The 182562-nt window shown below is 63.9% G+C and carries 141 protein-coding genes, 3 tRNA genes and 1 pseudogene (1 of these 145 only partly in view); 48 read left to right on the top strand and 97 right to left on the bottom strand.

Going from position 1 to position 182562, the window contains the following annotated elements; genetic code table 11:
- The 5 genes from DES47_RS03855 to DES47_RS29135 all read right to left on the bottom strand — a co-directional run.
- Positions 1–27310, bottom strand: a 27310-nt coding sequence (locus tag DES47_RS03855) for a right-handed parallel beta-helix repeat-containing protein (RefSeq protein ID WP_166651840.1), incomplete at its 3' end; no start/stop codon positions are given.
- Positions 27311–27357: 47 nt separating this feature from the next.
- Positions 27358–28824 (bottom strand): TolC family protein, encoded by a 1467-nt coding sequence (locus DES47_RS03850; protein ID WP_166651839.1) that lies wholly within the window; start codon positions 28822–28824, stop codon positions 27358–27360.
- 558 nt (positions 28825–29382) lie between these two features.
- Positions 29383–29874 (bottom strand): hypothetical protein, encoded by a 492-nt coding sequence (locus DES47_RS03845; RefSeq protein ID WP_208114893.1) that lies wholly within the window; start codon positions 29872–29874, stop codon positions 29383–29385.
- A 17-nt stretch (positions 29875–29891) separates the two neighbouring features.
- Positions 29892–30206 (bottom strand): BON domain-containing protein, encoded by a 315-nt coding sequence (locus DES47_RS03840; protein ID WP_133699312.1) that lies wholly within the window; start codon positions 30204–30206, stop codon positions 29892–29894.
- A gap of 615 nt (positions 30207–30821) precedes the next feature.
- Positions 30822–31481, bottom strand: a complete 660-nt coding sequence (locus DES47_RS29135; protein ID WP_279537323.1) for an ice-binding family protein — start codon at positions 31479–31481, stop codon at positions 30822–30824.
- A gap of 875 nt (positions 31482–32356) precedes the next feature.
- On the opposite strand from DES47_RS29135, the pseudogene DES47_RS03830 reads away from it, so the two are divergent.
- Positions 32357–33071: pseudogene (locus tag DES47_RS03830) on the top strand (Crp/Fnr family transcriptional regulator); the annotation flags it as partial.
- Positions 33072–33109: 38 nt separating this feature from the next.
- Here the strand turns inward: DES47_RS03830 and DES47_RS03825 are convergent.
- Complete coding sequence (locus DES47_RS03825) at positions 33110–33811, bottom strand: VIT1/CCC1 transporter family protein (protein WP_133699310.1); 702 nt, start codon at positions 33809–33811, stop codon at positions 33110–33112.
- Between the two features lie 456 nt (positions 33812–34267).
- Between DES47_RS03825 and DES47_RS03820 the strand changes: the two genes are divergently transcribed.
- The 5 genes from DES47_RS03820 to DES47_RS03800 all read left to right on the top strand — a co-directional run bounded on the left by DES47_RS03820 (position 34268) and on the right by DES47_RS03800 (position 37876).
- The gene (locus tag DES47_RS03820) at positions 34268–35467 is read left to right on the top strand and encodes an esterase/lipase family protein (RefSeq protein WP_133699309.1); all 1200 of its coding nucleotides are present in this window, start codon (positions 34268–34270) and stop codon (positions 35465–35467) included.
- Between the two features lie 281 nt (positions 35468–35748).
- Positions 35749–35967, top strand: a complete 219-nt coding sequence (locus DES47_RS03815; protein ID WP_133699308.1) for a CsbD family protein — start codon at positions 35749–35751, stop codon at positions 35965–35967.
- A gap of 63 nt (positions 35968–36030) precedes the next feature.
- Positions 36031–36387 carry a c-type cytochrome gene (locus tag DES47_RS03810; protein ID WP_133699307.1) on the top strand — a complete coding sequence of 119 codons (357 nt, stop codon included), beginning with the start codon at positions 36031–36033 and terminating at the stop codon, positions 36385–36387.
- A 154-nt stretch (positions 36388–36541) separates the two neighbouring features.
- Positions 36542–36952 (top strand): DUF302 domain-containing protein, encoded by a 411-nt coding sequence (locus DES47_RS03805; RefSeq protein WP_133699306.1) that lies wholly within the window; start codon positions 36542–36544, stop codon positions 36950–36952.
- A 159-nt stretch (positions 36953–37111) separates the two neighbouring features.
- Positions 37112–37876, top strand: coding sequence for an SGNH/GDSL hydrolase family protein (locus DES47_RS03800; RefSeq protein ID WP_133699305.1), 765 nt, complete (start codon positions 37112–37114; stop codon positions 37874–37876).
- A gap of 159 nt (positions 37877–38035) precedes the next feature.
- On the opposite strand, the gene DES47_RS03795 is transcribed toward DES47_RS03800, so the two are convergent.
- Together DES47_RS03795 and DES47_RS03790 are read right to left on the bottom strand one after the other, a co-directional pair.
- Complete coding sequence (locus tag DES47_RS03795; protein WP_133699714.1) at positions 38036–38671, bottom strand: undecaprenyl diphosphate synthase family protein; 636 nt, start codon at positions 38669–38671, stop codon at positions 38036–38038.
- A 47-nt stretch (positions 38672–38718) separates the two neighbouring features.
- Entirely contained in the window at positions 38719–39111 is a 393-nt protein-coding gene (locus DES47_RS03790) for a cupin domain-containing protein (RefSeq protein WP_133699304.1), read from the bottom strand.
- A 567-nt stretch (positions 39112–39678) separates the two neighbouring features.
- Here DES47_RS03790 and DES47_RS03785 point away from each other — a divergent pair.
- Together DES47_RS03785 and DES47_RS03780 are read left to right on the top strand one after the other, a co-directional pair.
- The gene (locus tag DES47_RS03785) at positions 39679–40044 is read left to right on the top strand and encodes a hypothetical protein (RefSeq protein ID WP_208114892.1); all 366 of its coding nucleotides are present in this window, start codon (positions 39679–39681) and stop codon (positions 40042–40044) included.
- On the top strand, positions 40031–40267 hold the full coding sequence (locus DES47_RS03780; protein WP_133699302.1) for a hypothetical protein: 237 nt from the start codon (positions 40031–40033) through the stop codon (positions 40265–40267). The genes DES47_RS03785 and DES47_RS03780 overlap by 14 nt, the downstream gene beginning before the upstream one ends.
- Before the next feature lie 26 nt (positions 40268–40293).
- On the opposite strand, the gene DES47_RS03775 is transcribed toward DES47_RS03780, so the two are convergent.
- Positions 40294–41529, bottom strand: a complete 1236-nt coding sequence (locus DES47_RS03775; protein WP_133699301.1) for a PEP-CTERM sorting domain-containing protein — start codon at positions 41527–41529, stop codon at positions 40294–40296.
- Positions 41530–41623: 94 nt separating this feature from the next.
- Between DES47_RS03775 and DES47_RS03770 the strand changes: the two genes are divergently transcribed.
- A complete protein-coding gene (locus tag DES47_RS03770; RefSeq protein WP_133699300.1) occupies positions 41624–42532 on the top strand; it encodes a LysR family transcriptional regulator in 909 nt (302 codons plus the stop codon).
- Complete coding sequence (locus DES47_RS03765; protein WP_133699299.1) at positions 42529–43485, top strand: Bug family tripartite tricarboxylate transporter substrate binding protein; 957 nt, start codon at positions 42529–42531, stop codon at positions 43483–43485. Before DES47_RS03770 ends, DES47_RS03765 begins: the two co-directional genes overlap by 4 nt.
- A gap of 1 nt (position 43486) precedes the next feature.
- On the opposite strand, the gene ushA is transcribed toward DES47_RS03765, so the two are convergent.
- From ushA to mltG, 9 genes are all read right to left on the bottom strand, one after another.
- Complete coding sequence (gene ushA, locus DES47_RS03760; RefSeq protein WP_166651837.1) at positions 43487–45106, bottom strand: bifunctional UDP-sugar hydrolase/5'-nucleotidase UshA; 1620 nt, start codon at positions 45104–45106, stop codon at positions 43487–43489.
- 55 nt (positions 45107–45161) lie between these two features.
- Positions 45162–46133 (bottom strand): sugar-binding transcriptional regulator, encoded by a 972-nt coding sequence (locus tag DES47_RS03755; protein ID WP_133699298.1) that lies wholly within the window; start codon positions 46131–46133, stop codon positions 45162–45164.
- 83 nt (positions 46134–46216) lie between these two features.
- Positions 46217–46429: a hypothetical protein gene (locus DES47_RS03750; protein WP_133699297.1), complete on the bottom strand. Its 213-nt coding sequence runs from the start codon at positions 46427–46429 to the stop codon at positions 46217–46219.
- Positions 46430–46543: 114 nt separating this feature from the next.
- Positions 46544–47122, bottom strand: a complete 579-nt coding sequence (locus tag DES47_RS03745) for an ankyrin repeat domain-containing protein (RefSeq protein ID WP_166651836.1) — start codon at positions 47120–47122, stop codon at positions 46544–46546.
- 37 nt (positions 47123–47159) lie between these two features.
- Positions 47160–47963, bottom strand: a complete 804-nt coding sequence (locus DES47_RS03740; protein WP_133699295.1) for a TatD family hydrolase — start codon at positions 47961–47963, stop codon at positions 47160–47162.
- 37 nt (positions 47964–48000) lie between these two features.
- Positions 48001–48414: a PilZ domain-containing protein gene (locus DES47_RS03735; protein WP_208114891.1), complete on the bottom strand. Its 414-nt coding sequence runs from the start codon at positions 48412–48414 to the stop codon at positions 48001–48003.
- A 30-nt stretch (positions 48415–48444) separates the two neighbouring features.
- Positions 48445–49455 (bottom strand): DNA polymerase III subunit delta', encoded by a 1011-nt coding sequence (locus DES47_RS03730; RefSeq protein ID WP_133699294.1) that lies wholly within the window; start codon positions 49453–49455, stop codon positions 48445–48447.
- A 14-nt stretch (positions 49456–49469) separates the two neighbouring features.
- Positions 49470–50087, bottom strand: a complete 618-nt coding sequence (gene tmk, locus DES47_RS03725; protein ID WP_133699293.1) for a dTMP kinase — start codon at positions 50085–50087, stop codon at positions 49470–49472.
- Positions 50087–51082, bottom strand: a complete 996-nt coding sequence (mltG, locus tag DES47_RS03720) for an endolytic transglycosylase MltG (RefSeq protein ID WP_133699292.1) — start codon at positions 51080–51082, stop codon at positions 50087–50089. Before mltG ends, tmk begins: the two co-directional genes overlap by 1 nt.
- Before the next feature lie 55 nt (positions 51083–51137).
- Between mltG and ygfZ the strand changes: the two genes are divergently transcribed.
- Together ygfZ and DES47_RS03710 are read left to right on the top strand one after the other, a co-directional pair.
- Positions 51138–52037: a CAF17-like 4Fe-4S cluster assembly/insertion protein YgfZ gene (gene ygfZ, locus DES47_RS03715; protein ID WP_133699291.1), complete on the top strand. Its 900-nt coding sequence runs from the start codon at positions 51138–51140 to the stop codon at positions 52035–52037.
- A 2-nt stretch (positions 52038–52039) separates the two neighbouring features.
- Positions 52040–52324, top strand: a complete 285-nt coding sequence (locus DES47_RS03710; protein WP_133699290.1) for a DUF4936 family protein — start codon at positions 52040–52042, stop codon at positions 52322–52324.
- Between the two features lie 62 nt (positions 52325–52386).
- On the opposite strand, the gene ahr is transcribed toward DES47_RS03710, so the two are convergent.
- From ahr to DES47_RS03695, 3 genes are read right to left on the bottom strand one after another with little or no spacing between them, the layout of a single operon-like run.
- Positions 52387–53409, bottom strand: a complete 1023-nt coding sequence (gene ahr / locus DES47_RS03705; RefSeq protein WP_133699289.1) for an NADPH-dependent aldehyde reductase Ahr — start codon at positions 53407–53409, stop codon at positions 52387–52389.
- Positions 53410–53461: 52 nt separating this feature from the next.
- Entirely contained in the window at positions 53462–54319 is an 858-nt protein-coding gene (locus tag DES47_RS03700; RefSeq protein WP_133699288.1) for a YbgC/FadM family acyl-CoA thioesterase, read from the bottom strand.
- Positions 54316–55257: an alpha/beta hydrolase gene (locus DES47_RS03695; RefSeq protein WP_243748141.1), complete on the bottom strand. Its 942-nt coding sequence runs from the start codon at positions 55255–55257 to the stop codon at positions 54316–54318. The genes DES47_RS03700 and DES47_RS03695 overlap by 4 nt, the downstream gene beginning before the upstream one ends.
- A gap of 65 nt (positions 55258–55322) precedes the next feature.
- Here DES47_RS03695 and DES47_RS03690 point away from each other — a divergent pair, with 65 nt between their 5' ends.
- Positions 55323–56471, top strand: a complete 1149-nt coding sequence (locus DES47_RS03690) for an iron-containing alcohol dehydrogenase (protein ID WP_133699287.1) — start codon at positions 55323–55325, stop codon at positions 56469–56471.
- An 85-nt stretch (positions 56472–56556) separates the two neighbouring features.
- On the opposite strand, the gene aceA is transcribed toward DES47_RS03690, so the two are convergent.
- Both aceA and DES47_RS03680 read right to left on the bottom strand, forming a co-directional pair.
- Positions 56557–57855, bottom strand: a complete 1299-nt coding sequence (gene aceA / locus DES47_RS03685; RefSeq protein ID WP_166651835.1) for an isocitrate lyase — start codon at positions 57853–57855, stop codon at positions 56557–56559.
- A gap of 266 nt (positions 57856–58121) precedes the next feature.
- The gene (locus DES47_RS03680) at positions 58122–58592 is read right to left on the bottom strand and encodes an Lrp/AsnC family transcriptional regulator (RefSeq protein ID WP_133699286.1); all 471 of its coding nucleotides are present in this window, start codon (positions 58590–58592) and stop codon (positions 58122–58124) included.
- Positions 58593–58769: 177 nt separating this feature from the next.
- Between DES47_RS03680 and aptA the strand changes: the two genes are divergently transcribed.
- The 14 genes from aptA to DES47_RS03610 all read left to right on the top strand — a co-directional run bounded on the left by aptA (position 58770) and on the right by DES47_RS03610 (position 75573).
- Entirely contained in the window at positions 58770–60089 is a 1320-nt protein-coding gene (gene aptA / locus DES47_RS03675; protein WP_133699285.1) for an omega-aminotransferase AptA, read from the top strand.
- Positions 60090–60140: 51 nt separating this feature from the next.
- Positions 60141–61457: an NAD(P)/FAD-dependent oxidoreductase gene (locus DES47_RS03670; protein ID WP_133699284.1), complete on the top strand. Its 1317-nt coding sequence runs from the start codon at positions 60141–60143 to the stop codon at positions 61455–61457.
- Positions 61454–62233: a gamma-glutamyl-gamma-aminobutyrate hydrolase family protein gene (locus tag DES47_RS03665; RefSeq protein WP_133699283.1), complete on the top strand. Its 780-nt coding sequence runs from the start codon at positions 61454–61456 to the stop codon at positions 62231–62233. Before DES47_RS03670 ends, DES47_RS03665 begins: the two co-directional genes overlap by 4 nt.
- Positions 62234–62305: 72 nt before the next feature.
- Positions 62306–63670, top strand: coding sequence for a glutamine synthetase family protein (locus DES47_RS03660; protein WP_133699282.1), 1365 nt, complete (start codon positions 62306–62308; stop codon positions 63668–63670).
- Positions 63671–63700: 30 nt separating this feature from the next.
- Positions 63701–65104 (top strand): aspartate aminotransferase family protein, encoded by a 1404-nt coding sequence (locus DES47_RS03655; protein ID WP_133699281.1) that lies wholly within the window; start codon positions 63701–63703, stop codon positions 65102–65104.
- A 144-nt stretch (positions 65105–65248) separates the two neighbouring features.
- A complete protein-coding gene (locus tag DES47_RS03650) occupies positions 65249–66367 on the top strand; it encodes a polyamine ABC transporter substrate-binding protein (RefSeq protein WP_133699280.1) in 1119 nt (372 codons plus the stop codon).
- 24 nt (positions 66368–66391) lie between these two features.
- A complete protein-coding gene (locus DES47_RS03645; RefSeq protein WP_133699279.1) occupies positions 66392–67495 on the top strand; it encodes an ABC transporter ATP-binding protein in 1104 nt (367 codons plus the stop codon).
- A complete protein-coding gene (locus DES47_RS03640) occupies positions 67492–68430 on the top strand; it encodes an ABC transporter permease subunit (protein ID WP_133699278.1) in 939 nt (312 codons plus the stop codon). The genes DES47_RS03645 and DES47_RS03640 overlap by 4 nt, the downstream gene beginning before the upstream one ends.
- Positions 68427–69266, top strand: a complete 840-nt coding sequence (locus tag DES47_RS03635; protein WP_133699277.1) for an ABC transporter permease subunit — start codon at positions 68427–68429, stop codon at positions 69264–69266. Before DES47_RS03640 ends, DES47_RS03635 begins: the two co-directional genes overlap by 4 nt.
- 39 nt (positions 69267–69305) lie before the next feature.
- Positions 69306–70682, top strand: a complete 1377-nt coding sequence (locus tag DES47_RS03630) for a DUF3138 family protein (RefSeq protein WP_133699276.1) — start codon at positions 69306–69308, stop codon at positions 70680–70682.
- A 114-nt stretch (positions 70683–70796) separates the two neighbouring features.
- A complete protein-coding gene (locus DES47_RS03625; RefSeq protein ID WP_133699275.1) occupies positions 70797–72284 on the top strand; it encodes an aldehyde dehydrogenase in 1488 nt (495 codons plus the stop codon).
- Positions 72285–72316: 32 nt separating this feature from the next.
- On the top strand, positions 72317–73648 hold the full coding sequence (glnT, locus tag DES47_RS03620; protein ID WP_133699274.1) for a type III glutamate--ammonia ligase: 1332 nt from the start codon (positions 72317–72319) through the stop codon (positions 73646–73648).
- 5 nt (positions 73649–73653) lie between these two features.
- On the top strand, positions 73654–74574 hold the full coding sequence (locus DES47_RS03615; RefSeq protein WP_133699273.1) for a DMT family transporter: 921 nt from the start codon (positions 73654–73656) through the stop codon (positions 74572–74574).
- A gap of 15 nt (positions 74575–74589) precedes the next feature.
- Positions 74590–75573: a M14 family metallopeptidase gene (locus DES47_RS03610; RefSeq protein ID WP_133699272.1), complete on the top strand. Its 984-nt coding sequence runs from the start codon at positions 74590–74592 to the stop codon at positions 75571–75573.
- Positions 75574–75576: 3 nt separating this feature from the next.
- Here the strand turns inward: DES47_RS03610 and dusA are convergent, their stop codons facing one another.
- Positions 75577–76560, bottom strand: a complete 984-nt coding sequence (gene dusA / locus DES47_RS03605; protein WP_243748139.1) for a tRNA dihydrouridine(20/20a) synthase DusA — start codon at positions 76558–76560, stop codon at positions 75577–75579.
- A 333-nt stretch (positions 76561–76893) separates the two neighbouring features.
- On the bottom strand, positions 76894–77481 hold the full coding sequence (locus tag DES47_RS03600) for a hypothetical protein (protein ID WP_133699270.1): 588 nt from the start codon (positions 77479–77481) through the stop codon (positions 76894–76896).
- A gap of 814 nt (positions 77482–78295) precedes the next feature.
- Between DES47_RS03600 and DES47_RS03595 the strand changes: the two genes are divergently transcribed.
- Positions 78296–78568 (top strand): pyocin activator PrtN family protein, encoded by a 273-nt coding sequence (locus DES47_RS03595; protein WP_133699269.1) that lies wholly within the window; start codon positions 78296–78298, stop codon positions 78566–78568.
- Positions 78569–78812: 244 nt separating this feature from the next.
- On the opposite strand, the gene DES47_RS03590 is transcribed toward DES47_RS03595, so the two are convergent.
- The 15 genes from DES47_RS03590 to rimP all read right to left on the bottom strand — a co-directional run bounded on the left by DES47_RS03590 (position 78813) and on the right by rimP (position 95863).
- A complete protein-coding gene (locus DES47_RS03590) occupies positions 78813–79127 on the bottom strand; it encodes a hypothetical protein (RefSeq protein ID WP_133699268.1) in 315 nt (104 codons plus the stop codon).
- A gap of 180 nt (positions 79128–79307) precedes the next feature.
- Entirely contained in the window at positions 79308–79775 is a 468-nt protein-coding gene (locus tag DES47_RS03585; protein WP_133699267.1) for a RidA family protein, read from the bottom strand.
- A gap of 16 nt (positions 79776–79791) precedes the next feature.
- Entirely contained in the window at positions 79792–80238 is a 447-nt protein-coding gene (locus tag DES47_RS03580; RefSeq protein WP_133699266.1) for an SRPBCC family protein, read from the bottom strand.
- Between the two features lie 77 nt (positions 80239–80315).
- Positions 80316–80801 (bottom strand): RidA family protein, encoded by a 486-nt coding sequence (locus tag DES47_RS03575; RefSeq protein WP_133699265.1) that lies wholly within the window; start codon positions 80799–80801, stop codon positions 80316–80318.
- A gap of 226 nt (positions 80802–81027) precedes the next feature.
- Positions 81028–82599 carry a hypothetical protein gene (locus DES47_RS03570; RefSeq protein ID WP_133699264.1) on the bottom strand — a complete coding sequence of 524 codons (1572 nt, stop codon included), beginning with the start codon at positions 82597–82599 and terminating at the stop codon, positions 81028–81030.
- The gene (locus DES47_RS03565) at positions 82596–83480 is read right to left on the bottom strand and encodes an ABC transporter ATP-binding protein (protein WP_133699263.1); all 885 of its coding nucleotides are present in this window, start codon (positions 83478–83480) and stop codon (positions 82596–82598) included. Before DES47_RS03565 ends, DES47_RS03570 begins: the two co-directional genes overlap by 4 nt.
- Positions 83481–83600: 120 nt before the next feature.
- Positions 83601–85289: a formate--tetrahydrofolate ligase gene (locus DES47_RS03560; protein ID WP_133699262.1), complete on the bottom strand. Its 1689-nt coding sequence runs from the start codon at positions 85287–85289 to the stop codon at positions 83601–83603.
- A 152-nt stretch (positions 85290–85441) separates the two neighbouring features.
- A complete protein-coding gene (locus DES47_RS03555; protein ID WP_243748138.1) occupies positions 85442–86572 on the bottom strand; it encodes an enoyl-CoA hydratase/isomerase family protein in 1131 nt (376 codons plus the stop codon).
- Positions 86573–86604: 32 nt separating this feature from the next.
- Positions 86605–87507, bottom strand: coding sequence for a DMT family transporter (locus DES47_RS03550; RefSeq protein ID WP_133699260.1), 903 nt, complete (start codon positions 87505–87507; stop codon positions 86605–86607).
- Positions 87508–87551: 44 nt separating this feature from the next.
- Entirely contained in the window at positions 87552–89375 is a 1824-nt protein-coding gene (typA, locus tag DES47_RS03545) for a translational GTPase TypA (protein ID WP_133699259.1), read from the bottom strand.
- The gene (truB, locus tag DES47_RS03540) at positions 89372–90328 is read right to left on the bottom strand and encodes a tRNA pseudouridine(55) synthase TruB (RefSeq protein WP_133699258.1); all 957 of its coding nucleotides are present in this window, start codon (positions 90326–90328) and stop codon (positions 89372–89374) included. The genes typA and truB overlap by 4 nt, the downstream gene beginning before the upstream one ends.
- 13 nt (positions 90329–90341) lie before the next feature.
- A complete protein-coding gene (gene rbfA, locus DES47_RS03535) occupies positions 90342–90704 on the bottom strand; it encodes a 30S ribosome-binding factor RbfA (RefSeq protein WP_133699257.1) in 363 nt (120 codons plus the stop codon).
- Positions 90705–90792: 88 nt separating this feature from the next.
- Positions 90793–93756, bottom strand: a complete 2964-nt coding sequence (gene infB, locus DES47_RS03530) for a translation initiation factor IF-2 (RefSeq protein ID WP_133699256.1) — start codon at positions 93754–93756, stop codon at positions 90793–90795.
- Positions 93757–93824: 68 nt separating this feature from the next.
- A complete protein-coding gene (gene nusA, locus DES47_RS03525; RefSeq protein WP_133699255.1) occupies positions 93825–95303 on the bottom strand; it encodes a transcription termination factor NusA in 1479 nt (492 codons plus the stop codon).
- On the bottom strand, positions 95300–95863 hold the full coding sequence (rimP, locus tag DES47_RS03520; RefSeq protein ID WP_133699254.1) for a ribosome maturation factor RimP: 564 nt from the start codon (positions 95861–95863) through the stop codon (positions 95300–95302). The genes nusA and rimP overlap by 4 nt, the downstream gene beginning before the upstream one ends.
- A 219-nt stretch (positions 95864–96082) precedes the next feature.
- Here rimP and fabI point away from each other — a divergent pair, with 219 nt between their 5' ends.
- Positions 96083–96862, top strand: a complete 780-nt coding sequence (fabI, locus tag DES47_RS03515; RefSeq protein ID WP_133699253.1) for an enoyl-ACP reductase FabI — start codon at positions 96083–96085, stop codon at positions 96860–96862.
- Between the two features lie 83 nt (positions 96863–96945).
- On the opposite strand, the gene DES47_RS03510 is transcribed toward fabI, so the two are convergent.
- Positions 96946–99210 (bottom strand): arginine/lysine/ornithine decarboxylase, encoded by a 2265-nt coding sequence (locus DES47_RS03510; RefSeq protein ID WP_133699252.1) that lies wholly within the window; start codon positions 99208–99210, stop codon positions 96946–96948.
- Positions 99211–99384: 174 nt separating this feature from the next.
- Here DES47_RS03510 and DES47_RS03505 point away from each other — a divergent pair, with 174 nt between their 5' ends.
- The 4 genes from DES47_RS03505 (at position 99385) to DES47_RS03490 (ending at position 102037) form a co-directional block, all read left to right on the top strand.
- Positions 99385–99816, top strand: a complete 432-nt coding sequence (locus tag DES47_RS03505) for an NfeD family protein (protein ID WP_133699251.1) — start codon at positions 99385–99387, stop codon at positions 99814–99816.
- 36 nt (positions 99817–99852) lie between these two features.
- Positions 99853–100770: an SPFH domain-containing protein gene (locus tag DES47_RS03500; protein ID WP_133699250.1), complete on the top strand. Its 918-nt coding sequence runs from the start codon at positions 99853–99855 to the stop codon at positions 100768–100770.
- An 84-nt stretch (positions 100771–100854) separates the two neighbouring features.
- Positions 100855–100944, top strand: a tRNA-Ser gene (locus tag DES47_RS03495).
- An 85-nt stretch (positions 100945–101029) separates the two neighbouring features.
- On the top strand, positions 101030–102037 hold the full coding sequence (locus DES47_RS03490; RefSeq protein ID WP_133699249.1) for an NAD-dependent epimerase: 1008 nt from the start codon (positions 101030–101032) through the stop codon (positions 102035–102037).
- A 6-nt stretch (positions 102038–102043) separates the two neighbouring features.
- On the opposite strand, the gene DES47_RS03485 is transcribed toward DES47_RS03490, so the two are convergent.
- The 10 genes from DES47_RS03485 to DES47_RS03440 form a co-directional block, all read right to left on the bottom strand.
- Positions 102044–103603 carry an ArnT family glycosyltransferase gene (locus tag DES47_RS03485; protein WP_133699248.1) on the bottom strand — a complete coding sequence of 520 codons (1560 nt, stop codon included), beginning with the start codon at positions 103601–103603 and terminating at the stop codon, positions 102044–102046.
- Between the two features lie 9 nt (positions 103604–103612).
- The gene (gene rffA, locus DES47_RS03480) at positions 103613–104713 is read right to left on the bottom strand and encodes a dTDP-4-amino-4,6-dideoxygalactose transaminase (RefSeq protein ID WP_208114915.1); all 1101 of its coding nucleotides are present in this window, start codon (positions 104711–104713) and stop codon (positions 103613–103615) included.
- A gap of 10 nt (positions 104714–104723) precedes the next feature.
- Positions 104724–105284: an acyltransferase gene (locus DES47_RS29130; protein ID WP_133699246.1), complete on the bottom strand. Its 561-nt coding sequence runs from the start codon at positions 105282–105284 to the stop codon at positions 104724–104726.
- Positions 105281–105700, bottom strand: a complete 420-nt coding sequence (locus DES47_RS03470) for a GtrA family protein (RefSeq protein WP_133699245.1) — start codon at positions 105698–105700, stop codon at positions 105281–105283. The genes DES47_RS29130 and DES47_RS03470 overlap by 4 nt, the downstream gene beginning before the upstream one ends.
- Positions 105687–106463, bottom strand: coding sequence for a GNAT family N-acetyltransferase (locus DES47_RS03465; protein WP_133699244.1), 777 nt, complete (start codon positions 106461–106463; stop codon positions 105687–105689). The genes DES47_RS03470 and DES47_RS03465 overlap by 14 nt, the downstream gene beginning before the upstream one ends.
- Before the next feature lie 14 nt (positions 106464–106477).
- The gene (locus DES47_RS03460; protein WP_166651833.1) at positions 106478–107434 is read right to left on the bottom strand and encodes a glycosyltransferase family 2 protein; all 957 of its coding nucleotides are present in this window, start codon (positions 107432–107434) and stop codon (positions 106478–106480) included.
- Between the two features lie 78 nt (positions 107435–107512).
- A complete protein-coding gene (locus DES47_RS03455) occupies positions 107513–108718 on the bottom strand; it encodes a pyridoxal-dependent decarboxylase, exosortase A system-associated (protein WP_243748137.1) in 1206 nt (401 codons plus the stop codon).
- A gap of 72 nt (positions 108719–108790) precedes the next feature.
- Positions 108791–109549 (bottom strand): sialate O-acetylesterase family protein, encoded by a 759-nt coding sequence (locus DES47_RS03450; protein ID WP_133699241.1) that lies wholly within the window; start codon positions 109547–109549, stop codon positions 108791–108793.
- Positions 109550–109655: 106 nt separating this feature from the next.
- A complete protein-coding gene (locus DES47_RS03445; RefSeq protein WP_166651832.1) occupies positions 109656–110666 on the bottom strand; it encodes an acyltransferase family protein in 1011 nt (336 codons plus the stop codon).
- Between the two features lie 14 nt (positions 110667–110680).
- Positions 110681–112321 (bottom strand): acyl-CoA ligase (AMP-forming), exosortase A system-associated, encoded by a 1641-nt coding sequence (locus DES47_RS03440; protein WP_133699239.1) that lies wholly within the window; start codon positions 112319–112321, stop codon positions 110681–110683.
- A gap of 125 nt (positions 112322–112446) precedes the next feature.
- On the opposite strand from DES47_RS03440, the gene DES47_RS03435 reads away from it, so the two are divergent.
- From DES47_RS03435 to DES47_RS03420, 4 genes are read left to right on the top strand one after another with little or no spacing between them, the layout of a single operon-like run.
- Positions 112447–112698 carry an acyl carrier protein gene (locus DES47_RS03435; RefSeq protein ID WP_133699238.1) on the top strand — a complete coding sequence of 84 codons (252 nt, stop codon included), beginning with the start codon at positions 112447–112449 and terminating at the stop codon, positions 112696–112698.
- Positions 112699–112712: 14 nt separating this feature from the next.
- Positions 112713–113585, top strand: a complete 873-nt coding sequence (locus DES47_RS03430; RefSeq protein WP_243748136.1) for a hydrolase 2, exosortase A system-associated — start codon at positions 112713–112715, stop codon at positions 113583–113585.
- Positions 113582–114424, top strand: a complete 843-nt coding sequence (locus DES47_RS03425; protein WP_133699237.1) for a hydrolase 1, exosortase A system-associated — start codon at positions 113582–113584, stop codon at positions 114422–114424. Before DES47_RS03430 ends, DES47_RS03425 begins: the two co-directional genes overlap by 4 nt.
- Entirely contained in the window at positions 114421–115683 is a 1263-nt protein-coding gene (locus DES47_RS03420; RefSeq protein WP_208114889.1) for a glycosyltransferase, read from the top strand. Before DES47_RS03425 ends, DES47_RS03420 begins: the two co-directional genes overlap by 4 nt.
- Here the strand turns inward: DES47_RS03420 and DES47_RS03415 are convergent.
- From DES47_RS03415 to DES47_RS03300, 24 genes are all read right to left on the bottom strand, one after another.
- Positions 115673–116659, bottom strand: coding sequence for a GNAT family N-acetyltransferase (locus DES47_RS03415; protein ID WP_243748135.1), 987 nt, complete (start codon positions 116657–116659; stop codon positions 115673–115675). The genes DES47_RS03420 and DES47_RS03415 overlap by 11 nt on opposite strands.
- A gap of 24 nt (positions 116660–116683) precedes the next feature.
- Positions 116684–118006 carry a UDP-glucose dehydrogenase family protein gene (locus DES47_RS03410; RefSeq protein ID WP_133699236.1) on the bottom strand — a complete coding sequence of 441 codons (1323 nt, stop codon included), beginning with the start codon at positions 118004–118006 and terminating at the stop codon, positions 116684–116686.
- A gap of 174 nt (positions 118007–118180) precedes the next feature.
- Positions 118181–119338, bottom strand: a complete 1158-nt coding sequence (locus DES47_RS03405) for an acyltransferase family protein (protein WP_208114888.1) — start codon at positions 119336–119338, stop codon at positions 118181–118183.
- 346 nt (positions 119339–119684) lie between these two features.
- On the bottom strand, positions 119685–121316 hold the full coding sequence (locus tag DES47_RS03400; RefSeq protein ID WP_208114887.1) for a right-handed parallel beta-helix repeat-containing protein: 1632 nt from the start codon (positions 121314–121316) through the stop codon (positions 119685–119687).
- Entirely contained in the window at positions 121313–122776 is a 1464-nt protein-coding gene (locus DES47_RS03395; RefSeq protein WP_133699233.1) for a lipopolysaccharide biosynthesis protein, read from the bottom strand. Before DES47_RS03395 ends, DES47_RS03400 begins: the two co-directional genes overlap by 4 nt.
- 28 nt (positions 122777–122804) lie before the next feature.
- Complete coding sequence (locus tag DES47_RS03390; RefSeq protein WP_208114886.1) at positions 122805–123755, bottom strand: polysaccharide deacetylase family protein; 951 nt, start codon at positions 123753–123755, stop codon at positions 122805–122807.
- 120 nt (positions 123756–123875) lie between these two features.
- Entirely contained in the window at positions 123876–124946 is a 1071-nt protein-coding gene (locus DES47_RS03385) for an acyltransferase family protein (protein WP_133699231.1), read from the bottom strand.
- Positions 124943–126058, bottom strand: coding sequence for a glycosyltransferase family 4 protein (locus DES47_RS03380; RefSeq protein WP_166651829.1), 1116 nt, complete (start codon positions 126056–126058; stop codon positions 124943–124945). Before DES47_RS03380 ends, DES47_RS03385 begins: the two co-directional genes overlap by 4 nt.
- A complete protein-coding gene (locus DES47_RS03375) occupies positions 126058–128160 on the bottom strand; it encodes an NAD-dependent epimerase/dehydratase family protein (RefSeq protein ID WP_133699229.1) in 2103 nt (700 codons plus the stop codon). Before DES47_RS03375 ends, DES47_RS03380 begins: the two co-directional genes overlap by 1 nt.
- Positions 128161–128181: 21 nt before the next feature.
- Positions 128182–129516, bottom strand: a complete 1335-nt coding sequence (locus tag DES47_RS03370; RefSeq protein ID WP_166651828.1) for a putative O-glycosylation ligase, exosortase A system-associated — start codon at positions 129514–129516, stop codon at positions 128182–128184.
- Between the two features lie 159 nt (positions 129517–129675).
- Entirely contained in the window at positions 129676–130935 is a 1260-nt protein-coding gene (locus tag DES47_RS03365) for a glycosyltransferase family 4 protein (RefSeq protein ID WP_133699227.1), read from the bottom strand.
- A complete protein-coding gene (locus DES47_RS03360) occupies positions 130932–132125 on the bottom strand; it encodes a glycosyltransferase family 4 protein (RefSeq protein ID WP_133699226.1) in 1194 nt (397 codons plus the stop codon). The genes DES47_RS03365 and DES47_RS03360 overlap by 4 nt, the downstream gene beginning before the upstream one ends.
- Before the next feature lie 99 nt (positions 132126–132224).
- Positions 132225–132686 (bottom strand): hypothetical protein, encoded by a 462-nt coding sequence (locus DES47_RS03355; protein WP_133699225.1) that lies wholly within the window; start codon positions 132684–132686, stop codon positions 132225–132227.
- A 71-nt stretch (positions 132687–132757) separates the two neighbouring features.
- On the bottom strand, positions 132758–134713 hold the full coding sequence (locus DES47_RS03350; protein WP_133699224.1) for an XrtA/PEP-CTERM system amidotransferase: 1956 nt from the start codon (positions 134711–134713) through the stop codon (positions 132758–132760).
- Between the two features lie 19 nt (positions 134714–134732).
- The gene (locus DES47_RS03345) at positions 134733–136013 is read right to left on the bottom strand and encodes a nucleotide sugar dehydrogenase (protein ID WP_133699223.1); all 1281 of its coding nucleotides are present in this window, start codon (positions 136011–136013) and stop codon (positions 134733–134735) included.
- A gap of 28 nt (positions 136014–136041) precedes the next feature.
- Positions 136042–137598: an exosortase A gene (gene xrtA / locus DES47_RS03340; RefSeq protein ID WP_133699222.1), complete on the bottom strand. Its 1557-nt coding sequence runs from the start codon at positions 137596–137598 to the stop codon at positions 136042–136044.
- Positions 137595–138794: a TIGR03087 family PEP-CTERM/XrtA system glycosyltransferase gene (locus DES47_RS03335; RefSeq protein ID WP_133699221.1), complete on the bottom strand. Its 1200-nt coding sequence runs from the start codon at positions 138792–138794 to the stop codon at positions 137595–137597. The genes xrtA and DES47_RS03335 overlap by 4 nt, the downstream gene beginning before the upstream one ends.
- Positions 138795–138801: 7 nt before the next feature.
- Positions 138802–139830: a FemAB family XrtA/PEP-CTERM system-associated protein gene (locus tag DES47_RS03330; RefSeq protein WP_243748182.1), complete on the bottom strand. Its 1029-nt coding sequence runs from the start codon at positions 139828–139830 to the stop codon at positions 138802–138804.
- A 16-nt stretch (positions 139831–139846) separates the two neighbouring features.
- A complete protein-coding gene (locus DES47_RS03325) occupies positions 139847–140728 on the bottom strand; it encodes an XrtA system polysaccharide deacetylase (RefSeq protein ID WP_133699220.1) in 882 nt (293 codons plus the stop codon).
- Positions 140725–141831 (bottom strand): XrtA/PEP-CTERM system-associated ATPase, encoded by a 1107-nt coding sequence (locus tag DES47_RS03320; protein ID WP_133699219.1) that lies wholly within the window; start codon positions 141829–141831, stop codon positions 140725–140727. Before DES47_RS03320 ends, DES47_RS03325 begins: the two co-directional genes overlap by 4 nt.
- A gap of 5 nt (positions 141832–141836) precedes the next feature.
- Complete coding sequence (locus DES47_RS03315; RefSeq protein WP_166651826.1) at positions 141837–143384, bottom strand: TIGR03016 family PEP-CTERM system-associated outer membrane protein; 1548 nt, start codon at positions 143382–143384, stop codon at positions 141837–141839.
- Positions 143385–143415: 31 nt separating this feature from the next.
- Complete coding sequence (locus DES47_RS03310; protein WP_133699217.1) at positions 143416–144336, bottom strand: XrtA-associated tyrosine autokinase; 921 nt, start codon at positions 144334–144336, stop codon at positions 143416–143418.
- 4 nt (positions 144337–144340) lie between these two features.
- Entirely contained in the window at positions 144341–145909 is a 1569-nt protein-coding gene (locus DES47_RS03305; protein WP_133699216.1) for an XrtA system polysaccharide chain length determinant, read from the bottom strand.
- Between the two features lie 92 nt (positions 145910–146001).
- Entirely contained in the window at positions 146002–146613 is a 612-nt protein-coding gene (locus DES47_RS03300) for an XrtA/PEP-CTERM system exopolysaccharide export protein (RefSeq protein ID WP_133699215.1), read from the bottom strand.
- Between the two features lie 228 nt (positions 146614–146841).
- On the opposite strand from DES47_RS03300, the gene DES47_RS03295 reads away from it, so the two are divergent.
- A complete protein-coding gene (locus DES47_RS03295; RefSeq protein WP_133699214.1) occupies positions 146842–148443 on the top strand; it encodes an FAD-binding oxidoreductase in 1602 nt (533 codons plus the stop codon).
- A gap of 85 nt (positions 148444–148528) precedes the next feature.
- Here the strand turns inward: DES47_RS03295 and DES47_RS03290 are convergent, their stop codons facing one another.
- Complete coding sequence (locus tag DES47_RS03290; protein WP_133699213.1) at positions 148529–149293, bottom strand: PEP-CTERM sorting domain-containing protein; 765 nt, start codon at positions 149291–149293, stop codon at positions 148529–148531.
- Positions 149294–149438: 145 nt separating this feature from the next.
- On the opposite strand from DES47_RS03290, the gene DES47_RS03285 reads away from it, so the two are divergent.
- Positions 149439–150059 (top strand): low molecular weight protein-tyrosine-phosphatase, encoded by a 621-nt coding sequence (locus DES47_RS03285; protein WP_341800588.1) that lies wholly within the window; start codon positions 149439–149441, stop codon positions 150057–150059.
- A gap of 19 nt (positions 150060–150078) precedes the next feature.
- Here DES47_RS03285 and DES47_RS03280 read toward each other — a convergent pair whose 3' ends face one another.
- The 14 genes from DES47_RS03280 to DES47_RS03215 form a co-directional block, all read right to left on the bottom strand.
- Positions 150079–151173 carry a nucleotidyltransferase domain-containing protein gene (locus DES47_RS03280; protein WP_133699211.1) on the bottom strand — a complete coding sequence of 365 codons (1095 nt, stop codon included), beginning with the start codon at positions 151171–151173 and terminating at the stop codon, positions 150079–150081.
- Positions 151170–152090 (bottom strand): HprK-related kinase A, encoded by a 921-nt coding sequence (locus DES47_RS03275; protein WP_133699210.1) that lies wholly within the window; start codon positions 152088–152090, stop codon positions 151170–151172. The genes DES47_RS03280 and DES47_RS03275 overlap by 4 nt, the downstream gene beginning before the upstream one ends.
- The gene (locus DES47_RS03270) at positions 152087–152362 is read right to left on the bottom strand and encodes an HPr-rel-A system PqqD family peptide chaperone (RefSeq protein WP_133699209.1); all 276 of its coding nucleotides are present in this window, start codon (positions 152360–152362) and stop codon (positions 152087–152089) included. The genes DES47_RS03275 and DES47_RS03270 overlap by 4 nt, the downstream gene beginning before the upstream one ends.
- A 49-nt stretch (positions 152363–152411) precedes the next feature.
- Positions 152412–153140, bottom strand: coding sequence for a hypothetical protein (locus tag DES47_RS03265; RefSeq protein WP_133699208.1), 729 nt, complete (start codon positions 153138–153140; stop codon positions 152412–152414).
- Positions 153141–153374: 234 nt separating this feature from the next.
- Positions 153375–154184, bottom strand: a complete 810-nt coding sequence (locus DES47_RS03260; RefSeq protein WP_133699207.1) for a S1 family peptidase — start codon at positions 154182–154184, stop codon at positions 153375–153377.
- The gene (locus DES47_RS03255; protein ID WP_133699206.1) at positions 154181–155518 is read right to left on the bottom strand and encodes a GNAT family N-acetyltransferase; all 1338 of its coding nucleotides are present in this window, start codon (positions 155516–155518) and stop codon (positions 154181–154183) included. Before DES47_RS03255 ends, DES47_RS03260 begins: the two co-directional genes overlap by 4 nt.
- 40 nt (positions 155519–155558) lie before the next feature.
- Positions 155559–158345 (bottom strand): XrtA/PEP-CTERM system TPR-repeat protein PrsT, encoded by a 2787-nt coding sequence (gene prsT, locus DES47_RS03250; RefSeq protein ID WP_133699205.1) that lies wholly within the window; start codon positions 158343–158345, stop codon positions 155559–155561.
- Between the two features lie 30 nt (positions 158346–158375).
- Entirely contained in the window at positions 158376–159737 is a 1362-nt protein-coding gene (prsR, locus tag DES47_RS03245) for a PEP-CTERM-box response regulator transcription factor (protein WP_133699204.1), read from the bottom strand.
- Positions 159738–159745: 8 nt separating this feature from the next.
- A complete protein-coding gene (gene prsK, locus DES47_RS03240) occupies positions 159746–161857 on the bottom strand; it encodes an XrtA/PEP-CTERM system histidine kinase PrsK (protein WP_133699203.1) in 2112 nt (703 codons plus the stop codon).
- Between the two features lie 65 nt (positions 161858–161922).
- Positions 161923–163305 (bottom strand): TIGR03013 family XrtA/PEP-CTERM system glycosyltransferase, encoded by a 1383-nt coding sequence (locus DES47_RS03235; protein ID WP_133699202.1) that lies wholly within the window; start codon positions 163303–163305, stop codon positions 161923–161925.
- Positions 163306–163771: 466 nt separating this feature from the next.
- On the bottom strand, positions 163772–164914 hold the full coding sequence (locus DES47_RS03230) for a branched-chain amino acid ABC transporter substrate-binding protein (protein WP_133699201.1): 1143 nt from the start codon (positions 164912–164914) through the stop codon (positions 163772–163774).
- 197 nt (positions 164915–165111) lie between these two features.
- Positions 165112–165468 (bottom strand): hypothetical protein, encoded by a 357-nt coding sequence (locus DES47_RS03225; RefSeq protein ID WP_133699200.1) that lies wholly within the window; start codon positions 165466–165468, stop codon positions 165112–165114.
- Positions 165465–165902 carry a DNA polymerase III subunit chi gene (locus DES47_RS03220; RefSeq protein WP_133699199.1) on the bottom strand — a complete coding sequence of 146 codons (438 nt, stop codon included), beginning with the start codon at positions 165900–165902 and terminating at the stop codon, positions 165465–165467. The genes DES47_RS03225 and DES47_RS03220 overlap by 4 nt, the downstream gene beginning before the upstream one ends.
- A gap of 34 nt (positions 165903–165936) precedes the next feature.
- A complete protein-coding gene (locus tag DES47_RS03215; protein WP_133699198.1) occupies positions 165937–167397 on the bottom strand; it encodes a leucyl aminopeptidase in 1461 nt (486 codons plus the stop codon).
- 28 nt (positions 167398–167425) lie between these two features.
- On the opposite strand from DES47_RS03215, the gene lptF reads away from it, so the two are divergent.
- From lptF to DES47_RS03190, 5 genes are read left to right on the top strand one after another with little or no spacing between them, the layout of a single operon-like run.
- The gene (gene lptF, locus DES47_RS03210) at positions 167426–168526 is read left to right on the top strand and encodes an LPS export ABC transporter permease LptF (RefSeq protein ID WP_133699197.1); all 1101 of its coding nucleotides are present in this window, start codon (positions 167426–167428) and stop codon (positions 168524–168526) included.
- Positions 168523–169644 (top strand): LPS export ABC transporter permease LptG, encoded by a 1122-nt coding sequence (lptG, locus tag DES47_RS03205; protein WP_133699196.1) that lies wholly within the window; start codon positions 168523–168525, stop codon positions 169642–169644. Before lptF ends, lptG begins: the two co-directional genes overlap by 4 nt.
- Positions 169645–169648: 4 nt before the next feature.
- Positions 169649–170053 (top strand): sirohydrochlorin chelatase, encoded by a 405-nt coding sequence (locus tag DES47_RS03200; protein WP_133699195.1) that lies wholly within the window; start codon positions 169649–169651, stop codon positions 170051–170053.
- Positions 170050–170994: a CysB family HTH-type transcriptional regulator gene (locus DES47_RS03195; protein WP_133699194.1), complete on the top strand. Its 945-nt coding sequence runs from the start codon at positions 170050–170052 to the stop codon at positions 170992–170994. The genes DES47_RS03200 and DES47_RS03195 overlap by 4 nt, the downstream gene beginning before the upstream one ends.
- A gap of 6 nt (positions 170995–171000) precedes the next feature.
- Positions 171001–172155: a pyridoxal phosphate-dependent aminotransferase gene (locus DES47_RS03190; RefSeq protein WP_133699193.1), complete on the top strand. Its 1155-nt coding sequence runs from the start codon at positions 171001–171003 to the stop codon at positions 172153–172155.
- 2 nt (positions 172156–172157) lie between these two features.
- Here DES47_RS03190 and DES47_RS03185 read toward each other — a convergent pair whose 3' ends face one another.
- A complete protein-coding gene (locus DES47_RS03185; RefSeq protein ID WP_133699192.1) occupies positions 172158–174296 on the bottom strand; it encodes a type IV pilus assembly protein FimV in 2139 nt (712 codons plus the stop codon).
- 145 nt (positions 174297–174441) lie between these two features.
- Between DES47_RS03185 and DES47_RS03180 the strand changes: the two genes are divergently transcribed.
- Positions 174442–175221, top strand: a complete 780-nt coding sequence (locus tag DES47_RS03180) for an oxepin-CoA hydrolase, alternative type (RefSeq protein WP_133699191.1) — start codon at positions 174442–174444, stop codon at positions 175219–175221.
- A gap of 6 nt (positions 175222–175227) precedes the next feature.
- Here DES47_RS03180 and DES47_RS03175 read toward each other — a convergent pair whose 3' ends face one another.
- Positions 175228–176007, bottom strand: coding sequence for a class II aldolase/adducin family protein (locus DES47_RS03175; RefSeq protein ID WP_133699190.1), 780 nt, complete (start codon positions 176005–176007; stop codon positions 175228–175230).
- A gap of 124 nt (positions 176008–176131) precedes the next feature.
- On the opposite strand from DES47_RS03175, the gene DES47_RS03170 reads away from it, so the two are divergent.
- The gene (locus DES47_RS03170) at positions 176132–176836 is read left to right on the top strand and encodes a Crp/Fnr family transcriptional regulator (RefSeq protein ID WP_133699189.1); all 705 of its coding nucleotides are present in this window, start codon (positions 176132–176134) and stop codon (positions 176834–176836) included.
- A 56-nt stretch (positions 176837–176892) separates the two neighbouring features.
- Positions 176893–177978 carry a phosphotransferase gene (locus DES47_RS03165; RefSeq protein ID WP_133699188.1) on the top strand — a complete coding sequence of 362 codons (1086 nt, stop codon included), beginning with the start codon at positions 176893–176895 and terminating at the stop codon, positions 177976–177978.
- Positions 177979–177988: 10 nt separating this feature from the next.
- Here the strand turns inward: DES47_RS03165 and DES47_RS03160 are convergent, their stop codons facing one another.
- Complete coding sequence (locus DES47_RS03160; protein WP_133699187.1) at positions 177989–178729, bottom strand: hypothetical protein; 741 nt, start codon at positions 178727–178729, stop codon at positions 177989–177991.
- A 74-nt stretch (positions 178730–178803) separates the two neighbouring features.
- Between DES47_RS03160 and DES47_RS03155 the strand changes: the two genes are divergently transcribed.
- Positions 178804–179496 (top strand): glutathione S-transferase N-terminal domain-containing protein, encoded by a 693-nt coding sequence (locus tag DES47_RS03155; protein WP_133699186.1) that lies wholly within the window; start codon positions 178804–178806, stop codon positions 179494–179496.
- Positions 179497–179522: 26 nt separating this feature from the next.
- Here the strand turns inward: DES47_RS03155 and DES47_RS03150 are convergent, their stop codons facing one another.
- From DES47_RS03150 to DES47_RS03135, 4 genes are all read right to left on the bottom strand, one after another.
- Positions 179523–180416 carry a recombination-associated protein RdgC gene (locus DES47_RS03150; protein WP_133699185.1) on the bottom strand — a complete coding sequence of 298 codons (894 nt, stop codon included), beginning with the start codon at positions 180414–180416 and terminating at the stop codon, positions 179523–179525.
- 83 nt (positions 180417–180499) lie between these two features.
- Positions 180500–180576: transfer RNA gene (locus DES47_RS03145), tRNA-Arg, on the bottom strand.
- 39 nt (positions 180577–180615) lie between these two features.
- Positions 180616–180692 (bottom strand) — tRNA-Pro (locus DES47_RS03140).
- A 47-nt stretch (positions 180693–180739) separates the two neighbouring features.
- Positions 180740–182562: the 3' portion of a UvrD-helicase domain-containing protein gene (locus tag DES47_RS03135; protein WP_166651824.1), read on the bottom strand. It continues 1453 nt past the right edge of the window; only the last 1823 of its 3276 coding nucleotides appear in the window; its start codon lies beyond the right edge, outside the window; its stop codon occupies positions 180740–180742.

Raw genomic sequence — 182562 nt, 5'->3', positions numbered from 1 at the left:
GATCCGAGTCCACCCCGGCGGCCGCCAGCACGCCGGTCTGCGCGCCGGTGAGGCTCAGATTGCGCAGGGTGACGTTGTCGGCCCCGAGGAACTGGAACACCGCCGTGCCGCTGGTCGTGTTGCCACGGTTCAGCACCGTGGCATGGCCCGGTTGCACCGCACCCGCTATCTGCACGCCCGAGTCCTGCGCGTCGATGACGATATTGGTGGCCAGCTGGTAGTTGCCGCTGTCCACATGGATCACATCACCCGGGTTAAGGTCATAGGCGCGCAGCAGGGCCGCGAGGCTGGCCATCGGCTTGTCCGCGCTCTTGCCCGAGTTCGCGTTGTCGCCGATGGCTGATGTGTACTCGTCACCTGCCGTCGAGCCGTCGTTGATGTAATAGTCGGTGCCGCCGTTGGCGATCAGGAAGGCCTCGTCGCTGGTGTCGGTCACCGTCTGCTGTGGCAGCTCGGCGCTGATGCGCAGCAGGGCCTTGTTGCCCTGTGTCTCGGCGCTCGGCGTCCAGCTGGTCTGGCCCAGGCCCTGGGCGTTGACGCTCAGGCCTTCGGCAATCGTCGTCCAGGTCTGGCCCAGATCGAGTGACAGCTCCAGGCTCAGGCTCGCGCCTGCCGGAATGCCTGTCGAGCGCCAGCTCACCGTCACCGCCTGATCGGCCTCCAGCTTCTCCAGGCCATTGGGACCCAGCAGCTGTATCGTCTGCTCGGCGCTGGCGGTGGCTTCGTTGCTGTTGCCATAGGCGCCCAGATCGATGCGCCCGCCATTGGGCTGCGGCTCGTTGCCGTAGGCGCTGGCCGGGTTGCCGCGGTCCACCGCCACCGAGTCGGTGCGCAGGTGCACATCGTCGTCGGCCGTGCCGAGTTGATCGTCGGCGCCATCGGCATCGACGTAGCCCGGGTTGGCCGTCAGGCTGCTCTTGTCCTGGCCCAGCTCGTAGAACCAGTCGCTGCGCGTGGCCAGGGTCTTGCCTTCCCAGGAACCGAGCTTGGCGTTGGCGCCCAGGGCGAACAGGTTGTAGTCGGACTGGAAGTCCTCCTGCGAGGTGCTGTTGACCTTGATCGCCGTGCCGCTGCCGCGCACATCCAGGATGTTGTTGGTGATGCGCACATTCTTGCTGCTGCCCTGCACGACGATGGCGTCGGCCGTGCTGGTGATGATGGTGTTGTTCTCCACCACCGGCGTGCCACTGACGCCGTCCAGCACCACGCCGTTGCCGCCATTGCCGATGATGCGGTTGTTGCGCACATCGGCCTGATTGCCGCTGACCATCACGCCCACGCCTGTGTTGGCGTGGATATGGTTGCCCGCGATGACATTGCTGCTGTTCAGGCTGTACACGCCGGTGGTGTTGGCGAAGACGTGGTTGTCCACTGCATGGCCGCTGCCGATGACGCTGATGCCGGTGGCATTGCCCGAGACCTCGTTGCCGCTGGCCACCGCCCCGCCGTTGACGGCAATGCCCGCGCCCACATGGCCGCTGACCTGGTTGCCCGTGACCTGCACGTTCCAGCTGGCGGCGATGCCGCCACTGCCCAATCCGGCGGCCTTGTTGCCCGAAACCTTGTTGCCGCTGATCACCGTGGCATTGCTCTGACCGGTGGCCGGCGAGTTGCTGGCGCTGATGCCGGTCTGGGCGTTGTCGCGCACCTCGTTGCCCGTGACCTTGGCCCGCGCGCCGCTGACGGTGATGCCGTTCGAGCCGTTGTCGCGAATCAGATTCTTTGACAGCACGGCGTCGGTGGCCGCAATCGTCACGCCGGTGCCGGTGTTGTTGCGAATCTCGCTGTCTGTCAGTTTGAGGAACTCGTTGCCGGCACCGACCGAGACACCGGCGCCGCTGTTGCCGAACACCTTGCTGTTGAGCACCGTGACATGATCCGAGTCCACCCCGGCGGCCGCCAGCACGCCGGTCTGCGCGCCGGTGAGGCTCAGATTGCGCAGGGTGACGTTGTCGGCCCCGAGGAACTGGAACACCGCCGTGCCGCTGGTCGTGTTGCCACGGTTCAGCACCGTGGCATGGCCCGGTTGCACCGCACCCGCTATCTGCACGCCCGAGTCCTGCGCGTCGATGACGATATTGGTGGCCAGCTGGTAGTTGCCGCTGTCCACATGGATCACATCACCCGGGTTAAGGTCATAGGCGCGCAGCAGGGCCGCGAGGCTGGCCATCGGCTTGTCCGCGCTCTTGCCCGAGTTCGCGTTGTCGCCGATGGCTGATGTGTACTCGTCACCTGCCGTCGAGCCGTCGTTGATGTAATAGTCGGTGCCGCCGTTGGCGATCAGGAAGGCCTCGTCGCTGGTGTCGGTCACCGTCTGCTGTGGCAGCTCGGCGCTGATGCGCAGCAGGGCCTTGTTGCCCTGTGTCTCGGCGCTCGGCGTCCAGCTGGTCTGGCCCAGGCCCTGGGCGTTGACGCTCAGGCCTTCGGCAATCGTCGTCCAGGTCTGGCCCAGATCGAGTGACAGCTCCAGGCTCAGGCTCGCGCCTGCCGGAATGCCTGTCGAGCGCCAGCTCACCGTCACCGCCTGATCGGCCTCCAGCTTCTCCAGGCCATTGGGACCCAGCAGCTGTATCGTCTGCTCGGCGCTGGCGGTGGCTTCGTTGCTGTTGCCATAGGCGCCCAGATCGATGCGCCCGCCATTGGGCTGCGGCTCGTTGCCGTAGGCGCTGGCCGGGTTGCCGCGGTCCACCGCCACCGAGTCGGTGCGCAGGTGCACATCGTCGTCGGCCGTGCCGAGTTGATCGTCGGCGCCATCGGCATCGACGTAGCCCGGGTTGGCCGTCAGGCTGCTCTTGTCCTGGCCCAGCTCGTAGAACCAGTCGCTGCGCGTGGCCAGGGTCTTGCCTTCCCAGGAACCGAGCTTGGCGTTGGCGCCCAGGGCGAACAGGTTGTAGTCGGACTGGAAGTCCTCCTGCGAGGTGCTGTTGACCTTGATCGCCGTGCCGCTGCCGCGCACATCCAGGATGTTGTTGGTGATGCGCACATTCTTGCTGCTGCCCTGCACGACGATGGCGTCGGCCGTGCTGGTGATGATGGTGTTGTTCTCCACCACCGGCGTGCCACTGACGCCGTCCAGCACCACGCCGTTGCCGCCATTGCCGATGATGCGGTTGTTGCGCACATCGGCCTGATTGCCGCTGACCATCACGCCCACGCCTGTGTTGGCGTGGATATGGTTGCCCGCGATGACATTGCTGCTGTTCAGGCTGTACACGCCGGTGGTGTTGGCGAAGACGTGGTTGTCCACTGCATGGCCGCTGCCGATGACGCTGATGCCGGTGGCATTGCCCGAGACCTCGTTGCCGCTGGCCACCGCCCCGCCGTTGACGGCAATGCCCGCGCCCACATGGCCGCTGACCTGGTTGCCCGTGACCTGCACGTTCCAGCTGGCGGCGATGCCGCCACTGCCCAATCCGGCGGCCTTGTTGCCCGAAACCTTGTTGCCGCTGATCACCGTGGCATTGCTCTGACCGGTGGCCGGCGAGTTGCTGGCGCTGATGCCGGACTGGGCGTTGTCGCGCACCTCGTTGCCCGTGACCTTGGCCCGCGCGCCGCTGACGGTGATGCCATTCAGCCCGTTGTCGCGAACCAGGTTCTTTGACAGCTCGGAGTCGGTGGCCGCAATCGTCACGCCGGTGCCCGAGTTGTTGCGGATCTCGCTGCCGCTCAGCGTGAATGATTCATTGCCGGCGGCCACGTTGATGCCGGTGGCCGTGCCATAGACCTTGCTGTCGATGACGCTGACCTGGTCGGAGTTGGCCGTGGCCGCGAGCAGCACGCCGGTCTGTGCCCCGGTGATGCTGAGGTTGCGCAGTATCACCTTGTCGGCGCCCTGGAACTCGAACACCGCCGTGCCCGTGCCGGCATTGCCCCGGTTGATCACGGTGGCGTGCTCGGCCGCACCGAGGATCTCGACGCCGCTGTCCTGCTCGACGACGAAGATATTGGTGCCCAGCGTGTAGTTGCCGGTATCCACCTTGATGATGTCGCCGGAGTTCAGGTCATAGGCATCCAGGATGGCCCGTATCGAGGCCTTGGGCTTGTCCGGCGTCAGGCCGTCATTGGCGTCATTGCCGACGGCCGAGCTGTACTCGTCGCCGACCAGCGAGTTGTCATTGACGTAATAGACGTGGATGGGCGCCAGCACCTCGAACTTGGCGTCCGAGCTGTCGGTGATGCTGGGTGCGGCCACCGATGTGATGCGCAGCTCATAGTCGCTGGCCGGATCGAAAGCCTCGCCGTCCACCGTCCACAGATAGCTGCCGTCATTGACCTCGTTGCTGGCCAGCAAGGTGAACTCGGTCTGGCCCGCGCCGCGCACCTCGATATTGACGGTGCCGGTGAAGCCGAACGAGCGCCAGCGCAGCTCGACGGTGCTGTTCTGGCCAATGCGCTCACCGCCATTGGGAGCCAGCACGGTGATGAACTGCGCCGGACTGCGGCCTGCCTGGGCCGTGTTGCCATAGGCCCCCAGATTGATGTAGCCGCCGTTATTGGCCGGCTCGTTGGTGAAGGCATCCACCGCGCGGCCGCGGTCTATGGTGACCGACTGCTGGTCGCTGACCAGGGCCATGACGGCCTGCAACTGCGGCAGGCCGCTTTCGCCGCGCACCGGTGCCAGCCCACCACCGGCAAAGCCGCCGTGCAGGCTCTTTTCATGGAAGTCATCGTCGCGGCCATCCGACTGGGCGTTCACATAGCCCAGCTGGTCGTCCACGCCGTCCATGTCCACGAAGGCGGGGTCGGCCACCAGGCTGTTGGCGTCGCCAAAGGTGGCGCTGCGCCAGGCCGCGAGGTCGGCCCGATCTGCCCCCTGCCAGGCACCGAGCTTCGCGCCAGCGCCACTGGGCATGAACAGGTTGTAGTCGGACGCGAAGCCCTGCTGGCTGTCGGCCGCGACCCACAGCGCATAACCCTGCGAGGCGCCGAGGATGTTGTTGTAGAAGCGCACGTCCTTGCTGCTGCCGTCCACCCGCACCGCATCGCCAACAGTCTGGATGACCGTGTTGTTGATGAAGTCGAGCTGGTTGGCGCTGATCTGCACGCCGCGCAGGCTGTTGGCATAGATCAGGTTGTTGCGCACCCGGCCCGCGGTCGAGCCCTGGCTGTCGTCAATCTTCAGCCCGGTGGCGTTCGAATAGATGACGTTCTCGGCCACCTCGCCATGATCGGTCTGCACGCCGATGCCGGTGTTGGCGTAGACGCGGTTGTTGCTGATGCGGCTGTTGCTGCCCTTGATCTGTATGCCGTTGGCATTGCCATGGACCACATTGGACTGCGCCAGCGCACCGCTGTTGCTGTTGATGCCCCAGCCCGCCGTGCTGCCCCAGACCGTGTTGCCGGCAATCAGGGCATAGTCTGCCTCTATGCCGCCGCCGCGGTTGTTGTAGATCAGATTGCCGTTGCCCTTGCTCAGATCGGTGTCGCCGATCACCGTGCGTTGCGCCTCCGTGCCACCGGCGCTCTTGATGCCGACGCGGTTGTCATGCGCGGTATTGCGCTGGATCAACGCGCCCTTGCCGCCGTCGAAACTGAAGCCAATGTCATTGCCCCAGGCCTGGTTGTCGCTGGCGGCCGTGAACAGGCCGCTGATGCTGAAACCGCTCTGGCCATTGCCGTAGGCGCTGGAATGGGTCAGTGCAGCGAAGCCGCCGCTCAGGAACACGCCGTGCAGCTTGTTGTCGAAGGCCACCAGGCGGTCGAAGCTGGCGAACGGCGTGGCGCTTTCGATGCGAATGCCGTCCTGGGCATGACCCGAGGCGGTGAGGTCGCTGGCCTGGAAGCCGTCCGAACCGTCGTGCACATGGAGGCCTCGGTTGGCGTTCTCCAGGGTCAGGTGTCGCACCGTCACGAAATCGGCGTCAATGAGCTCGATCAGCGCACGCGTCTTGTCGCCGGCAATGGCCGGGAACAGGCGTGCGATCTGGCTCGCATCGACCGGACCGGTGATGGTGAAGCCCTCGTCCTTGCCCATGCCCGGGCCGACCGAGTCGGCCAGACGGGCGCTGACATCGGCATCGCCGCTGACGGCGATGTTGTCGATCAACGGATAGTCGCCGCTGTCGATGAACAAGGTGTCGCCGGCCTGCAGCTCATAGGCCCGCAGCAGATTGACCGGATTGGTCTTCGGCGCATCGGCCGTCTTGCCGGTGTTGCGGTTGCTGCCCACGGCGCCCGGGGTGTAGGCATCGCCGGCATCGCTGCCGTCGTCCACATAGAAGTTGTGGCCATCTTCGGGCACGCTGAAGGTTTCCTGCGCGCGGTCCATGACCTCGGGTGCATTGACCAGCGAGATCTGGATGCGCAGGCCCTTGGTGCCGAAGTCGATGCCACTGTGCTGGGGCGTCCAGATGAACTGGCCGTTGTCGGCCACCGAGGCGGCGATATTGGCCAGCAGCCTGGGGCCGTCCGGTGTGTCCTGCAGCAGGTCTATGCGCACCGGCGAGTTGGCCGTGTTGTTGCTGGTCTCCCAGCGTATCGTCTGCGGCTCGTTCTTCTCCCAGTCGGTGTACAGATCGGGCCAGCGCAGGGCGATCTTGCGTGCCGTGCTGGTGCTTGCCTCGTGCGTGCCGGCGCCATAGGCACCGACATCCGGCGTGAAGCCATCGGCCACCACGCCCAGGAAGGCCTGGTCCACGGCCACATCGTTGGGCGTGCCGCTGTTGCGCAGCGCATCGACGCGCAGCACCGCAAAGCGCGCACCGGCGGGTATGCCGGTCCGTCCACCGACCAGCTCCCAGCGGTCGGCCGCATTGGTGGCCTTGACCAGACTCTCGCCCAGCACCGTGCCATCGGCGGCCAGGAAGCTCAGTTTCAGCGTACCGGTGTCGCGTGAGCCGGCCTCGCCGGCGCCCAGCGCAGCCGTGCGCAGGCGGGCGCTGAACACCATGTCCAGCGTACCGCTGTCCAGCTGGGCGGCGGTGTAGCCTGCCGCACGCAGATCGATGTTCTGCCAGGCAAAGCCCTGCTCCACGCTGCCCGCGGTGAAATACTTGCCGCCCTCGTAGGCGTTGCCGGCCTTGGCGCCGGCATCGGTGTTGACCGTCCAGCCCGCGGTGCCGTTCTCGAAGCCGGCGTTGTTCAGCAGGTTCTGATAGCTGAGGGACTGGCCGATGTCCAGCATTGCATTGCCGGCATCGACACCGGGGCTGCTGGAGCGCAGACCGGCCGTGGCGTCGAACAGGCGGAAATCGCCGCGCGACAGATCACGGAACTGCGGCCGCGCCCAATCCGGATTGACGGCGGTGGCGCCAATCGAATGCTGGTCGTAGCGGGCCACATCGACCTGCCAGTCGAGCACATCGGTGAAGGTCTTGGTCCAGAAGACCAGAGCCCCGCCGCCGCTCTTGTAGAGGTTGTTGTAGTCGCTGTAGAAACCGGCCTGCGAGTCATTGGCCACATAGATGTCGTAGCCGCCCTCGGCCCAGAGGATATTGCCCTGGATCTCGACATTCGAGCTCTTGCCCTGCAGACGGATATTGTCCCCGGTGGCGGCATAGAAGGTGTTCTGCGCGATACGCAAATCGCTGGCACCGGTCAGCTGCAGGCCGGCCTTGACGTTGCGGTCGAACAGGCTGTGCGTGACGCGCAGGCCGCCCATGTCGGCCGTCACGTCGACGGCGATCTGGTTGGCCGTGAAGCGGCTGTACTGGATCGAGCCGGCGAAGTTGGCCACCGCACGGTCATTGTCGTGCAGCCACATCGCCTGCTCCAGCGAACTGCCGCCCAGCACACCGGTGCCGGTCACGGCAACCACGCTGCCACTGACCTCCTGCATCTGCACCTGGGCGCCGTTCATGACGATGCCGGTGACGTTGTCCTTGAGCTGATTGACGCCCGAACCGGCGACGAAGCCCAGCGCCTGCGCTCCCGACACGCTGGTACTGATGCCGATCTGGTTCTGGCTCAGCACATTGCCGCTCAGCGCAGCACCCGCGCTGTAGCGCACACCGGTCTGGGTCTTCTCGATGCGGTTGCCATCGATCAGGCCGGCGAAGGTCTTGCCGATGTCCAGGCCCACGCTGCCGCCGCTGATCAGGTTGTCGCGGATGCGGCCGCTGGCGGCCACCGCCAGCTCCAAGCCGGTCTGCGTGGCCTTGATGGTGTTGGCACTGATGGTCAGGCCGCTTGCACCGACCTCGGATTCATTACCCTCCTGCACCTTGAGGCCGCGCAGCGTGTTGTGGTCTATCAGCGCACCCTGTACGGCGCCGGTGACCGTCACCGTGCCGTTGATCTGGTTGTGCGTGATTTGCGCGCCGCTGCCGTTGATCAGCTCGACGTTCTTGACGACCGATTCGGTCAGCGTGAAGCCGTCCGCGTCCTCGACGATGACATTGCCGGCACGTACCCGGGACAGCAGCACATCGTGAGCGCCGGCGGCCACCTCGATGCTGCCCACCAGGCCGTCTTCACCAAACAGCTGCACGCCGGCGTCGTCGGCCTCAATGGTGATCGCGCCATGCTCGCCGATGATGATGATGCTGTCGCCGGCACCCAGATCCTGCTCGTCCAGAATGTCCTGCAGGCTCACGCCCTTGGACGAATCGGCCACAAAGGTGCGGCCCAGCGTGGCCGTCATGCCGCGCACATAGACCTCGGGCTGACTGCCGAAGGCATCGGCCCAGGCCACGCTGGTGCGGCCCTGGGCGTCTGTCGCCACGGCCAGGTCCTGGGCACGGCCGCCTGTGAGGCTGAGCCCTCGGCCCGTGGCCTCGCCCGGCACCTCCTCGGCAAATGCATTGCCGTTCCAGCGCATTGCATTGAGCTGGGTCGCCAGCTCGGTGGCACCCGGGCCGCGCAGCCACAGCAGGCGCAACGCGTCACCGCCGGCCGACAACGTCGGCTGCGAGATCGTGTCGTTACCGAAAGCTATGCCGAAGTCGGCTTGCAAATGCTGAGCACGGGTGGCGTCATAGCGCGCCACCAGCAGACTCGCACCTTGATCCGAGAAGGCCTGCCAGGCCATGAACAGCTGGCCCTGGTGATAGGCCAGGCTGGGTTGGGCGTTGTGGCTGAGCGAGCCCTCCAGCAGCCCATCCGCTGCGGCCGAGCCGGCAAGCACCGACCAGGCCGTGCCGTTGAACTCCTGCAGCACCACCTGACGGACGCCGCCGATCACCTCCGTCCAGGCGGCGGCCACCTTGCCGCCATCGCTGGCCAGGGTCAGGCCTTGCACGGCCGCACCGCTGACCGGCGCGATCAGGCTCTGCCAGGCACCACCTTCGAAGCGGCGGGCCTGCACGGTCTTGGCATCCGCCGCGCCGTCCAGCCACATCACGACCGGCCCTGCGGCCGTCATCACCAGCTGGGCGCTGTCGGCCTGGCCGCCCGAGGACAGGGTCCCGAGGCTGACCCAGGCGCCGCCACTGAAGCGGGCGGCTCGTATCTCCTGCTGACCGCCCTTGGTGGATGTCCAGACGACGATGGGCGCACCTGTGCCATCGATGGCGATGCGAGCGTCGAAAGCCGACTCGGCCGTCAGCGAGCTGCCGCTGGCGCTGCCCAGCGACACCCAGGCGCCGTTGACCAGCTGCGCCACCCGAACTTCAGGGCTGCCGTTGCGCGTTTCGGTCCAGACCACGAACTGCTGGCCATTGGCCACCGCCATCGCGGGCTCGGTGGACAGCCCCCCCGTTCCCGACAGGCCACCACCCGTGACCGTGCCACCCAGGTCGGCCCAACGGCCGCGCTGGATAACACCGTCGGGCAGCTTGGCCGCCGCGCGGTTGATCGTGTAGTTGATCGCCTGCAGTGCAGGCGCCGCGGTTGGCGTCGGTGCCACAAAGGCGGAATCGTCGCCATTGCCGCCGAACTGGATCACATTGCCGCTGCCACCGCCGGCCTCGGCCTGGGCAAAGCCCTGGGTCCCGTCGATGAGATCGTCACCGCCCTCGCCATACAGCAGGTCATTGCCGCCCTGCCCATAGAGCTTGTCGCGGCCCGAGCCGGCCTCGTTGCCGCCGGTGCCAAAATCGCCGTAGAGCTGATCGACCGCGTTGTCGTCGTTCGCACCGCTGACCGAGTGGCCATACAGTGCGTCGTGGTCGGCACCGCCCAGCATCAGGTCGGCGCCTGCGCCGCCCTCCAGCAGGTCGTCGCCGGCACCGCCTTCGATGATGTCGTCGCCACTGCCGCCGCCGATCTGGTCGTTGCCGGCAAAGCCGTACAGCCGGTCGTCGCCGGCACCGCCATCCATGCGGTCGGCGCCATCGTTGGAGCCGTAGACCTGGTCATTGCCGTCGCCGGCATCGACCTCGTTCAGGCCCGCACCGGTGTGGACGATGTCGTCGCCGGCGCCGGATGCTATGCGGTCATTGCCGAAGCCGCCGTCAATCAGGTCGCCGCCGCTGCCGCCGACGATGTGGTCATCACCCCATTCGCCGCTGAGTTCGTCGGCCACGCCATCGTCGGCATCCGGCGCCACGCCATAGATCGTGTCGTTGCCGAGGTGGCCGAAAATCTTGTCGGCGCCGAGGCCACCGTACACCAGGTCATTGCCCGCGCCCGCGTCGATGACGTCCTTGCCCGAGCCGCCGTCAATGAAGTCGGCGCCGCCCTGGCCATGGATCTGGTCGTCGCCCGCGCCGCCCTCGATCAGGTCGCCGGCGCGCACGCCGTCGCTGAAGTCGGGGTCGCTTTCGCCACCGTCGTTGGAGCCGTAAATGATGTCGTCGCCATCACCGCCACGCAGCACATCGCCGACGCCGCTGCCGGCCACCAGCAGGTCATTGCCCGCCGCGCCGCTCAGATCGTCGGCGCCATCGCCGCCATACACCTGGTCGTCGGCGCTGCCGCCGCGGATCTCGTCGGCACCGCCCATACCGAAGGCGATGAGCTTGACGTTGACCGAAGAGGCGTCCATCAGGTCGCCATCGTCATCGCCCTCCATCAGCAGCTCGGCCGCCGTCACCGGGCCGTTGACCCGTATCGTGCCGCCTTGGGCCCTGTCGGCATTGCGGTAGTCGGTGCGCAGGGTCAGCCGTCCTCCGATCTGCACCTTGCCATTGATCAGCACCGCGTCGCCGGACTGCAGGGCCACGGCGCCGAGCAGCGCCGAGATGCGGCCCTGCTCGCCGATCAGGATGTGTTCGTCGGCGGCCAACGTGTCGGTGGTGCTCAGGCGCACGTCACCCGTGCTTGCAACCACCTGCTCGATGTTCAGACCCGAGGCGGTCTCGCGGATGAAGACATCGCGTGCGGCCAGCGCATTCAGCGCACCGGGCGCCGACAGCTGGGAGTCGATCTCCAGATCGTTCAGCAGGCTGCCGATGGCGCCGGCCTGTGCCGTCAGGCTGATGCGATTGCCGGCCACGTCGGCCAGCGCGTCGCCCTCGGCATCGACAATGCCGCCGGCCGCAACCAGGCTCACGTCGTGGGCGCTGGATCGGATCTCGCCGGCACGCAAATCACCGTCCACCTCGGTCAAGGTGATGCTGCCATTGCTGCGCACATCGATGCGGCCCATGCCGGTCAGGTCGGTGCTGGCAGTGATGTTGATGCGCGTGGTGCCTGCATCGGCCTGCACGACGATATTGCCGCCGGCCTTGAGCATCGCGAACGTCGCATTCGTGTCGACCTGCACGCCACCGATGGCGAAGATGGCCAGCGGCGGCTCGAAGGCCGGGCCGGCGACATCGGGCTTGTAGTGGTTCTCATAGGTGGCCGTGCTGCCACCGATGCCGCCGGCCATCTTCTCGGTCACATCGACCAGATAGCTCGTCAGCACCTGACTGACGGCGGTCTGCAGCAGGCTGGGTCGCAGCAGCAGATCGATGTCGGCACCCGCCTCCAGCGTTCCGACCTTCATGTGGCCCGGCGTGGCACTGCCGCGGTCCAGCAGCCCCAGGCCCAGGGCCATGCTGCCGCCGGCCTTGGCGTTCAGTCCGGTCTCGCGGCCGGCGCTGGCCACCAGCTCGATGTTCAGGCGCTGGTTGCTGGCGGCGATGCGGCCAGCGGCCTGCAGGTCCACCGAGTTGCTGCGCAGCAGCTGCGCGGCAGTCGACAGGATATCGCCCGCGCGGGCCACCACCGTGGTGTTGCCCAGCGGGTTGTCAATCACCCCGTTGAGCACCACATTCGCGTGGCCGGTCTGGGCCAGGTTCTCGATGCGCAAGGCGGTCGGGCCGTAGTCATGGCTGATGTCGAACTGGAACTGGTTGATGTCCGCCTCAATGGACACCTGGGCCCGGCCGCTGCTGTCCACCGGTTTGATGTCACCCACCCACAGGTCCTTGGTCGAGTGGTTGATCAGCTCGACCGTCTCGAAGCTGTGGCGGCCCTTCAAAGTGCCCAGCGTGCCCTCTATCGTGCCCAGATTGCCGGGCAGCAGACCCATGGGCACGGCATTGACGGCAAAGCGGGCCTTGCCGATGCCGCCGTTGTTGTCGATCTTGCCCACGACGATGCGGCCAGCCTCGCTGGTCGCGGTGACGCCCTGCGCCTCGGCGATATTGCCGGCGGCATCGATCACCAGCTTGGGCGTCGGTGCCGACAGCAGGATCACATCACCGTTGTAGTCAATATGACGAACACGAGACTTGGTCTCGTGGGCGGTGAAGTCCGACCCCTCCAGCGAGAAGCCGGTGGCGTCGCCGGTGGCCCGCGCCAGGCTGTCGGCATTGACGGCCTCGACATTGAGGTCCTTGCTGGCCAGGCTGGCGCCATCGGCCACCGTGATGCGCGAGGCCTGGCGCTGGATGGCCCAGGCCTCGGCATCCGGCCCGCCGAAGGCGCTGCCGCCGTCGGCAAAGGCATGGGCGTGCAGGTTCGCGTCCTGATGGACGGCCTGCATATTGAGGTTGTTGACACCCGTCAGTTCGGCGCCGGCGGCCACATCCACACTGGCGTTCGACTTGAACAGCGTGCGTGCCTTGGCGTCCGGGTCCGAATAGACCACCGAGGCGGCCGAGGCCTCCGAGCGGGCGTCGATCTGCGAGTCATCAACGCGGGCCTGCACGTCCAGCTTCTTCTCGCTGCGCACCAGGGCACCGGCGGCGATTTTGACCTGGGTGTTGCGCGCGTCGCCGCTGAAATCGTTCAGCGCCTGACCCACGGCCCAGAAGGCATTCGTTGCACCGCCGGAGCCCAGCGCGGCGTAGGCCATCGCGTCAGCCGTCGCTTCACCGCGTGCGCCCATGCGTGCGGTCAGGGCGATATCGCCCTTGGCACCCAGCTGGGCGCTGGCGCCGATCTGTGTAGTGGTCGTGGGCAGCGATTCGACGATCGCGTCAGCCCCACCCGACGACACCCCCGCCGCGGCCGCGCCGGCCACCGCGTTGGCAATCGCCTGCTGGCGGCTGTCGCTGCCCATGGTGATCTGGTTGCCGGCGTTGACCTTGGCGCCGTCGCCCACGCTGGCCGTGGTCGTCTGCTCCAGATTGATGCGGGTCGTCGAGTTGCCGAAACCAGCGAACAGCGAGCCCGACACTGCACCGGTCGTGCCCTCGGCATTGACATGGCTCAGCGCATTGACGATCACATTGCCGCTGGCGTCTATCTGCGCGCCAGCGCCCAGGCCGGCGCTGACCACCGGCTTCATCGTCACCGTGGCCTTGGCGCCCACATCGCTGATGGCCAGGCCGAAGCCCGGGCCGACGCCATGGGCGCGAGAAACGCCGTCTATGCCCAGCGCGTCCGGATTGGCCACCAGGCCACCGGCGCCGACCAGGCGTGCGCCACCCGAGTAGGTGCCGCCAAAGTCCAGCTCCAGCCAATGCTGGCCCTTCACACCAGCGCTGTTCAGGTCCAATCCCTCGACGCCGATGAAGTGCGTGCCTCCGACATTGGTTGTGCCCAGATTGATGGCCGCACCACCGGCACTCTCTGCCAGCTGGAAGCTATTCGCGTCGATGCGCCTGACGTAGTAGCTGCGGCCGTCGACCAGGCCGTCGATGGCCTTCTCGCCGCTGCGCGCCAGGCTGTGCTGCGAGGTGTCGGCCGCGGTGCTGCGAGTCAGGTTGACGAACACATCGGTGCCATCGCCCTTGATGGCCTGGGTCGACAGCTTGATGTGCGTCGCATCGACGCGGTAGACGTAGTAGCTGCCGCCTCTGCTCAAGCCACCCAGGGCCGTGCCGCCCGGTTTGCCATCCAGGGTGGTGGTGTTGTAGACCACCTTGTCGCCGGTCTGGAACGGCTGGCCGTTCAGCGGTGCGGTGAGCAGCAGGGTGTCGGTATCGGCATCGGCCGCGCTGCCGGTGAAGCGCCCCGTGTAGGGCGCGCGGTAGGTCACCGCCTGACCGTCGGCGAAGCCGTGGTTGGCCAGTGTGATCGCTTCGCTGGTGGCGTTGACGGCCGATGTGGCGAAGCCGCTCAGGCTTCGCGTCACCGCCTCCAGGCTGCTGCCGAGCTTGACGGTGTTGGCGTCGATCACGCGCACGTAATAGCCCTGGCCGGCGACCAGGCCGGCGATGGCGCTGGCCGCGCCACCGGCGTCAGGAGCGAAGTTGTAGACCATGCGCTCGCCGGTCTTCAGCCCATGGGGGCTGGCGAAGCGTATGGTGTCGTAGCTGCCATCGACATCGCTGGCCTTGAATGGGTTGCCCAGCTTGACCGTCATGTCATTGACAACGATCACGCCGTAGGACTGATCGGCCGCAATGCCGCTCATCACCGTGCCATTGCGCAGCTGGTACTGCACGCGGTCGCCGGTGGCCAGGCCGTGGGGCGCTTCGGTGCTGATGGTGTTGGCAGATGAATCCATCGCCGCAATGCTGCCGTCGGCCAGCGTGACCGGGCTGCCATGCAGTGCCTCGACCAGCACGTCGCCGGCCGTGATCTGACTGCCGGCCGCGGCCAGCGCCGAGACCGTCGGCGTCACCGTCACCTCCGCCTTGACCATGCCAAAGCTGCCGGCCAGGCCGACATTGACGGCCTTGGCCCGAGCATCGGCATCGGTCAGGCTCTTGGCCCGCACCTGCACCTGGCCCGCCACGTCGACCTTGGCCCCGGCGCCCAGCTCCGCCTGCAGCTTGCCGCTGCTGGTGGCCGTCACGACCGATTTGCCGGCGTTGGTGAAGCCGGCCAGATTGGTGGCATCGACCATCGCGTCGGCGCGATCGGCCCCCTGTGCCTGCACCGACAGGCTGGCGCCGCTGATCTGGGCATTCGTGCCGATCAGCGCACGTTCATTGCCCGAGGCCGTGGCGCTGCCGCTCAGCAGACCCGCGCCGACGGCGCTGGCGCTGAAGCCGACGCCGCGCGTCTTGGCCAGGTTGAAACCATCGGCGTTGACCGTCACGCCGTTGCCGGCGGAGACCTTGGCACCCGCATTCAGCGAGGCCTGCACATCTGCCAGCGAACGGCTGTTGGCGATAGAGACGCTGGCCGCCGCAATCGCGACCGACGGTGCGTCGGCATAGGCATAGACGCCCGGCAGATCAACACCCGACACATTGTTGGCATTGCGCAGCGCCTGCCTTGTCGCCGGGTCCACATTGTGGGCCGCGGCAATGTTCAGCCGCCCGCCCACATTCAGTTCCCCGCCGGCGCTGGCGCTCAAGACCGGTGCCAGCTCGGCGGTGACGACGCTGGCCCCGGCGGCCAGGCCGCCAATGCTCAGCGAGAACACCTGGGCATCGACCGTCTGCGACGTCGAGGCCACCACATTCAGATCGCCGCTGCTGCTGATCTTGCCGCCGTCGCCGACGCTGGCCCGCACATCGGGCTTGGCATAGATCTCGGCCGAGTTGATCGTGAACGCACCGATGCCGCCGGCCATGGCCGCGACATCGAGTTCGGCGTCCAACCGTCCATGGGCCTTGACGTCGATCTGGCCCACCGTGCCGTCCTGGCCGATGCGGGTGTTGCTGCCAATGCTGGCCCGCACATCGGTGGCATTGGCATTGCCGATATTGACGCGGGCGATCGAGGCACCCACCGGCACCGCGCCTATGGCCGCACCGGCCGTGGCGCCCAGCACCGTCTGGTCGGCTTTGGCCTGCACGCTCAGCGCCCCGGCCTGGCGCACGACGGCGCCGTCCAGCAGCTGCGCGCCGCTGGTGCTGCTGTCGTTGATGATGGACACCGCCGCGCCGAGGCCGACGATGCCGCCGGCCGCAGCAATGCCCAGCTGATCGACATGCTCTTTCAATTGGCCGTTGATGCTGATCTGGCCGCCGGCGGACAGATCGCCGGCCACTGCCGCCTGCGCGTTGTGCGCGACGTTGAGCACGCCCACCGAGCCGCCAACGCCTACCATGCCGATGGCGCCGCTGCCCACCGTGAAGTCGCTGTCGCTGCGGTCCTCGGCCTGCACGCTGATCGCGTCGCCGGCCACGATCTCGGCGCCCGCCTCGACGAGGCTGGCCGTGCCCGGCGACGCTGCCGTGCTGGCCATCAGCGCCTTGATGTCACTGGCCTTGGGGCTCTTGCCGGTGACGCTGGCACCGGCCTGGCTGCCGATCTGGGCCAGGCGTTCGCCGGCCGAGTTGCGGCCGTCGCCCGTGTTGCCCTTGTCATAGCTGCCCAGCAGGCCGCCGATCTGGCCGCCCTGCGCGCCGAGCTGGTCGGCCGCGCGCTGGTCCATCCGTTCGTTCTTGTCGTTCTCGAACGCGTTCTCACGCACGCCGCGGCTGTCCTGGTAGTCGGCCGTCAGGCTGCTGCCCAAGGACCACACCGACACCGAGCCGGCGAAGCCGACCACGCCGGCACCGCCGCTGATCGCGAAACCCTGGTTGTCGGCCCGCTGCTGGGCACCCACGGCCACATCGTCTTGCGCCGCCACCCGGGCGCCGCCGCGCACGGTGGCGCTGGTGTCGTTCTTGACACTGCCCACGTCCACCGCACCGGCAAGGCCCACCGTGCCGCCGCCGATGGCGCCGGCAAACGACAGCGTCTCGACCTGATCGGCCGCGCGCACCACCACATCCTGCTCGGCCGAGGCCTCGCCCTGACGGCGCTGGTTGATCAGCGCACCCTGGCCGATCTCGGCCAGCGTATCGGCGTCGATCAGGCTCACCGTCACCCCGCCGGCAATGCCGACCGCGCCGATGCCGGCGGCAATCGCCAGATGGGTGATGTCTTCCTTGCTTTCGGCCTGCACCACCAGGCCATGGCTGCTGCCCTTGCCCAGCGCGTCGGCGGTGGAGGTGCCGTCCAGCACCCCGGTCAAGCCCTGGCCCTGACCCAAGGCATCGACCTGCGCGCCGCTGCCCACCACGGCCGCCGTGTTCTTGTCCAGATTCAGCACGCCCACCGACGCACCAATGCCCGCCGTGCCGGCGCCGATGGCACCCGACACGACCAGCAGCTTGCTGTCGTCGCTGGCCATCACGCCGACGTCGCCGCCGGCCATCACGCTGGCGCCCGCACCCACCGTGGCCTGCGTCGCCGTCGTGATCATGGGCACGGTCACCGCGCCGCCGATGCCGGCCGTGCCGCCGCCGATGCCCGCGCTGATCATGACCAGGCTCTCCTCGGCCTGGGCCGTGACGATCACGTCATCCAGCGCGTTGACTGTCGCGCCGGCGCCGATCTGGGCCTGCGTTGTCATATTCAGCGTCGTCACGCCGACGGCTGGTGCGATGCCGGCCGCGCCGGCCACGGCCAGGCTGCCGCCGACCTCCAGATGGTAGAAGTCGCTGGACGCGCCGACCTGCACGCTCTGGCCTGCGGCCGCCGTGCTGGTGTCAGCGTTGATGCTGGCATTGCTGCCGATGGCCGCACGCACCGTGGTGTCGAACACATTGACACCGGCCGCCGCCGAGATGGCTGCCGTGCCGGCGCCACCGCCGGCCAGCACCAGATTCTTGATGCTGTCGCGGTTGGTGGCGCTGATGGCCAGGCCGCGCACCGCCTGGGTATCCAGCTCGGTGTCGCGCAGCCCCTTGAGCAGCGGGTCGCCACCGATATTGCCTTGCGGGCCGTCGTTGCCAATGTCCAGGCTGCCGATGTCCCTGGGCGAGAAGCGCAGGTCGTCGGCCTTCGGACGGTTGCCGTTCTTGATGTCGGCCGCCGCGCCCACATTGCCGGCGCCGGCAGAGAAGCTCTCGACCAGCTTGCCGATGGCGGCGTCCATGGCCGCATGGCCGTCGGCCGTCAGCTTGGCGCCGTCGCCGACAAAGGCCTCGACGCGCTTGGTCACCACCGGCACGCCCACCGAGGCGCCGATGGCGGCCGTGCCGCCGATGGCGATCGAGCCGGCGATATTGGTCACATCGAGATCGTCGTCGGCCGTGATGGCCACGCTGCCATGGGCATGCACATGGCCCGCGCCCAGCGACGCAGCTGTGCCGGCCGGGTCGTCGCCGACAAAGGCCCTCACCGTCACATCGGCCACCAGCACGCCCGCCGAGCCGGCCACACCGGCTGTGCCACCGCCACCACCGGCGGCAGTGACGGCAAGCAAATCCTCGCTGGACAGCGCCTGCACGCGCAGGTTGCCCGCGATGTCGGCATTGACCCCGGAGCCCAGCTTGGCCTCGGTGTTCTTCGTCAGCTTGGTGACACTAGCACCCGCGCCTATGCCGGCCGTGCCGCCAAAGCTGACCGAACCGGCCACGTCCAGCATCCCGGTGTGGTCATCGGCCAGCACCTGCACGGCCGAGGCATGGATCGTCGCGCCATCGCCAATGCCGGCGCGCGTGGTTTCGTTCAGCACATTGACGGCCGCCGAGCCGGCCACGCCGGCAGTGGCGCTGCCCGCGCCCGCGGCGGCAAGGCCCAGCAGCTGCTCGCTGGAGGCGGCCTTGACGGTCAGCCCACCGGCGCCGCTGGCACGCACATCGGCTTGAAGGCCCAGCTGCGCCTCGACACGGTCGCTGTGCACCAGCGTGGTATTGGCCACGCCGATGCCGGCATCGCTGCCCAGGGCCAGCTGGCCGGCCACCTGGGAGCTCTTCAGATGTCCAGAGGCCTGCACGCTGACCTGGCCGCCATCGAGGCCGACCTGGTTGCCGGTCACCGCCTCGGTGGCGGTGTCCATCACATAGACGCTGACCGAAGCGCCGACGGCCACCGAAGTGCTGAGGCCGGCGGCCGCGGCCACCGAGGTGATGTCTTCGCTGCTTTCGGCCTCGATACGGATCGCGCCGCGGGCATTGATGTCGGCGCCGTCGCCGACCTTGGCCGAGGTGCGCTTGTTGAATACGCCGACATCGACGCCGGCGGCCACGGCCACGCCATCGCCAAAGGCGCCCGACAGTGCGCCGGCCGCCGAGACCAAGGTGGTCTTGTCGTTGGCCAGCACGCTGACCGACTGCTCGGCCGGCGCGTTGACCACCTGATGGTTGACCTTGACGCCCTGGCCCAGCGAGGCCTCGGTGACGCCGTCGATGACGTTGACGACCACCGAGCCGCCCACGCCCAGATCACCGGCGCTGGCGCCGGCACCGGCAGCGCCCGAGCTGATCGGTTTGGTCTTGGGTACCAGGAAGATGTCGTCCTTGGGGTCCAGGGCAGCCAGCAGCGGGTTCAGCGCCGCATCGGCACGCACCGTGGTGGCGCCGGCCGCATCGAGGCTGGCGTTGTCGCCCACGGTGGCCAGCGTGTCCTGGTCGAGCACGGTCACGGCACCGGCCACGCCGACGCCCTTGTCCTGGCCGATCGCACCGCCGGCCGCCAAGGTCTGTTGGCCGACCCGGCTGGTGGCAGCGATCGTCAGGTTCTCGCTGGCTTGCAATGAAGCGCCAGCAGCCACCCTGGACTCGGACTTCAGATGCACGACGGCCACCGCCGCCGAGCCGCCGACGCCCTTCTCCTTGCCGCCGGCCGAGGCCGCCGCGGTGGTGCGGAAGTCGGCGCTGCCGCCCTCCACATTGCCCGAGGTCACCGCCACATTGCGGCCCTCCAGCCGGGCGCCCTCGCCCACCTGGGCGCTACCCTGCACCTCGGCCACGGTCACGCTGACCGCCACGCCGACATTGGTGTCGGACAGCATATTGATCGCCGAGCCGCGCGCCTGGTTGGTCGCATCGGCATCGGTGGTGGCGGCGACCTTGACGTCGCCGCTGACCGACTTCAGCTCGGCACCGGCGCCGACCACCGCCTGGTTGCTTACCTTCAGCGAGGTCACGCTGACCACGCCGGCCACGCCGATATCGGCCGTCTCGAAGCTGGCCTCCTTGTCGGCCTTTGCATTGGCCTCGTCGACGCCTTCCTGGGCCTTGGGCACCTCGGCCTTGTCCTCGGCGTCGACATTGGGGTTGTTCTTGACCTGGTTCTCGGTCTCCTGGTCGGCCTTCTTGCTGTCGGCCGCTGAGCCCTGGGCGCTGGCCCGGGCCTGGATGCTGCTGCTGACCAGGGCCTCGCTGGCCACCGTGATGTCGCCGCCGGCCGTGACCGAGCGCGCGGCGCGGGCTAAGACGCGATCGTCCAGCACGTTGACTGCCACATTGGCGCCGACGCCGGCTTCACCGCCGGCGCCATCGGCATTCGACGTGGTCTCGGCCTTGTGGCCGTGCTGGGCCTTGATCTCGACTTTGCCGCTGGCCGCGAGCGCATCGCCCGTGCCCACCTCGGCCGTCTTGTCGTGATCGACGATGGCCAGGGCCACGGCCGCACCGACGCCGGTGCCCGAGCCGCTGCCGGTCTTGCCGGCGGCCGCGCCGTTCTTGGCCACGGTCGTGACCTGGTGGTTGCCGGTGGCGGCGATGCTGACGTCACCGGCCGTGCCGGTGAGCGCAGCGCCATCGGCCACACGGGCCGTCGTCTCGGTGTCGATGACGTTCAGCGCCACCGAGGCGCCGACGCCGGTGGTACCGGCTTCCACGCCCTTGTCCTTGGGCTCGGCCACCGCCTCGCTGCGGGTGTTCTGGTGGGCCGTCACGCCCAGGTCACCACCGTTCAGCGCGATCTTGGCGCTGCCGTCGACGGTGGCCCCGCTGTCGGCATTGACGATATTGATGGCCACCGAGCCGGCCACGCCGACCTTGTCGGAGCCGGCGCCGGACCTGGCGCGGGCCTCGAAGCCCATTTCGGGCGCGGCTTCGCCTTCGGCCGCGGTGCCGGTCGTGGCCTGCACCGTCAGGCCCTTGGCCGTGACCTCGTTGCCGGCCGCGATCTGCGCCCGGTTGCTGACCTCGGCCACATTGATGGCGACGGCCACACCCACGCCGCTGTCCGTGTTCTCGCCGCGGGCGACGGCCGAGCCATCGGCCACGGCCTTGGCATCGCTGTCGACCTGCGCCTTGACGCTCAAGGTCTTGCCGGCCGTGAGCTTGCGCCCGGCGCCGGTCGCGGCCAAGGTGTCGGTATCGGCCACATTGACGGCAATGGCACCGGCCACGGCCAGCGCCTCGGACTTGCCCGTGCCGCTGCTGCCGTCGATGCCGGCCACTTCGGCCTTGCCCTTCTTCGGCGCATCGGCGCTGTCGCGCTTGCTGCGTTCGGCGGCCAGATCATCGGCGGCCTTGCGCTGGCCGTCCTTCTGGTTGTCCACGCCCTTGGGATCGGCGGTCGCGTCCTTCTGTTTGCCGCCCTTGGCGCTGGCGGTCGCATTCGATTCGCTGGCCTGCTTGCTGCTGGCCGTGATGGCGATGGCGCCGCCGGCTTGCGCATCGCGGTCCAGCAGCGCACGGGTCGTGTCGCTGACGACGCTGACGGCCACGGCCGCGCCGAAGGCCGTCTCATCGGCCGTGGCATTGCCGGTGGCCGTGGTGGTGGCGCTGCCGCCGTGCTTGGCGTTTAGCGTGAGGTCACCGCCCGCCTTCAGCTCGCCGCTGCCGGTGATCTCGGCCACTGAATCCACGTGGGCCACGGTCACTGCCGCGACGGGAACGACCGCATCGCCTCCCTTGGCTCCGCCCTCGGCCGTGGTCTTGATGCTGCGCTTGCCATCAGCCGAAACGGCGATGCCGCCCTCGGCCGTCACCGCCGCCTGGTCCTGTATCGCCGCGCGGGTGATCTCGTCCACCACATTGATGGCGGCCGAGGCGCCGACGCCGGTCTTCTTGCCGTCGGCCTCTGCCTTGGGCTTGGCCTCGGTCCGGTGCTCGCTGCTGCTCTTGGCCGTCAGCTTGACGGCGCCGTCCGTGCCCGTCTGCGTGACCTTGGCGTCTGCCGACAGCAGCGCCTCGGTCCTGGCCGCGCCCACATTGATGGCCACCGAGCCGGCCACGCCGACATCGCCACCGCTGGCACCCGAGGTGCTCTTGGCCGAGAAGACATGCTTGCCCGGCTCCTCCTCGGTGCCGGCCATGCCGGCGCTGATCGCCAGGCCCTTGGCAGCGACCTCGCCGCTGACGACGGCGCGGTTCTCGACATCGCCCACATTGATGGCCACGGCCACACCGACGCCGGTGTTGCTCGGGTCCTGCTCATTCGCCTTGGGCGCGGCGATCACCGCCGAGCCATCGGCCACGGCCGCGCCGTCGATATCGGCCAGCGAAGTCACAGACGCCTGATCGGCCGCCGTCAGCTTGCCCGACAGCGTCGCCTCGGTGCGGCTGACCGACAGGTTCACCGCCACCGCCCCGGCCACGCTCAGGCTGCTCTTGCCCTGTGCCTTGCCGTCCTTGTCGGCCACGGCCGCCTTCGGACTCGCGCCGGCCTCGGCGCTGTCGCGCTTGCCGGTGTCCGCGGCCGTCTTGTCGGCGGCCTTGCGGGCGCCATCCTTGGCCTTGTCGACGGCCTTCTCGTCCGTGTCGGCCTTCTTGGCCTTGCCGCCCTTGCTGCTGGCCGAGGCCGTGGTCGTGCTGCTCTGCGTGCCGCTGGCGGCGATGTCGGCCTTGCCGCCCATCGTCGCCTCGCGGTCCAGGCCCGCGCCCGTGCGGTCATTGACCACGCCGACGGCCACCGAGATGCCCACGGCCGAGTCTTCGCCGGTGCTCTTGCCCTTGGCCGTGGTCGTGGCCTCGCCGCTGTGAATGGCAGCGATGTTCAGCGCGCCGCTGCCGGCCAGCGTGCCGGCGCCCTTGGCTTCGGCGATGGTGTCCAGATTGGCCACCGTCACCGCCACCACCGGGGTGACGCTGGTGCCGCCGGCGCCCTTGGCCTCGGCGCCGCCCTCGGCCGTGGTCATGATCGCGCTCTTGCTGGTGGCGGTGATCGCAACGTCACCGGCGCCCTGCACAAAGGCCAGGCCCTCGGCCGCGGCCTGGGTAGTCTCGTCGATCACGTTGACGGCCACCGAAGCGCCAAAGCCGGTCTTGCTACCGGCAGCGCCCTCATCCTTCGGTTTGGCCTCGGCCTTGTTGTCGGTGCTGCTGGCCGCTGCCAGCTTGACCGAGCCATCACCGACCATATTCAGCCGCGCGGTGTCGTTCAAGCGGGCCACCGTATCGGTACCGCCCACGTTGACGGCTAGCGAACCGGCCACGCCGATATTGCCGCCGCCGGCGCCGGACAGGCTGCTGGCGCTGAAGGTGTGCTTGCCGTCCTCGCCCAGCATGCCCGCCGTGGCGCTCAGGCCCTTGCTGGTGACGACGCCGGCGACGCTGGCCAAGGTGTCCACATCGCCCACATTGAGGGCCACGGCCACGCCGACGCCCCAGTTGCTGTCCTGCCCCTCTGGGGCAGGTGCGGCGATGGTGGCCGAGGCGTCGGCCACGGCGCTGCCATCGATGTCGGACAGCGCCTTGAGGCTGACCGCCTGGGCCGCTGTCAGCTCGCCGCCGAGGTAGGCCTCGGTGCGGCTGTCGGCCACGTTGACGGCAATCGCGCCGGCCACGCTGACGCTGGACGTGCCCTCGCCATCGGCGTCCTTGTCAGGCGTCTCGGCCTTGGGTGGCTTGGCCGCGTCGGGCGCCTCGCTCTCGCCGCGCTGGCCGGCCGCGATGGCGGCCTTGTCGGCGACGCTCAGCGCCGCGTCTTTCTGCTTGTCGGCGCCCTTGGCGTCGGTCGTCTCGCCGGCCGGCTTGCCGCCCTTGGCGCTGGCCGTGGCGGTGCTCACGCCGCTCTGCTGGCTGCTGGCGCTGATGTCGGCCTTGCCGCCCAGGCTGGCCCTGCGGTCGAGGCTGGCGCGCGTGGTGTCGCTGACCGAGCCGATGGCCAGCGACACCCCGACAGCGGTGTCGCCCTCGGCACCGGCGCCATCGGCCTTGCCGCTGGCGGTGGTCGTGGCCTCGCCAGCATGCTTGGCGCTCAGGCTCAGGTCTCCGCTGCTGGCCAGCGTGCCGGTGCCATTGACTTCGGCGGTGGTGTCCAGCGTTGCCAAAGTCACGGCAATGCTGGGCACGAAGGCGGTGGAGCCCGAGGCGCCACCCTCGGCCGTGGTGGTGATCTTGTTCTTCGAGTCGGCGGACAGGGTCACGCTGGCCGCGCCAGCGACCTCGGCGCCGCCGTTGATACGCGCCGTCGTGCTCTCATCGGCCAGATTGAAGGCCACGGCCGCACCGATGCCGGTCTTCTTGCCGGTCACCTCCTTGGGCTTGGCCTCGGCCAGGTGTTCGCTACTGCTCTGCGCCTTGAGGCTCAAGGCGCCGTCACCGGTCAAGGTCAGCCGCGCGGCGTGATCGACGGTGGCCAGGGTCTTGGCCGAGCCGGCGTTGATGGCCAGCGCACCGGCCGCGCCGAGCTTGCCGCCACCGGCGCCGGCCGCGGCCACCGCCTTGCTGGTGTGCTTGGCATCGTCGGGGGTGCCCGCTGTCAGGCTCAGGCCGGCGCTGTTCAGTTTGCCGGCCATATAGGCATGGGCCTCGGCCGCGCCGACGTTCAGCGCGATGGCCACGCCAACGCCCTGGTCGTTGCTGTTCTCGCCGACCAGGGTCACCGTGCCATCGGCCACCGCCGCGCTGTGCGCCTCGGCCTCGGCCTTGATCGTCACCGCACCCGCGGCCGTGACCTCGCGGCCGACGGTGATGCCGGCATCGACCTTGCTGCTGGCCACATTGACGGCCAGCGCGCCGGCCGTGCTCAGCGCGCTGCTGTCGCTGCCCGCGGTATCGCCATTGCCGGTGGGCGTTTCGGCCTTGGGCGTGGCGCCGGCATCGGCGCTGTCGCGCGCGCCCTTGTCGGCGGCGACGGCGTCGGCGGCCTTGCGCTGCGCGGCCTTTTCCTTGTCCACGTCGCCCTCGGCCGCCTTGTCAGCAGCCTTGCCGCCCTTGACGCTGGACTTGGCCGTGGTGTGGGTGGTCTGCTTGCCCGAGGCGACCAGGTCCAGCGCGCCACCGAGCACCAGCGCGCGGTCCATCACCGCACGGGTGTTGTCAACGACAAAGGCGCTCGCGAAGGCCATGCCCAGGGCGGACCTCGTGCCAGTCGGCGTGCCCTCGGCCGTGGTGTCGGCCTGACCCTCGTGCTTGGCGTTCAGCGCCACGTCTTTCAACGCCAGGGCCTCATCGCCGCGCAGCTCGGCTACGGTGTCGTGGTGGGCCAGCGTGATAGCCGCCACCGGCGTGATCGCGGTGCCGCCCTCGGCCCCGCCCTTCGCCTCGGTCACCACCGTGTTGCTCGATTGCGCATCGAGCTTCAGGCTCCCGGCGCCATTGACCTTGCCGCCGGCCTCGACGGCCGCGCGGGCCACCGTGTCGGCCACATTGATGGCCACCGAGGCGCCTGCGCCCTCATGCTCGCCGCCGGCCGTGGTTTTTGCGTTCGCCTTGGCGCTGTCCGAGCTCCTGGTCTCGGCCGTCAGGGTCAGGGTCGTGCCCTCGGCCACCGTGATGCTGGCGCCCGCGGCGATCAACGCCTCGGCCTTCAACACGCCGGCATTGATGGCCAGCGAGCCGGCCACGCCCAGGCCCGTGGCCGAGGCACCCGAGGTCGCCTGCGCGCCGAATTGCGCGCTGCTGGCCGTGGACGTGACGTTGACGCCACCGGTCGCGCTGAGCGTGCTGCTGCCGCTGAGCAGCACCTGGCTGCCTGCCTTGGCGGTGTTGATGGCCACCGCCACGCCTACGCCGGTGCCGCTGGCGTCCTTGTTGGAGCCGTCGGCCGTGGTGCTCAAGCCACCCGCCGGGCCGCTGAGGGCCATGCCGGCATTGACGGTGATCGCCTCGGTGGCCGTCAGCGCGCCGCTGCTACCCAGCAACACCTGGGACTGGCCATTGATGGCTCCCACCGCCACGGCGGCGGCGAACTGCAGCGAGCCGTCGCTGGTCTTGGCCTCTTCCTCGGCCAGCTTCTTCTCGCTCTCGTTGGCGCCGTCGGCCGATTTCTCGGCCCCGCCCTTGGTGGCCTTGGCCAGCACCTCGGCGCTGCGCGTCGCGTTGGCGCTGATGGCAATGGCGCTACCGCTCAGCGAGGCGCTGTCGGCCAGCTCGGCCTTTGTGTCGCCGTGGATGTAGCTGGCGGCCAGCACCGCGCCCTTGGCGTCTCCGGCTGCCGTGCCGGCCGAGCCGTCGGCCGTGGTCTTGGCCGTCACCGCGTTGTTGGCGGCCAGGCTCAGCGCGCCGCCGGCGCTTAAGCCCGAGCTGCCGCCGACCCGCACCTGCGCACTGCTGTCGATGTGCGTGATGGCCACCGCCGCGTCCTTGGCGGTGTTCTTGCTGCTGTCGTCCGGGGCGCTGGCCAGCTTGGTGTCAACCTTGGCGCTGGCATCCATCGCCAAGGTGCCGCTGGCCGTGATCTGGTTGGCACCGCTCAGCGCAATCGCCGCGGCGGCCTTGGCGTCGACGACGCCCAGCTTCAGCTGCTTGCCGAACAGCTCGGTGTCCTTGCTGTCCAGCGTGACCTTGGCCTCGGCATCGATGCTGATATTGCGCCCCGTCAGCGTGGCGCCCAGCAGATTGACCTGGGCGTCGGCCACGGCCCTGATTTCGGTGCCCAGCACGCCGGCCTTGGCCTCGTCCAGCGCGGCCAGGCGGATGTCTTGCGCGGCAATGCTGGCACCCAGCGCCACATCGATGCGTTCCTTGGACTGCACGTCCAGATCGCCATCGATCTGCAGTGCACCCTTGATCAGCACATCGTCGCTGCTGCTGACGAACAGGCCCTTGGCGTCGGTGCCGTCCAAGATCAGCTGGTCGTCGCTGGCGCCGGGCACATCGGTGCCGCCGTCGAAGTCGATCTTGATCGCATAGGGCGAGGTGTTGCCGTCGAGCTTGATCGTCAGGTGATCGTTGAAGGCCGAGCCGGTGAAGGCGACGCGCAGGTTTTCATCCAGCGTTTCCGAGGCCAGGACCTGGTCGCCTCTGCGCAGCTGCAGGGTCAGGTGTGGCGCACCGGTGTCCACCACTTCGAGCGTCGCGTCCAGCGCGCCGGTGGGCAGGGCCGAGTAGCTAAGGGTGGTGTTGAAGGTCGGCTGCGGCAGCGGCGTGGCCGACAGCAGCAGGCGCTGCTCCAGGGTCTCGACGACCGGGCGACGGCGGTGCGCCGGTGCCTTCTTGGCCGGGGCTTGCTGCGGCTCGCGGCCCAGGGCCTGCTCCATCAGGCGGCCCACGGCCGACATCAACGTGTTTGTCTTGGCCACAGCCTTGGTCTTCTTTGCCATTTGTTTCTTCCTCTACCCTGGTGATGTCTTGAATTTGGTGGAATGCGTCAGGCGCCCAGCGCCCAGAAACCGAGTCGACCCAGGCCGGCGATCAGCCGCAGCCGGGACGTGCGCCAGCTGGCCAGTGCGGCAATGCGCTCCTGGCGAGCGTTGGCCTCATCTTTTTGTGCCGTCAGCACATCGACGGTATGGGCCGCGCCCGCCTGATAGCGGGCCTTGGCGGCCAGCAGCGACTCATGGGCGCTGCGCATCAGATCGGCCGAGGCGGCCACGCTGCCGGTCTCGACGCGCAGCGCCTCGAAGGCCCGCCAGACCTCGAAGGCCACCTGCGAGCGCACGCCCTCCAGATCGGCCCGGCGCGACTCGACCACGGCGCGCTGCTCGTGCATCCGGTAGTTGCGGCTCAGGCCCTCGAAGATCGGAAAGCTCAGGGTCACCGCGGTGATGCGTTCATAGGTCAGCGATGTCGGCAGCGTGCTGCCCGGCCGGCCGTTGCGGAAATTGCTGTGCGTCAGCGTCAGCGACGGAAAGCCCTCGCTGCGCACCGCCTCCAGCCGCGCCTCGGCCGAGGCCAGCTGGGCGCGGGCGGCCAGCAGCGTTGGATGCGCGGCCAGCGCCTCGTTGATCAGGCTGTCAAGCTGTTGCAGATAGTCTTCGGCCACCGGTCGCTCGGTGCTGGCCAGCGGGTCAAGATCCGCGTCGGCAGCCAGCTGCAGCGGGCTGCGCACATCGATGCCCATCACATGGGCCAGCGCACCCAGCGAGGTGCGCGCCTGGCCCTCGACCCGCACCCGGGCCAGCGTGGCCTGCGACAGCGCGGTGCGCGCCTGCAGCATGTCCACCACCGTGGCCGCGCCAAGCTGCAGCTTGGTCTCTGTGGCCTGCGCGCTCTCGCGGGCGGTGTCCTCGGCCTGCTGGGCGGCACGCACCGAGGCCGAGGCCGCCGCGGCCTCGTAATAGGCCTGGGCCGTGCCAACGAACAGCGACTGCAGCAACCCGTCATGCCCGGCCATCGCCGCGGCCAGGTTCTGCTCGGCCTGGCGCACATTGGCCGCCCGGCCGCCGCTGTCAAGCAATAGCCAGCTGAGGGTCAGGTTTGCACCATGGACCTGGTTGCCGCTGCGCTGGCTGTTGAAACTGCCCGGCGTGCGCACCGCGTCATAGCTCTTGCTGAGCGAGGCATTGACGGTGGGCAGGTAAGCCGCCTTGCTCAGGCCCACGGTGGCCGCCTGGGCAGCGGCATCTAACCAGGCCTGGCGCGCCCGCGGATTGCTGCACAGCGCGATGCGGATCGCATCGGCCAGGGCCAGAGGCGCCGCGAGCGCGGCGGCCGTGTCGTTGTCAGCGCAGGTGGCGCCCACCGGGGTGGCGTCGCCCGGCATCACCGGAATGCCCCGCTCGCCGGGCAGCACGCGCCACAGATCCAGCGACTGGGCGCTCGCCGCCGCGGTCATCGTCAGGCCTATCAGCGCAGTGGCGACAAGGCGTTGCAGTAGCAGCGACAGTGATTTCATGGTCGGGCGAGCGCTTCGAAAGGGAGGAATGGCAGGGGCAAGGAAACCCCCATTTCCGGGTGTGAGCAGTGTGCTCAGACCCCTTTCGAATCGCATGGCCCAGAGGAGCCATTGGCCCGCGTTGCGGGGAGCCAATGGCCTAAAACCAGGGCGGTGGTTCTTTGTCGAAGTTCAGGTACTGGCGGCGCGGGCTGGCCGGCCTAAACAGGTTAGGGAGACCCGACGCTCGGCGACTTTGAGCAACTGCGATTTGGGTATTACCGTCGGTCGAGGCGGCTGGCTGGTGGGCGGCATCGCAGCGGCAGCAGCCGATGGCCACCGCCGGACGGGTTCACACTGCCTGGCAACAAACACTCATTAGGCCTAGCGACTGGCTTTGGCTTAACTGTCGGCTCTACGAGGTATCGCGGGCATGAGGCCATAACGAGGCGGTTCTGGGTCGAACTGCCAAACTACTCGGCAGGAGAGCAATGCAATCACCGAGGAGCAGGTGCCGTAAAGGCGATTGCAGGGGTAAATCCTGAACCCGTGCGTCCGATTGACATAGGCGCTCTGGCCTCACCTCTCAAACTCTTGCGCGGACGGGGGAAGACGGGACGAATCATCTTCCTCCATGGGGGCTGACGCGAACATCTGGTGGTGCTGAACCGCAGGGACTGACCTGCGTAGCTGATCCAACGCATCCAAGCACTCGTGCAGCACGGCGCCCGGCGCCTGAAGCTGTATGCCTGCCCGCCCGAGGTCAGACTTCTCCACTGCCACACGAGCCAGGAGGCCGAGCGCAGCTCGAAAGAGGAGATCCCAGTCCTCGGAAGAAATGCCTCCTGCAACCTGCATGTGGCCGGTGTCGGAGTCGGTGCAGCATTGCCAGTTCGGTGAACTGGCTTCGATCTTGCGGCGGGTGAGCGCATCGTCAGCGGGATACGGCAGCACCAAGGACCCACTCTGCATGATTGCGCGCGTCTTCAGCGGGGTCGGTGCGATCAATCTGAACGCTGCTCGAAAGCGACCTCGAAAGGTCATCACGGGAGACTGGGGTGATTCGGTCATTCTCATCATATCGAGCCTCAGGGGCGCACGACGACTTGGTTCTTCACCTGCTTCACGCCCTTGACGTTGCGTGCAATGCCCTCGGCCATGGTCTTCTCATTCATGTTCTTGGCGAAGCCAGAAAGCATGACGGTTCCATTCAGCGTTTCCACAGAGATGCTGGAAGCATCAACGTCCTTGTTGTCAGCAAAGCGGCTCTTGACGGCCATGGTGATGGCGGTGTCATCGACATACGCGCCCACGGTTTCCTGGTTGCGCGTCACGGCGCAGCCCGAGGTAGCAAGCATGATCAATGTCGCCTGCGCCGCGATTAAAGTGTTGCGAACGCTCATGATGCTTCTCCACTGTTTGACCGGAAGCCAACCCGACAGCCACATTCGCCGGAAACCTCTCTGCATTGAATCTAGGCGGCGCGGAGGCGTTTCTCTGTGCGGTGCCGAACATAGCAACTTGATGCTTTTTGACCTGCGTCAAGCAACGCTGGATTTGCGCAAGGCACGGCTACTCGGTAGCGCCAGCTATGCGAGGGGGCTGACTCCAATCACAATGTTTGCGACGACACATCGGCGGCCGTTGCCGCGGACCCAAAGCTCGCGCGCAGGATCTGGAATTCGTTGATGGCGGGCTATCTGGGCTGCCGCATGCAAGTTTGCCCAGCACCAACTGTGCGCCAACGCTCCAGCATCCGTGAGGCTCATGACTTTGAGCGCATCCAGCAAGAATTCGCCCACGCAGCATCTCCACCTTCTCGACGGACGAGGAGCACAGGACGTTGCGCAAGATCACAGGAGCTGAGTTCCGGTCCACCTACAAACGCGGGTGGCGAGTTCAAAAAAGTCACGGGAGCTGTGTGATGTGCATATCGTTGCCACCAAGCACGAACCACCTTGTAAATTGGCTGCCGGAGGCCACGCTAAATCGGTGATTGCCACGACTTGAACGTGCCGTCACCTCGCTCGACGTGACATCGCTCCAAGACCGGCAAGTCCCAGCCCCATCAGCGCCCATGTACCGGGCTCGGGAACGGGCGCGCCGCTGAAGCCGCCGCTGCCGTAGTCGGTGCGTCCGCTTCCAATGGCACCATCGCCGAAGCAATCATTGGAGATCGCGTTCGTATCCAGCGTCACCGCGCCGTTGAGCGCCAAGGCCCTGCCGCACAAAATCTTCGCGGTCGTATTGAGTGTGATGCTCTGATCCGCAATGATGTTGCCAGCGAACAGCGTGTCAGTGCCCAGGGTCGCGGAGGTGCCCACCCGCCAGTAGACACCGGTGTTCGTGCCGCCATCAATCACGTTCACTTGCGCGCTGCTGGCGGTGGTGAGCGCACTCCCGATCTTGAACACGAACAGCGCGTTGGCGTCGTGCATGGCGTTGAGTGTCAATGTCCCGGTCAACTGTGCCGCTGTGTCGAAGCTGTAGATACCCGGTGTGAGTGTCAGTCCACCCAGATCCGTGCCGGTCAGGTTGCCAGTGGACGGCATTCCGGCGAGCGCAATGTAGGCCGCAGTGGCATCCTTTTGAGCCTGCTCCGCGACTGCATCGGTCTGGTGCACCGTCCCCGTGAGGGTGATGCTGCCGAGACCGGTGATCGAGGTCCCGGGGTACAGCCCGAGGTCGCCTCAGATCGTGGTTGAGCCGGTGTTGGTCACTGTGGAAGAGCCCAATACCGCAAAGCTCTGCGCCGATCCCAGAAAGGACGCTGCCGATGTCGGAGTCGCGCTACATAGCGCAGCGCCCAACGTCAGAGAAAGGGTTGAAAGAAAGCTTGCGGATTTCATGACGATCTCCAGATTGAGAAAAGCGGCCCTTGACGGTCACGGTGATGGCCGTGTCATCGACATACGCCCCCCAGGGTTTCCTGGTTGCGTGTAACAGTGCAGCCCGACGTAGCGAGCGTGATCAGTGCCGCCAGTGCCGAGATCGAACTGTCGCAAAGTGTCAAGATGCCTCGCCACTGATTGTCCGGAAGCCGTCCCGACACCTACATGCGCCGTAGGATTTCCTGTCGTGAATCTAGGTGGTGCGGACGTGCCCCTCTGTACGCTGGCGAACACAGCGCCCGCTCGCTTTTGACCTGGGTCAATGGACGCGGCATTTGGGCGCGTGGTCGACCAATGCCGTTGGTGGGACTAGCCTTGCGCTGGGCCTCACTCCGATTGCAGCCATTGCACCGACTCCTTGCCACCCTGAGCCAAGGAAGAAGGGTGTGCGCGGGAGCTGGTGATCCTTGCCGTTGGGCTATCTGGGCCGTCGAATGAAAGTTCACTCACCTCTGAGTGCGTGCCAGAGCATCAGCCCGAAGTGAAGGCCTTGACTCTGAACTAGAGCGAATCTCGCAACAGGACCCAGTCCCCGCCGTTGATCCGGCTTGTTGGTCGACGGTGCACACATGGTGATGCGTCCGTTGCGAACGATCAATGGGGCTGAATTTCAGTCCACCAGAATGCGGTTGGCTAACCAAACAAGTCACGGGGGTCGCTTGATGAGCATATCGTTCCCACCAAGCACGAACCACCTGATCGATGGCCTGCCGGAGGCTACGCTGCAGCGGTGGTTGCCACGACTTGAACGTTTCGAGGTACCGAAGGGTTTGGCGCTGCACGAATCGGGCAGCCTGATGGGCTACGCGTACTTTCCAACGACGGCCATCGTTTCCCTAGTCTATGAGACGGGAGACGGCGCATCGACGGATGCTTGCGATGGTAGGCAATGAGGGCTTTGTCGGCGTCGAGCTGCTCCTGGGAGGTGGATCTACCCCCAGTCGCGCGATCGTGCGAACAGCTGGTGAGGTGCTTGGGCTCCCGGCAGAGACGCTGCGAGACGAAATCGCCCGAGGCCCCCTGGCGACACACCTGTTGCTGCGCTACACCATGACCTTGATTGACCAGGTGGCGCAGACAGCAGTCTGCAACCGCCACCATTCCCTCGATCAACGGCATTGCCGTTGGCTGCTCATGAGCCTGGACCGAACTCAGGGAAACGAGGTGGTCGCGACACAGGGATTGATCGCCAATATGCTCGGCGTACGCCGCGAAGGCGTGACTGAAGTCGCGTTTGCCATGCAGCGGCTCGGTCTGATCCACTACGTGCGGGGGCGGATCCTGGTGCTCGACCGCAGAGGACTGGAGCGGCGGACCTGCGAGTGCTATGCGGTGGTCGAAAGGGAATACCACCGGCTACTTCCAGGAAGGGTTGCCACTCCAGTCCCGCAATGGAGCACGGTGGGACCTTGGAATCAAACGACGGTGCCGAATAATCTTCCCACCCCCGCGGTAATCGCCATGGCCAGGGCGCCCCAAAAGAAGACCCGCCATGCGCCTGCCAAGACGCTAGCGCCCCCGGCCCTGGCCGCGACGCCACCCAACAAAGCCAGAAATGCCAGAGACATTCCGGCAGTCCATGGAATCACCTGCGTGGCAGGCGCTGCGGCTGCAACGGCCATTGGCAGTAGTGCACCGGCGGCAAAGCTCGCGCACGAGGCGAAAGCCGCCTGAACCGGACGGGCAACGTGCGCTTCAGAGATGCCGAGTTCGTCGCGCCCATGGGCTCCGATGGCGTCATGCGCCATCAGCTGTTCGGCCACCTGCCGAGCCAGGGCCGGCTCCAGCCCTCGATCAACATAGATGGCTGCCAACTCACGCTGCTCGGCCAGAGGGTTCGCCTCGAGTTCTGCGCGCTCGCGCGACAGGTCGGCGTCTTCGGTGTCCGCCTGGGAGTGAACCGATACGTATTCACCAGCGGCCATAGACATCGCCCCGGCCACCAATCCCGCGACACCAGTCAGGAGGATGCTGCCGTGACTTGCGCCGGCCGCCGCCACGCCGACCACGAGGCTGGCCGTCGATACGATGCCATCGTTGGCGCCAAGCACGGCAGCACGCAGCCATCCGATGCGCTCGGTGCGGTGGCGTTCAATGTGACGATTCGACGATCTCATGAAAGATGGGAGCGTAAGGCGTTGACAAAGGTGGCAAAGGCAAGTGCACGCCAAGGAAGCGGCACATGACAGCAAATGGTCCAAGAGCTACGCGTGCCGTGCCACCTTTGATCCTATGGGCGCTCATCTGCAGCATCGTCGATCGCGTGGCTGCAGGCAAGAACTATCACCTCAAAGTCATCTTGTTCAACCTTACCGTGTCAAGACACCATGAGGACAGGTGCCTCAGACGTGAAGATCAACTTTGTTGGCGATCATTGAGAACCGACTGCCTCGTGTGCTGCTTTCCTAGACGCCCCAGGTGATATCCCCAATGGCAAGCCGTCCGGTCTTGCGCTTGATCAAGTCGCGGCGACAAGACCGTCGGTAGCGTGAACGCGTGCGCTGCGGAATGCAGTATTCGACATTCGTAAAGGGGGCACCATCAATTCGCGCAAACCGACACCAGAGCCCACCATGGGTGGCGATCTGCGCGGGGCCGGTCGCCTGGCGGTCGGGGCCGTCGCCGGCTTGGCCGGCTTGGTTGAGTCTGTGCACGCCAGTATCGTCAGGCTACCCGGGACGCGACCGCCGCTGTCCGGCCGTACCAAGGGCGTGACGGCTCTTTTCTACGCCGCGGCGCGCGGTCTCACCCAAGTGGTTGGCCACGGGGTTGACATCGCGTTGGCGCTGCTTGAGCCTTTGCTCGCTCAACGAAGCACCAGGCCCGGTTACGAGGCGTTGTTGGCGGCATTGAACGGCATCATGGGGGACTGGCTTGAGGCGCGCTCGAACCCGCTTGCGATCAAGATGCGTTTGCGCAGCGACGGCGTCGCGCTCCGACTCGAGCCGGGGGCCCTGGCCGCGGCGCTGCCGAACGCTAGCGGCAGGATCGTGGTCATGGTGCACGGTCTGTGCATGGGCGACCTGCAATGGGCGCGTCACGGTGCCGATTTTGCTGCCGCGCTGGGCCGTGACCTAGGCGTTACTCCGATCCACCTGCACTACAACAGCGGCCGCCACATTTCCACAAATGGGCGTGAGTTCGCGGCGCTGATGGACGCATTGGTTCGGGCCTGGCCCGTGCCACTGGAGTCGATCGACGTCGTCGCCCACAGCATGGGCGGGCTGGTCGCACGCAGTGCCTTGCACCAGGCTGTGCAGGCCTCACTGGAATGGCCCCTCCTTGTGGGCAAGGTCGTGTTCCTTGGTACGCCGCACCATGGTGCACCGCTCGAGCGGAGCGGCCAGCGGCTCAACCTGCTGCTCTCACTGAGCCCATACACCGAACCGTTCATGCGCCTGGGCCAGGTGCGCAGCGCCGGCATCACCGACCTGCGATTCGGCAACTTGCTCGACAGTGACTGGAAGGACCAGGACCGGTTCGCCGTCCGCGCCGACGCACGCACGCCGGTGTCGTTGCCGGCGGGCACAGTGGCCTATGTCATCGGGGCGGTTGCTGGTTCGACAGATCAGTCGATGCAGGCGCAAGTGGTTGGTGATGGCCTGGTTCCATTGGACAGCGCACTCGGCCTCCACCCGGACCCTCGCTACGCACTACCCATTCCCGAAGAGCATCGGTGGGTGGCCCTCAAGACGAACCACCTCGAACTGCAGACCTCGCCGGAGGTATACAAACGCATAAAGACTTGGCTGTCCGAGCCGCGCTCGCCATGATTGAGAGGCTGCCATTCGCGACCGGCAGCCAGAGGGCTGCCCCATATCGTCTCATCGCCCCCTCTCGACTCAGCCGAAAGGTCTCTGGCGCCATCGTCACCCAGTGCCGGGGACATGGTCGCAAGTTGATCGACATCAATTCACGAGCTGCCCTATGTGCGGTCGCGCACAGATCGTGCGCGGCACACCGCCTAAATTTTGTCATGCGGTCTGAAGACCACCCGGTTGTCTCTGCCACTGCGCGCAGACCGCGATTGGACCTACCACCGAAGGAGCATGCTATGAATTGGGAACGTATACAGGGCAACTGGAAGCAAGTCACGGGGAAAGCCAAGGAGCAGTGGGGTAAGTTGACGGATGACGACTTCGATGTCGTTGCCGGTCGCCGAGATCAGCTGGCCGGCAAGATCCAGGAGCGCTATGGCGTGGCGAAAGACGAGGCCGAAAGACAACTGGTCGAGTGGGAGCGCAAGGCGACCGACTCTTGGTTCACGAAGTAGTGGATGGGTCCCACACACCTACGTCGAGTTCCGGGACCGCGGCTGCACACTGGGAGCGGATGAATGACTGCACTCCAACCGCTATTGCGCTGGGTCGCCGGCAGTTCGTTCGGTCTCGCGGTTGTCGTGACTTCGGCAAGCGCTCAGAGCCGCGGCGAAATGCTCTACTCGACGCATTGCATCGCTTGCCACACAGCGCAGGTGCATTGGCGGTCACGCAAAGCCGCCACTGACTGGACGAGCCTCAGGGCCGAGGTGCGCAGGTGGCAGCTAGCGACCTCGCTGGTTTGGAGCGAGGACGACGTACTCGACGTGGCACGCTATCTGAACGACAGTGTCTATCACTTCGAAGTGAAGGACTCGATTTCGTCGACGAGCCAAATCAACGGCGAGGTGTCCAGACTATCTGGCCGCCCTTAGCCCGGTTGTGAACGCTGATGAAGTGACAGGCTTTCGCCTCAGACTTCTCATTGCATTGATGCGGATCAAGCTGACCCGCCCACCGATTGGCTTTGTTGCGTTGTCCGCGCCCTTGAATTCGACACCGGTTTCCTGATATTTCTCGGAGGTTTCCATGTTTGGATTTGCCACCACACTGACTGGCATGTCGTTCGACGAGGTCATGACCAGGACGCTTGCCGCATTGAAGGCTGAGGGCTTCGGCGTACTGAGCGACATCGACGTGCAGCACGCGATGAAGGAGAAGCTTGGTGCGGATATGCCCGCATACCGAATCCTTGGTGCCTGCAATCCGCCGCTGGCGCATCAAGCCCTCCAGGCTGTGCCCGACATAGGTCTGCTACTGCCATGCAACGTGGTCGTACGCGAGGAAGCACCGGAGCGCGTTGTGGTCGGATTTCTCGACCCGCAGATCATGGTGAACCTGGTCGGGCGGCCCGAGGTCAAGTCCGTGGCCGACGCGGCCGAGCAGCGACTGCGTCGTGCTTGCCAGAGTCTCGGCGGCAGCCCGCCCACCTCGGTCTGAAAGCCTAGGTGCGCGTTGCTGACTGTTCGCGAACGCACTGTCCAGCCCCAAGACCTCCCCTAAAGTGCTTTCATCACGCCGGTTCACCCCAAGTCCACTGTGCGCAGGGGCGCCAGCGTTTGACTCGGCGAATCGACTTCCTGGTCACGAGGCTCATTGATGCAAGCAGCAGGCCGGACCCGCTGGGCTCCCGACGACGCGCTGATGGGTGCCCATTGGCAGCGCCTTGTCGTCCTGTGGCTGCTTTCGCCGCTGCTCCGGCTGCAGAGCGCGCACGTGCGGCGCATCACGCCGCGCCTGCCGGAGCCACCGGGCCGCCGCGCCGGTATCACAGGCCGTGGCCCGTTGATCCGCTTGCTGGTGGCGGGCGACTCAGGTGCCGCAGGAGCGGGGGCTCCGACACAGGACCAGGCGCTGTGCGGCCAGCTCGTACGACGTCTAAGCCGGCATCACACCGTCGAATGGTGCGTGCTGGCGGCCAATGGGCTGGACTCGCCGGGGATGCTGAAGATGTTGCAGACGGCACCATGCGGGCGATTCGATGTGGTCGTGCTGTCGATGGGTGCCAATGACGCGACTGTTCTGTGCGCTCCGCTGCAGTGGGCACATTGGCAGACCCGTCTGGCCGAGCTCATCGAATTGCGCTTCGCGCCGAGCCTGCTGGTGCACAGCGCCGTGCCGCCCATGCATGCCTGCCTGGCGCTGCCGCAACCGCTGCGCTGGTTCATGGGCCATTGGGCGAAGCAGATGAACCAGAGCCTGGCCGGACTGCTGATCGACCAAGCGGGACGCACCATGCATTGGCATCCGGAAACGACGACCACCGTGGGCATGGCGGCGGACGGAATCCATCCAAGTTCTGAGGGCTATGCCGTATGGGCCGATGGCCTGAGTCGGCGCATCCTGGCCGCCCAGGCGGTCTAAGCCACTGCCCGATGGGCTTGGAATGTGCGCACCACTGGCGAGGGGCTACCGAACGCGGCGGCTCGCCACCGCATGGCCAGCGCTCAACGCGAATGGGAGCACGGCATCGGCACTGCTTGCCTTACCCGAACTGGGGAGTTCGGCGCTGGCACACTGACGTCAGCCGCCGAGCGTGCGGTCCTGCTGACCGAACCAAGTGAGGGCGGCGTCCAGGTGCTGTGGCCGAAAGTCCGGCCACAGCGCGTCAAGCACGAAGATGTCGGCGTAGACCGACTGCACAGGCAAGAAGCCGCTCAAGCGCCGCCCACCGCCCCAACGGACAACCATATCCATACGTGAGACATCGGCCGACCGCAGCCCGCCATTCTTCAGGCCAGCCAAGTCCCACTCCCAGTCGTAGTTCACGAGGAAGTTCACCTTGATGCCCGCGCCTTGACGAACGCGGAATGTTGCCAGTTCGGCGGGAAACTGCTTGGATTGTTCGTCGCCGACGACGAGCAATGCGGCGCCACGGCTGCGGATCTCCAGCGCGAAGGCGACGCAGGCGGCACGAAAGCTCTTGGCCTGCTCGGTTGGGCGGCGCGTATTGTCTTGAGTGAATCCGTAGACCGAGACTTCCTCGACACCGAGTGCCTTGCAGGCTTCGAAGAGCGCCAGGCCGGGCTCGATGCCCCGCGCGTAGCCCTCTGCCTTGGGCAAGCCCTGCTGCACAGCCCAGCGCCGATTTCCGTCCGGGATGAAACCAATGTGTCGAGGTAAACGTCGCGCGCTGCGCGACGAACTCTCGATGCGCATGGAACAAGGTTCAGCACTCATCGAGTGGTGCAGCAGGTCGCAACCGTTCACTCTGTAGTCTTACCATCGAAGTGCTCGCTATCAGCCTCGGCGTCGGCACGCGTGTGGTGGACGACACGGTCACGATGGTTAGGAGGCGCATACAGCGTGTAGAGCTTCAAGGCTGCCGCACCGGTATTGATGATGTTGTGCTTCGTCCCCGCTGGCACAAGCACTGCAAACCCGGCACGGATCGTGGTCCGAACCCCGTCAAGGACGGCCTCGCCACTTCCCTCTTCGACCCTGAAGAACTGGTCAAGTTGGTGAACCTCGGCACCGATCTCTTCCTGCGGCTTCAATGCCATCAGCACGAGTTGGCAGCTTTTTGCCGTGTAGAGCACCTTGCGGAACTCGTCGTTTCGGGTCGCCAGCCCCTCGATGTCTTCCACGAAACCCTTCATCGCACTCCTCCGTTGATACGACTTCCAGCAAATTAGGTTTGCTCGACAGGTGCCCAGCCAGTACTTGGGCACCAGCGGGCATATCAAGCTCAACAATATGCGTTCAAGCATGCGCCGTCCGTCTGATACCGAACATAGGAGGGCGACCGAATTGACCGCGGTGTATCGGGTGGCCGAGCGCTGCATCACGGAGCCACTCCTCTTTACCGCGCGCCTCTCACGCTCGCCGCTACTGGATGGGCTCAACGCACTTCCTGACGCGACGGCTCGTCAACGTGGGAACCGAAATGAGCTTGCATGTTCTGGCCTACAACCTGAAGCGAGTGATGCGCATCTTGGACATCGCGCCGCTGATCCAGGCAATGAGAATGATGCGCGTAAGCGCCGCCTGGGTGCGGCACTAGAGGGCGGCGGCGGCCTTCCAGACGTCCAGATGCCACTCGCAGTCGATTTATGGGCCCGCGTCGGACAACTGACGTGCACTCCACTCCGCGGCATCCGAATCTCCAACGCCACCGATCTCCAGCGAAGCCTTGAAATTGCCCCTCAAGGCCTCAGTTGCCGACCATGAACACCACCCGATCCACCTCCGCTGGTCAGCCCACCCAGGGCAAGTTGACGGTCGCGCACACGCTGGCGCAGTTGCTGGAGCGCCTGGAGCGCAGCCGCGTGCCAGTGGGCGCGGCGCAGTACCGCGCCGTGGTGCAGCACCTGCTGCTGGAGTTGGAGAGCCTGCGCGAGGCGCCCGAACTCGGGGCTTTTCTCGACCTTTACCCGGCTACCTCCGAGTTGTACGAAAATACGGCCTACGCGCACGCGGGCCTGTGCCGTTCGCCGCTGGAGTTTTCACTCCAGGCAGAATTGAGGGCCCGCGAGGCGATTGAGCGCGTCATGCGCCGCCCCCAACCAGGATTGACCAATGGCCAGAGCTGATTCGAAAACGACCGTGTTGGAAGACGGGCTGCGTTACAAGTCCAAGGTATCGGGCTCGCCGTTCAAGGCTGCCGCCTCGTTCGGCACCGCCACGATGTCCTGCTATCTCTGCGGCAAGCACCGCACCCGCTCGCTGATGAAGACCCGCAAACTGCTGGGCCGCGCCCAGGCAGTCTGCTCCCCCTCCTGCAAGGAAATGGACGCGGCCATCGCGGCCGGTTGATGCACCGCGCCTGGTAGGCCGGCATCTCAGGCGCGACGACGGCGCCTGTACACCAAGGCACCCAGGCCAACCAAGGCCATCGCCCAGGTGGCGGGTTCCGGCACCGGAGCCGGGAAGCCCAGCTGCGCGCTGGCAATCTGCTGCAGGGTCAACGCATCGGCCTTGGAGATGCCCAGATCGAAGGCGGCAATCTCGTTGGCACCCAGCGAATTCGGGTCCAGCCCGGTGATGCTGCCGAACTGCACCAGGGCGCTCAGATAGGAGCCGTACTTGCTGGCATGCAGATAGTCGTTCCACCACAGATTCATCAGGTCACCGGCCTGCGCCTGGGTATAGACGCCATTGGCGTCGTAGAAGCCGCCTGACTTGGCCAGACCCATATCGATCGCCCTCTGGAAGGCTTCGCCGGCCGGTATCACGCCGGCAAAGCCCGGGTTGCTGGCCGCCGTGGCGAGGAAGGATGTCTTCAGGTCGGCCGTCATCGCCGCCAGGCTGCCGTAGTACAGCGTGGCCGCGCCGCCGGCGGCCGAGGTGTCGACGATGGGGCTGCCGTCGGGCGTGGTCGGGTCGGCCTTGGTGATCTTGTGGGCGAACACCATGTCGGGCCGTGCCCAGGTTTCCAGCAGATAGACCTTGGTGGCCGCGCTGGCGTTGGCGTTGGCCGGAATCACCCGCGAGGTGTTGCAACTGCCGGCCGAAAGGCCGGTGGCCATGCACTTGGCCTGGCTGCCGAACAACGCGCTTTCGGTATAGGTCTGGGCCGCGCCGTTGTGGATGAAGCGCTCGAACTGGTCGGCATAGGCATTGAAGGTAGCCTGATTGGCGTTCTTGCCCATGCCGTTGGGTAGCGCCGCGTCGCTCTGCTCCTGCAGCACCACGGCGTCCCACTTCTTTGACGCCACATTGCCGCGCAGGTCCCACAGCGGGCTGGCGGTGTTCAGGAACTGGCCGCGCAACGAGGCGGCGTTGCGCGCCGAGATCGACACGTCATAGTCCAGCCCGGCCTGCACGGTGAACTGCTTGAAGATGCCGGGCACGCCGCCCCAGGGATGGGGCTCCCAGGCGTTGGAGCCGCCGGAGTACAGCGCCTGGAACGGGGCCGTCAGGTCATGCACATTGGCCCAGTTGTAGCTCATCACCGGATCCAGCCGGCCGAAGGTGTAGCTGTTGCCGACGAACAGTATGGACGTGGGTGCCGCCAGCGCGGCGCTGCTGGCCAAGAGGCCGCTGAGGCACAGGCTGGCGAGGGTGAGATGCTTCATGCTCTTGTCTCCGTTGTAGGTATGGCAGCGAAGTTAAGGGCACGACCACCTCATGTCAAATATACTGATTCGGTCACGTCAAGACTAATTTCATATGGATTTGCGACATCTGCGCTACTTCCAGGCCGTGGCCGAGGCCGGCCACATGACCCGTGCGGCCGCGGCCTTGGGCATACAGCAGCCGCCGCTGAGCCAGCAGATCAAGGCGCTGGAGGCCGAGCTGGGCCTGGTGCTGTTCCACCGCCATCCGAAAGGTGTGGCCTTGACCGAAGGCGGCCGCGCGTTCCTGATCGAGACCCGCCGCCTCCTGCAGGATGTGGAAGCAATGCGCGAGCGCATGGCCCGCGTCGCCAGCGGCCGGCTGGGCACGGTCAATGTGGGCTTCACCAGTTCGGCGGCAGCCCACCGCTTCACACCCGCCGCCCTGCGCGCCTGCCGCAGCCGCTACCCCGACATCGAACTGGTGCTCAGCGAGAACAATGCCGCCGAGATCACCGAGGCGCTGGTGGCCGAGCGCCTGCACTGCGGCTTTCTGCGTGTGCCGGTGGCCCTGCCCGAGGGCCTGGTGTTCGAGACCCTGCTCCGCGAGCCGGTGGTGGTGGCGATGGCGCTGGACCATCCGCTGGCCGCCGCCACCGCACCCATCGCCCTGGCCCAGTTGCGCGACCAGAACCTGATACTGGCCCGCCGCCCGGGCGCCCCGGGTCTGTACGCCAATCTGCTGGCCCTGTGCGAGGCTCAGGGCTTTCACCCGCGGGTGGTGGCCGAGGTGGACCGGATGATGACCAACCTGAATCTGGTGGCTGCGGGCGCCGGCATCACCGTCGTGCCGGCCTCGATGCGCGGCGCCCACCCGGATGCCATCGTCTACCGACCGCTGCTGGAAGGTGCACAGCTGGAAGCGCCGCTGACGCTGGTCTATCGCCAGCACGATTGCACGGGCGCCACGGCCACGTTGATTGCCCTGGTGCGGCAGATCGCTGCGCAGCAGGCTGCGCCATGAGGACCCTGCTTGCCCTGGTCCTGTGCTTGATGGCCACCGCCGCCCTCGCCCAGCCCTGGCCGAGCCGCCCCATCCACCTGGTGGTGGCCTATCCGCCCGGCGGCGTCAGCGACGAGATCAGCCGCGCGCTGGCGGAGAAGCTCGCTGCCCAGCTGGGCACGCCGGTGCTGGTCGAGCACCGCGCCGGTGCCGGTGGCGCCCTGGCCATGGAGATGCTGGCCAAGGCCTCGCCCGATGGCCATACCCTGGTGTTCTCGGCCATCAGCCCGCTGGTGCTGACGCCGCATCTGGGCCGGGTCGGCTACGAGCCGCTGAAGGACATTGCCCCGGTCGTCGGCGTGATGTTCACGCCGGTGCTGCTGGTGGGCACGCCGGCGCTGAAGGCCAGTAGCTTTGCCGAGATGCTGGAGGCGGCCCGCGCCCGGCCCGGGGGCATGCGCTGGGCCACGTCCGGCCTGGCCACCACGGGGCATAGGGTGCTGGAGCAGGTCAAGCTGATCAGCGGCGCCGACATCACCCACATCCCCTACAAGGGTGGCGGCCAGCAGCTCAACGACGCGCTGGGGGGCCAGTTCGAGCTGCTGTCGTCCAATGTCGGCGCGCAGCAGCTGCAGCACATCAGGAGCGGCAAGTTCAAGGCCCTGGCCGTCGGCGCGCCGAACCGGCTGGACGTGCTGCCCGATGTGCCCACCCTGGCCGAGCTGGGTTTCGCCCCGGCCAATCTGGTCTCGCTGTTCGGCATCTTCGCGCCGGGCAGGACACCCGAGCCGGTGCTGGCGCGGCTCAACACCGAGTTGAACAGGGCCTTGCAGCTGCCCGACATCCGCCAGCGCCTGCTGGCGGTGAACAACCTGCCGGCCGGTGGCACGGCCGCCGAGTTTGCCCGCCACATCGCACGCGAATGGGAGCTGAACCGGCGCCTGGTCGAGGCGGCCGGGGGGCACCTCAAATAGCTCAGCGCCGGGTCACGGCATCGCCCGGTTCGTAGTCCGCCGCCTTCAGCGGGCTGCGCGCCGCGATATAGGCGCGCAGCACGTCGGCGTCGACGAAGCCGGTGTTGACGAAGCCCGGATGCTTGTCCAGCTTCGGGTAGCCGTCGCCACCGGAGGCGGTGAACACGCTGATCGCCAGCCGGTAGGTGCGCTTCGGGTCTATCGCCTGCCCCCCGATCAGGGCCGACTCCAGCTGGCCGCCGACGATGCGCATCTGCACGCCGGCCGTCTGCGGGAAGGCGCCGGCACCCGGCGTCATCTTCGCGGCGGCCTGCAGATAGGCCAGCAGCTCGTCGCCCTTGAGCTGGACCAGGCCCAGCAGATTGCCGAAGGGTTGCACCTTGAGCACGTCGCGGTAGCTGATGGCGCCGGCCTGAATCGACTCGCGCACACCACCGGAATTGATCAGGGCCAGATCGGCGCCGACCCTGTCCATCATGGCCCTGGCCACCAGCACGCCCAGATTGGTCGGCTGACGGCGCACACGCACGCGGTCGCCATCGAGCAGTCCGTCCGTCGACCCCACCGGCACGCCCAGGCGAACGTCACCGGCGCGCTGGAACGGTTGCAGGAAGGCGCGCAGGGCCGGGTCTTGCGGGATCGCCTCGGTGTAGCTCGTCTTCGTTCCGTCGGGCAGCTTCTTCATCAGATTGACCGGCAGCAGCTGGTAGCGCTGCAGCTCGACCTTACCGGCGTCGATGACGAAATCGGCCCGGCCCACATACTTGCCCCACTCATGGGCCTGCACGATCCAGGCACCGTTCTGGCGGTCGGGGGCACAGGGCTGGCCCGGCACATAGGCATCGTTGCGCTGGTTCTCGGCCAGCATGCACACCGGCTCCTGGCTGTGGCCGCCGACCACCAGGTCCAGCCCCTTGACGGCACGGGCCATCTCCACGTCGCCGGGCGCATTGACGCCGCGATTGCCGTCCGGGTAATGGCCCATATGCGTCGTGGCGATCACCATATCGGCCTTGGCGCGCAGTTCGGGCACCAGCTGCGCCGCCTCCTCGGCGGGTTTGCGGAACGTCACGCCGCGGATATTGTCCGGCGACACCATCTTCTGCGTGTCGTCGGTGGTCAGCCCCATCACCGCTATTCTGTAACCGCCACGCTCGAACACCCGGTAGGGCTCGAACATGCGCTGGCCATCCTTGTAGATATTGGCCGCCAGCAGCGGGAACTTGACCCACTGCCGCTGCTTGGCCAGCACCGAGAGCGGCTTGTCGAACTCGTGGTTGCCCACGGCAATGGCGTCGTAGCCGATCAGGTCCATGCCCTTGAAGTCGGGCTCGGCGTCGAGCAGATCGCTCTCGGGCACGCCGGTGTTGACGTCACCGCCATCGAGCAGCAAGGTGTGGCCGCCGCTGGCGAGCACCTCGGCGCGGATGCGGTCGATCAGCGTCTTGCGCGCAGCCAGGCCGTACTCGCCATCGGCATTGGTCCAGAAGCGGCCGTGATGGTCATTGGTGTGTATCACGGTCAGCTTCAGTGGCGCGCGCGGCGCCTGGACGGCGCAGCCACCGACGGTGAACAGGGCGGCAAGCGCCGCGGCTTTCAACAGGGCCGGACTTGGATTCACGAACGCTCCTTCAACTGGGATACGGGATGCTAGCGCGATCCCGGACCTTCCAGGCTCAGCTTGGCTCGGGGTCTTCCAGCAGGAGCATCGCGGTCGGTTCGTCCAGCACCAGCTCGTTGATGAAGCCGCCACGCAGCGCTGCCCGCAGGCCGGCCAGCTTGCCCCGGCCGGAGACCACGCACAGTGCGTGCTCGGCACGTTGGAAGCGGTCCAGCTCCAGGCCGCTGCTGCGGGCGTTCAGCGCGATATCGCGCCAGCTGCCATCGGCGCGGAAGAACACGGTGGCGATGTCGCCGACCACGCCGTCCGCCTGCAGGCTCTGGAATTCGGCCTCGTCCAGATAGTCGCCGCTGTGCACATGGCTGCCTGTGCGCGCCGCGCCGATGCTGAACACCAGCACCTTGGCCCGCTCCTGCAGCGCCCGCAGCGCCTGGATGCTGCGCTCGCGCCACAGCGCCTCGCGCGTGGCCGCATAGTCGAAGAAGGCCGGCACCGGAAAGCTGTGACTGCGCGCGCCAAAGTTCAGCGCCAGCCGCGAGACGATGGATTCGCCGAAGGCATTGGCGAAATTGGCGCCTGTTGCCGAGCCATTGAGCTGCACCACATCCAGCTCGCGAACCGGCTTCTGTATCAGCGCATCGGCCACGGCGGCCAGCGTCGTGCCCCAGGCAACGCCCAGCACGCTCTGCGGCTCGACGATGGTGTTCAGATAGGCGGCGGCCTGCTGGGCCACGCGCCGCAGGCACTGCTGCTCGCTGGCACCCGGCGGCACCGGCACGACCTGGATGGCCTTCAGGCCAAACTCCTGCTGAATGCGCGACTCCAGCCGCTGCGGTTGGGCCGCGGGGTCATGGATGCGCACCTCGACCAGGCCGGTCTCGCTGGCATAGCTCAAGAGCCGCGAGACGGTGGCGCGAGAGGTGCCCAGCTCCTGGGCAATGGCGGCAGTGGTCAGCTGCTGCTGGTAGTACAGACGTGCCACCTTCAGGGCGGCATAGGACATGTCCTGGCGGTCGTTTGCGGCCATGGGAACCCTTGGATGAAACGCATTGCCGCCCGAGGCGGTTCAGCGTCGCAGTATGCAAGAGTCCCGTGACAGCTTGCCGGGAGTCAGGCCCGTTCGTCGTCGGGCAGCCCATCCAGCAGGCGGTCGAATTCCGCGCCGGCCTCGCTTGCGACGGGCGCGCTGACAGCCTTGTCCAGCGGCCTGCAGATGCGGCTGTGCAGATGGTTCAGGCGCTCGGAGGCCTCGACGGCGCGCAGGATGCGCTCCGGGTCCAGCATCATCGCAAACGGGTTGGCGCAGGCTTGGGCTTGTTGCATGGAGAAGCTCCTGGGGTTGACGGCGGTTACCGGTTTGTAACCATGCCCCGACTCTAGGCGGCGGCAAGGGTTCGCCCAGTCGGCGTCCCCCCATTCCCTGTGTCAGTGAACTTCCTAGTGCGCTGTCAGCCTCGGATACAGATATTCGCGGCCGGAGGCACGGGCAAAGTCCAGCGCGCTGAGGCCCTGTTCATTGCGCAGGCCCTTGTCCGCGCCCGCCTTGAGCAGGGCATCAATCGCGCTCTCGCGGCCGTAGCGGGCGGCCATCATCAGCGGCGTGCTGCCATTGGGCGAGCGCGCATTGAGCTCGGCGCCCTCCTTGATCAGCAGCTCGATCGAGCTTTCGCCATCGGCCGCCGTCGCGGCGTAGTGCAGCGGCGTCCAGCCCTCGCGATTGATCTGGGCGCCGCGCACCAGCAGCTTCTTCACCCAGTCCAGCTGGCCGCGCAGCGCCGCCATCATCAGCGCCGTCTCACCCGCCGCATTGGCCAGATTCACGTCCAGTGCCGGATACTGCATCAGGCTGTCAGCGGCTTTCAAGGACTCGTCGCGAAGGGCCACCACCAGGCCGACATTGCCCTCGGCGTCGCGGGCATTGGGATTCACACCGCGAATCATCAGGGTCATCACAAGGCGGCCGTCGTCACGACCTATGGCGGTGAAGAAGTCTTCCACATCGCCAGCCCACGCCATGGAAAATCCATACGTGACAATGAGATAGATCAAATATCTAAGGTATCGCATGAGATTCCGCCATGACCGGGATGCCGAACAGGCGCTCGCAATTGGCGCTGGTCACCGCCGCCAAATGCTCGATCGTGCAGCCCCGGAGCTCGGCCAGCTGTTTGGCGACCAGGGGCACATAGGACGGGTTGTTCAGCTTGCCGCGGTGCGGCATGGGCGCCAGATAGGGGCTGTCGGTCTCGATCAGCAGGCGATCCAGCGGCAGCCGTGAGGCCACTTCGCGCAGATCACCAGCGTTCTTGAAGGTCAGGATGCCGGAGAAGGACACGTAGAAACCCATGTCCACGGCCGCCTGGGCCACGTCCATGGTCTCGGTGAAGCAATGGAACACGCCTCCTGCTGCCTCGCCGCCCTCCTCGCGCAGCACGCGCAGCGTGTCCTCGGCCGCGCTGCGGGTGTGTATCACCAGCGGCTTGCCGCTGGCCCGGGACGCGCGGATGTGCGTGCGAAAGCGCTCGCGCTGCCACTCCATGTCGGCAATGCTGCGGCCGTTGAGGCGGTAGTAGTCGAGGCCCGTTTCGCCGATGGCGACGATCTTGGGGTCGGCTGCCGCCAGCACCAGCTCATCGAGCGTCGGCTCGTGCACATCCTCGTTGTCGGGGTGCACGCCGACCGTGGCCCACAGATGAGGATGGGGGTCCACCACAGCGCGCACGGCCGGGTACTCCTCCATCGTCGTGCAGATGCAGATGGCGCGGTCCACCTGCGCCTCGGCCATCTTGGCGAGGATGTCGTCGAGCTGGCCTCGCAGTTCGGGGAAACTGAGGTGGCAATGGGAGTCTATGAACATGGGCTGCCTGCAGTGACGCGCCACGGGCGCGGCACGGCTAGATGGTCTGTGTAGGTTTGGCCGACGAAATCGACGTGCCCAAAAGCTCTTCGATCTTGATCTTGATCAGCCGTGTCTTCTCGTCCGAGGGGAAACGCACGCCGACACCCTGGGTGCGGCCGCCAGAGGCATTGGCCGGGGTGATCCAGCCGATCTTGCCGGCCACCGGGTAGCGCTGCGGGTCTTCGGGCAGGGACAGGAGCAGGTAGATGTCGTCACCGAGCTTGTACTCGCGGGTGGTCGGCACGAACAGGCCGCCTTCGGAGAACAGCGGGATATAGGCCGCGTAGAGCGCCGTCTTCTCCTTGAACACCAGCTGTATCACGCTGGGCCGCGCGCCCGCGACGGTGCTCACCGGCGCGGCAATGCCGGGGGCAGCGGCCGGGGGGCGGGAGTTGGGCGCTTCGCTCATGGTCTGCAGTGTAACCAGCCCACCCGGCATTCAGGCCTTTGAACTGGCCTGTGTGATGGCCGCTTTTCCCTGCAGGAACAGCGACTCCATCAGCAGGCCGGCGTTCAGCGGATGGTCGGCCTGGCGGGCGGCCTGCTTCAGCACCTGGCCCCAGGCATGCAGCGGGGCGGCATATTTGAGCTTGGGCACAGCGCTGTCGGGGAAATAGCTTGCCTCCGCGCCGCACTGCCTGCGCAGCAGGTCGTGGCACAGGCGCTGCAGCGCGTCGATCGCACGGGGCACCGGCCAGTCGGTCAGCGCCGTGGCGTCGCCCCGGGCCAGGCGCTCGGGCAGTGCGGCCCAGGTCTTGGCCTGCACGCCGTCGCGCGCCCAGTTCAGCGCCTCCTGCGGCCGGCCACCGGCACCGCGCAGCAGGATCTCGGGCTGCTCGACGCCTTGAGCCTGCAGCCAGTCCAGGCACTCGGCCTCCAGCGGCAAAGGCAGGGGCACTGGCTGGCAGCGGCTGCGAATCGTCGGCAGCAGGGCATCGGGGGCGGCGCTGGCAAGCACGAAGCGCAGCTGGCCGGCAGGCTCCTCCAGCGTCTTCAGCAGGGCATTCGAGGCGATCAGGTTCACCGCCTCGGCCGGGTAGACCAGCACCACCTTGGCGCGTCCGCGCGACGAGGTCTGCTGGGCGAAGCTGATCGCCGCGCGCACCGCATCGACCTTGATCTCGCGGCTGGGCTTGGCCTTGCTGGCCTTGGTTTCGCTGGCGGCGCCCTCGGCTTCGTCCGGTGCCCAGCCCAGCGGCTCGCGCAGCGCGTCGGGAATCAGCAGGCGGAAGTCCGGATGGCCATGCGAGTTGAACAGGCGGCAGCTGACACAGCGTCCGCAGGCCCAGGCGTCTGGCGCGCGGGTCGCGTCTTCGCACAACCAGGTCTGGGCCAGCACGACGGCCAGCTCGAACTGCCCGACCCCGCCGGGCCCTTGAACCAGCAAGGCATGCGAGCGGGCCGAGGCCAGGGCCGCGCGCAGCGGCGTGGCCAGCCAGGGCAAGGGCAATTGGCCGTCTTCTCTTACCACCCGCGCTGCTCCAGCACCGCCTCGACGCGCGACCAGACCTGGGCGATGTCGCCCTGGGCTTCAATGCGCGCAAAGCGCTCGGGGAATTGAGCGCAGCGTGCCGCATAACCGGCGCGCACCCGTTCGAAGAAGTCCAGATCCAGCTGCTCCAGCCGGTCCGGCGTGCGGGCCGAGGCGCGGCGCTGGGCGGCGGTCTCGGCGGGGAGGTCGAACCACAGCGTCAGATCGGGCTGGCGACCGGCCAGCACCCACTGCTCCAACTGGGTCAGCACGGCCAGGTCCATGCCACGGCCATGGCCTTGATAGGCAAATGTGGCGTCGGCGAAGCGGTCGCACAGCACGGTACGGCCGGCGGCCAGTGCGGGTTCGATCACGGTCATCCGGTGGTCACGGCGGCCGGCGAACACCAGTAGCGCCTCGGTCAGCCCGTCCATGGGCTTATGCAGGAACAGCTCGCGCAGTTGCTCGGCCAGCGGCGTGCCGCCGGGCTCGCGGGTGTTCAGCACATCGGCTCCGCGGGCGCGCAGGCGCTCGGTCAGCGCCGCGATATGCGTGGATTTGCCCGCCCCGTCTATCCCCTCGAAGGTGATGAATTTCCCGTTCAAGCTCACTACTGGATGCCACGCTGATGTTTGTTGACCGCGCGATTATGCTCGGTGAGGGTTTCGCTGAAGGCCGAGCTGCCGTCGCCCTTGGCGACGAAGTACAGCGCCTTGCTGGCCTCAGGGTGCAGCGTGGCCTGCAGCGAGGCCTGGCCGGGCATGGCAATCGGCGTTGGCGGCAGGCCGCCGCGGGTGTAGGTGTTGTAGGCGGTGTCGGTCTGCAGATCGCGGCGGCGCAGATTGCCGTCGAAGGCCTCGCCCAGGCCGTAGATCACCGTCGGGTCGGTCTGCAGGGGCATGCCTATGCGCAGCCGGTTGACGAAGACGGCGGCGACCAGGCCGCGGTCGGCCGCCCTGCCCGTCTCCTTCTCGACGATGGAGGCCAGTATCAGCGCCTCGTCGGCGCTTTTCAGCGGCAGATTCGGGGCACGCTGCGCCCAGGCGGCATCGAGCCTGCGCTGCATCGCCTGCAGGGCGCGGCGCATCACCGTCAGGTCGCTGACGCCGCGGCTGTAGGCATAGGTGTCGGGGAAGAAGCGGCCCTCGGCCGGCAGCTGCGGCGCACCGAGCGCGGCCATGATCTCGGCCTCGCTCATCGCCGCGCTGGCCGGTTTGAGGGCCGGCGCCTTGGCAAGGGCGGCGCGGAACTGGCGGAAGGTCCAGCCCTCGATCAGCTTGACTGTCTCCAGTGCCTCGTCGCCGCGCACCATCTTGTCCAGCAGCTGGCGGGGACTGGTGCCGGTGTGGATCTCATAGCTGCCGGCCCGTATCAGCTTGGCCTGGCCCGACCAGCGAAACCACTCGTAGAGCCAGCGAGGCGAGGTCTGCACGCCGGCCGTGACCCAGGCCTGGGCGACGTCACGCGGCAGGGTGTTGGGCTCGATCGACAGCTCGACCGAGGGCTGGCTCAGGGCCAGCGGCTGCTGCACCCAGTACCAGGCGGCACCGACCGCGCCGGCGGCGAGGACCAGCAGCAATAAAAACAGTTTCAGCACAAACCTCATGCGGGTTCTTTCGGGTCGGAAGGCGGCCTTGGGCGGCGCTGATGATAATCGGCCCATGACTACGCAAATGATTCAACAGGGTGTCGCTCGTTTGACCGAATGGGGCGTGCTGCGCGCCAGCGGCGAAGAGGCGGCCAAGTTCCTGCACGGCCAACTGACCCAGGACATCGTGCTGATGAGCGCCGGCCAGGCCCGTCTGGCCGGTTTCTGCTCGGCCAAGGGCCGGCTGCTGGCCAGCTTCATCGCCTGGAAGCCGGCACCCGACGAGGTGCTGATGGCCATGCCGGCCGAGGTGCTGCCTGCCGTGCTCAAGCGTCTCTCAATGTTCGTGCTGCGCGCCAAATGCAAGCTCAGCGATGCCAGCGCGCAGTTCGCGTTGTGGGGGGTTGTCGGTGACGGCGCGCCCGCCGAGGTCTGGCAGCGCAACGGCGACGCGATCCGCCTGCCCGATGCCGCCGGCCAGCAACGCTATCTGCTGGCTCAAGGCCCAGAGGCCGTTGCGCCTGCCCTGCCCGCGATCAGCGAAGCCCAGTGGCAGTGGCTGGACGTGCAAAGCGGCCTGGCCTGGGTGCGTGGCGCCACCGTCGAGCAGTTCGTGCCGCAGATGATCAATCTGGAACTGCTGGGCGGCGTCAATTTCCAGAAGGGTTGCTATCCCGGCCAGGAAATCGTCGCCCGCAGCCAGTACCGCGGCACGATCAAGCGCCGCACCTTCCTGTTCGACAGCGAGGCCCCGGCGGCAATCGGCCAGGAGATCTTCCACAGCGGCGACGCCGAGCAGCCGGCGGGTCTGGTGGCCGGCGTGGCGCCCAACCCTGCCGGCGGCTACAGCCTGCTGGCCGAGGTCAAGATGGCGGCGCTGACCGCTGGCAGCCTGCATCTGGGCAATGTGTCGGGCGCCGAGCTGAAGGCACGGCCCCTGCCCTACGACATCGATGTGGACGTGACGGAGTAGCGTTGCAGGAGCTCTACGTCTATTACAAGCTTGAGCCGGGGCAGGCCGAGGCGGCGCTGGCGGCATTTCGGCAATTGCAGGCCGCCTTGAAGCTGCAATTGCCCGGAATGCAAAGCCGCCTGCTCCAGCGGCCCGTGACGGCCGGCGCCCAGCAGACCTGGATGGAGGTTCACAGCTGGCCCCAGGGCGCCACACCGCCGGATGGCTGGCAGGCGCTGATCGAAGCACAGGCCGAGCCGCTGCCCGGTAGCCAGCGCCAGGTGGAAGTCTTCGAGCCTCTCGCGTAGCCCGGATGCAATCCGGGGGCCAGTGTGCCTACGTTGATGGTCCCGGATTGCATCCGGGCGCTCTAAAAGTCCGCGTCCAGCACCACCCGGTAGCGAGCCTTGCCGGATCTGAGGTGCTCCACCGCCTCGTTGACCCGGCTCATTGGGAAGCGCTCCACCTGCGGCGCGATGCCGTGGCGTGCCGAGAATTCCAGCATCTTGGCCAGCACCGTCGGTGAAGGCGTCGGCGAGGCCGACAGCCCGCGCTGCCAGGACAGCAGCGAGCCGCTGCGCAGGCTCATCTTGTCGGTGACAACGCCGACCAGGTGCATGCGGCCCTTGGGCGCCAGCGTGTTGATCAGGGCGTCCCATTCGAGGCTGGCGCCGACGGTGATCAGCAGGAAGTCCAGGCTGCCTGCCGCCGCCTTCAGCTCCTTCAGATCGACGCTGGACAGGGTCTTGTGCGCGCCCAGCGCCAGCGCCTCCTCGCGCTTGGACGGCGAGGACGTGAAGGCGGTGACCTCGCAGCCCCAGGCCCGGGCGAACTTCACCGCAAGGTGGCCCAGGCCGCCGATGCCGACCACGCCGACGCGATCGGTCGGCTTGACCGAGTGGATGACGAAGGGCAGGAACACCGTGCCGCCGCCACACATCAGCGGGCCGGCCGCGGCGGGGTCCATGCCTTCGGGAATCGGCACCGCCCAGCTCCAGTGGGCACGCAGGCTCTCGGCAAAGCCGCCGTGCCGGCCCATGATGGTGGGTTGGCGCTTGGCGCAGAGATTCTGCTCGCCGCCAAGGCAGAACTGGCAATGCGTGCAGCTGGCCGTGTGCCAGCCGATGCCGACGCGCTGGCCGATCTGCCGGCCCTTGGCGTGCGTGCCCAGTGCCGTGATCACGCCGACGACCTCATGGCCGGGCACGATCGGATAGCTGGCAGGGAACCACTCGCTGTCTATCATCGCCAGGTCCGAATGGCAGATGCCGCAATGCTCGACGCGGATCTCGACCTCTTCCTCGCCCAGTGGGCCGGGGTCGTAGCTGAAGGTCTGCAAGGGGCCGCCGGCTTCGAGGGCGGCGAATGCACGAACAGCGCGAATCTGGGTCATGGTTTCTCCTGGATCAGTCATCCTATGCCGGCTCGCGCGCCCGCGCTGTCACCTACAGCACCCGCGTCATCTCCACATGGCCGATGCCCGCCTCCTCGAACACTTCGCCGCGCTGCACGAAGCCGGCGCGGATATAGAACGACGCCGCGCTCAGCTGGGCGTGCAGCACCGCCTCGCGATAGCCCTGCTCGCGGGCACTGCGCATCAGCGCGTCCAGCACGCTGCGGCCGACACCGCCGCTGCGCATGCCGCGCTGCACCGCCATTCGGCCGATCTTGACGACGCCCGGCACATGCTCCAGCGCCCGGCCGGTGGCCAGCGGCACGCCGAAGCGGTTGTAGGCCACGGCATGGGTGCAGATGGCGTCGGCCTCGTCCCATTCCATCTGGGCCGGGATCTTTTGTTCTTCGACGAAGACCTGCTGGCGTATCGCATGGGCATGGGTGCCCAGGGTTGCCCAGTCACCGACCCTGACCTCGACCATGGCCTCGCCGACCTCGAAGCGTTGCAGCACCTCGCGCAGCGCCTGCGGCACCGCCTTCGAGGTCTGCGTCGCCGGATCGGCGAACACATAGACCAGCTCGCCGTGAACCAGCAGCTCCTCGCCGCGGAACACCGCACCATGGAAAGTCAAGGAGCTGTTGCCGATGCGGGCGCAGCGCACGGCTATGTCCAACTGGTCGTCGTAGCGGGCCGAGGACAGGTACTCGAGCGTGGACTTGCGCACATAGAGGTCGCCGCCGAACGAAGCCATCGTGTCGGCATAGGGCAGCGCCATGGCCCGCCAGTAGCCGCCGACGGCGGTGTCCAGATACATCAGGTAGTGGCCGTTGAAGACGATTTGCTGGGCGTCGATCTCGGCCCAGCGCACGCGCAGGCGCTCAAGAAAACGAAAGTCTTTGCGGTTCATGCCTTGAATCCCTGTTGCAGGGCCAGCGCCGCGGCGGCCTGAGCATGCAGCGCCTCGGGAATCGAGCGGCCCATCTTGATGAAGTCGTGGATCACGCCGCGGTACAGCTCCAGTTGCACCGGCACACCGGCGGCGCGCAGGGCATCGGCATAGGCCAGGCCCTCGTCCACCAGCGGATCGCATTCCGCCAGTATCACGCAGGCCGGGGCCAGGCCCTCAAAGTCCTCGGCCAATAGCGGCGCAAAACGCCAGTCGGTGCGCTGGGCCTTGGCAATGTACTGGTCGAAGAACCAGGCGATGCTGGGCGCGTCGAGCAGAAAGCCGTTGGCGAACAAGCGGTGCGAGCCGGTGTCGGCATGGGCGATGGTGCCCGGTGTGACCAGCAGCTGCAGGGCCAGCTTCAGGCCCAGGTCGCGGGCATGCTGGGCGCTGACCGCGGCCAGGGTGCCGCCGGCACTGTCGCCGCCGACGGCAATGCGGCGGTTGTCCAGATCCAGCGTGTGGCCGTATTCCGCCAGCCAGGCCAGCGCTGCCCAGCAGTCATCGACGGCGGCCGGAAAGCGGTGCTCGGGTGCCAGCCGGTAGTCCAGCGCCAGCACGGCCGCGCCGCTGCGCAGGGCCAGCTGCCGGCACAGGCTGTCATGGGTCTCCAGATTGCCTATCGTGAAGCCGCCGCCATGGAAGTACAGCAGCACCGGCAGCCGATCCTGGCTGTTGGCATAGAGCCGCGCCGGCAGGCCGCCCACGGCGCCGGGCAGGACCAGATCCTCCACCCGGTGCAGCTTGGCACGCGGCAGGTCAAGGATTTCTGCACCCAGGGTATAGGCCAGGCGGGCCGCCTCGGGGCTCTGCGCATAGAACGGTGGGCGATTGGCGCGCACGATGCGCTCCAGCACGCCGGCCATGCGGGCGGTCAACAAATTGCTGCTCAATTCCATGTCCTCTTGCCGGGATGGGCCGGAGCATACTGGCTGAACTCATCCCACACAGGAGCAAGCGAGACATGGCCTTGATCAACTATCTGACCCAGATCCAGTTCGAGCATGGCGCGGTGGCGCTGCTGGCCTCCGAATGCCAGCGCGTCGGTATCAACCGGCCACTGGTGATCAGCGATGCGGGCGTGCGCGCCGCGGGTGTGCTGGACCAGGCACTGGCAGGGCTCAAGGACCTCCACCATGCGGTGTTCGACGGCACGCCGTCCAACCCCACCGAGGCGGCCGTGCGCGCCGCGGTCAAGGTCTATGTCGAGAACGGCTGCGACGGCTTGGTCGCCGTCGGCGGCGGCTCCAGCATCGACCTGGCCAAGGGCGTGGCGATTGCCGCCACCCATCCCGGGGCTATGACCACCTACGCGACGATAGAAGGCGGCAGCCCGCGCATCACCGCCGCCGTGTCGCCGCTGATTGCCGTGCCGACGACGGCCGGCACCGGCAGCGAGGTGGCGCGCGGCGCCATCCTGATCGTCGACGACGGCCGCAAGCTCGGTTTCCACAGCTGGTTCCTGATGCCCAAGGCCGCCATCTGCGACCCCGACCTGACCCTCGGCCTGCCGCCCGGCCTGACGGCCGCCACCGGCATGGACGCGATCGCGCACTGCATGGAGACCTTCATGTCGGCCGCCATCAATCCGCCGGCCGACGGCATTGCGCTGGACGGCCTGACCCGTGGCTGGGCGCACATCGAGCGGGCGACGAAGGACGGCAGCGACCGCGCCGCCCGCTGGGCGATGATGAGCGCCAGCATGCAGGGGGCACTGGCCTTCCAGAAGGGACTGGGTTGCGTGCATTCGCTGAGCCACAGCCTGGGCGGCATCAATCCGCGCCTGCACCACGGCACCTTGAACGCGGTGTTCCTGCCGGCGGTGGTGCGTTTCAATGCCGGCTCGGCCAGCGTGCAAGAGCAGCAGCGCCTGCAGCGCATGGCCCATGCGATGGGCCTGGGCAGTTGCGACAGCAAGGGCACCGAGGTGGCCGAGGCCCTGACCGAAATGAATCAACGCCTGGGCCTGCCGGCCGGGCTTGCGGCCATGGGCGTCACCGCCGACCTGTTCGACCGCATCATTGGCTATGCGATGGCCGACCATTGCCACAAGACCAATCCGCGACTGGCCAGCGCCGAGGAGTACCGCGAGATGCTGATCACCAGCATGTAGCAACGGCAAAAATAGGAAGGCCCGCCGCTTGTGGCGGCGGGCCTTTTGTCTCCCGGACCTCTAGGTAACTACGTCCCGGTCACGCTCAAGCGTGCTTGCTGCCGAAGAATTGTTCGTCTTCGGTCGAGCCCTTCAGCGCGGCGGTCGAGGCATCGCGCTCGATCGTTGTGGTCACGGCGTCGAAGTAACCGGTGCCCACTTCGCGTTGATGCTTCACTGCGGTGAAGCCCTTGTCGGCGGCGGCGAATTCCTTCTCCTGCAGCTCGACGAAGGCACTCATATTGTTGCGGGCATAGCCATGGGCCAGCTCGAACATCGAGTAGTTCAGGCTGTGGAAGCCGGCCAGCGTGATGAACTGGAACTTGTAGCCCATCGCGCCCAGCTCGCGCTGGAACTTGGCGATCGTCGCGTCGTCGAGGTTCTTCTTCCAGTTGAACGAGGGCGAGCAGTTGTAGGCCAGCAGCTTGCCTGGGAACTTGGCATGGATGGCGTCGGCGAACTGCTTGGCAAAGGCCAGATCGGGCTTGCCGGTCTCGCACCAGATCATGTCGGCATAGGGTGCATAGGCCAGGCCACGGCTGATCGCCTGATCGATGCCGTTGTTGGTGCGGAAAAAGCCTTCGACGGTGCGCTCGCCGGTGCAGAAGGGCTTGTCGTTGTCGTCGATGTCGCTGGTCACCAGATCGCCGGCTTCGGCATCGGTGCGGGCCAGCAGCACGGTGGGCGTGCCCATCACGTCGGCGGCCAGACGGGCGGCCACCAGCTTGGCCACGGCCTCGCGGGTCGGCACCAGCACCTTGCCACCCATATGGCCGCACTTCTTGGCGGCGGCCAGTTGGTCTTCGAAGTGAACACCGGCGGCGCCGGCTTCGATCATCGACTTCATCAGCTCAAAGGCATTCAACACGCCGCCGAAACCGGCTTCGGCATCGGCCACGATGGGCGCGAAGTAATCGATGTCGTTCTTGCCTTCGCTCCACTGGATCTCGTCGGCGCGCTTGAAGGTGGCGTTGATCTTCTTCACGACCTTGGGCACCGAGTCCACCGAGTACAGCGACTGGTCGGGGTACATCTCGCCATTGCTGTTGGCGTCGCCGGCGACCTGCCAGCCGGACAGATAGATGGCCTTCAGACCAGCCTTGACCTGCTGCATCGCCTGGTTGCCAGTCAGCGCGCCCAGCGAGTTGACGAAGGGCTCGGTGTTGACCAGGCTCCACAGCTTCTCGGCGCCACGCTTGGCCAGGGTGTGCTCGATGGCGATCGAGCCGCGCAGGCGGACGACGTCGGCGGCGGTGTAGCCACGGGTGATGCCCTTCCAACGGGGGTTTTCGGCCCAGTCTTTTTCAAGGGCGGCGATTTGCTGGTCACGGGTCAGGTTGGTCATAACAGCTCCTTCAGCGGGGTTCAGTGAGACAAGGAAACGAGGCAGTTCATGGGTCCTAGATTACGCCTGCCGCACCCGCATGGGAAGACTTATGTCTTATATAAGACTAAATATTTAATCCTTTAAATTCAATAAGTTACGTTTTGCGCGCCGCATTGTGAAATTGCGATCTTCATGATGAGAAATTTTGCGGCACTGCACCATCTCTATTTTTCATAATGCAAAACGGCGATATCGCATGGTGCAATGACGCGATCCGCGGACGATCAGAGCGGAAACGCCGTGCTCTTCTTGATCGTGCGCAGCACCATCATTGAGTTGGAGCGGGCCACCTCGGGCAGGTGCATCAGCACATGGGTGTGGAAGCGCTCCAGGTCCTCGGCGTCACGGTAGGCGAAGCGGATCAGGTAGTCGTTGCTGCCGGCCAGATAGAAGCAGTCCAGCACATCGGGGCTGGCGCGCACCGCCTGCTCGAAAGACTCCAGCGCCTGCGTCGTCATACGCTCCAGATTGATGATGGTGTAGCAGGTGCCCTGCTTGCCGACGACCTTGGGGTCCACCAGGGCCACATAGTTGGCGATGACGCCCTGCTCTTCCAGCTGTTTGACCCGTCGCAGACAGGCCGAGGGCGACAGATGCACCCGCTGGGCCAACTCCACATTGGAGAGTCGGCCATTCGCCTGAAGTTCATTCAAAATATGACGGTCTATCGCATCCAATTGCACCGGCTTGGTCATGATTCGAATTTTGTTGCTTGAATCAGCCAAATTATCGCATCAGATTGCGAAACCACGGGTCAACCCGGACGCATTGCGCCAGCACATTGCGCGCCGCCCTGACTAGACTGTAGAACGTGGGGCCAGCGGAGATTGACCATGAATGACCGCGCCCGAAACCCTCTCAGGAGTGATGCAATGAGCCAACCGACCGACGCCAACCTTGATGCCTACTGGATGCCGTTCACGGCCAATCGCCAGTTCAAGAAGGCGCCGCGCCTGCTGACCCGCGCCGACGGCATGTATTTCACCGACGACAAGGGCCGCCAGGTGCTGGACGGTATTGCCGGGCTGTGGTGCGTCAATGCCGGCCACAACCGCCCGCGCATCGTGCAGGCCATCCAGCAACAGGCGGCCGAGCTGGATTTTGCACCGCCGTTCCAGATGGCCCACCCCAAGGCCTTCGAGCTGGCCGAGCGCCTGGTCGAGCTGACGCCTGCAGGCATGAACAAGGTTTTCTACACCAACTCGGGCTCCGAGTCGGTGGACACCGCGCTGAAGATGGCCCTGGCCTACCACCGCGTGCGCGGCGAGGGTTCGCGCACCCGGCTGATCGGCCGCGAGCGGGGCTACCACGGCGTCAATTTCGGCGGCATCTCGGTTGGCGGCATGGTCGGCAACCGCAAGATGTTCGGCATGATGCTCAGTGGCGTGGACCATATCGGCCACACCCATGACGCGGCGCGCAATGCCTTCACCGTCGGCCAGCCCGAGCATGGTGCGAATCTGGCGGACGATCTGGAACGTCTGGTCGCCCTGCACGACGCGAGCACCATTGCCGCGGTGATCGTCGAGCCGGTGGCCGGTTCGACCGGTGTGCTGATTCCGCCCAAGGGCTATCTGCAGCGGCTGCGCGAGATCTGCGACAAGCACGGCATCCTCTTGATATTCGATGAGGTCATCACCGGATTCGGCCGCACCGGCAACCCGTTTGGCGCCCAGACCTTCGGCGTCACGCCGGACCTGATGACCGTGGCCAAGGGCCTGACCAATGGTTGCGTGCCCATGGGCGCGGTGATTGCCAAGCAGCACATCCACGATGCCTTCATGAACGGGCCCGAGCATCTGATCGAGTTCTTCCACGGCTACACCTACTCGGCCCACCCGCTGGCCTGCGCCGCGGCGCTGGGCACCCTGGACACCTATGCCGAAGAGGGCCTCTTGACCCGTGCCGGGGAGCTGGGCGGCTACTTTGCCGAATGCCTGCATTCGCTGAAGGGCCTGCCGAATGTGATCGACATTCGCAATATCGGCCTGGTCGGCGGCGTCGAGCTGAGCCCCCTGCCTGGCGAGCCGGCCAAGCGCGCCTTCAATATCTTCCTCGACTGCTGGGAGAAGGGCGTACTGATACGCACCACCGGCGACACGATTGCTCTGAGCCCGCCGCTGATCATCGAGCGCAAGCACATCGACCACATCATCGACACGCTCCGCGGCGCAATCCAGCGCGCGGCCTGACGTTTCGACGAACCAACCCTTACCGAGGACCTTGCCTAGCGCATACCCTTTATGAACCTCCTGAGCACAGACCGCGAGCTGACGCGGAACTCCTTTTACGCGGCCAGCGTGCGCCGCGAGCAGGCGTTCCCCCCATTGCGGGACGAGGTCTCATGCGATGTGGCCATTGTGGGTGGCGGTCTGGCGGGTCTGTCCGCCGCGATCGAACTGTCCGAGCGCGGTTTCAAGGTCGTGCTGCTGGAGGCGCGAGAAGTCGGCTGGGGGGCCTCGGGCCGCAACGGTGGACAGGCGATTCACGGCCTGGCCTGTGAGCAATCCACCATTGAAGCGCAGCTGGGGCTGGAGGCCTCGCGCGCCGTCTGGGGCATGACCCTGGAGGCGCTGGACATCATCAAGCAGCGCTGCCAGCAGCACCAGATCGACTGCGACTGGCAGGACGGCTATCTGGGACTGGCCATCAATGCCCGCAAAGCCACCGCGCTGCAGGACTGGGCCGAGCAGATGGCCAGCCGCTATGACTATCCGCTGCGCTGGCTGGGGCCGGCCGACCTGCCCGCCTACATCAAGAGCCCGCGCTTTCACAGCGGCGTCTATGACCCGCGCTCGGGGCACCTGCATCCACTGAAGTACAGCCTGGGTCTGGCCCGGGCGGCAGCCGGTCTCGGCGTGCAGATGTTCGAGCAATCGGCCGTGACGCGCATCGAACGCGGTGCCAGCAACACCGTCCATACCGACCACGGCAGGGTCAAGGCCAGGCAGGTGCTGCTGGCCGGCAATGTCTATCTGCAGGACCTGGCGCCTGCGCTTGCCGAACGCATCATGCCGGTGGGCACCTATATCGTCTGCACCGAGCCACTGGCGCCGGGGGTGATGCAGCAGCTGATACCGTCGCGCGCGGCGGTTTGCGACACCAATTTCGTGCTCGACTACTTCCGCCCCACGGCCGATGACCGCCTGCTCTATGGCGGTCGCGTCAGCTACAGCACGGTCACGCCACCGAACCTGGCGCAAAGCATGCGCGATCGCATGCGCAAGAGCTTTCCGCAGCTGGAGGACGTGACGCTGGAGTACAGCTGGGGCGGCTTCGTCGACATCACGATGAACCGGGCCCCCGACTTCGGCCGGCTGGACCAGCGCAGCGGCAGGTCCGAAGACGCCGGCATCTACTACTTGCAGGGCTTTTCGGGCCACGGCCTGGCGCTGACCGGCCTGGCAGGCAGATTAGTGGCCGAGGCCATCGCCGGCGACGCTGGCCGCTTCGACACCTTCGCGCGCCTCGCTCATCACCGTTTCCCGGGAGGGCGCTGGCTGCGCACCCCGGCCCTGGTGCTGGGCATGGCGTATTACCGTTTGAGAGACATGTTATGAGTCGTACAAAACCCATTGTGCTGGTGCCGGCGTGCAGCAGGCCGATCGGCGACCACCCGTTCTACGCCACGGGCAAGAAGTACATCGAGGCCGTGCGCCTGGCCGGCTGCACGCCGCTGATCGTGCCCTCGGTGCAGCCGCACGAGCTGGACGCGCTGCTGGCCCTCGCCGACGGCGTGCTGCTGACCGGCTCGCCGTCCAATGTCCACCCGAAGAATTTCGACGAGGCGGTGCATGACCCGTCCCTGCCGCTGGACCCGGAGCGCGACGACTGGACCCTGCCGCTGATCCCGAAGGCGCTGGAGCTGGGCATGCCGCTGTTCGCGATCTGCCGCGGCTTCCAGGAGGCCAATGTGGCGCTGGGTGGCAGCTTGCATCAGGCCGTGCAGGAGCAGCCGGGATTGCAGGACCATCGCGCGCCCAAAGATCTCAGCGCAGAGGAGCAGTACGCGCCGGTGCATCCGATTGCCGTCGTCCCGGGTGGCCTGCTTCACCAAATCGTCGGCAGCGACACCATCCAGGTCAACTCACTGCATGGCCAGGGGGTCAAGCAGCTGGCGCCGGGCCTGCGGGTCGAGGCCGTGGCGCCCGATGGCCTGGTCGAGGCCTTCTCGGTCAGCCAAGCCGTCGGCTTCAATCTGTGCGTGCAGTGGCACCCCGAGTGGCAGGCAGCCAGCAACCCGGCCTCGATGGCGGTGCTGACGGCCTTTGGCCAGGCCTGCCACCGGTTCCATCAAGACCGTCAGCAACTGCAGCAGCGCGACCCGGAAACCTAGCTGTCTCCTGTTTCACCCCCAACGCCCTCCCGCGCCGGCCATGGAGCCGGGGCCCAGCAAAACAGGTGATACATGACAACCAGCAAATTCACATTCGCAGACCTCGAACAATGGTTCAAGGAGCGCCGCGTCACGGAGATCGAGTGCCTGGTGCCCGACCTGACCGGCGTGGCCCGCGGCAAGATCCTGCCGCGCGAGCGCTTCACCGAAGACCGCGGCATGCGGCTGCCCGAGGCCGTGGTGGCCATGGGCGTGACCGGCGAATTCCCTGAGGTCGGCCCCTACTACGACGTGATCTCGCCGACCGACCAGGACATGCATCTGCGCCCCGACCCGACCACGGTGCGCATCGTGCCCTGGGCCACCGACCCGACCGCGCAAATCATCCATGACTGCTTCGACCAGCACGGCAAGCTGATTCCGTTCGCGCCGCGTTCGGTGCTGCGCCGGGTCTGCGAGCTCTATGCGGCCGAGGGCTGGCAGCCAGTCGTCGCGCCCGAGCTGGAGTTCTATCTGGTCGCACGCAACCCCGATCCGGACATTCCCCTGAAGCCGCCGGTGGGCCGCAGCGGCCGCGCCGAGACCTCGCGCCAGGCCTATTCGATCGACGCGGTGAACGAGTTCGACCCGCTGTTCGAGGACGTCTATGCCTATTGCGAGCAGATGGGTCTGAACGTCGACACCCTGATCCACGAGATCGGCGCGGGCCAGATGGAGATCAACTTCTTCCATGACGACCCGCTGAAGCTGGCCGACGAGGTGTTCTTCTTCAAGCGCACCCTGCGCGAGGCGGCGATGCGCCACGATATGTTCGCCACCTTCATGGCCAAGCCCATCGCCAACGAGCCAGGCAGCGCCATGCATGTGCACCAGAGCGTGGTCAGCGCCAGCACCGGCAAGAACATCTTCAGCAATGAAGACGGCTCGCCCAGCCAGGAGTTCTTCTGGTACATCGGCGGTCTGCAGAAGTACATTCCGGCGGCGATGGCCCTGTTCGCCCCCTATGTGAACAGCTACCGGCGCCTCTCGCGCAACACCGCCGCGCCGATCAATATCCAGTGGGGCACCGACAACCGCACCGTCGGCATACGCTCGCCGGTGGCCAGCCCCTCGGCGCGCCGGGTGGAGAACCGCGTCATCGGCGCCGATGCCAATCCCTATGTGGCGCTGGCCGCCACGCTGGCCTGCGGCTATCTGGGCATCAAGAACAGGATCGCACCCAGCCCGGAATGCAAGGGCGACGCGTACCTGGGCGACTATCAACTGCCCCGCAGCCTGGGCGAGGCGCTGGACCTGCTGCGCAACGAGAAAGACCTGGCCGAGGTGCTGGGCGAGTCCTTCATCACCGTCTACACCGAGGTCAAGGAAATCGAGTACGCGGAGTTCATGAAGGTGATCTCGCCATGGGAGCGAGAGCACCTTCTACTTCACGTCTGAGCGCATCAGTCCATCGATACGGAGCACCCTATGAGCACGATTCAACAACCGTCCCGGGCTGCCAAGCGCAGCACCAAAGAGTGGCAGCAGGCCGATGCCGCCCACTTCCTCCACCCGTTCACCGACTTCGCCGCCCTGGCCAAGAAGGGCTCGCGCATCATCACCGACGCCAACAACATCTATCTGCACGACAGCGACGGCAACAAGATCCTCGACGCAATGAGCGGCCTCTGGTGCGTCAACGTCGGCTACGGGCAGAAGGCGCTGGTCGATGCAGCCGCCCGGCAGATGCAGGAGCTGCCCTTCTACAACGCCTTCTTCCAGACCGCCACGCCGCCCAGCATCGAGCTGGCCGAGCTGCTGGCGGAGGTGACGCCGCCGCAGTTCCAGCATGTGTTCTTCACCAGCTCGGGCTCCGAGGGCAATGACACCATCGTGCGCATGGTGCGCCGCTACTGGGATGTGCTGGGTCAGCCGGAACGCCAGGTCATCATCGGCCGGCACAACGGCTATCACGGCTCGACGATGGCCGGGGCGTCTCTTGGCGGCATGAGCGGCATGCATGCTCAGGGCGGCTTGCCGATACCGAACATCACCCATATCGAGCAGCCGCACTGGTTCGAGCTGGGCGGCGATCAGAGCCGCGAGGACTTCGGTCTCACCGCCGCCCGCTGGCTGGAGGAAAAGATACTCGCCGTCGGCCCGGAGCGCGTGGCCGCCTTCATCGGCGAGCCTATCCAGGGCGCCGGCGGCGTGATCGTGCCGCCCACGACCTACTGGCCCGAGATCCAGCGCATCTGCGACAAGTACGGCATCCTCCTGGTCAGCGACGAGGTGATCTGCGGCTTCGGCCGCACCGGCGAATGGTTCGGCTGCGAGACGGTGGGCAGCAGGCCCGACCTGATGACCTTTGCCAAGGGCGTGACCTCGGGCTACATCCCGCTGGGCGGGGTGATGGTCGGCGAGCGCATCGCCAAGGTGCTGATCGAGCAGGGCGGCGAGTTCAACCACGGCTTCACCTACTCGGGCCATCCGGTGGCCTGCGCGGTGGCTCTGGCCAATATCGGCCTGATACGCCAGCTCAACCTCGTGAGCCATGTCAAGCACAACGTCGGTCCCTATCTGGCCCAGCAATTCGCCGAACTGGCCGAGCACCCGCTGGTAGGCGAGACCCAGACCTGCGGCTTGATGGGAGCCGTGCAACTGGTGAAGGACAAGGCCAAGCGCCAGATGTTCGACAGTGCACTGGAAGTGGGCATGGTCTGCCGCGGCCACTGCTTCGGCAACGGCCTGATCATGCGTGCCGTCGGCGACCGCATGATCATCGCCCCGCCGCTGGTCATCACCCGCCCCCAGGTGGACGAAATGATGGCCCTGATACGACGCTGCCTGGACCTGACCCTGGCCGATGTGCAGGCGCGGGGCTGGCTCTGATCTTGCTAGCGGTATCTTGATGCACGGTTCGCGCAAGGACTGGCCCTCCGCATCCGCACAGCCTCGGGTTTTGCGGGATAGGGGCCGGCTCCGCCGCGGCATAGACTGAATCTATCCCTTGTTGATCATCTGGAGAGCGTTCCCATGAAGCTGACCACCGTCCCCAAGCTGCCCTTGAGCCTGTTGCTGAGCAGTCTTTGCCTGCTGGCCTTGCCGGCCTCGGCCCAGGAAGAAGAGAAGGTCATCAACGTCTACAACTGGTCGGACTACATCGCCGAAGACACGCTGAAGAACTTCGAGAAGGAAACCGGCATCAAGGTGCGCTACGACAATTTCGACAACAACGAAATCGTCCATGCCAAGCTGGTGGCGGGCAAGACCGGCTATGACGTGGTCGTGCCCTCCTCCTACTGGGCCAAGCTCCAGGTCGATGGCGGCCTGCTACGCAAGATCGACAAGGCGCAGATCCCGAACCTGAAGTATCTGGACCCGGACATCGAGGCCCAGCTCGCCAAGCTCGACCCGGGCAACCAGTACATGGTCAACTGGCTGTGGGGCTACACCACGGTGGGCATCAATGTGGACAAGGTCAAGGCCGCGCTGGGCAGCACGCCGATGCCGGACAACGCCTGGGACCTGGTGTTCAAGCCCGAGTACATCTCCAAGCTGAAGAGCTGCGGCGTCAGCATGCTGGACAGCGCCACCGAGGTGGTGCCTGCCGCCCTGCACTATCTGGGCAAGCCCCCCTACAGCAAGAACCTCGGTGACTACCAGGCCGTGCCGCCGCTGCTGAAGGCCATCCGGCCGCACGTCACGCTGTTCAGCTCCTCGGGCTATATCAATGACATGGCCAATGGTTCGATCTGTCTGGCCCTGGGCTGGTCGGGCGACATCAATATCGCGCGCCAGCGTGCCATCGACGGCAAGACCGGCCAGAAGATCGAGGCCCTTGTGCCCAAGAGCGGCGGCGTGCTGTTCTTCGACACCATGGTGATCCCGGCCGACGCGCCCCACCCCGGCAACGCGCACAAGTTCATCAACTACATCCTGCGCCCCGAGGTCCATGCCTCGCTGACCAACAAGGTGTTCTATGCCAACCCGAACAAGGAGTCGCGCAAGTTCATCAAGCCCGAGGTGGCGAACAACCCGACCGTGTTCCCGTCCGAGGCCGAGATGAAGAAGATGGGCGTGCCCGATGCGATCAACAATGACCTGCGCCGCAGCATGACGCGCATCTACACCTCGTTCAAGACCGGTCTCTAAGAACAAGCACAGGGAGGATGGCCGATGAGCTCAACGGTGGACGGCGGCGCCTATTTGCGCATCGAGGATGTGGTGAAGGACTTTGGGGGCGGCGCGGTGGCCGTCAACCATGTGTCGATCGACATCCAGAAGGGTGAGATCTTTGCGCTGCTGGGCTCCTCGGGCTGCGGCAAGACGACGCTGCTGCGCATGCTGGCCGGCTTCGAGACGCCCAGCTCGGGCCGCATCGTGCTCAACGGGCAGGACCTGGCCGGCCTGCCGCCGTACCTGAGGCCCATCAATATGATGTTCCAGAGCTATGCGCTGTTTCCGCACCTGACGGTGTGGGACAACATAGCCTTCGGCTTGAAGCGCGATGGCTGTCCCAAGGACGAGGTCGCCGCCCGCGTCGAGGCCATGCTGAAGCTGGTGCAGCTGGGCAAGTTCGCCAAGCGCAAGCCGCACCAGCTGTCGGGTGGCCAGCAGCAGCGCGTAGCCCTGGCGCGCAGCCTGGCAAAAAAACCTCAGCTCTTGCTGCTCGATGAGCCACTGGGCGCGCTGGACAAGAAGCTGCGCGAGGAGACGCAGATCGAGCTGGTCAACATCATCGAAGACGTGGGCGTGACCTGCGTGATGGTGACCCACGACCAGGAAGAGGCTATGACCATGGCCACGCGCATCGCGGTGATGAGCGAGGGGAGGATTTTGCAGGTTGGCGCGCCGAGCGACATCTACGAGACGCCGGCCACCCGCTTCGTGGCCGATTTCATCGGCAACGTCAACATGATGGAAGGCACCTTGGCCGTCGATGAACCCGACCATGTGGTGATCGATTGCCCCGACTGCAGGCACTACGTCGGCCACGGCATCACCGGTAGCGCCGGCATGGCCGTCAGCGTGGCACTGCGGCCCGAGAAGATACGCCTGACCTGCGACAAGCCCGAGGGCGAGTTCAACCAGGTGCTGGCCAAGGTGCGCGACCTGGCCTACTTCGGCGCCTACACCATCTACCACCTGTTGCTGCCCAGCGGCCAGGTGATCAAGGTCAGCGAGAGCAATCTGGAGCGGCACCGGGCCGACCCGCTGACCTGGGACGACCCGGTCTGGGCCTCCTGGTCGCCGACCTCGCAAGTGGTGCTGACGCAATGAGTCCGGCAAAAAGAACGGGGCTGCTGCAACGTCTGATGCGCGGACGCACCGCGGTGATCGGCGTGCCCTATCTGTGGCTGGCGCTGTTCTTCATGCTGCCCTTCCTGATCGTGCTGAAGATCAGCATCTCCGAGATGGAGACGGTGCGCTTCAAGGACCTGATCGTCTATGCGGACGGCGTGCTGCGCCTGTCGATCAAGCTCAGCAACTATGTCTTCATCACCGAGGACGATCTGTACTTCAAGTCCTATCTGATCAGCATCAAGTACGCCGCGGCCACCACCTTCTGGTGTCTGTTCATCGGCTACCCCTTCGCCTACTTCATGGCCCGCGCCAAGGCCACCCTGCAGCCGGCCCTGCTGATGCTGGTGATGCTGCCGTTCTGGACCAGCTTCCTGCTGCGCGTCTATGCCTGGAAGGGCCTGCTCAGCGAACATGGCTGGGTGGCCGAGGCCCTGATGGCCTTGCAACTTGACGGGCCGCTGCAGCAGCTGGGCCTGATCGAGTCGCCCGGCCTGTTCATGAACACGCCCTTCTCCCTGCTGATCGGCATGGTCTACACCTACCTGCCCTTCATGATCCTGCCGCTGTACGCCAATCTGGCCAAGATGGACATGCGCCTGCTGGAGGCCGCCGCCGACCTGGGCGCCACGCCCTGGGTGGCGTTCTGGAAGATCACCGTGCCGCTGTCCAAGGCCGGCATCATCGCCGGGTCCATGCTGGTCTTCATTCCCTGCGTCGGCGAATTCGTCATCCCCGAGCTGCTGGGCGGGCCGCAGACGCTGATGATAGGCCGCGTGCTGTGGGACGAGTTCTTCAGCAACAACGACTGGCCGATGGCCTCCAGCGTGGCCGTCGTGATGGTGCTGCTGATCATCGTGCCGCTGGCCTTGTTCAACAAATACCAGGCCGAAGCGCAGGAGGTCAAGCGATGAACCTTGTCGCCAAGTACTTCGGCCGCGGCTGGCTGGGCCTGGGCTATGTGTTCCTCTACCTGCCTATCCTGGCCCTGGTGATCTATTCGTTCAATGACTCGCCGATCCCGAGCAAATGGGGGGGCGTGACGCTGAAGTGGTATGCCGCCCTGGCCGAGGACCGCGAGATGCTGGCCGGTCTGTGGCTGTCGCTGAGGATCGCCTTCTACACCGCCTGCGGCTCGGTCGTGCTGGGCACCCTGGCGGCCTTCTCGCTGGTCAAGTACCGGCGCTTCAAGGGACGCACGCTGTTCTCGGGCATGGTCAGCGCGCCGCTGGTGATGCCCGAGGTGATCGTCGGCCTGTCGCTACTGCTGATGCTGGTGTCCATGCAGCGCTGGCTGGGCTTTCCCGAGCGCGGCACCCTGACCATCTGGCTGGGCCATCTGCTGCTGGGCATGGCCTATGCCACGGTGGTGGTGCAGGCGCGCCTGCAGGACCTGAACCCGCAGCTCGAAGAGGCGGCGATGGATCTCGGCGCGCGGCCGCTGCAGGTATTCGCCCTGGTCACCCTGCCGATGATCGCGCAGTCGCTGCTGTCGGCCTGGCTGCTGACCTTCACCTTGTCGCTGGACGATGTGGTGCTGTCGGCCTTTCTGTCGGGCCCCGGCGCCACGACCATGCCGCTGGTGATCTTCTCGCGTGCGCGCCTGGGCCTGAGCCCCAGCATCAACGCGGTGGCCACCGTCATCATCGTGCTGGTGTCGATAGGCGTGATCGCCGCCAGCTATCTCGTTGCCCACAAGGAGCGCCAGCGCTCCAGAGACCTGGCCGCCGCCCAGCGCGGCCCAACCTGACACCCTTTGATTCCCGGAACCCCAAGAGGAGATAGAACCATGCGCATCGCAAAGCTCGCCTGTCTGACCCTGGCCCTGGCCAGTGCCTATCCGATGGCCGCCTCCGCCCAATCCAATGAGGAGTTGCTCAAGGAGCTGCGTGCCCTGCGGGCCCGCGTCGACAGCCTGGAGCAGAAGCTCAAGGCCAGCGAAGCGGCCAAGCCCGCCGAGGCCCAATGGGGCATGACCCAGCAGCAGGTGGCCGACTTCAATCGCATCGCCGTGAAGACCGAGGCGCTGGAAGACGCCCAGGAGGCTCTTGGCCTGAAGAACCTGAAGATCAGCGGCTTTGCCGACCCGACCTATATCTACAACCAGCGCCAGAACCGGGGCGGCTTCCAGTTCCTGAACCCTGTGGCCAACGACGGCTACAACTACGACAACTCCTACTTTGGCGGGGCCACCCTGGACTTCCAGAAGGAGATGGAGGGTGGCACCAAGTTCCGCCTGACCTTGACGCCCAACCGCGGTACCGGTTCGGTGATCGGCGAGGGCTCGATCGTGCAGGAGGCCTCGGTGTCGATACCGCTGGGCGACCTGCAGACCCGCTTCATTGCCGGCCAGGTGCCGGACTGGTCGGGGTATGAGTATCAGCAGCCGACGCTGAACAAGCTGATCACCCACAACCTGCTGTATGACTTCACCCTGCCCACCCTGTACACCGGCGCCGGCATGGAGCTGACGCGCGGCAAGTGGCTGAGCAAGGTGATGCTGGCCAACGTCAACACCAGCAAGCGCCAGGCCGGCGAGAAGGCCCCGGCCATCGTCTACCGCGTGGACTACTCGCGCGGCGAGTATCAGGGCTTCGGCTTTGCCGGCATGCATGGCAAGGCGGCCAACTTCCGCGCCGATGGCGCCAACCCGGTCACCGGCGAGGACTACAGCACCCGCGACACCGCCGTCAACCTGTTCGAGTTCGACGCCTACTTCATCCGCGGCGACTGGACGGTGCAGGGCCAGCTGAGCTATGGCACGCAAAAGGCCGCGGCCATCACCGCCGACCCGGTCACCGGCGAGCTGCGCAACTCGCGCTGGTACGGCTTCTCTGGCCTGGTGGCCAACAAGTTCGCCCCGCGCTGGGAGGCCATCGCACGCTTCGACTACCTGCAGAACCGCAAGAACGGCGGCGGCCTGCTGGGCTACACGGTGGCCGACGACCGCAACGGCATCGGCCCCGATCAGGCCGGCGACGCCGAGCGCGGCACCAACCGCATGGCCGTCTCGCTGGGTCTGAGCTGGCTGTACAACCTGAACACGACCTTCAAGGCCGAGTACCGGATGGACCGCGCCAGCCTGCCGGTGTTCATGGACATACGCTCGGGCGAATACCGCAAGAGCAATAATGTTCTGGGCACCTCGGTGGTGGTCAGCTTCTAAGCCCCTACGCTTTCGTAGCCCGGATGGAATCCGGGGGCTTGCGGCGCTGCGCCGAGGCCCCCGCATTGCGCTTCGCTTCATGCGGGCTACGCCACCCCTTCCAGGAGACAGTCCATGAGCATTGACTGGCACGAGCGCGCCCGCGCGCTACAAATCGACGGCCGCATATTGATAGGCGGCAAGCGCCTGGCCAGCGCCAACGGCGAGACCTTCGCCTGCATCTCGCCCATCGACGGCCGCGTCATCGGCGAAGTCGCCCGCGGCCAGGCCACCGACATCGACACCGCCGTGCTGAGCGCCCGCGCGGCGTTCGAAGACGGCCGCTGGGCCAGGCGCCCGCCGGCCGCCCGCAAGAAGGTGCTGCTGAAGTTCGCCGACAAGATCCTAGGCGCCAAGGAGGAACTGGCCCTGCTGGAGACGCTGGACATGGGCAAGCCCATCCAGTACAGCCTGGCCGTCGATGTGCCGGCAGCCGCCCGCTGCATCGCCTGGTATGCCGAAGCGGTGGACAAGATCTATGACGAGATCGCCCCCACCGGCCCGAATGCGCTGGCGCTGATTCAACGCGAGGCCATGGGCGTGATCGGCGCCATCGTGCCCTGGAACTACCCGATGATCATGGCCGCCTGGAAGCTGGGGCCGGCCCTGGCCGCCGGCAACTCGGTGGTGCTCAAGCCCAGCGAGAAATCGCCCCTGACCGCGCTGCGCCTGGCCGAGCTGGCCCTTGAGGCCGGCCTGCCCGAGGGAGTGTTCAATGTCGTGCCGGGCTTCGGCCACGAGGCCGGTGAGGCACTGGCCCTGCACGAGCAGGTCGATGCGGTGGGCTTCACCGGATCCACTCGCGTCGGCCGCAAGATGCTGGAGTACGCGGGCCGCTCGAACCTGAAGCGCGTATACAACGAGCTGGGCGGCAAGTCGGCCTTCCTCGTGTTCCCCGATTTCGACGACATCAAGCGGGCCGCGCAGACGGTGGCCGGCGCGATGTTCTTCAACCAGGGCGAGAGCTGCAACGCGCCGTCGCGGGTGTTGGTCCACGAGAGCATTGCCGACGAGTTCGTCAGCCTGGTCGCGGCCGAGGCGCCGAAGTACCAGCCGGGCGATCCTCTCGATGGGCGCACCGTGATGGGTGCCCTGGTCGATGACGGCCAGCTGCGCACGGTGATGGGCTATATCGAGGCCGGCCAGGCCGAGGGCGCCCGCGCCGTCACAGGCGGCAAGCAGGCGCGCACCGAGAGCGGCGGCTACTACGTCGAGCCGACCGTGTTCGATGGCGTGGCCAACACGATGAAGATTGCCCGCGAGGAGATCTTCGGCCCGGTGCTGGGCGTGATCCGCTTCAAGGACGAGGCCGAGGCTGTCGCCCTGGCCAACGACAGCGCCTACGGCCTGCAGGCCAGCGTCTGGAGCAGCCATATTGACCGCGCACACCGGGTGGCCCGGGCCCTGCGCGCCGGCACCGTGCACGTGAACCAGTACGATGAGGACGACATCACCGTACCCTTTGGCGGCTACAAGCAAAGCGGCAATGGGCGCGACAAGTCGCTGCATGCCTTTGACAAGTACACCGAGCTGAAGACGACCTGGCTGCGCATCAACAGCTGAGCTAGGGTGTCGGCCCGATCAAGGAGTACACGATGAAAGACCTGCTGGACCAATTGACCCGTGCCGGCGTGCACACCTTGATCGCCCAGTTCACCGACATCTTCGGCGTGGCCAAGGGCAAGTTCGTGCCCCTGCGCCACATCAACGAGTTGCTGACCGACGGCGTGGGCTTCTCCGGCCCCTCGATCTGGGGCACCGGCCTGGCGCGCCATGGCACGCGCTCGGAGTACTACGCCCGCGGCAATGCCAGCACGGCCCAGGTGCTGCCCTGGCTGCCGGGCTATGCACGCATCGTCTGCGATGGTTTCGTCAATGGCGAGCCGTTCGAGGCCTGCACGCGCCAGGTGCTGAAGCGCGCCGAGGCCCGCCTGGCCGAGCGCGGCTGGCATTGCCGCACCGGCATAGAGCCCGAGTTCTTCCTGCTGCGCCCGGCCGAGGGCGGCGGCTGGGTGCCGTTCGACGAAATGGACCGGCTCGACAAACCGTCCTACGACCTGAAAAGCCTGCCCCGCCAGGCCGAGCTGCTGCGCGCGCTGCAAGACACGCTGGAAGCCTGCGGCCTGGATGTGCTGCAGCTCGATCACGAGGACGCGCACGGCCAGTACGAGGTCAACTTCGGTCACGACCTGGCCCTGCGCAGCGCCGACCACCTGATGCTGTTCAAGATGGCCGCGCACGCGATCGCCGAGCAATACGGCGCCACCTTCTCGATGATGCCCAAGCCCTTTGCCAACCAGCCGGGCAGCGGCATGCACTTCCATGTCTCGCTGTGGACCGACCAGGGCGAGAACGCCAAGTGCCTGTTCAGCGACCGCGAGCACGGCCTGTCCAGGCTGGCCCATCACTTCATTGCCGGCGTGCTGCTGCATGCGCCGGCCCTGTGCGCGCTGGCCGCGCCCACCGTCAATTCGTACAAGCGGCTGGTGGTTGGCGAATCGCTGTCTGGCACCAGCTGGGCACCGGCGCACATCGCCCACGGGCCGAACAACCGCACCTGCCTGGTCCGCACCCTACCGGGCCGCTTCGAATGGCGCCTGCCCGACGCCGCGGCCAACCCCTATCTGGCCACGGCCGCACTGATCTCCGCAGGGCTTGACGGGATCGACCGACAGCTGCCGCTGGGCCCGGCTTGCAACGAGGACCTGTTCGCGCTGGGCCTGCCGCAGATCCGCGAACGCGGCATCGCCCAGCTGCCGCAAAGCCTGGAGCAGGCCCTGCATGCGCTGGAAGCCGATGCGGTGATCACCGAGGCTTTGGGCGCCGAGCTGACCCAGGAGTTTCTGCGCCTCAAGCATGAGGAATGGCTGGGCTATGCCCGCCATGTCAGCGACTGGGAGTTGCAGCGCTACGTGGCGCAGTTTTGAAATCGATGAGTCGACAGGCAGACCGCGTCCCGTGGCTGGCCTACGGCGCGCTGGCGTTGAGCACTTCGCTGGTGGGCACCTATGTGGGCCTGTCCAAGCTGCTGGTGCTGGTGTTTCCGGTCTTTCTGCTGGCCTGGCTGCGCTTCGGCATGGCGGCCGTTGCCATGCTGCCCTGGCTCAGGCGTGGCGCGAACGAGCCGCCGCTGAGCGCGCGAGACCGCAAGCTGCTGTTCGTAGAGTCCTTCATCGGCAACTTTCTGTTCTCGATCTGCATGTTGTATGGCGTCAAGGCCAGCTCGGCCTTGGCCGCCGGGGTGATCATGGCGGGCATTCCGGCGGCGGTGGCCCTGCTGTCCTGGCTGGTGCTGGGCGAGCGCATAGCCGGCCGCGTGCTGGGGGCCATCGCCTGTGCCGTGGTGGGCATTGGCCTGGTGGCAAGCAGCCGCAGCGGTGGCGCTTCGGAGGGCACCTTGTGGGGGCCCTTGCTGCTGATCGCCGCCGTGTTCTGCGAGGCCGTCTATGTCGTGGTCGGCAAGCAGCTGACCGGCCAGGTGTCGGCCAAGCGCATCAGCGCCTTGATCAATCTCTGGGGCTTCACCCTGGTCACGCCGCTGGGGCTGTGGCAGGCGCTGAGCTTTGATTTCACGGCGGTGCCGGCCCTGAGCTGGGGCTTTCTGCTGTTCTACGCGCTGGCCGCCAGCATGATCACCGTCTGGCTGTGGATGACAGGCCTGGCCCGGGTGCCTGCAGCCCGCGCCGGGGTGTTCATGGTCTTCCTGCCCATCGCCACCGGCCTGGTCGGCCTGCTGTTCCTCGGCGAGACGATGACCCTGCTGCAGGCCTGCGCCTACGGCCTGGCGCTGCTGGGCGTGGTGCTGGCCACCTGGCCCGAATCGCCACAGCCGGCGCTATCCTCGGCTGTCTGAACCCGACTCACAAGCATGCAAGCTACCCATCTTCGCGTACACCAATTCGCCGGCCTGCTGCCGGGCCCGCGGCTGATCGTTACCGGCGCCGTGCATGGCAACGAAACCTGCGGCACCCGCGCGATCGAGCGCCTGCTGCAGGCGCTGGACAGCGGCGCCCTGCGCCTGCAACGCGGCACCTTGACGGCCATCCCCATCGTCAACCCGCTGGCCTACCAGCGCGGGCAGCGCGAGGGCGAGCGCAATCTGAACCGCAATCTGCGCCCGGCGGTGATCGCGCAGGACTTCGAGGACCGCATCGCCCAGACCCTGTGCCCCTGGCTGGCCGCCAACGACGTGCTGCTGGACCTGCACTCGTTCAATGCCGTCGGCCAGCCCTTTGTGATGCTGGGCCCGCGCAACAACTCCGGGCCGCTGGAGCCCTTCGCGCACGAAGCGGCCGAGGCCGCCATGGCCGCCGCGCTGGGCCCCACCCGCATCGTCGAGGGCTGGCTCAGCACCTATGCACTGGGCCTGCAGCGCCGCGCCGAGCGGCCCCATCACGGCTCAAGCGGATCGCGCCGCCAGAGCCTGGACCAGGACCCGCACTACGGCGTCGGCACGACCGAATACATGCGCTCGCAGGGCGGCTACGGCGTCACTCTGGAGTGTGGCCAGCACGACGACCCGAACGCCCCCGAGGTGGCCTGGCTGGCCATTACTCGCACGCTGGCCCTGCTCGGCATGGTCGATGCAGCCGAGGTGGATCTGCATCAACCCACGCAGGCGCCCGAGTTGCTGCAGCTGTACGAGGTGGTGGATCGAGAGCACGAAGGAGACCAGTTCGCCAAAGAATGGGTCAGCTTCGATCCGATAGCAAAAGGCCAGCTGATAGGCACGCGGAACGATGGCACGCCGGTGCTGGCGCCCGATGCCGGGCGCATCGTCTTTCCCAACACCAGGGCCCAGCCGGGGCAGGAATGGTTTTACCTGGCACGGGCCAGTGAACGCAGGCTCTGAAGATCAGGCCGAGACGCTCTCGGCCAGCAGCCGTCGCGTTTCCTGTCGGGCTGCCGTGGCCAAGGCCGCCACCTTGGCCGGTGGCTCCAGCTTGAGCTTGTGGTCGGACCACACCTGACGCCAGCGCCTGGCACCGGCCGAGCCATTCCACAGCCCCAGCGCATGGCGCATCGCCTGCGGCCAGGTGTTCGGGTGGCCGCCCGTCTGCGTCGCCACATGGCGTTCCAGATAGGCCAGCCACTGCGTTTCAGCCTCTTCGCGAGAGGCCAGGGGATCGGCCATGCCGAAGAAGCGCGAATCCCAGCGGCTCATCGCCCAGGGCTCGTGATAGGCATGGCGGCCGACCATCACGCCATCCACATGGCTCAGGTGCAGCGCGATATCTTCCTCGGTCTGGATGCCGCCGTTGATGACGATGGTCAGGTCCGGGAACTCGCGCTTGAGCTGATAGACCAGCTCGTAGCGCAGCGGCGGAATCTCGCGGTTCTCTTTCGGGCTCAAGCCTTGCAGCCAGGCATTGCGTGCATGGACGATGAAGACCTCGCAACCGGCCTCGGCCACCGTGCCGACGAAATCACGCACGAACTCGTAGCTCTCGACACGGTCGATGCCGATGCGGTTCTTCACCGTCACCGGAATGTCCACCACGTCCCGCATCGCCTTCACGCCATCGGCCACCAGGCTGGCCTCGTTCATCAGGCAGGCACCGAAGGCGCCGCGCTGCACCCGCTCACTCGGGCAACCGCAATTCAGGTTCACCTCGTCATAGCCCCAGTCCTGGGCCAGCTTGGCACACTGCGCCAGATCGGCCGCCTCGCTGCCGCCCAGCTGCAGCGCCACCGGATGCTCCTCGGCATTGAAGTCCAGATGCCGCGGCCGGTCGCCATGGATCAGCGCACCGGTGGTCACCATCTCGGTGTACAGCCGGGTGTGGCGGGTCAGCAGGCGATGGAAGTAGCGGCAATGCCTATCAGTCCAATCCATCATCGGCGCTACACACAAACGCCATGATTTGTCAAGTCCTTTATTCATATCAGACTCAAACAAGTCATTGCTTTCATCTATTCCGCTCATCCCAGTCCCTCTGGCTCATGTTGAAGAGTCAGCACGTGCACTCATAGCTCACCTACCCTACGGTCACATTTTCCCATGCCACCGAAATAACCAGACGGGCCTGATTGATGCAGCCAGGCTAGGCTCTCGCCTTCGCTGCAAACCCACCTACCACCTGGGCGCACAACGGCTGCACGGATGCGGCACAAACTGGCGAGCCAAGCCCGCCGTCGTGCACCCACACTTGAACGACCGTTAGAGTCAGAACTATTTGATGAAGGCATGGTAGGCATTACCGACACCAAACGAAAACGCAATGTATGAACCGATGATTAGCAGCACCGTCGCGATATGAAAGACTGCGCCGGCGCGGCTCCACTCGCTGTGGTAACAATACTGGGCGAGATAGGTGCCTCCGGTGGCAACCGCGCCAAGGAGAACGCCGAGCGCAAACGAAATGAGTGACCAAGCCAACGAGGTTTGCAGAGAACTGATACCTGGCGCAGACTTGGTAACTAGGTTTCCGACGAACGCAAGGAGCGCAACGGTTGCTCCGCCATTTACCAAGATGCTGGTTGACAAGGCAATCTTGGCGGACTCGACGACTGACCGAAACATCTCAGTTCCGCTGTCCACAGTGGCTTTGTAATGCGCGAGATTTCTTTCATGGTCCGCTTTGAACTGGGCTAGATTCGACTCGTGGTTCAGTTTCTGCACTTCGGCGTTGACTGGGGCGTCACCATCCAATGAGTCAAGGAAGGCAAGCAGTGCCTTGATATCAACCGCCTGCTGTCCTGACGCTTTGACATCAACCAGGGCAGATCGAACTTTTTGAATAGGCGACGTTGCGGACATTGTTTTTCAGCGCTCAGACTTTCTGGACAGCTCGTGGATTCATCACCTGGGCAACAACCCGCTGGCCTGGGGTGCCTTGCAGTATCCAGGCTCGCTGGATGAACTGGTCACGGTGCATGCGGGGATGGCCCTGGTGAAATGACAGATCAGTAGGTAGTGCAAAGTGTCTGCGTGCCAATCTTGTTGCAGTAGGTTTGCTTGGGGGTGCTGCTCTTAAGGACATCGGCCCAGGCTTTCTGATTTGACTCGACAGCTGCGTTGTTCTGGTCGATCCGCCTACGAACTGACGCGACTTCCATTGCCATCCTGTTGCATGTCGCGTCCGTGGGGGTAAGGCCGTCCATCTCCAAAATCACTTTATCCAGCCTAACGGCGTCATACGTGTAGGCCCCCAAGGAGGATTGCAGGTACTGGATAGCAAGAGATGCCGTTTCAGGGGATGTCTGTCCGGACTCACCACACCTATGAGCGCTCACCCAGTTTGAAGCGAACTGAGGGTACTGGTAATCGGGCATCTCAGCTTTCTGCGGAGTAGCACATCCGACCAACAAGATAGTTCCAATGATGATAAACGTGGGGAGTAGTTGCATAGATGCGCCAGTGTGGGGACCCGCATTACAACAGAACCGGATTGGTACCCCTTACCTGCGCCTGCCAAAAGTAACGCCACAAGTCGACGCACTACGCCATGCTCGCCAGCGGCCTTTGCGGCACCTTCCTGGGCGCTACGTCGCTGATCTCTCCGCCAGATTCCATCGGCCCCTGATCCAACCGGACGGGGGCCTTTTTCATTCCCGAACCAGAAGACAAGCCCATGAACACAGCCCTCATCTTGATAGTGCAGTACAACGCCCAAGCCATCATCCCAATCGACAAGGTCGTCAAGGACTACTTCCCCCACCTCAGCACTGACAAATTCGTCCGCAAGGTGGCAGTGGGCGACATCAACATCCCGATAATCCGGATCGAGCCGGGCACTCAGAAGAGCGCGAGGGGCGTGCACATCGCCGACTTGGTCAGGTACATCGAAGGCCGACACGAAGTTGCGATCAAGGAAGCCAAGCAGTTGACTGGTACGCGTATTTAACTTGGAACTCGGTGCTACGAAAGGGCTACAGCGATTTCCGGACCGCCTCCAAGCGCTTGATTTATAACGAATTTCCTGGAGTAGCTTGCCAATCCATCATAGGCGCGACGGACAGGCGCCAAGGGTTGTGCGAGGCTGATGCGGGAACGGGATCTGTCACGGAGCGGCGGAGAACGGCTGAGGGAGGACCGGATTATCCCTGCAGACGCCTGCAAGCCCCACACAGGATCCCTATTCGCCCCGCTCAACCAAAGTGATTGCCGGCCAGGCCGATCAACCATAACACCAGCCCGGCGCCTGCCGCAAACACCGTCACCGGCGTCTCGCGCCCGCTGTGATCAATGAAACTCAGGGGGAAACTGAGGCAGTCGAACAGGTATTTCTTCGGATGAGCACAGCCGCCCAGCAGCATCAGTGACAGGCCCGCCGCCTCGGTGGCCGTGAAGGATTCATCGTCGCAGAGCGAGGCGCCGGCCCATATCAGGCAGGAGATGGCACCGGCAATGAAGAAGCCGCAGAGCAGGAGTTCGGTGATGTCGTAGTCGGGGGTGTCATGCATGGACTCGGGGCAGCTAGCGGCCTGAGTGAGTGGCGAAACTGCGCGCATCGTACCGAGTCAAATCCGGCCGCCGCTCAACACCAGTTCACCTGCGGTCAAGCTCGCGGGCTGCCCACTGGCTGCTCGTCCGGATGCCCCTGTACAAGAATGGCTTCAAAAACATCCATGGCGAACACCGTCTCACTCCGGCTTGACCTCGACCACGGCCTTGATCGTCAGCGGCACACCCTTGCGCAGCGAGGCCACGCCGATGACCGAGCGGGCATGCATGCCGGCCGGGCCGAACACGGCGGCGAGCAGGTCTGAGGCGCCATCGAGCACCCTGGCATGGTCTTCGAACTCGGCGGTGGTGTTCAGCGAGCCCTGCAGATCGACGAACTGGGCGACCCGATCCAGCGAGCCCAGCGTCTTCTTGATCGCGGCGATCAGATCAATGCAGGCCGACCGCGCCATGGCGTAGCCCTCGTCAGCGGTGTACTCACGGCCGAGCCGCCCCTTGGGAAGCACGCCATCGACCGGCAGCGGCGCCTTGCCAGACAGAAACAGCAGGTTGCCGCTGCGCACCGCCGTTGCATAGTTGCCCGCCGGGGCGCTGCCGGCCGGCAGCTCGATACCCAGGTCCTTGAGGCGTTGTTCGGCTGTCGTCATCTTGTTGCCTGATGGTTCAGCCCGGAATCTCGGCCTCGACCAACTGCGCCAGCAGCGTCAACGACTCCTGCCAGCCCAGGTAGCAGGCTTCGGTGGGAATGACCTCGGGAATGCCTTCCTGCACGACGTTCAGCTCGGTGCCGCAAAAGACCTGCCTCAGCGAGATCGTCACCTGCATCTCGCCCGGCAGGTTCGGGTCGTCGAAGCGATCGGTGCGCCGGATGCGCTCGTTGGGCACCAGCTCCACATACTGCCCGCCGAAGGAGTGGCTGTGACTGTTGCTGAAATTGGTGAACGACATCCTGTAGCTGCCGCCGACCGTGGCGTCCAGATGGTGGACCTTGCCGCTGAAGCCGTGCGGAGGCAGCCATTTGCACAGGGCATCGGCGTCGAGAAAGGCCCGGTACACCCGCTCTGGCGGGGCACGCAGGACGCGGTGAATTCGAATGGTGCTTGTGGGCATGATGGAGGTTGCTTTCATCCATGGACGAACAGTGGCGCATTCTGCACGGCATCCACAGATCGTCCAAGTCTGCAGGCTCAGACGGCGAGTTCGACCTCGGCCTCGATTTCCACCGCGATGTTGAACGGCAGCTCGGCCATGCCCACGGCGCTGCGCGCATGGGCACCGCGCTCGGGGCCGTAGAGCGCCAGTATCAGATCCGAGAAACCATTGATCACGGCGGGCTGGCTGTGAAAGCCGGCAGCCGAATTGACCATGCCAAAGACACGGCCCCAGGCCTGCACCCGGTCGAGATCACCGAGCGCACGTTGCAGGCTGCCCAGGATGGACAGCGCCGTCAGCCGCGCCGCGTGGTAGCCCTGCTCCACGGTCAAGTCCCGGCCCAGCTTGCCCAACGGCCCGGCCACTGTGCCGTCGGCATTCTGCGCGCTGTGGCCCGACACATGGGCCCGCGAACCGATGATGCGCACGAAGCTGAACGGCAGAACCACGCCGGGCGGCGGCTTGATCGATGGCGGTAGCTGCAGACCAAGGGCCTGCAGCCTGCGGGCGATTTCACTCATCGTGTGCGACTCATGGATGACGACAGCTGAGCATCTTAGTTGCGCCACCGCACTGCGTACGACACTCGACACATGAAGCATGAGGTGGCAGGGGCAAGGGCGCGCCGGCCGCTGCGGGCTGAAGCCTTGCTCGGCCCTGGACGGTCCGGCCTCCCGCCCCCTCTGCCGCGCCAACAAAGCGAGGCTCCAAGCACCGACACCCAGCGGCGAGTCGATCAGTTTCATCTCAGAACGGGTGTCCGCTGCCGCGCCGCTGCCAGACATGGCCGGCCGCGGCGGCTACCAGCCCGACCAGCAGACAGGACACGATCGAAGAGGCATTGGCTGCTCCGTTGATGCCCACCACATCGAGCCAGGCCACGGTCCTCACCTGGCTGGACACATAGGCGCCGAACAGAAACGGGGCCAGGAAGCAGCGCCCGGTCCGGGTGATCGTGCCCAGCGCATTGGCCAAGGCGCTGAGGGCCACCAGGCCGGCCAGCAAGGCCATCGCGGCCTGCGGCGCCAGCACCAGCCAGCGCAGCAGCACCGGCGCTGCGAACAGCAAGCCCAGCAGCAGCCCCGCCAGCCACTGGCGCAGGTAGCGCCGCCCGGCACCTCCCGGCACGGCCGCACCGATGGCGGCCATGCCCGCTTGATGGTCACGCACGCTCAGATCGCTGATCAGCAGGCCCCAGACCAGAACGATGGCACCGAGCAGGGCCGGCAGCTGCGCGGCATCGCCAAAGCTGCCGAGCACGATGGCCAGCGCCCCCAGTGGCACTGTCACAGGATGGGCCATCAACGTCAGCAGCGCGTCGGCCAGCACCTGCCCGCCCAGACCCGGCATGCGGGCGGCCGGCAGCAGCAGGCGCCCGAGCGCAGCACCCAGCGGTTGCGTCAGCCAGCGCAGCCACGCCAATGGGGCAGACAGGCGCCGGCCTGGCGGCTGCGGCCTGACCCTGTCGGGCGAGAAGCGGTGAAACAGCAGCAGGGCCAGCAGCAGCGGCAGCAAGGACAGCAGGGCCGAGCCCAGGCGCATGCCGACCATCTGCGCGGTCCAGAACTCGGCAGGCAGCTGTAGTGCCGGCAGCGCCGCATTGAACTCACCGGCGCCGATCTCGATGTTCGACTGACCGGTGATCTGTTCGAGCCGGCTGGGCAGCAGGGCCAGGCCGGACGTGTCCAGCAGCGTCCAGCTCGGGATGCGGTGCTGGCCCAGGCTGGCAGGCAAGGTAGCCAGCTGGGCGATCCAGATCACGAAGTACAGCAGGTCGCCGCGCTTGCCCATCAGCGGCGCCCAGGCGTCGCACAGGGTCGCCATGGCGGCGCCGAACATCAGGCCGGGCAACAGCTGCAGGGCGTACATCTGCAGATAGACGCCCGGCTCGAAGGCGGCCTCTCCCCGCACCGCATGCAGAACGAACATGGTCAACAGCAAGGCCAGCATCAGCCCGCACAGATAGGCCACGCCGCCGGCCCAGCGCGAGATCAACAGCTGCGCATTCGACACCGGCGTCGCCGCCAGCACCGCGGCACTGCCCGCTCGCAACTCCTCCTGGCTGCGCCCGCGCAGCAGGAAGAAGCCGACCAGGCCCATCAACAGCGAGCCCAAGGTTGCGGTGCCGGCCGCCAGCGCCGTGCTGTCGTACAGGACCCGTGCATCGCCAATCGCGATCATCGCTTCACCACCGGCAGGGTCGATCACCATCAGCCATGACAGCAGCACCACCGCCAGCAAGACCACCAAGGTGCTCAGGCGCCGCGCACGCAGGCGCAGCTCATTGAGCACCAGCGCATTGAAGGCCAAGGCATTCATGCAGCGAGCCCCAGCGGGTGCTGCTGCGGCAGCGCATAGCGCTGCGACATCAGCGCTTCTTCAAGGCTGGGCTCGGCCACATGGGCGCCGTCGCAGGGACGGTGCTCATGGGACATGCGCACGCTGATCAAACGCCCTTGCCGCTGCGCATGCAGCACCTGGACCTGGCCGCGCAGCGCCTCATAGGCCCCGAGCTCCATGTCGGCCGTCCAGACCTGACCCTGGGCCTGCTGCAGGATCGCCTCCGGCGTCTCGAAGGCCACTAGCCTGCCCTGGCGCATGATGGCCAGGTGCTGGGCCATGTTCTCGATGTCGGACACAATGTGGGTGGAGACAATCACCAGCTTCGAGAAGCCGATCTCGCTGAGCAGGTGGCGAAAGCGCAGCCGCTCCTCGGGGTCCAACCCGGCGGTGGGTTCATCGACGATCAGCACATCCGGGTCATTCAACAGGGCCTGCGCGATGCCCAGCCGCTGGCGCATGCCGCCCGAGAAACTGGCCGCCAGGCGCTTGCCATGCTCGTGCAGATTCACCAACTCGAGCAGGCGCCGAATGCGCGCCGGGTCGCGCACGCCCTTCAGCGCGGCGAAGTACTGCAGGAACTCGAGCGCCGTCAGGTGCGGATAGACGCCAAAGTCCTGCGGCAGATAGCCCAGGCGGCGGCGCATCAGTTCGGGCTTCTTCGCGATGTCCTGCCCGTCGAGCAGGATCTGGCCGCTGCTGGGCTTGCCCAAGGTGGCGATCATCTGCATCAGCGTGGTCTTGCCGGCGCCGTTGTGGCCGATCAAGCCCAGCACGCCGGGCTTGAGCTCCAGTGACACACCGTCCACCGCCCTGAGCTTGGGACCATAGGTCTTCACCACGTTTTGAATGCTGAGCATGCGAGCTTTCCTTCAAGAAGCTCGCAGGATAGGCAGGCCGCTCAGCCGGCGCGGCGGCGAATCGACAGGCTGCAGAGTCGCGCGTACAGAGCGCAGCAGTCAGCGATGAACGTCAACTGTTCAGAAGAGCCCTGAAATACGCCCCTGCCCATCCACATCAATGCGCTGCGCCGATGGCGCCTTGGGCAGGCCGGGCATGGTCATGATGTCGCCGCAGACGGCGACGATGAACTCGGCCCCGGCCGCCAGCCTGACCTCGCGCACATTCAGTGTGTGGCCGCTGGGTGCGGCGCGCAGCTTGGGGTCGGTGCTGAACGAATACTGGGTCTTGGCAATGCATACCGGCAGGTGGCGATAGCCCAGCGCCTCCCACTCGCTGAGCTGGCTCAGCACCTTGGGGTCGGCCGTGACCTCGGCCGCGCGGTAGATCTTGGTCGCCACGGTGCGGATCTTGTCGAGCAGCCCCAGATTGTCGTCATACAGAAAGCCGGTTTGGGCCGCACCGCTCTCGCAGGCGGCCACCACTGCATGGGCGAGGTCCTGCGCACCGGCGCCGCCGTCCGACCAATGCGTGGCCAGCACGCAGCGCACGTCCAGGGCCGCGCAATGTGCCTCGATGAGCGCAATCTCGTCGGGCGTGTCACTGCTGAAACGGTTGATCGAGACGATGCAGGGCAGACCGTAATGCGTTCGCACGTTCTCGACATGGCGGTCCAGATTGGCCAGGCCCTTGCGCAGCGTGTTCAGGGTGGCGCTCGATGCCAGCTTGGGATCGGCTCCGCCGTGGTATTGCAGCGCTCGCACCGTGGCCACCAGCACCGCCGCTGAAGGCCGCAAGCCGGCCTTGCGGCACTTGATGTCGATGAATTTCTCGGCCCCCAGATCGGCACCGAAGCCGGCCTCGGTGACCACATAGTCGGCCAGCTTCAGGGCTGCCTGCGTGGCCATCACCGAGTTGCAGCCGTGGGCGATATTGGCGAAGGGCCCGCCGTGGATGAAGGCCAGATTGCCGCCCAGCGTCTGCACCAGATTCGGGGCCAGCGCGTCCTTCAGGAGCGCGGCCATCGCGCCATCGGCCTGCAGCTGGCAGGCCGTCACCGGCTGATTGTCGCTGGTGTAGCCGATCACGATGCTGCCCAGCCGCCGCTTCAGGTCGGTCAGCGAGTTGGCCAGACAGAGGATGGCCATCACCTCGCTGGCCACGACGATATCGAAGCCGTCCTGCCGTGGATAGCCATTCCCCGGGCCGCCGAGGGCCACGACGATGTCGCGCAACGCGCGGTCGTTCATGTCAACCACCCGTTTCCAGCTGATGCGGCGCTGGTCTATCTCCAGCGCATTGCCGTGGTGGATGTGGTTGTCGATCAGCGCCGCGAGCAGGTTGTTGGCCAGCGCGATGGCGTGGAAGTCACCGGTGAAGTGCAGATTGATGTCTTCCATCGGCACCACCTGGGCATGGCCGCCGCCGGCGGCCCCGCCCTTCATGCCGAAGCAGGGCCCCAGAGACGGCTCGCGCAGGCAGATGATGGTGTTCTTGCCGATCAGGTTCAGGCCGTCGCCCAGGCCCACCGTGGTGGTGGTCTTGCCCTCGCCCGGCGGGGTCGGCGTAATCGCCGTCACCAGCACCAGGTGCCCGTTGGGCCGAGCCTTGAGGCTGGCGATGTGCTGCAGGCTCAGCTTGGCCTTGTAGTGGCCGTAGGGCGACAGCTCATCCTCGGGGATGCCCAGACGCCGTGAGGCCAGCGGGATCAACTTCTGGAGCGTGGCGGCTTGCGCGATCTCGATGTCGGACGGCTGTGGGCGGAGCATGGCGGTCTCTCGCTGGGGGTGGGCGATAAGCCGGCAAGCCCGCAGTGCCCTCAAGGCTTGCCAGCTCCCGGCATTGCGCTCGGATCAAGCGCCCGGCCATTGTGCCTTGCCCGGCAGGCCATGCAAGACCTGCCCCCGCAGGGGCGCCATGACTACTTCAGCCCACGCAGCGGGTGGGTGTCCGGTGTCCAGGGGCTCTCGAAGAAGGCCGCCACCATCTCGGCGCTGACGTCCTCGACGCGGGCCGGGTTCCAGCGCGGCGTATGGTCCTTGTCCACTGCAAGCGCACGTATGCCCTCCACCGTCTCGCTGTCGGCGCCCGGGCGCAGATGGAAGCAGCGGTGCACCAGATCGCGCTCCATGCGCAGGTCGTCGGCCAGGCTCAGCTTGCGGGCGCGCTTGAGCTGCTCCAGGGTCACGGCCATCATCAGCGGCGAACGCTTGTTCAAGGTGGCCAGCGTGTGCGCAGACCATTCATCGCCGGCAGCGGCCAGAGAGGCCATGATCTCGGGCAGCGAGGGCGCGGCGAAGTGTTTGTCGATGGCCACGCGATGGCTGGGTTGCTCGGCCGCCGGGGCCAGCTCGGCATGGGACATCACGGTGGCCACCACATGCTCGGCGCTGGGTTGGTCGCCCTTGAGCAAATCGTCCAGCATCGCCGTCCAGGCGCTGGCGGGCACGAAGACATCGCCCAGATCCAGCGCAATGGCGTCGCCAGCACCGATGGCAGCGCCCGTCAGCGCCAGCCATTCGCCGGTGCGACCCGGGCACTGGCCCAGGAACCAGCCTCCGCCGACGTCGGGGAACAGGCCGATATTCGTCTCCGGCATGGCCAGCTTGCTGCGCTCGTTGAGCACGCGCAGCTTGGCGCCCTGGCTGATGCCCATGCCGCCACCCATGACCACGCCGTCCATCAGGGCGATATAGGGCTTGGCGAAGTTGTGGACAGCATAGTTGAGCGCGTATTCCTCGGTGAAGAATGCTTCCAGCGCGGCGTCACCGGCAAGCGCTGCCTGGTGGAAGAAGCGAATGTCACCGCCAGCGCAGAAGGCCGGTGGCTTGCCTTCGCGCCCTGCCCCCAGCACGACCACGGCCTGGATCTGCGGAGCCTGCGCCCAGTGCTTCAGCAGCGCCGTGATGTCACGGATCATCGCCAGCGACAGCGCGTTCAAGGCATTCGCCCGGTTCAGGGTGATCACCCCCAGGCAACCATTGACCGTGGCAAGCACCTGGCCGTCGGAAATCAAGGCGGGTATCGAGGCAGAACTCAGCGAAGCCGTCATGGGCGAAGTCTCCATTGAAAATCGAAAAGATATCAGTGGCTGCGCCGGCGCAGGGCCAGCGCTTCGTTGGCGGCCAGCGCGCCGAGCACCATCAGGCCACCCACCAGGGTGGCCTGACCCAGCTGCTCGCCACCCCAGGCCCAGGCCCAGAGCACGCCGAACAGCACCTCGAGCTGGCCGAGCAGCGAAATCTCGGGGCCAGGCAGGGTGCGGGTCAGCCTGACCACAAGCAGGCAAGGCAGGGCCAGCTGGAACACGCCCAGCAGGGCCAACAGCGACAGATCATGCATCGAGGCCTGGAAGGGCCAGGCCAGCGGCAGCACGCTCAAGGCCGAGATCAGCGCGCCCAGCAGCACCGCGGGCAGCATGTCGATCGGAGCCTCATCGCTGGCCTCGGGGTCGCCCTTGCCATGGGAGATGTGCTGCAGCAGCGTCCAGTTGACGGCCGCCGACAGCGGCACCGCCAGCGCCACCAGCACGCCCAGCAGCGACTGCGCATCGCCGCCGCCGGCCTCGTGACCGAACATCCAGCCTATGCCCAGCGTGGCCACCAGGATCGCGACCCAGGTGCGCAGCGGCAGATGGTGCTTGAGAAATACGCGCGAAAACAGCGCGGTAATCAAAGGCCCCAGCGCCATCGTCACCAGCACATTGGCGACCTTGGTCAGGGTAATGGCCACCATGAAGGCGGTGAACATCACCGACCAGCACAGGCCCGAGATCCAGACCTGCCTGGGCGCCCGCAAGAGCTGGCCCCACAAGGCCGTGCCACGCATGAAAGACAGCGCCACGATCAGCGCCAGCGCATTGAAGGCGCTGCGCCAGAAGGTGACCTCGAAGCTGCGCGCGCCGTCCAGATGGCGCGAAACGACACCCGCCGTGCTCCACAGCAGGGTCACCAGAATCATCAGGAAAACAGCGCGGCGGTGCGTCATGTAATTGAGAGCGGCCCCTGTAGGGCCGCGGGAGTCAGGCTGACTTAGGAGCGCGAAGCTCTCTTGCGTTCGTTCTCGGTCAGGTGGCGCTTGCGCAGACGCACGCTCTTGGGCGTGATCTCGACCAGCTCATCGTCCTCAATGAATTCGACTCCGTACTCCAGCGTCAGGTCGATCGGCGGCGTGATCTTGATCGCGTCTTCCTTGCCGCTGACCCGGAAGTTGGTCAGCTGCTTGGTGCGCGTCGCGTTGACGACGAGATCGTTGTCGCGGTTGTGGATGCCGACGATCATGCCTTCATACACCGGGTCGTTGGGCTTGACGAACATGCGGCCGCGGTCGTCCAACTTGCCCAGCGCGTAGGTGAAGATTTCGCCGGCGTCCATCGAGATCAGCACGCCGTTCTTGCGGCTGGCGATATCGCCCTTGTGGGCCTCGTAGCCGTCGAAGATATTGCTGATCAGTCCCGAACCGCGGGTCAGGTTCAGGAACTCGTTGGTGAAGCCGATCAGGCCACGGGCCGGAATGCGGTACTCGAGGCGCACGCGGCCACGGCCGTCCGGCTCCATATTGACCAGTTCGCCCTTGCGCTCGCCCAGCGCCTGCATCACGCCACCCTGGTGGATTTCCTCGACGTCGGCGGTCACCAGCTCGATAGGCTCATGCTTCTCGCCATTGACATCGTGGAACACCACGCGCGGCTTGCTGACGGCCAGCTCGTAGCCCTCGCGGCGCATGTTTTCCAGCAGGATGGTCAGGTGCAATTCGCCGCGGCCCATCACCTCGAAGATGCCGTCTTCGCCGGTTTCCGAAACGCGCAGCGCGACGTTGCTTTGCAGCTCTTTCTGCAGGCGGTCCCAGATCTGGCGGCTGGTGACGTACTTGCCTTCGCGACCGGCCAGCGGGCTGGTGTTGACGCAGAAGTTCATCGTCAGGGTCGGCTCATCGACCTTCAGCATGGGCAGCGGTGCCGGGTCGGTGACGCTGGTCACGGTCACGCCGATGCCGATGTTTTCCAGACCGTTGATCAGCACGATGTCGCCGGGGCCGGCTTCGGTGGCCTGGACGCGGTCCAGGCCCTGGAAGGTCAGCACATTGTTGACGCGGCCCTTGAAGGACTTGCCGTCAGGCCCCTCCATCACCAGCACGTCCATCGCCGGCTTGATCGTGCCCTGGCTGATACGGCCCACGCCGATGCGACCGACGAAGGTCGAGTAGTCCAGCGCCGAGATCTGCAGCTGCAGCGGCGCGTCCGGGTCGCCCTTCTGGGCCGGCACATGCTGAAGCACGGTATTGAACAGGGCCGACATATCGGGGCCCCACTGCTCGCCGGGCGCGCCTTCGGTCAGCGAGGTCCAGCCATTGATGCCGGAGGCATAGACGACCGGGAAGTCGAGCTGCTCGTCATTGGCGCCCAGCTTGTCGAACAGGTCGAAGGCGGCGTTGATCACGGCATCGGGCTTGGCACCCGGCTTGTCCACCTTGTTGACGACGACGATGGGCTTCAGGCCCAGCGCCAGCGCCTTCTTGGTCACGAAGCGGGTCTGCGGCATCGGGCCTTCCTGGGCGTCGATCAGCAGCACCACGCCGTCGACCATGGACAGTGCGCGTTCCACTTCACCGCCGAAGTCCGCGTGGCCCGGGGTGTCCACGATATTGATGTGGGTACCTTCCCAGCTGACCGCGCAGTTCTTGGCCAGGATGGTGATGCCGCGCTCGCGTTCGATCGCGTTGCTGTCCATCACCGTGTCGACGACCTTCTCGTGCTCGGCGAAGGTGCCGCTTTGGCGCAGCAGTTGGTCAACCATAGTCGTCTTGCCATGGTCAACGTGCGCGATGATCGCGATGTTGCGGATTTGCTTGCTCATAAACTACTTTCGGGATGTTGGAGGCCCTGCACCTCCAGGGGACTCAACAATCGGTCGGCGATCAACTCGCCAGCGGTGATATGCGCGCTGCCCAGGAAGGCGTGCGTTTGGGGACCATAGACGCGCACCCGGGGTGCATCGTCGGCAGCGACGCGGCGACGCAGGCCGGTCAGAAAGCGACCGGCTTCGGCGTCGTCAAGGCTGATGCGCGGCCAGTCGCTGAGCAGGCTGTCCGCCGGCTGCAACAGGGCTTCGCGCTGTGTTTCATTCATCTCGGTCAGGGCCTCTATCGTGACCGCGGATGCAATCGTCAAGGGGCCGCTGGCCGTGCGGCGCAAAGCGCTCAGATGGGCACCGCAGCCCAGGCGCTCGCCGATGTCTTCGGCCAGCGTGCGGATGTAAGTGCCCTTGCTGCAGACCACGGCAATCTCCAGCCGGTCATGCTGCCAGGCCAGGATGTCAATGCGATGAATCAATACCTGGCGGGCCGGGCGTTCGATCTCGATGCCTTGGCGGGCGTACTCGTACAGCGCCCTGCCCTCGTGCTTCAGCGCCGAATACATCGGCGGCACCTGCTCGATCTCGCCCACAAACGCGGCGCAGGCCGCTTCGACCTGCTCGCGCGTGACGTTGACCTCGCGCGTGCTCAGCACGTCGCCCTCGCCATCGGCGGTGCTGGTCGTCTGACCCAGCTTCAGCACGGCGGTGTAGGCCTTGTCGGCGTCCAGGCTGACCTGGCTGAACTTGGTGGCCGCGCCAAAGCACAGCGGCAGCAGGCCGGTGGCCAGGGGGTCTAGCGTGCCGGTGTGGCCGGCCTTCTCGGCGCGCAACAGCCATTTGGCCTTCTGCAAAGCGTCGTTGCTCGACAGGCCCAGGGGCTTGTCGAGCAGCAGCACACCGTGCAGGGCACGGCGGATCTGCCTGGGGCGACGTTCGGACAGAACAACGTTCATGGTGCGGGAAGGGTCAATCCTTGGCTTGCGTGGCGTTGGCCTGCGCAATCAGCGCGCTCAGCTCGGCGGCGCGCTCGGTGGTGCGGTCGAAATGGAAGTGCAAGGTGGGGACGGTATGGATCTGCAGGCGCTTGAACAGGCCATTGCGCAGATAGCCGGCGGCCTCGTTCAGCGCGTCCTGCGTCTGCTGCGGGTCACCGACCAGCACCGAGAAGAACACCTTGGCATGGGCATAGTCGGGCGTGACCTCCACTGCGTGCACGGTGGCCATGCCGATGCGGGGATCCTTCAGCTCGCGTATCAACTCGGCCAGATCGCGCTGGATCTGGTCGGCAATGCGGAAACCGCGGTTGGGTATAGCTCGTTTATGTCGCATGGGGTACTCCTCTGCATGGGCCGCCGCCAAACACAAACCCCGCCAACTTTTCAGAAGGCGGGGTTTGCAGGGTGAGGGCAAATCCGCCTTACAGCGTTCGGGCCACTTCCTTCACCTCGAAGAACTCCAGCTGGTCGCCTTCGGCGATGTCGTTGTAGTTCTTCAGCTTGATACCGCACTCGAAACCAGCGGCCACTTCCTTGACGTCGTCCTTCAGGCGGCGCACCGAGTCAACCTCACCTGTGTAGATGACGATGTTCTCGCGCAGCAGGCGGAACTTGGCGCCACGGCGCACCAGGCCCGAGGTGACCATGGAACCGGCCACGGTACCGATCTTCGAGGCCACGAACACGGTACGAATCTCGGCCGTGCCGATCGCTTCCTCGCGCTGCTCGGGGGCCAGCATGCCGGTCATCGCCGCCTTCATCTCGTCCACAGCGTCATAGATGATGTTGTAGTAGCGGATGTCGACGCCGTTGTGCTCGGCGAGCTTGCGCGCGCCGGCATCGGCACGCGTGTTGAAGCCGATGATGACGGCCTTGGAGGCGATCGCCAGATTGACGTCCGACTCGCTGATGCCACCCACCGCCGCATGGACGATCTGCACCTTGACCTCGTCGGTCGAGAGCTTGACCAGCGACTGGGCCAGCGCCTCCTGCGAGCCCTGCACGTCGGCCTTCAAGATCAACGGCAGCGTCTGCACTTCGCCGGCGCCCATGTTCTCGAACATGTTCTCCAGCTTGGCGGCCTGCTGGCGGGCCAGCTTGACGTCACGGTACTTGCCTTGGCGGAAGGTGGCGATTTCGCGCGCTCGGCGTTCGTCGCCCAGCACCATGAATTCATCACCGGCCTGCGGCACTTCGGTCAGACCCTGGATTTCCACCGGGATCGACGGGCCTGCCGACTGGATCGCCTTGCCGTTCTCGTCCAGCATGGCGCGCACGCGGCCATAGCTCGAACCGGCCAGCACGACGTCGCCGCGCTTCAGGGTACCGGACTGCACCAGCACCGTGGCCACAGGGCCGCGGCCCTTGTCCAGCTTGGCTTCGATCACCAGACCCTTGGCCATGGAGTCCTTGGCCGCCGTCAGTTCCAGCACCTCGGCCTGCAGCAGCACCTGCTCCAGCAACTGGTCGATGCCGGCACCGGTCTTGGCAGACACGGGCACGAAGGGCACATCGCCACCGAATTCTTCTGGCACGACCTGTTCGGCCACCAGCTCGCTCTTGACGCGCTCCAGGTTGATGCCGGGCTTGTCCATCTTGTTCATCGCCACGACCAGGGGCACGCCCGCAGCCTTGGCATGGTGGATGGCTTCCTTGGTCTGCGGCATCACACCGTCGTCCGCCGCCACCACCAGGATGACGATGTCGGTCGCCTTGGCGCCACGGGCACGCATGGCGGTAAACGCCGCGTGACCCGGGGTGTCCAGGAAGGTGATCATGCCGCGCGGCGTGTCGACGTGATAGGCGCCGATGTGCTGCGTGATGCCGCCGGCTTCACCCGCGGCCACACGGGCCGTGCGGATGTAGTCCAGCAACGAGGTCTTGCCGTGGTCAACGTGACCCATGACGGTGACCACCGGTGCACGCGGCAGCTCTTCGTGCGCCTGCTCGGCCTCGCCCTCTTCCAGGAACGCTTCCGGATCATCCAGCTTGGCGGCCAGCGCCTTGTGGCCCATTTCCTCCACCAGAATCATGGCGGTTTCCTGGTCCAGCTGCTGGTTGATGGTGCACATCTGGCCCAGCTTCATCAGCTGCTTGATGACCTCGGAGGCCTTGACCGACATCTTGTGTGCCAGATCGGCCACCGAGATGGTTTCAGGCACATGAACCTCTTGCACCACCGGCTCGTTCGGCGCCACATAGCCCGACGAATTGCCATTGTCACGGTCATTGCCACGGCCGCCGCGGCCCTTGGGCGCACGCCAACCCGGACGTCCGGCCGTGGTCGGCGCACCACGGGTCTTGAGCGCACGCTTCTTGGCCGCTTCGTCGGCCCAGCTGGATGACAGCTTCTCGGACTTGACGGCCTTGTCGCCAGGCTTGGCGGCGGTGGTCGTGGTGGTGCCAGGAGCGCCGGCCTTGGGCTTGTGAATCGTGCCCTTGATGCCTTCCTTGCCAGCCACGGCGGCGGGCGCCACGGCAGGCTTGGGTTCTTCGGGCTTCTTGGCCAGCATCACCTTCTTGGGCGCAGCCATCATCGCGCGAATCGCGGCGGCTTCGTCCTCGGCGGCCTTGCGGCGGCGGGCCAGATCGTTCTGCTTCTGCTGTTCTTCGGCCACAACCTCGACGGCCTTGACCACGCGCAGCGTCGGCTTGGGCGGCTCGACCGGCGCAGGTGCGGCAACAGGAGCAGTCGCTGCGACCACCGGTGCGGACGCAGCGACCACCGGGGCCGGCGTACCAGCGGACTTGGCAGAAGCCCTGCTGCCGGCCTTGGTGCCGGTCTTCGGTGCGACGGCAGCAGCAGCTGCGGCTTCGGCCGCGGCCTTGGCAGCCGCTTCGGCAGCAGCGGCCTGCGCGGCAGCTTCGGCAGCAGCTTTGGCTTCGGCCTCGATGCGTCGCGCCTCGGCGGCCTCGCGTTCGCGGGCCTCGGCCTCTTCGCGTTCGCGGCGGCGCTGCGCCAGTTCTTCTTCCTGGATGCGCAGTTGCTCGGCCTGTGCATTGGCCTCGTCTTCGCGGCGCTGCAACTCGGCATCATCCTGCTCGGGCGCTTCGCTACTCTCTTCGGTCACGCCGCCGACATCATCACGCTTGACGAAGGTGCGCTTCTTGCGCACTTCGACCTGGATGGTGCGGGCCTTGCCGCTCGCGTCCGCCTGCTTGATTTCGCTGGTGGACTTGCGTGTCAGCGTGATCTTCTTGCGCTCGCTGCCGGCAGCGGTGCCGTGCGAGGTGCGCAGGAAGTCCAGCAGCCGCTCCTTGTCGGATTCGGTCAGGGCATCCGCCTCGGACGCCTTCTTGACGCCTGCGGAGTGCAGTTGCTCCAGCAGCGTGCTCGCAGGGCGGTTGAGCTCTGCGGCGAGCTGGGCGACGGTGGTCACTGCCATTGTGTAAAGTCCTTGCTTCGTGCGTTCGGTGCTGTGCGACAGGTTGCGGTGCGGCGGGTCCGGGCGGGTCAGGCAGTGAACCAATGTTCACGGGCCTTCATGATCATGGTGCGGGCCGCAGCCTCTTCCATGCCGGACAATTCGACCAACTCGTCCACGGCCAAATCGGCCAGGTCGTCGCGAGTGTGGATGCCGCCGTCGGCCAGCTTGGAGATCAGTTCGTTGGTCACGCCCTCAAGATCACGCAGATCTTGCGACACTTCCTCGACCGCCTCTTCCTTGGCGATTTCCATCGTCAGCAGCGCATCCTTGGCACGGGTGCGAAGCTCGTTGACGGTATCCTCATCGAAGGCTTCTATCTCGAGCATTTCCTGCATCGGGACATAGGCCACTTCTTCAAGGCTGGTAAAGCCCTCGGCAATCAAGATCTCGGCCACTTCCACGTCCACGTCGAGTTTCTCGACGAAGAGCTTGCGGGTGGCGTCGCTTTCGACGGCCTGTTTGGCGGCCGATTCCTCGGCCGTCATGATATTGATGCGCCAGCCGGTCAGCTCGGAGGCCAGACGCACGTTCTGACCACCGCGACCGATGGCGATGGCGAGGTTTTCCTCGTCCACCACCACGTCCATCGCGTGGCGCTCTTCGTCCACCACGATGGACTGCACATTGGCCGGGGCCAGCGCGCCGATCACAAACTGTGCGGGGTCTTCCGACCACAGCACAATGTCGACGCGCTCGCCGGCCAGCTCGTTGGTCACGCCATTGACGCGCGAACCGCGCACGCCGACGCAGGTGCCGATCGGGTCGACGCGCTTGTCATGTGACAGCACGGCGATCTTGGCGCGGCTGCCCGCGTCCCGCGCGCAGCTCTTGATCTCCAGCAGACCCTGCTCGATTTCGGGCACTTCCTGGTGGAACAGCTCGATCATGAAGCCGGGCGCGCTGCGCGACAACATGATCTGCGGACCGCGCTGGGTGGGGTCGATGCCGGCCATGAAGGCGCGGACACGGTCACCGGTGCGCAGATTCTCCTTGGGGATCATCTCGCTGCGCTTCAGGCGGCCTTCGATGCGGCCCGACTCGACGATGATGTCGCCCTTGTCCAGGCGCTTGACGGTGCCGACGAAGATCTTCTCGCCGCGCGACAGGAAGTCGTTCAGCAGCTGCTCGCGCTCGGCGTCACGGATCTTTTGCAGGATGACCTGCTTGGCCGCTTGCGCGCCGATACGGCCGATGGGCACGGACTCGACCGACTCTTCGATATGGTCTTCGACCTCGATGTCGGGAATCTGCTCCTGGGCTTCGAACAACAGGATTTCGGCGTCGGCATTCTGCAGACCGGCTTCGTTCGGGACGACATGCCAGCGGCGGAAGGTTTCGTACACGCCGGTGTCGCGGTCAACCGCCACGCGGATGTCGACCTCGCCGCCATACAGCTTCTTGGTCGCGGAGGCCAGTGCCGCTTCCACGGCACCGAACACCACATCACGCTCGACATTCTTCTCGCGCGAGATGGCATCCACCAGCATCAACAGTTCGCGATTCATTGATCCAGACCTCCGTCAACCTTGTTGTCCGCCACTTCGGCGTTGTTTGCTGCGCCCTTGGGGCCAGCCGCCGGCTTGGCCCGGCGCCCCTTGAAGTCGATCACCGGCACCAGCCGGGCGTCACGCACTTCATCGAGGGAAAAATCCAATGCTTGATCGACCTTGCCATCGTTGAACACGAGGCGCCAACCCTCACCCTCGGCCGACAACAGGCCGCGGTATTTCTTCTTGCCCTGAAACGCGAGCTTCAGGGTTAATTCAATCTCGGAACCCGCGAAACGCAGGTAGTCGGCGGCTTTCTTCAGCGGCCTGTCCAGCCCCGGCGAGGACACTTCCAGCCGCTCGTAAGCGCAGCCCTCGACCTCGAGCACATACTGCAGCTGGCGAGTGACGCGCTCGCAGTCTTCGACGGTGATGTACAGGGCCTCACCATCGGCGCCCAGGGCGGGGGGCATGAGGTCGATGTAGACACGCAGCAAGCCCCCTGGAGTGCGTTCGCAATCCACCATGTCGTAACCCAGACCGGTCACGGTAGTTTCAACAGCGGCTTGCCAATTCATGCGCCCGGCGGTTCCAGTCTTGATATCTATGGGTTCAGCAAAAATGTGCTTGTTTTGCGGTCAGCCAAAAAAAATGGGCTGGATGAATCCGCCCAATTTCAGCTTCTCAGCGAAAGCGGAATTGTACCTTGCAAACACCGTGCCCGCAAGATCGCGCCATGAATATCACCCAGGGCGTGCGAGAATCCGCCGCTGATTTTTACAGATCTAGGAGATGACATGGGATTCCTCGCAGGCAAGCGGCTATTGATCACCGGCGTGCTGAACAATCGCTCGATTGCCTATGGCATTGCCAAGGCCTGCCACCGCGAAGGCGCCGAGCTGGCGTTCAGCTACCAGGGTGAACGGTTCAAGGACCGCATCACCGAATTCGCGGCCGAGTTCGGCTCCAAGCTGGTGTTTGATTGCGACGTCGGTAGCGACGAGCAGATCGCCGCGCTGTTCGAGGGCCTGGCGCAGAGCTGGCCCGAGTTTGACGGGTTTGTGCATGCCATCGGTTTCGCACCGCGCGAAGCCATTGCCGGCAATTTCCTGGACGGCCTGAGCCGCGAGGGCTTCCGCATCGCCCATGACATCTCTTCCTACAGCTTCCCGGCCATGGCCAAGGCGGCCGCCCCGCGCCTGCGCGCCGGCGCCTCGCTACTGACCCTGTCCTACCTGGGGGCCGAGCGCTACGTGCCCAACTACAACACCATGGGGCTAGCCAAGGCCTCGCTGGAAGCCAGCGTGCGCTACCTGGCACACGCGATGGGCGCCCAGGGCGTGCGCGTGAACGGCATTTCGGCCGGCCCGATCAAGACGCTGGCCGCCTCCGGCATCAAGGACTTCGGCAAGCTGCTGAGCCAGTTCGCCGCCAGCGCGCCGATACGCCGCAATGTGACGATAGAAGACGTGGGCAATGTCGCGGCCTTTCTGCTGTCGGACCTGGCCGGCGGCGTCAGCGCCGAGATCACCTATGTGGACGGCGGCTTCAGCAAGGTGGCCTTGACCGAGGGGTAAAGCGCCCCCTCCTCGCCGCACGCGGCAGGAAAGACGGCAAAAAGGGGCTCCGCGGAGCCCCTTTTCATTGCTCGCGCAGGCACTCAGCTGTCGCGCACGCAATCGACGTAGTAGCGCGAGGCTCCGCCGGGCACCGCCTCTTCGACCAGGCCGTGTACATCGGTGTGGAAACCCGGGAAGGCGTCGTTGAACTCGCGGGTGAAGCGCAGGTACTCAACAATCTTCTTGTTGAAGCGCTCGCCCGGAATCAGGAGCGGAATGCCGGGCGGGTAAGGCGTCAGCAAGGCGGTGGTGACACGGCCCTCCAATTTGTCGATCTCCACCCGCTCGGTCTTGCGGTGCGCGATATGGGCATAGGCGTCGCTGGGCTTCATCGCCGGCTGCAGGTCGGACAGGTACACGTCCGTCGTCAGCCGGGCGATGTCACCCTTGGCATAGGCCTCGTGGATGCTCTGGCACAGGTCCTTCAGCCCCATGCGCTCGTAGCGCGGCTGGGCGGCAACGAACTCCGGCAGGATGCGCCAGAGCGGGGCATTCTTGTCGTAATCGTCCTTGAACTGCTGCAGCGCCGTCAGCAGCGTGTTCCAGCGGCCCTTGGTGATGCCTATGGTGAACAGGATGAAGAAGCTGTACAGCCCCGTCTTCTCGACCACCACGCCGTGCTCGGCCAGGAACTTGGTGACGATGGACGCCGGAATGCCGGTGTCGGCGAACTTGCCGCTCATGTCCAGGCCAGGCGTGATGATGGTGGACTTGATCGGGTCCAGCATATTGAACCCGGCCTCGATGGAGCCGAAACCGTGCCACTTCTCGTTGGTCTTGAGCATCCAGTCGGCCGGCTTGCCTATGCCCTCGGCCGCGATCTTGTCCGGCCCCCAGACCTTGAACCACCAGTCCTTCTTGCCGTAGTCCTTCTCGACCTTGCGCATCGCGCGGCGGAAGTCCATGGCCTCGGAGATGCTCTCCTCCACCAGGGCCGTGCCGCCGGGCGGCTCCATCATCGCCGCGGCCACGTCACAGCTGGCGATGATCGAGTACTGCGGGCTGGTCGAGGTGTGCATCAGATACGCCTCGTTGAACAGATGCTTGTCCAGCTTGACGTCCTGCGAGTCCTGCACGAGCACCTGGGAGGCCTGGGAGAGGCCGGCCAGCAGCTTGTGGGTGGACTGGGTGGCATAGACCATGGCCGTCTTCGGGCGCGGGCGGTTCTTGCCCATTGCATGGAAGCTGCCGTAGAAGTTGTGGAAGGCGGCGTGGGGCAGCCAGGCTTCGTCGAAATGCAGCGTGTCTATCCAGCCGTCGAGCTTGCCCTTGATCGTTTCGGTGTTGTAGAGCACACCGTCGTAGGTGCTCTGCGTCAGCGTCATGATGCGCGGCTTGATCTTCTTGGTGTCCACGCCCTTCAACAGCGGATTCTTGGCGATCTTCTTCTTGATCGTTTCCGGCGAGAACTCGCTCTCGGGAATCGGGCCGATGATGCCGTAGTGGTTGCGCGTGGGCGTCATGAACACCGGCACGGCGCCGGTCATGATGATGGCGTGCAGGATGCTTTTGTGGCAGTTGCGATCGACCACCACCACATCGCCCGGCGCCACCGTGTGGTGCCAGACCATCTTGTTCGAGGTTGACGTGCCGTTGGTGACGAAGAAGCAATGGTCGGCATTGAAGATGCGGGCGGCATTCTTCTCCGATGCGGCCACCGGGCCGGTATGGTCCAGCAGCTGACCGAGTTCCTCGACCGCGTTGCAGACGTCGGCGCGCAGCATGTTCTCGCCGAAGAACTGGTGGAACATCTGGCCCACCGGGCTCTTCAGGAAGGCCACGCCGCCCGAATGGCCCGGGCAGTGCCAGGAGTAGGAGCCGTCCTGGGCATAGTCCATCAGCGCCTTGAAGAACGGCGGAGCCAGGCCGTCCAGATAGCTCTTGGCCTCGCGGATGATGTGGCGGGCCACGAACTCCGGCGTGTCCTCGAACATATGGATGAAGCCGTGCAGCTCGCGCAGGATGTCATTGGGCAGATGCTGGGAGGTGCGCGTCTCGCCGTAGATATAGATCGGGATGTCGGCGTTCTTGAAGCGTATCTCTTCGATGAACTTGCGCAGCGACAGCACCGCCGGATCAAGCTCCGGCCCGGGCGTGAACTCCTCGTCGTCGATCGACAGGATGAAGGCGCTGGCCCGGCTCTGCTGCTGGGCGAACTGGCTCAGATCGCCGTAGCTGGTGGCACCCAGCACCTCGAAGCCCTCCTTCTGGATGGCCTCCGCCAGCGCACGTATGCCCAGACCCGAGGTGTTCTCGGAGCGATAGTCCTCGTCGATGATGACGATGGGGAAACGAAAGCGCAGCATGCGGGTGCCTCCGGTGGGCGGAAAAATTGAAAGGGGCGAAGTGTAGGGCCAATGCGGGCGGCTGTGGCCTGTCACGGATCAAGCCTTCAAAAGCTGTCGCAAAAGCGCACGCTCGCTACACTGCGGACAACATCATGGCACTGACGGCAGCGCCACTGATGACGGGGAGACGACATGGACATGACTGCTGACACCACCTGGTGGTGGATCGCCACCGGCGCCCTGATCGCCATCGAGCTGGGCACGGGTACTTTCTACCTCTTGATGCTGGCACTGGGCACGGCCGCCGCCGCCATTGCCGCGCACCTGGGCGCCGGTCCGGCGGGGCAAATGCTCAGCGCGGCCCTGGTGGGCGGCGGCGCGGTGGCTGCCTGGTATCTCGTGCGGCGGGGCCAACCCGCTGCCCTGCCAACCCAGGCCAATCCGGACGTCAATCTGGACATCGGCGGCCAGGTGCAGGTGGAAGCGTGGAATGCCGATGGCACGGCACGCGTCCACTACCGGGGCGCCAACTGGACGGCACGCTATCAGGGCCAGGACGCACCCGCGCCCGGCGCCTATGTGATACGCGCGGTGCAGGGCAGCATGCTGCTGCTTGACCACTGACCGCCCCCAGCCCACACACAACAAGGAGGAAATTTCATGGAAATCGTCGCACTGGTTCTGCTGGTGATCGCAGTCATCTTCGTGGCCCGCAGCATCAAGGTCGTACCGCAGCAGCATGCCTGGGTCGTCGAGCGGCTGGGCAAGTACCACGGCACCTTGACGCCGGGCCTGAATTTTCTGGTGCCCTTTGTCGACCGGCTCGCCTACCAGCACACGCTCAAGGAGATCCCGCTGGACGTGCCCAGCCAGGTCTGCATCACCAAGGACAACACTCAGCTGACGGTGGACGGCATCCTCTACTTCCAGGTCACCGACCCGATGCGCGCCAGCTACGGCTCCAGCAACTACATCGTCGCCATCACCCAGCTGGCCCAGACCACGCTGCGCAGCGTGATCGGCCGCATGGAGCTGGACCGCACCTTCGAAGAGCGGGCCATCATCAACACCTCGGTCGTCGAGGCGCTCGACGAGGCGGCGCTGAACTGGGGCGTCAAGGTGCTGCGCTACGAGATCAAGGACCTGACGCCGCCACCGGCCATCCTGCATTCGATGCAGGCCCAGATCACCGCCGAGCGCGAAAAGCGCGCGCTGATCGCTGCGTCGGAGGGCCGCCGCCAGGAGCAGATCAATATCGCCACCGGCGAGCGCGAGGCCTCGATCGCCCGCTCCGAGGGCGAGAAGCAGGCCGAGATCAACAAGGCGCTCGGTGAAGCCGCCGCCATCACCGCGGTGGCCGACGCCACCGCCGACGCGATCCGCAAGATCGCCGCGGCGATCGAACAACCGGGCGGCCAGGAGGCCGTGCAATTGAAGGTGGCCGAGAAGGCCGTGGACGCCTACGCGCAGCTGGCGCAGAAGAACAATACGATGATCGTGCCGGGCAATATGAGCGAGGTGGCTGGCTTGATTGGCACGGCGATGGCGCTGATGAAGGGCGCCAGCCCGAAGCCGTGAATGCCGCGATCAGTCCCAAGTTGGCACAAACAGTTCGCCAATTCGCGGGAGTACGCAGCGGCTTGATATAGAATGCTGGGTTCCGGAGAGGTGGATGAGCGGTTTAAGTCGCACGCCTGGAAAGCGTGTGAGGGGTAAAACCCTCCGCGGGTTCGAATCCCGCCCTCTCCGCCAAGACCCAAGCCCCTGAACGCCGGAAGTGTTCAGGGGCTTTCTTCATTCCGTTCTGCCGTCAATTGACCTAGCCAAGAATCGAACCATGAAAATATTGCTGACAGGTGCTGCAGGTTTCATCGGCATGACCACGGCGCTGCGTCTGCTGGCCCGATGTGATCAAGTCGTCGGGCTGGACAATCTGAACGACTACTACGACGTCAACCTGAAGCTTGACCGCCTGAAGCGCCTTGAGCCACATTCGAACTTCCGCTTCGTCAAGCTGGACGTCGGTGACCGCCAGGGCATGGCCGACCTGTTCGAGACCGAACGCTTCGACCGCGTGATCCACCTGGCAGCCCAGGCCGGCGTGCGCTACTCGCTGCAGAATCCGCAGGCCTATATCGACAGCAATGTGGTGGGTTTCACCAACATCCTGGAAGGCTGCCGGCACACCAAGGTCCAGCACCTGGTCTATGCGTCCAGCTCCAGCGTCTATGGCGGCAACACGGCGATGCCGTTCTCGGAACACGACAGCGTCGACCACCCGGTCAGCCTGTACGCCGCGACCAAGAAGGCCAATGAGCTGATGGCCCACACCTACAGCCATTTGTTCAATCTGCCGACCACCGGCCTGCGCTTCTTCACGGTCTACGGTCCCTGGGGCCGGCCGGACATGGCCCTGTTTCTGTTCACCAAGGCGATCCTGGACGGCCAACCGATCAACGTCTTCAACCACGGCCAGATGAAGCGCGACTTCACGTTTGTGGATGACATCGTCGAAGGCGTGATTCGTGTGCTGGACCGGCCGGCCGAGGCCAACCCGGCCTACACAGCTGACCAACCCGACCCCGCCACGAGCAATGCGCCCTACCGCGTGTTCAACATAGGCAACAACAGCCCGGTCCCGCTGCCGGACTTCATCGGCTGCATCGAAGACGCAATCGGCAAGAAGGCCGAGAAGCGATTGCTGCCGCTGCAGGACGGCGACGTGCCGGCGACCTATGCCAACACGGATGCATTGAATGACTGGGTTGGATTTGTGCCAGGCACACCGATCGAGGTGGGGATTGGACGGTTTGTGGCTTGGTACCGGAGTTACTACGGCGTTTGAATCCTCTTATTTCGAAGCAGCTGGCGGTACCGATCGGCAACCCGGAATGACCCGGAACAGTTGCAGATCGCCGCTTTGTACTGTCGATTTGAGGACCCGAGCCATCGGTGCCGGCGCATAGGCAGACGCCACCAGCAGGTGTGCCGCGACACGCTCCCCCAAGCTGAGCGAAGGGCGGTTGATGCCGGCGGGCCACGGAATGGGGTCGAGGCATAACAGACGGTGAGCCCAGTTCCTGTCCACACTGTAGTTCCATCCTTCCGTCCCTAAGTCACGCAGCACCAAGGCGCTGTTAAGCTGCCCTTCGGCCAACGCGAGGTCCAATTCGGCAAGACCGCGAATCGGTGCTCGGATTGCACGAGGCCGTTCAAGCAACGAGGCATAGTCGTCCGCACGCACAGCACCGGTTGGCCCGAATATTGGGATACCTGGGTTAGCGTCGGCAATAACGACAGCCAGTCGAGAATTTGCGGTGAACGCGTGTACCGCCGCTTGCTGCAGAACGGCCAACATCAAGCCAACGCACAGGACGAGCGCCACCATTCCATACCCGAACCGGCGCATTTGAGCCAAAGCGGCGATCAGTGCATAACTACCCAAGACCGCCATCGGTGACGCAAACAACAGCATGTAGTTGACCTGGCGCAGGGGAAGCTGGGACAGGATGGTTACAAACCCCAACCACCAGAAGACCATGACACGAGCTGCCGTCCGCGAACGCAGTTCGGGTCCGCTGCGCAAGGCCAATACCACCACACCCGCCAGCGCTACCCAGCCGATCAGGCCGATATGCCGGATGTCGACAAACAGCGCTTTAAGATAGAAAAGCTTGTCTGTGCTCTCCTCGATACGACCCAAGGACAACTGAATGCTACGTTGGATGTACAGAGGATCGTCATACAACAACCACATCAACAGCATGTTGCAGCCCACCATCAGGCTCAGGCCCAAAACCAGCCAAAGCCACCGCCAGTGAAACCGTCGCACCAGCAGCACGTACAGCACGAGTGCCATCAAACTGACGTAAAGGCCGGATTCTTTCACCCAATAGGCAGCACCGAAGGCAACACCCGACAACAGGTAGGCCCAGCGGGCCGATCGGTCTTCCGCCGCGATCATCAAGCTCATGCCCAGGCTGACCAACAGCGCCAGTGGAGGGTCGGCCATGATCCGAGATGCGTAGTGAACATGGGCAGGTAATACCGCCAGAAAGACCGCTGCCAGCAGGCCAACACGAGTGCCTGCCAGCTGATATCCCAGCACAAAAACCACGGCCACTTCAAGTACCGAACAAGCCAATCCCCAGAAAACCGCCGCCCCTTCGCTGACCCCGCCCAAAGCCATAAAACCGGCCATTGGAAGATTCACGCCATAACGCAGCACACCGATATAGTTGCCTGTCGGCCACTCGCCAGCCAGTACAGACTTGGCCGCCTTGAGATATGTCGCCTCGTCCGAGCCCATAAATCCGACCCAAAGCGCAATGCGTACCAGGACCCCCAGGGCCAGGATCGGCCACAGCCATTGCCAGTTCAGCCCTTGCCGCCTATCGCCGAGCACATTCATTGAGCCCCCTCAATCCAGCGCGCGAAAGATCTGCTGGATCACCATCGCTTGGTACTCTTCCAGTCCCAGCCACAACGGTAGCCGCACTAGGCGGTCGCTGAGGTCGGATGTCACCAACATGTCGCCGCTAGTGCGGCCAGTACGCAGGCCGTAAGGCGCACTGTGCAGCGGGACGTAATGGAACACCGTATTGATGCCCTCTGTTCGCAGCCGGGCGATGAAGGCCGTGCGGCGCTCCAGGCTAGGCAGCAGCAAGTAGTACATGTGAGCGTTATGGCCGCAACCATGTGGCACGACGGGACGACGCGCAAGTCCGGCCTGCTCTGCCTGCTGAAGGAAGCGGTGGTATGTGTTCCAGATCATCAGCCGTCGCTGCGTGATCGCGTCCGCCTCCTCGGTCTGCGCTAGCAGGAAGGCCGAGATCAATTCGCTGGGCAAGTAAGACGAGCCCATATCGGTCCAGGTGTACTTATCCACTTGGCCGCGAAAGAACTGGCTGCGGTTGGTGCCCTTTTCACGGATGATCTCCGCGCGCTCAATCATCTGCGGATCATTGATCAGCAGCGCCCCCCCCTCGCCAGAGATGATGTTCTTGGTCTCATGGAACGACAAGGCACCCATGTGACCGATGCTACCCAGCGCCCGCCCCTGGTAGCTCGCCATGACGCCTTGCGCCGCATCCTCAATCACCAGCAAGTGGTGGCGCTGCGCGATTTCCATGATGGTGTTCATCTCGCATCCAACACCAGCATAGTGCACCGGCACGATGACCTTGGTGCGGGGCGTGATGGCCGCCTCGATCTTTGACTCATCAATATTCAGCGTGTCCGGCCGGATGTCCACAAACACCGGGACCGCTCCCCGCAGCACAAAGGCGTTGGCCGTTGAAACAAAGGTGTACGAAGGCATGATGACTTCATCACCGGGCCCGACGCCCGCCAGCATGGCCGCCATCTCCAACGCGCCGGTGCAGGAATGAGTCAAAAGCGCCTTGTGCGAGCCGGTGCGTGCCTCGAGCCAGCGCGAGCAGCTCTGAGTGAACTCGCCGTCACCGGCGAGGTGTCCCTTGGCATGTGCCTGAGCGATGTACCAAAGTTCCTTGCCGGTCATGTAGGGTTTGTTAAATGGAATCTTCACCTTCGAGCTCCCTCATCTTGAGAAAGCGGGCCGGGTTGCCCGCAACAATTGTGAAAGCGGCCACGTCGCGCGTCACCACGCTGCCCGCCGCCACAACGGCGCCATCGCCAATCTTCACGCCTGGCAAGATGGTAGCGCCCGCACCAATCCAGACATGCCGTCCGATCTCCACGCCGGCCGCCCTATCGGGGAGGCTCAGGCTGCGGTGGTCATGCGTGGCGCTGAGTATGCGCACGCGCGGAGCCAGCGCGCAGTGATCGCCAATGCGGATGCGGGCATCGCCCTTGGCCAGCATGGAGCCATAGATCTCGCAGCCGCGGTTGATCCACACCCCATCGCCGATGATGACCTTCCAGGGAAAGCGCACATTGCTCTGGTAGTCGAGCACCGAACCCCTGCCAAGCCGGGACAGCACCAGCTTAAACACTAGAAAGCGCAGCGGCTGGGGCAGCAGTTCCAGCAACAAGCGCAGCAGGTTCTCGACATAGGCATAGTGGCCAAAGGCCACGCGCTCCACCAAACTACCCAGCGCGCCGTCGCTCATGTCCGCCCCCCTGCGTTGCCTACCACCGGGCGAAACACCCAGAACTTCAGCCCGACGAAAAAGAACAAAGCCATTACCACAATCAACCCTCCCATCACCGCCTGGTGCGGCCAGCCCAGGCGGTAGACGAGCAACTCGATCAAGCACCAGTTCGTCACGTAGCCGAAGGCATACAGCGCGACATACCGCGGGAACGCCTGGTCGCTGGGACCGGAATGGGCAAAGGTCCAACCCTTGTTAAAGACAAATGTCTGCGCCACGCCCACTAGATAGACCAAGCTCATAGCCAGCTTGGGACTGGCGCCCAGCCATACCATCAGCAGATAGATCACAAACAACACTGCGTTCGAGGCCAGTCCGACCAGTGCATAGCGAATGAACTGCCTGGCAACTACGCGCCGTTCACTGCGCTGCATCGGTCCGCACCCAGTGAAAAGTCATTGTCGGCTCGCTGAATCGAAAGCCAAGACCAGCGTACAGGTTGATCACCCGCACATTGCGCGCCACGATGCTGCTCTGCACCCGTTGGGCACCCATCGCGGTCGCCTCAGCAAGCATCGCGAGCCAGGCTCGCCGTCCATAGCCCCGCCCCTGCGCGGCCGGTGCCACGGCGTTGAGATGCCAGTAGCAAGTGCCATCGTCCAGCAGCTCAATGACAAAAAAGGCAATCCGAAGGTCGCCGTCACACACCACTCGCAGCCGCTGCCTGGGATGGTTCAGACTGCTGCTGACCCAGTTGCGATAGCGCTGGTCGCTGATCTCGGGTGCCAGCCTTGGGTCCATGCGGAAGCGCTCGTTGCGGAACGAACTGCCGGCGATCTCGCACAGCTCGGGCAAGTCTTGCGCCGTGGCCGCCCGTACCAGCAGGGGTTGCTCTACGGGCAAGTCGGCTAGTCGCGCCAGTTCAATCTCGGGTCTGTAGACCATCTCAATGAAACGAAAGCCGCGCGACTCCAGAAACATCGATTCGCGCATGTGCTCGTGAGCGAGACGGCAACTGACCAAGCCCACACCGCGATGGTCTCGCTGCACCTCGAAGGCCTCAAAATCAGCGGAAGGGGTACCGGCATGCAATCGCATGTCGGTGATCTGGAACACCGGGAATCCGCACACAACCTCGTCCCAGGGGGCCTCGGACCAGCAGAGTTGCAGTGCCTCGGTGCTCAGTCGGTAATTCATGGTCGCCTCGGCCCTTAGGCCCAATCGCCGGAGCGGCGGTCGAGCCCGTCAAGCTGCCGGACCACATACTGCGGCTTGCGATTAACATTCAGGTGCAGTCGCCCCAGATACTCGCCCATGATGCCCAGGGCCAGCAACTGCACACCGCCGAGGACGAGTATGGCGATGACGGTGGAGGCAAAACCCGGCACCGCAATATTCGACGCCAGATACTGAAACAGATAGTAGGCGCCGGTCAGAAAACCGGTCAAGGCCGCGAAAAAACCCAGCCCACTGACAATCCGCAGCGGGATCAGCGAGAAATTGGTGTACAGATTCAGCGCCAAACCGATCAGCTTGCCGACAGAATAGCCCGAGCGGCCGGCCTGTCTGACATGGTGCTCGACCTCAATGCTGCCAATGCGCTTGGTGCACCAAGCCAGCAAGCCGTCCAAATAGGTGAAGTTGAGGTCATAGAACTGCACGCTGTGGGCCAGTTGTTGGCGCATGATGCGAAACGGCGTTGGCGTTATCGGGTTCTTGAATACCGTGCGATAGAAATGCCAGACGACGCTGGCGCCCAGGTTGCGCCATGGCGCATGGCTCCGCGCGCTTGGGCAGCCATAGACTAGGTCCAGGCCTTGCTCCTTGATTTGCGCCAGCAGCCTGGGAATCTCCTCAGGCGGATTCTGCAAGTCGTCGTCCATGGTCACGACATACTCGCCGCGCGCCAGCCCGAGTCCGCACATGAGCGCGTTGTGCTGGCCGTAGTTACGCATCAGCTGGACGGCAACCAGATGAGCACCATAGGTCTTGCGGAAGGCCTGTATCACGGCCCAGGAGTCGTCGGGGCTGCCATCTTCAACGAGGATGATTTCGTAGTGCTCCGTGAGCTTAGACAGGGTGTCGGTCAGACGCGCCATTAGCTTGTCCAGCATGGCGGCCGAGTTGTAGACCGGCACGACGATTGAGAGATCAAGCTCGGTCGTCATCGTGGCCCCTATGGGTTCCCGAAGTTTCTGGTCCACATGCATGTTTGAATGGGCTCCGCTGATTTTGTTTGAAGTGGCTCAGACCAGAACTTCGGTCACGCCCGAATGCCCTAGAAAGGCCTGCGGGCTGGCACTGGATCCATACGCCCCCGACTGAAAAATCACCGCCAGGTCACCTTCCTGCGCCACCGGCAGGTCCAGACGATCGGCCAGCAAATCGAGGGGGGTGCACAGCGGCCCGACTACCGAAGCGGTTTCGCGCTCGGCGCTGTCGGCCCGGTTGCCTATCGTAACCGGGTAATTCTTGCGTATCACCTGCCCGAAGTTCCCCGAGGCCGACAAATGGTGGTTCAGGCCCCCATCGGCCACCAGAAACACCTGTCCCCGTGAGACCTTGCGGTCAAGTATCCGCGTCACGTAGATGCCGGCCTCACCGACCAGATACCGCCCCAGCTCAATAACCAGTTCGGCCTTGGGCAGCTCGCTGCGGGCCCGGTCCAGCAGCTGAGCCAGATTGTCAGCAATGGGCGCTAGGTCTAGCCGAGTCTCGCCCGGGAAGTACGGAATGCCGAAGCCTCCGCCCAAATTCAGAAAGCGTACCGGTGCGGGCGCATCCTCGGCCAAGCGCCGCGCCAACTCGTAGGATTTGAGCTGGGCCTCGCATATTGACTCCGCGCGCAGGTTCTGCGAGCCGGCGAACAGATGGAAGCCCTCGAACGCGAGGCCACTGCGCTTCACCTGCGAAAGCAGTTCCGGCAGCAACTCGACATCGACGCCGAACTGCTTGGGGCCGCCGCCCATCTTCATGCCCGAACCCTTCAGTTCGAAGTCCGGGTTGACGCGAACCGCCACGCGGGCCGGTCTGCCCAGCTGCCGCGAGATCGACGCCAGCAGTTCGACCTCTCGGAACGATTCGAGATTGATCAGCACGCCGGCAGCCACCGCCTGACGCAACTCGGCCGCACGTTTGCCGGGGCCGGCGAAGCTGACCTCGGCCACATCGGCACCGGCGTCCAGCGCCACTTTCAGCTCGCCACCCGACGCCACGTCGATGCCGTCGACCAGGCCCGCCATCAGACAGACGAGGGCCGGCATCGGGTTGGCCTTCATCGCGTAGTGCAGCTTGATCCCGGCCGGCAGCACCGCGCGCAGTTCGGTCACCCGCTGGCGCAACAGGCCGCGGTCGTAGGCATAGAACGGGGTCTGGCCCACACGCTCGGCCAGCTCGGAAATCCTGTGGCCACCGACAACCAGTTCACCGCCGACGATAGGGAATTGCGACATCTCAGCATGAACCGGAGTGCGCGGCGAATCGATGTGATCGGTATCTGACATAGGCTTTGTGTCGGGCCTGATCTATGGCTGGCTGGCGGCCTTTGACGTCAACCCGGCCGCCCTCAGGCTGCTAGCCCAGAGCCGAGCGGCTTGACGAACACCGGAGGCCGAAAAGTGGCAGCCGCCCGAGCGAAAAACGCCCTGCAAGCTGTCCGTGTCGGGACCCACGATGATCCCGGCCTCCTTAGCCCCCGCTGCCTGAATACCAGAACGAACGGCCATTCCGTTCACGCCGGGGCAATGGGTCGATAATGCCACCATCATAGGGGCTCTGACTCCGACCCGATTCAGCTCTTGGCGAAGCAACTGCAGGGCTTGGCCATAGTCAGCCTCCGTCGTGCCCAGCTTGGCATCAGACTCCCCCTGTTGCCACAAGACCAGATCCGGCCGGAGCCCGGCTGCAAGCATCTCAGCCAGCTTTGACCGCCAGTGCACGGCAAGAGGCTCGGCGCCCAGCCATTGCTTGATGGACGTCGCCTCTACGGCAATCAGGCCAACGAGCAGCGGGCGACCGTCAAGGTCGACCTGAAGTTCGCTACCGAGTTGGGACCAGAGGGCCGCCCCCTTGCCCGTGCCTCCTGGCAAAGGAGACGCCGTCGAATAGCACCGCCCTTCGTGCATCACAGACAAGGGCACGTCCGACCCAACGCCGTCCCCATGATTGGCGGCGTTCGATTGCCCCATGATCAGTAGCATCAGCGGATCCTGACGCTGAATATGAGCGCATGATTTCTCAAGGGCAGGCGACCCAGTCATGACTTGCGCAATCTTGCGCGCCATCGCGGCCTCGTCTGACGACCTCCAGCGCACCCACCCGAGCGCAGCCACACAGGCCACCACGACCACCGCCCCTTGTATCAACCGAGTCCATCTCACAGCCACCCCCTCAGGCAAGCGCCGCACCCCGCTTCTGCCGACCCTGGTACCACCGGCGCACCCAGACCATGGCCGGTTGTTCGATCAATTTGGTCAGCAGACCCGCTATTACAAGTGCGATGGCCAATACGATGACGATCGATACGTCTACCCCCATACCAGCGCCCTGGAGCTTGCGAAGCAGCGCCCAGCCGATATTCTCGTGCGTCAAATAGAGGGTGTAGGACACAGTGCCCAGCCAGACCAGGACGGGGTTGCGAAGTACAGCCAGCCTGCCCCGCGAGGCTCCCCACATCAGCGCGCCGAGGGCTGCAGCCAAGATCGCTTGCTGAGCTGACTCGACCAGCCACAGCAAGCCGATGGCGGCAAGCAACACCGCGATGTCAGCGCCGACAGGCCGTGCGGCACTGCGCGTCAGTCGATAGATCACGATGCCCATGCCGAACCAGGGGATGTACTTCAGGATCAGAAACTGGGAAAAGACCCATGGAAGGGCAATGCCCCATAGGCTGGCAAAGCCAAAGTAGACCAGGCTTAAGGTGAACAGGATCCCCAGCAACAGCGGCACCCGACCCAGCCATCGCATCCTGAAGGCCAGCAGCGCCAAGGCATAGAAGATCAGCTCCACCTGCAGCGTCCAGTACACGGCGTCCACATCAGGAATACCGAACAGGCCGTGGATCATGAAGAGGTTGAGCAGGGCGACATCCAGCCCCACCTCCTTTCCGGGAAGGCCCAGCCAATGTGTGCACAGGAAGGTCAATGCGACCGCAGCCCAGAACGCCGGGTAGAGGCGGCTGAAGCGCGAGACAACAAAGTCCATCGGGGACCGTGTCTTGTCCAATGTCATGAAGATGACGAAGCCACTGATCATGAAGAACAGGTTCACCCCATAGTGACCCCAGGGCAGGCTGACCGAGGGCTCACTCGTATGCCCGAACAACTGCTGATAGCGGGTCGTGTAGTGAAACAGCACCACCGACATGGCAGCAATGCCGCGCAGCGCATCGAGTTCGAGCAAGCGTGAATCCCGGCTCATCGGCTTGCACCCTGTGCTTGTACCGAGGCGTCGGTGCGCCCTTGCCGGGCGTGCCACCGGGCAGCCAGGGTCTTGCGATCAATCTTGCCGTTCGGGTTGCGTGGTAGCGGGCCAGACCAAAGTTCGAACCCGGCGGGCACCATGTAGGCGGGCAGGTGTTGCCTGCAAAGCTGCAGAAGCGCCGAGACATCCAGCTCAGTTGCCGGCGCCACCGCAGTGGCGCAAACCTGGATGGCCTGACCCAAGGTCGCGTGCTCGACGCCAAAAGCTGCGCACTCTGCCACCAACTGGCTCGCGTACAGCACCTCCTCCACCTCGGTCGGACTGACACGATAGCCCGACGTCTTGATCATCTCGTCCTTGCGGCCCAAGAAATACAGGAAGCCGTCACTATCCCGCCGAACGCTGTCGCCGGAGAAGACGGCGTACTCGGGCACGCACAGCCCGCTGCCACGCCCAGCAAACGTTGACGGCAAGGGCCGGTAGCGCTCTGCCGTGCCGGCCGCGTCACCCCAGTAGCCCATGCCAACCAGGGCCCCCCGGTGGACCAGTTCGCCCGGTTCATCGTCGGCGCATTCGCTGCCATCCTCCCGCAAGACCAGAACCTCGGCATTCGGGATGGCCTTGCCGATCGAGTCCGGCCGGCGATCCACCTCCGAGGGCGCAAGAAAGGTCGAACGGAAGGCCTCGGTCAGTCCGTACATCAAGAAGGGCTGGCTGGCTGGCAAGCGCTTGCGCAGCAGGTCCAAGGTGACGCGTGGCATGCGTCCACCGGTGTTAGCAAAATAGCGCAGATGCTGCACAGCCTCCTTCGGCCATTCCAGCTGCGCGAGCTGCATGTACAGCGGCGGGACCGCCGTCAGGCCTGTGACCCGGTGTTCGGCCAGGCTGATGAGCAGGTCTCTTGGCAGCAAGTAGTTCAGCAGCACCACCTTTGCGCCCACATGAAAGGCCGTGGTCAATTGGCTGAATCCAGCGTCGAATGACAAAGGCAGAGCCGCCAACAGGACGTCTTGTTCGTTGTTGCCCAGGTAGCTACTGACGCTCTTCGCCCCAACCACCAGATTGCGGTGCGACAACACCACACCCTTAGGCCGGCCGGTGCTACCGGAGGTGTACAGGATGGCAGCCATATCCGCGTCGATCACGCGGTGTCCAGCGCGAGGGGGCCAGCCAAGCAACTGTTCCCATGCCATGTGCTGGCATGCCGCCGGCCGTGTTTCGCGGGCATCTGACGGGCCGACGTGAACCACGTATCGAAGTGCCTCGCAGGCATTGAGCGCCGAGCCCAAAGACCGCAGTCGTTCGGGCGTACTCAGCAGCAGGCTTACGCCACAGTCTCTCAGAATGTGCATCACCTGCTCCGGCTTGAGCACCGGATTGATAGGCACGAACACCATGCCGGCGGCACAGGCGCCGAAACTGGCAACCACCGTCTCGAAACGCTTGTCGAGGTAGATTGCGATGCGCTCACCTCGCCCCAGCCCCAGGCCCACCAATCCTGAAGCGCAGGCGCTTATGTTCTGATGCAGCTCGCCGTAACTCAAGTCGCCGACGCTGGAGGTCAGCGCAACTCGATGCGCGCATCTTGTCGCGGCATTCGCCACAAGGTCCGCCAAGAGCATCGATTCGGCCATAGAAGATCGGACTGGCGCTACAGCGCTGAGAAGATAGCGAGAAAGTATCCCACAGCGGCACCGGCCCTCGCCTCATTCAATCCTAGAATCGCGCCTCAAAGAATCGCAAACTGTGAAGGATTTGAATGGATGCCATGCAGCAAGTCGTGCGCGTGTTGGAGCAGGCGCTGGGCTTGAACGGAAGGTCCGAGTCATTCACCCGCGACACCCCACTGCTCGGCGCCTTGCCCGAGCTGGACTCGATGGCCGTGCTGGCGCTGATCACCGGCCTTGAGGAACGGTTCGGCATCATGGTCGATGACGACGAGATTGATGGCAGCGTCTTCGCCACCGTCGGCAGCCTGACCGACTTCGTGAACTCGAAGACGATCGCCTGAGCCTGCATATTGCAATGCAGATGACCACGTTCGTGCCGCTCGAGGCTTTCTTCCTCGATATGCCAGTCGCTGCGGGACTGGCGGTGGCCGGGCGCTTCGCCTTGTTTCATCCGCCACAGGGACGGCACCACCGTGGCGCCGTGCTCTATGTTCACCCCTTGGCAGAAGAGCTCAATCGCTCACGGCGCATGGCAGCGCTGCAGGCCAGAGCCCTGGCACTGGACGGATGGGCCGTGCTGCAGCTGGATCTCTATGGCTGCGGTGACAGTGCAGGAGACTTTGGCGACGCCACTTGGGACCAATGGGTCGCCGATGTTCTGGCGGGCTGTGAATGGCTGCGCCAGCGCATGAGCCTGCCCTCGACAAGTCCGCTCTGGCTATGGGGGCTCAGAGCGGGAGCCCTCCTCTGCGTCGAGGCTTCGCGCCGCATGCCGGGCCCATGCCATCTGCTGTTCTGGTCGCCGCTCGCTTCGGGCAAGCTCGCCCTGCACCAGTTCCTGCGGCTGCGTGCCGCCGCCGAAATGATGGGCGCAGGCGCCAAGGGTGTGATGGCGCGCTTGCGCAATGAACTGGACCAGGGTCGCCGTGTGGAAGTCGCGGGCTACACGGTGGCGCCGGCGCTGGCGACCGGCCTTGAACTGGCAACCTTGACGCCTCCGAATGCCACCACGCCACCTGCCAGCCTCGTTTGGTTCGAGCTGGGCACCTCAGCCCCTGAGCAGGCACTGACCCCGCAGCCACCGGGGCTGGCTCCATGGCGCGAAGCCGGCTTCGAGGTCGGGTTTCATCTCGTCGATGGTCCAGCATTTTGGCAGTCGCCGGAGTTCGAGGCCGCCCCGGCGCTCATAGAGCAGACGACGGCCCTGGTGCGGCGCAGCGCTTCATGAACTACACCGAGTCCGCTCTTTTCTTCCCCGTCGGAAGCGACCTGCTGCTGGGGCTGCTCGCCCTGCCCGAAGCCTGCCTTTCGACTGCCGTGGTCGTGGTGGTCGGTGGACCGCAGTACAGGACAGGCAGCCATCGGCAGTTTTTGCTACTGTCCCGGGCGCTGGCCGCGGCCGGGCACGCGGTCCTGCGCTTCGATTGCGCCGGCATGGGTGACAGCGCAGGCGAAGACCGTGGCTTTGAAGACCGGCAAGAGGAGATCGCGGCGGCCATCACGCTGCTTCAGCAGCAGGCGCCGGCCGTGACCCGGGTGGTACTGTGGGGTTTGTGCGATGGCGCTTCGGCGGCCCTGCTGTACTGGCAAACGAGTCGAGACTCCAGGGTTCGTGGCCTGTGCCTGCTCAATCCGTGGGTGCGCTCCGAGAGTGGCCTCGCACGGACGCACGTCAAGCACTATTACGGCCAGCGCCTGCTTCAGGGAGCGTTCTGGCGCAAGTTGTGCCGCGGCGGCGTCGGTTGGGGCCGGCTGGCGGAGTTCGGCGCCAATCTGGTCACCATGCTCAGACGCAAGCCATCGACCTCAAGCCCGCCTTACCAAGCGCGCATGTCGCTTGCATGGGCGGACTTCCCAGGCCGCATTCTGCTGCTGCTCAGCGGCAAGGACCTTACCGCACGCGAGTTCATCGAGCATGCACAGGGTGACCCGCACTGGGCCGGCCTTCTGAGCCTCGCCAAGGTCTCGCGTCAGGATCTGCCCGACGCTGACCACACCTTCTCGAGTGCTGCGGCGCGCCAGCAGGTGGAGACGCTGACATTGCAGTGGCTGGGCACCGTAACATGAGCACGGCACCCAAACGTGTGCTGATGGTGGCCTTCCACTTTCCGCCGCAGTCCGGCAGCAGCGGGGTGCAGCGCAGCCTGCGTTTTGTTCAGCAACTTCCATCTTTCGGGTGGGAGCCGATCGTGCTGAGCATCTGGCCAGGTGCCTATGAGACCACCAGCGAGGATCTGCTGGGCGAAGTGCCTGTCTCGACCGTCGTGCACCGCGCCATGGCCTTGGATGCCTCACGACATCTGGCGATCCGCAGGCGCTACCTGGCGGCCTTGGCCCGGCCGGACCGCTGGGCCAGCTGGCGTTGGGATGGAGTGCGCGCCGGCCTGAAGCTGATACGCGAATGGCGCCCGCAGCTGATCTGGTCCACCTATCCGATAGCCACCGCCCATCTGATTGCCGCCAAGCTGCAGGCTCACAGCGGTCTGCCCTGGGTCGCCGATTTCCGTGACCCGATGGCTCAGGACGGCTATCCCTCAGACCCAATCGCCCATAGGCAATTCCAGGCCATCGAAACGTTGGCTGCGCAACAGGCCAGCCAGTGCCTGTTCACCACCCCTGGCGCCGCATCGGAGTATCGTCGGCGCTATCCTGCCGCAGCGGCACGGATGGGAGTGCTGGAAAACGGCTATGATGAGGCGAGCTTTGCCGCCATCGAGGCGGCCCTCGACTCCTCCAGGCCCCGGCTCAACCCCGATCGCGTGACCCTGCTGCACAGTGGCCTGGTCTACCCCTCGGAGCGCGACCCCACGGCCCTGTTCAAAGCGCTCGCGCTGCTGACCGAGCGCAGCCCCGGGCTGAGCCATCGGCTGCGAATCAGATTCCGCGCCAGCGGTCACGATGCCATGTTGACCGCGCTGGCCACGCAGCTAGGCGTGACCGAGATGATCGAGCTCGTCGCCCCGCTGCCGTACAAGGATGCCCTGACCGAAATGCTATGCGCCGATGCCTTGCTGGTAATGCAGGCGGCAAACTGCAATCAGCAGATCCCGGCCAAGGTCTATGAGTACCTGCGGGCTCGCCGGCCGGTGGTGTGCCTCGCCGATCCAGGCGGAGACACCGCCACGATGCTGCGCTCGGCCGGCGTCACGGCCGTGGCCGCGCTTGACGACCCGACGCAAATCGTCGAGCTGCTGCACACCTTGTTGATCCAGTCACAAAGCCCAGATGGAATCGTCAACGCGATTGCCAGCGAGGCCGTGGCTGCCGCAGCCAGGACGGCACGCACGGCCGCGCTGGCCGAGCACTTCGACAGGCTCACGCGCTGAGGCGTTTCACCGCCCGCGCGCCGAAGTGGCGTGCCGCCGCCAGCAGGCCCGACGCCGTCAGGGGATCGAATGCGATCAGGCCGATCCGCTCGCGACGTGCCCCCATCCAGTCTTGTTTATACGCGTCATCACCGGTCAGGTAGTCCACCTCCTGCACACGGTCTGTGTCGATCACATGTCGCATCATCGCCGCCGTGAGCACCGAGCCCGGCGAGAAGCGCTCCTGGCCCTGCACGTAGGCCAGCTTGTAGATATTGGCCTTGCCGCCGTAGACCAGCCACAGCTGCGCCGCCACCGGGGCACCATCGACGCTCAGCAGCCCCAAGCGCAGCCACCCTTGTGCCGCCGCCAGGCGCATCAGATTGGGCATGAACTGCGGGCAGGGCTCGGCCTGCTTCCAGCTTTGCCCATAGACGACCTCGAATGCGGCTATGGCCTCAGCCAGGCCCTCGCCAGCCCCGGTATGAATGCTCAGTGACCAGCCGCCGCGACGGTCCAGGCGGCGCCTGCCGCGTTCGATGCTGTGACGCAGGGCCGAGGGTCGTTGTTCGTAGTAGTGCTCATAGGTCTGCCCATTCAAACGCAGGTACCAGTTTCCGAAACAGAAGAAACGATCCACCCAGTAGCCGGCCTCGCGCAAGCCTCGCGCCATGCCCTGTGCGAAGGCGCCCTGCTCGTCAAGGGGTTGAAGCACCACGATCGCGCCCTGCGCGTGGGCTCGCACCCGCTGTGCGAGCGCTCGCCAGGTGGCAGGGGGCAGGTCTCTACAGTCGCCCACGGGGCCGTACAGGCTGGCGTAGTAGTTGCTGAGGCTGGCCAGGCCTGTGCGCTGGCCGGCAACAGGCATCAGGCCCAGCGCAACTCCCGGTGCGGACTCGGCATTGGAGGCCGCCATCCAGACCGTCATTGGCGGGTCTTCAAACCCATACTCGCGCAGGTTCTCGAACCACTCTGCGGTCTCGAAAACCTCGGGCATTGCTTCGGCCGCGGGCAAAGGGATTCAGCGTCCGACCGGCTGATACTCGAAGCCCTGAGAGCGCACCAACTTCGGGTCGTACAAATTGCGCCCGTCGAAGATCAACGCATTCTTGAGACTGGTTTTGAGCAGGTCGAAGTCTGGGCTGCGGAACTCCTTCCACTCGGTGACGATGATCAGTGCGTCAGCGCCAACCAGGGCCTGGTTGGGCCCGCTGGCATAGGTCAAGCCAGGCAGTGGGCCGAACACACGCTGGGCCTCCTGCATGGCCACCGGGTCATAGGCTGTGATGGTCGCCCCGGCCTGAAGCAAATCGGCCACCAGCTCTCGGCTGGGTGCGTCACGCATATCGTCGGTGTTGGGCTTGAAGGCCAAGCCCCACAGCGCGAAGTGCTTGCCGTCAAGCCTGTCGCCCAGGCGCGCCTTGACCTTGTTGGCCAGCACATGTTTCTGGCGGTTGTTGGCAGACTCCACAGCCGTCAAGACCTGAAGCTCGATGCCGGCCTCGTCGGCAGCCGTCTTGATCAGCGCCTTGACGTCTTTTGGAAAGCAGGAGCCGCCGTAACCGCAGCCAGGGTAGAGAAAGTGATAGCCGATGCGAGGGTCCGAACCAATTCCCTGGCGCACCATCTCGATGTCTGCCCCCAGCTTTTCGGCCAGGTTGGCCAGTTCGTTCATGAAGCTGATGCGGGTGGCCAGCATTGCGTTGGCGGCATACTTGGTCAACTCGGCACTGCGCACGTCCGTCACGATCAGTCGTTCATGATTGCGCTGGAACGGCGAATAGAGCGCCCGCATCAAGTGCACGGCCTGCTCATCATCGGCACCGACGACAATCCGATCCGGCCGCATGAAGTCCTCGACGGCGGCCCCCTCCTTCAGGAACTCCGGATTCGACACCACCGCGTAAGGCGTCTGCACGCCTCGCGCCGCCAGCTCCTCGGCAATCGCGGCCCGCACTTTGTCGGCCGTGCCGACCGGGACGGTGCTCTTGTCAACGACGACCTTGTAGTCCGTCATGAGCCGGCCAATATTGCGCGCCGCAGCCAGCACGTACTTGAGGTCGGCCGAGCCATCTTCATCCGGCGGCGTGCCCACCGCAATGAACTGGATCGTGCCATGCTTGACTGCGCGCTCCTGGTCCGTGGTGAAGTGCAAACGCCCGGCCGCAACATTGCGTCGGACCATCTCCTGCAAGCCCGGCTCATGGATGGGAATACCGCCCTCTTCCAGTATCTTGATTTTGTTGACATCGAGATCAAGACACAACACATCGTTGCCGACCTCGGCAAGGCATGTGCCGCTGACCAAACCCACATACCCGGTTCCGATGACGGTGATTTTCATTCGCTTCTAACTGTTTGACTTGCGAGCCGTTGGCCACCATGGCGGACTCATGTTTCTGAATGATACGCAGAGCCAGGGGCATACCGCGAACCAGCTGATGTTCATTCCATCGAAAAACCACATTTTCCACGCCCTGGCGCCTCCGGTTCAGGCAAAAGAATGCGGGTGACCCGGTCATGGCGGCGTCGATCGGTCAGGCAGCATTTCACGACGAGTTTCGCGCGAATTAGCAGCGCGAGACCGCGTCACCGCCTTGAGTGTGCGCTTGCCGTTGAACAGAAGACTGAACACATCGAATCGCCCCACCAACAGCAAATGAATCAAGGCAGTCGACGCAAAAACAATCACAACACACAATGCAAAATTGATCCCAGCAGGCATATCGAACGGCATAAGCATTACACCAACCACAGCCACCAATAGATGGTGAAACAAAAATATCGTGTAACTTGCCTCGGCCAGAAAGGTAGTAAAGCTCGTGGCTTTGAAAAAGAATTTCCGAAATAGGCGTAACACACCGGCGATCGAAACCCAAACCAATACCTGACAAAATGCCAACATTCCCTCAGCCTGCCACCTGGATAAACTATCCAGGGACTGATGAATAAATACCGCGAGCGGCACAGCAGCGATTGAAAAATAAATGGGGGTCTGCAAAAAGATCACTAGCCAGTCCCGCCGGACAAAAAGCAGGGCACCGCCGGCAAAGTAGGGCCCGTAGGTAGCCAGGTCAAACAGCGTCGCGAGACCTGCGACGGAGTCGTATGCGAACGGCGTCAATCTCGCCAGCGCCACCGTTAAAAAACTGAAGCCCGAGAGGCCCAACAGCAAACCGAACGGCGTCGGTACCGGGACGGAATCGAACCAACGAACCCGTTTCAGAATCGGCATCAGCACGAGCAGGGTCGCAGTGAATACAATCAGGTCAACCAGAAACCAGAGATGATATACAGGTACCTGCCCCGTGGAGAGGCGCTGTAGCCACCACCTGCCGTGATAAACATCAGAATGAATGACCTGCAGAACGTTCAATGTCGCAAATGAAAACAGCAGTGGCACGAGCAATCGCTGCATGCGCTGGATAGCGACTTCCCTGGCACTCATCTTGGACAGAGCAAGCGCAAAGAAATAGCCGGAAACAAAGAAAAAGGCCGGCATTCGGAAAACATGAATGGCCCCGACCAACAAATCAAAGGCGTAGCTTCTTTCCCGGCCAACAATCAGCCAGTTACCGTTTACGGCATAGATAGAGGCGCTGTGCAGAACGATACCAAGCATCATCAGACAGCCGCGTGCAGCATCCAGCGAAGCGTCACGGCCGGTACTCGTCATGATCAAAGCACCATCTCGGGCGCTGCGGAACCTGCCAACGACGGAACTGCCGACGGCTGACTTGGCCGGTGCCGGCAGCTGCACATTGGCCGACCGACTTGCGCCTGATTGCATGAGACCATAGGGCGTTGGCGGACATCCCTGCGCACCGAAGTCCGCCCAGGCACAGGCGTCGGTCGGAAGCACAAAATTGACGATGCGTCGAGGTTTGGTGGATCATTCGCAATCCCAGGCCAGTCCGCCGAGGGATACGCGCTTCCAAGCCGCCGCAGACTGCCTGCGGGGTCGGCCGCATGCTGCTCAACTTTGACCAGAAGCTTGACCGATACTATTTCCATAGAAACTATCAGTCCCGCGCGCCGATTGCATTGGTGCGCCTTCGCACATTCGACTGCTTGTGCTGATACCCGAGTGAGCCGGGAGCAAGCCCGGACTTTGATGGTTGAGGTTTACGCGGCCGGAAAGACTGATCAATAGCATTGAAATCTGCCATCATATAACCCTCGCCAAAATAGCCCGGGCTGCCATAAAGGGACGACTTTTTCCGGCAATAGCCAACAAAGAGGTTGCCGTTTACGTTGATGTTCTCCGCCTTCACCGGGGCGATTGCATTGAGGAGGAACGGATAGACCTGATGCTTCTGGTTGTCAAAATACTGAGTGAAGGCCACGAAGGTATTGTGCTCAACGGTCAACGCCCATGGCCTAGTAGTGTCAAAACGTCCTATCGAGCCCTCAGCGGCATAGGCCAGCGATGCCCCATTGGTATTATCGCCAGAAGCGGTCTTGACAAATATATTGTTTCGGGCCGTAAGAACGCCGCCGTCCGGAACGTCCACAAGATAGGACTCCCGCATCTCCCCAGGTTTCGTCGCGCGTGACCCTTGGAAATAGTTTCCCTCTAAAATGTTAACTTGCGCACGCGACTTGAATAGATGACCATACCGAGCATCATGCGACCATGACCCCAGCATTTTCACCGTGAATTTGCTGTCGTCTTTGCTGTAATTTATATAGATATTGTGTTCCGGACCATTTCCGCCGCCATTCCCCGACAATTCAACACCCTCAATCAACATTGTCCCTGAGTTGTCAGATGTTCCAAATATTCCGTTGGCGCTTCTGTTCTCAAATCCATGAATTCTCAAGTTTCTCAACGTGACATTCTTGCCGCCATTGATGTATATACCTGCCTTCCCGATCCGCCCCAGACCGGTATCGTTTGAAATAACCTCCAGATTCTCAATGGTGATGCCTTCCGACTTGTCAATGTAAATCAGAGACTGACCCAAGGTGGCATTGCTGGCGCCGGTGGCCGGAAGCTTTATGACGGGGCGCACTCCATTCACGGTGATTCCGCGCACGGTTATATTCTTTGGCACATTGGCATTCTTGCTGGAGTAGTCTGCTTCGCTATCGAAATTTGGCCCGATGTAAATCTGCTGATCTTCACCCTCATAAATCGCGGGATAGATCTCAAACACGTCGCCATTCTTCCACTGGGTGAACAGCGCACGACGGAATGGCCCCACACTCGCGTCATGCCCGTCCGTGTTGTTTGGCGCACTGCGGTGACCACCAAGTTTGGTATAACTTGCGATGAGTCGGCCATCTCGCAAATGACGAATCAGCGGTACTCCGCTAACCGCGCCACGCACTTGCGGACGAACTGTTGATTCACGCCACTCCCATTGCGCCGGAAAGTCATTCGAACTGCAATAGTCGCTGGAGAAACTCGTCGGCGGGGAATATCCCTCCTCATCCAGTGACTGAATCGTAGGCCCGGCCGCCGTGTCAGCCACATCAGCCTTGCTAGCCCCCCCACAAGCCACGAGCTGGGAAAGCACAATTGCACCAGCGACGAACCCTGTCATCGCAGGCCGAAATGGCAATAGAAGGCTCATCACACTCCAATCAAAAGACTTTATCGATGGAATTCCACAGCCGCGAACGACAGCCGCGATCTTGTCAACCATCACGCGCGACCGGATCTTGATATTCCAAATAGTTCGACAAGACCGCGCGGACCGACCTGAATCAAGACCACTCCAATATAAATCATGGCCGCCGTGATGAGTTGGCAAATCAGACCAAGCCAACCATCTACGAAACCCCAGTTGCGATCAATAAAAATCAGCGACAAGGCCATTAGCGCACAACCGAAAATGGCAGAGGATACCGATGCCCAGACTTTTCGCGCGCTAATACCAAAGAGACGGCAACTGAACAATACAGACAAGCCACCGACCAATAAAATATTCAATGCAGCGAGCGCAGTCAGGCCGATCAGTCCAAACTCAGCGGCATACAGCACTCCCGAGGCGGACACAATCAAGCCGAACAATTGAATTTTCGCTGTATATTTTGCTTTTCCGGTCGCATTGATGGGCAAGCTGAAAAGCTCCCCCATCAGTTTAACGGGCATCAGCAAACATAGTATGGCCAATGGTTGAATGACACTCCCCCACTGCTTACCAAAAACCAAAGGCACAATCGACGCGGCCACACAGGCCATGCCAATAGTCAATGGGAATATGATCAATGCGGTGAGGGATACCGACTTCAACAGAAATCTCTCAATGCCGGCAGCATCATGCTTTGATTGCGCGAAAGCGGGATAGAGAGTCTGATTCACGATGGGCATCATCTTGCTCATGGGCAGCAACGAGAACACCGTGGCCACCGCATAGACTCCCATCATTTCCGCGCCAAGTTTTGGCCCGGCAAGCAATGTTATGACCCTGGCCGACAGAACGGCCATCACACTTCCGGCGAGCACGACCGAGCCATAGCCGATGAGATGGCGGATGTCTTGGAATCTAAAGGCCGGGCGGATGATCCATGGAAGCCAGTAGGCGAGCAGTGCCACGCGAATCGCCGGATTTATGACGACAACGGCAACCAGGGCCCACACGCCTGCCCCTGACAAGGCCAGGATCAGACTCAGGACCGATGCAACGAACGCCGCGATCATCTCGATCTGAGACTTCAACTTGAAGTCAAGGGCCGCATCCAGCAGTGCATTTGGAATGATTCTGAACGGAGCCAGCAAAAATATAGTGGCCGAAACACGGATCAGAGGCGCCAGACGCGGTTCGCCAAAATAGAGAGCAATCAAGTCTGCTGACAATTGCAGCATAGCGAAAATAAGCCCGTTGGCGATCAGCAGCACACCAAAAGCAGATGACAACTGCTTCTCGTCGTACCGGCCAAAACGAATCAACGCTGCATCGATGCCCAGAGAGCTGAACAAGAGGCACAGTTCGATGGGCACCTCGATCATTGCATTGAGCCCGTAATCATGGGGATGCAGCAATCGAATAATGATCAAGGTCACCAGCCAGCTGATACTTTGGCTTGTGATGCGGGACAGGGCAGCCCATTTGACGCCAGACGCCAATCGACCACCTAAATTGCCTCCTTGGTCGGTTTTACTCATTTATTACCAGCGGGTTAAGTCGATTAATTCAATGAACTACGTCATGAAAATAGTTGCATGATATTTGGAAATGCACCCGCGGCAGCGAATATGCCCAAAGCGCCAGTCGCGGCAATTCAAACAGACTGCTCTGCCGAGTTGCAACACCACCTCCGGTCGAAACGGCATATCGAAAGCCCGCTCTTTTGACTATTTCAACATGCTCCGAAGTGTAGTCAACGCCCGTTCGGCCATTGGGATAAGCAAAGCCTTTGACCTCAGCACCAATCACTGACTCCAAACGCTGCTTGCTGTAGGTGATTTCGTATTCCGCCTGGGCTCGACTTGCCGCCTTGAGGATCGGGTGCCGGTGACTGTGCGCACCAATTTCGAAGCCCTCTGCGTGAAAACGCCGCACCGAGTCTTCGTCCAGCACGCCACTGACTTCCAAAGGATCTTGAATGATGCCCTCCAGTTGTGTCATGACGGCTTCTCGAAACTCAAGCGTTTGATACTTCAAATCGTCAACCAGCTTTTTGACCAGTCTTTTCCGCTGCGATATCTCCTGCAAGTTGGTAAAGTGCTGGTATCGGGGCGGCATCCACGGCACCGAGTCCGGCAATTGCCGAACAATGTCGACAATGCGCTCGCTCCACAATCTGACCCCGTCCAATTGTTCCGTTGTGATAAAAAAAGTGGCCGGGAGGCCAAACTTTTTGAGCTGTGGAGCGACGGTCTCATCCCACTGAAGGTATCCGTCGTCAAAAGTCAGTGCCATGCTACGGGTGTCAAGCGTGCCTGACTGGAGTTGGTCCACGGCCTTATTCAGCCCGATGACGTTGAAGTTGTCCTTGACCAAGGCCAGGACTTTCTCAAACTCTGCTGCGATAGGCTCCGCTGGCCCCAGAGGATCTACGGACTCTGGCACTTTGTGAAACAACAAGGTGGTCAGAGCCGCTTCCTCGCCTTTTCGAGAGAGCAGAGTCATCAGTGCTTTCAAAAGCATATGCTAGAGAAGGTCCGTTTTTTCATTATCATGGGTAGGCGCATCTATCCATGCTTGGCTGTCCGGTGCTGGGAAGGATGATTCACTGAAACATCCGAGGCAATATCGCCCGGCTTACTGAGACACTTCTTTCCCCTTTTTACGCCAGCTGCGAATTCGTTCGAGCAAAGGTTGCTCCACCTTGAAGGAAAACAGTATCGGCAAGAGCACGGCTGGCACCAAACAATAGATGGCGGCAAGAGATACAGGCACGTCGCCTCGGCGCATTATCCACTTGAGTGACTCCTGGGCAATCATGATCACAATCACGTGCCATAGATAGATTGAGTAGGACGCCGTTCCTAGATGCAACAGCCATGCGGGCAGCTGAAGTCGATCCTGCTGTTCCAAACGCACCGCGCCAAGAATCATCATTCCAGAGCCCAATGCATAGGCCAAGTGCCTGGGTGGCCACTCGACGCCCTTGTGAGGTCCAAAAGATTCCAGAAGTCCCGCGCCGAAGAAGAGCACAAAGCCTGCCAGCAGGAAATAGACGCCATGCTTGGGCAAGCGAACACAAAGCCCGGCCACAGCCATGCCGACAAAGAAGTGAAGATTAAAGATGCGAAATACGAGGCCGCCAAAAATATAATCAGTCCAGTAAGCAAAGATAACATTTACCAATGTTAGCGCCGCCCATGCAGCCAAGACCACGACGCCAAGCCATCGATGAATGAACAACAACCCGAACAACCCATAGAAAAGGAGCTCGTGGCTGAGCGACCAGGCAACGCCGAGAATTTGGCCATGCTGATTGGGAGTCAGGATGATGGCCGATATAATCGAGCTCAATTCTCGCTCATGGCGCGCTGCTGTCGGACTGAAAAGCAATATCAAGCCGAAAGTGCACAAGACGATCCAGTAAACGGGATAAATACGCACGAACCGCTTGAACCAATAGCTTCCCAATGCAGACTTGTCTCCGATGTCCTTGGCATGCATGTAATAGATGATGAAGCCACTCAGGACGAAGAAAAAGTCAACACCGGCGTGCCCGAAGCGGAACAAGCCACCGAAAGGCATTTCCGGAAACTTATTGGCTTGTGTGAGCATGGAGCTGACGTGCACCAGCACCACCAACACAGCCGCCAGACCACGCGCCGCCTCGATCGATTGCAGCTTTCCCAGATGGCGGGAAGTCGTCATGCCGGCACCTCTGGCTCAAATGGATCGCGGCCCAAAAACAAAAGATGCCAGCCGGTCAGCATGCTTGATTCGCTGAATCTCTGCGCGACCACGCTGCGGCAGCTGGCGCCCCATTCACACCACAACTGGCGGGAGAGCAGTACCTGCCTCAGCGCGGCAGCGAAGTCGGCATCCTCGGGACGGGACAAGGCTTTCGCCATGGTGCTTGGCACAATGCGCGGTACGTCGCCTACTGACGTTGCGACGACGGGCAGTCCTGCCGCCATAGCTTCCAGCATGGCGATGGGCAGCTGCTCGGTATCGGAGGAGAGAGCAAACAAGTCAAACCGTTCGAGCCAGGCCTGCGGCTTAGCCTGGTAGCCGACAAAATCGACTTGGTCCGCCATGCCGAGCTCGGCGGCCAGTGCCTGCATGGGCTGTTTTTCTGGGCCATCGCCCACGATCAGCAATCGAAGATCGAACTCGTGCCGCAGGCTCTGAGCAGCCCGCAGCAGCCGCCCGATATTCTTCTCAGGCCGCAAGGAGGCCACCGTTCCGATCGTGATCGTTCCGGTCGTGCGGGCTTGCAACGACGCCGGCTCAGGCAACGCCACGCCATTGGGCAGGTAGTACAGGCGGCTCGGCGACAGCTTCCACTGCTGCAAGGCGATGTCGCGCAACGTCATGGACGGGACCAGGACTGGGATCCGCCCCAGCCCGAGCACGATCCGGCGGGTCAGGACGCGGCGCAGCAACTGGCTGGATGCTTCCGCAGGTCCGAAGCCATCTTCAACGTGAAGTTGCCTGCAATGCCGGGGGAAATTGGCCATAGCCCATTCGATGGCGCCCCAGTTATAGGTCAGCAGCAAATCGGCTTTCTGCGACTTCAGCAAGCGGCGAAAGGCGGCACGGTTAGCCATGCCTCCACCACGACGATTCTCGACGGCCAGGGGACGCCAAATCACCTCCGGATTCAGACGCTGCGCCGCATCATGGCAATTGTCCATCGCCACAATTACATGCTCAAACTCCGAGCCGAAAGCGTTTGCCAACTGAACAAAACGTGCTTGAGGCCCGCCAAGCTTGAACGTAGAGAAGGCATGCAGCAGCACACGGCGATCGGAGCGAAGCATCAGCGCTTCCCGTGGACCGCTATCGCTCGGCGCTGGAACTCCGCCGGGTCTGCCACAGGGCTCCAATGCAGGTCGCGTTTGGCATCGCTGCAATCGAACTGGCTCCGCAGTCCACGGGACAGGATGTCGCGCAGGAAGGGGCGATTCACTTTTTGGCCGGCGACGCGTTTGATGAACCACTTGCCAAGCTCGATCAGCCAGAGTCCGGTGGGAGACGAAGGCACAAACTTGAGCGGCCGCCCGAGCGAACGGGCCAAGGCAGCCACGTAACTTCGGGCGTCGGGACGAACGTCGCCAACCAAGTTGTAGGCCTTGCCCGCGGCATCGCGAGCCTCCAGCGCAGCGACGATGGCAGTGGCGCAGTCGTCCACCAACACCCAGGGGAGTGGATTGGATCCGGCATTCCATCCAACGCAGTACTGGTCGTTATTGAAGAATCCCAGCCCGCCGTGAAACGGAGAAGTGCCGGCCCCGATGACCAAGCCCGGACGCAGCACCACCACCTCCATGCCGCCGGACTGGTGCCGAGACAACACCGTCGCGTCTGCCAAGGCCTTGGCATGCGCATAGTCATTGCGCGTGTGCGGCATGGGATCCGTCGGGGTGCTGCCGGTCACCTTCGCCGCTGCATCGCCCAGATACAGCCCGGAGATGGACCCGACGTGCACCAGCCGCTTGACGCCGGCCGCCACGCAGGCGTCTGCCACGAGGCTTGCGGTATCCACCATGGCAGCGCGGATCGCTTCGAAGTTGCCGCCGCCGCCGCCGTGAGCCAGGTTTATCGCGAACGCCACGCCGGCCACCGCGGCTTTCACGTCGCTCGGACTCTTGACATCGCCACGCACGATCTCAACGCCAGCCCTATAAAAAACTTCCTGCAGATTGGCCGCCCCTCGGGCCATGACTCGAACACGGTAGCCCAGCCGCAACAACGCTTCAACCGTATAGGCACCGATGAAGCCGGTTCCGCCAAGTACCGCTACCAGTGCCCCGCTTGGGGGGCTGGCGGCTACGGCCGGGGCGTCTGTTTGCGGCAAGGACTTGAACCCTTGCGCAATCTTGGCGCAGACGTCAACCAAGTGCGAGCCGAACGCGAGGTCAATACGCGGCTTGCCAGTGCTTGCCAAATCTGCATAAAACGCCTCAATGCTGCCCTTCATGCCGAGATAAAAGGCGTCCGAACGCGGCTTCAACTTAATCATCGAGAGCGCGTAGTCGCGCAAGCCGGCAAAGCCCTCGCCGGCCCATTGCCGCGCAGCCTTGCGAGAAGAGATGTAGTTGTCGATGGGCTCCATGTAGGCGGAACGTTCGAGCACGTGGAACTGGTTGCTTGTCATGTCGGCAATCGCCACACCGTCGTCGCAAACCACCGTCATCCTGCAGACAGTGAAATTTGCGCCGACGTGAAATCTCAGACTGACCGGCATGCGCTCGCAAATCATCGACACCTGGCAAGCATTGTGCAGGCCCACGCCAGGGGAGATTTCGATGGGCCGTTCAGCCAACGCGTTCAGCTCCTGAACGGGTCCGGCCAAGTCCACGATTTGAGACAAGGGATGCACCGCCTGCTCAAGCAGGATATTGCCCGGCTCACGGAACATCCAATGGCTGAACTGCCTGGCGCTGAGCTGCCGCAACGGCGCCTCAAAGATATAGCTCATGTACTTTGGCTGTCCGATATTGCCCGACAGCACCATATTCCGCAACTTCAGGTACGCCGGGTTGAAAGCCAGGTTTTGGTTGACGCCGATCACCGCGCCGGAGCGTTGCGCAGCAGCGGCAAAAGCCTGGCATTCGGCGGCCGTTGCGCCCACCGGCTTTTCTATCAATACCGTCTTGCCCGCCTCGACAAAAGGCATCGCCGACATCAAATGCAGGTTCGGCGGCGTGAGCACGTGAAACACGTCCGACGCGGACATCGCAGCGGCTTCCAGGCTGTCGTGAACCACCGGGATCTTGAACTGCGAGGCCATCGCTTCGGCCGCCCCCTGACTAACGTCAAAAACGCCATGCAGACTGACCCCAGGAATGCTCTGAAGAACGGACGCATGCGTGCGCGCGATGTTTCCGGCGCCGATCAGTGTTATTTTTTTGGCTGGCAAAGTAAATTCTCTCGGATTAATTCAATGAGATGGCAAGGGTGTGCGGTGCATCTTCATCTTTCCAACGGGCTGCGCCTCGATGGCGCATTCCTTGGTGACGTGGATACGCAGCACCGCCATGAGCATGATCAAGATATAGGGCAATTCAAAGTAGGCCGCGCTAATCGACGCGCCACCCACCAAATAAGCAATCAGGCAGGCCGCCAGGACATTGGCTAGATCGTGCGCCCACATCAGGTCTGGCCGATTTCGAGTCAGCTGCAATATCCGCCTTCGATGCAAGAACGGCAGCATTAGCACGATCAGGAATAGGAAAAAGCCCACAAAACCCATATCGCCCATCACCTCGAAATAGATGCTATGAGCAGCAGCCGGATAAGTGGCCTCTCCGGTTTCAATGAAACCAAGAATACCTTGCTTGTGCTTGAACTGAGAAAACAGCGCGGGTGCCTGAACGGAGTGGAATCCACCGCCGAATACGGGATTTTCCACGGCGATCGCACTGCCACGTTTCCAAGCCATCACCCGGGTCATGAAAGAAGAATCTTCGTTTGCGGATTTGATGGTCTCCATTCGCTCGGTCCATTCGGCCGGCGCAACCGCGAACACCCCAATGACGACAGCAAAGATGGCGACAAATCCACGAACCTTGTGCCGGCTGAGCAATAAGTACCACAGCGCCAGCGCAAAAAGCGTCAGCAGTCCCGCACGCGACCGGGTCGATATCACGGCAATGACGTTGATCACCAAAGCAGACAAAGAAAGGTATCGGGTCACTCGTGCGGCCGAGTAGGTATAAAGATACCCCAATACCGGGATAACCATGGCGACCAGCACTGCCAGGTGATTATTGTCGCCCAGCTTTGAATTTCCGCGCGAAATATGCCCGCCAGCAGTGATGATGAATTTCAGTCCATCCAAGATGCCATGAAACCCCGCGGAGAGCGCCAACACTATCATAAAGACATGAATCCGATACCTGTTCGTAACGAGCAATGGCATCACCAGGCAATAGATCAAGGTCTTGAGCAGGTTGCCGCACAACTCCCAGTTTCTATACACTTCCGGATAGGCAAATGCCGCAGCCAGGCTGGCGTGCACGCCAAATACAAAGAACCAAATACTCGTGCTATCAGGTGAAAAGCCTACTGCGCCGGGGTCTTTTTTGATCAAGAACAACAACAACGTCAGTAGCGCAAACACCTGGACATACGGGATGCTCTGCATGAAACCATAGGCGAAGGTCTGAATCGCAACCAGCCCGGCCCAACCCCACAGCAGATAGGCACTGAATACGCCGCGTGCAGCCAGTGATATCAGAATCACCATGAAGAACAGCAAAACCAGGTCACGCACGATTTCTGAGACCCATTCGAGCCGGATTGGGCTCATTTTTCGTTAGTTTGAACGCAAACAGGCCCAGGTGCATGGGTTCGCTTGACGTGCGACTACGAGCAACCAACCGAAGCAACAGCATGGTCAGGCAAAGCTCGACCACGACCAGAAGAAACTCAATCATGAGCTGATTATTCCCTTGGCATTCCGCCGCGCAATACCGTCGAATATTCGCAACTGCCCTGCCGTCGTCGAATCCCAAGCGAAACCAGTCGCATAGGCGCGGGTATCAGCTCGATTCGGCCAGTCGCCTTCCAGCTGTGCCCAGGCCTTCACGAGGCCCGCAGCGTTACGCTCGGGCATCAAAACACCTGCCGCAGGAACTGCGACGACTTCCGGTGTGCCCCAAATGTTGGAGGCGATCACAGGGGTGCCGCAGGCCATCGATTCAAGCAACACGTTTGCCCATCCTTCCCGGCTGGAACATAGTACTAAGGCATCGGCGGCGCTGTACCAGGACTTGAGCTGAAGCTGAGGAACAATGCCGACAAATCGAACCCGCGTCGCCACACCAAGGGACGCAGCCTGCTGCTCGAGCGCAGATCGCTCCGGTCCACCACCGACAATCAACAAGCTGATGTCATGAGGTAGGCTAGCGAGTGCCTCGATGGCAATGTCGTGCCCCTTGCGTTCAATCAGGTGCCCGACCGAGAGCAACAGCCTGCCAGGGCTCGGCAGGCCAAGCTTTTGGCGGGCGGAAAGTTGGTCTTCAGGCTGGAAGCGCTCCAGGTCAACGCCATTCCTGAGGGTGTGGAGCTTCTCCGGTGCGGCTCCAAACCCTTGCAACGCCGTCATCAGCGCTTGGCAGACCCCGATCGACGCCGACGCACGCTCGGCCGTCTCGAGAATCAGCTGCCTGGGACGGGCATGCTGGGGAATGAGGTTCAGATCCGTGCCCCGAGCCGTGACAACGAACGGTTTCTCAAGCCATCGGGCCAGCAAGCCGGCCGCGACGCCATCGGGGTAGTAGTAGTGCGCGTCGATCAGGTCGAAGTCAAACCCCTCACGCTGCAGTTTGCGGATGGTTGCCAGCGCGCCCAGCGCCAGAGTGTACGGCGCGACATTCATGCCCACTCTTGGCGGCAGCAGGTAGCGTGGATGGTGAACCTCGACTCCATGACGCTCTTCGACGGACGGTGTGGCGGCGAATAGGCCGTACTCGCCAAACGATTTGCCCTTGAACGGGAACCACGGCACAGGGGCCACGACCTTGGCTTCCACCTGCCCGGTCTTCAGCAACTCGCGAAGGCGCGTTTCAACAAAGATGCCGTGAATGGGACGCGCAGCGCTCGGATAGAGCGTAGAAAAGAGCAACACCCGCAGCGGCCGTACAGTGTCCGGCTGCTGCGCAGCGGCGTCAGGTTTTGGCAATGTATTCATATTGGAGCGTCTGCGACGGCGGAGCGCTGTGCCAACGCAACAACGCGCTTCGCATTGGACAGCCACGTCAATTCAAGGCGATCAATGGTTGCAAGCGCACCCGCCTCCAGCTTGTGCCGCAGTTCTGCATCATTGCACAAGCTGCTCAGCCCGGCCTCGAACTTCAGGGGCTCCGAGGCATCGAAAAGCCAGGCATTCGTGCCGTCGGTGAGGACCTCCCGGAGGTTCGGCGAGTTTGGGGCAATCACGGCCTTGCCCAAAGCCAAGTACTCCATCAACTTGAGCGGCGACGCGTAAGGGACCACAGCGGGCTGCAGGGCGATGTCGAATGCAGCGACATAACTTGGCACTTCATCTCGATGCACCACACCCGTGAAACGGACCCGCTCGCTCAAACCGAGGCGGCTGGCCTGCGCCTCCAGCGCCGCGCGTTCCGGGCCGTCACCCACCATCAACAGGTGCACGTGGCGCGGCGCCGCTGCGCTCGCCATCCAGTTGATCACACGGTCAACGCCATGCCAGTCTCGAACGAAACCGGTAAAGCCCAGCACCAGCTTATCGGACAAGCCCAGATCTGCCTTCGCCTGGGCCGCTGCGGGTGCTATGGCAAAGTGCGCCTTGTTGATGCCATTGGGTATGACCTGGATGCGCTCTGCAGGCACGTCGTAGGCCGCCACATGCTCGGCCAACACGTTCGTAACCGGAAGCACAAAGTCGGCCGAACGCCATGCGCGGCGTTCCGCCCACTTCGCCAAGCCACGCAAGGACAAGCCTCCACTGTGCTGCGAGCGCTCGAACACCAGCGGAGCATTGACCTCCAGCAGAAAAGGAATCTTCAGTTTGCGCTTGAGCATCGCGCCGCTGAGCAGGTACAGGTTGTAGCGCTCGTAGATGACGTCTGGCTGGAACTCCCGCGCCGCGGCCAGCAGCTTGCGGTAGGCAATCCACGAGTACGCCAGCTCCATAAGTTCATAAAGCGCTTTCGGAAGGCGCTCTTTGAGTCGGTGGACCCAACCCATGTCAGCACCCATTCGCCCTCCCCCATGCCCTTGTTCAGAAGCGGCTTCCCCACCCACGGGCGAAACGACCCGCACCTGATGGCCCAGGACGCGCATGGCCTCGATCATTTCCTCGATATGGACGGCCTGCCCGTCTTTTGAGGCGGTTCGGTGGTGATAGAGTATTTTCATGAATTGGGAACGCCTTGCCAGCCTGCACAAGAAAAGGGTCAGCCACTGGGAATGCCCTCGGGTCCCTTACGGCCGGCATGCTTGAAGCAGTACTTTGCTTCAGTGAATCAAATCAGCCTTGCGACCTTGATAGCCGGAAACCGGCACACCAAGCAGTTGAGTGAACGTCGACAGTATGTCCCGGATGAACGCATTTTCGCTGTGAACCTTGTGCCCCGCGGACTGAATCCACAGGCAGCCATCGGGGTGATGTCGGCCACTTTTGAGGCCTTCGATCTTGTATAAGATGTCGAAAAAGCTTGTATGCAGATTTGCGTCCAGCGTCGATGCCACGCGAGTTTGAGCAGGCAGGACGTTGCGAATTTGAGAGCCAAAATACAGACTGTTGAGCTCTGACTCATCAAATCCAAATACCGCTTTCCCATCGACGTGCACCGCTTCAAGCCGCTTTCTTGCTTGAGCGGCGACGTCGGCACTCTCGAAACGAGCCAGATACTGGTGCGTCATCACCGGCTGTATGGTTTTGGCTTGCAGGCCCAGGAGTTGGATTGAATTCAACAAGAATTACTTTCTTCATAAGAACTCTTCACGCGTTGGCTTGATGTATTCCTTCAACTGCGTGCCCACATTGTTCAGGCGCTCGTCGAAGCGAGACCTAGTGATGCATCCGCATGACGATGCGCCGACTGGACGCCCTCGCCGCTGCATTTGAGAAAGGCATCGAACATCAGCAAAGCCCAGAGCGACACCGAATGATCCCGCAGCCCACTTTGGTGCTGATCCACCATCGTCTTCAACACGTGCTGGTTGAAAAAACCGGTGTCAGCCATCCGCGGCCCCAGCACCGCATCTCTCGTACGCTGGGCCAACGGGCCGCGCAGCCACTTGGCCAATGGCACCGAGAAACCCATTTTCGGACGGTAAAGAATGTCCGCCGGCAGCTTCGGCTCAAATGCTTTCTTCAGCAGCCACTTCCCTTCCCCGTCATGCACCTTCATGGCTGTTGGCAAGGTTGCCAGCCATTCCACCAAGCGATGGTCCATCAAGGGCTCGCGAACCTCCAGCGAATGGGCCATGCTGGCCCGGTCCACCTTGGTGTTGATATCGCCGACCAGCCAAGTCTTGTAGTCGAGGTACTGGATCAGCGCCAGCGGGTCGTCCGTACCGGCCTGGGCCGCATGCTGGCGGAACAGGTCGAGCGTGCTGTAGCCACCCAAGCTGCGCTTGAAGCCGTCGGAGAACAGGGCGGCTCGCTCATCGGTCCGCAGTATCGACATGCTGTGCTGGTAGGCCTGAGCTGCGTCCATGGCCAAGGCTTGAAAAGTCGTTTTTGCGCGGAACATGCGCGGCGCCCAGTCGGCCTTCGGATAGAGCTGCCCAAGGGCGCCGAACACGGGCCGGCGCAGACCGATGGGCATCGCCTGCCGGGCCTTCTCTTCGGCGAGGTGGAGCCGGTAGCGACGGTAGCCGCCAAAGGTCTCATCACCACCATCACCCGAAAGCGCCACCGTCACATGCTTTCGCGCCAGTTGGCAGACCCGGTAGGTCGGAATCGCCGAGCTGTCGGCAAACGGCTCGTCGTACAGCCAAGCCAGGGTGTCGATCAGGTCAAAGTCGTCGCTCTTGACGATCTCCAGCCGATGGTCGGTGTGGTAGCGGGTCGCAACCTGCTGTGCAAAGGCCGACTCATTGAAGGCAGGATCATCAAATCCGATCGCGCAGGTCCGCACGGCTTGATTGCTAAGCCCGGCCATCGTGGCCACCACAGCGCTCGAATCGACTCCGCCGGACAAAAACGCTCCCAGCGGCACATCAGCGATCATGCGCAGGCGCACAGACTCATCCATGCGCCCCAACAGTTCCGCCTGAGCGTCTCTCTCTGAGATCGGATTGTCCAGCGTGAACTTGACGTCCCAGTAGGAGCGCGGCTCGGGCAGTCTTTGCATGCCGTGCCGCAGGGTCAGCACATGGCCAGCCGCCAGCTTATGCGCGTTGCGATAGATGCAACGTGGGTCAGCAACGTATCCGAGAGCGAAGTACTCCTCCACAGCGAGCGGATCAATCTGGCGTTGAAACTCGGGATGGGCAGTGAGCACCTTCAGTTCGGATCCGAAGATCAGCGTGCCGTCGGGCAACAGTGCGTAGTGCAGGGGCTTGACGCCCATGCGGTCGCGCGCCATGAAAAGGGTCTGGCGATTGCGGTCCCAGATCACAAAGGCGAACATGCCGCGCAGGCGGTGCACGCAGTCCTCGCCCCAGCTCTCCCAGGCATGAACAATGACCTCGGTGTCGCTGCGCGTCTTGAACTGATGCCCCAGCGCCTTCAGCTCGGGCACCAGCTCCTGATAGTTGTAGATCTCGCCATTGAAGACAATGACAACCGACCCGTCTTCGTTGAACTGCGGCTGAATGCCTGTCTCCAGGTCGATGACCGACAGGCGGCGGTGCCCGAACGCAAGACCTGGCTCCAGGTGCAGATCGTCTTCATCCGGGCCTCGATGGGCCTGTATGTCATTGATTCGACGTATCAGCTCACGCGGAAAGTCTCTCTTGTTCCGCGTGTCAAATAGCCCGGATATTCCGCACATGCTCGGTGGCGCCCAGGAACTACAAACGCCACAGCTTGAAACCTGCCGCCTGGATTTCGGCGATCGGGAAGGCAGCCTTGACGTCGATGAACGCCCCCCCCTTCACCAACTTCTTGCTCAAGTCGTCAATCGTCAGCTGAGAAAACTCGGTATGCGCCACCGCCGCGACGATGGCATCGGCCCGCGGCAGCTCATCCCAGGGGAACAGGCGCACGCCGTACTCGTGCAGCGCCTCCTCGATCTCGGCCTGCGGGTCACTGACGAAGACTTCAACTCCATAGGATTGCAACTCCTTGATGATGTCGATGACCTTGGAGTTGCGCAGGTCGCCGCAGTTCTCCTTGAAGGTCAGCCCCAGCACATTGACCCGCGCTCCCTTGATGTAGCTGCCCGCCGCAATCATGTGCTTGATGGTCTGCTCGGCAATGAACTTGCCCATGCCGTCGTTGATGCGCCGGCCGGCCAGGATCACCTGCGGGTGATAGCCCAGCATGTCGGCTTTGTGGGTCAGGTAGTAGGGGTCGACACCGATGCAGTGCCCCCCCACCAGCCCCGGCTTGAACTTGAGGAAGTTCCACTTCGTGCCGGCGGCCTCCAGCACCTCGGTGGTGTCGATGCCCAGCTTGTCGAAAATGATCGCCAGCTCGTTCATCAGCGCAATGTTCAGGTCGCGCTGGGTGTTCTCGATGACCTTTGCCGCTTCTGCCGCCTTGATGCTGGAGGCGCGGTGCACGCCCGGAACAATTATCCTCTCGTAGAGCTCGGCGACCTTGTCGAGCGTCTCCGGCGTGTCACCCGAGACAATCTTCAGGATCTTGGTCAGCGTGTGTTCCTTGTCACCCGGGTTGATGCGCTCGGGCGAGTAGCCGACGAAGAAGTCCTGCTTCCACTTCAGGCCCGACTCTCGTTCCAGGACCGGAATGCAGACCTCTTCGGTGGCACCGGGGTAGACGGTGGATTCATAGACGATGATCGCCCCCCTCTTCATGTGTCGGCCCACGCTGCTGCTGGAACCGATCAAGGGACGAAAGTCGGGAATATGGGCGTCGTCAACGGGCGTCGGCACGGCAACGATGATGATGTCGGCTTCGCCCAGCATGGCTGGGTCGGCCGTGTATACCGCTTGCGTCGCAGCCTTCACCTGTTCATCGCTGAGCTCGCGCGACGGGTCCATGCCCGCCTTGCACGACTCGACCTTGGCCACAGCAATATCGAATCCGATGGTGCGCATCTGCTTGCCGAACTCCACCACCAAGGGCAGGCCCACATAGCCCAGGCCAATCACTGCCACCGTACTCATCAAAGCTTCCCCTATTCCAATTGCTTTTTCAGCGACCACGCGTCTGGCGTAGCTGCGCTTCTATCAAAGACAAATTCTCGCGCACAAATGACTCAAGTGCCGCCTGCGCGCCGGCCGCTGCGTCTTTCTCCACATAAAAGACCAGCAACGCACCGTCGTCGCCCCGCCCCAGAAGCCGATACAAGGCGCCAAAAGCCTTCGCCTCATGGTCGCTGCGGGTCAAGCGCCCATTGACCCAATACAGGTGCCACACCAGGAGTCTGCGTGGGGTCGCAGCATCGGCGACGGCTGAGCCGCGCAGCTCGGCTGCACCAAGGTTGAGCCTTGATCCATCGACATCCAGCCCATGGCTACCGCTGGATACCTGCGCCCACTTCGGGTTCTTCGAGCTGACGAGCACGTTCTCCGAGCTGACCAACTTGCGCTCGCTGTTCTGGTGGCGATAGTAGGCAACATACATGCCTATCTCATGACCGTTCTTTGCAAAGGTCTGATTCAACGTCGCAGAGGGGTTCTTGTACTCAGGCGCCCACTGCATGTCGACGTCGGCGGCAGGCACCCAGCCTGCGGCAGGCCGCTCCAGCGATGTCAGCACAGGGGCCGCGCCCCCATCATCCGCGTGGCTCAGAGCCAAAAACGCGAACCTGGGCGCCGCTACCAAGGCCACGGCACAGAGCGCGACAATCCAGAAGCTGTGAGCGGATGCAACCGAACCGATCTTGCCTTGAGAGACCATTGGCTCGCCCTGTGCATCGGGTTCGGCCCAGCGTGCTCCGATCATGAACATCACCACCATCACGACGCCAAAAAACAACCAGCCATAGATCAGGTGATCAACCCCGGTGGCCAGCTTGTTGCCTGAGAAGTGACCGAGCAGCACGATGATGTAGGCGCGCAACCAGTTGGCCACCAAGGGCACCAGAAACGACACGCCCACAAAGATCCAGCGGCGCCGCGCGCTGCGGTAGTTCAGGTAGCCAAACAGCGTGCCCACCATCACCGAGGCAATCAGGTAGCGAATCCCGCTGCAGGCCTCGACCACGCTCCAGCTACCCGAAGGAATGACAAACTGAAGCCCCTCGCGATAGACCGGAATGCCGGTGAGGCGCAGGGCCAGCACCGTGAAGTCGGCGGTCCAGCTCATCAGCTGGGGCATCAGGAACTCGCCAAAGGGCACGGAGAACAGCAGGAACCCGAGCGGGAACAGGAGGGCCCGAGCGACGTCCAAACCCAGCACGGCCGGCACGCTCAGGATGAGCAGACACACCAGAGACAGCTGCGTCACGGCATTCACTGCGACCAATTCGCCCAGCAGCCACAGCAGTGCAAAGCCTGCCACCAGGAACAGCACCCACGCGTTGGGCCGCGCCGGCATGCTCTGCAGCACCCGGCGTCGGCGCCAGATCAGCCACAACGCAATCGGGGGTACGACATAGGCATGAGCAAAGGTCTCGGACCGTTCCCAGATGCCGACCATGGCCACCAGCGTGTCACGCAGGGCCCAGAAGATCGCGGCCAGCAACAGCAGCAATGCAGGTAAGGCCCTGCGCCAGGTCGGATCCACCATTCCAATCGCGCTATTCATCTGACCGCCTTGGCCAATCCGGCATCGATGCCAGCCAAGTGCGCATCCCAGCTGTAGCTGCGCAGTACCTGGCGGCGCGCCGCTTCGCCGATGTCATTGCCATGCCCGGGGGCCTCCAGCAGAATGTTGATTTCGCGCACATAGTCATCGGCCTCATGAGCCTGCAACAGGTCGTGTCCCGCTACCGCATCAATGGCCGCCGCGCAGTGGCTGGCCGCCACAACCGGCCGCCCCATGGCCATGGCCTCAAGAATCTTGTTTTGAATGCCTCGTGCCAGGCGCAAGGGAGCAACTACGGCGGCCGCATGCTGCAGGAACGGCCTCACGTCGGCCACCGTCCCCGTGACGGAAACCTTATCCGAGGCAAGCGCCAGCACGGCCGGCGTCGGGCTGCGGCCAACGACGTAAAAGCGCAAGTTCGGCCAGCGCTCGCAAAGCCGAGGCAATACCGCCTCCACAAACCAAACCACCGCGTCGACGTTGGGCCAATAGTCCATCGCTCCGGTAAACACCAACGGGAGTTCGTCGGGCGAAAAAGGCGAAGCCAGGGTCGGATCAGGCGAAAAGAAATCAGCATCGACGCCATTGCACATGGCTCGTACTGACGCGTGCAGGCCAGGCGCCAAGGAACGGAACATCGTCACCTCTTTTTCGGTCACGAAGTAGGACTCCTGGGCCCGCTCGGCAACTTGTCTCTCGTAGGCCAGCAACTTGCGCCCTTCCCGGCCGTACAGCCAGGACATCGGCCAGCGATGGGCAGGCGCATACTCGCTCCACTTGGCGGAATCGACATCAACAAAGTCCACCAGCATCGGCTGTGGCAAGTCGCAGGCGTACTGGGCCATCGTCGATGAAAACACCACTGACGCGCTCAATTGATGGGTCTGGGTCAGCTGCTGCACCCACTGCTTGAGTCTGGCGCTGCGATAGAACGGCAGGCTCAAGGCCTCGCCGCTGAGCAGCCCCCGCAAACTGGCGATCTTGGCAACGCGTGGGTTCAGTGGCACGGCACAAAGCTCGCTGCACAGCCCGCGCACGGTGTCCAGATAGGCCCAGTCCTCAGGGTCGTCGACAAAGGTACCAAGAAACACTTCATGCCGCTTGGCCAGGTGCTTGAGCAGGTGGTACGAGCGGACTTTGTCCCCCTTGTTGGGCGGATACGGAAGCCGGTGTACCAGGTACAGAATCTTGGCCACGCCGCGCTCAGCCCAGATTCCGAACGATGAAGGGACCCAGCCAGTTGGCCAGGGCAATGGGCATGCGGCGCCAGGTCTTGATCAGCAGCTGGTACTTCGGGTTGTTCGGATTGTTCTGGGGCACGCTGTCGCGCTTGTAGAGGCAGTATTCATAATGCAGCGGCGTCGGCTCGAAGCCCCAGTTCTTCTTGAAGGCATAGGAGCCCGTGCCCTGCTTGCTGCGGCCGTAGTCGAACACCTTCAGCCCGCGCGCACAGGCGCGCCGCATCAACTCCCAGTACTTGAAGTCGTTGGCGGCAAGGTCACGGGCGGCCTCGTCGTCGCCTGCGTAGTAGGGCAACACCTCATCGCGGAAGTAGAAGCTCAGCACACTGCTCAGTGCGCGGCCGTCCGGCGAGCTGACCGTCAGCACCTCGCAGTCGGCGCCGAACTCCTGCATCAGTGCCTGGAAATAGCGTTTGGGCATGGCCGGCGTGCCGTGGCGATGCACATTGTCGGCGTAGAGTGCAAAGAAGCGCTCGACGTCGCCATCGACTGCGCTCACCAGGCCATTCTTGATGCCCTTGCGTACCATCGCCCGCTGCTTGCGCGGAATGGCCAGCATATTGGCCTCCTCTTCTGGCAGGATCTCCTTGCGGAAGGTCACATACAGATCCTGGGCGGGCCAGTCTTCATGGCGCACGTTGATGTTGCGAAACTCCAGATGCTGCACGCCCAGTTCCACCGCCAGGCGCTGCGCTTCCCGCTCCAGCGCCTGTGCCGCCTCGGGTGCCAGGGCGGCCACACCGCCGTAAACCCCGAAGGGCAGACTCACCAGCGCATTGCCGAAGAGCAGGCTCTTGACGTGCGCCAACGGCAGCACGCCAAGCCACTGGCCGTCGCGCTCGGCATAAAGGAAATGGGCTTTGTGCCGGAACACCTCGACCAGAATGCGCTGCCAGCCCGAGCGATGAAAGAAGCTCGCCTCAGGGCATGCCAGCACAAAGGCATCCCAACACCGCTGGTTGGTGGCATCTCCGGGCAATAGGCGCTTGATTTGGACGGTTGACGACTCAGACAACAGCGGCTCCCGCTTGTTGATCGGGCAAGAAGATCTGGTCCATGCGTCCCCAGCTGAAATCACCCAGCAGCCGCTGCAGCTTGGCGTAGTTGCGATCGATGTTCACGTAGTGCCTGAAGCGGGACTTGCGGTCCAAGCCCTCGATTCGAGGCTGTCCGGTGTCGATCTCCCAAGGATGGAAATAGAACACCGCGGCCTGGCGGTCAGCGGCGTTCACGCGTTTGAACATCCAGCGAGACACGCCGTAGGGAAGCAAGCGGAAATAGCCACCGCCACTGGCCGGCAGATTGCGATCGAGCATGCGCAGGGTCGTTACCGGCACCTCGATCAGCCCTTCACGCACCTGATGCGCAAAGCGCGGCGCATCGGGCATGCCGTAGTGATCATGCTTGATCGGGTAGATGCTGGAGCTGTATCGATAGCCTGCAGCGGCCAGGCAATCGAAGGCCCAGAGATTGCCCGTCCCGATTGAGAAGCTGGGTGCGCGGTAGCCCAGCACCGCCTTGCCGGAGAGATCCTCGAGCAGCTTCTTGGCCCTGCCAATGTCATCGGCAAAGGCCTGCTCGCTGAGATCGCTGGCGCGCTCATGCCCGTAGCCGTGGCTGGCCAGCTCATGACCGTCGGCAACGATGGCGCGCACGAGCGCTGGATACCGCTCAGCAATCCAGCCGAGGGTGAAAAAGGTCGCCTGGGTCTGGTGCTGGCGCAGCAACTCAAGGATGCGCTGCACATTGTGTTCGACCCGGCACTCGCGTTGGTCCCATTCGCTGCGGGCGATATAGGGCGCGAAGGCCGAGACCTGGAAATAGTCTTCCACATCGATGGTCAGTGCGTTCGTGATCGCGCCTTCGGCGCCATGGGCAGACAAGCTCATCGCGGAGGGTTCTCATCGGTCGGATGTTTGACGGCGTTGACCAGCTTTTGCAGCATGGCCAGGGTCTGCATATTGATTCGCTCCAGACGCATCAGGCTGCGCTCGAGTCGCTGCAAACGGTCGCCATGCTGCTCGGTCGTCAGGCTGGTGAGCTGCTGGGACATCTTGTCGGCCTCGCCAGCACTGAGCTTCAGGCGGGACAGATCAATATCCAGCGACGTTTCCGTCGGGGCCAATCTGCCGAATCCGCTGTCGCTGTCCGGCTCGACCACGGCCTTCTTCGCCGGCACGGCTGCTTCCTGAGCAAAGTCGCGCACCACCTCGTTCACGTCAGCCAGGCCCAGGTGGGTCTTGTTGCCCATGAAGCCGAGCAACAGCAAACGGTCGCAGATCGAGTTGATACGGCGCGGAATGCCCTGGCTGGCGCCAAAGATGGCCCTGAAGGCCTCGGCGTCGAAGGTGGGCTTGCCGCTTGCGCCAGCGCACTTCAAGCGGTGCTCGATATAGGCCCTGGTCTCCTCTTGGTCCAGCGGGCCGATGTGGCAGGTCGCGGCGATGCGCTGTTTGAACTGCTCCATCTCAGGCCGTTGGAGAATGTCGCGAAACTCCGGCTGACCGACCAGGAAGGTCTGCAACAGCGACTGATTGCCAAACTGAAAGTTCGACAGCATGCGCAGCTCTTCCACCGCTCGCATGCTCAGGTTCTGTGCTTCATCGACGATCAACAGGCAGCGCTTGCCCTGGCTCGCCTGGCTGACCAGGAAGGCCTCCAGGGTTGTCAGCAGTTCGGACTTGGAAACGTCCTTGACGCGCACACCGAACGCCGCTCCCACCATTCGCAAGGTGTCTTCGGCATCAAGTTGGGTGGTCACAACATGGCCGGTGACGACCGAGCTCTGGTTCAGGCTGTCGAGCAGCCCGCGCAGCAGGGTCGTCTTGCCCGCACCGATCTCGCCGGTGATGACAATGAACCCATCGTTACGCAGCACGCCATAGTCAAGATAGGCCTTGGCGCGGCGGTGCTGCTTGCTGCCGAAGTAAAAATTGGGGTCGGGGATCAGCTGAAAGGGCTTGCTGTTCAACCCATAAAAGGCTTCATACATGGGCGTCAAAATTGCCGGGTAAGGGTTGCATAGCCGGCCTTCTCCTTGTACGGAGCCAGAGTCGCGCGGTAGTTCACCAGCCTGGAACCCAAGACCAGCGTTGTTCTGGGGCCCAGGGTCGTCGTCCAGTTGGCGAGGATCGAATTCATCGTCGAGGACTGATTGGCGAGAGCGCCACGGGTCTGCTGTCGCGACAGCATCAGGTTAATGGCCGATAGCGGGGTCAGACGATGAGCGAGGCTCAGGCTGATCATTTGCTGGCGTACCAGGCCGGAGCCCGACAAATCGTCCTGAACCTGGGCCAGGCTGTCCAGTCGGCGCGACTCTGTTCGCGTGACCGACAACGTCACGGTATCGCGCACGCCGGTCAGTGCATAGGCCAGCTCCTGGCGTCGCAGCAACGTCACGGCCGAACTCAAGAAGCCCCCAGCGGCGGCTGCCGAAGGATTGATGCCGTTGGCCTGCAGATAGGCCCTGACATAGACATCGCGCTTGACGGGGTCAGGCTCCAGCGACGCAAACAGTTGGTAGAAGAGGTCGTAGTTGGACCCCTGAGGCGAACCACCACCCTGCCCTGTATTGGCGGAAGCGTCCTTGCTGTCGCTGAAGCGGATGATGGATCGAGGAAACCGGTGCTCGAAACTCAGGCTGTGCCCCTGACCGAAGAAGCGGCGGTCGCGTTGGACCGACAGCTTGGTTCGCTCCGTGGGCGTCCAGTTCAGCCCCACGCCATAGACGGCATGCCGCTGCACCCCGGTACTGACAAAGTTATTGGCCTCAACGCCGCCATTGAGCGAAAGCCGCCAATCGTCGATAGGCACATAGCTCAGCACGGCCCTGGCACGGCCATCGTCGGTGACACGGCCCTGCTTGAACTCAATATGCTGGACCGATGCATCGGCCGACCATGTGACGAGGCTGCGCTCGCTCAGCCCTCCCAAGCTGAGCTGCAGGCCCGCGGTACTGGAGTCCGCGAGCGACGAGTTTCGGGTGTTGTTTGCAACGACGTTGACCCTGGCCTCGTACCGTGCAAACCCGGCCAGAGTGCCCTTCACATAGGGCGACACACGCAGATTCCAGACCTCGGCCTGGTTGGCATTGAGCTGAGAACGGTCGACGCTCTGCACACCAAAAGCCGAGATGGCCTGCTGGGTGATGCTGGCCGTCAGGTCTGCAAAGGCCCAGTTGTCTATGACCTCTGCACTCAGCGAGGCGCTGAGTGCATTTTGTACATCGCTGCCGGCCGGGCTCTTGAGATAGGCGCTGCCGGTCAAGGCATAGTCAAGAAAGCCCTTTACCCGACCGGTTGGACGCGACAAGCGCAGACCAGGGCTGAGTTGAACGATCAAAGCCCGGTCCTGTACATCGGCACCGAGACGGGAGTTGTGATTCGTCAAGGTGACGGTGCTGCTGACCCTCGGCTCCAGCGCGAAGGATCGGCGCACCTCGGCCGAGGCCTCCTGCGCGTGGCCCATACCGGAGAGCGCGGACGTCAGTGCCAGAGCGCAGGTCCATCGCAGCGCTTGAGGAACCGGACTCATGCGCCCGCTCATAGGGGCCGCCAGCCTGAGACAAGCCGGCACTTCAAGCCTCTTTCGCTTCTTGACCATAGCCATAGGAATAGCCGTAGCCATACCCGTCGCCGTAACCGCCACGGGAGTCGGACCGGGCCTGATTCAGGACCATCATCTTGACCGGGCAGTGTTCGATCGTCGCCAGCGCGTGCCGCACATCGGACTGCTTGGTCCGGTCGGCGTGAACCACCACCACGATCTGGCCCATATGGGTTGCCAGGACACGCGACTCCGTCGTCAGCAGCAAGGGCGGGGAATCAAATATGATGATCCGATCCGGGTAGCGATTGGCCATGTCTTCCAGCAGTGCGCTCATCGCCTCGCTGGCCAGCAACTCGGTCGCTCTCGGATGCGGCGTTCCGCTCGGCAGTATCGTCAGCTTGTCAACATTGGTACGCAACAGCACGCTGGACATGTCAGCACGCTGCTCCAGCAAGTCCAGCAAGCCCGGCCCCGGAGGAAGGCCCAGCACCCTGAGCACGGACGGGCGAGCCACATCGGCGTCCACCAGCATCACCGTGTTGTCCAGTTCGGCAGCAATGCTCATCGCGAGATTGATGGACGTGAAGCTCTTGCCCTCGCCGGCCAAGGCACTCGTCACCATGATCAGATTGGCGTGGTGGAGCTTCGATGCCCCCTTGCCCATGGCATTCTTGATCAGCGGTCGTTTGATCACGCGGTACTGGTCGGCCATGTGGGAGCGCGGCGCATGGGGCGTCAGGATGCGCGTGGCCTCCAGCATCTTCAGATCCAGCTCGATCTGCCGTGAAGTGCTGACCACGGTCTCATGTACGGCTTCTGCGGGCTCCGATGCCGCAGAAGCCAGGGGCTCCGCCGTAGGTAGCGGCCGTGTTTGTGCATCGGGCAGCTCGATGCCAGCCTGCTTCAATTGCGCCAGCCGCAGGGCCGCTTGTTCAATCAAACTGCTCATAGGGTCAACCTGCCTGATAGGTGAGCAAATACATGGTCAGAAGGCCGATGAAGAACACCAGCACCAGAGCGCCGACCCCGGCAAAGAAGCGAATCTTGTCCGTCCGGGACTGCTGCCTGGCCTCATCATTCAATATGAGGGACACCACGCCCAGCAAGGGCAGTTCGGTCTTCTCGCGCAACTCATTGGCGTCATGAAATACCGGCCGCAGCTGGCTCGCAGCAAATGCTGCAAACAACCCTGCCCCCAAGGCAAGCACAAGCGCGCCGGGAAGCATTAGCATGCGGTTGGGCGCCACCGGCTGCGGAGACACCCGAGGCGGGTCAATCAAGCGGAAGTCCGCCACCCCGGAGGCCACCTCAAGATCGCCCGACATCGCTGCCGATTCGCGACGCGCCACCAGGTCTTCGTAGTTCTTCTTATGGATGGCGTAGTCGCGGTTGAGCTGTGCGCCCTCTGCCTCCAACTGCGGCGCAGTCTTCATCTGCGCCATGGCCTGGGCATAGCGGGACGAATACTCCTCGACTCGTGCGCGCAGCGAGGCCACTTGCACTTCGGCGGTCGCAAGGATTCGGCTGATCTCCTGATAGGCCAGATTGGTATTGGTCGGCGCTGCGCCGGCAGGAGCGGCCAGTGCGGCCTTGCGCAGCTCATCGACCTCCTTGCGCTTTTGCTCCTCAAGCTCCTTGATCAGCTTGCGCGTCTGTACGATGTCAGGATGCTGTTCAGTAAAACGCTGCAGCAGCGCATCAAGGCCTTTACGCTGCGACTCGAGACGCGCGTCCAACTCAGGCGTGGCAATCGCCGCGCTCGAATCCTGCATCAGCGAGTTGGTTGCCCGAGTGCGCTCGCCCTCCAATTGAAGCTTGGCCGCATCTCGGGCATTGAGGGCTTCGCGCAGTTCCAGCTTCGCCCTGTCGAGCTGCGAACTCATTTCGCTTAGCCTGGCTGTAGAGTCCTTGCCGTCGCCGGCCATCATGCTGATATTGCGAAGGCGAAACTCCTTCAATCGGGTTTCAGCCTCTTCCAGCTTCGCCTCATAGCCCTTGATCTGCTCATTCAGGAAGGTCGCGGCGGTCGCCGTGTCCTTGCGACTGGCGCCCAGACTGGACTCAATGAAAATCGACACCAGCGACTGGATCACCCGCTTGGCCACCTCCGGCTGCGAATCCCTGTAGGCCAGCGTGTAGAGGTTGTCTTTGCCGGTGCTTTGGATGGACAAGGTCTTGGTCAAGGACTCGACCAAGGCCTCTTGATCATTCTTCGACTGACTTTTCAAGTCCAGGTCGGCCATGCGAATCAGCTTTTCGACATTGGGTCGGCTGATCAGCGTCCGGCTCAGCATCACCACTTGCTGCTCGACATTGGGCTGGACCGCCAAGCCCGACATCAAGGGCTTCAGAATGGATTGCGTATCCACATAGATCCGCGCACTGGCCTCATAGCGATTGGGAACCGCAAATACCACGGCTGCGCCGATCGCGCCAACCACCCAGGCAATCAGCAAACTGGGCCAGCGGTACTTCCACATCCGCTGGATGGTGGCGATCAATTGACTTATCAGTAATTCCATCTCAAGCCATCTCAGAGCGTAGAAAACACGGTGCGCTGCCTTGCAATGAGGGCAGCGCCGGGGTCCAAACTACTGCCGCCGCGAACCGCAGTTCAGAACAAGCTTTGGGGAATGATCAATATGTCGCCGGGTCGCATTTCAACGTTGGCCGAGATATCGCCGCGCTTGATCAGGTCCTTGAGGCGCACCGAATACTGCTTATTGCCATCGGCTCCGCGCAGAATCGTCGCATCATTGCCCGCGGCAAAATCGGTCAGACCGCCCACCGCAATCATCACGTCCAGCAAAGTCATTTTCTGCTTGTACGGGAGAAACTGCGGTTTGGCAGCCTCACCGACAACCCGAATCTGTTCGCTGTAAGGCCCGACAAAGCTCGTCACGATCACCGTCACCACGGGATCCCTGACATACTTACCCAACTGCTTCTCGATGTCGCGGGAGACCTCGGCCGAGGTCTTGCCCTGCGCCACCAACTCGTCCACCAGCGGCGTCGATATCTTGCCGTCGGGCCGGACGGGAACGCTCAGCGACAGCTCCGGGTTGCGCCAGACGATGATATTGATCGAATCACCGGGGCCGATCAGGTAGTTGTAGTCAGGAGCCGCCGCCAACGCGGGCGCGGCCGGAAACTTCGCACCAGCACCTGCGCACGCCGAAAGCAGTGCAACGAATCCGACCAGAACTGCGCCGCAGACGGCCCTCATCCAAGGGTATGAATCAGTCTTCAATGTGGGTCCCCCAAAAAAACTCTAATCGGTGAAAGAGGAATCTGTATTGCGCCGAAGCGCAGATTCAGGCAAAGCCGCAAAGCTCCAGCGCCCGCATCAACGGAGCCGTTCCAACAGACTATCATGGCACAGCTATTTGCCCTGCTTGCGCCTCGCGCTCGAGCGGCCCCACAAACATCGGCGCACAAAATCACAGTAGTCTAAATGTCAGCAAACCTAGATGAAGCGGTTGCCGCATGGCAAACCCTGCTCGGCGCCGATCAAGTGATTTTGGGAGAGGCGGTGCCTGCCATCTATGGCATGGATGCCAGCGGAGTGGAAAGGCGAGTTCCAGCGGCGCTGCGCGTGCTGAACGTCGAACTGGTCGCCGACGCCATCCGCATTGCACACCAGTATCGTGTCGCTGTGTACCCCCTGAGCACGGGGCATAACTGGGGCTATGGTACGGCGATGCCGGCGCAGGACGACTGTGTGATTGTCGACCTTTCGGCCCTGAACAGGATCCTGCACTTTGACGCCGGCCTGGGCGTCGTGACCGTCGAGCCAGGCGTTACCCAGGGCATGTTGGCTCGGTTTCTGGATGAGGGCGGGCATGACTATATGGTCCCGGTCACCGGCGCAGGCCCCAACTGCAGCCTGCTCGGCAACGCACTGGAGCGAGGCTACGGCGTCACACCCTACACCGACCACTTTGGGGCGGTCACTGACATAGAGGCCGTGCTCGCCGACGGCAGCGTCTACCGCAGCGCCTTGCGTGAAGCGGGCAATGAAGACTTGGCGCGCCTGTTTAAATGGGGCATCGGGCCCTATTTGAACGGGCTTTTCACGCAAAGCGGATTTGGCGTCGTGACACGCATGAGCATACTGCTGGCCAAACGCCCGGAAAGCATCAAGGTCTGCCTGTTCAGCCTCAAAGATGACGCCCTGCTCGAGCCGGCCGTCGAGCGCATTCAAGCCATATTGCGAAAATTGCCAGGGACGGTGGGCGCTATCAATCTGATGAATCGTCACCGTGTTTTGGCGATGTCGGCCCCCTACCCGTGGGGTCAACTGGACGCGAGAGGATTGATACCCGTCGAACTGGTCGAGTCCATGGGGCGCCAGTATCAGATACTGCCGTGGACGGGATTTGCCACCCTGTATGGGACCCAACGGATTGTCGCGGCAGCGCAAGCCGAAATCAGGCAAACGCTCAAGGGAGTCGCGAGCCGGGTGCTGTTCTTTTCGGAAGCGCAAACATTGCGACTGGCAAAGTGGGCGAGCTGGATACCAGGTCAGACCGGTCAGCGCCTGGCCAAGACAGCCGGAACATTGGCCAAGTCGCTAGAACTGGTCGGAGGCCGCCCGAACGAAACAGCGTTGCCGCTCGCCTATTGGCGCAATCCTAGGCCCTTCATCGGAGAGCATCGAGACCCATCGAGGGACGGCTGTGGGCTGATGTGGTTTGCACCCCTGGTGCCGATGCGGGCCGACGGGGTGCGCCGTTTCGTGGAGATGGTCAAGGAAGTTGCACCCAAACATGGAATGGAACCATTGATTACCTTGACCACATTAAGCGACAAGGTCTTCGACAGCACGGTGCCGCTCGTTTTCGACCTCAGCAAGGAGGAACAGCTTGATCAAGCAAGGGCTTGCCGCAAGCAACTATGGCACCGAGGCAGTTCGATCGGCTGCTTCCCCTATCGGGTCGGGGTGGACGACATGGCTGAGCTTTCCACACGACATCCGGCAGCAAGTGAATTGCTCGCAAAGCTTCAGCAGGCGATTGCGCCCGGCATTGGACTGGCGCCCGGCAGATACCGATAAGCCAAGCGGCAGACGATTGCCCCTGCAATGCAAAAAGGGGCCCGCTTTCGCGGGCCCCTTTGATTCAAGCGCGAGGCCTGAACTATTACTTGGCTTGCTTGCGGCGGCCAGCTGCCGCAGCGCCGACCAGTGCCAGACCAACCAAGGCCAGCGACTCCGGCTCAGGGATGGTGTTGCCAAAGACGGTACCGTTGCCGTCCAGCGCTTCCAGGCCCGTCACAAACGTGGACGAGGCGCGGCTGAACACGTCAGTCAGAGAAGCCCGGGCATTGGTATCAAAGTGGTCGGTTGCCAAAGCTGCTGCAGTCAGATCAACATCCCAATTGACGGTGAGCTGGCCGCTGACAAAAGGATTGGCGGCGGAGGGGTCGTCCGACACAAAGTTGAAGTTGCGAGCCTTGAGGCGCAACCACAGTTGACCATCGGTCGCCGTAGCCGCGTTCAGTTGATCCGTGCTCTTGTAGTTACGAGCAGCATCAACAAAGATCTCCAAGTACACGCCGGTGCCCGGATCAGCTGTAAAGCCACCGCCTGCCGCAGCGCTCGTGAGCAAACCACCGAACTTCAAGGTCAGCTCGCAGCTGTTGCAGAATGCGCCGCTATTTCCAACGTCGTTATTCGGGTCCAAAAACGTGTTGTTGATCCCATAGAACTCGCCGAAACCTTGAAGCGCGGTACCGACGACCAGGGGATTGCCCAAGAACTGTTGCGCAAAGTTGAACTGCGCGGTGAAGTCATTGGCAGCATCCGGATCCCAGGACACACCGCCCACATTGACGATAGCGGCGTGCGACGACGCCATTGCTGCGGCGAATGACACTGCAGTCAGCACCTTTTTGAACAATTTCATTTGAAGCTCCTTGAGTTGAGGGACTTAGTAGGGCCACTAAGCCCCGCCTGCACACCATATAAGCAGATAGTGTGCCAACACCAAAAAAAATAGCTAAGCCATTGAATTGAAAGGAACATTTCCCCCACCGCCAAGTTCGATCATCATGTCGTGTAAAGCTTTCCGACAGGTCATCCGCGCACGGACTCAGTCTCGCGGTGTGCGTTTGACGCAGCGGGCCCCAGCTACACTTCCTTCGATGACTCAAGTGCTGCTCGTCTGCATGGCCAATGTTTGCCGCTCCCCCATGGCAAAGGTAACTTGCGAGGCCATTGCCGGGACCCTGCTACCCAGACCAACCGGCTTGAGGGCACTGCTCAAGCGCAAGGCCCTCTGCTTCGACTCCGCAGGCGCCAAGGCCGGTCTGGGCCGCGCGCAAGCTGACGCCCGGGCGCAAAAGGCGCTCAAGGGACGCGGGTACGGCCCAGCCAAGCAACGCGCCCGCCGCGTCACCACCAGCGATTTCATCCATTGCGACCTGATCCTGGCGATGGACTCGGCCGTTCTATCTGATCTGCAGCAACAGTGCCCAGCCGTGCATCAACACAAGCTGCACCTGTTTCTGGATTTCACACCCGAGCTCAGGGGGCAGGACGTTCCCGATCCGTACTTCGGTGATGCGGCGGGATTCGCACATGCTCTCTCACTATGCGAGACGGGCGCCCAGCATTTGGTACGCGCGCTGATTCAAGGCGAAGTGCCCGGTGTGCGGCTGAAGACGAATTGACTCGAGCCGGCTGCCCCACTCAGACCCGAGCCTGGTTTGTCTCTTGCGGAAAGTGCCGCATCCAGGCCTTGCGTAGCAGGTGCGGCACGACCAGGCGCAGCGGCATGCGCAGCACATGCGATCTGACATAAAGCACCCATCGGGCGACGCGGGTCCAGCGGCTGTCACAACTCGGATGGTCGGGCCGCAAGGCCAGGCCCAGCAGCCATCCCATCAGCACTTTTGACGCAGCACCGGGTCCGTTGGCTTCAATGCGGTGAGCCACCTCAGAAGGCGCAGTGAAGCCAAAGAGCCGCCGCAAATGGAGGTGCGCGTGGTGAAGCGGTATCTGCAGGCCAAGCACCTCGGCCCGCTCGATCAACTCGGACCAGAATTCGGGCTGCACCTGGAAGTGCTCGATCAAATCCCGAAGGTCAAGCAGGTCTCGCAAGCCATGGCCGAACTCCCCCTCCTGAAACAGGTGGACAGCACTGTGCAACACCATGTCGGTGGGCATCAGCACCTTGAAACCGGGTCGGCCCCGGATCTCGACTGCGCGCGCCATCAGGCTGCTACCCTCCACCTTGAAGCGGGAGGTCGGTGGCGTGATGGTGTGATGCAGATCGAGATAGGTGTCGCGCTGCACATGGCGCAAGGGGGGCACCTCATGCATCCACTCCCGGTAGTAGCGTTGGTTGTAGGGGTCGCGCTCCTCGGATATCCAGCCGGCAGCGAACAGGGCCCCCTCCACTTCGGCGATGCGCTCCTTGGGCACCATGATGTCGATATCGGCGAACAGGCGGCCTTCCCCGGGTGGCAGGCCAGCCATCAGGTAGGCCGCGCCCTTGAGTAGCACCACCGGGACATCCAGCGCGCCCAGCGCTCGGCGCAGGCAATCCACCTCCCACTGAACCTCATGCCGCTGACGATCGGCAAGGCGCTGGGCGCCCTCCAGATAGGGCCGCGCAAGCGGCAGCACCGTCTGCTCGGCGTCGGGGCCCAGCAGGTGCCGCGCCAAGCGGGACAACAGCCTGGCCTGCCTTGCCTGCCCCAGCAAGTCCTCCCAGTCGCGATGGCTCTTGGGCAGGGTCTCTTGCGTGCCTGACCAGATCGGACTCAACAGGTCACGGCTCATTCGCCAGACTCCTGTCGCGCCAAGCTGTCGAACAAGGCCACCGCGTCATTCAGCTGACTGTATTCAAAGGTGTAGCACTGGCAGGCGTCGACCAAGTCCGACAGGCACTCGAATCCCGGTAGGCCCTGCACCATGTAATTGAACGAATTTCGCCCCAGATCCAGCAAGCTACCGGCTCTTGAACGCGGTGCCAAAGCTGCCGGAGCATCGGCGACATACTTGGGGAAGATGATCCATCGTGGGCGAGCCGTTTCCGCCATGCGGGCCACGTGCGCCGGGTCGGCCTTCATATGCGTCACCGATCCCTTGGAGGTGTCGTGTGTCACCACGTTGAAGACGGCCTCAGGCGCATAAGCCTTCATGATGTCAATCGATCGATTCTTCAAGCTGATCGGGCGGCACAGCGGCGTGAGGCTACCGTCGGTCAAAGAGATCAAGGCAAGCTCATCCGACAACAGACGCCAGCCACGACTGACGAGCCCGGCGCACAGCGTGCTTTTGCCCGACCCGGGCGGCGCTGGCATGATGACAGCGCAACCATTGCGCTCAATCACTGCGGCATGCAGGGTCAGGTATTGATGGGCCTGGCTGGAAATGCACCAGTTCATCGCCCACTCGAACAGCGGAAAGGCGTGATCAATTGGCAATGGCTCAAACGGCAAGGCACCGTCATAGGTGAACAGCACCTGCGGCCGCAGCCGGCGCAAGAGGCCGCCCGGCCGCGCCAAGGTGACGGTGAAGTCGGCAAATTCAGCGCTGTCAAGCACCGGGTAGTGCCCATAGAGCAGCTCAAGGCCGCGAGCGACCGCGTCAATGGGCGTCAGCACGCGTGTGGTGAAGGGCCCCGTGCGCAGCAAAAGACCCTCACCCCGGAGCCGCCGCAACAACTCGCTCGCACCCAACTCCGCCAGCCTCATCGCGGGAGCACCTCGATCAGGCCAAGCGACTGAAGATTTGACACGCCTGTCTGCAGCTCCGCCTCTGACAAATCGAGGCATTGCCCATCCAGGCCGTGAAGAAATCGGATCACCTGCTCCATGTCCGATGGGCTGTCCTGAATGCACATCAGGGCCGCAGCCTGGACGGCAGTCAACAAATGGGTCTGGCCGGAAGTCTGCTCAAAGACGACCCACTCCGCATCGAAATTCCGCCAGTGCAGGATCACCAGCGCGTTCAGCGCCCAAACCAAGCAAACTTCTCCATAAGTTACACGTCACTTGACAGCGACGGACTGTAACTCACAGATTCTCCATATAGGACTTGAAGAAGTTCAGCGCGTTGTTGTAACCGGTGGTGCTCTTGCCGAGGTTGTAGAAGGCGATGACTTCGGAGGTCGAGTAGGGGAACATGATGCCGCTTCCGGTCGGGCCACCGAGCGCGTTCAACCAGGCGCAAACCCAGTGGCACTCATCCGAGTTGGGAAACCCGTCGACGGCTTCGAAGAGGGTTGCCACCACCATCGAATGGTAGGTGATGACTGTCTTCGTGCCATCCGCCGCAGTAGAACTCGATGCCGCATTGCTCTGGTAGGACCGAAAGTAACTCGTCGTCGTGGTCTTGTTTGGTTTTGTGACAACCGTCTTGTACTTGTAAACCTTTAGGGTCGAACTGCCACAGACGGAGGTGATCGGCGCATCAGCATTGCAGTTGCTCGGCCAGTTTGCCCGATTCTTGTATTTGCCAGGGCTATAGCCGTTGCAAGGATTGGTTGTCGGCGGCTTGGAGTGAACGCCCGACTGCATCCCTGAAACGCTGCAAATCTGACCGTTTCGAACCAGCGTGGTTGTCGCGAGTGTCTGAATTGGCACCGTTGCAGCGGCCAATACCGCCGACCCCTTGCCCAGGCTCTTGATCAGAAGCTGCCTGCGTTCCAGCGCTCCTGACGACATGGCAGCTGGTCGGCTTTGTCCGGATGCCTTCCCAGGCGCGTCTTCCTCAGACCTTGAAAACGGATTCTTCTCAGACATGTTGGCATCCTTGCGGGCCCCACAGGCCCTGAATATGAGATCGTTCCATCAACTTACGCAAGTTTCGTGCCCCGCTATCTGCTCGCCAAATTCTTCCGAATATTCAACGACTTAGCTAACACGTCATGCAGTCGCAGCGATAACGATAACCGAACGATGCACTCATTGTAAGGAAAGTCGACGAGGCAAAACCCCGCCGCCCCTCAACTCGGGGGGAACCCGTAGCTTAGGCCATCAGGGTTCGCTCAAGAGTTCACGAACAAAGCTGACCGGGATCGCATAGCTGATGCCAGAAGGGTGAGTCAGCGCCGTTTCCTTGCTCCCCTTGACCAGCACCATATTGACGACCCCAACAACCCCGCCAGTCTCAGCGTCGAACACCGGCCCGCCACTATTGCCCGGATAGGCAGTCGCGTCGAGTTGCAGGATGTTGAAGCTGCCTTGACGGAGTCGCCGAATCGCACGCTCATTCAACTGAGAGGATCCGCCAGCCGGCAAGGCAATGGGCGTGACGGCGGCGATGATGCCTCGGTGGGTGACCGGAGAAAAACCCAGGGCACCTCCGATTGGGAAGCCCATCAACGCAATTGACAGTCCTTCGCGAGGGTGAGCTGGATCTGCCAGTTGAAGTGCAGGCAGCGCCGGGCCCTCGAATCGCAACAACGCCAGATCGCTGGCCTTGTCCACGCGGATGATACGGGCGGCCGCGATCTCAGAATCTCGCGCATCGATCCCACGCCGCAGCAGCACGACCAGCTTAACGTCACGCTCTGCCGAGGCGGCATCTGGCAGGACATGGGCATTCGTCACCAAGAGATTGCCGTCCCCGACGACAAACCCCGTGCCACGAAAGCCGAATCGTGGGCTGCTCAGGCTGTTGAAGGTGCCTACCGCCAAAACCGAGGGCTTGACCTGCGAAATCACCTCCACCAAGCCGGCGTGGGCGGCATTCATAAGCAGCAGGCCAAGGCCCGCACCCAACAGCACCGTCAGAACTGATTGAAGAGCGCCTCGGCAAAGGGGGGCGGCCGATGTGGGCATCATCGCGCCGCAATGCTCGACGCCATATGGTCCGTCACTTCGTCCAGTCCACCCAGGTCACTGTGAATCTGCCCCTCTTCAAGCGCCTTGACGCAGCGTGCCCAGGTAAGGTCGGAGTCATCCAGTCTGAAGCCATAGAAGTGCGTGAACTCCGCTCGCTTGTGCCGCACCACGGTCGCCCGGACCTTGGAGCGCTCATCCTCGCCCAACTCGATAAGTGCCACGCCACTTTGAGTCAGCGGCAGTTCGGCACGACACTCCGCCTGAAAGCCTGACATTGACACCTCGATCACCGTCAGCTCGTAACGGACGGGTCCGTCGCCACTTGTGAACTCTATCCCTCCCGGGCATTTGATGGAGTAGCGCTGGTGCTGGCGCAAGGGATGGTGCAATTCCAACTCATCCGGGATGTCGGGCAACACCTTTTGATAGTCCGGCAGGTTGTAGATGGACTTGAGGAGCAGCTTTTTCCGGAAGTCCAGGCTTTCGAAACCAGAATGTACCTGGTTGAAGAAGTGATCGAGCACGTCCACGCTCATTACCGGATCATTGGTTGTGAAGTACTTGCGAATCGGCTTCTTGATATTGGGAAGTCGAGTTTCGACAAAGTACTTGTAAAGATTCTTCTTCTCACGCCGACGCCCGTAGACTGACTTGAACAGGCCTGCGGCGGAGTGCAAATCCAGCGTCGCACCTACCGCGGGGGCCCCATTAGCGAAATCGTAGTTATTGACGGTATTTTCCTGCAGCCGCTCGAAGAACAACAGCGACTCATACATTTCAATTCGATTTGGATTGACAGCAATGACCAGATGACGGGTGTCAAAGAACTCCGTACAGTACTCGTACATGAATTTCATCAGCGGGAACAGTATGGCCCCGCCGGTCTTGCGAAAGTCAGGATGAACAGCCAAAGCGGAAATCTCTGCAATATTCCCTTCCTTGGCCCGGACCTGTGACAGGTCAAACACGGACTGAAGCGGGAAGCCGAACACGCCCTCACGAATGATAGAGATGGTGCCGACCACCTCGCCGTCAAACTTCGCACAGAGCGTGGTCGTCGTCGGCAAGGCGTGGTACATGGTGACCCGCATGCCGGACGGGTCGGGCTTCATGAAGCCACTCGAAACATAGGCATCGTGCAAGATGCGAAAGCAGGCCTCGAGCTCCTGCTTGGTGTCGGCAATCTTGAGTTGCAGACGGCTGTCAGGCGCGGGGTCGCAATCAACCATGGCCCGAAAGACAGCGAAGCGCAGGGTCCGCGGCAGTACGGCGAAAGCTCGGCGCGTGGTCTGATGCAGGAACTTGCGCAGGTGGGAGCGAAGTGATTTTTTCATATTCCGCCCCTATGCTTGTAAACCATCGCGTGATATGCGATCAGGTTCCGAGTGCCTTGAGTAGTTTCGCCACCTCATCCTGTCCTTCGAACTTATCCCCAAGTTTGGTCAGCTGCTCGAGCTCGACCTTCGCCTGGGTTTTTTGGCCTCCGCTGATATAGATCTTGGCCAGGTTGAGGCGATAGGAGGGAGAACTTGGCTGCAGGACCAAGGCCTTCTTCTGTATTTCGACAGCTTTGGCGTGCTGTTTTTCCGCTGACAAAACCATAGCCAATGTATCGAGGAAGGGAGGCTGGTCTGGCTGGAGCTTGTTGGCTTGCTCGGCCAAGGCCAAAGCACCGGGCTTGTTAAGCTTGACATATATCCATGCCAGATTGTTAATGGCAGAGGCGTTATCAGGCAGCAGTTTTTTAACTGCCAAGTAGCGACTCTCAGCCATTACGTAGTTGCCCGTGCTCAAAGCAACATCGCCAAGATAGTAGAAAAATGCAGCGTCATTCGGATGCTCTTTTATCCATTTTGACGCAAATCGCTCAGCTTCATCACTCCGTTTTGCGGCCCGCAATACAGTGTGATACTTGGCCGCCAGCTCGCTGCTCGCTCCCTTTTTTTCGAGCCCAGCCTTGTACGCAAGTGCCGCTCCTTCCCAATTCTTGAGCGATATCTGAAGATCGCCCTCAAACATCTGCCCTATGGGGTCGGTCGCCCGCTGGCTCTGAACACTTTGTATCGTTGCTTTCGCCTCCTTGGCCCGTCCCGCGCTCATGTCCATCTGGATCAAGCCACGCTGTGCCGGCAAGTAGTCAGGCTTGATGGCCAACGCCCGCTTGAGGCTTTGTGCAGCAGCATCGTTGTCCTTGTTGGCAATCTGCGCCCCAGCCAAGCGCACATATGCCTGCGGCGCCTGCGGGGTCAAACCGACCAACTTGTTGAACGAATTGATCGCCTGATTGATGTCGCCGTTCGATTGCTGGATGCGCCCGAGCATATCCAGGACTTCCGGGCTTTGCGGCAAGGCCGCGACCGCATCTTGAGCGGACGAAAGAGCTTGCCTGCTGTCCTTGTTCCTGACCTGGTATTCGATCAGGGCCAGCCGCGGCGTCGGCTCTGACGGGTTGAGCTTGATAGCACTGTTCAGCAAACCCATTACCTCTTCCTTGCCCGCGCCGGCATCCATTCGCAGCTGAGCAATCGAAAGCAAGGCCTGGATGTTCTTCGGATCCGCCGCCAGTACTTTGTCGAACCGCGACTTGGCTTGGTCGGGCCTTTTCTCATCGAGATCCATGGTGGCCAATCTCGCGGCGGCCGGGAAGTAGACGGGGTCGATTTCCAAGGCCCGTTCGAAGCTCTTGCGCGCCATATCCAGATTTTTCTGCGCGAGGTACAGGCGCCCACGCAGCTCTGCCGCCAATGGCTTGTCGGGCTGCTTCTTTTCCAGCGCGACGGTCGCCTTCAGGGCAGCATCAAGCTCGCCCCGGCGCAGGTGCGCGTTGATCAAGGCCATGTCTGCGGTAATTCCCTTGTCAGAGGCGGACAAGGTCTGCAGCTCACCGAACGCGGCCTCGACATTGCCCTTGGCCAGCTGCGACAAGGCGAGCGCCGTGCGGCTGCGGGCATCGTCGGGATTCGCCTTGGTCGCCCGCGTAAAATAAATCTCCGCCTTCTGATTGTCTCCGGTGCGCAAGTACACCTCGGCGGCCAGCGCCAGCGACTCGGCGTCCGCATCGACCTTCTCGAGCAAGGGCTGAATAGCCGCGAGTGCCTTCGCTGGTTGACCGGACCTCAGATAGGTCTGCACCAGCAGGCGGCGCGTCAGTACCTGGGCCGGGGCCATCTGGAGCGACTTGCTGAGGTAGATCTCCGCCTGCAGCGTCGACCTGGCCTGCAACTCAAGCAGCCCAGCAAGCTGGAGCACTCGAGCATTGTCTGGCGCGACCTTCAGCAACTGCTGCACAACCTCCCTCGACTCCTTGTAAGCATGGTTCTCGAAGGCGAGCACGGCTTCGAAGTACTTCGTCTGGGGATGCCCAGGGGCGACCTTCTTCAAGGCATCCAGCTGTGTCCGCGCGGCCTTGATGTCTTTTTGACCCAGCAGCACGCTGAGCGCGCCAGCATGGGCCTCCAGATTGCCGGCCTTCAGAGCAATCGCCTTTTGATAGCCCTCCAAGGCCCCCTTCCTGTCGGCTTTCGCGTACAGCAAAAGATCTGCCTTCAGCTGCCAGGCCCGATCAGAACTGGGATGCCCCAGCAATGCGGCGTCGACAGTGGAGAAAGCACTGTCAAAGTCAGCTCGGCCCGCCTTCATGCGTGCCGACAGCAACTGGGCGGGCAGGTAGTTCGGCATGGCCGTGAGCGCATCGGCAAGACTGGCCTCGGCAGCATCCCGCTTGCCCTGCTTGGCATAGGCAGAGGCCAGCGAGGTCTTCAGGCTGGCCACAGCCGCAGGGTCAGTGAGCGCTGTGGCAGCGTACTGATCGATCACTGCCGCATGCTGGCCCCTCAGCGTCATGATCTCGGCCAGCAGCGGGATGATCTTGGCGTCGGGAAACTGCAGTGCCAAGGCCTTGCGGAGTTCGACATCGGCCGCCACCAGATCGCCAGACTTGAACAGCGTCTCGCCCAGAACAAAGCGAATCTCCGCCGAGTCCGGAGCCTTCTGCAGCGCGTTCTTCAGCTGGATCACTGCGGCATTGGTGTCATTCTTCTCGAGGTAGCCCTTGGCGGAAGCCAACATAGCGTCCGGGTCGCCTCGTCCGCATCCCGCCAGCAGCAATGAGCCCATCGCCAGGGCCAGGACCCAACGCAAATTCTTAGTATTTTTTTTCACAAGCGGTCCATATGTCTTGAAGATGAGTGGTCACTTGATGACCAGGCGATTCATCAAATCGTACAAGGTCGGCCGACTCACACCCAACAGTTCGGATGCCTTGGCAATATTGCCATTGGTACGGGCCAGCGCACTGACAATGGCCTCGCGCTCGGCTTTCTCACGCACGGTGCGCAAGTCCAGCACACCCTTTTCGCCTTCATCAAGCAACGTCTCCGGGCTGGGCAGGCCGATGTCGTCGCAGCCGACCCGGTTACCGTCGGCCATGATGCTGGCCCGCTTCACTGCGTTGAGCAGTTCACGCACGTTGCCCGGCCAGGTGTAAGTGTCGATGGCGGTGAGTGCATCCTCGCTGATCTGCATCGGCCCGCGATGCTGCTCCTGCGCAAAACGCTTAAGGAAGGCATGCGCCAGCAGTACGGCGTCGCCACGTCGGGCTCGTAGCGGGGGGATATCAATCACAATCTCGGCCAGGCGGTAGTACAGGTCCTCTCTGAAGCTGCCCTCCTTGATGCGCCCCCGGAGGTCTTGATGGGTGGCACAGACGACGCGGACATCGATAGAAATCTCCTGCCGTCCGCCCACTCGTTCGATGGTCCGTTCCTGCAGGAAGCGCAGCAGCTTCGATTGCAAGGACAGGGGCAGGTCACCGATCTCGTCGAGCATCAGGGTCCCGCCATTGGCGACCTCGATCTTGCCCACCGTGGTTTTGCCGGCCCCGGTGAACGCACCCTTCTCGTAGCCGAACAACTCGCTCTCGAGCAAATTCTCGGGGATGGCGGCACAGTTGATGGCAATGAACTTGCCGCTGCGCTTGGAGGCCTGATGAAGCCCCTGCGCCAGCACTTCCTTGCCGGTGCCGCTCTCACCCAGCAGCATCACGCTGGCGTTGCTGGGCGCAACCTTTTCGATCGTTCGGCAGATGCGCAACATATCGGCGTCACGCGTCAGCAGACCCGACAACGCGTCAGGCTGATGCAGGCTCTGCAATCGCTGGTTCTCGCTCTGCAGCTCGAACAGCCGGAATGCCCGGTCTATGGTCAAGCCGAGCAGATCGGGGTCGAAGGGTTTGGCAAAGAAGTCATAGGCGCCGAGGGCGATGGCGCGCAGTGCGTTGGCTTGGTCGTTCTGCCCGGTGAGGACGATGACCTTGACCATTGGATCGATGTTGAGCATGTCGCGCAAGAGCTTGAAGCCCTCGGACACCGAGTCCGGGTCAGGCGGCAGACCCAGATCCATCGTCACAACCGCAGGGGTGTGCCGCCGGAACTGCAGCAGAGCACTGGCCGCGTCATTGGCAGTGACCGACTCGAACCGGTCAAGCGACCACTTGATCTGCTTTTGCAGCGCCAAGTCATCTTCCACGATCAGCAGCTGAGGTAGTTTTTCCATATTTTTCTTTAATGCTCGCTCAGCATGCTCAGATCGGAATCTTGAAAGGCCTCGAATAGAGGCAAGAGTATGGTCACAACGGTGCCCTGGTTCAATTCACTGTCAACCGAAATACTGCCACCCAATTCACGCAGATACTGGAAACTTTCGTAGGCACCGATCCCCATGCCATTGCTCTTGGTGGTTTGAAAGGGTTTGAACAGACGGTCCCGGATGAAGTCGCGCGACATCCCTTGCCCCGTGTCGCCGACTTCTACCCTCGCCTGCCCTCCTGAGCGATCAAGTCTGAGCCACACCCGGCCTTCGGCAGCGGTTGCATCAAATGCGTTCTGGACAACGTGCCCTAACACCCTCTCGACCCGCTCATCATGCCCGCGGGTCACCACCCGCTCAACGACCTGCAGATCCAGCACCCTCCCCCGGCTTTGGGCGACCTGGGCCAGCCTGTGCACGATTGGAGCCAGGTCCACACCGCTGACGCCTCCAGGCGGCCGCTCGCCCTCGCGCAGCTGCAGCATCAACTGGCGCATCTTCTCCAATGAGTTCTCCACTGTGGCCAGCATGTCCTGCTGGAACTCGGGATTGCCATGAAGGCGTTTCGCGTTGCGCATCATCAGAGACAACTGCGTGACAATGTTCTTCAGGTCGTGAACCACAAAAGCCGACATGCGGTTGAACGCGTCGAACTTGCGGGCCTCCAGCAAGGCTTCCGTCGCGTGCATTTGCGCCAGATAGCTGGCTGCCTGCCGGCTCGCGGTCTTGAGCAGATCTCGAACCTCCCAGTTCACTTCGATCGAGGTGCGTGCCTTGGCCAGCACGGCAAGGCCCATCAATTCCTCGCCGACGATCAGCGGCACAACCAGCCAGTACTGCGGGTTGGACAGAAGCCAGGCCGGCACTTCGAACTGCTTCTCTGCATCAGGCGAGGCCCTGTGCTCATCCAGATCAACGATCCACTCGCGGCTCTCCAGGAACTTCACAAAACCTGAGTCGGCAGGCGTGCTCTCGATCGACGAAGGCAGATTCCATTGCGCTGTCTGGGTCAGCTCCGTGCGCCCGGCGCCACGGGTCCAGAGGCAACCCCCAGGACTCTCGACAAAATTGGCGAGACCTCTCACCACCAGGCCCCCCACCTCCTGCGGCGAGCTCTTCACTGAAAGCATCGAGGTGAAGCGCAGCCATTCCTCTCGATAGTCATAGCGGTAGCTGAAAAAGTGCTTGCCAACAAAAACGCGAAGCTTGGCCCGCATTGCGCCCGAAAAGACGATCATCGCCAGCGTCACCAGCGCGATGAAGAGCAGGCCCAGTTGCAGCGCCCGTCCCCAGTCCCCACCGGTGAATCGGACGTAGTAGCCGACCCCTGAGACGAACAGCAGGTAGACGCCGGCCAGCAGCAGCGTGGCCGAGTGAAAGGCGGCGGCTCGGGACACCTGAAGCTTGCCGATCCAATCTGCATGGCGCTTGGAGGCCACATACAGGAGCGGCACCGACAAGGCATGGATGCCCCCACGAATGCTGACAGCATCCGCGTCGAAGCGTCCGAACATCATGGCCTGCGAATAGAAATACAGGTCGAAGACAAAGGCAAAACCAAGGCCGAAGCACACAGGCTTGGCATTCCACCGGGAATCGTCGGAAACATTGCGAAACAGCTGCTCGATCAGTATCAAACCGAAGACTGGCAGGGCAAGCAGGGCATACAGACCCATACGGTCCAAGCCCGGTGAGCGGAGCAAACCCAGCTCCTTGCCCAGCAATACTGCAACGCACAGCCCGAGCAAGAGGGCTGCGCAAAGCAGCAGCAGCTTGCCCCCCTTGCCGGAGGCCCTGAACCCCTGCGGGCTCAACAGCGCCAGCACAAATGCAAACCAGCAGGCATAGCGCAGCAGGTCGCTGAACTCATTGAGCACGGGCAACCAAGCGCCCTGCCAGTACTGCATCGCGAAGCCCGACCAGGCCCAAATCGAGCCTGCGACGATGCCGGCAGCAAACGCCATCGCCGCACGACTGCTGGAGATCCAGGCCAAACGCGTCTGTAGCAGGCGCGCCGCAAAGACCGTGTGAACGAGAGCGGCGAGCAAATACCCGAACGCAGCCAAGTCAATGGCGCTTGTATCCATACCGCTAACGAAGCAGGCTCATAAGAGTCCCGAGAAGATGCCGCATCCCGCGGCATCCTTGTGCTTCAGCGGGCCCCTTTGCCGGTCAAAACCACGGCAACCGTCTCGAACATCACCACCAAGTCCAGGAACAGGGTGTGGTTCTTGACATAGTAAAGATCGTACTGCAGTTTCTCGATGGAATCTTCCATCGTGGAACCGTACTGATAGCGAACCTGAGCCCAGCCTGTGACCCCCGGCTTGACGCTGTGACGAACAGCGTAGTACGGAATCTCGCGGGTCAGCTCATCAACGAAGTAAGGACGCTCGGGACGCGGGCCCACCAGGCTCATCTCGCCCTTCAGCACATTGAACAGCTGCGGCAATTCATCAATGCGAACCTTGCGGATGAAGTTGCCGATACGGGTGACGCGGTCGTCATTTGCAGCGGCCCAGCGTGGCTTGCCATCCTTTTCCGCGTCTGTTCGCATGCTGCGGAACTTGATCACGTTGAAGGTCGTGTTATTGAGACCCACGCGTTCCTGGCGGTAGAGCACGGGACCGCGGCTTTCCAGGCGAATGGCAATGGCCGTGATCAGCATCAACGGCGCCGTCATGACAATCATCAGCAGCGAGCAAAGAACGTCGAACACGCGCTTGCCAAAGGTCCGGAAAGCCCCTTGATTGAAACCGTCGCCGAAGATCAGCCAACCGGCGTTCACGTGGCTCACCTTGATCTGACCCAGGGTCTTCTCAAAGTAGGTTGCAATGTCAACCACGCGGATGCCATTGATCTTGCAATCAAGCAACTGACGCAGCGGCATGCTGCCACCACGGCGCTCCGACAGCGCCACCACGATTTCGTCGACGCCGTGCTTGATGGCCGTATCGATCAGACTTGCCTGGTCGTTCAGCACCTGGGCCAGCGGCACTTCGGCGTGTTCCTCGTTCGGGCCCGGGAAATAGCCCACGATGTTGGCATGTGGATCGGCGCCCTTCAGCGTCTGGCCAACCAAGCTTGCCACGGCGCCCGACCCAAAGATCAGGATCTGGGTGCCGGCTTTGGACTTGGAAGAGGCGTGAGCCGCGTAAACGCGGTGGACCATGACTGCTGCCACCAGCGTCATAGCTGCCAGTTTGATGGCCTCCTGGCCATTCACCGAACTCGGCAGGAAGCTGAAAATGCCGTAAGCAAGCGGCAGAGCGAGCAACAAGGCCAGCACCGCGCGGGCAACCGATTGGTTCAATGAACGATTGTGGGAGGGCTGATAGAAGCCGGAGGCCGAGTTGATGACAAACATGCAGGCGGCAAGGGAGAGGCCATGAGTCGTCGCCAACGGCACCGCGAGAGCCGGCCCATCCACCTTGAGCAAGACGATGCCCACGACCGCAAATACAATCAACCCGAGGTCGAAGAATATTTGCAGCAGGGTTCGCCTGTGCAGGTAATGATTGAAAACTCTGATCATCTGATCTTCCCCTCGGCTGCGCACCGAATGACTTTTATCTGTCGAATTTCGCTTTTCGGCCCAGCCGTCTCAGGTACCGACTCGGAACTCACATCGGCCCGCATCGGACCTGGTGAAAACCCCAATATCCTGGGTGGCTTGAACCGCTTGTTTCGAGCACCAACAAACTGTTGCCTGAAGCTTTTGACGTGTCCGATCATGCAGAGGAAAGGCCCCCTTGAAAGCCCCCGCTTTGAGGGGGTACACCACGGGTTTCATGCGGTTTTTCACGGTGGTCTGGCCATGCATTGCGCACGGTCAACAAGCACCTTCGACGCCCCCCAAGCGGCCACCGTGCGATAGATCACGTTCAGCGAAAAGCCGGTATCACCAAGGCACTTCTACTTGCGACAACAGCAACAAAACGGGGAAGGCAAAAAAAAGCGCCCGCCGAAGCGGGCGCCTGATCAATCAGACGGATCTGTGATCAGCGAACCACAGCGATCTGGTCGCGGGCACCGCCCTTGTAGGTGAACAGGGTCAGCGCGCCATTCTTGATGTCGCCCTTGTTGTCGAACGAGATCGTGCCCGTCACACCCTTGTAACCTTCGGTCTTGGCCAGCACCGGCAGATACTTGGCCGGCTCGGCCGAGTTGGCCTTGACCATGGCGGCAACCATCACATTCACGGCGTCATAGACGTACGGTGCGTAGATCTGCACGTCAACCTTGTACTTGGCCTTGAACTTGGCCTTGAAGTCGTCCATCGACTTCTTGGACTCGCCCTCGACGCCACCGGCTTCGGCACAGACGACCTGGCCGTCACCCATGGTGCCGGCGGCCAGCTTGGGCAACTCGCCCGAGCAGATGCCGTCGCCGCCAACAAACTTCGCGTCGATGCCCAGCTGCTTCATCTGGCGCAGCATCGGGCCGGCCACAGCGTCCATGCCGCCGAAGAAGACCACATCGGGCTTCTTGGCCTTCAAGGAGGTCAGGATGGCGGTGAAGTCCGTTGCCTTGTCGTTGGTGAACTCACGGCCAACCACCTTGCCGCCAGCGCCCTTGACGCCTTTTTCGAACTCGTCGGCAACGCCCTGGCCGTAGGCCGTGCGGTCATCGATCACTGCGATCGAGGTGCCCTTGAGCTCCTTGACCGAGTACTTGCCAAGGGTGCCGCCCAGATGCACGTCGTCAGCCACCACGCGGAAGGTGGTCTTGTAGCCGTTGCGGGTGAACTTGGGGTTGGTCGCCGAAGGCGAGACCTGCGGGATGCCGGCGTCGCTGTAGACCTTGGAGGCCGGAATCGAGGTACCGGAATTCAGGTGACCGACCACGCCATTGACCTTGGAGTCAACCAGCTTCTGGGCGGCTGCCGTGCCTTGCTTGGGATCGCCAGCGTCATCTTCGGCCAGCAGTTCGAACTTGGCCTTCTTGCCGCCGATCATCACGCCCTTGGCGTTCAGTTCCTCGATGGCCAGGCGGGCGCCCAGCTCATTGTCCTTGCCCAGGTGGGCAATCGCGCCGCTGGTAGGACCCACGTGGCCGATCTTGACGACCAGCTCTTGCGACATCGCGGTACCGCTCAGGGCGATAGCGACGGCACCAACGATCACATTCAACTTAGCTTGCATGAATAACCTCCAGGTTTGTATGCAGAGAGTGAAATCTGTTGAATTCTCAACGCTGGGTAACATACCCTAAATCAGGGGGGTTCTCCATGGGGAATCCATGGGGGCCCAACACTTGCTTGCACAAGCCCAAATAACCCCTGCTCCGCGCAGAGCTTTCAACCGAGCCGGGACTTGCGGCCCCGCACTCAACGCGCGAACTAGCGTGCGCGCTGACGTGCCAGTTCCTGGGCGACGGCGCGAGCGACCACATCGCGCAAGGTCGAGGCCAGTTCGGTACGGGCTTCGCGTATCAACATGTCACAGACACGGGCCAGCGCCGGCGACAGCGCCTCGCGCAGGCGGTACTCCAGCATCAGGTCCACCTGGCGCTGCAGGTCCACCAGCACGTGCTGGGTGATGCGCGCTTCGACCACGGCCGGATCTTCCTGCTCGGCCTGCAGGATCGGCGCCGGTCCGGGCTCGACGGCAATTTCCATCTCACGCTCCGCCTCCCCCTCGACCAGCACCTCGGTCAAGGTCGGCACGGCGCGCGGCGGCGTGGAGGCTGAACTCATGCTTTGACCTCGTGATGCTTCACGTTCAGTCCCTGACTTCGATACTGCTTGAATCGACCGCGACCGCCGCTGGCATCCATCGCATCGGTGGACACCACCTCCAGCACGCGGTCAAAGGCCTCGAAGCCGGGCACCAGCTCGTCACCCAGATTGAGCAGCACGTCATGGTGCGGCGCCAGGTCGGCCTGCTCCACAAGCCAGACCGGCGTGGCCTGCATGGCCGGGGTCAAGGCCTGACCCTTGTCGGGCCCCCAGCGCAGATGCGGAACAAACTCCGTGGCCTCGAAGGTCCACAGCGCCTTGTCCAGCCTGTCCAGCACGGGCGCGGGCGCACACACGGTGACCTTGGCGCCCTGCAGCACCGCCTTGCGCAGGAGCCGGCAGGCGTAGTCGATGCGCCCGGACACGCCGGTATAGAAGCTGACTTCCGTCATGCCCTGTACCGGCTGTACCTTGACAAGCGAGCGCTCAACGAACCTGCGACAGCACGAAGTGCGTCAGCAGACCCACCGGGCGGCCGGTAGCCCCCTTGGCGGCGCCCGAGTTCCAGGCCGTGCCGGCCACGTCCAGATGGCCCCAGCGATACTTGGCCGTGAAGCGTTGCAGGAACTTCGCGGCGGTGATCGAGCCACCGGCGCGGCCGGCGATATTCGGCACATCGGCGAAGTTGCTCTTCAGGCCTTCGGCATATTCCTCGTCAAGCGGCATGCGCCAGCAGGGATCCAGCGCGTCCTGACCGGCCTTGTCCAGCGCCGCGGCCAGCTCATCGTCGGACGCATACATGCCACTGCGCACGCCGCCCAGGGCGATCACGCAGGCGCCGGTCAGCGTCGCGATGTCCACCACGACGGCGGGCTTGAAGCGTTCGGCATAGGTCAAGGCGTCGCACAGGATCAGGCGGCCTTCGGCGTCGGTGTTGAGGATTTCTATCGTCTGCCCCGACATCGAGGTCACCACATCGCCGGGCTTGATGGCGCGGCCGCTGGGCATGTTCTCGCAGGCGGCGATGATGAACACCACGTTGATCTTGGGCTTGAGCTCACCGAGCGCGCGCAGGCTGCCCAGCACACTCGCCGCGCCGCCCATGTCGAACTTCATCTCGTCCATTTCGGCGCCGGGCTTCAGGGAAATGCCACCGGTGTCGAAGGTGATGCCCTTGCCCACCAGCACCACCGGCGCCTGGGTCTTGGCCGCGCCGTTGTAGTGCGCGACGATGAACTTCAGGGGTTCATCCGAGCCCTGGGCGACGGCCAGGAAGGCGCCCATGCCCAGCTTCTCGACTGCCTTGCGGTCCAGCGCCTCGACCTTCATGCCATAGCTGCCGCCCACCGTCTTGACCTGCTCGGCCAGATAGGTCGGAGTGCAATAGTTGCCCGGGCGGTTCGCCGCCTCCTTGGCCAGCTCGACGCCGGCAGCAATCGCCTGGCCGCGGGCCAGACCGGCCTTCAGCGCCTTGACCTCTTCCTTGTCGCACAGGAAGCTCAGCTTGGCCAGCTCCAGGCTTTTGCTGGCGCTGGGCTTGGTGTGGGTGTAAAGATAGTTGGCATCGGCGGCGGCCAGCACGGTGGCTTCGGCAACGGCCTCGTCCAGGGCCTTGAAACCGAACAGCGCCAGCGCCACATGCTTGGCGCCACGGTGCTTCAGCTGGGCCAGGCCGGCGGTGACGCCGGAGCGCACGGCCTTGGCCGTGTCCTTGCCGACAGCCACAAACACCACGCGGGCAGCCTTCACGCCGACGGGGCGGTGCAGGTACAGCGCGCGGCCGGCCTTGAACTCGAAGTCGCCCTGCTTGACAGCGTCCTTGAGCAGGGCGCCGAGCTTGGCATCGAGGTGCGCGGGCACCGATTCGCCGGCCACGAGTATCAACATGGCGTCTGCGGCGGTGGCCGAGATTGCCTCTGGAGTGCTTGCCTGGGTACGGAAGTCCATAATGTCGCCAATTAGAAAAAGTGCCGCGATGTTATTCGATTCCACAGTACGCCGAGAGCTAGCCCGCAGTTTCGGCGTGACCCTGGTGGTGATACTCACCATCGTGCTGACAATGATGCTGATTCGCACCCTGGGCCAGGCCGCCGGGGGCAATGTCGCGCCCCAGGACGTGGTGCTGCTGATGGGCTATGCGGCGCTGGGCCACCTGCCGACGATGCTGAGCCTGTCGCTGTTCATCTCGGTGGTCGTGGCCCTGGGCCGCATGTACCGCGAGAGCGAGATGACCGTCTGGTTCAGCGCGGGCGTCGGCCTGAACCGCTTCGTGCGCCCGGTGCTGCGCATGGCCTGGCCGGTGCTGCTGGTGGTGGTGGTGCTGGAGCTGGTGGTCTGGCCCTGGGGCAACCGCAACAGCGCCCAGCTGCGCGAACGCTATGAGAAGCGCTCCGATCTGTCACGGGTGGCGCCGGGCCAGTTCCAGACCTCGCGCGATGGCTCAAGGGTGTTCTTCATCGAACGCGACAGCGAGGACGGCCGCACCGGCCGCAATGTCTTCATCCTCACCAGCAATCCGGATGCCGAAGCCGTGACCTCGTCGCGCCAGGGTCATATCGAGCTGGTCGGCGACGACCGCTTCCTGGTGCTCGACAAGGGTCAGCGCAACGAGTTGCAGCTCAAGACCGGCGAGAAGTCGCTGGCCCGCTTCGACAACTACCGCGTGCTCGTTGATCAGCAGGCGCTGCGCGCGGCCGAGCAGTTGCCGCCCAAGGCAATGTCCACGCTGGACCTGCTGGCCACACCGCTGCCGCGCAATCTGGGTGAACTGACCTGGCGCCTGGGCATCATCTTCGGTGGCCTGAACCTGGTGCTGCTGGGCATCGGCCTGTCGGCCAGCAACCCACGCCGCGCCAACAACTGGAACCTGCTGTTTGCCGTGTTGAGCTTTGTCGTCTATTTCAATCTGATCAATCTGTCGCAGGCCTGGGTCGCCAGCGGCCGCATGGAAATGCCAGCCGCCCTGGCCATCGTCCATGGCAGCGCCTTCCTGCTCGGTGTGGCGCTGATTTGGTGGCGCGACCATGGCCGGATGTTCTCGCGCCGCCGCAGCAGCCCCAGCAGGAGCACGACATGAGGACGGTGCGCAGGCTGCTCTACCGCGACATCGTCGGCTCGGTACTGTTCGTCGTGCTGGCCTTTCTGTCGCTGTTCTTCTTCATCGACTTTGTCGACGAAATGGACCGCGTCGGCCGCAAGGGCTTCACCGCAGGCCATGCCGCCTACCTCGCCCTGCTGGAGGTGCCCGGGCACTTCTACGAACTGTTCCCGATTGCGGTGCTGATCGGCAGCATCTTCTCGCTGGCCCGCATGGCGCAATCCAGCGAGTACACGATTCTGCGCACCGGCGGGCTGGGGCCAGGTCGTGCGCTGGCCCTGCTGGCCACGCTGGCGCTGGGGTTTGCGGCCATCACCTTTGTGGTGGGCGACTATGTGGCGCCGCTGTTCGACCAGCGCGCCGAGCACACGCGCGCCGAGTTCTCGGGCGGCATCGCGGCCGGACGCAGCGGCACCTGGCTGAAGGACCGGCGCGAGACCCCGGACGGTGAGCGCAATTTCTCGGTCAATGTGAGCCGCGCCGGTGCCGGCGGCCAGCTCGACGGCGTACGCATCTTCGAGTTCGACGCCGATGGCCGCCTGCTGGGCCGCACCGAGGCCGAGCATGCGGTGGTCGATGCCCGAGGGCTGTGGACACTGAGTCGGGTGAAGGAGACGCGCTGGTTCCCTTCGCAGGGCCTGGCCAGCGCCGACAATGCCCGCGTCACCGAGACCGCCAGTGCCGAGGCGCAATGGCAGAGCAGCCTGAACGCCGGGGTGGTCGCCGCGGCGGTGCTGCCGGCCGGCGTGATGTCCACCGCCGAGCTGTACCGCTACACCCGCCATCTGTCGGCCCACGAGCAGTCGGCCCAGGCCCATGAGATCCAGTTCTGGCGCAAGGCACTCTATCCGGCGGCCTGCATCGTGATGGTGGCGCTCGCCCTGCCCTTCGCATACCTGAATGCGCGGGGCGGCGGCATCAGCCTGAAGGTGTTTGGCGGCATCATGCTGGGCATCAGCTTTGTCTTGATGAACAACGTGGCCGGCCACCTCGGCCAGTTGCAGAACTGGACGCCCTGGGCCGTGGCAGCCACGCCCAGCCTGATCTATCTCCTGCTCTCGCTGGGTGCCTTCACCTGGCTGGTGCGCTATCGCTGAAGCCATGAAACCTGTGACCGGATTGCTGCTCATCGCCCATGGTGCCCGTGACCCGACCTGGGCCACACCGTTCCAGGAGGTGGTGCGGCGCATCCGGCTCAGCCAGCCGGAGTTGCAGGTCGCCTTGTCCTTTCTTGAGTTCATGAGTCCGGGCATCGAGGAGGCCGGCCACGGCCTGGTGGCGGCCGGTTGCACCGAAGTCCACGTCGTGCCGATGTTCCTGGGCGCCAGCGGCCATGTGCGGCGAGATGTGCCGCCACTGATCGAACGCCTGGGCCTGCATTACGGCAGCAAGGTGGTCTGGACCCAGCATGTCGCGCTCGGCGAGGCCGATGCGGTGATGCAGGCCATGGCCGACACTACGCTGGCCTGGCTGGCAGCGGCCCAGACTTCCCGCGAGGCGCCATGAATCTGCACCAGTTCAGATTTGTCCAGGAGGCGGTGCGCCGCAACCTCAACCTGACCGAAACCGCCAAGGCGCTCTACACCTCGCAGCCTGGCGTGTCCAAGGCCATTCTGGAATTCGAGGAAGAGCTGGGCATCGACATCTTCTCCCGCCACGGCAAGCGGCTGCGCCGCGTCACCGAGCCCGGCGAGCAGGTGCTGAAGGCGATCGAGATCATCATGCGCGAGGTCGGCAACTTGAAGCGCATCGGCGAGGAGTACTCGAAGCGCGACGCCGGCCGCCTGTCGATTGCCACCACCCACACCCAGGCCCGCTATGTGCTGCCGGCGCCGGTGACCAAGCTGCGCAAGCAGTTCCCGCAGGTGCAGGTCAGCCTGCACCAGGGCAGCCCGGACCAGGTCGTGCGCATGCTGCAGGAAGAGAGCGCCGATGTAGGCCTCGCCACCGAGTCGCTGAGCCTGTTCGACGACCTGGTCTCCCTGCCCTGCTACGAATGGCAGCATGTGCTGGTGGTGCCCGCCGACCACCCGCTGGCCCAGGTCGAGCGGCCGACGCTGGAGCAACTGGCCGGCGAGCCCATCATCACCTACCACCCCAGCTTCACCGGCCGCACCCGCATCGACAAGGCCTTTGCCGCCCGCCACCTGACGCCCAGCGTCGTGCTCGAAGCGATCGACTCCGATGTCATCAAGACCTATGTGCGCTTAGGCATGGGCATTGGCATCGTGGCCGAGATGGCGGTGCGTGAAGACCCGCCCGGCGGCGAACTGGTGTCGCGCCCGCTGGGCCATCTGTTCGGCCAGAACGTGGCCCGCATTGCCTTCAAGAAGGGTGCATATCTGCGCAACTTCGTCTATGTGTTCGCCGAGGCCTTGTCCGACCGGCTGAGCCGCAGCCTGCTGGAGCGGGCGATGAGCGGCAACAGCTCCGACTATGAACTCTGACTTTTCATGACTTTCAATCCCACTCTGCAAAGCCGCCTGCCCCAGGTCGGCACCACCATCTTCACCGTCATGTCCGCGCTGGCGCAGCGCCATGACGCGGTCAATCTGGGCCAGGGCTTTCCTGACTTCGGCTGCGACCCCAGGCTGATAGACGCCGTCGATGAGGCAATGCGTGCTGGCTTGAACCAGTACCCCCCGATGACCGGTGTGCCGCAGCTGCGCGAGGCCATTGCCTCAAAGCTGCAAGCGCTGTACGGCCGCGACTACGACGCCGGCAGCGAGATCACCATTACCGCAGGCGCCACGCAGGCCATCTTCACCACCCTGCTGGCCATCGTCCACCCGGGCGACGAGGTGATCGTGCTGGAGCCCTGTTACGACAGCTATGCGCCGAATATCGAGATGGCGGGTGGCGTTGTCGTGCGCGTGCCGCTGACGCCGGGTACGTTCAAGCCCGACTTCGAGCGGCTGGCAGCGGCCCTCACCCCTCGCACCCGGGCGCTGATCATCAACAGCCCGCACAACCCCAGCGGCACAGTCTGGTCGGCCGAGGACATGCAGCGCCTGGCCGATCTGCTGCGCCCCACCGAGGTGATGCTAATCAGCGACGAGGTCTATGAGCACATGGTGTTCGACGGCGCCAGGCACTTGAGTGCCGCGCAATGGCCCGATCTGGCCGAGCGAGCCTTCATCGTCTCCAGCTTCGGCAAGACCTATCACGTCACCGGCTGGAAGGTCGGCTTCGTGGCGGCACCGGCGGCGCTGTCGCTGGAATTCCGCAAGCAGCACCAGTACAACGTGTTCACCGTCAACACGCCGGTGCAGCATGGCCTGGCGGCCTTCATGGCCGACCCCGAGCCCTATCTGGCCTTGAGCGACTTCTACCAGCAAAAGCGCGATCTGTTCCGTGCCGGGCTGGCGCGCACGCCGTTCAAGCTGCTGCCCTGCGAGGGCAGCTATTTCCAGTGCGTGGACTATTCGGGCTTGAGCGATCTGGACGACCAGGCCTATTGCGAATGGCTGACGGCCGAACTGAAGGTGGCGGCGATTCCGCTGTCGGCCTTCTATGCCCAGGGCACGGCGCAGCGGGTGATACGCTTTTGCTTCGCCAAGAAGGACGAGACGCTGAACCTTGCTTTGGAACGTCTCGGTCGGCTGTAGCCCTACAGCTTGCTGTCCCCGCCGACGCTGATGTCCAGGTCCAGCGCGCCGAAGCGGCTGCGCGGCCCGTCCACTTGCACCGGCAAGGTGGCCATCATGGCGGTGGCCAGCGGCGAATCACCGGGCTGATCCAGCGGCAGGAAGACGTCCACCTCGTTGCCGCGCACCTCATGCTCGGACAGGTCACGCGCCACCGCGTAAAGCAACAGCATGTCCAGGTAGGCGGCAATGTCCATGCTGTTGGCTGGCTGCGGGTCACCGTCGCCGGCCTCACGACCCTGCGGACGTACCAGCAGGCGCTGCAGCGTGTCCATGCTGGAACCATGATCGGTCCATTGCCGCTGCAGCCGCGCCAGCACCGCGGGATAGGCCTGCAGGCCATGGGGCGCGTCGGGGTCTGCGTCCCAGGCCGGCGGCAGCACGCCAAAGTGCTGCGTGAGCGCCTCGCCGGTCAGCGCATAGGCCGCCACATCGCCGCGGCGCCGGTGGATCTCCAGCAGCTTCAGATGGGGCAGAGCACTGCCGCCGTGATGAGCCTGAACATGGCCCTGCAGCAGCTCGATCGCCGCCTCGTCCTGGCCCAGCACGACGAAGAACTCGGCCTGCTGCTCCAGATCGATCAGTTCCTCGGCCGACACCTGGTGCGCCCCGAACGCCGAGCGCGCGAAGTCGCTGTGCAGCTCGGGTTCAGACTGGTCGAGTCCGGTGGCCGGTGCGCTCAAATCGGCGACCGAAATATCGGGCAGGTACTTGGCGGCGACAAAATCCGGGGCGGCGCTGACACGGGCGAAGGCCTGCGTCTGTTCGTGCAAGGGAATCGCGGGCTCGCGCGAGGCTCGCAGCACCTGCTGGACCTCCGCCGGCAGCGCGTCCGTCTGTCCGTCGTCCATGGGAACGGGCGCCAAGGCCATCGGCTCGGGTGCCGCGGGGCTGACCGGCGCCATCACCGCAGCGGGCAGCGGGAGGGGCGCTGCAGACGAGGCAACCGGGCTGGCGACAGCAGCAGCAGGACTTCCGGCCTCCTGCTTCAGCACATGGCCGGCCGCCTCGGGCGAGTCCCACCAGGCCATCTCGCGCTGATGCAATTCGCGCTCGCGCAGCCGCCAGAGGTAGAGGCAGGCCGCCCCCAGCAGCAAGGCCAACACCCCGAGGCCATAGATCAGCGAATTCGGCGATCTATCCTGCTGCGCCTGTTGCAACTGCAAGCGCAAGGCGGCCAGCGATTCGTTGGTCTGTTTGGCTTCGCTGCGCAGCTGGGCCAGACTTGCTTCCAACTGGCGCAGGCGCTGTGCCTCTGGTGATTCGCCCCCTGCCGCCTGCGAAGCCGCCTGCGCCAGCAGCGCCGCCACATCAACCGCGCTGGCCGCGGCCGGGGCGACGACCGCCTGTGGCGCATCGAGCCGGAGCCGACCGGAGGGCGCACTGGCTCTCGCCGCAGCCACATCGCGTGCCGCGGGTTTGCCTGCGGTGTCACCAGTCTTGGGCTGAGCGGGCTGCACCGCAGCATCGGGCAGGCCCTGGGTATCGGCCGTCAGCCGCACCACCCGCGGCTTGGAACGCGGCATCGGCACCGAGGGCTTGGCGCTTGAGCGCGCCGGCTCAATACCGGCCTGCGCCAGCTGCGGCGCTGTGATTGCGGCCGGCGCGCGGCGGATCGGTGCCTCAACCGCAGCCGGTGCCGGCGGCGGCAACTGTGCCAGTTGGGGCGTCGGCGCGGGTGCCTGCGTCGGGGCCGGGTCGATGAAGGCAACGAACTGGCGAGTCAGACGGGCAGGGCAACCGACGGCAAGATTGACCACCACCACCGGCTCTTCCACCGGCTGCAGGGTGATCACCCGCAAGGCGCGGGGCGCGCCGTCGCTGGCGTTTTCGAACACCACCCGCACCAGCGGCGCGGGCAGGCGGGAGTCACCCACCAGCACCTCGGCGCTGACGCATTCGGGTGCCAGCGGCTCATCGGCATCGAGCCGCAAAGGCACAATCAGGTTCAGTGACTGCCCCAGTGACGATGCCGTCACCGGCCGGCCCAAGCCCACCGCGACGGCCGGCTCAACAGCGGCAGCCAGGCTGGCCGCCAACACCAGGGCACGAAGACTGCTGCGCTTGCACGCTCTTAGGCGCGCGGGGAGGGCTCGGTTCATGCCGGAGTCTGCTGTCATTTTGCCCAGCACTCTAGCATGGAAGATACATCTGCTCACCAATGGGAAACAGGGGTGGACAGGGCCTGTTCGGCCCGGTCTGCATGCCACAATCGATTCACAACGGCCCACTTTCCGACGCCTCAACATGCCTGCAGAACTGCGTATCGAACGATTCGGCTCCACCATGCTGCTCACCCTGAGCGACCCGGCCACCCGCAACACCCTGTCGCCGCAAATCTATGCGGCCTTTGTCGAGGCGCTGAACTACGCCGACGCCGAGGATCAGGTGCGCTGCGTGGTGCTGACCGGTGACGGCGGACACTTCTGTTCGGGCGGCAATCTGCAGCGCCTGGTCGGCAACCGCGCCGCCGGGCCGCAGGTGCAGACCGAGTCGATCGAGCGCTTTCACGAATTGGTGGAAGCCTTGCGCGCCTTCCCCAAACCGGTGATCGCGGCGGTGGAAGGTGCCGCAGCCGGCGCCGGCTTCTCGCTGGCGCTGACCTGCGACCTGCTGGTCGCGGCCAAGGATGCCCGCTTCGTGCTGTCCTATGGCCGGGTCGGCCTGTCACCCGACGGCGGCGCCGTCTCGCACCTGATGCAGGCCCTGCCGCGCAGCCAGGTGATGCAGCTGATGCTGCTGGCCGAGCCGATAGGCGCCGAGCAGTTGCACCGTCAGGGCGTCGTCAACTACCTGGCCGAGCCGGGTCAGGCGCTGACCCAGGCGCTGGAACTGGCCGAACGGTTGGGACAGATGGCGCCCAATGCGATGGCGAGTGCCAAGGATCTGGTGCACAAGGCCCAGGCCGGCGCCTTGCGCCAGCACCTGGCGCTGGAGCGCGACCACTTCGTCAACAACCTGTTCCACGACAACGGCGGCGAAGGCATCGAAGCCTTCTTCGGCCGCCGCCCGCCGCAGTTCAAGTAAGGCGCTTCAAACGTCGTAGCCGGGGCTGCGGCGATCCAGCCGGCGCAACAGGCCGGGCCAGTTCAGCGCCCCTGCACCCATGCCCTTGGTGACCTGGGCCGCCTGCCGCCCTGCCCCCTCGATAATCTCCGGGTGCACACGGGTCAGCTCGCCGCCGCCAGCCAGCGCGCGTATCTGTATCGTGCAGACGGCCTCGAAGAAATACATCGCGACAAAGGCGTCGGCAATCGTCGGCCCCAGGGTCAAAAGACCATGATTGCGCAGCATCAGATAGTTGTTGCGCCCCAGGTCCTGCACCAGGCGCGGCTTCTCGTCGTCGCGCAGGGCCACGCCCTCGTAGTCGTGATAGCCGAGACTGTTGAGCACAAAGATCGAATGCTGCGAGATCGGCAGCACGCCCTGGGCCTGGGCCGACACGGCCACGCCGTTCAGCGAATGGGTGTGCAGCACGCAGCCGGCGTCATGGCGGGCCGCATGCACGGCGCTGTGTATGGTGAACCCGGCCGGGTTGACTGGATACGGCCCCTCCTCCAGCTGCCGCCCCGTGCCGTCCACCTTGATCAGGCTGGACGCCGTGATCTCCTCGAACATCATGCCGTAGGGATTGATCAGGAACTGGTCCTCGCTGTCCGGCACACGAGCGCTGATGTGGGTGAAAACCAGATCGTCCCAACCGAACAGGGCGACCAGCCGGTAGGCGGCGGCCAGGTCCACGCGCTGCCGCCATTCGGCCTCACTGACCTGCCCGCGGCGATTGGGCATCAGAGGTAGAGCATGCGATGTCATCAGGGTCTCCTGGGGTTCGGCAGCGCGCCGGGCGGCAATAGATGCAGGTCTCAAACCGCAGCGCACGCACTCATGGACAATAGGGATGAACAGCAGGGTTCTGCTGTCACTTCAGCGACAAGGCATGAACAGCACAGTTCTTACAATTCTCGAACGCAGCAACATCGACTCGGGTTCGTGGTTCTCAAAGCTCTCCTTGGCCCTGCGCACCGATATCTTGGCACGCGCAACGGTGAGGCGGCTCAAGGACGGCGCGATGCTCTCCTCTCGCGGCGAACCCGCCGAAGAATGGATAGGTGTGGCCCGTGGCGCGGTGCGGGTCAGCTCGGTCTCGTTGTCGGGCAAGCAGGTCACGCTGACCTATGCGGAGCCGGGCGTCTGGTTCGGCGACATCGCCTTGATCGACGGTTTTCCGCGCACCCACGATGCCAGCGCCTATGGCGAGACCACCCTGCTGGCGGTGCGCAAGGCCGACTTCAAGGAGTTGCTGAAGACCCATGTCGAGCTTTACGACGCCTTGCTGCGCCTGAACTGCCGGCGCCTGCGCCTGATGTTCGACACCATCGAAGACCTCAACACCCGGCCGCTGGCCTCGCGCCTGGCCAAGCAGATCCTGCTGCTGGCCCGCTCCTATGGCGTGCAGCAGGGCGAGGAAATCCGCATCGGCCTGCAACTCGCCCAGGAAGACCTGGCCCAGCTGCTGGGCGCCTCGCGCCAACGGGTCAACCAGGAGCTGAAGTCCTTCGAGCGCGACGGCGCGGTGCGCGTCGAGCCCACCCGGCTGGTGGTGCTGAGCAAGGACAAGCTGCTGCAGATCGCCGAACGCTGACAGCACTCATCCTTGCGGGATGGGTCGCAGAACCAACCCTTTGAAGGATCAGAGCCATGGATATTGACGCCTTCACCGGCACACGTGCCGTTTCGGCACAGCAGCAATTCGACACCGAGGCCCTGGCCGCCTGGCTGAAGCCCCGAGTGCCCGGCTTTGCTGGGCCGCTGAGCGTCGAGCAATTCAAGGGCGGCCAGTCCAACCCGACCTACAAGCTCAACACCCCTGGAGGCAGCTATGTGATGCGGGCCAAGCCGGGGCCCGTCGCCAAGTTGCTGCCCTCCGCCCATGCCATCGAGCGCGAGTTCGCGGTCATGAAGGCCTTGCAGGGCAGCGACGTGCCGGTGCCGCGCATGCTGGCGCTGTGCGAGGACGAATCGGTGATGGGCCGCGCCTTCTATGTGATGGAGTTCATGCAGGGCCGCGTGCTGTGGGACCAATCGCTGCCCGGCATGAGCATGGCCGAGCGGGCCGCCATCTACGACGAGATGAACCGCGTGATGGCGGCGCTGCACAAGGTGGACTTTGCCGCCGTGGGGCTGAGCAGCTATGGCAAGCCGGGCAACTACTTCGAACGCCAGATCGGCCGCTGGAGCAAGCAGTACCTGGCCTCGGTGACCCAGGACATACCGGCGATGAGCGAGCTGATCGCCTGGCTGCCGGCCAACATCCCCGACTCGGCCCGTGACCCATCGGAAGTCTCCATCGTCCACGGCGACTACCGGATGGACAACCTCGTCTTTCACCCCACCGAACCGCGCGCGCTGGCGGTGCTGGACTGGGAGCTCTCAACCCTGGGTCACCCGCTGGCTGACTTCAGCTACCACTGCATGTCCTGGCATATCCAGACCTCGGGCGCGGCCCGCGGCCTGGGCGGCAAGGATCTGGCGGCCCTGGGTATTCCTGATGAGCTGAGCTATGTGCGGCGCTACTGCGAGCGCACCGGCCGGGCGGACGCCGAAACCGTGATGAAGGACTGGAACTTCTATATGGCCTACAACCTGTTCCGCATTGCCGCCATCCTGCAAGGCATTGCCAAGCGGGTGGAGGACGGCACGGCGTCCAGCGATCGCGCCCGCGAAACCGGCGCCGGCGCCCGGCCCATGGCCGAGCTGGGCTGGCAGTTCGCGAAGAAGTCTTGAGCGTCCCGAGTCAGCGCCGGGGCGGATCATCCTCGCCGGGCTGACTCTGCCAGGCGATCGACGAGGTGGTCGGCCAGCCGCCCTCGACGATCTTGGTATTGGCCCGCTGCGCTTCGGCACAGGCCACCTCGAACAGCTTCAACAGCGCCTCGATGATCTCGATGTCGGGCTCATCCAGGCCGAAGCGCAGATAGAGATTGCCACGCTGCGTCAGCATCAGCATCGGCGGCTCCTTGGCCAGCACGCCGGTCTCGCTGGCAACTTCCAGCGCCGTGCCCAGCGGCCCCTGCAGCCAGGTGGCAATCGCCTCCTTGGACATGCAGACCGCGCCGAAGCGGTTGCGCAGCAGCTTGGTGTTGAAGCCGGCGAACTTGGGAAACATCACCAGCCAGCGCACTTCTTCGGGCGTGTCGGTGTCGACCCGGGTCTTCAAGGTGTCGGTGTACATCTCGAACACCGAGGCCTCCAACTGCTCCATCAGCTGGCGCGACACCACCATCATCTGCAACTCGGGCGAGAGCTTGAGCTCGCAGCGTATGCGCAGCTCCGGCCCCTCGATATAGCTGCGCTGCGAGCTGCCCCACTCCATGCGCCAGGCACGCGGCCTGGCATCGGGATGCTCGACGACGAAACCCTGGCCGTCACGAATCAGCTTGAACTGCGCCCCCTGGTCCTCCGCCCACTCCGCCACCGCCTTCCAACGCAGGGCGTTGGCGCGGCCGGCAAACCAGTGTTTCAGATGCTTGAGCATGAGTCGGAACAATCCAATAAAGTCGGGGAACGGCCAGCCGCCTCCGCGGCGACCCTTTTTGAAAGGCCAAGGCAATGATCGAAGTGTATTCGTGGCCCACCCCCAACGGCCACAAGGTTCACATCATGCTGGAGGAGTGCGGCCTGCCGTATCGGGTGATTCCAGTGGATATTGGCGCCGGCGACCAGTTTGCGGCCTCATTCCTGGCCATCAGCCCCAACAACAAGATCCCGGCCATCGTCGACCCTGACGGCCCGGACGGCAAACCGATCAGCCTGTTCGAGTCGGGTGCCATCCTGCTCTATCTGGCCGGCAAGACCGGCAAGTTCCTGCCCCAGAGCACGCGCGCCAAGTACGAGGTGCTGGAGTGGCTGATGTTCCAGATGGGGGGCGTGGGGCCGATGCTGGGCCAGGCCCACCATTTCCGCATCTACGCGCCGGAGAAGATCGAGTACGCCGTCAACCGCTACACCAACGAAGCCAGACGCCTGTACGGGGTGATGAACAAGCGTCTGGCGGCCAGCACCTATATCGGTGGGCCGGAGTATTCGATCGCCGACATCGCCATCTTCCCCTGGTTGCGCTCATGGAAGAACCAGGGCATAGACTGGAACGAGTTCCCGCACCTGAAGGGCTGGTTCGACGAGATCGGCAAGCGCCCGGCCGTGCAGCGCGGGCTGGAGGTGCTGGCCGAGCACCGCAAGGTCTTGACCGACGACAAGGCCCGCGACGTGCTGTTTGGCGCGACGCAGTACAAGCGTCATTGAAGAGACGGGCCGCGCCGCGACAGGGGTCAGGACTTGACCAACTCCCCGCCGAGCGCGTCCATCAGATCGGGTATCAGCCGGCGCAGCTCGCCGGTGGCGATGGCCGCGTCGGCGTCAAACGCGTCGTCGTTGTGGGCCACGCCCTCGAACACCACGTCCAGGAATGAGACCTTCTTCAGCTGCATCGTGTCGGTCAGCATGAAGGAGACGCGGTCGTCCCAGCTCATCGCCAGCTTGGTCGGCTGCTTGCCGGCGGCGATATGGGCGCGCACTTCGTCGATGTCCAGCAGATGGCGCGCATAGCGCACCGTCGCCTTGGTCTCGTCCGGGGCCTTGAGCTCGCACTCGCGGTCTATGCTGAAGCCAGCCGGCGGCTCGCCGCTGGACAACCAGGCCGACATGCAGGCCGAGGCCGAGGCGGTGGTCTGCAGCAGCGTCAACACCAGCTTGGGGCAGGCCTCGACCAGGGCCGTGATCACCACATCGGACTTGCCCTGGCTGCCGGCATTGGTGCACAGCAGCTGCTTGTCCTTGTCGATCCAGACCAGCACCGACTCCTGCTTGGTGAAGGCCTTGGGCAGTAGCTCCAGCATCAGCTCGTCCTTGAGGTCCTTGGACTCCTTCTTGCCCGGCTTGCGCCCCGTCTCCTGCTCGATCTTCTTGACGCGCTGCTCCATCGCCCGCTTGACCACCGAGCCCGGCAGCACCTTCTTCTCGATCATCAGCTTGAGTATCCAGTGCCCGCCGACCGATTCGGCCAGCAGGCCATGGGCCACGCCGCGAGGCGATACCCAGCCCAGCGATTGCATCTGCGTGGCGCCACATTCGGCAAAGCGCCCCTTGTCCAATGCCTCTTCGAGTTCCGTCAACGTAGCCGACCAATCCGGGCCGATGCGATAGACCATCAGGTTCTTGAACACGGTTTTCCTCTTGAAGCGATGCGACGCCGCAGAAAATAGATGATGTGTGGTGGATTCCCGCCGGCCCAAGCATTGAAGAATGCTGGCCTGCCCGGAGGGACTCGAACCCCCGACCTGCTGCTTAGAAGGCAGCTGCTCTATCCAGTTGAGCTACGGGCAGAGGCAAAGAAGAAGGAAGAACGGAAGGAAGAAATTTTGATGGTCGGGGTGGAGAGATTCGAACTCCCGACCCTCTGGTCCCAAACCAGATGCGCTACCAGACTGCGCTACACCCCGAAGCCTTGCATTGTAGCCCGGCTTTGACAGGCCTCCGGGCAACAGCGTCAGATTTCTTCCAATTCAAGCAGCCGACCCTGGCCGGTGATGAAGGCGCAGCGCACCCCATCGCCCGGCTGCAGCTGACCTATCGCCTCGCGGTAGCGCGCCAGCTGCGCGCGATAACCGGCATCGCGCTCGGGCGCCGGATGCAGCTTGTAGTCCAGCACCCACCAGGTCTTGCGGCCCTGCTCGATGCGGCAGACCAGGCGGTCGATGCGCAAGTCCTGACCCTGGAAATTGATCGCCACCTCGTTGCCGGCCCAGCTCAGGCTTGCGGTATCGAAGAACGGCGCGCAGTCCGGGCTGCGCCAGATCGCCTCGGCGGCCCGCTCCAGCGACTGCTGCTGCTTGGCCGACAGGTCGAAGCTGCGGCCGGCCGCGGCCACCAGCTCGGCAAACGGCCGGACGGCAGGGCCACTGGCCCATTCAAGCGCGCGGTGCAGGGCCTCGCCGATGGCTGCCGTGTCGGCCACCGGCACCAGGGCCTGATCCTCGGGGGCGGCCTCTGCACGCAGGGTCGGCGGCACGGCCAGGGCCGGCAGGCTCAGCAAGGTGCACTGAGCGACAGCCCTGGCCTGTGCGGTCTCCTGCCGGGCCTCGGGCCAGGGTGTGGCCAGCGGGCTCAGCCGCGCCCACCAGTTGCCGGTGCCGGCGTGCGCCCGGCGCGGCGGCGTGCGGCTGATCACCAGGCAGCTGCGCGCCCGTGTCATCGCCACGTAGAGCGCGTTGAGCTCCTCGCGGGCGCGCTGCTGGCGCTCGTCCTCGAGCAGGGGCAGCAGGGCCGGCGGGCAGCGTGATTCGGAGGCCAGAAAGGCCACGCGGGCCGGCGCGGCGGCATGCACCGGCCAGTCAACGGCCAAGGTGGCCGATTCGGCGCGCGTTGGCGCGGCATCGGTGTCCATCAGGAACACCACCCTCGCCTCCAGGCCCTTGGCGCCATGGACGGTCAGCAGCTGCACGGCATCGGGCTCGCTGGGCCAGGACAGTTTCAGCGCCCGCTTCTTCAGCGCCCGCACCAGGCTGTAGACGCTGGCATAGCGGCCACCGTCAAGATCCAGCACCAGGGCCAGTAGCGCATCGACGGCAGCCAGGCGCTGGCGCCGTTCGCTGGGCGGCACGGCGGCGGCCAGGCGGGCCGTCAGATCGCCCTCGAACACGATGCGGTCCAGCAGGTCATGCGGCGGCACGCGGCCGGCCAGCCGGGACCAGCGCTGCAGCAGGGTCTTGGCGCGCTGCAGAGCTGGGCTGGCCTCGGCATCGACTGTCATCAGCGCCGACCACCAGGAGCAGGGCCGGGCGCGGGCGATGTCGGCCAGGCTCAGCAGATCGGCCTCGCTGGCACCGAGCAGCGGACTGCGCAGCGCATGGGCCAGTGACAAGGCATGGCCTGGCGAGGCCAGCACATCCAGCAGGGCCAGCAGGTCGCGCACATCGGGCGCGTCCAGCAGCGCAGTGTCCTCGGGCGCAGCATGGGGCAGCTCCAGCGCTTTCAGGGCCTGGGCGAGCACACGCAGCGGTTCGCGCTTGCGCGCCAGCACGAAGATCTCGCCGGGCGACACGCCCTGCCCCACAAGCGTCTGTATGGCCGTAGCGATGTTGCGCGCCTCCGCCGCGCGGCGGTGCTCCTCCAGCTCGTGGCGCGCCTCGGTCAGGCTGGGGCGCCAGCCGGTAGCGTCCTTGGTCGCTGCTGACGAGGCCTCGTCCGCATCGGCCAGCACGAACAGGCCGTCCAGCGCCGCAGGCGTGCCGACCTCGGTCGTGTGGCTGCGAAAGCCCAGATAGGCGCCCTGCTCGCCCGCCGCCTCGAACACGCTGTTGACGGTCGCCA

The sequence above is a fragment of the Roseateles toxinivorans genome (assembly GCF_004362525.1).
GTDB lineage: Bacteria > Pseudomonadota > Gammaproteobacteria > Burkholderiales > Burkholderiaceae_C > Paucibacter > Paucibacter toxinivorans.
Note: the sequence above shows the minus strand (reverse complement) of the source record. Positions and strands in the feature narration are given on the sequence as shown.

Coding starts and splice junctions, on each gene's coding strand:
- DES47_RS03850 (WP_166651839.1), bottom strand. CDS start 28,824: ATGAAATCACTGTCGCTGCTACTGCAACGCCTTGTCGCCACTGCGCTG.
- DES47_RS03845 (WP_208114893.1), bottom strand. CDS start 29,874: ATGACCGAATCACCCCAGTCTCCCGTGATGACCTTTCGAGGTCGCTTT.
- DES47_RS03840 (WP_133699312.1), bottom strand. CDS start 30,206: ATGAGCGTTCGCAACACTTTAATCGCGGCGCAGGCGACATTGATCATG.
- DES47_RS03825 (WP_133699310.1), bottom strand. CDS start 33,811: ATGAGATCGTCGAATCGTCACATTGAACGCCACCGCACCGAGCGCATC.
- DES47_RS03820 (WP_133699309.1), top strand. CDS start 34,268: ATGGGTGGCGATCTGCGCGGGGCCGGTCGCCTGGCGGTCGGGGCCGTC.
- DES47_RS03815 (WP_133699308.1), top strand. CDS start 35,749: ATGAATTGGGAACGTATACAGGGCAACTGGAAGCAAGTCACGGGGAAA.
- DES47_RS03810 (WP_133699307.1), top strand. CDS start 36,031: ATGACTGCACTCCAACCGCTATTGCGCTGGGTCGCCGGCAGTTCGTTC.
- DES47_RS03805 (WP_133699306.1), top strand. CDS start 36,542: ATGTTTGGATTTGCCACCACACTGACTGGCATGTCGTTCGACGAGGTC.
- DES47_RS03800 (WP_133699305.1), top strand. CDS start 37,112: ATGCAAGCAGCAGGCCGGACCCGCTGGGCTCCCGACGACGCGCTGATG.
- DES47_RS03795 (WP_133699714.1), bottom strand. CDS start 38,671: ATGCGCATCGAGAGTTCGTCGCGCAGCGCGCGACGTTTACCTCGACAC.
- DES47_RS03790 (WP_133699304.1), bottom strand. CDS start 39,111: ATGAAGGGTTTCGTGGAAGACATCGAGGGGCTGGCGACCCGAAACGAC.
- DES47_RS03785 (WP_208114892.1), top strand. CDS start 39,679: ATGAACACCACCCGATCCACCTCCGCTGGTCAGCCCACCCAGGGCAAG.
- DES47_RS03780 (WP_133699302.1), top strand. CDS start 40,031: ATGGCCAGAGCTGATTCGAAAACGACCGTGTTGGAAGACGGGCTGCGT.
- DES47_RS03775 (WP_133699301.1), bottom strand. CDS start 41,529: ATGAAGCATCTCACCCTCGCCAGCCTGTGCCTCAGCGGCCTCTTGGCC.
- DES47_RS03770 (WP_133699300.1), top strand. CDS start 41,624: ATGGATTTGCGACATCTGCGCTACTTCCAGGCCGTGGCCGAGGCCGGC.
- DES47_RS03765 (WP_133699299.1), top strand. CDS start 42,529: ATGAGGACCCTGCTTGCCCTGGTCCTGTGCTTGATGGCCACCGCCGCC.
- DES47_RS03755 (WP_133699298.1), bottom strand. CDS start 46,133: ATGGCCGCAAACGACCGCCAGGACATGTCCTATGCCGCCCTGAAGGTG.
- DES47_RS03750 (WP_133699297.1), bottom strand. CDS start 46,429: ATGCAACAAGCCCAAGCCTGCGCCAACCCGTTTGCGATGATGCTGGAC.
- DES47_RS03745 (WP_166651836.1), bottom strand. CDS start 47,122: ATGGCGTGGGCTGGCGATGTGGAAGACTTCTTCACCGCCATAGGTCGT.
- DES47_RS03740 (WP_133699295.1), bottom strand. CDS start 47,963: ATGTTCATAGACTCCCATTGCCACCTCAGTTTCCCCGAACTGCGAGGC.
- DES47_RS03735 (WP_208114891.1), bottom strand. CDS start 48,414: ATGAGCGAAGCGCCCAACTCCCGCCCCCCGGCCGCTGCCCCCGGCATT.
- mltG (WP_133699292.1), bottom strand. CDS start 51,082: ATGAGGTTTGTGCTGAAACTGTTTTTATTGCTGCTGGTCCTCGCCGCC.
- ygfZ (WP_133699291.1), top strand. CDS start 51,138: ATGACTACGCAAATGATTCAACAGGGTGTCGCTCGTTTGACCGAATGG.
- ahr (WP_133699289.1), bottom strand. CDS start 53,409: ATGACCCAGATTCGCGCTGTTCGTGCATTCGCCGCCCTCGAAGCCGGC.
- DES47_RS03700 (WP_133699288.1), bottom strand. CDS start 54,319: ATGAACCGCAAAGACTTTCGTTTTCTTGAGCGCCTGCGCGTGCGCTGG.
- DES47_RS03695 (WP_243748141.1), bottom strand. CDS start 55,257: ATGGAATTGAGCAGCAATTTGTTGACCGCCCGCATGGCCGGCGTGCTG.
- DES47_RS03690 (WP_133699287.1), top strand. CDS start 55,323: ATGGCCTTGATCAACTATCTGACCCAGATCCAGTTCGAGCATGGCGCG.
- aceA (WP_166651835.1), bottom strand. CDS start 57,855: ATGACCAACCTGACCCGTGACCAGCAAATCGCCGCCCTTGAAAAAGAC.
- DES47_RS03680 (WP_133699286.1), bottom strand. CDS start 58,592: ATGACCAAGCCGGTGCAATTGGATGCGATAGACCGTCATATTTTGAAT.
- aptA (WP_133699285.1), top strand. CDS start 58,770: ATGAGCCAACCGACCGACGCCAACCTTGATGCCTACTGGATGCCGTTC.
- DES47_RS03670 (WP_133699284.1), top strand. CDS start 60,141: ATGAACCTCCTGAGCACAGACCGCGAGCTGACGCGGAACTCCTTTTAC.
- DES47_RS03665 (WP_133699283.1), top strand. CDS start 61,454: ATGAGTCGTACAAAACCCATTGTGCTGGTGCCGGCGTGCAGCAGGCCG.
- DES47_RS03660 (WP_133699282.1), top strand. CDS start 62,306: ATGACAACCAGCAAATTCACATTCGCAGACCTCGAACAATGGTTCAAG.
- DES47_RS03655 (WP_133699281.1), top strand. CDS start 63,701: ATGAGCACGATTCAACAACCGTCCCGGGCTGCCAAGCGCAGCACCAAA.
- DES47_RS03650 (WP_133699280.1), top strand. CDS start 65,249: ATGAAGCTGACCACCGTCCCCAAGCTGCCCTTGAGCCTGTTGCTGAGC.
- DES47_RS03645 (WP_133699279.1), top strand. CDS start 66,392: ATGAGCTCAACGGTGGACGGCGGCGCCTATTTGCGCATCGAGGATGTG.
- DES47_RS03640 (WP_133699278.1), top strand. CDS start 67,492: ATGAGTCCGGCAAAAAGAACGGGGCTGCTGCAACGTCTGATGCGCGGA.
- DES47_RS03635 (WP_133699277.1), top strand. CDS start 68,427: ATGAACCTTGTCGCCAAGTACTTCGGCCGCGGCTGGCTGGGCCTGGGC.
- DES47_RS03630 (WP_133699276.1), top strand. CDS start 69,306: ATGCGCATCGCAAAGCTCGCCTGTCTGACCCTGGCCCTGGCCAGTGCC.
- DES47_RS03625 (WP_133699275.1), top strand. CDS start 70,797: ATGAGCATTGACTGGCACGAGCGCGCCCGCGCGCTACAAATCGACGGC.
- glnT (WP_133699274.1), top strand. CDS start 72,317: ATGAAAGACCTGCTGGACCAATTGACCCGTGCCGGCGTGCACACCTTG.
- DES47_RS03615 (WP_133699273.1), top strand. CDS start 73,654: ATGAGTCGACAGGCAGACCGCGTCCCGTGGCTGGCCTACGGCGCGCTG.
- DES47_RS03610 (WP_133699272.1), top strand. CDS start 74,590: ATGCAAGCTACCCATCTTCGCGTACACCAATTCGCCGGCCTGCTGCCG.
- dusA (WP_243748139.1), bottom strand. CDS start 76,560: ATGATGGATTGGACTGATAGGCATTGCCGCTACTTCCATCGCCTGCTG.
- DES47_RS03600 (WP_133699270.1), bottom strand. CDS start 77,481: ATGTCCGCAACGTCGCCTATTCAAAAAGTTCGATCTGCCCTGGTTGAT.
- DES47_RS03595 (WP_133699269.1), top strand. CDS start 78,296: ATGAACACAGCCCTCATCTTGATAGTGCAGTACAACGCCCAAGCCATC.
- DES47_RS03590 (WP_133699268.1), bottom strand. CDS start 79,127: ATGCATGACACCCCCGACTACGACATCACCGAACTCCTGCTCTGCGGC.
- DES47_RS03585 (WP_133699267.1), bottom strand. CDS start 79,775: ATGACGACAGCCGAACAACGCCTCAAGGACCTGGGTATCGAGCTGCCG.
- DES47_RS03580 (WP_133699266.1), bottom strand. CDS start 80,238: ATGCCCACAAGCACCATTCGAATTCACCGCGTCCTGCGTGCCCCGCCA.
- DES47_RS03575 (WP_133699265.1), bottom strand. CDS start 80,801: ATGAGTGAAATCGCCCGCAGGCTGCAGGCCCTTGGTCTGCAGCTACCG.
- DES47_RS03570 (WP_133699264.1), bottom strand. CDS start 82,599: ATGAATGCCTTGGCCTTCAATGCGCTGGTGCTCAATGAGCTGCGCCTG.
- DES47_RS03565 (WP_133699263.1), bottom strand. CDS start 83,480: ATGCTCAGCATTCAAAACGTGGTGAAGACCTATGGTCCCAAGCTCAGG.
- DES47_RS03560 (WP_133699262.1), bottom strand. CDS start 85,289: ATGCTCCGCCCACAGCCGTCCGACATCGAGATCGCGCAAGCCGCCACG.
- DES47_RS03555 (WP_243748138.1), bottom strand. CDS start 86,572: ATGACGGCTTCGCTGAGTTCTGCCTCGATACCCGCCTTGATTTCCGAC.
- DES47_RS03550 (WP_133699260.1), bottom strand. CDS start 87,507: ATGACGCACCGCCGCGCTGTTTTCCTGATGATTCTGGTGACCCTGCTG.
- typA (WP_133699259.1), bottom strand. CDS start 89,375: ATGAGCAAGCAAATCCGCAACATCGCGATCATCGCGCACGTTGACCAT.
- truB (WP_133699258.1), bottom strand. CDS start 90,328: ATGAACGTTGTTCTGTCCGAACGTCGCCCCAGGCAGATCCGCCGTGCC.
- rbfA (WP_133699257.1), bottom strand. CDS start 90,704: ATGCGACATAAACGAGCTATACCCAACCGCGGTTTCCGCATTGCCGAC.
- infB (WP_133699256.1), bottom strand. CDS start 93,756: ATGGCAGTGACCACCGTCGCCCAGCTCGCCGCAGAGCTCAACCGCCCT.
- nusA (WP_133699255.1), bottom strand. CDS start 95,303: ATGAATCGCGAACTGTTGATGCTGGTGGATGCCATCTCGCGCGAGAAG.
- rimP (WP_133699254.1), bottom strand. CDS start 95,863: ATGAATTGGCAAGCCGCTGTTGAAACTACCGTGACCGGTCTGGGTTAC.
- fabI (WP_133699253.1), top strand. CDS start 96,083: ATGGGATTCCTCGCAGGCAAGCGGCTATTGATCACCGGCGTGCTGAAC.
- DES47_RS03510 (WP_133699252.1), bottom strand. CDS start 99,210: ATGCTGCGCTTTCGTTTCCCCATCGTCATCATCGACGAGGACTATCGC.
- DES47_RS03505 (WP_133699251.1), top strand. CDS start 99,385: ATGGACATGACTGCTGACACCACCTGGTGGTGGATCGCCACCGGCGCC.
- DES47_RS03500 (WP_133699250.1), top strand. CDS start 99,853: ATGGAAATCGTCGCACTGGTTCTGCTGGTGATCGCAGTCATCTTCGTG.
- DES47_RS03490 (WP_133699249.1), top strand. CDS start 101,030: ATGAAAATATTGCTGACAGGTGCTGCAGGTTTCATCGGCATGACCACG.
- DES47_RS03485 (WP_133699248.1), bottom strand. CDS start 103,603: ATGAATGTGCTCGGCGATAGGCGGCAAGGGCTGAACTGGCAATGGCTG.
- rffA (WP_208114915.1), bottom strand. CDS start 104,713: ATGACCGGCAAGGAACTTTGGTACATCGCTCAGGCACATGCCAAGGGA.
- DES47_RS29130 (WP_133699246.1), bottom strand. CDS start 105,284: ATGAGCGACGGCGCGCTGGGTAGTTTGGTGGAGCGCGTGGCCTTTGGC.
- DES47_RS03470 (WP_133699245.1), bottom strand. CDS start 105,700: ATGCAGCGCAGTGAACGGCGCGTAGTTGCCAGGCAGTTCATTCGCTAT.
- DES47_RS03465 (WP_133699244.1), bottom strand. CDS start 106,463: ATGAATTACCGACTGAGCACCGAGGCACTGCAACTCTGCTGGTCCGAG.
- DES47_RS03460 (WP_166651833.1), bottom strand. CDS start 107,434: ATGACGACCGAGCTTGATCTCTCAATCGTCGTGCCGGTCTACAACTCG.
- DES47_RS03455 (WP_243748137.1), bottom strand. CDS start 108,718: ATGTCGCAATTCCCTATCGTCGGCGGTGAACTGGTTGTCGGTGGCCAC.
- DES47_RS03450 (WP_133699241.1), bottom strand. CDS start 109,549: ATGGCGCGCAAGATTGCGCAAGTCATGACTGGGTCGCCTGCCCTTGAG.
- DES47_RS03440 (WP_133699239.1), bottom strand. CDS start 112,321: ATGGCCGAATCGATGCTCTTGGCGGACCTTGTGGCGAATGCCGCGACA.
- DES47_RS03435 (WP_133699238.1), top strand. CDS start 112,447: ATGGATGCCATGCAGCAAGTCGTGCGCGTGTTGGAGCAGGCGCTGGGC.
- DES47_RS03430 (WP_243748136.1), top strand. CDS start 112,713: ATGCAGATGACCACGTTCGTGCCGCTCGAGGCTTTCTTCCTCGATATG.
- DES47_RS03425 (WP_133699237.1), top strand. CDS start 113,582: ATGAACTACACCGAGTCCGCTCTTTTCTTCCCCGTCGGAAGCGACCTG.
- DES47_RS03420 (WP_208114889.1), top strand. CDS start 114,421: ATGAGCACGGCACCCAAACGTGTGCTGATGGTGGCCTTCCACTTTCCG.
- DES47_RS03415 (WP_243748135.1), bottom strand. CDS start 116,659: ATGCCCGAGGTTTTCGAGACCGCAGAGTGGTTCGAGAACCTGCGCGAG.
- DES47_RS03410 (WP_133699236.1), bottom strand. CDS start 118,006: ATGAAAATCACCGTCATCGGAACCGGGTATGTGGGTTTGGTCAGCGGC.
- DES47_RS03405 (WP_208114888.1), bottom strand. CDS start 119,338: ATGACGAGTACCGGCCGTGACGCTTCGCTGGATGCTGCACGCGGCTGT.
- DES47_RS03395 (WP_133699233.1), bottom strand. CDS start 122,776: ATGAGTAAAACCGACCAAGGAGGCAATTTAGGTGGTCGATTGGCGTCT.
- DES47_RS03385 (WP_133699231.1), bottom strand. CDS start 124,946: ATGACGACTTCCCGCCATCTGGGAAAGCTGCAATCGATCGAGGCGGCG.
- DES47_RS03380 (WP_166651829.1), bottom strand. CDS start 126,058: ATGCTTCGCTCCGATCGCCGTGTGCTGCTGCATGCCTTCTCTACGTTC.
- DES47_RS03365 (WP_133699227.1), bottom strand. CDS start 130,935: ATGAATACATTGCCAAAACCTGACGCCGCTGCGCAGCAGCCGGACACT.
- DES47_RS03360 (WP_133699226.1), bottom strand. CDS start 132,125: ATGAAAATACTCTATCACCACCGAACCGCCTCAAAAGACGGGCAGGCC.
- DES47_RS03350 (WP_133699224.1), bottom strand. CDS start 134,713: ATGTGCGGAATATCCGGGCTATTTGACACGCGGAACAAGAGAGACTTT.
- DES47_RS03345 (WP_133699223.1), bottom strand. CDS start 136,013: ATGAGTACGGTGGCAGTGATTGGCCTGGGCTATGTGGGCCTGCCCTTG.
- xrtA (WP_133699222.1), bottom strand. CDS start 137,598: ATGAATAGCGCGATTGGAATGGTGGATCCGACCTGGCGCAGGGCCTTA.
- DES47_RS03325 (WP_133699220.1), bottom strand. CDS start 140,728: ATGAGCTTGTCTGCCCATGGCGCCGAAGGCGCGATCACGAACGCACTG.
- DES47_RS03320 (WP_133699219.1), bottom strand. CDS start 141,831: ATGTATGAAGCCTTTTATGGGTTGAACAGCAAGCCCTTTCAGCTGATC.
- DES47_RS03315 (WP_166651826.1), bottom strand. CDS start 143,384: ATGAGCGGGCGCATGAGTCCGGTTCCTCAAGCGCTGCGATGGACCTGC.
- DES47_RS03310 (WP_133699217.1), bottom strand. CDS start 144,336: ATGAGCAGTTTGATTGAACAAGCGGCCCTGCGGCTGGCGCAATTGAAG.
- DES47_RS03305 (WP_133699216.1), bottom strand. CDS start 145,909: ATGGAATTACTGATAAGTCAATTGATCGCCACCATCCAGCGGATGTGG.
- DES47_RS03300 (WP_133699215.1), bottom strand. CDS start 146,613: ATGAGGGCCGTCTGCGGCGCAGTTCTGGTCGGATTCGTTGCACTGCTT.
- DES47_RS03295 (WP_133699214.1), top strand. CDS start 146,842: ATGTCAGCAAACCTAGATGAAGCGGTTGCCGCATGGCAAACCCTGCTC.
- DES47_RS03290 (WP_133699213.1), bottom strand. CDS start 149,293: ATGAAATTGTTCAAAAAGGTGCTGACTGCAGTGTCATTCGCCGCAGCA.
- DES47_RS03285 (WP_341800588.1), top strand. CDS start 149,439: ATGTCGTGTAAAGCTTTCCGACAGGTCATCCGCGCACGGACTCAGTCT.
- DES47_RS03280 (WP_133699211.1), bottom strand. CDS start 151,173: ATGAGCCGTGACCTGTTGAGTCCGATCTGGTCAGGCACGCAAGAGACC.
- DES47_RS03275 (WP_133699210.1), bottom strand. CDS start 152,090: ATGAGGCTGGCGGAGTTGGGTGCGAGCGAGTTGTTGCGGCGGCTCCGG.
- DES47_RS03265 (WP_133699208.1), bottom strand. CDS start 153,140: ATGTCTGAGAAGAATCCGTTTTCAAGGTCTGAGGAAGACGCGCCTGGG.
- DES47_RS03260 (WP_133699207.1), bottom strand. CDS start 154,184: ATGATGCCCACATCGGCCGCCCCCCTTTGCCGAGGCGCTCTTCAATCA.
- DES47_RS03255 (WP_133699206.1), bottom strand. CDS start 155,518: ATGAAAAAATCACTTCGCTCCCACCTGCGCAAGTTCCTGCATCAGACC.
- prsR (WP_133699204.1), bottom strand. CDS start 159,737: ATGGAAAAACTACCTCAGCTGCTGATCGTGGAAGATGACTTGGCGCTG.
- prsK (WP_133699203.1), bottom strand. CDS start 161,857: ATGGATACAAGCGCCATTGACTTGGCTGCGTTCGGGTATTTGCTCGCC.
- DES47_RS03235 (WP_133699202.1), bottom strand. CDS start 163,305: ATGATCAGAGTTTTCAATCATTACCTGCACAGGCGAACCCTGCTGCAA.
- DES47_RS03230 (WP_133699201.1), bottom strand. CDS start 164,914: ATGCAAGCTAAGTTGAATGTGATCGTTGGTGCCGTCGCTATCGCCCTG.
- DES47_RS03225 (WP_133699200.1), bottom strand. CDS start 165,468: ATGAGTTCAGCCTCCACGCCGCCGCGCGCCGTGCCGACCTTGACCGAG.
- DES47_RS03220 (WP_133699199.1), bottom strand. CDS start 165,902: ATGACGGAAGTCAGCTTCTATACCGGCGTGTCCGGGCGCATCGACTAC.
- DES47_RS03215 (WP_133699198.1), bottom strand. CDS start 167,397: ATGGACTTCCGTACCCAGGCAAGCACTCCAGAGGCAATCTCGGCCACC.
- lptF (WP_133699197.1), top strand. CDS start 167,426: ATGTTATTCGATTCCACAGTACGCCGAGAGCTAGCCCGCAGTTTCGGC.
- lptG (WP_133699196.1), top strand. CDS start 168,523: ATGAGGACGGTGCGCAGGCTGCTCTACCGCGACATCGTCGGCTCGGTA.
- DES47_RS03200 (WP_133699195.1), top strand. CDS start 169,649: ATGAAACCTGTGACCGGATTGCTGCTCATCGCCCATGGTGCCCGTGAC.
- DES47_RS03195 (WP_133699194.1), top strand. CDS start 170,050: ATGAATCTGCACCAGTTCAGATTTGTCCAGGAGGCGGTGCGCCGCAAC.
- DES47_RS03190 (WP_133699193.1), top strand. CDS start 171,001: ATGACTTTCAATCCCACTCTGCAAAGCCGCCTGCCCCAGGTCGGCACC.
- DES47_RS03185 (WP_133699192.1), bottom strand. CDS start 174,296: ATGAACCGAGCCCTCCCCGCGCGCCTAAGAGCGTGCAAGCGCAGCAGT.
- DES47_RS03180 (WP_133699191.1), top strand. CDS start 174,442: ATGCCTGCAGAACTGCGTATCGAACGATTCGGCTCCACCATGCTGCTC.
- DES47_RS03175 (WP_133699190.1), bottom strand. CDS start 176,007: ATGACATCGCATGCTCTACCTCTGATGCCCAATCGCCGCGGGCAGGTC.
- DES47_RS03170 (WP_133699189.1), top strand. CDS start 176,132: ATGAACAGCACAGTTCTTACAATTCTCGAACGCAGCAACATCGACTCG.
- DES47_RS03165 (WP_133699188.1), top strand. CDS start 176,893: ATGGATATTGACGCCTTCACCGGCACACGTGCCGTTTCGGCACAGCAG.
- DES47_RS03160 (WP_133699187.1), bottom strand. CDS start 178,729: ATGCTCAAGCATCTGAAACACTGGTTTGCCGGCCGCGCCAACGCCCTG.
- DES47_RS03155 (WP_133699186.1), top strand. CDS start 178,804: ATGATCGAAGTGTATTCGTGGCCCACCCCCAACGGCCACAAGGTTCAC.